A 230,686-nucleotide genomic window follows, 5' to 3' on the forward strand; every position below is an offset into this window, starting at 1 on the left:
CTCCCGAGGCACGAACAACTTGAACACCGGCGCCGCCCCACGAACGCTCAGGTTTCCGAACTCGCTCGACTGCAACACAACTCGAACGGTGTCGTTTGTTCGCTGTTCAACCTCGGCAATCGAGGCAACGGTCATGACCATGCCCGCAGGTAACCGGGATTCTCTCGCCCTGTCCACGCTCGACTAACCCAACTGTCCCAACGCGGTACCCAGGTTTCCCGGCAGCCACGTCTTTCCAAGTACACCCGCATTGTTGATCGCCTCGCCCTGCGCATCACTGAGCCATACGACGCGGGATTTCAGATTCGACTCCCAGAAAGGCGATTGTTCGAGGTTCGCGATGGAATCCCGTGGTGACGGCATCAGAAGTACCGCTTCACCGTCGACGTCACCCGCGGTCTCACCCGAATACGTCACCGGAGTTCCCGTCGATTCCACCGCGGCTTGGTCCTCCGCCGGCTTCATTCCGAAGAGGCGCAGTATGTTTCCGCCCGATCCCAACGAAATCTGCTCCTTGTAGTAGAGCCCGAATGAGTACGGCCGCCTCGCAAGTCCTGGGTTCGACGCAGCCACACCCGTAAATTCGTCGACTGCCGAGGTGATCAACTCCCCACCCTGCTCGGATTTGCCCAACGCATCCGCGACCTGCTGAACGCCGACTCTCCAATCGTTGTCTGCGTCCTGCATGTCGAATATCAAAGTGGGAGCGATCGTTCGGAGCCGCTCCAACGTGGCGGGCTCGGTGAAAACCGGCCAGGCAGGCGCGATAATGAGATCCGGTTCGACCGCAAGCATCCGCTCGAAATTCACTTGCCCTGCATAGATGTCAGCCAAGGACTCGTCGAGCGCCTCATTTCCCACGTAGTCCGCCAGATAGGGAAGCTTGTCGATGTTGGTCACGCTCGCGGCCACGGGGTGCGATCCCAGCGCCACGACGTTCTCGAACGCCGGGTTCCCCAAGGTCAGGATCCGTTCAGGTGCCGACTCGATGATCACGTCTCCGGATTCCGTGCTCACGGTCACCGGATAGCTTCCCCTCGCTGCGGGACTTCCGTCAGCGTCCGGGTTCGTGTTCGATGACGAACATCCAGCGAGCGCGAGCACTAACGCGGCCCCGGCCGCGCCGAGGAATCTTGGCCTCCACCTGTGTCTATTCATAATTGCCACAGTAGCAATAATTAATGTGGGTTGCCTTACCTTCCTATCCCGGAAGGGCATCAGTGATCCGAAATGTGAGTCCAAGAAGCGTCAGGAGTTGGAACGACCGTAGGAACGAGGCCGGAATCGATCATCTTTTCGGCACCGACAAGGAAGGCGTCGAGCGTCCAGGAAACAACAGCCGAGAGAGTCTCAGGCTTCGGATACTGCGAATCCGGGTAACGATTGCGCGCCGGTGTATGCAGTGCCGCCGACATGATCAGTGTCCGAGAGCCGAGCAAATGTGCTGTTGCACGGTCGAATTCAGGCTTCCGTAGAAGTACCTCATTCATGATTCGCTCGAACTGCTCCAGAGTGCGCTCTTCGTAAGGCCCTCGAAGCACGTAGTCCTCGAGCCCAGGCGTGGCAGTCACGAGTTCAGCGAACCGCTGACCTAACGTCCGAAGGTAGTCCTGCCAGGACTTCGAATCCGAATCCAACTGCAGACGTCCGAAAGCTCTCGCACACGCCAACGAGTACAGACGATCGGTCGAGTCGACGTGATGGCGAATCGTCGCAGCGGAAACGCCCAGGACCTGTGCGACCTCCGCCCGCGTCAGGCGGTCCAAACCCACCCGTTCCGCTGCATCGAGAATCTCTTCTGTCGACGTAATCGCAGGTCGGCCCGGGCTTCGACGGGACCGTGCAGGGGAGGTCGACATTCATCCATCGTAAGTCCGATCTGCGACCGACCTACCCCGGTACAGCCCTTGTGGCAAAGTGAAGTCATGACACGAGTGACCGAGTCCCTCAGCACGCAGTTGCCCGACACCTTCGATCACGCGCGCGCCCGCGTCGAGGACACCTTCGACGAGACTGCCGCCTACCTCGAAGAGACAGCGGCTCGTTTCAAGGAGTCCGAGGCAGCCGACAACGCTCGCCGCATCGCCGCGGTGGTCGCCACATCGGTCGCTCGCGGCGCCGGGCAGGTCGGGTTGTTCCTGGGTCGTCAGGGCAAAGTCCTCGCCAAGAAGGGCGTAGAGCGCGCAAAGGCTATCCCCACGAAGTCCGCGGAACGCACCGAGAAGCCTCGCGGCCGCAAGCGCGTCGCCGTGTTCGTCATCGCCGGTGTTGCGGTGATCGGTGGCGCGGTGTTCTTCAAGAGCCGCCGACGCGAGCATCCGCCGGTCGCTTCCGCACCCCCTCGCCTCGAGGAGAACTCGGCCGAGAAGACCGCTTAGTCGAGATACGAAAAGCCCCGGAACAGATTGTGTTCCGGGGCTTTTCGATGTTCACGTTCAGCAGTTGGACGGTGCCGGGACGTTATTGAAGCGATCGATCATGTATCCGACGGATTCCGGGGTACCCACCAGGTACGGCGTCGCGTGATTGATTGCCAGTCCCGGAATGATCGGGGGCAGTTCGTTGACGGAGAACTGCACCGTCGCGCCCTTGCCGCACCAGTCTCGCGCCAGTTGCTGTCCCTGGCCGAACGGAACGATGTCGTCGGAGCGGCCATGCTGAATGAGCACGGGCGACTCCGGCGTCAGCTTGCCGATCTTCTGCTCGTCGAGGATTGCCTGCGCCATGGGCAGACGCGCCAGAACTGCGGAGAGTGATTCACCGGAATTGGTGAAGCTCGACGACTGCTGGAAGCCGAACTGCAATCCACTTTCGGCGACGCACTGGTTCTTGGTGGCGGCCAACATCTGTCGGCCGCGATCGTTGATCTCGGCGTCGAGCAGCGGCTGAACCTCGGGGTACTGCGCAAGGATCCCGTTGAGCGCGTATCCGATCACTCCGGTGAGGAACGTGCCGTCGACCTGCTGCAGCGTCGCCGCCAGATCGGCGGGCGGTGCACCTGCGTACGTGCCCTTGAGATCAAGCTCAGGAGCATACGACGGCTTCAATTCCGTTGCGGCAGCGGCAGCTCCACCACCTTGCGAGTAACCCCACAGTCCGACGGGGCCGTCGGCGGGAATGCTCGTGTTCGGGAGTTGCTGAGCGGCTCGCACCGAGTCCAGAACGGCGTGCGCTTCGGCTTCACGGTTGACGTAGGTGTGATCGCCCGGAGTTCCGAGGCCCTCGTAATCGGTGACAACGACGGCAATGCCGTTGAGCAGCAACGTGTTCACCCAGATGGACTCGTAGCCGACCATGACGTCCGTCGGGAACTGGTACTCGATACCGGTGTTGAACAGCTTGGACGGTGCGCATTGATCGCCCTGCCCATGCGTTCCTACCGCTGCGGCAACCAGTGGACGCGCCCCCTGCCCGGTCCACGGGTTCGACGGTTCGAGATAGGTGCCCGTCACGGCAACGGGGGCGCCCTTGGCGTCCTCGCTTCGGTACATGATCTTGGTGGCGGTTGCCGGCCACGCACCGTTCGATCCGGGCACGCTCAGCAGCAGTGGTGACGGCTCACTCTTGATGAGATCTCCGTTGGCACCTGCCGGAAGCTCCGACGGCGGCGTGTAGAAATCCGCCGGGTCCGCCATTGCGGCAGGGGCCGTCACAGCACCCATGACCAGTGCCGCGACGGAAACCCCGGCCGCCCACCATGCTCTGCTCTTCACGTTTCGATCTCCCCACGCTCGCCTGCGCTGTGGCTTGGCACACAGCGAACGCAGAGTAACACATACCTCACGTAACACTTTTTCGTGAGGTTTTCGCCTTCCCAGGCTGACTTACAACCGTTTACGACTACTTCGTGGGCTCCAGATTGGAGGTCAGCAGCGAACGAAGCTTGTCGGTATCAGCCGAGGTCCACGCCTCGGGGTGCAGGATCTTGGCCCACATGTCCGCTGCATCCTCGCCGTAATTGTGACCGTGCCCGGACGGGACGTCAGCCGAGAAGACCATGTCGAGGGTTACCTGCCAGAAGGTCACGAGAGGTACCCACGTCATTCCCGGATCCACGTCGCGGCCCAGCGGTTCCTTGAGCCAATCCGGCTTGTTGAGCAGCAGGTCGAAGGACCACCACGTGATCGGGTCGCTGGCGTGCTGCCAGTACACGATGCGATCGTCGTCCCAATCCGACTTCAGCTCCAGATCCTCCGGATCACCGGCAAACCGAATGGCGCGTCCACCGTCGATCACCGGCAGAATTTCCTTCGACCCCGAGTCGCGACTGTCCGTGATTTCCTGCCATTGGGCAGTGAAGTTGGGAGTTCCGACCCACAGTGCGCCGTCGACGCGCGTCATCATGTCCTGGGCGCCGGCAAATGCTGCCTGACCACCGTAGGAGCCGAGGCTCTCACCGAAGACAACCAGTTCGGGTCGCGTCTCAACGGGCAAGTCGATCCACTTGGCGTAGACCGCGTTGAACAGCGCGCGGCCGGCGATCATCGGCGTCTCACGGTCGGCGATGAAGGCCAACGGACTCGGAAGGAACGAGTACTGCATCGACGCGATCGCCGTGTCCCCGCCCTCGACGTACTCGAACGCCGACGCGACGTCCTCGTTCACCCAACCGCGACCGGTGGTCGTGACAACTGCGAGAGTTCCGCGGTCGAATCCGCCGGTGCGCTCCAACTCGTCGACGACCCGCTGTGCGACACCGTTGATCGAGTCCGAGGATTCACGTCCGGCATACACCCGGATCGGTTGCTTCGCTTCACGTCCGGTCAATGCAGAGATCTCGGCTGCAGTGGGACCGCTACCCATGAAGGTGCGACCCTCCTGGCCGAGAGAATCCCAAGCCTCGGCGGACATCGGCGAACCGCTCCGCTCTGCAATCATGGGCTGTTCGATGCCGTCCGGTGTTTCGTGATCCGCACCGGAGAAACTCCAGTTCGCGAAGGCGATCAGCCCGTTGTACAGCGCACCGTTCACGATGAAAATGCCGAGGGCGAAGATGACGATCAAGCTGCCGACCTTCGCCGCCTCTAGGGGAACGAACCGTAGTGCGACGGCGGTGAGCTTGTTGGTGGTGAACCGAAGACCACGGCCTGCCTCGAGCAGGATGAACCAGATTCCGAGCGAAATCATCAGCACCAGAAGATAATTCGCTTGATTGGTGCGTGGAGCTTCCACGAGATCGCGAACGATCTGCTGCCACCACGAACCGAGGACCAAGAACGTCGGCACCAGAATGACGGCCGCGACCAACAGGATTCGCCAGCCGATCTTCTTGGTGCGATCCGACCACTGCGGTTCGACGCCGCACTTGCGGATCATCCAGGCAACCGTCACGCCGACGCCGTATCCCATGGCGAGCGAGATGCCCGTCGCAACGCCCTGCAGGTACCACGCGCGCGGCAACAGGGACGGACTCATCGACCAGGTGAAGAAGACCAGAGCAAAGGCAAGCCCGACCGGGTGCAGCGTCTTGCAATAGAGGCGCAGCCGTTCCCACACACGTTTCATGCCGGAATCGTATGCGCCCCGTGCCCGAATCAGGTCACGAGGCGCACACGCGTCCAGTCTGTTTACGGGGCGAAGCGCAAAATCGCGGCAACTGCGCCGCCGCCCGGAATGTCCTCCGCGCGAACAGCGAGCACCCGCGCACCCGTCAGGAGCGCACGACGAGCGATCTCGTCGACGACCCCGTAGGTGCTTCCGTTGGTCGACTCACCGGTCGTGAGAGCGCCCGTCTGGGGATCGAGACTTCCGGGTACGACGGAATCGATGTCGACGAAAACGGTGTCGACCTGTCCGTACGTCGCGGCTGTTGCCACGTCGGCGACGTCCGTCTGAGTGCGTCCCTGTTCCGTGCGCACATTGAAGGTGTCCCGCACCGCCGCCAGCTGCTCGGCATGGAAGTCGTCGAGCGCCGGACGCGAACCGTCCGCCACTTCCTGCGTCGACAAGGCTTCGGGGTTTCCCTCGACGGTTTTGTCGACCAGGTGGCGGTACGAATTCACGGAGCGATACACCGACGCGATGGGTTCCGCAGCGGCCAGAATCAAGGGGACGTCACGGCCGGCGAGCACACCGCGGACCTCGTGATCGACTGCACGGGCGTACTGATTGACGCGCAGCTTTCGGCTGTCCGAACCCGAGAGCCGACCCGCCTCGGTGCGACTGTTGATCGACGACTTGCCCGCGTGATCCGCAGCGTTCTTCGGCATTCCCTGAACACGAACCTCGTCGGCCGGTTGATCGGCGGCGATCTCGATCAGTCGCACCGAACCCTCTGCCAGAGCGAGAACAAACGCCGTCTGGGGGAACGTCACCGAACGGAGCAGCGGCTTGAGATGAAACCGATCGCTGACCGTTTCGAGCGCCTGCAGACGGTTGGGGAGGCGGAAGGTCACCAGACGCTCCGGCGTCGCGTACGTGACCAATGAGCGCGACTGGAAGCGCCAGAAATCGTCGTCGTCGTCGAGCTCTGCGTATTCGGCCTCGAACTGCTTGCGCTCGGCCGGATCCTCCACCGATGCGAGTGCCGAGCGGACCTGGTCCTTGAAGGCGATGCGCGCTTTGTCATGATCCTGCGGCGCATCTTCAGTCGGAGTCACGATGGTGATGCAGGTGGGCCCTTCCACCTCCGCGAGTGCGGCAATTTCACCGTGGCTGGGAATGTCGTTGTGAAGCACTACGAACCTCCTGAAATTGGGTTCTCCTCACGCTACGCCCGGCTGGTTATGACCACTAGACTTTCCGGAGAATTCGGGACGAACGGTCCATAGTGGGCGCGGTTCTGGCCACCCTACTCCGAGCGAACGGCATGTTCATCGCCTTCAGTGCGCCGAAAGTACCGTTCGCTCAAGAAGGGGAGGCCACGAGTCGGGCACCGGCTGGTCGGACATCGGCATACAAAAACACCCTCCCGGATCCCGGGAGGGTGTTTTCTTACTGTGGAGCCTAGGAGATTCGAACTCCTGACATCTGCCTTGCAAAGGCAGCGCTCTACCAACTGAGCTAAGGCCCCGTTCGGTTTTCTGACCGGAGTCAGAGTACCTAGGTTCTATCCTGTTTCCAAATCGTGCCAAACCTTGTCTCCGCGCTGACTTTTGATCAGCTTGGTGACCCCGAGAGCTACCAGAATTCCGGCCCCGACAAGCAGGAAAACCTTCATTCCAGCAACCCTTCTTCGGCACATGGGAGTGGGCCTAGGAGGACTTGAACCTCCGACCTCTTCATTATCAGTAAAGCGCTCTAACCACCTGAGCTATAGGCCCCTGAACCGATTCCAAAGATTACCCCACCGGGCCGCTGACACCAAAACGGGCCCGGCGGAGCAATGTTTTCGCAGGTCAGTCGCGGTCGGCGAGAGTTACCTCTACGCCGCCAACCAGGTCGCTGCAGAGGTTGTAGATGAACGATCCGATCGTGACGAGTGCCGTGAAAAGCACCATGTTCGCGATACCGATCAGCGCGGCGTAGCCGAACACCTGGCCGGCCGTCACCAGACCGTCGGAGCCGCCGTCGGCAACGATGTCGGTGAACGCGTTGTTCAGGCGATCCCAGACGCCCATGCCGTCGAGAACCACGTAGAGCAGTCCGACGGCCACCATCCACACGAAGAACAGCGACACCGAGATCACGGATGTGATCTTGAGCGTGGACCACGGGTCGATACGACGGATCTGGACCGTTGCGCGCAGTGGCGCACCGTCCACGACCGAGGCCGATACGGCGTGAGTTTTCTCACCCTTCACCGCAGCAGGCAACGGATGCTTGGCCTCGGAGAGGTCAGGCATGTCCTTCGGTAGATCCTTGCGATCGATGTGCCGAGTCGGCCCGTCGATCGCGGCGGCTTTTGCTTTCGGATTAGCGACGGTGGGATTGGCGACTGTGGCGTTTGCAGCCTTGGCTGCTGCCGCGCCGGCGACGCCACCGGTAGCTGCGGCAGCCGCCGTTCCCGTCACGACGGGACGTGCCGACGGGTTGCCGGCAGGACGACCCGTCTGTGCACCGGCAGCGGGACGACCCGATTGCGGCTGTCCCTTCGGCGCACCACCCTGCGCGGGGTTTTTGGCCGGACCACCCTGCACCGGACCACCCTGCGCAGGGCCTGCCGCTGCAGGACGCTGCGGACCCGCAGGCGGCTTACCCCCGGCAGGAGCTGCCGGTCGACCCGCAGGAGCACCAGCGCCGGCTGGGCGCGTGATGTTGGTCTGCGGCTGACTTTGCGGAGCCTGATTCTGCGGTGGCTGAGCCTTCGACGCCGGGGCCTTGGACGCCGGGTTCTGAGCTGGCTGCCCCTGCGGCTGACCCGACGGCTGGGGTCCGCGTTGCCACGGCGGCGCCTGGCTGCCACGAGCCTGATTGGCAACCGGTTGCGGCGGAGCCTGACCGTCACCCTTTGCCGGAGTTACCGGCGCAGCCGGAGCCACAGAAGGAGCGGAAGGAGCTTGACCCTTGGCCGCACCCGCGGCGTCGGAAGCCCCACCCGCCGGCTTCTGAGCCGACGGGCCGCGAGGCGGCTCCGGTGCCTTGGGCGCCGGAGCTGCCTCGGAAGCTTTGGGTCCGCCGTCCGCTGGAGCTGCAGGTTTCGAGGTCTGCGGCCCCGCCGGAGCAGTTGCCTGCTCCGGCTTCGGTGGCGTCGAACCTGAAGTGCTTTCGCTCTTCTGGTCACTGCCCGGCTGGTTGGGAGTGCTCACTAGGACTCCTTAGCTCCATCGGCATTGTCTGCGTTGTCGGTGGTCTCTGCAGCGAGCTCTTCGGGCTCGTCGGCGTTGCGCGCAATCGCGAGCAGTGTGTCGCCTTCGCCGAGGTTCATCAGACGCACGCCCTTGGTCTGGCGTCCCGCCTTACGAACCTGCTTGGCAGCCGTCCTGATGACGCCGCCGCCCGAGGTGATCGCGTACAGCTCGTCGTCGTCGTCGACGATGAGCGCACCGACCAGAGTGCCACGTTTCTTGTCGTACTGAATCGTGAGCACGCCCTTGCCGCCGCGACCCTGCACCGGGTAGTCCTCCATGCCGGTTCGCTTGGAGTAACCGCCCGACGTGGCGACCAGGAGGAATGTTCCTTCACGAACGACGTTGAGCGAGAGCAGCTCGTCGTCACCGTTGAAACGCATGCCCTGGACACCGGAAGTGGCGCGGCCCATCGGACGCAGTGCCTCATCGGTGGCCGAGAAGCGGATCGACTGGCCCTGTGCCGAGACGAGAAGCAGGTCGTCTTCGGCGGAGCAGAGGACAGCGCCGACCAGTTCGTCTTCACCGCGCAGGTTGATGGCGACGATGCCGCCGCTGCGGTTGGAGTCGAAGTCGGTGAGCTTGGACTTCTTGACCAGACCGTTGCGAGTGGCGAGCACCAGGTAGGGCGCGTCTTCGTAGGTCTTGATCTGGATGACGGACTGGATGCGCTCGTCCGGCTGGAATGCCAGCAGGTTGGCAACGTGCTGACCGCGAGCTGTACGGCTCGCCTCGGGCAACTCGTAAGCCTTCGCGCGGTAGACGCGGCCCTTCGTGGTGAAGAACAGCAGCCAGTCGTGCGTCGACGTGACGAAGAAGTGCGAGACGATGTCGTCCTGCTTGAGGCCGGCACCCTGAACACCCTTGCCGCCGCGCTTCTGCGAGCGGTACAGGTCGGTCTTGGTGCGCTTGGCGTAACCGGTCTCGGTGATCGTGACGACGACGTCTTCGCGGGCGATCAGATCCTCGTCGTTGACGTCTCCGTCGGCGGCGATGATGCGGGTACGACGGTCGTCGCCGTACTTGTCGACGATTTCCTTGAGCTCGTCACGAACGATCGCGCGCTGACGCTCCGGGCGAGCCAGAATGTCTTCGAGGTCCGCGATTTCGAGTTCGATCTCGGCCAACTCGTCGACGATCTTCTGACGCTCGAGGGCGGCCAGACGACGCAGCTGCATGCCGAGGATGGCGTCGGCCTGGATCTCGTCGACGTCGAGGAGTTCCATCAATCCGGCGCGAGCGATGTCGACGGTCTGCGACGCACGGATCAAGGCGATGACCTCGTCCAGAGCGTCGAGGGCCTTGACCAGACCGCGCAGGATGTGGGCGCGCTCCTGTGCCTTGCGAAGCAGGTACCTGGTACGACGAACGATGACCTCGAGCTGATGCGCCGTGTACAGACGGATCATCTGGTCGAGGCGCAGCGTGCGCGGCACTCCGTCGACGATGGAGAGCATGTTGCAGCCGAAGCTGGTCTGCAGCTGGGTGTGCTTGTAAAGGTTGTTCAGCACGACCTTGGCAACGGCGTCACGCTTGACGGTGACGACGATGCGCATGCCGACGCGGTCCGAGGACTCGTCGTGGATGTCGGAGATGCCACCGATCTTGGCGTCACGAACCTGCTCCGCGATGGAGGTGATCAGGTTGTCCGGGTTGACCTGGTAGGGCAGCTCGGTGATGACGATTGTGGTGCGGCCCTTGGCATCTTCTTCGATCTCGACGACGCCGCGCATACGAACGGAGCCACGGCCGGTGGTGTAGGCGTCCTGGATGCCCTGTCCACCGACGATGAGCCCGTGCGTGGGGAAGTCGGGTCCCTTGATGCGCTCCATGACGGCCGCGAGGGTGGCTTCCTCGTCCGCTTCGAAGTTGTCGAGCGCCCAGTAGATGGCCTCGGCAACTTCACGCAGGTTGTGCGGCGGAATGTTGGTGGCCATACCGACGGCGATGCCGTTGGAACCGTTGATCAGCAGGTTCGGGATACGGCTGGGCAGAACCGTCGGTTCCTGCGTCTTGCCGTCGTAGTTCGGGGTGAAATCGACTGTCTCGTGGTCGATTTCGCGCAGCATTTCCATCGCGAGCGGCGTGAGCCTGCACTCGGTGTAACGCATGGCGGCTGCGCCGTCGTTGCCGCGGGAGCCGAAGTTTCCCTGACCGTCGACTAGCGGGTAACGCAGCGACCACGGCTGGGCCATACGAACCAACGTGTCGTAGATCGAGGAGTCGCCGTGGGGGTGGTAGTTACCCATGGTCTCGGCGACCGGTCGGGCAGACTTCACGTATCCGCGGTCGGGGCGATATCCGTTGTCGTACATCGCGTAGAGCACGCGGCGGTGCACCGGCTTGAGTCCGTCGCGGACATCCGGCAGAGCGCGACCGACGATGACGCTCATGGCGTAGTCGATGTAGCTGTTCTGCATTTCCTGCTGGATGTCGACCGGTTCGATCCGGTCGTGTTGCGGACCGTCCGGTGGCAACGTGGTGTCGGTCATGAGCTCACTTTCTTAAAAGAGGGGGCAAGCCCCTGTGCGCGGAAAAGGAGTCCGGGGACTCCTCAACCGCTCACAGGGCCGCAGGCCTACACGTCGAGGAAACGAACGTCCCGGGCATTGCGGGTGATGAAGCTGCGTCGTGCTTCGACGTCTTCGCCCATCAGCACGCTGAACAGCTCGTCGGCAGCAGCCGCGTCGTCGAGCGTGACGAGACGCAGAACGCGCACCGTCGGGTCCATCGTGGTTTCCCACAGCTCCTTGGCGTTCATCTCGCCGAGGCCTTTGTAGCGCTGGATGCCGTCGTCCTTGTTGATCTTCTTGCCGGACTCGAGGCCGGCCTTGACCATCGCGTCGCGCTCGCGGTCGGAGTACGCGAATTCCGGCTGCGCACCCTTCTGCCACTTGAGCTTGTACAGCGGCGGCTGCGCGAGGTAGACCTTGCCGTGCTCGACGAGCGGCCGCATGAAGCGGAACAGCAGCGTGAGCAGCAGCGTTGCGATGTGCTGACCGTCGACGTCGGCGTCGGCCATGAGCACGATCTTGTGATAGCGCAGCTTGGCGATGTCGAACTCGTCGTGGATGCCCGTGCCGAACGCGGTGATGATCGACTGGACTTCGGTGTTCTTGAGGACGCGATCGATACGCGCCTTCTCGACGTTGATGATCTTTCCGCGCAGCGGGAGTATCGCCTGGTACATCGAGTCTCGGCCGGACTTGGCCGAGCCGCCTGCGGAGTCGCCCTCCACGATGTAGATCTCGGACTTCTCCGGATCGTTGGAGCGGCAATCGGCGAGCTTGCCTGGCAGGCCACCGAGGTCGGTCGCGCTCTTACGACGGACCAGCTCACGCGCCTTACGCGCGGCGACGCGGGCCTGCGCCGACGAAACAGCCTTGTTCACAATGGTTTTCGCGTCGGCGGGGTTCGCCTCGAACCAGTGCGCGAGGTGCTCGTTGCACGCTTTCTGCACGAAGGACTTGACCTCGGTATTGCCGAGCTTGGTCTTGGTCTGACCCTCGAACTGGGGTTCACCGACCTTCACCGAGATGATGGCCGCAAGTCCTTCACGGATGTCGTCACCGGTGAGCTTGGGATCTTTGTCCTTGAGCAGCTTCTTTTCGAGCGCGTACTTGTTGACCGTTGCGGTCAGTGCGGCGCGGAAGCCCTCTTCGTGGGTACCACCCTCGTGGGTGTTGATCGTGTTGGCGAAGGTGTGCACGGACTCCGAGTAGCCGGAGTTCCACTGCATTGCGACCTCGAGCTCGTGGCCGGTGCCCTTGGCGGTGAATCCGACGACCGAGTTGTGGATCGGGGTCTTGCTCTTGTTGATGTGCCGGACGTAGTCCTCGAGTCCACCGGGGTAGTGGTAGATACGGGTCTTGGACTTACGCGGCGCTGCCTGAGCAGCTTCTTCGGCTTCTTCGGCAGCAGACTTGGGAGCCTCGGCCACCTCGGCGGCTTCGTCGTCGATGACCTCGGCGCGCTCGTCGGTCAGCGTGATGGTCAGGCCCTTGTTGAGGAAGGCCATTTCCTGCAGACGACGCGCAACGGTCTCGAAGTTGTAGCGAGTGGTCTCGAAGATCTCGGGATCGGCCCAGAAACTGACGGTGGTGCCGGTTTCCTTCGTCGGGTCGCCCTGTACGAGCTCTCCCGGCTTGGAATCGGTGTACGTCTGCTGCCACCGGTAGCCGTCGACCTTGATGTCGACGTCGAGCCGGGTGGAGAGCGCGTTGACCACCGAGATACCGACGCCGTGCAGACCACCGGAGACGGCGTAGGAGTCGGAGTCGAACTTGCCGCCGGCGTGCAGCTGGGTCAGCACGACCTCGACGGTGGGGACTCCGGAGGCGTGCATGCCGACCGGGATGCCACGGCCGTCGTCGATGACGCGGATTCCGCCGTCTTCGAGGAGGGTGACCTCGACCTTGGTGGCGTGTCCGGCCATCGCCTCGTCGACCGAGTTGTCGACGACCTCCCAAATGAGGTGGTGCAGGCCGCGTTCACCGGTGGAACCGATGTACATGCCTGGACGCTTACGTACCGCCTCGAGTCCTTCGAGGACGGTGATGGACGACGCGTTGTAGTCCTTGCTGGAAGTGCTTGTATCTGACTTCTGGGCAGCCACGGGTGGGTAGCTCTCCTTCTCCGTCAATACTCGAGCGCAGCCGTCAGCAAGCCCTTGCGGGTGTCGTCGGAGCGGGTTCGAGAATGTTGCCGCTAGTTACCGTTGACCATCTTACTGGTAAGCACCGACTAGAAGCGGCCAATGACACCCCTGGCTGCGCCGCAGACGAATTTTTACGATCCCCGGAAGGTGAAACGCTAGGAACTTTGCTTCTCCGAGCGACGCTCTCTCAGGCTCGCGATAAATGCCCGCGCATGTTCGGCAACCTCGCCCGGATGTGAAAACGGTGACCAGTGTCCCGCGGCAATTTCACGTCGCTGCAGGTCGGAGACCCATTTTTCGGTGTCTTCGTATCCCACCGGACGAACGGCTTTGTCGTACTTGTTCAGAATGAGCTGAACAGGCACGTCCGTGTACCGATCCCGCGGCTTGCCGAGAGACGGCCGGATGTTCGCGCGATAAAGCTTGAGTCCGTTCACCATGTCGTCGGCAATGGTGGGCGCGGTGTTGACCACACGGGGGTCCAGACCGTCGAAGAAGCCCAGAAACGCCGGCCAGTGCTTGGAGAACCACAGACGCAACGGAAGGGTGCACAGCCCGGGAATCTGGAACAGAACGGTGTAGGCCGACGCAATTCCCTGCGCCGCCGGGCCGAGGAAACGACGCTTGGACGCGCTCGCCCGGATCCACTTACCGAGATGATCGAGATTGGGGCCCGAGATGGACGAGAACGACGCGATCTTCTCTTCGGCACCCGGCTCGCAGACCGCTTCCCACGTTTCGACGGATCCCCAGTCGTGCGCGAGGACGTGCACCGGCTTGCCCGGGCTGACCGCGTCGATGACGGCAAAAAGATCGCCGGCCAGTGCGCTCAGTTGGTAGTCCTGCACCCTCGAGGGGATTGTGCTCTCACCGGCCCCGCGGCTGTCGTAGCTGACGACGCGGAAGTCGTCTGCCAGCAAAGGCACGATGCGGTTCCACAATTCATGGGTGTCGGGCCAACCATGCACCAGGACGATGGTCTCGCCGTCTGCCTTGCCCTGCTCGAACACGGCCAGGCTGACGGAACCGTTGGTCACGCGACGCGCGGTCACGGCATGGACAGGAGAGTGCTTCGACATTGTCGAACCCTTCGGAGTCGGGAAATATCTAGAGATCGAGAACGAGACGTCCACCGTCGGAACGGGATACGCAGATGAGCATCTCCGTTTCCTGTTCGGTGTCGGTCAGACGCCTTTCGCGGTGATCGGGTTTACCCGCGAGTACCTTCACACGACAGGTTCCGCAGAAACCCTGCTGACACGAGTACCCGACACCGGGCAATGTCTTCTTGATGACGTCGAGCGCGGACTCGTCGGCGGGCACGGTGAGTACCTGACCCGAATTGACAAGCTGCACTTCGAATTCCTTGCCGTCGATCACCGGCGGAGCCCCGAACCGCTCGAAATGCAAAGCGGTGGAGGGTGTATCGCGGAAACCGCGGCGGACGGCATCGAGCATCGGCGTCGGGCCACAGCAGTACACGGCGCCGCCGACCGGCGCTCGTCCGAGAAGGTCTGTGGTGGTGGGCAATCCGAACTCGTCGTCCGGGCGCACGAAGACACGCTCGGGATCCCAGGTTGCGATCTCGTCGAGGAACGGCATGGATTCACGGGAGCGGCCCGAGTACACGAAGTACCAGTCCATCCCCAATTCTCTTGCCGCACGGACCATTGCGATGATCGGCGTGATACCGATGCCGCCGGCGACGAACAACGCGCTGCCTTCTCCGACAAACGGGAAGCCGTTGCGTGGTCCGCGTACCGTGACGTGCTCACCGGGCTGGAGAGCGTGCATCTCGATGGAACCGCCACCGCCGTCGGGGATCCGGCGCACCGCGACGCTGTATCCCGTGCGATCGGCCGGGTCGCCGCACAGCGAATACTGACGCCGCAGACCCGAAGGTAGATGGAAGTCCAGGTGCGAACCCGGATGCCACGGCGGAATCGGTGAGCCGTCCGCGGATTCGAAGCGCAGGCGAACGACGTTCTCGTCGGTTGCCACCACCTCACGTGTGCTGACCACCATGTTCATGGCCGTGTCGGGGTTGTGGCCCGCGATCTCGGGGTTGTAGTCGTAGGCCGTCAACACGCGAAGGTACTTGTCCGCCAACAACTCCGTGATGCGCATGGCGCGGTCGGGACGGTTCTTCCCGGACAGATCGGGTGGAGCCGGAAAACGCGGCAACCCGTCGTGACCGGAGATGACGTCCTTGACCCTCGAGAGTGAAATCACCGTGCGGCCGCCTGGGCTGCGGGTGACGACGCGAGGTATTGCACCGCCTGGGCGGTCGAGCCCTCGTTACTGGGGTGATAGGACTTGCTGAAGTAGGTCGACATCCGCTTGACCAGCTCGAACGACGTGGGAACTGTGCCGCGCTTACCGGCCGCGATGAAATCGGACAGGTGGGGGCGTCGACGGCTGGGAGCCTGAGCGGCAAGCTCGGGATCGTTGCGCATCAAGAACCGGGTACCGCGAATCCACAGCCACACGATTGCGGGCGTGACGAGGATCTGGGTACGGATCCGGCGGGTCTCACGCTTGTCGAAGTAGCGCATCACGTCGTACGCGACGGCTCGGTGTTCGACTTCTTCGGCGCCGTGCCAGCGAAGGAGATCAAGCATGGTCGGGTGCATGCCGGCTTTGTCCAGCCCCTTGGCGTTGAGCACCCAGTCGCCGAGGAAAGCAGTGATGTGTTCGATGGCCGCGATGATCGCCAAGCGCTCCACCAGGTGATTCTCGGCGCGCAGACCCGTCATCGGGCGCGGTCCGAGCAGTTTCGAGAATGCCCACTCCATCTGCTGGGTGTACGGCGTCGGATCGAGGCCGTTTTCCTTGAGATGGACGAGGACACCCGAGTGCGCGTTGGAGTGCATCGCCTCTTGGCCGATGAATCCGACGACGTCCTCACGGAGTTTCTCGTCCTCGATCAGAGGAAGAGCTTCCTTGAAGGTCTCGACAAACCATTCCTCACCGGCGGGGAGGAGAAGGTGAAGCACGTTGAGAACGTGTGTGCTGAACGGATCGCCCGGAATCCAGTGCATGGGCAGATCGGACCAGTCGAACTCGACATTGCGAGCCTGCAACAGGATGTGATCCGGCTCGGCGAACGACGAAGCGGGTGTCGATATCTTCTGCGACATCTAGCTACTCCTTCATGCCTGCCGATCGGTGGGGAACGACAGCCTTGTGACACAGTTCACTCACTAGCGAGTTTTAACTGTAACACGAAGTAATAGGTAGAACCAGGGCCTGGTTGAGTTTTCCTCAGCCGTACGTATCGCGAGGTCCGCGGCCTTTCACATGCCTTTCTCCCTTGCGCCAGCTAGGCGCACTCGGACCGGTGATCCGCAGTGTCTTCACGACGCCGTCACCGACGGCAGCAGCGATCTTGGCCAGAATCTGGGACTGCATCATGCGCAACTGGGTAGCCCACGCCGTCGACTCGGCGGAGATGCTGAGAACACCTTCTTTCAGAGAAATCGGCTCGGCGTGCGCGGAGATGTCTTCTCCGACGACCTGCGGCCACCGACCGAGGACCGTGCCCTCGGACACCTTGGGGGACCACCCACGCGATTTGGAGATAGCGCTGGTGAGAGCACCGAACGGCTGAGGGTCCCGCGCATCCGGGCCGGGGCCGGACCAACCGCTGCGTCGACGCGGTCGGCCACTTCCGTATTTGGGCGACGATCGCCCCTGCCCGACGGCCTTGCCGTTGGCCTTTGCCGTCGCGCGTGCCTCCTCGAGGGCACGGCGCGCCAGATCGATCCCTTTGAGCTCGGGCTCCGGAGCCGCGCTGCTGTCTTCAGTCATCGAACTCGACCTCCTGATCTGTCGAGCCTACGGGCACTATCCGGGATATCCGACCGTCTCCGGTATCGGAGGCTTCGACGCCGAACTTGGCCGCCTCGAGTTCGTCCGGTACGTCCTCGGGAACGGCGGCCGTGATCAGCACCTGTTCGGCGGTGGCTGCAACGGTGGCGAGCGCACGACGCCGACGACGGTCCAATTCCGCGAAGACATCGTCGAGCATCAGGACCGGGTCGCTGCCGTCGGCGCGCAACAGGGCAAAACCTGCCAGCCGCAGCGAAAGCGCGAAAGACCACGATTCACCATGGCTTGCAAAGCCTTTCGCCGGGCTGTCACCGAGAATCAGCTCCAGATCGTCCCGATGCGGACCGACCAGACACACTCCGCGATCGATTTCCTTCGACCTCATCTGCGCCAACTCAAGGTGGAATCTCTCCTCGAGGTACGCAACGTCGTCGATACCGGAAATCCTTGCAGGATCGGTGAATTCGGGATCCAACGAGGACCCCAGACTGCTCTTGTATCGAATCGACGCCGGCCGGGATTCGGGTGCGATGGAACGATACGACTCCGCCAGATGCGGCGCCAGATCATGGACCAACTCGAGGCGCCCGGCCAACAATTGTGCGCCGTGAGCGGCCAGATGCCCGTCCCACACCTCGAGGGTGGAGAGGACGTTGTCGGACTCACCACCACGAGAACCGCGACGCAAAGCCGCACCAGCAGTTTTGAGTAGGGCTGAGCGCTGACGCAGCACTTTGTCGTAATCCGCACGGACAGCAGCCATTCGGGGAATCCGCGACGTCAACAACTCGTCGAGATAGCGTCGACGATCACCAGGATCACCACGTACCAACGACAGATCTTCCGGCGCGAACATCACCGACTGCAAAATCCCCAGCACTTCGCGTGGGCGTCGCGTCGGAGACTGATTTATCCTGGCGCGGTTGGACTTTCCCTCGATCAGTTCGACGTCGATGGTCAGTTCGCGCCCGTTGTTGACCACCGTTGCACCGGCAAAAGCACTGGTCGAACCGCTGCGGATCATCGGTGCATCCGTGGACACTCGATGAGACGACAGCGTCGACAGATACCCGAGTGACTCGAGGACGTTCGTCTTACCGTGCCCGTTGGAACCGAGGAACACGGTTGTTCCCGGCGTGAGGTCAAGCGTCAGCGAATCCCAGGATCGGAAGTCACGCAGCGAAAATCTACGAACGAACACTTAGCTTCCAGAAGCCGAATTCTTGGGCGAGGCGCTCTTGACGGCGTGACCACCGAACTGATTGCGCAAGGCCGACACCGCCTTCATGGCCGGTGAATCATCCTGTCGTGAAGCAAATCTCGCGAACAGAGCAGCGGAGATGACGGGAGCGGGGACAGCGTGCTTGATGGCTTCCTCTACCGTCCAGCGGCCCTCACCGGAATCCTCGGTATAGCCCGTGATCTGCGCAAGCTCCGGATCCTCCTCGAGGGCGTCGACAAGCAGATCGAGCAACCACGAACGTACGACGGTTCCCTTCGACCAAGCTCGGAGAACACCGGGAACGTCCGCGATCAGGCTTTCCGCCTCGAGGAGCTCGTACCCCTCGGCATACGCCTGCATCAGGCCGTATTCGATGCCGTTGTGCACCATCTTCGCGTAATGACCAGCACCGACGGGGCCGGCGTGGACAAAGCCGTCTGCAGCGTCGCCGTCGGGGCGCAGAGCGTCGAAGATCGGCATTGCCTTCGCCACGTCGGTCTCGGATCCGCCCACCATCAGGCCGTAGCCGTTCTCACGGCCCCAGATGCCACCGGAGACACCGCAGTCGAGGAAACCGATCCCACGGGCACCCAACAACTCGGCATGGACAGCGTCGTCGGTGAAGCGAGAGTTTCCACCGTCGATGACCAGATCGCCGCCCTCGAGGGCATCCGCCAGTTCGGCAATGGTGCTCTGGGTGATGTCACCGGCCGGAACCATCACCCAGACGACTCTAGGTCCCTCGAGGGAAGCAGCGAGTTCGGCAAGAGACTCGACGTCGGTGACTTCCGGTCGAGGGTCGTATCCGATCACCTCGAGGCCATGCGCGCGCAAGCGCTCACGCATGTTGAAGCCCATCTTGCCGAGACCTACGAGTCCGATCTTCATACTGTTCTCCCTGGTCAGGCGCGAACTGAAGTGCGGGGTTCCACTCAGCCCGGAAGGCGAACCGGCATCAGCAGGTACGTGTACTCGCTCGAGGGCGCAGCGAAGTTACCGGACTCGTCTGCCGTGGGCTCTTCCTCGGCCGCGGGGCGAAGAACAGCCGGACGGCTGGGAGTGGTGAAGCCGAACAGAACGTTTTCGCTGTGAAGCGAATTCAACCCGTCGATCAGGTAACCGGGGTTGAACGCAATGGTGAGTGCTTCGCCCTGGAACGACGCGTTGAGCGTCTCTTCCGCGCGGCCGGCGTCGTCGCCACCCGCAGAGAGGAGCAGGCCGTCAGCGGAGAACTGCATGCGAACCTGTGCGCCACGCTCGGCGACGAGTGCTACACGCTTGATGGCTTCGATGAGAGGCGTGACCTCGACCGTTGCCATCGCGGTGTGCTGAGCGGGCAGCAACTGACGGAACTTCGGGAACTCGGCGTCGAGGAGGCGCGTCGTGGTGCGGCGTCCGTCGTTGACGATGCCGAGGAGTCCGTCGTTTCCGATGGTCGTACCGGAACCGAGAGCCAACTCGACCGGCGAATTTGCATTGCCGGCAAGCGTTTTCGCGGACTCGGACAGAGTCTTGGCCGGGATGAGAACAGCAGCCTGGACGTCGGGATTGGCCGGAGTCCACTCGAGTTCACGCACGGCGAGACGGAAGCGGTCGGTAGCGGCGAGGACGATCGAATTCTGTTCGATCTCGACACGGATACCCGTGAGCATCGGAAGGGTGTCGTCCTTGCCGGCTGCAACGGCTACCTGGCTGATGGCTTCGGAGAACAGGTCGACGGGAATGGACCCGGACTGCTGCGGAAGCGTCGGAAGCTGGGGGTAGTCCTCGACCGGCATCGTAGGCAGGGAGAACTTGGCGCTTCCGCAGGAGATGAGCACGCGAGTGCCCTCGAGGGTCACATCGACCGGCTTGTTGGGAAGCGACTTGGTGATATCTGCGAGGAGGCGACCGGAGACGAGTGCCTGACCTGCAGTTGTGACATCTGCCGAGACGCGGACCTGCGCGGATACCTCGTAGTCGAACCCGGAAACGGTGAGGCCGGCTTCGGTTGCGTCGAGAAGAACTCCGCCGAGAACCGGCACGGGCGGCCTCGAGGGCAGGCTACGAGCAACCCACGCTACTGAATCAGCGAACTCTTCCCGGGAAACGCGAAACTTCAGGCTTCCAAGCTCCATCGCCGGGTTATTCCTCTCGGTAGGCATGTTCGTCTGCTGCGGATCTGCATCAGCTCACTTGAAGTCTGACACAGACCAAGCGATGCCCACCGTATGCCCTCGAGGGCGCAAGTGGAAAGCCGAAGCCGCGGCGAGCGCAGCCTGAGGCGAGGTTCTCAACAGGAGTTGTCCCCAGAACTATTTTCAAAGAGCTTTTCCTAGGAAATTCTCAGTAGTAGTAATAAGTCCTGTGCAATCTGTGGAGCAACAGTTGTCGACGCTGGTAGGTCCCCTCGAGGGCCTGTGCACTTCTCGAGGACAGACTCGAGGACCAATCGACCCCCTCTGTGCACTCTCTGAAAGTTTTCGGATTCCTCCTCGAGAACTCCACAGACTTTCGGAGTTATCAACACACTTATCCACAGATGTGAATACTTTTCACAAGAAACGAAGAGTTTGTTCTCATCGGCGTGTCTGACTCCGGCGTGTCGTCCCTCGAGGTGGACAACCGCCCTCGAGGGGACCGCACGTGGAACCCTTCGAATACACCGATGCCGCTCGAGGGAACCTCTGCCTCGAGCGGCATCGATCGAAATAAGTGCAGGTCAACGCTTGGAGCGCTGCTTGATCCTTGCGGTCAACTCCTGAACCTGGTCGTACACCTTGCGGCGTTCCGTCATTTCCTTACGGATCTTCTTGTCGGCGTACATGACCGTCGTGTGGTCACGGCCGAACGTCTGACCGATCTTCGGCAAGGACAAATCAGTGAGCTCACGGCACAAATACATCGAGATCTGGCGGGCCTGAGCGAGTGGCCGGGCCTTACCCGGCCCACACAGGTCGTCGATCGACATGTTGAAGTATTCGGCCGTCACCGCCATGATCGTCGCCGCGTTGATCTCGAGGCTCGACGAATCGGGCATCAGATCGCGCAGGACCACCTCGGCCAACGTCAGATCCAACGGCTGGCGGTTGAGCGAGGCAAAAGCGGTGACGCGGATCAACGCGCCCTCGAGTTCACGAATGTTGCGCTCGATACGGCTGGCGATCAACTCGAGGACGTCGTGCGGGACCTCGAGGCGATCCATCCTCGCCTTCTTGCTCAGAATCGCGATACGCGTCTCGAGCTCAGGCGGCTGAACGTCGGTGATCAGGCCCCATTCGAAGCGCGTCCGCAGACGCTCCTCGAGGGTTGCCAACTGTTTGGGCGGACGGTCCGAGGAAACGACGATCTGCTTGTTCGCGTTGTGCAAGGTGTTGAAGGTATGGAAGAACTCCTCCTGAATACCTTCCTTGCCTTCGATGAACTGGATGTCGTCGACCAGCAGGACATCCGTTTCCCGGTAGCGACGCTTGAACGCGACCTTGCGGTCGTCACGAAGACTGTTGATGAAGTCGTTGGTGAATTCTTCGGTCGAGACGTACTTGACCCGCATGCCGGGGAACAGTCGCTGTGCGTAGTGGCCGGCGGCGTGAAGAAGGTGCGTCTTGCCCAGGCCCGAAGCTCCCCAGATGAACAAGGGGTTGTAGGCACGCGCCGGCGCCTCCGCGATCGCGACGGCAGCGGCATGAGCGAATCGGTTGGACGATCCGATCACAAAAGTGTCGAAGGTGTACTTCGCGTTGAGGCTGTTGGCGCCGGACCCCGAAGCAGAAGGAGTAGCGGGCGGCTTCGTGAAGTACGACGGCCACGATTCGTGAACGCTCGCGAGTGCTTCGCGGTCGTCGTCGACTTCTTCGGTCTCGGCAGTCTCGGAGTCCGAAGGTTCGCCGTCGCCTTCGGTGAATCTGCGCCGACGGTATGCGCCCGATGAGTTGACCGACTCGAACTGACGGCTGCCCGTGCGCTCCTCGACCGGTTCGGCGGGTGCGTCGGCATCGTCTTCGAGTGCGATGCGGACACCGAGTCCCTCGACCTGGCCGCCGAGGTGGCGTCCGAGTGCCTGCAGGATCGGCTCGCGTAGATCGCGCTCGATCGTCTCTTGAGCAAATGGCGATGGAACCGAGAGGAGTGCAAAACCCTGAGCAAGTGTGAGAGGCCTCACCAGACGGACAAATGCCTTCTGCTTGCTGCTCAAAGCCGGAAGATTACTTCCGGGGTCATCACTCGTGAGTTCTGCAACCACGTCGACCCAGACCCGTGCGAGCGCGTTGGGATCGTCGTTCACGTGGTTCCTTCCCGTGTTTCGCCGACAGTGGGTGTGCTGCAGCTGCCGAGCGTATGGCTGCGGCGTCGAATGATTCGGTGGATTACCACCCGGGGTGAGAACCCCGTAACAGGCTACGAATATGCCACCTGGGCTGTGTTTCCACACAATTATCCACAGATGTGGACAAACCTGCACTGAGTCGGTTTTTTCGTCAACCAAATTCGTCAAAGTGATCGAGAAATTGATCTACCTGCAACTTTGTCGGAACTCGAGGCGTTCGCCACTTGGTGTCGGGGATGCGTCAACACTCACAGCCCTGTGGATGAATGTGGAAACTCGGGATTCGGGGTCGCGTCCGGCGCTCGTGCCCGTATGTGCTGATGAGGCCTTGTCGAGAGCATGCGCCGGTGGAACTGTCCGGGTTGCCTTCGGGTCACCTGCAGTCCGTAGCGGAACTGTTGCCAAGGTCACACTTGCCGCCTCGCTCGAGGTCACGGCCGTATGCACACTGTGAATGGAATCTGCGGAATGATGTAAGTATCGGCGTGTCGCCGTGGTTGCCGCGGGAGGGCTCCGAATCGGGCTGGTTTGACCTTGGCAACGGTGGTAAGTAACCTCGAACGGTCACCCGCTGGTGGTGATCGCTTCGTGCTGGCTACATATGTCAGGTCGGATCGGTCTTCCAAGCCACAACGAGTGAAGTTGATTGTTCTGTACCTGTTGGATCCAAAGGCGCCGTAAGGCGTCGATCACTGAATGACGCCGGGAGGCGTCAATGAACTTCGAGGAGTGTTGACCGTGGCCAAGGGCAAGCGGACGTTCCAGCCGAATAATCGCCGCCGCGCGCGTGTTCACGGCTTCCGTCTTCGTATGCGTACCCGTGCGGGTCGTGCAATCGTTTCGGCGCGTCGCCGTAAGGGCCGCGATTCCCTCACCGCCTGATCTGATTTCGAGTTCAGGAGCTCGGGGTGTTGCCTGAGCCGTCTCGGTTGCGTCGCCACGCGGATTTCTCCGTGGCGGTGCGACGCGGGCGTCGTATGGGAAGACGCGACCTTGTCGTGCACGCGTTCGATCGCGAGCAAGTAGAGGCGCTGGTAGTAACAAATCACGGTCCCCGTTTCGGGCTGATCGTGAGCAAGGCTGTCGGGCCGGCGGTGATTCGACATCGAGTCGCACGCCGGCTTCGTCATATCTGTGCAGATTTCGTCGGGCAGGTTTCGCCGGAGACGGACGTGGTTATCCGCGCACTTCCGGGTGCAGCTACCGCCAGTTCAGCCGAACTGGCCAAGCAGTTGCGCGGGGGCCTGACCAAAATGAACCTATTGGTGTCGGTAAGTGAAGAGCCATGAGTACTCCTCTCTCTGAGCAGATCGAGACTCCCAGAGCCTCCCGTGTCATCACGGTGTTGAAGGCTGTGCGTCGCGCTCCCGCCACTGTTCTCATCTTCTGTATCGAGTTGTACCGGACGTATGTGTCGCCCTTGAGGATGCCGACCTGCCGGTTCACCCCCACCTGCAGTGAATACGCAGTCGAAGCGCTGCGCACTCACGGGGCGATCAAAGGCCTTTTCTTGACTGTGGTGCGGTTGGCGAAGTGTGCCCCCTGGCATTCTGGAGGGTGGGACCCTGTCCCTGCCCGTCGTGACCGTGATGCGGGTAGCCGCCATAGCTGTCCGGAAGCACGCGCAGCGTGTCACAGTCCGACGGACGAACAGAGGAGTACTTAGAGCCGTGCTCAATTTCATCTACTATCCGGTATCCGCGATTCTGTGGGTCTGGCACAAGGTCTTCGGGTTCATTCTCGGCCCGGACAACGGAATAGCCTGGGCGCTTTCCGTGGTGTTCCTGGTGTTCACCTTGCGTGCGGTTCTGTACAAGCCGTTCGTGAAGCAGGTCCGCACGACGCGTCAGATGCAGGAACTGCAGCCACAGATCAAGGCATTGCAGAAGAAGTATTCGGGCGACCGTCAGCGCCAGGCCGTCGAGATGCAGAAGCTCCAGAAGGAGCACGGATTCAACCCGATCATGGGCTGTCTCCCGGTCTTGGCTCAGGCTCCGGTGTTCATCGGTCTGTTCCACGTCCTGCGCTCGTTCAACCGCACCGGCACCGGCATGGGCCAGCTGGGCATGAGCGCCGAGGACAACCTCAACACCCCGAACTACGTCTTCTCGGCCACTGACGTCCAGTCGTTCCTGGATGCTCGTCTGTTCGGCGCGCCCATCTCGGCCGCGATCACGACGCCGGTTGCGCAGCTTCAGGCCTACGTCACCGAGAACGTTCCCGAGCTTCCGTCACGGCTGAACATCATCCTCGTGGCCGCTCCGCTGATGATCATCGCCAGCATCGCGACGCACTTCAACTCACGCGCTTCTGTTGCCCGTCAGAGCGAAGCAGCTGCCGCGAACCCGCAGTCCGCGATCATGAACAAGCTCGCCCTGTACGTCTTCCCGCTCGGTGTTCTGGTCGGTGGACCGTTCCTTCCGATCGCGATCCTCCTGTACTGGGTGTCGAACAACATCTGGACCTACGGTCAGCAGCACCTCGTCTTCCGCAAGATCGACGCGGAAGAAGAAGCCAAGAAGCAGGAAGCGATCACTCGCCGCAACGACAATGCGCCCAAGCCCGGTGCCCGTCCCGATCCCAGCAAGAAGAAGGGATCTCCGGCTGCGCTGAAGACCGCGGATTCAGCCGACGACGACGGTGACGCCCCGGAAGTTTCGCTCAAGAAGCCACAGCCGAAGCCCTCGGGTTCCAGTGGTGGTTCCACGTCGAAACCGAAACAGAACCGGCCACAGAGCAACCGCGGCAACTCCCCCAAGCGCAATAAACGGCGCTGATCCAGGAAAGAGAACGACCAATGTCCAGTGAAGCTGACATCGTTGTGGATGGAGAGAACGCAGACGTGAGCACCGAGACCACTGCGCCGGTTACCGATGTGGATGTAGACATCGACGATTCCGATGACGACCTGATCGAAGAGGGCGAGATCGCCGGCGACTACCTCGAGCAGTTGCTCGACGTTCTCGATTTCGACGGAGACATCGACCTTGACGTCGAGGGCGATCGGGCGATCGTCAGCATCGACGGCGGCGACGACCTGACCAAGCTTGTGGGACGTAAGGGTGAGGTTCTGGATGCTCTCCAAGAGCTGACTCGTCTGGCTGTTCAACAGTCGACCGGCGAGCGCAGCCGCTTGATGCTCGACATCGCCGGATGGCGGGCGGGCCGCCGCGAGGCACTCAGTGCTCTCGGTGCGGAAGCTGCACAGCGTGTTCTCGAGACCGGCGAACGCGAAGAGCTTGCTCCGATGACGCCGTTCGAACGCAAGATCGTGCACGACGCCGTCGCCAAGGTCGCCGGTGTTTCCAGCGAGAGCGAAGGCGCTGAGCCGTCTCGCCGAGTAGTTGTCCTCAAGGACTGACACTCCCCCCTTGATCGAATGCGGGCCCCGGATTTTCCGGGGCCCGCTTTTGTGTCCGAGAGTGTTTCACGTGAAACCGAATCCGGCGGCACGGTGAAGGTCAGGTGCCTATCGTTGTCGACACGGCCTATCTCTATTTCGGAACCTGTCGTCAATGAAGCGTCGTGAAGGGAAGCAATCTTGCTGATACGACCCGCGACACGGGCCGAGCTGGAAGAGCCCGTGGGGTTCGCGATGAACGATCCGGTCGAGTTCGTCGACACTGACTCGCTCCGGGAAGAGGTGGCGGCCGGACGGCTTCGTCCGGAATGGAGTTGGTTCGCCGTTGACGGCTCCAGGATCGTCGCGCGTGCCCTGTGGTGGGGGCGTGAGGACAGTGAGCGTCCGCTCGCCCTTGATTTCCTGCACGTGCTGGCTGACGTGCCGGATCGTGCTGCGCTTGCCGCCGAACTCATGTCGCGGGCGCACACCGAGTTCCATGCGAAACCTGAGTATGTGCTGGTCGTGCCGACCGCCGGGCAGGACGCGAATTCCGCCGTCGCAGACGCCGTGTCCTGGCGTCGTGAGGCGGCCCAGGCGGCCGGACTGACCGAGATCATCGAGCGGCTGCGTTTCGAGTGGACGCCTGCGGCCGGTGTGCCCGCCCCCTCCGAGCGTCTGACTTTCCGTCCCGCCACCGATGAGGAGTTCCTCGCGGTGTTCCAGCGGGTCGCTGTCGGCAGCCTGGACGTCGCCACGCAACGAGGCATCGCGGCTACGGACATCGTCAGCCAGGCCCGGGACGATCTCGAGTTCTACCGGTCGTGCCCCGGCGAACGATCGTGGTGGCGGCTGGCGGAGACCATGGACGGGACGCTGGTCGGCTTCGCGATCCCGTCCGCGACGCCCTACCACCGCAACGTCGGATACCTCGGAGTAGTGCCCGAGCTACGCGGGTGCCGCTACGTGGACGACATCCTCTGCGAGATCACCCGCTTTCACGCAGCCGATGGCGCCAATCGCATCACCGCGACCACGGACGTACCCAACACACCCATGGCCGCGGCGTTCAAGCGGGCGAACTACCAAGTGACCGAGGTCAGGATGGTGTTCGAGGCCCCGGCGGGCTGATCCGGGCCTCAACCGGAGGTTCGCTGCCGTCGTGCCGGCGCGGGCCTTTCTGTCCAGCTTGTCCGACGGTGTACGGGGTGACGCGGAGACCGCCGTGTACCAGGGGGTAAAGGTGGCCAGGTTCCAACTCGGCCCACATATCCTGCTGCAACGGTGTCGTACGAAAATAGAGGTCTCCAGATCCGGTCACCCGGTCGAGGAAGTGCCACCATCGGTTGCGCGCGCACGGCCGACTTGGCGCATTCGGCGGTACGCTCGGTCACTTGCATCGTCACCACAGCCACGGGGAAGTCGGAACAGAGGAGGTCGGCAGCGACCGAAACTTCGATCCCGAACGTCTCTCACAGGCGGGCGGCGATTCTTGAGAGCCGTCATGCTCAGCTTCATGATTGCCTTCTTGGCTGTCGGCGGGGCACTGTGCATGTTCGGATATTCGATCGACAACATGCCGTACTACATGTGAGCCCCTCCCCTCCCCCAGCGGAAATAGTCGGCCCTTCGTTTCACGTGAAACCGGATCGATGGTTGTTGCCCCGAGCCCTCGATCTCCATCCCAGATTGGTATTGGATGTCTACTGGATGGCGATCACGACCCAATGGCTTCTGGTGTGCCATCGTCAGCGCGAACCCCAACCTGACGGATGCGGCCGTGAACCAACTTCAGCCCGTCACCGTTTGCTTGCTCGATCATCGCGATCTGTGGGGCTTCGGCGCCTAGATCGGATCGTCTTCGGATATTTCGAATGTCGCGAACGGTTCGTCGTGCGCCGGAGTCGACGAACCGTTCCGGAGATGCCAACTGGCGGATCTCGTGCTCGAGTCCCACCCAGTGTCGAGCCGGCATGGAACGACGGTGCAGTTCGATGAAGAAATTTATGTGGTGCGGATTGCTCAATGCATCTGCGACGGAGTCGAGGGCGAGCCCAATGCTGCGGAGTGCGTTCACCATCAGTCCACAGGAGAGGGTGAACTCTCCGATGCGCATCCTGTGGAGCGAAGCTTCTTGGATTGATTCGCGGTTTGTGATGCCAAGCCTCCGGCGTCCCGCAACAGGTGTGTCAAGCCGACGGATGTATGGCTCGCAACAACCGGCGATGAGATACCGAAGCTGTCCGAGATCTGGAATCGAAGTCTGTTTTCCGAGTCGACCTACAGAGAGGATCTGACTGACCGAGTCCGTTCTGCAGTCCGACGTCGGCGATCTTTTGCAACGACTTTTTTATCGAAAATTGGTCTTTTTGGGTCAGAATTCCATCCATGTAACTACCCACGGCAGTTTCGTCACTGTGATGATACTAAGAATTGCGCTCCTATCTGCATTCGATCGCCCGGGTATGTTTCACGTGAAACGCGTCGGAATTGGAAGACTTATCAGCGCGATGTTTCACGTGGAACGTGAACCCCTCCCCTCCCCCGCTTGAATTTTGGGCCGAATACTTCCCAAAGAATGAACGAGTCGGCAGACTCACAGCGAGTCGGTGTGCAGAAGCGAACACATGTCGGCTCCAGGGCGGATAATGATTTCGGTCTTGATTGTTGATTTCGCGGTTTACGCGGGAGGATGTTTCACGTGGAACAGAATGGTGCGGCGTCGGTTGACTGGGACGAACAAGAGACTGCGCACGCAGTGTTCGGTGACAGATATGAGATCGCGGAACGGTATTACCAATCCCTGGCGACGGATGGTGTCGAGCGCGGGCTGATTGGTCCCCGTGAAGTCCCTCGACTGTGGGAGCGTCACCTTCTCAATTGTGCCGTCATCGGTGAGTTGATTGCCGAAGGCGAGTCGGTTGTGGACGTTGGAAGCGGCGCCGGCCTACCCGGTATCCCTCTCGCAATCGCCCGCCCGGACTTGAAGGTGACTCTGGTCGAACCGTTGCTTCGACGCTCGGTGTACCTCGCGGAGTTCATCGAGTCCAACGGATTGGACGTATTGGTTGTCCGAGGGAGAGCCGAAGAATCGGGTGTTGTGAAGGAAGCGGGCGGTGCGGACGTGGTCACTTCGCGAGCCGTGGCACCTCTCGAGAAGCTCGCACGTTGGTCCCTCCCCCTCATTCACGAGCACGGCCGGATGTTGGCACTCAAGGGTTCGAGTGCCGCCGAGGAGATCGAGCGAGACCGCACGGCGCTCACCAAGTTGGGCGCAGGTAAGTTGGAAATACTCGAATGTGGAGCCAAGATTCTCCGCACCCCCACTGTTGTGGTGAAGGCCGAACGTCTCCCGAAGCGCCGCCAGCGTTGATGATTTACACGCATGCAATCGAGAGCAATGTACAGATGATGAGAGCACCTAGTGATCGATTCCCAATCGAAGGAGCAGTCAATGTCGGGTCGATCTGAATCCGCCGTTTCACGTGAAACACCGAAGCAGCACACGAGTGCGGGTGCGGATCAGATCGTCAACGACGACGACAATTTCACCGCCCCCTACGCGGCGATCTCCTCGGAGGAGACCCCCATCGGGGCGGCCGCGCATCGAGCGAGCCAAGTGCTTCATCCCCATTCGGTGACGCTGCCGAAGCCGGCGTTCCGCCGCGTGATCACCATCGCGAACCAGAAGGGTGGCGTCGGCAAGACGACGACCACGGTGAACCTTGCGTCGGCGCTCGCTCTTCAAGGGCTCACTGTCCTTGTGGTCGATTTGGACCCTCAGGGCAACGCCAGCACCGCTCTGGGCGTCGTCCATACCTCGGGCACCCCGTCGAGCTACGAGCTGCTCATAGGCGAAGTGAAGGCCCCGGAGGCGATCCAGACCAGCCCGCACAGTGAGCGCCTTCTCTGCATCCCGGCAACGATCGATCTGGCGGGCGCCGAGATCGAATTGGTCTCCATGGTTGCCCGCGAGAATCGACTCAAAGGCGCGCTCAACGACAAGGTGCTCGCAGAGCTTGACGTTGACTTCGTCCTCATCGACTGCCCGCCCTCGCTGGGACTGCTGACCGTCAACGCGATGGTCGCTGCCAAGGAAGTTCTGATCCCGATCCAGTGCGAGTACTACGCCCTCGAGGGGGTCGGTCAGTTGCTCCGCAACATCGAACTCGTCCAGGCTCATCTCAACCCGGATCTGCATGTCTCCACCGTCCTTCTGACGATGTACGACGGGCGCACCAAGCTGGCCGACCAGGTCGCCGAAGAAGTACGCAAGCACTTCGGTGAGGCCGTTCTGCGCGCTGTGATTCCGCGCAGCGTGAAGGTGTCCGAGGCTCCCGGATACGGGATGACAGTTCTCGACTACGACCCGGGTTCACGTGGCGCCATGAGTTACCTCGACGCCGGCCGTGAACTTGCCGCCCGCTCTGCCACCACGACGACCCAGGAGCAGTGAGATGAGTCAAGCACGCAAAGGTGGATTGGGCCGCGGCTTGGCTGCTCTCATCCCCACTGGGCCAGCCACGGCGCCGGGTCTGGGATCGGCTGCAGCGGACGTCGTAATCGGCGTCGACAAGCGCAACCCCTCCCCTCCCCCACCGACCAAGGCGGCCCCGAAAACGCCGAAAGCCACCAAGGCGTCGGCTGCGAAGGCTCCGGTGGAAGCTGAGCCGGAGACCGAACTCGAGCCGACCGGCGCGGTCTATCTCGAGATCGAACCGAGCCTGATCGAGACGAACCCGAAGCAGCCTCGCAGCGTTTTCGACGAGGAAGCACTCGCGGAGTTGGTTCACTCGATCCGCGAGTTCGGCTTGATGCAGCCGATCGTGGTCCGTCGTCACGGTGACAAGTACCAACTTGTCATGGGTGAGCGTCGCTGGCGCGCGAGCCAGGAAGCCGGGCTGGAGAAGATTCCGGCGATCATTCGTGAAACAGATGACGACTCGATGCTGCGCGACGCGCTCCTCGAGAACATCCATCGAGTGCAGTTGAACCCCCTCGAGGAGGCAGCGGCGTATCAGCAGCTGCTCGAGGAGTTCGAAGTCACCCACGAAGAATTGGCCAATCGGATCGGACGTTCGCGTCCCGTCGTGACCAACATGATTCGTCTGCTGAAGCTGCCGGTGGCGGTTCAGCGTCGCGTTGCGGCCGGTGTACTTTCGGCCGGCCATGCTCGCGCACTGCTGTCCCTCGAGGCGGGTGCCGACGCTCAGGAGGTCATGGCGGCGCGCATCGTCGCGGAAGGAATGTCTGTTCGCGCGACGGAGGAAGCAGTCACTCTGGCCAACCGGGCGGATAATGAGATCGCTCCCCCACAGAAGCGCAAGCCCATCGTGATGCCGGGCCTGCAGGATGTGGCCGAGCGGTTGTCGGACTCGTTCGACACTCGGGTGACTGTCAGTCTGGGCAAGCGGAAGGGAAAGATTGTGGTCGAATTCGGCTCGGTCGACGACCTACAACGCATCGTCGGAATGATGGAAGCACAGAAATCCAAGTAGAGAACTCGGATGCCCGTTTGGTGACGTAATCATGATGACCGGGCACACCACCTATTTTCGTCACTGTGACAAATCTAGGTGGTCCGAGCTTCTCGAAATCTTGAACCGGGACGAAAGATGTTGAACAGCAATATATTAGGGCGATCAACTCTCGTGCCACTGCCGACTTGTCGTAGCTGGCCTATCCTGGAGAAGAGAAAAGCAGCGGGCGAGCATCAAAACCGCTTCGGGGACCTACGGAGAGTGAGTTAGTCAGTGTCGACTCACGTCATCACCTCTCTCACACTCGACAGCCTCGATCAGCTTTCCGCCCATGCGCGCCGATGCGTGTTCTGGGAGATGGACCCGGGCGCGCTTCATGACGCCCGAGGATTCTGTGATCAGGAATTCGAGAAGGAAGCCTGGCTGTCGATGGTCATGCTCGAGTGGGGTTCGTGCGGACAGGTCGCCGTCCGCGACGGAAAGCCGATCGGCAGTGCGTTGTACGCCCCTCCCCGCATGATCCCGCGCGCGCAACTGTTTCCCACCAGCCCGGTCAGCTCGGACGCAGTGCTTCTCACAAGCCTTCGCCTCGAGCCCTCGGGCATAGAGGAAGAACTAGGGCCGAGCCTGCTGGCCGCTGTCGTGACAGATCTGGTCCGACGAGGAGTTCGTGCGCTCGAGGCATTCGGTATCCGTAGCGGCGACTTGGGGCCAGCTTCCGACGTGGCCAGTGCAACGGCAGCTCTGGAATGTTCACCCGCAGAATGCATGATCAGTGCCGAGTTCCTCGAGGACTACGGTTTCGAGGTCGTGGCACCGCACCATCGTTATCCGCGCCTTCGTCTCGAACTCAATCGAGATCACGAATGGAAAGTCGACGTCGAAGAAGCCCTCGACCGTCTACTGAAGGCCGCAGCTCTCGAAATGGTGGAGATCAGCGAACTCGCCAGAGTGTGAGCAGGTGCCGACCGCAGGACCTACGAAATGCGGTCGGCTACCGAAAGTTCTTCTGCGAGAAGCTCGGCGAAGGTGAAGGTGCCGGTCGGCTGATCGTCTTGACCCAGTAGGTACAGCCGCTTGACCGAGATCAAGATGGCTTCGGCGATGGTGTCACGCATCCGCGGATTCGTCAGTACCGCAACGTCGGACGCGTTGGACAGGTAGCCGAGATCGATCTGTACCGTCGGCATGTTGGTCAGGCGCAACAACTCCCACGTTCGACCGTGAGTTCTGCAGTCCCGCAACGGAGTTCGCGCAACGATCTCGCGCTGAACGAAACCGGTCAACACCTGCCCGATCATCGAGACCGAACCGTGCGAATTTCCGAAGTGGAAGCTCGCGACGCCGTTCGCCGACGGGCTCGAGTTGCTGTCGCAGCGCAGGGAGATCATCAGATCGGCGTCGAATGCGTTGGACGTCAGCGCGCGCTCGGCCTCGCTCGGATCGGCGTTGTGCGGGCGGGAGAGGAAGGTTTCCATCCCGGTTGCTGCCATCCGCCCCTCGAGGCGCATAGCCAGATCCCACAGGATGTCGGCTTCGGAGATGCCGTTGACGATGGTGCCGGTGGACGGACCACCGAGGCCTGGATCGATGACGATGCGCTTGCCGCCCAGCTGTGGGCCCTTGCGCCTCACCAGCTCCTCTTCGCTGATCGCGTGCGGCGATCCGCCGGTGACGCGAGTTCCCAGCAGTTCCAGCGAACGCAGTGTCTGCGGTCCGCAGATACCGTCGGCGGCGATCCCGATTTCGCGCTGGAAAGACGAGAGAGATTCGTGGGTCTGCGGGCCGAAGAAACCGTCGACCCGACCTGCGTAGAAGCCGAGGTCCTGCAGTTTGGCCTGCAGAGCTGCGACGTCGTCGCCGTACAGCGGCGCAGAAAGCTGGTAAATCAACGTACGGGCGCCCAGGCGGTACGAGGCCTCGCGAAGTGACCGATAGGTGGCCGGGCCCACGATGCCGTCGACAAGGAGCCCACGCTGCTGCTGGAAGGCGCGAACGGCGCTGTCGAGTTGATGATCGAAGATGGCGTCGGGTGCAACCCAGTGGGCACCGTCGGCGCTTTCACGTCGAATACCGGAAGTTCCGTGATGGAGGTATCCCAGCTTCGTCAATGTGCCCCGAATCTCGGCGACGGCCGGGCCGTGATCGCCGTGTCGGAGTCTGTGCATGCGTGAAAGCCTCTCGGATCGGTTAACGAATTCGATCGATGTGCCTGGTCGTAGACCCGATCAGGCACATCGATCGATTATCTCAGAAATTCTGTGGATTGCGAGAATCCACGATGCTCATCCAGCCGTCAGAGAACGTCTGCGAGGTCCTTGAGCAGTGCGGCCTTGCCCTTGGCGCCGACGATCGTCTTGATCGGCTTGCCGTCCTTGAACAGGATCATCGTCGGGATCGACATGACCTGGAAATCGCGGGCGGCCGCCGGGTTGGCGTCGATGTCGAGCTTTGCGACGGTCAGCTTCTCGCTGTTCTCACCGGCGATCTCCTCGAGTACCGGGGCGACCATCTTGCACGGGCCGCACCAGGTTGCCCAGAAATCGACCAGAACGGGCTTGTCGCTGCCCAGGACGTCCTGCTTGAAGGAATCGTCGGTGATGGTGACGGTATTCGACACTGTTACTCCTCGAGGGTTGGGTTCGACAGCTTGATGAATCAGGGAGCGCCGACGACGTCGACCGTGTGGCCGGCTGCGTCGAGCGTGTTGGCGGTGATGTCGCCGCGGTCGGCCAGCCAGCGTTCGGCGTCGATTGCTGCGGAGCATCCGGTGCCGGCAGCGGTGATCGCCTGGCGGTACGTGTGATCGACCAGGTCACCGGCAGCGAAGACGCCGTCGACGGAGGTCGCGGTGGAACCGGGAGCGACGCGCACGTATCCGGCGTCGTCGAGATCGACCTGGCCCTTGACGAGCTCACTGCGCGGGTCATGGCCGATGGCGACGAACATGCCGGTGATCTCGAGTGTGGAGGTCTCACCCGTGACGGTGTCACGAACGACGAGCCCGGTGACGCTGTTCTCACCGAGCACCTCGACGGGCTCCGCGTTGGTCAGGAAGCGGATCTTCTCGTTGGCCTTGGCGCGCTCGAGCATGATCCGTGAGGCGCGGAATTCCTCGCGGCGGTGCACCAGGGTGACCGAGCGAGCGAAGCGGGTCAGGAATGTTGCCTCTTCCATCGCGGAGTCGCCGCCGCCGACCACGACGATGTCCTGGTCACGGAAGAAGAAGCCGTCGCAGGTGGCGCAGGCGCTGACGCCGCGGCCGAGGAGGCGTTCTTCACCGGGAATACCGAGGTAACGGGCTGCCGCACCCATGGCGAGGATGATCGCGTGCGCGGCATACGTTTCGCCGTTCGCGACGACCGTCTTGATCGGGCCGCTGAGATCGATCTCTTCGACGTCCTCGGTGCGGATGTCGGTATCGAAGCGAAGTGCCTGCTCACGCATCTGTTCCATCAGGTCGGGGCCCATGATTCCTTCGCGGAATCCGGGGAAGTTCTCGACCTCGGTGGTGGTCATGAGGGCGCCACCGAACTGGGTTCCCTCGAACAGCAGGGGCTGGAGCTCAGCGCGCGCGGTGTAGACACCAGCGGTGTATCCGGCCGGTCCGGAACCGACAATGATGACGTCATGGACCGCGGGCGTGTTTTCCAGCTGGGTGGTCATGCGAGCCTTCCAATAGTGAGTGCAGACCCTCCGCTTCTTGGAGAGCCGTACCGATCAACACCAGGATAAGGGGTGTTGTTCCCGCACTCCGCTGGAAAGTGGCTCACAGCCGGCGGCTCACAGCGCGGGACTCACTGGGCGGGGCGCGGTGCCTCCCGAACCACCAGCGCGTCCCGAACCACACAGCGCGTGCCGGTGTAGATGGTGGGCATGCACTTGTTGCAGTGGATACACAACCCCTCGTCGACGCTCTCGGCTCGGAATTTGTTGACCAGTTGTGGGTCCCTGAGGAGCGCACGCGCCATGGCGACGAATTCGAATCCTTCATCCAGTGCGTGCTCGATGGTGTCGACGCGGTTGATGCCGCCGAGCAGGATCAGTGGCATCCTCAGCGCCTGTCGGAACTGACGGGCGAAGGGCAGGAAGAAGCCCTCCTCGAACGGGTACGTCGGAAAGAGTTTGGGACCGTAGAACTTCAGCCCGTACCCGACGAGTTTGGGTTGGGAGGCGACAAACTCAGCCAGTGGGACCTCGCCACGGAAGAAGTACATTCCGTTGAGAAGTGAACTGCCACCGGTCAATTGCATCGCGTCGAGGTGGCCGTCGGCTTCGAGGATCTGGGCGATCGGCAGGCTCTGGTCGAGCCACAGACCTTTCGGCACCCCATCGGACATGTTGAATTTCGCGGTGACCGCCACGCTGGATCCAGCGGCCCGTCGCACCGCTTCGACGACTCGACGCGGATACTCGGCGCGCTTGGCGACGCTGCCACCGTATCGATCGTGGCGCTTGTTCAGATTGGGGCTCATGAACGAACTGAGGAGGTAGTTGTGGCCGAGATGGACCTCGATGGCGTCGAATCCTGCGTCCACGGCGACGCGAGCGGTCCGTTCGAAGTCGGAGACGACACCGTCGAGTTCGGCGAGTGTCGCGCCCTTGACGAGGCCCATCGCGGGCGGACTCAGCCGGGTCGACGGCGCCAGAGTCTTCGTCTTGTTGGAGAGCGTGTTGGCGACCAGTCCCGCGTGGCCGATCTGCGCCGCAGCAAGTGCGCCTTCGGCGTGGACGGCGTCGGTCAGTCTGCGTAGTCCCGGCAGCGCGCGCTCGTCCATGACAAGGGTGTCGCGGTGGACTCGTCCACCTGGTGAGACGGCGCAATAGGCGACAGTGGTCATCGCGGCCCCGCCGCGGGCCACCTCGGCGTGGAAGTTGATCAGATCGTCCGAGACCGCTCCCCGGGGCATGACGCCCTCGAACGTTGCAGCTTTGACGATGCGGTTGCGCAAGGTCAGAGGGCCGAGACGTGCGGGTTCGAATATCGACGGTGTGGGCGCTGTGGTCATTTTCAACTTCCTGCGGCGGCCTGATCTTTACGATGCCAGTGGACTCGTAACTACGACGATATAGCGCCTACTGCCAATCTGTCCGACAATTCGACACGATGAATGCCACAGGATCAGGTCGCCCACGAGACCCACGCATCGACGACACAGTCCTCGAGGTCACCCGAGCGATGCTCCTCGAGGTCGGTTGGGATCAACTCAGTCTCCGGGCGATCGCGGCACGGGCAGGGGTCAGCCGAGCCTCGATGTCGCGGCGATGGCCGTCGAAGGCACATCTTGTTCTCGGGTCGATCCTGGGGGCGACACCGGACCTGACACCGTTCGAGGGCACCGATCGCGACGGCTGGATCCGTTGGGTGGTGGAGGGAAGTGTTCAGCTCTTCTCCCGTCCCGAGGTTCGCGCCGCGTCGCCAGGATTGCTGGCGGCCCTGCGCGACCACGACGACCTGCGCAACGAATTGTGGCGCGGGTTCAGTGGACCGAGTACGCAACTGTTCCTTCAGAACGCCGAAGATCCTGAATCGGCACTGCTCGATGCCAAGGCCGTGCTGGTATTGGCGGCCGGGGCAGCGATGTTTTCGAGTCTGATAGCGGTCGAGGACGATACAGATGCGCTACGCGAAAGAATCCTCGAGCTCTTACTCCCGGCGGCATCGCCGCGCTGACCGTCGACGTCAGCCGATGTTCTTGACCGACAACGTATTCGGATTCCCGTCGCTGCAGTTGATGCCAACAGTCAGTGCAGTGATCTGACGCGGCTGCGATCCCGTGAAGAGTAGGACTATCGCCGGCGCCCCGTCGATGCGAATCTCGCCGGAACCGAGCAAAGGCCGGCCCTCATCGATGCCGTTGGCGCGTAGGCATCCGGCAAGTTTGGATGGATCATCCAGTGGTCCAAGGTTTTTGGATCCGACGAGTGAGAGCAGAGACGCCGAATCCGGATCGTCGACAGCAGGCGTCGCCGGTGTGCTCGGTTGAGCGACAACACTTTCGGCAGGTTCGGAATCTCGGATTCCGATAACAACGATCACGAAGGCCGCCAACACGGCTGCTGCGGCACCGAGAACCCACGCTTGTGGGCGCCGCCGGAACGGCACGACAGATGCCTCAGCTGGCGGCTCCAGCTGTTCTGACTGTAGATCCAGTGCCGAATTGATTCGCTCGGCAAGCGAATTCGGAATCCGTTCGTGAGAGGCCTCGCGCGAGTTCAGTGTCGCGAGTGATGCCGTGACGCCGTCAAGGGCGGTGACAAATGCATGGGCGTCAGGATCTGCGTGTACCACCGGCCACAGAGCCGCACTGGTTTCGGAATCGAGAACCCCGGCGTGAAGATCTGCGAGTAGGTCTTCCGAAAACGGAGGCGACGGAACGCGAACAGACGGATCTGTCATGAACCCTCCCTCGGCAGTCGGTGCGGACCCTTACAAGATAGGACGCGGCCGGTTCACGAATGGTTCCCGCCTTCGCGAAAGTCCTCCAACTGGGCGGCGAGACGCTTGCGCGCGCGGGCGCAGCGACTCTTCACGGTCCCTACGGGCACTCCCAACCTCTCGGCGGCCTCGGCTACCGGATACCCCTCGACATCGACGGCGACGACGGCAGCACGCTGCTCAGGCGGCAGCGATGCCAGTGCCTGTTCGACGGTCAGGCTCATGTCCACTGTCGCCGCATAGTCGCGGTGATCGCGGGGTTCCTCCGCGTTCTCCGAAGACAGAGAGAACGCCGCCCGTGATTTGTTGCGTCGGATCCGGTCGAGGCAGGCATTGACCACGATGGTGTGGAGCCAACTACGCACCGCCGCGTCGCCGCGGAACTTCGCGGCCTTGCGGTGCGCGGACAGCAGACCCTCCTGGAGAGCGTCTGCCGCATCCTCGTCCGAGTAGCTCGTTCGCCGGGCAACGTGCCACAGATGATCCTGATGCCGGAGCAGTAGTTCACGGAACGCGTGTCGATCGCCCGCGACATGAGCGGTCAACAATTCGAAATCCGTCGCCTCGAGATTCTTGTTCTCGAGACTTCTGGATTCGAAATTTCCGGCTCCGCCCCCGGTGCCCCCCCGATAACTGTGCACGGGCGGATATTAGCCCAGTCGGTAGGTTTCAGAAGGGCCAAGGGCGATCACTTTGCAGCAGTGAAAGCAATCTCCGAGATGGATGTCTGGTTTTGTCCGGATTCGGTGCTGAGCTGCGTAATCCAAACCAGGACATACTGACCCGAGCCGTCCGAAGTGACTGGAATGTCGGTCACACCGTTCTTCAGGACACCCGATCCGATTTCCTTGGTCTGATCCAGTGAAGTATTCGCAGAAGGGGCAGAACGGATTTCAACGACGGTTCCCGGCGAATCAGACGTGATCGCAACGTTCTTCAGGTTGGCGGCATCGGCAAGACTCACCATCAGGCCGACACCGTTCTTCAGTGACGGGAACGGCTGGAAGTACGAGTCCGACGACCACGCAGTGGCCGGGTTGCCGTCGATGGCGTTCTTGGCCGTTGCCGGTTGATCCGGCGTGCCCTGGGGTGAGAACACCGTTACGGCCGAGGCAGCTACCGGCACGGTTGCCGCCGCCGGTGCGGGCGCGGGTGAATTGTTCTCGGGCGCAGTGGCTTCGGTGGTCAATCCGAAACTCTGCTCGCTGAGAGGGGTGTCGTTACTACCACCCGAGAGGAAGCTCGCTACCCACACCACAAGGAGAATCAGGACGATCACGGTGAAGACGCCGAGTGCCGTCAGTGCCGCGAGCATCCGCGTCGACTTCTTCTTCTCGGCCTCGATGGCTTCGGGGTCGTTCAGTGCATGACCGGACGCTCCCTGTTCGCGGTGGCCGAGACGAAGTGCCGGAATCATTTCCGTCTTGTCGTTCACGACGGATGCCTGATCGAGGATGTGCTGCACGGTGGCAGCAGTGCGGATTCCACTCTCCGACTGCAACGCTCGAACCGCAACGGCCGAGATGTCGAACGGAACCTCCGGACGGACGACCCGAGGCTCGACGATGTTCCCGTCGGCGCCGCGGCCGGCGGGAAGCAAACCACCGACGGGACCGGCGGACGGTTCGGCCAGCGGCCAGCGAGCCGTGATGAGCGAGTACAGCATGGCGCCGAGGCCGCGGACGTCGCTGGTGGAATCGGCGTCGGCAAGCGTCGCCGGGAACGCCAGTACGGCGTCACCGTTGATGCTGATGCGAACGCGGTCCGGGTGATCGATGGACAGCGCACCGCCGGTGCGGTGAGCAGCTTCGGCAGCCGCCGCCAGGGCACGGATGGCGCGGGCTGCACCGATCGGTGACGGCGTCGTCTCGGCCATCTCACGCAGCGAACGGCCGGGAGTCCATTCGGCGACGACGATGCCGCCCGAGCTTCCGCGGACGACGTCGAGGACGCGAGCCAGACCGGGCGAGTTGATTCGTCCCAGGCGCAGAGTGCGTGAGAGAACTGCCTGCGGTCCGGACTGGCTGTCGTCGTCACCGCGCTGATCGGCGTCGACGAACGTCAGGGCTACTTCACGGTCGAGCTTGACGTCGAGAGCTTCCCAGAACTGCAGTCCGCGGGTTCCGCCGTGCGGCGCGAGCAGACGGTAGCGTCCGCCGGCGACAGAGGCGCCGGGGATGAGCTTCGGTCCACGTGGCATCGGTCGCTGGGCCGGTCGTGATGCGGATCCGGCGGAAGGTGTGCGAGGTGCAGCGGGCGGTGGTGTCTGAGCGGCAGCCGTCTTCTGAGATTCGGGTGCCTTCTTGTCCGGAGCAGGCGTCTTCGGCGCGGGTGTCTTCGAGACAGGTGCTGAAGGTGTCTTCGACACGGGCGCCGAAGGTGTCTTGGACACACTGACCGGAGGTACCGGCGGAGCGGCCTTCTGCACCGGCGGCTGCGGCTTCTGACCCTGCGGGCTTTGGCCCTGCTGCGGTCGCTGTGCGGGCTGCTGTGGCATCTGACCCTGCTGTGGCTTCTGACCCTGCTGTGGCTTCTGACCCTGCTGTGGCTTCTGACCCTGCTGTGGCTTCTGACCCTGCTGTGGCTTCTGGCCGGCAGATGCGGAGGAACTCGTGGATGCAGGTGTGCCCGACGATGCCGTTGACTTCTGTTCGGACGCTTTCACGGCAGAAGTCCCGGCACTCTTGTTGCCGGAAACGTTGTCGTCGCTCACCCTCGCTCCTTCTCCATCGATAGCCCGTCCCCGAATACGCGCGGGTTGCGATCCTGTACGCCCATGACCAGGGTACGGGAGCGCACCCGGTCGTTCTTGCTCGTTTGATTCCGTTCTGATTGCAGGAATCAGCTCGGTGACGTCGTCGTCGGTGTTGTTACGTGTGTCCGGTTCGGCGCGACCTGTCAGTGAACGAATCTTGCGGGAGACCGCAACCGTTACCGACAGGACTTCCGGAACCTTCTTGAAGTAGAGAATCGTGAAGGTGATCGCGAGCATCAGGATGCCGCCGACGGCGACGCGAACCATCGAGCCGGGTCCGCCGAAACGCTCGGTGAGTTGATCGAATCCGAGGACGCGGTCGACCGCGAGCATGGTCAGCGAACCGGCCAGCGAGGCGAGTACGACGGACCAGACTGTCTTGCCCACGTTGGCCATCTGCAGGTTTCCGAGGCTGCGGTGCAGGAGGTACCCGCCGATGACGGCGCCGGTGATGTAGCCGAGACCGTTGGCCGCACCGAGCAGGATCACGACCTGATCGCTGTTGGATGCGAAGACCGGAGCGAGCGCCGAGAAAGCGATTTTCACTGCAGTGATGCCGAGAACGATCCACGTCGGCGTCCAGGCTTGTTCGCGGGCGTAGAACACACGAAGTTGGATCAGGACCAGCGCGTACGGAATCAACGTGAATGCCGACCAGCTCACGGCGGTGCCGAGTCGTTCGGCCTGTTCGGGTCCGAAGCGGCCGTAACCGTAGAGCGCTTCACCGACCTGCGGACCCATGAAGGTCAGGAACATGATGATCGGAACCAGCGTGATCATGGTCAGACGCGTTGCGACCGACAGATCGTCCACGACGGCCGGGGTGTCGTCGGCAGCAGCGTTGCGGCTCAGGCGCGGCATGATCGCCGTCAGAACCGTCACTCCGAGCACGCCGTACGGGAGCTGCAGGAGCAACCAGGCCTGGCTGTAGATGGCAGGGCCGGCTTCGTCGGCGTGGGAGGAGATCTTGGTCGCGAAGATCATGCCCATCTGGCTGATCAGGACGTACAAGACGATGGCGACGGCCATGCCGCCGAACTGGCGCAGGCGGTCGTCGAGACCCCACAGCGGCTTGAGCGAGATCTTCTCGCGGCGAAGCGCGGGGATCAGGCTGGCTGCCTGCACGATGACGCCGATGGTGATTCCGATACCGAGGGTGAGCAGCTTTGCATCGCCCATCGAGACCGGATCAAGCGAGATCTCGCCCGGAGTCAGGCGGTAGATCACGAGCACCACGAGGACGACGACGTTGTTGAGTACGGGAGCCCAGGCTCCGGGCTTGAAGATCTGCCTGGTGTTCAGAAACGCTGTGAACAGTGCCGACAGCCCGTAGAACAGGATCGCCGGCAGAAGTAGATACGACAGCGCCGTGGTCAGGTCGGTGCTGACCTTGCCGTCTTCGGACAGGAAGACGTATTTGGTGAGTACGGGTGCTGCCAGGGTCGCGAGCAGCGCGGCCATGCCGAGTAGAACGAGCGACGCCGTGAAGAGGCGTCGGACAAACGCTTCGCCGTGATCGGCGTCCTCCCGCTCGGCGCGAACCAGCACGGGGACGACGATGGCGGTCAGCACGGCGCCCAGAACCAGTTCCGCGATCATGTTCGGAATCTGGCTGGCGACGGTGAACGAGCTGGCGATGGCGGGGCCGAGGACCATCAGGATCATCAACTGCTTGGCGAATCCCGTGATGCGGCTCGTCAGCGTCGCGATCGCGATGGAACCCGTTGCCGCGAGGAGTCGAGAGTTCGTCTCCTTGCGTTCCCCGACCTGGACATGGGCGTCGGTGTCGAACTCGTCCGACGTGGTCGTCTGCCGGTCGGCGAATTCCATCTCGGCTTCGCGGTACCGGGGGTAGTCGCGGATCACCGGGATGGTCATGGTGGGTGCGTCGTCGAAACGTGCGTCCGGGTTGACCGGCTGGATCGGGTAACCGCGCTCCCACGGTGGCATCCGAGGATGCGAGCGGGTCGTGGCACTCTTGCGGGTGATCGCCGAGCGGCGACCCTCCTCGGGTGGATTCCCGGTCATGAGCGTTCGTACCCTTCATCTGCTGGGTCCGGCTGACCCTTGAATCGATGCCACAGCCGTCGCCCTGCCAGGAACAGCAGCAACCCTCCCGCTGTCGCCGTCACGGCGGCCAGGGGACGACCGTACGCATTCGACCGTACGGTCACGCTGGTCGGCGTACCCAATTGGCGGCCATCTGTCGTGGTCAGCGAGAAGTTGACTTCCAGCTTGCGAGAATCGTTCATTTCCGCGGGCACAGTCAACTGTCGGCTACCTCGCGGCGGAAGCTGTTTGGGACCGATGTCACTGATCTGCATCTCGGGTGGGGCTTCCACACGCAGGTCGACGTTGATGGCGATGGGCAGCTCGTTGCGCGCCACCAGCAGGAGCGGACTCTGCCCCGACGCAAGGGTGTAGACGCCGCCCGGCGACACCACACTGACGGCCCGGTACATCCCGTCGACGGCTTCGGTGACGTTGTCGGCGCGGATGGTCGCAGCGCGCTCCGCCCGATTGACTGAAGCGGAGTCGACGTTGCGGCGATCGGCCAAGGTCATCGAACGGAGTAGATCTTCGCGGAGCGGCGCCGTGAATCCCCGGGGGGTGAGCGAAGCCGCCGGATCGTCCACGAGCGAAGCTTCGAGCCCGTCGATACGCGGAAGTTGGGTGGTTGCGGTCTCGACGACGGACGTTTGCGGACCGTCCTGGGTAGCCCGGTCCGGGTAGTCGAGAGTGGCGGCGTCCGTCGCGCCCGGTTGCCTGCCGAGCAGTGCCGGCAGGGCCTGAGGTGAGGCGAGCCCGGACCGGATGAGGGTCGCGAGCATCGAGAGCACCGCCGTGGCGTCGTTGCTGTCGGCGGTCCACAGTTGCGGCGGCGCGAAGATCTGATTGCGCGGCAGCGACGTCGGCGTCAGCGCGGCCCAGGCCATCGCCCCCAGCGCGTCCTGACGCCGGGCGCTGCGCGATTCGATGTCGATGGTCGGCGCGGTGTCGTCGGGGATGTACGACGGGACCTGCGGCTCCGAGCCGGTGGCGGCCAGCGCTGCTGCCGCCGAGGTGTCGAAGGCAAGCGCGTCGAGTGAGCCGGTTATCCGCGACGACAGCTGCGGAGCTGCCGAGTCGACGGAAGTGTCAGCCACCATCGCTGTGGTGGGATTCACGCTCAGCACCTCTGCGGTGGCCGAGTCGAGGACACCCGAATCCGGCCAGACGAAATCTCGCAGTGAGGTCACGCCGAGGATGTTGTCGACGATGTCCGCCGGGCGTGTGAGCGCGGTAGCCGTCAACTCCGGATTGGCCACCGAGGTGACCGCGGCGAGATCGGCCTGGGCGAACGGAACCGCCGTCGTGCACATCGAGGACGCGAGCGTCTTCACCCGGCCGAGCCACTGGTTGGCGGCGTCGCTGCCGCGGCCTTCGTGCGACGGCCCGGTGGGGTCGGACGAGTTGTCGGCCACGAGGTATCCGCGGGTCATGTTCTCGACGGTGATCAGAAGGTCGGGGTCGATTGCCAGGCAGAGCGCATCCGTGACGCGGCGATCGGTATCGCTCTCGGGCTTGGTGGCGTTCTCCACCGCATCGACCAACGCGTCCAGACGGCCGCCGTCGGAAAGTTCGGTGGCAAGTTCGTCGTCGATCAGGCGTACGGGCTCGTTGACCGCGCCGGGGATTCCGCCGACGAGTCGTGGCGCGTCGGCCAGCGGCCACATGAGCGTGACGCCGATCGGGGCGGACGTGTCGGGGGGAACGACGGCCGTCGCCGACGAACTAGGTGTTCCGGATGTGGCGTTCGATTCGGCTGCGGCCGGCACACCGAGGACGGGGAGCAGGAAGCGTGCGTCGTCGAGTCGGGCGGCACCGCCGTACTCCGGGGTGCCGTTCACGTTGACGAGCATCGGGTAGACGCCCGGTTCGGTGATGTCGAGAGACAACCCGGTAGTGCTCCGCAACGGCAAGGTGAGCGTGAACTGCTTGGACTGGCCGGTGTCGAGGGTGGTGGCAACGGTGTCGAATTCGCCGACCGTGTCGAAAACGGCCTGGTCGAAGTCGAGTGCTGCGCGCACGTCCGAACTGGAGTCGATCGCGGGAGCGCGTTGCAGCCTCACTCCGACGTCCTCGACGGGACGGTCACCGACGTTCTTCACCGTCCCCTTGACCACGACGTTGCGGTCGCTGGTGGTCGTCACCGTGGTCGGTGCGGTGGAGTCGATGGTCAGCTGCAGAAATTTGGCATCGTTGGTGTTTCGCGCCGGGGCGCGCTCACTGGGCTGGCTGGACGGCGCTGCCCATGCGACGGCCGTCGTTGCAGGCCCGAAACCGACAGCGGCCATCACCAGAGCGGCCACACCGGCCCGCCGCAGTGCCATTCTCATCCGGCGTCCGGTTCCTTCGGGCGCTGTTCTTGCCGTATTTCCGTTCGCGGCATCTCGGCGATCATCTGGGACGCGAGTTCTGCGAGTTTGCGCTCGTCGGCGTATGCGAGGCGCGAGTGCAATTCCGTCAGCGGCACCCAAGCGACTTCGGTGACCTCGATGTCCTCGTCGGAGAGTTCACCGCCGAGAAAGCGGAGGAGATAGTGGTGCACGGTCTTGTGGACGCGTCGACCTTCGGTCACGAACCAGTAGTCGATGCTGCCCAGCGGTGCCAGGACGGTTCCCTGGATACCGGTTTCTTCTTCGACCTCACGCATCGCGGTCTGCTCAGCGGTCTCACCTTGTTCGATATGGCCCTTCGGTAGCGACCAGAGCAGGCGTCCGCGGCGGTCGGTTCGGCCGATCAGTGCAGCGCAGAGGCGTTCCGGGGGTCCTCCCCAGCCGTCGACGACCAAGCCGCCCGCAGAAGTTTCACGGACGGTTCGCATCAAAGGTTTATCGGGGTTGCCGACGGCAGGTCGACGCCGCGGGTTGCGGCGACTCCTGTTTGTTCGTTCGGCACCAGACACCTCATCGATACTAGTTGGCGTTGCAGCGTTGCCCGGTAACCCGCGCAAAGCGGTCTATCGCGTTCGTATGCGCGTTCTGCTATTTGCGCACCTTAAGTAAGCTCCTTTCACGTGACTGTCCCTACCTCCGACGCTGATCGCCGCCTACGACTGCTTGCCGACGCCACTGCAACGCTCGGCACGTTGTCCGACGTGTTGAACCCGCTCGGTGAGCGTTTTGCTGCGGCCGGTCACGAGCTGTTCCTGGTGGGTGGCAGTGTTCGCGACGCGATCCTCGGCCGCTTCAGTGGCGATCTGGACTTCACGACGGACGCCAGGCCGGAGAAGGTTCAGGCTCTGCTCAAGGGCTGGGTGGACAAGCAGTGGGACACGGGCATCGAGTTCGGGACCATCAGCGCCATCAAGCACGGCCAGGAGATCGAGATCACGACCTTCCGGGCCGACGCTTACGATCGCGTCTCTCGTAATCCGATAGTCGAGTACGGCACGACGTTGGCCGACGATCTGGTGCGCCGCGATTTCACCGTCAACGCGATGGCGATGAAGATCGGCGCGGACGGTTCCTACACGTTTGTCGATCCGCTGAACGGCATGGACGCGCTGTTGGCCGGAGAGCTCGATACGCCGTCGGCGCCGGAAAACTCGTTCAACGACGATCCGCTGCGGATGCTGCGTGCTGCCCGGTTCGTCTCGCAGCTTGGTTTCACGTTGAACAATCGTGTTTTCGAGGCCATCAAGGAGATGGCGTCGCAGATCGAGCGAATCACCGCCGAGCGTGTGCAGGTGGAGCTGAACAAACTGATGCTGGGCATGTACCCGGTGGACGGCATCAACATGATGGTCGACTCCGGACTGGCTGCATACGTGCTGCCCGAGGTTCCGCAGATGAAGCTCGAGATCGACGAGCATCACCAGCACAAGGACGTCTACCAGCACTCCCTCACGGTGCTCCAGCAGGCGATCGATCTCGAAGAAGGCGATCCGGACCTTGTATTGCGTTGGGCAGCACTGCTTCACGACATCGGAAAGCCGGATACCAAGCGTAACGAGCCTGGCGGTGGGGTCAGCTTCCACCACCACGAGGTGGTCGGCGCCAAGCTGGTGCGCAAGCGCATGCGGGCACTGAAGTTCTCGAAGCAGATGGTCGACGACGTCTCACAGCTCGTGTTCCTGCACTTGCGTTTTCACGGCTACGGCAAGGGACAGTGGACCGACTCGGCGGTGCGGCGGTACGTCACCGACGCGGGCGAGCTGCTCCCCCGCTTGCACAAGCTCGTGCGGGCCGACTGCACAACACGCAACAAGCGTCGCGCCGCGCAGCTGCAGGCCACGTACGACGACATCGAAGAGCGGATCGCGCGCATCGCCGAGCAGGAAGACCTTGCTCGGGTGCGTCCGGACCTCGACGGCAACGCCATCATGGAACTGCTCAACATCCCGGCCGGCCCGCAGGTGGGCAAGGCATGGACGTTCCTCAAGGAATTACGTCTGGATCGCGGCCCGCTCGAGCGTGACGAGGCCGAGGCCGAACTGCTGAAGTGGTGGGCTACCCAGCAGGGCTAGTTTCTCGTTTCTTGCGGTTGATCAGCACCGCTGACAATCCGGCGGCATAGACACCCGCACCGGCAACGGCCAGGCCGACGCTCTTGCCGTCGGGTGCGATCACCGTCGACGCTGCCGCGATCGCACCGATGAACGCGACGTTGAACACGGTGTCCTGCAGGGCGAATACCTGACCACGACGGTCGTCGTCGATGTCGATCTGCATGGCCGCGTCGCCGCTGAGTTTCACGGACTGGCCGGCGATGCCGAGCAGGAAAGCGGCGATCAGCAGCGCCCCCTGAGTCAGCGTGGTCACGAAGACGAGCTGGACGAGAACCGCGCACACCAGGGCGTAGGTGATCGTCCGTGAGCGACCGATCCGCGGGATGAGGAACGGTGTGATCAATGCCGCGATCAGCATTCCGATTGCCGTGGCGCCGACGGCGACACCGAATCCGGCCATCCCTCCGGGTAATTGGGAGCCGTTCGAGGTGTCGCGTAGGACCAGCACCATGATGAGGGTGTTGATGCCGAAGCAGATGCGGTGCGCTCCGATTCCGATCATCGCCGTGGTGACGCCGGGCGCCTCCCAGACAGCGGTTGCCCCGGTGCGCAGTCCGGCCGTCACCGAACGGACGGCACTGGCGCGGACCACTTCGTCGGCGACCGGACCAAGTGAGCGGGCCGTGAACCTGGCCGCGGCGAGGGCCGCGATCACCGATCCCAGTGCTGCGATGGCCACGGCGGCGCCTGACGCTCGATCCCCCGCGCCGATCATGCCGATGATCGCCACCGCTGCCGAAGCACCAAGAGCGGCTACCACCGAACCAGCCGTTGTGAGAACGGAATTGGTTGCCACCAGCCACGATTGTCGGACGACCTTCGGCAGGGCTGCGGATACGCCTGCCCCGACGAAGCGACTGACTCCGATTGCAGCAAGCGCACAGGTCAACAACAGAGTGTCACCGCCGCCGGCGACCAGCAGCACCGCAGTGGTCAGGATGAAGAGCCCGCGGAGCACGCTCGCCCACAGGAGCACCAGGCGGCGGTCCCAACGATCCAGCAGAGCGCCGGCAAAGGGGCCGATCACCGAATAAGGAAGGAGCAGTACGGCAAAGCCGGCCGCTATCGCCACCGGATCGGTTTCGCGTTCCGGGTTGAAGAGGATTGCGCCGCCGAGCGCGGCCTGGAACATTCCGTCGCCGAACTGGCTGGAAAAGCGGACGAGCGCCAGCCTTCCGAGGCCGGGTGATTCACGCAGGGTGTGCAGTACGCGCTGCCAGGCCTCGCGGCGGTTCGAGGCTCGGTTCATAAGCGGAAACTGTAGTGGGTGGGTCAGGCGCCGATCTTGACGGTGGCCCGCTCGAGGATCGGCGCGACGTCGACGCCCCTCGGCAGCGTTCCGAACACACTCCCCCAGCTGTTTCCGAGCCGACTCGCGCAGAACGCGTCGGCCACCGCGGGGTGCCCGTAGCGGAGCAACAGCGAGGCCTGCAGAGCGAGCGCCATGTCGCCGACGATCTTTCGTGCCCGGTATTCGATGTCGTCGAAATCGCCGAAAGCCGCCTGGAGATCCCGCACGGCCTGATCGAAGTGGCCGTCCACTCCACTGGCTCGTTTCAGCTCGTCGAAGAACACCTGCAGTGTTTCGGGTTGCTTGGCCATCGCCCGCAGTGTGTCGAGCGCCGCGACGTTGCCGGAACCCTCCCACACCGAAAGCAGCGGAGCCTCGCGATAGAGGCGCGGCATCCGGGATTCCTCCACGTATCCGTTTCCGCCCAGACACTCGAGTGCCTCGGCAGCGTGGATCGGTCCGCGCTTGCAGACGAAGTACTTACTCACGGCCAACGAAATGCGTCGTAGTGCGCTGGCGTGGGCATCGCCTGCGGTTGCGCGGTCGGTCAGAGCGGCCAGCCACATCGCGACGGTGGTCGACGCTTCCGATTCCACCGCCAGATCTGCCAGAACGTTTCGCATCAAGGGTTGGTCGATCAGGTTGGCGCCGAAAGCACTTCGATGCGTCGCGTGGTGAACTGCCTGCATGGTGCCGACGCGCATGCCGGTGGCCGTGCCGATCGTGCAGTCCAACCGGGTCATGTTGACCATCTCGATGATGGTGCGCACGCCCCGGCCTTCCTCGCCGACCATCCATGCGAGAGCGTCGAGGTACTCGACCTCACTGCTCGCGTTGGAATGATTGCCCAACTTGTCCTTCAGACGCTGCAGGCACATGTTGTTGAGCGAGCCGTCCGGCAGGACCCGAGGCAGGAAGAAGCACGACAGACCACCCGGTGCCTGGGCGAGGACGAGGAACACGTCCGACATCGGCGCGGAGGTGAACCACTTGTGGCCCGTCAAGAGGTAGCTGCCGTCGGATTGTGGCACAGCCCTTGTGGTTCCGGCACGAACATCCGAACCGCCCTGCTTTTCCGTCATCGACATACCGGCGATCAATCCGGGTTTGGTGAGGGGAGCTTTCAGCGCCGGCTCGTAGTGCCGCGTGGTCAGGAGGGGTTCGTACTGCGCGGCCAGATCCGCGTTGTGCCGCAGCGCGGGGATCACGGCGTACGTCATGGAGATGGGACAGCCGTGGCCGGCATCGGTTTGACCCCACACGGCCATCTTCGCGGCGCGGACGAGGTGTGCGTGTGGATTCGGGTCAACCCACGGAGCGCCGTGCAGTCCCAATTCCACTGCGGTGCTCATGAGTTGGTGATAGGCGGGGTCGTAGCGGACCTCGTCGATACGGTTGCCGTAGCGGTCGTGGGTTCTCAGGACAGGTGGGTGCTCCTCGGCCAGATCGCCCCACTCCTGGGCCTGAGCACTGCCGGCGCGGATCCCGACGCGATGAACCTCTTCGAGTGCATCCGATGCGCCTTCACGGTGGAGTGCCTCGAGGATCGGCGCGTATTCGGCTGCGTCGTAATCGATCAGGGGCGGAACCTGATTGGTGACTTCATGCGTGGGTGTCATCGAAGCTCCCTAACGATCGAAGGGTGAAGGCGAGAATGGCGTCGATCGCAGCGGGATCGGTGGTGCCTCCGCGCAGTGGAAGGATCAGGGCCTCGCCGATTGCCCCGACGATGCACGCTGCCGTCAGAGTGGCGTCCTGTGGCGGTATCTCACCGGATTCGACTGCTGAGCGAATTGCGGTGGCCAGGCAATCGCGGAACGATTCGCGAAACATCAACCGCTGTTCGTCGACGAGAGGATCTACCGATTCCACCAGCAGTGCATAGGCGAGAACCGGTGCGCGCATGGCACGTTCGGCGAAGGTCCGAACCGACGCTGATACAGCGGAGCGGTGGTTGCCTTCCAGATGTCGGGCGCTGTCTCCGGCGTCCCGAGCTGCGGATACCTCACGGCTGCAGACTGATTGGAACACTTCGGCGAACAATTCGCCCTTGCCGTCGAAATGTCGATACAGCGTCCCGGTGCCGACGCCGGCGTTCTTGGCCACCGCGGCGATGGAACATCCCGCATAGCCGTGGGTTGCCACTGCCGTCGTGGCGGCCTCGAGCAGCCGGGCGCGTTGTGCGTCCAATCTTTCCTGTACTGCCGGAGTGCGGCGATAGGCCATGTGAAGAAGTGAACACCCGTTCCGTTCTTGCGTCAAGAGCCCCCACCTGCAGGTTCAGGCAGCAGCGGTGCGAGCCTGTTCCTCGCGCCACCACGCGACGGTCGCTTCGGCGGCCTGATCGAGCGGCGTCGGCGAGAGTCCGAGCAGCACTTCGCTGGCACTCGAGTCCATGACGAACGGCTTGGTGAACTGGTAGTTCATCTCCGCGAGTTCGCGGCTGTCGGTGTTGATCTTGCCGACGGCGTCGAGCACCCAGGCAGGCAGGACACCCACCTTGGCGGGGGACGCCCCGGCGGCGCGGGCGAAGGCCTCGGCGATCTTGCGTTGCGTGAGCGCGGGGCCGGTGGGCGCGTGGAGGACGGAGTTCCAAAGCTCTGGGTTGTGGGCTGCGGCGATCATCGCTGCTGCGAGATCGGGGATGTAGGTGAAGGAGTGCGGCTGATCTGCGGAACCGATGACACGAATCTTCTTACCTGCCATGACTTTCGGAACCATGCGCTCGCCGGCGTGGGCAGTGCGGACGCGGGGACCGAAGAAGTCCGAGGCCACGACGCTGACGGTGGGTGTTGCAGAGGCCTCGCGAGCACGCAGCAGCGCGGTGCGCACTCCGCGCTTGCCACCGGTGGCGTTGCGTGGATCGGATTCGGTCATCAGGGTGTCGGAGTTGTAGGCGTAGAGGCTTTCGGGGAAGACCACGACGGCACCGATGGATGCGGCCGCGTCGAGCACAACCTTCTCGGCCGCCGGGAGTTCCCGCTCCCAATCGGCTGCGTTGTAAGCAGCGTGGATGCAGTGGTAGATGGCCGTGGCGCCCTCGCTGACCGAGCGCAGGGCCTCGGAATCCGAGACGTCGACGCGTCGGCGGTCGATCAGCGGGTGCTCGGGCCCGCTGCCGGACCTGGTCAGGAGCCGGACGTTGATTCCCTGCTCGGCGAGCTGTAGTGCGACGGCGGATCCGACGGGTCCTGCTCCGGTGACGATTTCGAGGTTCGACATGGTGTGCTCCTTCTTGTTTCGAGTGAACTGAGAGCACTGCTCTCGTTTTCAAGAATGCACCTGCACCCGAGCGCTGTCAAGAGCAGTGCTCTCTTTTGTTGATGCTGCTCTCGGGAATGGGGCAAGATGGACTCATGGTTGGAACTCCCCGTGAGCGGGCGCGCGAACAGACGCTGCAGGACATCACCCGTATCGGACGCGAGCATCTTGCTGCCGTCGGCGCTGCCGCTTTGTCTCTGCGGGCCGTCGCGCGTGACCTGGGAGTCGTGTCCTCAGCGGTATACCGCTATGTCGCCAGTCGGGACGAACTGCTGACCTTGCTGGTGGTCGACGGGTACACGGAACTGGGCGCGGAAGTGGACGCCGCCGTGAATGCCGTTGCAGCAGAGGATTTTCGCGGACAGTTCATTGCTCTCGGGCGCGCCGTTCGCAGCTGGGCGATCCGGGAGCCGGCCCGCTACGGTCTGTTGTTCGGCAGCCCCGTCCCCGGCTACGACGCTCCGGGCGAGCAGACCACCGGCCCCGGCACCCTCGTCGTGACCCGGCTGATCGGGATCATCGACGCCGCCCATCGCGCGGGTTCACTGACGGTGCGAGAGGGTCCGGGCCTGAGTGACACGTTGGCAGCGGACCTCGAGGGAGTGCGGATTGAACTGGGTACCGACCTGCCGCCGGATGCCGCGGTGCGCGCAACTCTCGTCTGGGTATCGCTGTTCGGTTCGGTGAACTTCGAGGTGTTCGGGCAGTACGGAAGCGATACGTTCACCGACGCGAGCGAGATTTTCGAGCGGCATTTGGCACTACTTGCCGATGTGGCGGGTCTGACCTGAACACGCTTGTGTCTCGTTCCTCCGCACGCAGTTGTCGGTGAGATGATGTCCTTGTGGCGCACGCAGAAGAACCCGAGGATCGAATGGCCTGGATAGAACCGGAGGTTCGTCCGGGCAGTTTGTTGGTGTCGTCGACCGATCTCACGGAACCCGCATTTCGCCGCACCGTCATCTACATGATCGAGCACAACGACGCCGGGAGCCTGGGCGTCGTCGTCAATCGGCCGAGTGAGACGGCCGTGCAGAACGTGTTGCCGCAGTGGTCACCGCTGACCGCGCATCCTTCGGCCCTGTACATCGGTGGACCAGTCAAGCGTGACTCGGCGCTTTGCCTGGGCATCGCTCGCAACGGTGCGCGGATCGACGGCGTCGCCGGCCTGCGGCGGGTGGACGGCAAGGTAGTCATGGTGGATCTGGACTCGGACCCGGAGGTCATTGCTCCTTTGGTCGAAGGGATCCGCATTTTTGCCGGGTACTCGGGTTGGACTCTGGGCCAGCTGGATTCGGAGCTCGAGCGTGAAGACTGGATGGTGATCAGCTCGCTGCCGTCGGATGTGCTGACGCCGCCCCGAGTCGATGTCTGGGCACGGGTGCTACGACGCCAGCCGCTACCCGTGGCGATGCTGGCCAGCCACCCCATCGAGGTGGAACGAAACTGACTTGTCGGAGGTCGATGATATTCCTGTGTCATCGTTTTCGAGAGAGGTGGCAGTAATGCTCGCTGAGCGTCAGATCCAGTGCGCGGATTGTGTTTCGGATGTCGATCACTGCCACGATTCTTTGCTGCGGCATGCCGACGGATCACTCGAATGCACCGGCGCGAACTGCCTCGACTTGGCATCGGTCCGCCATGCGCTGTCCATCGATTGTGCTGAACTGCAGGGCGGTTGCGGCTGCGTCGACGCGACCCGAGGCGAGTTGCTCGCTAGCTGACGCTGACCGGATCCCGATTCGCGAAGCGTTGCGCCATCGCAGCACAGACGATCAGTTGGATCTGATGGAAGATCATCAGCGGCAACACGATCAGGCCGACGGGCTGGCCCGCGAACAGTACAGCCGCCATCGGTAGGCCCGTTGCCAAGGACTTCTTCGACCCGCAGAAGATGATGACGATCTGATCGGGAAGATCGAACCCGAGCTTGCGCCCCGCGAGAGTGGTCACGCCGAGAACCAGCGCGAGAATCAGGCAGCACACGATTGTGAGGATCACGATCTGCCAGATCGTGATGGTGCTCCAGATCCCCTCTTTCATGCTTTCGCTGAAGGCGGCGAAGACAACGAGGAGGATCGATCCGCGATCGACGTACTTGGTGGGTTCGGCGTACTTCTGCAGCCATCCGATCACCAGCGGGCGGATCAGCTGACCGACGATGAACGGGATCAGCAACTGCACGACGATGTCGAGGATCGACGAGAAGTCGACCGTCGCCTGGCCGGTGGTGTTCATCAGCAGAACCACCAGCAGCGGTGTGACGAAGACGCCGATCAGGTTGGAGAACGACGCACTGACGATCGCGCCCGCGACGTTCCCCTTGGCGATCGAGGTGAACGCGATCGAAGACTGAACCGTCGACGGAACCAGGCACATGTAGAGGATGCCGGTGTAGAGCTCGTCGCTGATCAGCGTCGGTGACAGGAATCGCAGTGCTAGGCCGATCAGTGGGAACAGCACGAACGTCGCGGCGAGGACGACGGTGTGCAGTCGCCAGTGCTTGACGCCCTTCCAGGCTTCCTGCGGCGAGAGCCGTGCGCCGTAGAGCAGGAACAAGAAGCCGATGGCGATCTTGGTGGCCCAGTTCAGAATGCTCTCCGCGGTACCCGATACCGGGAACACACTTCCGAGCACGCCGGCGATGATGATGCCGAGGATGAACCCGTCGATGTAGAACCTACTGAGAAACTTCACCTGGCTAAGGATAACGGCGAGCTTCAGCGGGCTCTCGAGCCCCACGAAGGTTGAAGCCCATCACCGCCAGGCACAGCAGCGTCCCGATGATCGACAGCTCGATGATGGCCGTCTGCATTCCCTGGAGGGTGATGGCGATACCCGCGATGATCGACGGGATCGCCAGTCCCGCGTAGCTGACGGTGAAGAACGCGGCCAGAACTCCGCCGTGGCTCTCGCGGGCGTGGGTCCGGGCGGCGGCGTTGACGCGCTTCATGCCGCCGGCAAACGCCAGACCGTGCCCGGCGCCGACCACGACGGTGATGGCGCCCAGCAGTGCCAGGCTCGGGACGAGGTCGACCACGAGGAGGCCGATCATTCCCAGAGCGAGGATTCCCAGACCGACGGTGACGGACGTGCGCGGGTCCATGCGGCTTCCGCCGAGTTGCGCGACCACCGAGCAGATCATCACCAGTGCAGCTGCCCCGCCGCCGAGCAGAAGGTTGTCGATGTTCAGCAGGCTGGTCATCCACGACGGGACCACCGACTGGAAGAGCCCGACCGCGCCCCACGACAGCGCGACGGCGAGCGAGCTGAGCCAGAAAGTCTCGCGAATAGTGGCGGGAACATGTGGCATTTGGAAGAACCGCTTCGGGCGTGTGACGTCCCCGATCCGCGGAAGTAGCAGCAACACGATCAGTGCCGGGATGAACGCGACGAGGAAGATCAGATACGGCAACCGCAGCGGTTGTGGAAGGTACTGGGCGATTGCACCGGACACGAGTGGTCCGAGCGCACCGCCCAACGCGCCCGTCACCGTCGATACGAGCGCTGCTCGTCGGTGATCGAACTTCGGTTCCTGCTCCACCAATGCGGCGCTGCCCGCCGCACTGGCCGCGCCCACCGCGATTCCCTGGGCAATCCGGCCGACGAACAACCACACCGTCGCGTCGGCAAATGCCAGAACGAGCGTGCCGACGACGCTCAGAGCGAGTGCAGTAAGGAGCACGGTGCGTCGGCCGAGGGCGTCGGACAGCGGTCCGAAGAACAGCAATGCCGGAACGAGGCCGGCGACGTAGACGCCGTAGATCAGCGTCTGGATGGTGGGCGTGAATCCGAACTCGGTCCGGTACAGCCCGTAGACGGAGGTGGGCATGTTCGCGCCCAAGAGGATCACGGTGAGGACGTAGCCCACGCCGTAGAAGTGTCGATTGGTGCGGCGTGTGCGTTCTTCGGTGGCGACAGCTGTGGCGGACGTGGGAAGCCCCTCCTGAAGACAGAGTGCGAAAATACATGGGTCGTCCTACGTATCGTAGGTGAGTGGAATGATCGCCGCTAATGCTGTGAGGATGAGCTGATGACCGTTGTTCGCAAAGAGTCCGCGTACGAGCAATCCCTCGACTGGATGCGCACGCAGATCTCCGACGGCGTCTGGACAGTGGGCAATCGTGTTCCGACCGAGCCGGAGCTGATGAGTGTTCTCGGCGTCGGCCGGAACACCGTGCGCGAAGCGATCAAGACATTGACCTCGACGGGAGTTCTCGAGATCCGTCGCGGATCAGGGACCTTCGTGCGCGCTCGGACCGACATCGGCGGACTGCTCGGCAAACACGCGTCCGTCGACGAGATGAAATACGTCTTCGAAGTGCGTCGTGCGCTCGAGATGGAAGCGGTCCGGTTGGCGTGTGAGCGTCGCAGCGACGACGACGTTCGGATACTTCGTGAACTGGCCGCCAAGCGTGATGTCCCAGCGGAGAACTTCGTCGACGTCGATCTCGCGTTTCACATTGCCGTTGTCGATGCCGCCCACAATCCCGTGCTGAAAGATCTGTTTGCCGGAATCCTCGAAACAGTTCGAGCCACCTACGAGGTGACCGAAGGGGTGCATCCGCCGTCGCTGACGTCTTCGCATCATCAGGGAGTTGCCGAAGCCATCGCCGAACGCGATGTCACCAAAGCCAGGGCTGCGGCGTGTGGGTATCTCGAGAAGACTCAGGAAGCGATCGGTTCAGGCTCGGCGGTTACCGAGTCCGGGCGTCGGCCAATCGATTGAGTGACCCCGCGATGTCTTTGGCTTCGGGTGTCGTGATCGTGAGTCGGTCGCCACAAGCGAACGTGATGACCACCGCTGGTCCGGTGCGGGTGACGACGCCGTAGTTACGACGACCCTTGGTCTTGAGTCCCCAGCCGCCGAAGTCCGCGAACGGTTTGATCTCCGCGACGTCGGCTCCGACAACTTCCTCGATGCCGTAGGTCATCGCAGCCATCCCCATGTTGATCACCCGGATTTCCCGTTCGTCGACGATCACCCGGAAGCGAACCAGGCTGACGACGAGCAGTCCGAGTGCCCCGAAGATGAACAACGGCCAGAGTGACCGCATCGCCAACGCCATGATGACTCCGGGCGCCAGAGTGATCGCAGTGAGGATCACCGACCCCTTGGTGCTGAATCCGACGTCGTCGGAGATGGGGAGAGCGCAGCGGCTTCGCGGCAACCCGGCCGAGGGTTCGATCGTGGCAAGAGTGCGGACGCGGTAGTCACGCAGGAACGAGGCGCCGATCCACCCCACCACCCCGCCGATGACAAAGCCGACACCGAGAGACCACAGCGGGAGTGACGTCGTGGATGGATCGGTGACATCGAGTTGGGTGTAGAGCAAAGCGAAGTTCACTGTCGTGATGAGCCCGACCACGCTCAGCCCGACAACTAACATGAATCGGCGCATCATCAGCATCGCGGGAGCAAGAGCAGCAATCGCACTCAGGCCGCCACCGAAGAGCAGCGTCAGAAGTGTAATGGTCCAGGCGTTGGCCGACGGGGTGGAGAATCCGTCCGGCGAGGTGGTGGTCCAGTGAGTCGCGATCTGTTCCGGGAGGCGGGGCTCCCAAATTTTTGTCAGGACGAAGCCGAAGACCGCACACAACAGCGGAACGACTAGCCCGAATACGACCCCGGCCGGGTCGACCACGCGATGTTTCACGTGAATCAATGAGCCGGCTGGCAAGCATCCTTGAGCGCGCAGGCACCGCAGGAAGCGGTGCCGCAAGCGGCAGCGTTCGCCTTGGCCTCGGGGGTCTCCGCCACCGGCTCGTCGGCGGCAGGCTCGGAGTGTCCGCCGCAGTTGCAGTCGTTACCGCATCCGCTCTGCTGCGGGAGCGCGGCGGCTGCGCGGGTGCCGATGCCTCCACCGAAACCGGCAGTGAGGACGGCGACGACGACGGCGATGATCGCGACGGCAATGCCGAAGACTCCGCCGATGGTCAGTGCTGCGACTCCGCCGATGACCAACATTCCAGCGGCCGCGAGCATGGTCGGACCGGCCACCTTGTTGGCGAGGGCGAACGACTCCTCGCTCCGCAGGGAATCCTCGGTGCGGACACCGGCCCAGCGGTTGCGCGGGAGTTTGCCGATCAGTCCGGCGACAGCAACTCCACCGACGGCGACAGCGAGCACGAATAGCACCACAGCGACAACGATCACCCATACAGGATAGGCGCGAGTGGAGTTGATGGTATGCCCGGGTCGTGCAGGCTCTACCCTGGTTATCGGTATTTCCGTCAGCCAAGTAGATAGCGACCACAGTGACCGAGTCTCCGCAGTCCCCCGATTCACCAGCCGACGCAACTCCGCAGCACCGCTACACCGCGGAGCTCGCCGGCCAGATCGAGCAGCACTGGCAGGACCGCTGGAGTGAGGAAGGCACGTTCAACGCGCCCAATCCGGTCGGTCCGCTCTCCTCGCCCGACGGTGTTCCCGCCGACAAGCTCTTCGTGCAGGACATGTTCCCGTACCCCTCGGGTTCGGGCCTGCATGTCGGTCACCCGCTCGGATACATCGCTACGGACGTCTTCGCGCGCTTCCATCGCATGCAGGGCCGCAATGTCCTGCACACCCTCGGTTACGACGCCTTCGGTCTCCCGGCCGAGCAGTACGCCGTGCAGACGGGTACCCACCCACGGACCACCACCGAGTCCAACATCGCCAACATGAAGCGCCAGCTGCGACGCCTGGGTCTGGGCCACGACGAGCGTCGTAGTCTCGCGACGACGGATGTCGACTTCTACCACTGGACGCAGTGGATCTTCCTGCAGATCCATGGCGCCTGGTACGACAAGGAAGCCGGCAAGGCGCGTCGTATCTCCGAGTTGGAAGCCGAGTTCGATTCCGGTGAGCGCGCTCTGGAAGACGGACGCGAGTGGGCTTCGTTGGACGTGGCCGCGAAGGCCAAGGTTCTGGACTCGTACCGCCTTGTCTACCAGTCGGATTCGATGGTCAACTGGTGCCCCGGTTTGGGTACCGTCCTGGCCAACGAGGAAGTCACCGCCGACGGTCGTAGTGACCGCGGAAACTTCCCAGTCTTCCGTAAGCATCTCCAGCAGTGGATGATGCGCATCACCGCGTACTCCGATCGCCTGGTCGACGACCTCGAGTACTTGGATTGGCCGGACAAGGTCAAGGCCATGCAGCGCAACTGGATCGGACGCTCGTACGGTGCCGAAGTTACCTTTGCTGCAGGCGAGTACGGCGTCGATGTGTTCACTACCCGTCCGGACACGCTGTTCGGCGCCACCTACGTGACGCTGGCTCCTGAGCACGACTTGGTGGACAAGCTCGTCGCGGACGAGTGGCCCGAAGGTGTCGACGCGCGCTGGACTGGCGGTGCCACGACTCCGGCGGAAGCTGTTGCTGCATACCGTAAGTCGATTGCCGCCAAGACCGACCTGGAGCGCCAGGAAAACAAGGAGAAGACGGGCGTCTTCCTCGGTTCCTACGCCGTCAATCCGGTCAACGGACACAAGGTTCCGATCTTCATCGCCGACTACGTTCTGACGGGTTACGGCACCGGTGCGATCATGGCAGTTCCGGGACACGATCACCGTGACTGGGAGTTCGCGAACGCGTTCGGCCTGGATATTCTCGAAGTTATTGCCGGTGGCAATGTTTCGGAGGCTGCGTACTCCGGTGACGGCCCGCTGGTGAACTCCGACTACCTCGACGGGCTGGACGTTGCCGAGGCCAAGGCGACCGTCATCAGTCGCCTCGAGGAGAGCGGCCAGGGCAAGGGCACCATCCAGTACAAGCTGCGCGACTGGCTTTTCGCGCGTCAGCGTTACTGGGGCGAGCCTTTCCCGATCGTCTACGACGCGGACGGCAACGCACACGCTCTGCCGGATTCGGCTCTGCCCGTGGTGCTTCCGGAGGTCGAGGACTACGCACCCGTGTCCTTCGATCCGGACGACGCCAACTCCGAGCCCTCTCCCCCGCTGAACAAGGCGACCGACTGGGTCAACGTCGAGCTCGATCTCGGTGACGGTCTGCAGACCTACCACCGCGACACCAACGTCATGCCGCAGTGGGCAGGTAGCTCGTGGTACCAGCTGCGCTACATCGACCCCACCAACCAGGACGCCTTCTGCGACCCGCAGAACGAGGCGTACTGGACGGGCCCGCGTCCGGAACTGCACGGCCCCAACGATCCCGGTGGAGTCGACCTGTACGTCGGCGGCGTCGAGCACGCAGTGCTGCACCTGCTGTACTCGCGCTTCTGGCACAAGGTTCTGTTCGACCTGGGCTACGTGTCCTCGAGCGAGCCGTACCGCCGCCTGTACAACCAGGGCTACATCCAGGCATTCGCGTACACCGACGCCCGCGGCGTCTACGTGCCGGCAGAGGAGGTCGTCGAGCGTGACGGCAAGTTCTTCTACGAAGGCGCCGAGGTCAACCGCGAGTACGGCAAGATGGGCAAGAGCCTGAAGAATGCCGTTGCGCCGGACGAGATCTGCGCCGAGTTCGGTGCAGACACTCTGCGTGTGTACGAGATGTCGATGGGTCCGCTGGACACCTCGCGTCCGTGGGCAACCAAGGACGTCGTCGGTGCTGCGCGATTCCTGCAGCGAGTGTGGCGCGTCGTCATCGACGAGGAGACCGGCAAGCCCCGTGTCACCGACGAAGCTCCTGGTGAAGAGACGCTGCGTGCGCTCAACAAGGCGATTTCCGGTGTCATCGAGGATTACACGGCGCTGCGCGACAACACGGCCGCCGCGAAGCTGATCGAGTACAACAACCACCTCACCAAGGCGTTCCCGGGCGGTGCGCCGCGTGCTGCTGTCGAGCCGCTGGTGCTGATGCTCGCTCCCCTGGCGCCGCACCTCGCGGAAGAGCTGTGGTCGCGTCTGGGTCACACGGAATCCCTTGCGCACGGACCCTTCCCGGCAGTCGAGGAGAAGTGGCTCGTCGAGGATACCGTCGAGTACCCGATCCAGGTCAACGGCAAGGTTCGTAGCCGCATCAGCGTCCCGGCGGATGCCGATCGCAAGGCTGTCGAAGAGATTGCGCTGGCCGACGAGAAGATCGTCGCTCTGCTCGAGGGCAACGCACCCCGCAAGGTGATCGTTGTGCCGGGAAAGATGGTGAACATAGTTCTGTAGGGCCTTCGGCCCCTGTGCGCCGTTTTGGTAGTTACCGCTACCGAAACGGCGCACAGTCGTTTCTGGGGATGATTCCCGACGTTGACACCGAGGGGGGAACCTCAAAGGCGGGATCGTCAAGTACGGGGTGGTCGGTATTTCGAAGATGGGAATGGCTCCACGTTCAAGTTCGAACCGAAAATCGTTGCCGTTGCTCATAATCCAAGGCCAGGTTCGAGTTTGTGACGCCAATCAGTCGTTGTCCTGAATGTCCCGCTCCACGGAACATTTGGTAGCGCGTGTTCGATGTGAGGGCTGTGATGCACGTAACACGTTGCCGAGAGCGGTAGCTGTCGTTCCACTGCACTTCCCCGCAAGGCCCCCGTCGGCGGTATTCGACAGGGGGTCAATCGAATTTGTAGGTGTCCCGAAAGGATCTTCCAGCCATGGCGTCTCACGTCCACAGCTCCGGTTCGTCTCCTAGTGCGCCCGAACCGACATCGATACCGGAGCGTTGGACTCCGCGACTGGTGTTCTCTCTGGCGTCGATCGTTCTACTTCTCGAGATGCTCGCGGTGAGCTACATGATGATTTCCACTGCGCTGCCGGCCATCTCGACGCATTATCAGACGACGCAGGGAGCTTGGCTGCTCACGTCGTTCTTGCTGCTGGGGGCGGTCGCGTCTCCTCTGCTCGGAAAGCTCGCCGACATGTACGGCAAGCGAAAAGTCCTGCTCTTGGCGGTCGCCGGCGCAGCGGTCGGATCCTTCATTTCGGCGGTTGCGCCGAGCTATGCCGTCCTGATTCTGGGCCGGTCATTGACGGGTCTTCTCGTTCCCTGCCTCTTCCTGAGCTACTCCCTCATTCGAGATGTCTTCCCGCCGAAAACTGTTGCGCTGGCAGTCAGTATCGCGACTTCCGGTATGGGTCTGATCGCGATTCCGGCGCCGTTCGTCTCCGGTTGGTTGATCGACAACCACGGGTTCCGGAGCATCTTCTGGTTCTTTGTCGTCGGGCTGGTTCTCCTCGGCGGCATGATCTTCGCTTCGACGGCGGAATCGACTGTCCGACTTCGCTCTTCGCTGGACCTGATCGGCGCGGTACTGCTCGGATCGGGCATCGCCGGAATTCTGATCGGCGTCAGCTTCGGCCCGACCTGGGGCTGGAAGAACGGTTCGACACTGGCCTACCTGATCGGCGGCGTCGCACTGTTGGTGGCTTGGGTTGCCTCTGCCCGAGCCATCCGCGAGCCCTTGATCGACCTGCGCTACTTCGGCAAGCGTTCGGTGATGCTCACCGCCGTCGGTGCCGGTTTCTGCTACGGCGCGTCGGGAGTCTTCACGATTTTGCTGCCGATGATGGTGATGACCCCCGCAGTTCTCGGCCTGGGATACGGATTCGGCGTGACGGCAGAGGGATTCGCGATCTTCCAGGCGCCGCTTGGCGGCATGGTGGTGGTCGGTGGTTTGATCGTGGGCTTCCTCGTGGGGCGCAACATCCGGCCCCGTCTGCTGATGATCATCGGAATGATCCTCATGGCAGTCGGATTCACGTTGACGGCAACCATTCACGACAACAAGCCTCTGCTCATCATCTTTGCCGGAATCTTCGGTGTCGGTATGGGTATGGGCTACGCCTCCATCCCGAACCTGCTCATCGAGGCAGTGCCGCCGCAGTTGCAGGCAACCACGGCGAGCATGGTTGCGGTCTTCCAGAGCATCTTCCCCGCAGTGCTTCCCGTCATCGCCTTCACGGTCTTGAACTCGCACATCGCGATGGCGATGGAGGGCGCTGTCTTCTACACCGACGAGGGCATGCGTATCGCGTTCCTGATCGGTGCTGCTGCAGCAGTTCTCGGCGCGATCGCAGCCGTGTTCCTGCCGCGAAACATCGTCCAGATCGGCGCAGAAGACGGTGTGCAGCAGGAGACGTCCCTCCTCCCTGCTCACTGATCACACGATGATGTGCGGCTACTGGCCAACTTCCGTAGCCGCACATCGCCGTGGTGCACTTCGACGTCATGCAAGATGAATCTCCTGCAGCGAGATCTCACCCCGCAGCGGACGCTCTGCGACCTGTGCCAGATCAGATACGAATGTGTCCGCGATCGATCGGGTGGTGGTGAGTTGTACCGACAGAACATTGTTCGCTTGACTGCACACAGTTGCGCCGTGCCGGTACGCCACCAGCGCCACGGGATCGACGCGTTGGAAAGTCGCGGTGACGTGTAGGCCGACCTGTGGTGTCACCGGAACGAACGGGCCGTGGTCCGTCTTGATGCGAACTATCCCGATGATCTTGTTGAGACGCTTGATCAACATGGCGTCGGAGATCGTTGCCGGGCAACGGTACGCGATCGACATTCCGGTGACTCCCGGCGATGTCACGGATACCCATGTAGACAGGCTGACGACCTCGACGCCGAGCTTCCACCCCAGCGACGAAATACGTGCGAGAACCGCCGCGGTATCGTGGCATTCGACCACCATGGTGCCCACCCGACTCGTATCGGTGCCCACCCGAGCCGCTTCACCCATTTCCTCGACCTCCTCCGCCTAGAGAGGAAGTCCGGGCGCATCGACCCCGATGATTCTCGATCCCCGGAAGAAGTCGAGAAGCTCTGCGTCGCCGTGTGCGCCGATACCGCTTCCGCCCCAGAAACTCTGGGTCGAGTGGTCGTCTAGGTCCAGGAGGCTGGTGCTGTTGATCTTGTTCTCACCGCAATCGATTCGGGTCGCAAGTTCACGAGCGGCGTCGACGTCGGCGCCGAACACGTATCCGGCCAGGCCGGTATCGAGAGCGTTGGCCTCGAGCAGAGCTTCCTCGTCGGTTGATGCTCGGTGCACCGTCAGGATCGGCCCGAAGGTCTCCGATTTGGTCTGCTCCGACGAGATTCCGTGCACCACTGTCGGTGGGAAGAACCATCCGGAATCGTCAGGCACGGGGGTGCTCGAGACGGCCGTGCCGCCCACGCCACGGAGGAACTCGACGGTATCCCGCATCCGTTGGAGTTGAGGCTCGTTCGCCTGCGGACCCATCGTGGTGTTGGCGTCATCGGTTCGGCCGAGTGCGATTTCGGCCGTGCGGTCGAGTATTGCGTCGACAAGCCGGTCGTGAAGGTGCGGCGGCACGAAGACGCTTCCCGGACTCTCACACCATTGCCCGTTAAGTTTGGTGAACCCGTCGACGAGTGCGGTGGCAGTCAGATCGATGTCGGCGTCGGCGCGGATGATTACGGGGTTGTTGCTGCCGAGCTCGAGTTGAAGAGCCTTGAAATCGGTAGAAGCTGCAGTGGCGATGGAACTACCGGCCGCTCGGCCGCCGGTGAACGCCAGTGCTCGGATTCGTCGATCGGAGGCCAGTAGATGCCCGACGTCCCCGCCTCCGTGAACGAGTTGAAACAGAGCTTTCGGCGCGTCGACTTCGGCGATGGCACGTGAGATCGCCTCGGCAAGCACGTTGGGACCCGACGGTGCCCAGTTGGAGGGCTTGGCGATGACCGGAGCACCTGCGGCCAAAGCGAATGCGGTCTTCTTGGCGGTGATGAAGCTCGGTGCGTTCCACGGTGCGATCACAGCGGTCGGGCCCCACGCCAGCCGATGTAAATGTGCACCTGACGGCAACTGCTCGAACCCGGAGGAGTTCTTCAGATGCGTTGCAGCACTGCGGAACAGATCGGGAAGTCCGCCGGCGAAAAGTGTGCTGATCGAAAGCGGAAGGCCGTTGTTCTTGGAGTCCTCACGGGCGATCGCCGCAGTCCGTTCTTCGACAAGTTCAGCCGTTCTCTCGAGTAGGCGCACCCGGTCGGCGACCGGTCGACGGGTCCAGACACCCGATCGGTGAAGTTCTGTCGCGGCGGTGATCGCCCTCTCCACCTGTTCGGTGGAGGACGAGAGTTGGGCTTGCAGTTTCTCTCCGGTGTCGGGATCGGTGAGAAATTCGCCGAGTTCGATAGCCGGTGTTTCGGCGTTTCCGTCGATCGTGTTGTTCTGGGGCACGAGTGAGCATGAAGTGGTCATGACTGTCCTTCGTGGCGAAATCGTTTGTAGGTCAGATGTTGTCGAGGTAGCGTTCGCGTTCCCAGTCGGTGACCGCGGACATGAAGGAATCCCATTCGTCCTTGGCGACCGCCGCATAGTGCGATACGACGTCGGCGCCGAACGCCGCGAGTGCGAACTCACTGGCCTCGAGCGCACGCGCCGCTTCGTCCAGTGTGCCGGGCAGCGGTTGTTGCTTCACCTTCTCGAGTGTGTCTGTGTCGCTGTACCCGTCGCGTCGTACCGGTGCGCCGGGATCGAGCTTTCGTGTCAGACCGTCGTTCATCGACGCCAGAACGGCGGCGAGTGCGAGATACGGATTTGCGTCCGCCCCTGGCAGTCTCATTTCGAGACGGTTGGCGGACGGTGCACCGGTGATGAGTCGGCAGGTGGTAGTCCTGTTGTCGAAACCCCAGGTCAAGCCGTTCCCCGAGAAATCGTGGCTGGCTCTGGTGCGGCGCATCGAGTTGATGGTCGGCGTGTAGAACAGCATGAGTTCCGGGCAGTGCTCGAGAACTCCGCCGACGGCGTGCAGCAGTTCGGCGCTCGCGGTGTTTTCTGCGCTTTCGTCGTGGAATGGGAAGGTGTCGTCGCTCCGCATGGACGCGTGAATATGACACGACGAGCCCATGCCGTCGGTGCTCGGACGTGCCATGAAGGTAGCAGTGAGCCCTTCTGCCGCAGCGACGTCGTGGACGACCTGCTTGAATAGCACATGGCGGTCGGCCATCTCGAGGGCGGTTCCGTATTCGAGGTTGATCTCCCACTGGCCCAGGCCGTATTCGACCTGAGAGACCTCCACGGGAATCGCGCTCTCCTCCAACGCGGTTCGTACCTTGCGGAAGAAAGGTTCCATCGCGTTGCCGGCGGTGATGGTGTAATCCGAGGGCACCAGGGTGGTGGGTTCGAGATCCCGATAGCCGCTGCGCCGCAATGCGTCGGGGGTACCTCGGTAGAGGTGGAACTCGAGTTCCGTTGCCGCGTAGACGGTGTGGCCGTCAGCTTCGAGCTTGTCGATCTGTTTGCGCAGGATCGTGCGCGGTGCGATCGGGACCATCTCGCCGGTATGTTCGTCGACCGAGTCAGCGATGACGATGGCAGTGGACTCGAGCCACGACGCGCGTCGCAGTGTTCCCAGGTCAGGTTGCAGGCGGAAGTCATGCCAGCCGGTGTGTCCGCCGGCGTAGTCGACAACGAGTTTGTCCATGCGTTGGCTGGCATCCCAGGCATACACACAGGTGCACACATGCAGACCCTCGTCGATGTTCGCGAGGAAAATTCGCGTCGGGACTCGTTTGCCGATCAACCGTCCGTAGAGGTCGATACCGGCGATGAGGACGGTGTCGATGTCGGACTCGGCGAGCTCGGCCGTGGTGAGCCGGCCTTTCATCGGGCAAGCCATCCGCCGTCGACGGGCAGCTGGACTCCACTGATGTAGGAGGCGTCGTCGGAGAGCAGGAAGGAGACTGCAGCACCCATGTCCTCGGGGCGGCCGACGCGCGGCACCAGGAGCCTGGACTTCATGAAGTCGAGAACTTCGCCGGAGGAGACGTCGATGCCAGGCAGGAAGGCGGTGGGGACCGGCCCGGGGGCGATCGCGTTGACTCGTACGTTGTACCGCGAGAGTTCGACGGCCAGAGCCTTCGTCAGCATCTTCACTCCACCCTTCGACGCGTTGTAGTGGACCTGTGCGAAGCCCTGGGAGGACACGACCACGTCCGCTTCCACCGTCGACAAGTTCACCACAGCGCCGCTGTTGCCGTCGCGGAAGTACGGGGTGGCGATCTGCGTGACGATGAACATGCCCTTGAGATTGACGTCGAGGACGAGGTCCCACTCTTCGTCGGTGAGGTTCTCGAGAGAACTCATCGTGATCAGGCCGGCGTTGTTGACGAGGTAGTCGAAGCGTCCCCATTCGGCGACGGTGGCTTCGAAAGCGGCGCTCACGGCGGCGCGGTCGCGCACATCGGCCTCAAGGGCGAGCGCGGGTGTGCCGTACTGCGATTCGATAAGTGCGACGGTCTCCTTTGCACTTTCGATGTGAAGGTCCACGACCGCGACGCGGGCACCGTCGGAGGCGAGGCGCAGCGCGATGCCGCGGCCGATTCCGGAGCCTGCACCGGTGATCAGGGCAACCTTGTTCTCATGCGTACGTGACATTGTTGTCTTCCATTCTGTGATGATCGATCTGGTGAGAAGAATTGGTCCGACGGGAGGTTGCAGCGTCGACGAGCCACGAGAAGAGCGGGTCGATTTCGACGAAGAATTCGGGGTGCCACTGCACGCCCACCACGGGGCGATCGGCGGCCTGGATGGCTTCGGCGACGCCGTCGAGCGCGCGTCCGACGATCCGAAGCCCGCTCCCCGGGGTGTCCACGGCTTGGTGGTGAAGGCTGTTCACGTGAATGCTGTTGCCGAACAGACTGTGTGGGACGGAACCGGATTCCAGAGCGACCTGTTGCGGTCGGTACGAACGCGGATAACCGAAGAAGCTGTGTGCCTCACCGGCGTCGGTCGGAAGGTCGGCAATCAGAGTGCCCCCGCGGGCGACGTTGACGACCTGGTGTCCTCGACATACACCCAGGATCGGCAGTCCGATTTCCCAGGCTGCATCGACCAGGGCGAACTCGAATTCGTCCCGAGCGGGGTCGATCATCGAGGAGTTTGGTCCGGGGGTGCGGCCGTATCGCCTGGGGTCCACGTCGGAACCACCGCTGAGGACGAGGGCATCGAGATGCTCGACGATTCGGCGCGGATCACTGTGGATGCTCAGCAGGATCGGTTGACCACCGGCAGCGCGGATTTTCGAGGGAAAATCGGTGAAGAACATTTCCATCAACGCGTCGCCGACGACGTTGGGTAGTGACGGCCCGCCGCGGTCGACGCGGCCGGTGACTCCGATCAGGGGCATGGCGGGGAGTGCCTCCGCCGTCATCGTGAATTGGGTCATAGGAGCGAGCATAGAACCATTGAATGGCTTTTCGCTAGAGTTTGGCTTGTAAAGTTGGGGTAACGGGTTCGAAGTGCCGCGCGCTGCTGTATCTATTCAAGGACAGTTGCGAATGAGAGCGTTCGATTTCGTAGGTCAAGACGAAGCGTAAGTGTCGGTCCAGGCACCGAGTAGGGGGTACGAGACGTGCAGATCGACAAGCTGCCGGCCATCGAATTCATGGTCAGTGCACCGACGTTGGGGGAGGATATCGCTCGACGCTTGCGACTGCTCATTCACAGCGGCGCGCTCAGCCCCGGTGATCGCCTGCCATCCGAGCGTGAACTGTCTCAGCAACTCGAAGTCGGTCGAGTCAGTGTGCGAGAAGCGGTCCGAATCCTTCAGGCGATGGGATACATCGAGGTGCGGCGAGGAGCCACGGGTGGATCGTTCGTTTCGGAGTTGACCAGGCCTTATGAAGACTGGGTTGGCCAGTTGAAAGCGCGAGAAGCAGACATCGACGAGATCGTCGACCTCCGTATCGGGTTGGAAATGCGCACGGCAAGCCTCGCGGCGGTCCGGCGAACCGATCGTCATCTTCTCGAGTTGCTCGAATCCATTGAGCAATTGGGGGTTTCCGGAAGTCGGGGATCGTTCCGGGCTTGTGACGCCAGGTTCCACGGCGGTATCGCCAGAGCGGCGGGAAACAGCAGGTTGGAGGCCGCTGTGGTCGAGGCTCGCGGCGAAATGTTTGTCCCCGTCGATCATCTCGTGTTCGAAGACCAGGTCGAGGCTTCGAGGGTGGAGCACAAGGAAATCTTCGAGGCGATCAAGCGGGGCGACAGCGCTCGCGCGGCGGAGGCAATGGAACGTCACATTCTGCACGCAAAAGACGAGCTCAAACGCTTGGCGCTGCAGGAAGAAGGCTGACGGGAGCGCGACGAACGGACGGTTCGTCCCGTTTTTCGCAAGTAAAAGTTTTGTGAATTGGGTCCCGAATCGACTTCAATGGTTTTAACATCGCCCGTATGACCCATACTTCCGTCAATGCTTCACGTGATGCATCCGGCGATGACCGAACTCTTCGAGGCTCGCTGGGTACCGGCTCGATAGTCCTCATGGTCGTTGCCGCAGCTGCTCCCCTGACTGTGATCAGTGGTCTTGTGCCGCTGGGTATTTCCGGTGGCAACGGTGCGGGCTTCCCCATGACCTTCGCCGTGACAACCGGTGTACTTCTGCTCTTCGCCGTCGGGTTCACCGCGATGTCGCGTTACATCCCGGGAACCGGAGCGTTCTATCTCTACATCGGACATGGTCTCGGCCGTGGTGCCGGCGTCGGCAGTGCGATGTTGGCCCTCGTCAGTTACAGCACAGTGCAATTGGCCGTATACGGCTACCTCGGCCCGGCAATGAGTTCGTTGATCACCTCCTACGGTGGTCCGGAGGTGCCGTGGTGGATCTTCTCGCTCGCCTCGTTGGCTCTGGTAGCCGTCCTCGGATTTCGTCATATCGAATTGTCGGGCAAGGTGCTCGGCATCCTGTTGATCGCAGAGGTCGGGATCGTAGTCGTACTCGACGCTTTCATCGTCGCCGACGGTGGTCCGGAAGGCCCGTCGACAGCAATGTTCTCTCCGTCGGAAATATTCTCCGGATCCCCCGGCGTCGCATTGGTATTCGCGCTTGCCGGTTACATCGGGTTCGAGTCGACGGCGATCTTCCGTGACGAAGCGAAGGATCCCGCGCGGACTATCCCGCGAGCGACATACGCCGCCTTGATACTCATCGGCGGCTTCTACGCTCTCTCCAGTTGGGCGGTTGTGACAGCCTGGGGCGACAAGGGTGCAGTGGACATTGCGGGTACTGACCCCGACGGCATGCTGATCACCACTGCCACCGACTTTGCCGGAACGGTGACAGCACACCTGATTCAAATTCTGTTGGTGTCCAGTCTCTTTGCCGCAGTTCTGTCTCTCCACAATGTCTTGGCCAGATACATCTTCGTTCTGTCGAACACCGGCGTTCTGCCGGGCGCAGGTGGGCGGACGCACCGCGTGCATGGTTCGCCGCACATCGCGTCAGTGGTGCAATCCTGCTGTGCTCTGGTACTTCTCGGAGTTTGCATCGTCATCGGTCTGGATCCGGTGACACAGATCTTCGCGTGGTTCGCCGGCGTTGCAACGGTGGGGATCGTGGCTCTCATGTTGCTCACGTGCCTTGCGGTGCTCGTCTTCTTTCATCGTACGAAGGTCGATCAGCGATTCTGGCACACCAAACTTGCCCCGAGCTTGGGCCTTGTCGGGCTGATCGGATTCGCGATCGCCATTGCCGGAAACCTTCCGCTCCTACTGGGCGGCAACATTCTGGCCGTGGTGATGACCGGGGTGCTGGTGCTCGCGTTTGTCGGTGGATTCCTCTATGCGCGACGACGGAAGCAAGTGAGCTTCGAACTCCCGTCGTGAGAGGGCTTTCGGTGAAATGATGGGTGCACCCGCACTCGAGAAAGCAGGACTCCCATGACGTTCGCGGATCTGGACGGTGACGAACTGTGGAGTTACCTGACGGAGCGTTCAGGATTGCCCGGCCCGCGCGCGAACCTTGGGCTCATGCTCGAGTTCGCGCGCGGCGCCGATGACGACGACATCCTGCTGGCGGCGGAGTCCGAGGACGAATACATCCGCTGCTGTGGGATCGTCGGGCTCGGATTCATCCTTGTTCGTTCACGCGACAAGGCTGTTCTGAACAGTCTGACGGAGGCAACCACCTGTGCGTCGTGGCGCGCACGTGAAGCTGCCGCGATGGCCGTTCAGGCGATAGGTGACACGGATCCGCAATTATTGCGGGCGATCATCGAGCAGTGGTCGCGGTCCGCCCATCCATTGACGCTGCGCGCAGCGGCTGCGGGGATCTGCGAGCCACGGTTGCTGAAGGACAAGACCAACGCTGCGCTGGCCGTTCAGGTGTGCCGAGACGCTACCGAGTGGATCGTCTCGCAACCAGCTGATTCTCGTCGCGAGGCCGACACACGGACTCTCCGGCAGGCGCTCGGATACTGCTGGAGTGTCGCGGTTGCGGCGGATCCGGAGAATGCCCTGCCGGCATTCGTCTCCCTGGGGGCGTCGGACGACACCGATGTCGTCTGGATCGTGCGGGAGAACCGGAAGAAGGCTCGCCTGCGCAAGGTGCTCGAAAGCTGACCCGTGGAACAGAGTCGTAGGTTATCCTCAGAATTAGAACCTGTTCTAACTACGAGGGGTAGACCATGGCACCGTCCGCAGAGGTAATCCGGAAGACCGTCGACGCCTACATCGAGACCGTTGCGACGGGCACTGCTGCCCAGGTTGTGGCCCTGTACGCAGAGGGTGCAACGGTTGAAGACCCGGTTGGTACCGACGTGCGCACCACCCGCGAGTCCATTCTCGAGTTCTACTCCGTGATCGAGAACTTCGACCAGGAAGCTCACCTTCAGACCCTCCGCATCGCCGGAAACGAAGCGGCATTCCACTTCTCGCTGATCACCAAGCTCGGCGAGCAGACCCTGACCATCGCACCCATCGACGTCATGACCTTCGACGACGACGGAAAGATCCTGTCGATGCGCGCATTCTGGAACCAGGAAGACATGATCACCGCCTGACATGACGGTCAAGACGATCGACGTCGACGGATTCTGTTGGCAGATAGACGATTCCGGTTCCGGGACAGCTGTGGTCATGTGCCACGGCTTTCCCGGCCTCGGATACAGCTTTCGCCATCAGTCGGCAGCGTTGGCGGAAGCGGGTTTTCGGTCGATTGCACTCGACATGCCCGGTTACGGCGGCACTACCCGCCCCGACGCGATCGAGGACTACACCAACGACGCCGTCGCGAACCGGCTGATCGACCTACTCGACGCTCTCGGAATCGACAAAGCGGTGTTCGTCGGACACGATTTCGGCGCTCCGGTCGCGTGGACGACAGCGCTTCGTCACCCCGATCGCGTTGCGGGACTGGTCTCCTTGGCGGTTCCCTATGCGCCGGACAGATTCCCGGCCAAGCCCTCGGCCATCTACGCCGCCTTGGCGCGCAAGCACTTTCTGCACATTCACTATTTTCAGGAACCGGGTGTTGCGGAGCGCGAACTCGACGCCCGTCCACGTGAATTCCTTCAGCGGCTCTTCCACGCCTTGTCCGGGGCTTACCGGTACCTCGATGTGTGGAAGAACCCCTCCGAAGGAAACGGCTATCTCGACGTACTTCCCGAGGCGCCGGCGTTGCCGTGGTCGTGGCTCACCGAGGATGATTTGAATGTCTATGTAAAGGCCTTTACTGCAACAGGTTTCACCGGTGGCTTGAACTGGTACCGAGCGTATGACGCCAATTGGGAACGCAGCGCGGATCTGGACGGAGCGCACATCGAGGTCCCGACGCTCTTCGTTGCGGGCGCGGAAGACCCGGTCATCGCGATGAGCGGTCCCAAGGCATTGGACCGAATGAAGGACACCGTCCCCGACCTGCGGGGTGTACATCTCCTCGGCGGTGCGGGGCACTTCGTACAACAAGAACACGCTGCCGAGGTCAATGAACTTTTGATCTCTTTCCTTCGGTCGCTCTAGGCGAAATCGGGCCGAAGGTCTAGCGTTGCGCAGATGCGCACCAGGATCTTCGATCGCGGTATTCGGGTAGGTATCACCGGTGCTCTTGTTGCCGGTTCGCTTCTGGCTCTGGGCGTGTCCGGTGCCGCCGCCGCTCCGCCTTGCCCTGGATCGTCACCCGCCATACTCAGCGCCCAGATTCCGGGTGCTGCCCTCGAGGGTGTCACGGTGGACGGGCAAGGGCGCCTGTATACGACCGACCTGGTGAGTGGGCGGATCTTCCGCGTCGACGGGCCTGGTCAGGCCGCAGTTCCGATCGCGACGGTTCCCGGCGGTGCGGGCGCACTCGCGTGGAGCACGGACGGTTCACTGCTGGTGGGTACCGGAGCAAACGCCGGCGTGCTGATCGGCGATCTGACGCGTGCTGCGTCGGTCGCGCGGGTGGACGTGAACTCGGGCGCCGTGACGCCGATAGCCGGTGGTCTGAGCGCTGCAAACGGCCTTGCTGTCGCGCACGACGGGACGATCTACGCCACCAACGATTTCGGTTCGCTGATCGGAAAGGTCAGCCCGAATGGTTCCGTCGACCCGGCGTGGGCAACCTTCCCGAGTGCAAACGGCGCTGCCCTGAGCGCCGATAATCGCTGGCTCTACGTTTCGCGCACGTTCGCAAACCCGGGTGTCAGCCGCATCTCCGTGGACAATCCGGTTTATTCGGAGTCGTTGGTCGATCTCGGTGGTCTCGAAACCTTCTCTGCCCCAGATGGTTTGACCTTGGATTCGCGAGATCGCGCAATTGTTCCCACGGACATCAGTGGTGAGGTGTGGCGGATCGACGGACCTGGCCAGTACTGCTCGCTCACCAGCGGACTGCAGGCGTCGAGTGTGTTGACCTACGGGCGTGGCAATTCCGGATTCGCGGCCGGGCATCTCTACCGCGCTGGGTTCGACGGAAAGATCTTCGAGATTCCGGCCGGCTTCGACGCGGGCGCCCAGGCCGCAACCCCCTGACGCGACACCCTGACGCGACTTACCCACTACTGATGCCGGGACTGCCGGAATCGTCCATACTGGTCTGCATGGCGGAAACGAGTGAGATCGACGAGGCCGAAGTGGCCCTTCCCGCGATACCGCAGCCGTTGCTGACCCCGCTCACGGAAGCTGCGATCTTCCTGGTTTTCACCATCGACGAGGGTGGTGAGCAGGCAGTTCACGACGTTCTGGCGGATATTTCCGGGCTGCAACGCTCGATCGGATTCCGGGTTCCCGCCGGTGGCTTGGCTGCCGTCGTCGGCATCGGTTCGGATGCGTGGGACCGACTTTTCGACGGTCCACGGCCGGCGGAATTGCATCCGTTCGTCGAGTTGACCGGTGACAAACACCACGCCCCGCGCACGCCGGGCGATCTGTTGTTTCACATCCGGGCCCGTCAGATGGACCTGTGCTTCGAGTTCGCCACGGTCGTGACCAACAGGTTGGCCGGGGCCGCGTCGGTGATCGACGAGGTCCACGGGTTCAAGTATTTCGAGCAACGCGACCTCATGGGTTTTGTCGACGGTACCGAGAACCCGTCCGGGCAGGCCGCTTACGTCGCGGTCACCGTCGGTGACGAGGATCCGGATTTCGCAGGCAGCAGTTACGTCATCGTCCAGAAGTACCTCCACGACATGTCGGAGTGGAACTCCCTGCCCGTCGAGGAGCAGGAGAACGTCATCGGACGCTCCAAGCTCGAAGATCTCGAGATGGACGACGACACCAAGCCGGCCAACTCCCACACCGCACTCACCGTCATCGAAGACGAATCCGGTGAGCAGATCCAGATTCTGCGCGACAACATGCCGTTCGGCCACGTCGGCTCCGCTGAGATGGGTACCTATTTCATCGGTTACTCGGCGTCGCCGACGGTCACCGAGCAGATGCTCACCAACATGTTCATCGGGAATCCCGTCGGCAATTACGACCGCATTCTCGATTTCTCCACCGCCGTCACCGGAATCAATTTCTTCGTTCCGACGGCGGACTTTCTCGACGATCCCCCGGACTTACCGACCAGGCTCGTTCCCGAAGCGACGTTCACAGCGCCCATCTCTGACGGTTCTCTCGGAATCGGCAGCCTCAAAAGGAGTGCCCAGCAATGACAAACCTGCACCGCGACCTAGCACCCATTTCGGCAGCAGCCTGGGCCGAGATCGAAGAAGAGGCGAGCCGTACCTTCAAGCGTCACGTCGCCGGTCGTCGTGTCGTGGATGTGGAGGGACCGTCGGGTGACGATCTCGCGGCCATCCCACTCGGGCATCAGGTGCCGATCAATCCCTTGGCCGACGGCGTCATCGCACATGCTCGTCAGTCCCAGCCGATCATCGAACTGCGGGTCCCGTTCACCGTCAGCCGTCAGGCCATCGACGACGTCGAACGCGGCGCCAAGGACTCCGACTGGCAGCCCGTCAAGGACGCGGCCAAGCAGATCGCGTTCGCCGAGGACCGCGCCATCTTCGAGGGATACCCCGCAGCCAGCATCACCGGCGTGCGGGCCAGCGGTTCCAACCCGGAACTGAAGCTACCCATCGACGCCAAGGACTACCCGGAAGCCATCAGCCAGGCGATCACGTCGCTGCGCTTGGCCGGTGTCAACGGACCGTACTCACTGCTCTTGAATGCAGATGCGTTCACCGCGATCAACGAGACCTCCGATCACGGCTACCCCATCCGCGAGCACCTGCGACGCGTCCTCGACGGCGAGATCATCTGGGCCCCGGCCATCGACGGCGCTTTCCTGCTGTCGACGCGTGGCGGTGACTACGAACTGCATCTGGGCCAGGACCTGTCCATCGGCTATCTCTCGCACGATGCGAACTCCGTCGAGCTGTACTTCCAGGAATCGATGACGTTCCTCATGTACACCAGCGAAGCTGTTGTCTCACTTGCGTGAGAGCTTTCGAAACCTCTGATACCAGGGCGGGCGAGGCAGTTCGCCGATGTCCTGGAGATGGGCGACAAAGGCCTGGGCATCCGAACGCGAAGACGTCTTCGGCCGTCCGCCCGCCCACGCTGTGAACAACTGAAGATAACGATCGCCGAGGGTGTGGCGCACGACCGGAAGGTGGTGCGCCACTTCTCCTGCGCGCTTTCGGAGCAGTGCCGCCGAGACAACGGCGGCTTCGTCTTTGTCGAAGCCTTCGGGCAGTTCGCCACCCGCCACCAGTGCGCGAATCAGCGCCTCTTGACGCTCACCGAGCGTGCTCATGTGCGTGACCAGTCGGTGCCCGCGGTGATGCGATCCAGACCAGCTGCGTCGGCGATGGCATCGAGCTCGTCGAGCAATTCCAGTGCCGGCGGATAGTTTCCGTCGCGCTCGAGCATGATCGCGGGATGGTGACCGGCGGCGGTGAACTGCGCAAGGAGTTCCAGCACGGCTTCGGGCACCGGGTCGGTGTGCGTGTCGTGGTATTTTCCGTCGCTGAGACTGCCACCGGCGATGTGGCAGTAGGCGATTCGTTCGAGTGGCAGCCGGCTCAGCTCGGTCCAGGGATCACGCCCGCGATTGAGAGCGTTGGCGTAGACGTTCGCGATGTCGAGAACCAGCAGGGCTCCGGTGCGCTCGACGATCTCCGCGAGAAACTCCCCTTCGGTCAACTCGTCGTCCGGCCAGTCGAACAGGGCGGCAACGTTTTCGACGGCGAACGGCACCGGTAGACCGTCCTGAGTCCGGGTGATGTTGCGTACCAGGGCGTCGACGGCTTCGTAGGTGCGCGGAAGTGGGAGCAGGTGCCCGGCCTCGATGCCGCCTGCACGCACGAATGCGATGTGCTCGCTCGCCAAGGGAGCGCCCAGTAGCTGAGCTGCATGCGCAAGGTGATCGAGCCGTGCCTGATCTACCGCCTCGGCCCCGCCAAGGGAGAGCGAGATTCCGTGCGGAATCACCGGAACTCCCAGCGAGCCGAGGTGCGGCGGTATCTCGTTTCCGATGGATTCGGCAATGACTTCGCAGAATGCCAGGCCGTCGAGCTGCGCGATGATTCCGGAGACCTCGGGGCGCCAACCGATTCCCAGGCCGTACAGGGTCATTCGAATCACCTCCCGTGTGCAACTGCTAACGGCGACTATAGACGGATCAGGCGGGCAGCCAGTTGGGTCCCGGACCGTTGCCTTCTTCGAAGATCAGCCACGTTTTGGTCGAGAGAACCCCGTCGAGTCCCTGGAGTTCTTCGAGAACGGTGTGGCGTAGTTCCTGGTTGTCCGGGGCACGGACCAGCACCAGAACGTCGAAGTCGCCGCCGAGGAGGGAGAAGTGCTCGACAAACGGCAGGGCCTTCAAGGACGCCGCCAGACCTCGCCACGAGTGCTGCCGGATCGAGAGTGCCACGTACGCCGAGGAGCCGAGTCCGGCCTTCTCATGGGCGATCCGCGTCGTGAATCCGGTGATGATTCCGGCGTCCTCGAGCCTTTCGATGCGGACGTAGGCGTGAGCGCGGGATATGTGCGCCTTCTCGGCCAGTGCACGCATGGAGATGCGACTGTCTGCGGTCAGTTCGGCGATGATGCGGCGGTCGATCGCATCGAGAGCGTGCGGTTCGGTGGCCATCTGTCCATTCCTGGTTCGGTAGTCGAGTCGGTTGATGGACATATTGCTGCCCGAATCCTCATGATAGGCCGTTTGTCTTGAATCCTCGACGCTTGCTGCCATTACGTCGCCGAAGTGCGAATACTGATGGACACAACGTCTTCTGGAGGTAGAAGTGACACTTGTCGAACCCTTGGGGGAACTGCGGTATCAGAAGTTCCTGCCGGCCGATTCCGCGGTGCAGTACCTCGACCCTGCCGGAGAACTGACGCGCAGCGAGGCCCGCTACGCAAAACCGAGCGACGATCGCCTGATCGCGATGTATCGAAAGATGTTCCTGGGCAGGCGTTTCGACCAGCAGGCTACGGCACTGACCAAACAGGGGCGCTTGGCCGTGTATCCGTCCTCGCGAGGGCAGGAGGCATGCCAGATCGCGGCAGCGATGAGTCTGGAGCCGAGTGACTGGCTCTTCCCCACCTATCGGGATTCGATGGCGTTGGCTGCCAGGGGTGTCGATCCGGTGCAGATTCTGAGCATGCTTGCCGGCGACTGGCATTGCGGGTACGACCCGGTCGCGCTGCGCAGTGCGCCGCAGTGCACCCCGCTGGCAACGCAATTGCTGCATGCAGCGGGGGTGGCCTACGGGGAGTCTCGACGGGGCATGAACACCGTCGCGCTGGCGCTCTGCGGCGACGGGGCCACCAGTGAGGGTGATTTCCACGAAGCGCTGAACTTCGCCGCCGTCTTCAAAGCGCCGGTGATCTTTCTGGTGCAGAACAACGGATTTGCGATCAGCGTGCCGTTGTCACGTCAAAGTGCAGCACCGACGTTGGCGCATAAGGGCGTCGGCTACGGGATCGGCAGCGAGCAGGTTGACGGCAACGATCCCGTTGCGATGCTGGCCGTCATGGACGAGGCGGCACGCTTCGTCCGCAGCGGAAACGGACCGGTGATCGTCGAGGCACACACTTATCGCATCGACGCACATACCAATGCCGACGACGCCACCCGCTACCGCGACAGCGCCGAGGTGGAAGCCTGGCTCGGGCGAGATCCGTTGCCGCGTCTCGAAAAGTATCTGCGCGCACACGATCTGATCGACGACGCGTTCGTGGAATCGCTGACTGCAGAGGCAGAAACCGCGGCCGCCACACTGCGCGCCGGCATGAACGTCGACCGCCCGCACGATCCGCTCGATCTGTTCCGGTACGTCTTCGCCGAACAGACACCGCAATTGCGTGAGCAACAAGCCCAACTCGAAACCGAACTTGCTGCCGAAGCCGCTGACACAGGGGGACACTGACCATGCCCATGCTCACGATGGCTCAGGCCCTCAACACTGCGCTACGCGACTCTCTGGCTGCGGACGACATCGTTGTCGTCTTCGGTGAGGACGTCGGCACCCTGGGCGGCGTTTTCCGCGTCACCGACGGCCTCACCCGCGACTTCGGCGACGACCGATGCTTCGACACTCCCCTCGCCGAGTCCGGCATCATCGGATTCGCAATCGGCATGGCCATGGCCGGTTTTCGTCCGGTCGTGGAAATGCAGTTCGACGCGTTTGCCTATCCGGCGTTCGAGCAGATCGCCTCCCATGTGGCGAAGATCCGCAACCGCACCAAGGGCGCGCTGTCGATTCCGATAGTCATTCGTGTTCCTTTTGCCGGCGGTATCGGCGGGGTGGAGCATCACTGTGATTCCAGTGAGGGCTACTACGCGCACACACCCGGACTGAAGGTTGTAGCGCCGTCCACGGTGGAAGATGCGTACTCGCTGCTACGTTCGGCAATCGAGGACCCCGACCCCGTGATCTTCCTCGAGCCCAAGAAGCTGTACTTCGCGCGAGCAGATGTCGAACTGACCGCATGTGAGCCGATCGGTCGCGCCGTCGTCCGTCGCCCCGGTCGTGACGCGACGCTCATCGCCTACGGTCCGTCCGTGGACGTTGCACTGAGGTCCGCCGAGGCCGCTGCAGCCGAGGGCCGGGACATCGAGGTGATCGACATCCGCTCGATAGTGCCGTTCGACGACGAGACGGTCACCGCATCGGTGCGAAAGACCGGACGCTGCATCGTCATCCAGGAAGCGCAAGGTTTTGCCGGTGTGGGTGCAGAAATTGCTGCCCGCGTGCAGGAACGGTGCTTCCATCATCTCCATGCCCCGGTGCTCCGGGTCAGCGGCTTCGACATCCCCTACCCCGCTCCCAAGCTCGAGCGTCACCACCTGCCCAGCGTCGACCGGGTCCTGGACGCCGTCGACCGTCTGCAGTGGAACGACGCCCCGGACACCCGTTGGGCGGTGACGGCATGAGCAATCAGGTATTCATGCTCCCCGATCTGGGTGAAGGTCTGGCCGAGGCCGACATCGCGGAGTGGCACGTCAAGGTCGGCGACGTGGTCACCATCGATCAGATCGTCGTCGAGGTCGAGACCGCGAAAGCTGCTGTGGATGTGCCCATCCCGTTCGCCGGGACCGTGATCGAACTACACGGCAAAGACGGGGACACCCTGAAGGTGGGCACTCCGCTGATCACTGTGAGTGGTGGCGACAGTGTCGACGCGGTCGTTTCGGCCAACCACGAGCGCTACCGCGAAGAGGAACGCGCCGGTTCGGGCAACGTCCTGATCGGCTACGGCACCAGCGAGGATGCACCGAGACGCCGTCGCAGAGCGGCTCCGTCGGTACGCGTGATCTCACCAATCGTTCGTAAACTGGCCTTTGACAACGATATCGACCTGTCCTTGCTCTCCGGGTCGGGTGCCGGCGGGGTGATAACGCGTGCTGACGTCGAGGCCGGGTCGAACACCGGCCCGGAGACGGAAACGTCGCACGTGAGCGACCAACGCATCCCGATCAAGGGACTACGCAAGGTGGTGGCCGACAAGCTGTCCACCAGCCGCCGTGAGATCCCGGACGCAACAACCTGGGTTGACGTCGACGCCACGGAACTGTTGGCGGCGCGAGCCGAGATCAACAAGTCACTGCCCGATTCCGACAAGATCAGCCTGATGGCGCTCCTGGCTCGGCTGACCATCGCGGCGTTGGCGCAGTACCCCGAACTGAACTCGTCGGTCGATACTGCTCGAGGCGAGATCGTCCGACACGCCCGCACCCACCTGGGCATCGCCGCGCAGACACCGAAAGGTTTGATGGTACCGGTCATTCGTAATGCCGATTCGCTGAGCACTGCCGAACTCGCACAGGCACTTCGGGTGACCACCGACCTTGCGCGCGACGGCAAACTCGAACCCGCCCGCCTGACCGGCGGCACGTTCACGCTCAACAACTACGGGGTATTCGGGGTCGACGGATCGACTCCGATCATCAATCACCCCGAGGCGGCAATTCTGGGGATCGGACGCATCATCGACAAGCCGTGGGTCGTGAACGGCGAGTTGACCGTTCGTAAGGTCACTCAGATCTCGTTGAGCTTCGACCACCGCGTCTGTGACGGAGGCGAAGCCGGCGGATTCCTCAGGCTGTTCGGTGACTACATCGAGAACCCGATCCGCGTCCTGGGAAGGCTCTGATGACAACTGCAGAACCCCACAGCGACGTCGTGATCCTCGGTGGAGGATCGGGCGGCTATGCCTGCGCCATCCGCGCCGCTCAACTCGGATTGTCGGTCACGCTGATCGAAGCGGACAAGGTCGGCGGAACGTGTCTGCACCGCGGATGCATCCCGACCAAGGCACTGCTGCATTCCGCCGAGGTGGCCGATTCGGCACGCACCAGTGAGCAATTCGGTGTCCGGGCATCTTTTGCCGGCATCGACGTCGCGCAGGTGCACGACTACAAGAACGGGACAGTCGAGCGGCTGTACAGCGGTCTGCAAGGCTTGTTGGCGCAACACAAGATCACCATCGTCAACGGATACGGGACGTACGTCGGTGGGCGAAGCATCGACGTCGACGGAACCCGCTACACCGGAACATCACTCGTTCTGGCCACCGGCTCGTATCCGCGGGAACTCCCCGGCATCGAACTCGGCCGACGGATCGTCACCAGCGACCAGGCACTCGAACTCGACCGGGTGCCCACCAGCGCAACGGTACTCGGTGGCGGTGTCATCGGCGTCGAGTTCGCAAGCCTCTGGCGCTCGTTCGGCGCCGAAGTAACGATCGTCGAGGCACTCCCCCGACTGATCGCCGCCGAGGACCCGTGGTCGTCGAAGCAGCTCGAACGGGCCTATCGTAAACGCGGAATCGTGTGCAAGACAGGTACGAAGATGGTTTCCGCGAAAGAAGCAGCCGATTCGGTCCGCGTCGAACTGGGCGACGGAACGATATTCGACACCGACCTACTGTTGGTTGCCGTCGGCCGCGGACCTCGCACGGACGGTAACGGTTTCGAAGAACGCGGAATCAGCCTCGACAAGGGATTTGTCGTCACCGACGAACGCCTCCGTACGTCCGTGGACGGTGTGTACGCGGTCGGCGACATCGTGCCCAGTCTTGCGTTGGCGCACCGAGGCTTCCAGCAGGGAATCTTTGTGGCTGAACAGATTGCCGGCAAGGATCCGATACCGGTCGCCGAACATCTGATTCCTCGCGTGACGTACTCACATCCCGAAGTTGCATCGGTCGGGCTCGGCGAAGAGGTGGCGCGCACGCAGTACGCCGACGTCTCCACCGTCATCTACGACCTGGCAGGTAACGGCAAGAGTCAGATCCTGCGAACTACCGGCGGAATCAAAGTGATTCGAAGCGGAACGAAAGGCCCTGTTGTCGGAGTTCACCTGGTGGGAGACCGCGTCGGCGAACTGATCGGTGAGGCGCAGTTGGCCGTTGCCTGGGAAGCACTTCCCGATGAAGTGGGGCGTTTCATCCACGCGCACCCCAGTCAGAACGAAGCGTTGGGCGAGGCCATGCTCGCACTCGCGGGAACACCACTGCACGCCCACAACTGACCCGGAGACAGAAAAGGAGATTCAATGAGTATCGACGACGAACTGCGCTGGGACGGTGAACTGACCGTCACTCGCCATGATCGGGAGACCGGCACGACTTTCGTGATTCGAATCGACTCCACCCGTCTGGGACCTGCGTCGGGTGGCACGCGGGCCGCCCACTATCCCTCCATCGGTCACGCATTGGCGGACGCCGGGAAGCTGGCCGGCGCAATGACTTTGAAGATGGCGGTCTCCGATCTGCCGATGGGTGGCGGGAAGTCGGTAATAGCGCTACCTGCACCGCGCAATCAGATCGACGCCGCAACCTGGACCCGTATCCTCGACATCCACGCCGAGAACATCGACAAGCTCGAAGGAAACTACTGGACTGGTCCTGACGTCAACACCAACTCTTCCGACATGGATCAGCTCAGCCGCACCACCAAATACGTCTTCGGGCGTTCGGTCGGCAACGGTGGCGCCGGTTCCAGCGCGCACGCCACCGCTCTGGGTGTGTTCGAAGCGATGAAGGCCACGGCGCGTCGCCGAGGACTCGGAACACTTGACGGCCGAACGGTACTGGTACAGGGGCTCGGCGCCGTCGGCGGCGACGTCGTCCGTCTCGCAGCGCAGGCTGGCGCACGTCTGCTGGTTGCCGATACGGACCCGCAGCGCCTCGAGGCGGCTTCTCTCGCGGGGCACACGGTCGTTCCTGCCGGCGAGGTCCTCCGAACACCGTGTGACCTCTTTGCCCCCTGCGCGATGGGAGGCATCATCGATTTCGCTGCGGCTGCGTCGATTCCGACTCTGGCCGTGGCGGGCGCAGCAAACAACATCTTGATCGACGCCGCTGCCGGTGAGGTTCTGCGAGACCGCGGTGTTCTCTGTGCCCCTGATTTCGTCGCGAACGCAGGCGGAGCCTTTCACCTCGTGGGGCGAGAAGTCCTGGGGTGGAACGAAGACGACGTCGTTGAACGAACCCGCGGGATCGGTCGAACCTTGGACGAGGTGTACTCGTTGAGCGAGGAACGTGGCATCACTACCGAGGCTGCAGCGCTTATGCTCGCCCGGGCGCGGCTATCCCCCGCATCCACCGCCGCCGCCACATCCGCCGCCCCCGCTGCAGCTGCTGCCTCCCCCGCCTGAACCGCCACCGTCCGAACCCCCGCTACTTCCGCTGCCGTCGGCACCGATTCCGGCGGCGGAGGTCAAGGCGGGATTGATCATCAGCATCGCCGAACCGGCGAAGAGAGCAGCGGACATTCCCGCCAAACGCGGTCCGTAGGCGGAGAAGGCAGGCTTGTTGCGCGGGGACAGGTAGGCGTCTGCCGTGGTCAGTTCCGAACGTGCCGCCTTGCCAGAGGTGGTTCGATCGAAGTTGAGCCCGAGCAGCGGGATGCTGAACCCGGTGACGAGTACGGCGAGAATCAGAAACTCGACGGGCTTGTCGTTGTGCAGTCCGAAAGCAATGCGGACGATACCCACGGCCACCAGGATCTTCAGCGGAACTGTGGAGAGAAAGATTGAACGCCTGGCGCTGTCGGAGGTCAGGTATCCCCGGTCCGCCAAAGAGTTTCGTAGGCGAGCTGTTTCCACCGTCATACGCTCGGCGAGTTGGCGCCGACGATGGGGTAGAGCCTGCTGGGCCAGGCGCTGGTACACGGTGAGGGTGTACCAGTCCAGGGTCTCGTCGCCAGGGCCCAACGGGCGCAGGACAGCGCCGTCGGTGGTGATCAGGTCAGCGCTACGCAGGATTGCCAATGATGCTGCGATGGCGCGTGACTCGCCGGTGAGCATTCCGACTTCCGGAGGCGTCAGTTGCTCGGCGGAATACCCGTGCTCGGTTGAGTACCCGTGCCGGCGTGCCCGGATCATCAGACGCCACCCCAGAGTGAGAACCATGAGCGTGGCCTCTACGGCTATGTAGCCGTAGAGGAAATCCTCGCTGGGGATCCCCCAGGTGTCGGCTGCATGCGTGCTCATCCCCCACACCCCCCGCCGCCGCAACTGCTCCCACTGCCGCCACCGCCGTCCGAGCCGGATGATCCGGATGAGGAGCCACAACTGTAGTAGCTCGAACTTCCGCCACCCGGGCTGTACGCGGCGCCCGCAGCTACCGCTCCCGCCAGCGCCGGATCGATCAGAACCAGAGCGCCCGCACCGAAGAGCGCCGCCGACAGCCCGGCGAGCGAGGGACCGTAGCTCGTGTACGCGGGCCGCAGTTTCGGTGAGAGGTACGAGTTTTCGTGCTTGAGGCGTCGAAGCTCGCTGTCTCCCAAAGCTGTCCGACGACGCTTGATGCGAAGAAGTGGAATCATCAGAGCGAGAACGATGATGGTGAGGAGCAGGAACCCGACCGGCTTACCGCCGGCGATTCCGGCGACGAGACGGACTACGCCGAGAGCAATGACCGCCACGATCGGAACGGTCCGAAGGGCAGCGGTCAGACCGTCCTGCCGGCGTTGCAAATATCCCTCGTCGATCAACGTCGTACGTAGTTGTGCGAGTGCGATGTTCAGCCGTCCCATCAGACGCACCTGCCGCAGCGGGACCTTTCCGTTGCCGAGCCGCTTGTGCACCGTACGGGTGAACCAGTCGAGACGATTCTTGTCCTCCGCAGTGAGTGCCAGCTTGGTCTTGCCTTCGGTGCTGATCAGCTCGGCGCTGCGCAGAATAGCCATCGACGCCAGCACCGCTTGGTAGTCACTGGTCAAGGCACCGATCTCGGGAGGAGTGAGCGGCCGACGGACAGCGTCGACGACCACCGGTGACCGGCGCGCAGTCATTCGGCTGTACAGCGAGAGTCCGATCGCGACGGCAGCCGCCACCAGGTACCACTGAAGGAAAGTCTGGCTGGGGATCCCCCATGTATCCGTATGATCATGCATCGCACACCACCTCTCGATGAACTCCTGAGACAAGTCCAGTCTCTTTGTCCGACAACTGATGTCAGTATCGGGCCAGTGCCCGGAAAAGCGATATCCGGATGGCCATCGTCACCATTCCGTTACCGCCGAACTGGGGATTTACCGGCCGGTAGGTCGAAGCACGATCTCCGTGGGGTGTGCGTCGGACGGTGTTTGGACGGCAGTGAGTACGGCACGCGCCACAGTGGAGGCTTTCAGGAAGCGCTCAGGGTCGTACTCGTCGCCCTCACCGGCGACGATGTCGCGCTGCATGTCGGTGTCGATCCGTCCGGGGTGAATGGAGGTGACCCGAAGTGCCGGCTCTTCCAGGCGCAACGCATCTCCGAAAGCGCGCAGGGCGAACTTGCTGGCCGCATACGAGCCCCAACCGGCGTTGGCGCGCAGTCCGGCACCCGAATTGATCAGCACGACGTGACCTCCGGCCGCACGAAGCGCGGGCAGGAGAACCCGCGTGAGTTCGGCGACGGCGATGACGTTTGCCTCGAGGGTGCGTCGCCACTGATCGACCGAGGATTCCTCGATGGTTCCGATGTCGGCCACGCCGGCGTTGTGTACCAGCACGTCGAGCGTCGTGATGGACGAGGCGGCGGCGGCGACGGCGTCGTAGTCCGTGAGGTCGAGGGGTAGAGGCGTCGATCCGGGCAGTTCGGCGCAGATCGGCTCGAGGGCCTGCGCGGATCGTGCACCGAGCAGCAGGTCGTGTGTCGGCGCCAGTTCGCGTGCGATGGCAGCTCCGAGGCCGCGACTGGAACCGGTGATCAAGGCAGTAGGACGCATGGCCCGAGCCTATCGAGTGGAGATTGTTCGGCGAGACGAACTTGTGTATTTGTTTACCCACATATTAGAGTTCGACCATGACGACACGCGACGCGAAGAACTTCCGCCGCCTGGGAATTGCCGCTCTCGCCGCCCTGCTTCTGTCCAGCTGTTCTGCGGTGAGTTCTGGCTCCGACGACGACCGCCCGGTGGTGCTCACCACGTTCACCGTGCTGTCGGACATCGCCCAGAACGTTGCCGGCGATCATCTTCGCGTCGAGTCGATCACCAAGGCGGGGGCGGAAATTCACGGCTACGAGCCGACGCCCGGAGACATTCGGCGGGCGAGCGAAGCCGATCTGATCCTCGACAACGGCATGAACCTCGAGGCGTGGTTCGCGAAATTCGTCAACGGACTGGACGTGCCACACGTCGTGGTCAGCGACGGCGTCGAAGGCATTCCGATCGCCGGCGACGCGTATGCGGGCAAGCCCAATCCGCATGCATGGATGTCTCCGTTGAATACGCAGATCTACGTCGACAACATGGTGACTGCTTTCAGCGACCTCGACCCGGACAACGCCTCGGCATTTGCGGAGAACGGCGCGAAGTACAAGGCGGAACTGCAAGCAGTTCAGGACGGCCTGGTCAGTGGGCTGGCGGCATTGCCCGCAGGTCAGCGTGCACTCGTCAGTTGCGAGGGTGCGTTCTCCTATCTGGCCAGGGACGCGGGACTCAGCGAGGCGTACATCTGGCCGGTCAATGCCGAGCAGCAGGCGACGCCGCAGCAGATCATCGCCGCGATCGACTTCGTCCGAGCCAATTCCGTTCCCGCCGTCTTCTGCGAGTCGACGGTCTCGGATGCCCCCATGCAGCAGGTTGTCGGGGCGACCGGCGCGAAGTTCGGCGGAACGCTGTACGTCGATTCGCTGTCCGAAGCCGACGGTCCCGTGCCCACCTATCTGGACATGATTCGCCACGACACCGACGTCATCCTCGGCGGTCTGACCGGCGGTAAATCATGAACGAAGCCATTCGCGTCGAAAACGTCAGCGTTCACTACGGCGAGGTCCACGCACTGGACCACGTCGATCTGACATTGAATTCCGGAAGCGTCTGCGGACTGATCGGTATGAACGGATCGGGAAAGTCGACTCTGTTCAAAGTGATCATGGGGATGATCAAGCCGGACAACGGTTCTGTCAGAATCGTCGGTCTCGGCGCAGCCACTGCGCGCAAGAGCGGCCGCGTCGGATACGTGCCGCAGAGTGAAGACGTCGACTGGACCTTCCCGATCAGTGTCCGTGACGTCGTGATGATGGGCAGGTACGGCCACCTCGGGTTCTTGCGACGTCCGCGGCGTGCAGATCGCGAGGCGGTGGCAGAGGCCCTCGAGCGGGTGGAACTCACCGAATTTGCGGATCGTCAGATCGGTCAGCTCTCGGGTGGTCAGAAGAAGCGCGCGTTCGTCGCACGCGGCATCGCGCAGGACGCGTCGATACTGTTGCTGGACGAGCCGTTTGCGGGCGTCGACAAGCGTTCCGAGGCAACGATTTCTACGCTGCTACGAGAGTTGGCTTCCGACGGCCGGTCGATCTTGGTCTCGACCCACGATCTCCACGCTGTGCCGAAACTCTGCGACGAGGCGGTACTGCTCATGCGCAAGGTCCTGGTGCATTCCGACCCGGACACCGTGCTGCAACCGGAAAACCTCGCCCTGGCTTTCGGTCTCGACGTGATGGACAGGACCTGATCGATGAACCTCGTAGAACTGCTACTTGATCCTCTCCAGTACGGATTCATGGTGCGAGCGTTGGCCGTTGCGGTTGTGGCAGCGGTTGTCTGCGCGGTGCTCAGTTGTTGGTTGGTGCTCATCGGGTGGTCGTTGATGGGCGACGCCGTCTCGCACGCCGTGCTGCCGGGTGTTGTCCTCGCTTACGTCGTCGGCGCTCCATTTGCGATCGGGGCCTTGATCTTCGGGTTGATCGCCGTAGCCCTGATCGGACTGATCCGTAACACCAGCCGCGTCAAGGAAGACGCCGCGATCGGTATCGTCTTCACGACTCTCTTTGCGTTCGGTTTGGTTCTCATCTCGGTGACCCCCAGCCAGACCGATCTCAACCACATCATTTTCGGCAACCTGCTGGGGGTGAGCTCGTCTGATCTTCTGCAGGTCGCGATACTCGGCGCGTTGGCGTTGAGCATTCTGTTGATCAAGCGTCGTGATCTGGCGTTGTTCGCCTTCGACCCGATCCATGCGAACGCGATAGGTCTTTCGCCCAAGCGCCTGGGTGCGCTGCTACTCGGCGTCCTCGCACTCACGTCTGTTGTGGCGTTGCAAGCCGTCGGCGTCGTGCTGGTGGTGGCGATGCTGATCATCCCCGGCGCGACGGCCTACCTCCTCACCGACAAGTTTTCACGGATGCTGGTGATAGCTCCCGTCGTTTCCGCAGTCTGCGCGATTACCGGTATCTACGTCAGCTACTACCTCGACACGGCTTCCGGTGGCATGGTCGTCATGACGCAGGGCATCGTGTTCGCTCTGGTGTACCTGTTCAGCCCGTCGCAAGGGGTGATCGCGAAATGGACTTCGCAGCGGCGTAGGACCCGAGCGGAGTACAGCGCCGCGGCGTACGAGCCTTCCTGATCGTTCGTCCAGTTAACAATCCGCTACCAAATCGGGTAGGTTCGTACGGGCATTCGTCACCACGAACATTCCGGCCGCAACGATGCCGGCTGCAAGACGATCGGTGGTGACGCCTTGAACACCGATGGGTTCTTCGATGACGCAGTTCCGAGCGCGACGCACGTGGCTGGTTCTCGGCGTCGTTGTCGCGGTCATCGCTCTCGCCGGATCCGGGCTGCTCAGCCCACGAACTTCGGTTCTGGTGGACGATATCGCCCAGCTCTTCGGCGGAGCCACCGCAACTGCGGTCTGTTGGTGGACATCGCGGCGCTATCACGGCGTCGAGCGTCGTTGGCGAACTCTGATGGCTCTGGGTATGGCCGGCTGGACTCTCGGGATGTTCTTCTGGGCGTTCTACCGCTCGGTTCTCCACGTTCCACTTCCGTCGCCGTCGATCGCGGATATCGGTTTCTTCATGTTCCCGGTGTTCGCCGTGCCGGCGCTTCTGTCGTTGGTGCGTCAGTCGCCCCGGCGTGAGGCGATCGGTCCGATCCATCTCTGGCTCGTGCTGACGCTCGACGGTCTTGTCGTTGTCGGTGGATTGTTCATCCTCACGTGGACGACGGCCCTGGGCGCCGTCGTTCATACCGGTCCGACGGGATCTCTCGGGTTTCTTGTCGCGGTGATGTATCCGATCACCGACTTCGTTCTGATCGCCATGGTCTTGCTGATGGTCATCGGACCGAAGGCCGTTGCCGAGATCCGCGAACCGCTGACGTTCCTCGGGTGCGGGTTGGTGATGCTCTCCCTTTCGGACAGTCTTTTCGCGTACTTGGTGGCGATCGGCGCCGAGAGTATGCCGACCATCGCCGATGCCGGGTTCATCGCGGGGCCGCCGTTGATCGCCTTGGCGGCGCTGACGAAGCGAACCGAGCCTCGGAACCGCAACGCGCCGCAGCAGTGGCGAAGCGATCGGACTCAGTTGCTGCTGCCGTATCTGTTGATCGCGGTGATCGCGACGATCGTGACTGTTCAGGCGCTGATCGTCGGCAACCTCGATGCCGTGGTCGTGATACTCGGCGTCGGCGTGTTGGTTCTCGCGCTGGTGCGCCAAATACTCACGCTCCTCGAGAACGACGCGCTCCTTCAACAGATCTCCGCTGCCCAGGACGAGCTGAGGTACCGAGCACATCACGACCCACTCACCGAGCTTGCAAACCGGGCCGCGTTCGACGAACACTTTGCGAGCGCCATCGACGACTATCGCCAGACGAACTCCGATTGGGTGCTGATGCTTGTCGATCTGGACGACTTCAAACAGATCAACGATCGATACGGGCACCCGGCCGGCGACCGGTTACTGGTTGCTCTCACAGCACGTCTGCGCGAAGCGGTTCCCGAGGGTGCGTTTGTCGCCCGATTCGGTGGCGACGAGTTCACAGTGCTCCTGCAGGGCACGATCGACGACGCCGTCGTCGTGGCTCGCCGGATCGTCGACGCGCTCAGGTCCGATCAGACTGCAGACACATCGGTGTCGGTGGGTGCGAGCGTTGGTGTCGCGCATTTCGAGTCCGCGCAGTTCGAGTTTGGGGACGAACCGCTCAGCGCGCACACTCTTCTTCGCCAGGCCGATGCGGCGATGTACGAGGCGAAGAGAAGTGGGAAGGGCGCGGTCGTTGTCTACGGCGACCGTCGCAAATGGTCATCGCCGTAGTAGTGCAAAAATCGTTGCCGGTGAACCCGATCCGGCCTTGTTGATCGCACCACCGACAAGGATGCTAGCCCCGGTGGTTGGCAGGGCGGCAAGATTGTTCAAGTTCTCCAGGCTGATTCGATGCTTGTCGTACAGGATTGTCGAGACGGGGTAGGTTTCGTCGTTTCCGAGGTCGGGACCGAACGTGTCGGTTCCCAATGCTCCGCGGGTGCCCAAACGGCCGGTGTCTATCAGCCACCGCGCCGCGTCCACCGAGAAGCCGGGCTGGTGGGTGACGCCCTCGGCATCGGAGTTGGCATATTCTTCGCTACCCCAGCGCGATTCCCACCCGGTCCAGAGAACTACGGCCGCTCCATCGGGGATCTTGCCGTTGCGCGTTTCCCATTCCTGCAGGTCCGCGACCGTGAGCGCATAGTCCGAATCGGCGGCAGCCTTGTCCCGGATGTCGATCTTCACTGCGGGGAGGAAGAGGTCCGCCGGATCGAGTTGGTCGGCTGTGAGGCCGCCTTCCTGGAAGTGTGCGGGTGCGCCCCAATGCGTGCCCGTGTGCTCACCTTCCTTGACGTACTGGAGGTAGTAGCCGTCGTCTGCGATGGTGGCCGCTGTGTCGAGAGTGAACTCGGGGTCGCCTGGAAAAACCGGCGTCGTCGCCGGGTCGTTCACGTGTGAGAGCGAAACAACCGACAACTGTTCGTTCAACGGGCTTGTTGCGTCTTGACTGCTTCCGGAACTGCTACCCATGTCGATCACCTGAGGTCCCGCTACCAGCGCCAGACCTGTGGCTGCGCGCTGAAGTAACTGCCGTCGTTTCATCGATCCCCCACCAATTTGTCCGAATTGAGAGTGTTGCAATCACTTTCGCTCCTTGAACACTAGGACAGAACCTTAGGCTGCTGCGGACCACGACGACCACTCCACATCGCGGACAGCTATGACCTGTCCGTGCGGTCGGTGATCTACGTACTGCGGATACTTTGCGGCCAAAGCATCGATCGCGCTCTCGGACTCCTTGGTGCCGGGGTCGAGAACCTCCGCATGTCCGTCGACGCGGACCCACCAGAGCGCGGACCAGTCGTCGTCGTAATGATCGACCAGCAGGCTTGCGCGCCCCGTCTCGGTGATGTTCCGGAGCCTGCGAAGAGCGGTCGTGGTTTTCGGTTTGTGGTCGACACAGGAATAGACGGTGCCGCCGACCAAGACGAATACCAGCGGCACGACGTGCGGAACGCCGGCCGCATCTGCCGTTGCCAGGTGAGCCACCCGCGCGGCTTCAAATCGTGCTCTCGGGTCGTCCATATTCACAGCGTAAGGGGATCAAGGGTTGCCGCGAGCCGCTGCTGACGGAACAGTGGTCTCATGGAACCGGATGAAGCGCTTCGGGAGATCGCCTACTGGCTCGAACGATCACGCGCTGAAACGCACCGCGTCAAGGCCTATCGCCGAGCTGCGGAGGTCTTTTCAGGATTGTCCGACGAGCAGAAGGAGTCTCGCCGGAAAGCCGACAGTTGGAAGGCCCTCACCGGCATCGGGCCGAAGACTGCGACGATTATCGCTCAGTCGTACGACGGCATCCCCGAGTATCTCGAGGAACTGCGGGGGCAGGCTGAGCCCATCGGCGACAGCCCATTGCGACAAGCCCTCCGCGGCGACCTCCACACCCACTCCGACTGGTCCGATGGTGGAAGCCCCATCGAAGAGATGATGCGACGCGCAGCGGCACTCGGCCATGACTACTGCGCCCTCACCGACCATTCGCCTCGCCTCACAGTTGCCAACGGGTTGTCCGCGGAGCGCCTACGGTCTCAACTCGACGTGATAGCCGGGTTGAATGCCGAACTGGCTCCCTTCCGCATCCTCACGGGAATCGAGGTGGACATCCTCGAGGACGGTTCACTCGACCAGGATCCCGATCTGCTCGACGAACTCGACATCGTGGTGGCGAGCGTCCACTCCAAGCTGCGGTCCGAACGTGAGGCGATGACCCGCAGAATGCTTGCTGCAGTGCGAAACCCGCGTGTCGATATTCTCGGACACTGCACCGGGCGTCTTGTCGAGGGTGCTCGCGGAACCCGGCCCGAGTCGCAGTTCGACGCAGAGAAAGTGTTCGAGGCCTGCCGAGAATCAGGGACCGCCGTCGAGATCAACTCCCGACCGGAGCGTCGTGACCCGCCTTCGCGTTTGATCGAGTTGGCCCGCGATCTCGATTGTCTTTTCTCCATCGACACTGACGCCCATGCCCCCGGTCAGCTGGCTTGGCAGGGCTACGGCTGTGACCGGGCCGAAAAGTGCGGTGTCGAAGCCGATCGGGTGATCAATACCTGGACCGCCGAAGATCTTTTGGAGTGGGCAGGCAATTGACGGTCTCGGCACGCGCGCTGCTGTCGGTGCCGTTGGTGGCGTCGCTTTGCCTGGTCACCGCTTGTTCGGCTCCGTTCTGGCGAGATTCGGTGTACTTCACACCTCCTGAGGCTCGGGTGTTCGAGACTGCCGACTGTCTCGGAATTGAAGTCGCATGGGGCCTGTTCGGTGTCGATCTGTATTCGCGTCCGAAACACGAAACAGGGTATCTTCCATCTGATTTCGATCCAGTGGCAGTATTTCGTTGCGAAGTCGGCGAAGATGCCTCCGGAGCGCTAACCGTCGACATGGTTCGACTCGAAGGTGACGTAGCCGCCGTCAAGGATGCATATCGTGTCGACTCCAAACGCTTTCCCGACAATGTCGTTGCGAGTTGTGTCACAAGCGAACTGGTTCCCGTCAAACTGTGGATGGTCAACAGCGCCGGACAAGTGATGTTTCCGGCCTGGCCGTCGAGTCCGTGCGGCTTTCAAGTCGGGCCTCTCGATTCGCTTCGATCTCTGCATGAAGTCGAACGTGTCCGAACTTCGTTGAGTCTTTCTCCGACGATGGCGAATTGCGATCGCTCGTCTGCCGTTCAATTCGACCGGACAGATGCCAGAGAAGTTGACAAGGCGCGCGAGCAGTTCGAGAGAGGCGAAGGCTATGACCCGCTAGACAATGAGCTGGCTACGCCTGTCGCTGATGCTGCAGGACTATCCGTGTGCCGGCATGAATCTCAGACAGACGTGGACGTTATTCGCCTGTCCGAAGCGGAGAGTCGAGACGTGGTTGCCGCCATAGCCGATGCTCCTATAGCTCCGCCTTGTGATCAGATCGCGACAGCGACAGCATCATCAACCCTCCTACGGGTTGACGGTTCGGGTGGTACTCCTGTGAGCGTGGAGTTGGATGGATGTCGCCGCGCCGCCCTTTCCGGCTATCGAAGCACGCCGGAATGGGTCACCGAGGCGTTTGCTCGGTGACCTCCGGGTTCAGAGTCGTGTGGTGGAGCGGAGGGGTTTCCGGTCGGGGTCGATGCCCGGTGGTGGGATGAACCAGGGCAGGTGATCGGTGCCCATTCGGATTTCCCATTTGCCGGTGAATCCGGGTTTTCGGTGCATCAGGGTGTGGTGGGTTCGGCAGAGCAGGACCAGGTTGTCCATGACGGTTGGTCCTCCTTTGGCCCAGTGTTTGATGTGGTGGGCGTCGGTCCAGGCGGGGACGCAGTCGCAGCCGGGGAAGGCGCACCCTTTGTCGCGGGCGATCAGGGCGGTGCGTTGTGCTGCGGTGACAAGCCTTTTGAGTGGGGTGACATCGAGTGGGGCACCGTTTCCGTCGAGGAGGACGCTGGACAGCATGCAGTCACAGGCGATCATGCGGGTGCGGCCGACGCTCAGTGGTCCCATCCAGGGCATGTGGCCGACATCGAGATCTTGTTTGTCGAGATCGTGAAAGTCGAGATCGAGCATGCCGGGATCGTCGTCCTCGGACGGGACAGGTGTTGAGCCATCACCCGTTGTGGCGCATTCACGGTGGTAGGCCAGGTCTTTGGCGTTGATGTGCACGTTCAGGTGTGGGCGTTGGCCGCCGTCGATGCCGGTGGCAGCGTTGTCGAGGTAGCGTCGGATGAGTTCTGCCATGGCGTCTGCGTTGCGTGTGGCGGCGGGTCGTTTGTCGGGTGTGCCGTCTTCGGCGGGGGTGGGCATGGAGAGGTTGGAGAGGGCGGAGAGAAGCATTTCGCCGGTCACTCCGTCGAAATCGCCTCGGACGGCGACTCTTCCGTTGAGGGTGGGGGAGATGCGCAGTTCGTTGCGGTCGGTGTCTTCGCTTGGTGGTGGGTCGTCGGATTCGAACATGTGCTCGAGGACGCTGATGGCGTAGCGCAGTTTGACGGTGGTTGCTTCGGTTCCCGATGCTGCGGCGAGGAGTGTGTCACGGCAGTACGGTAGTGCGGCGTCGGGCATTGCCTTGGGTGGGGATTCGCAGAACGCCACGATCAGTGCTGCGTGCTCGAAAGTGAGGTCACCGGCATCGAATTGGTCTTCGATCTCGGGAAACGACCGTAGCGCTTTGCCCAGGGCTGCGATTCTTCTGCCGGTGGAGATCTGCAGCATGGTGTGGTTCGCGAGCCATTGTCCGGTGCCGCGGTAGCAGAGTACTTGTTCGTCCGGGTTCAACGTCAGGGTGTCGACAGCGGCGACTCGAATGGCTTCCAGGCGAAGGATTTCCGCTGACGCGGTGATGGCGATCTCGCGGACGTCGCTGGGGTGAAGCCGCCACAATCGTCCGCGCACACCCACGGCGGAGTTGTTGACCACGTCGGTGACAGCATCTTCGGTGATGTTGATCGTCATGAGAACCCCCCCGTTCCACCTCCCATCATACTCGAACATACTTTCGAGTCAAGGGCTTTTTCGAGAAGGTGAGGTGGGCCCGGCCGTCGTGATTCTGTTGTTCGAGAGCAGATTCCGTCGCTAGAGCATCAGCGCCGGATCTGTAGTCAGTTCGATGTTCAGCCACGGTTCGTAGGGGAGATCGGCGAGGCTGGTGGCGAACGAGCGTCGTACTGCGTCTTCACCGTCGATGTCCCAGCTGTGTGGCGCGACCATGAACGTCGCTTCGACATACAGCTTGCGACCCACCTTGCTCATGGTGAGAGTCGGTTCGTCCAAACCGAATTCGTCGCGGACGACGGCGATGGCATCGTGCACGCGGGCCTGAACGTTTTCGCCGGGAGCACCTTCGAGGAGTTCGATCAGTGCGGTTCGCAGAAGTGCGTACGGTTGCGGGACCAGCATCGCGCAGCCGAGGAGGACCAAGACGGAGTCGACATATCGGTCGGCGTCGGAGAAATCGGTGCGGCCCAGGATCATTGCGACGACAGCACCGACTGCGACCAGCGCGCTGAAGGCAGCCGACGCTCCCCATTGCCTGGCTTCGGCGACGAGCAGATCAGATGTGCGGTCGACTTGTCCGACGTAGCGCCAGATGATGATCGACACCACTGCGCTGACAGCGCCGTATGCCACCAGAGACCCCGCGGTGACGTCGGCTCCGCCCGCGAGGATGACACGAACTGCCTCGACTGCGGCGTAGGCGAGCGTCGCCAGTAGTGCCATGCCCTGGACAGCGATGACGACCGGGATCAATGCCTCCTTTCCGAACGGGAAGCGTGCGGTGGGGCCCGAGTCGGCTATCCGCGAGACCCGCAGTGAGATCGCCGTCAACACCATTCCGATGAGGGCGTACACACCGTCGAGCAGGATCACCTGGGACTGCGAGATCCAGCCCCAGAATGCGGCGAGCACAGCCAACGCCGTTGCGACCACGAGCGAGTACCGCAGGGCCTTGCGTTCGCGGGTAGCGCTGTCTTCCTTGGTGCCCATGAATTCCAAACCGCCTGTCCGTTTCGATATTCCTCCACGTAGGAATACCAGCAACGACGCGCAGGCACGGGATCAGTGGACCAATTGCGCTGCCAGATCGAGAAAGTCCTCGGCGTTGATGTCGAACTCGTCGGAGAAGGACACATCGGGATTGCCCCTGGCTCCGAATTCGAGTGGTCGAGCTATGAAGGCTGTGCGGAATCCGAGAGCTTTGGCCGCCCGGATGTCATATTTGTGACTGGCAACCATCATGATCTCGGCCGGGTCGTACCCGAGATATCGAGCAGCCAGGTGGTAGATCTTCGGATCTGGTTTGAAGACGCCGGCCATTTCGGCAGTGAAGACGGCATGCCATGGCAGATTTCCGTGCCGGGAGATGCTGACTGCGGCATTCACGTCGGCGTTGGACAAGGCAGCGATTGTGTACTGCTGGCGCAGGGTTGTCAGGCCGGCGACAGTGTCGGGCCACGGGTCCAGGAATTTCCAGGCGGTGGTGAGTTCTTCCTGTTCGGCATCGGAAAGTTCGATGCTCTCGCGGGCCAACAGCTTGCGCAGAGCCTCGCGGTACACCGAATGTACTGTCACCCATTCGCCTGTGGAGTCGTCGGCCTCGGAGGTGTTCGCGAAGTACTCAGCGCGCCAGAGATTGACGAATCTTGGCCAGTCCACGTCGGCGTCGGTGATTCGACGGGCCTCTCGGCACAGTGTGCTGTGAAAATCGGTCGCTGTGCCCTGGACGTCGAACAGCAGTGCTTTGATCTTCTCGCGCACTAGGCCTCCACTCCGAGATCACCTGACGGACTTCCTTCATTATTGCGGCTGCGGCGCCGGATTCGTGCTCGGTGAGCGCAAAGGCTCGACGCGTCGCAAAATAGACATCTATGGCAGACCGCGGATTTACCCCGACTCAGCTCGCCGCCCGAGCTGCCTACTTGCTGCGCGGAAACGACCTGGGCACGATGACCAGCGCTGCCCCGAAGCTGTATCCCCACATGTGGAGCTGGGACGCCGCGTTCGTGGCGGTAGGTCTGGCGCCGCTCAGCGTCGAACGGGCGGTAGTAGAGCTCGATACCTTGCTCTCGGCTCAGTGGAAGAACGGAATGATTCCGCACATCGTGTTCGCGAACGGTGTCGACGGCTACTTCCCCGGCCCGACGCGGTGGGATGTCAATGCGTTGGCAGCGCATGCTCCTTTGGGTACCGCTACATCGGGAATCACCCAACCCCCCGTTCACGCGATCGCGGTGCAGCGGATTCTCGATCATTCGCGTCGGCACGGACGTACGACGCGTGCGGTCGCGGAAGAGTTCCTCGACCGGCGCTGGAGCGATCTGGTTCGGTGGCACCGGTGGTTGGCGGAGGCCCGCGATCTCGACGGCAACGGCCGTATCGCGCTCTATCACGGGTGGGAATCTGGGATGGACAACTCTCCGCGGTGGGATCTGGCGTACGCGAATGTTGTTGCGGGACAAGTTCCTGCGTATCAGCGTGCTGATCTCGCTGTGGTGACGGACCTGTCTCAGCGGCCCACGGATAACGAATACGACCGCTACCTTTGGCTTCTCGAAGAGATGAAGGCCGTGCGGTACGAGGATTCTCAACTCGCCACTGCCATGAGTTTTGCCGTCGAGGACGTGTTTGTCAGTGCGGTTTTCTCGATGGCATGCGACGTCTTGGCAACTATCGGTGAGGAGCATTCGCGGCCGAACTCCGACGTCCGTGATCTGCGCGGTTGGGCAGATCGATTCCGGCAGGGCGTGATTGCCACCACCGATGAACGATCAGGTGCAGCAAAGGATTTCGATCTTCGCGCCGGGCGATGGGTTCATACCGAGACCATCGCGATGTTTGCGCCGTTGCTGTGCGGCGGCCTGAGCCGCGATGCCGAGCGCGCTCTGTTGCGCACTTTCGAGGGGCCCAAATTCTGTGGTCACCCGGACATGCGGTTTGCTGTCCCACCGTCGACGTCTCCGGTTTCCGGCGATTTCCGCCCGCGGGAGTATTGGCGTGGCCCGGTGTGGCCGGTGATCACGTGGTTGTTCTCGTGGGCGTTCGCGCGTCGGGGGTGGGCCGAGAGATCGCACGTGTTGCGTTCGGAGGGTTTGCGGCAGGCCAGCGATGGCAGTTTTGCCGAATACTACGAGCCTTTCACCGGTGAGCCGCTGGGCAGTATGCAACAGTCGTGGACCGCTGCGGCTGTTCTCGATTGGCTCGGTTGAGTGAACATTCCTTGAATTCGGGGACAAAACGGACTAGTCGACCTTAGTCTCGGGAAATGGTCGAGCGACGGATCGTCAGGACACTGGGCAAGCTCACCCCGATCGCGATGGCAGCTGCCATCGCGATCACGGCACCTGGCCTCGCCGCTGCCGACGCTCCCCGTGGCCCGGACGTCTCTTCGTGGCAACACGTGGACGGAACCGGAATCGACTGGTTCCAGGTCAAGGCGTCAGGGCACGAGTTCGCGATGGTCAAGGCCACCGAGTCGCTCAACTACGTCAATCCGTACTTCATCCAGGATTGCCTGGTCATGCGTGCTGCCGGCGTCTCGCGCGGGGCCTACCACTACGCAGACGTTCGCCAGTCCCCCGAAGCCCAGGCCGCCTTCTATTCGGCGATCGTCCTGGGTATCAACGGACCTGGTGACCTCCCGCCCGTTCTGGATCTCGAGGACGCGAAGGGACTGCCCGCCGGGCAGGTCATCGACTGGACTCATCGCTACTTGAATACAGTCCAGACACTCACCGGGCGGCAGCCCATCATTTACACGTATCCCAACTTCTGGCGTACTCAGATGGCCAACACCACCGAGTTCAACCACTACCCGCTGTGGATCGCCGATTACAACGGGCAGAACGCACCGGGGCCGCTACCCGGCGGTTGGTCCAACTGGACTTTCTGGCAGTACACCAGCACCGGACGCATCCCCGGAATCACCGGAAACACAGATATCAACGTCTACAGCGGAGCCCAGGGCGATTTCGATCGCTACGCCAACAGTGTGGGGTTCGGCAGCAGCTAGGTTGCGGCGGGGCCTTTGGCTCCGTGGTGCCCGGTTCGGGCCCTTTCGCCCTCGATGCATTTGCCTCGAGGCACGCGGAAGGGCCCTTTTTGGCACTCTTGTGACGCTTGGCTGGTTAGTCCGGTTGTTGCTCGTCAGTTACGAGAATTCTGCCGGGCGGTAGCCACGGTCGCTGAACTTTCGACTAGCTGAGCAGGATCAGAAAATAGCTATGGCAGAAAATGAGCAGAACTGCTCTGCCTGAAAAGCTACAAAACGGACTTGAAGTTGGGTTTGAATCGAAGGCGGCCGCCCGGTTTCGGGCGAAGTTGGTGCCTCGCAATCCAATTATCGGAGCCTCGGGATGCTTCGTTACCGGCAGCCGTCGCTGAGTGTGGTCTGGATCAATTCGATCAATTTCGACGTGCTCGCACGGGTGATCGGACTCCATTCAGGACGGGGTTTCCGACCGTCGTTCGAGGGTCTGTGGCGCATCCAACAGGCCTTATCCATATTGGGCATTTGTCCAGATTCCGTACCTTCCTTGAGGTTGGTCGTCACCCGATCTGGTCAGCGGAAACGTTGAATGTCATCGCGTTCGCCGCGGTGCCGCACTCCGAGGGCTGAATTGTCCGCTCGGACAACACTGCTCCTCGAAGCTTGTCCGATCTACGAACAAAAACGTCGATCGGTCTGCTTTGTCCGACTTTCGATGGGCAAGCTCCCGGTTATCTGTTATCTTGTTTCTGATAACTGGAAGGTTGCTCTCGATTTGCGCGGATTTCGAGGGCCAAGGTCCTGTTCAGGACGGCTCTTCCAACACGCAGGTGTTTCCGAAGAGGAGCTCGAATGACAGGACCGGCAACAGCGTCCGGTGTGAGGTCGATCAGCCGAAAACAGGCGCATCGACCCGAACCAACCGATCAACCGGGAGTTCGCGCCAGCGCTCTCGCATCTCCGTCCATCGAACATCGATCAGGCACATCCTGGGGAGTAAGAAATGCCTAACGACATACCGCCGACAAGGTCGGCCATATTCACCGCAGGGCTCCCGCCCTGGGTGCGAGCGTGGACGGTGGTATGGACTGCCATCGCGATGATTCTCGGTATCTCCGGCGCGACGGCAGTGGTTGCGTCAGCGCAGCCGGCCGCGACGCTCGGCGGCCCCGTTCAGGCTCAGGCGCCGGCTCGCGCCGCTGTTCTTCCGGATGAACAGCCCGCAAAAGGCTGCGCATTCAGCGCCCCCGGCACCGGTCCGTTCTCGCAGAACATCTGCTGGATCGATATGTCGACGCTCGATGCGGCAACGGCTGCTTCTGCGGCAGGGCAGTCGATGGAAATCCAGCTCACCGACGGTTACAAGATCAACTTCAAGGCCTTCCTCACCGACTCGGTAGCGGGAAAGACACACCAGGGGATCGAAACCAGGGAACTTCCCACCCTGCACTACGCAGCTCTTGGCTCGTCTGCGTACACGGGTGTGCCGTCGACGATCAAGCCTGCGATCTATCAGAAGTCCGCTGACAATGGTCAATCCGGCGGAACGGTGTCGCTGAAGAACATCGTGATGACCGGGCCGAACGGCCCGATTTACAACTACGGCCTCGTCGCTGCTGACGCCGAGTCGACTGACGCCAACACGTCGACCGACAAAGAGTTCCTGACCTTCAATTCTGACAAGCCTCTCCGCCAGATCGCACGCACGGTTGGTGCGGATGCGCCCGGCTACCCCGGAATTCGGGCTTGTGACGGTGGGCTGACGGCTATGCCCGCCACCACCGTCCGATGCGATTCGTGGAACCTGGTCAACAACAAGGAGTATTCGCCAGGCACTTTGGTTGTGGCATCGACCGCTCCGACCAACTTCGCGGCGACGTTCGGAAATACTGTTCTGGACACCTCTCGTCAGGGTCTGGCGTTCGGTGTTTTGCTGTCGAAGGTCAAGATCGACAAGGACCTCACGCGCGTCACCCCCGGTGACGATTTCACTATCGGCATGAGCACCGGACACCACGCTGATGCAGGCGCCGCTGCAGCAACCGAGATCAAGAGCACCACGACCGGTGCGACTGATACGACGGCATCGACTGGCTGGCGGACGCTCCTCGCAGATACCACGCCCACCCCTGTCACGTTCTGGGAGAAGCCAACTACCTCGGCGACCAAGACCGCGAACTATGCGACATCGTGGGATTGCCAGGTAAACGGCGTGACCCAGGCCCTCAGGGTCGGTGACGTTGCGCAGGCCGCACTTACACCGGGTGACAACGTGTATTGCAAGGTCAAGAACACCCCGGTTCTCGTGAAGAAGTCGTCGTCACCACCTACCGGTGAGACGGTCAATATCGGCCAATCAATCACCTACACTCTGAATTTCGAGAATCCGGGCACTGCGCCGGCAGCGATCGACTACACGGACTACCTCGCCGACGTCATTGATGACGGAACAGTTGCGGTCGGTGCTGCAACCGGCGGACTCACCGCCGCATTGAACGGCGCCGACAAGATCAAGGTCGGCGGCACCTTGCCGGCCGGCGGCAAGGGGACAGTCACCTACACCGTCACGGTCAAAGACGGTGGTAACAAAGTCCTGAACAACTACCTCGTTCCGGGGACAACAACTCCTCCCACAACATGCGATCCTGCAACCAATCTCTGCACGACGCATCCCATGCCCGGGTTCACAGTCGCGAAGACCGCTGTGCCCGCGACAGGTTCGACGGTTCAGGCCGGCGATACCATTACGTACACGGTCACCGGTGCTAACACCGGCAAGACGGCCCTGACTCCCGCGACGATCAAAGACGATCTGAGTGCGGTTCTCAACAATGCTGCCATCGTTCCGGGCTCGCTGAAGGCGACCGTCGACGGTGCTGCTGTCGCTGCTCCGACCCTGTCGGGCAGCATTTTGTCGTGGTCCGCCAATCTCCAGGCTGGTAAGTCTGTTGTTCTGACCTACCAGGTGAAGGTCAATGCCGGCGTTGCCGCGGGCACGGTTCTGAACAACAAGGTCACCGGTACTGCGAAGCCACCCACCGGTCCGGACATCACTCCTCCTACGGTGGAGACGAATCACTCGGTTCCCGGCTTCAAACTGGAGAAGACTGCTGATCCGATCTCCGGTTCGACGGTTCAGGCCGGCGAGTCGATCAAGTACACCGTCACCGGCACCAACACCGGCAAGACGAAGCTTGATCCGGTACAGATCAATGACGATCTGGGTGCGGTCCTCAATAATGCTGCTGTCGTTCCGGGTTCGCTGAAGGCGACCATTGACGGAGCTTCCGTGGCTGTTCCGACTTTGTCGGGTACGACGCTCTCGTGGACTGGCGTTCTCGAAGCCGGCAAGTCGGTTGTCCTGACCTACGAGGTGAAGGTCAACGACGGTGTCGCTGCGGGTACGGTCTTGAACAACAAGGTCACGGGTACTGCGAAGCCGCCGACCGGTCCGGATATCACTCCTCCTCCGGTGGAGACGAATCACTCGGTTCCCGGTTTCACTGTCGCGAAGACTGCGGATCCGGCATCGGGTACCGGCGTCAATGCTGGTCAGACGATCACGTATACGGTGACAGGTACGAACACCGGTAAGACGACGCTCAATCCTGTTGTGTTGACTGATGATTTATCGAAGGTTCTCGACAACGCGACGTTGGTGGACGGTTCGCTGAAGGCGACTGTTGACGGTGTCGACGGTGCTGCTCCGACCCTGTCGGGCACCACGCTCACCTGGACCGGTGCATTGGAAGCCGGTAAGTCGGTTGTCCTGACCTACCAGGTGAAGATCAATGCCGGTGTTGCCGGTGGCACGTTGATCAACAACAAGGTCTCCGGTACTGCGAAGCCGCCGACGGGTCCGGAGATCACTCCTCCGCCGGTGACGACGGAGCATCCGGTTCTGTCTCCGAAGATTGCTGTGGTGAAGTCTTCTGATCCGGTGTCGGGTTCGAATGTTGTTGCCGGTCAGGACATCAAGTACACGCTTTCGTTCTCGAACACCGGTAACGGTGCGGGTGAGGTGGCGTACTTCGATGATTTGCGTCAGGTTGTGGACAAGGGTGCATTGAGTGGTTTGGCTGCTGATGCTCCGTTGGTTGCGACGATGGTCGGCAGTGATGGTTTCTCGGTGACGGGGACCTTGGCGGCCGGCGAGAGCAAGACGGTGACGTATTCGGTGAAGGTCAATGCCGATGTGGTCGGTGGGGTGTTCGTGAACAACTTCGTTGTTCCGGGTACGACTCCGCCGGTTGATCCTCCGGAGGTGTGTGATCCGGCGACGCAGCTGTGCACGACGCATCCGGTGGTGTCTCCGAAGATTGCTGTGGTGAAGTCTTCTGATCCGGTGTCGGGTTCGAATGTTGTTGCCGGTCAGGACATCAAGTACACGCTTTCGTTCTCGAACACCGGTAACGGTGCGGGTGAGGTGGCGTACTTCGATGATTTGCGTCAGGTTGTGGACAAGGGTGCATTGAGTGGTTTGGCTGCTGATGCTCCGTTGGTTGCGACGATGGTCGGCAGTGATGGTTTCTCGGTGACGGGAACCTTGGCGGCCGGCGAGAGCAAGACGGTGACGTATTCGGTGAAGGTCAATGCCGATGTGGTCGGTGGGGTGTTCGTGAACAACTTCGTTGTTCCGGGGACGACTCCGCCGGTTGATCCTCCGGAGGTGTGTGATCCGGTGACGCAGCTGTGCACGACGCATCCGGTGGTCTCTCCGAAGATTGCTGTGGTGAAGTCTTCTGATCCGGTGTCGGGTTCGAATGTTGTTGCCGGTCAGGACATCAAGTACACGCTTTCGTTCTCGAACACCGGTAACGGTGCGGGTGAGGTGGCGTACTTCGATGATTTGCGTCAGGTTGTGGACAAGGGTGCATTGAGTGGTTTGGCTGCTGATGCTCCGTTGGTTGCGACGATGGTCGGCGGTGATGGTTTCTCGGTGACGGGAACCTTGGCGGCCGGCGAGAGCAAGTCGGTGACGTATTCGGTGAAGGTCAATGCCGATGTGGTCGGTGGGGTGTTCGTGAACAACTTCGTTGTTCCGGGGACGACTCCGCCGGTTGATCCTCCGGAGGTGTGTGATCCGGCGACGCAGCTGTGCACGACGCATCCGGTGAAGGTTCCGGGGTTCACGGTTGCGAAGGCTGCGGATCCGGTGTCGGGTACCAATGTTGCTGCTGGTCAGCCGATCACGTACACCGTGACCGGTTCCAACACGGGTAACACGACCCTTGATCCGGTGGTGTTGACCGATGATCTGTCGAAGGTTCTCGACAACGCGACGTTGGTGGACGGTTCGCTCAAGGCGGCTGTCGACGGTGTCGACGGTGCTGCTCCGACCCTGTCGGGTACGACGCTCTCGTGGACCGGCGTTCTCGAGGCCGGTAAGTCGGTTGTTCTGACCTATCAGGTGAAGGTCAACGACGGTGTCGCTGCGGGTACGGTCTTGAACAACAAGGTCACGGGTACTGCGAAGCCGCCGACCGGTCCGGAGATCACTCCTCCGCCGGTGACGACCGAGCATCCGGTGAAGGTTCCGGGGTTCACTGTCGCGAAGGCTGCGGATCCGGTGTCGGGTACCAATGTTGCTGCTGGTCAGACGATCACGTACACCGTGACCGGTTCCAACACGGGTAACACGACCCTTGATCCGGTGGTGTTGACCGATGATCTGTCGAAGGTTCTCGACAACGCGACGTTGGTGGACGGTTCGCTCAAGGCGGCTGTCGACGGTGTCGACGGTGCTGCTCCGACCCTGTCGGGGACGACGCTCTCGTGGACCGGCGTGCTCGAGGCCGGTAAGTCGGTTGTTCTGACCTACCAGGTGAAGGTCAATGCCGGTGTTGCCGGTGGCACGTTGATCAACAACAAGGTCTCCGGTACTGCGAAGCCGCCGACGGGTCCGGAGATCACTCCTCCGCCGGTGACGACGGAGCATCCGGTTCTGTCTCCGAAGATTGCTGTGGTGAAGTCTTCTGATCCGGTGTCGGGTTCGAATGTTGTTGCCGGTCAGGACATCAAGTACACGCTTTCGTTCTCGAACACCGGTAACGGTGCGGGTGAGGTCGCGCACTTCGATGATCTGCGTGGTCTGCTCGATGATGCTGATCTGGTTGCGGGCAGCTTGAGTGCTGATGCTCCGTTGACTGCTGCGATGGTCGGCACGGATGGTTTCTCGGTGACGGGATCCCTTGCGGCCGGTGAGAGCAAGACGGTGACGTACACCGTCACGGTCAAGGCTGATGCCGATCGCGTTGCGGCGAATGCCGACAACACGGTGCTCAACTTCGTTGTTCCGGGGACGACTCCGCCGGTTGATCCTCCGGAGGTGTGTGATCCGGCGACGCAGCTGTGCACGACGCATCCGGTGAAGGTTCCGGGGTTCACGGTCGCGAAGGCTGCGGATCCGGTGTCGGGTACCAATGTTGCTTCTGGTCAGACGATCACGTATACGGTGACCGGTTCCAACACGGGTAACACGACTCTTGATCCGGTGGTGTTGACCGATGATCTGTCGAAGGTTCTCGACAACGCGACGTTGGTGGACGGTTCGCTCAAGGCGACTGTCGACGGTGTCGACGGTGCTGCTCCGACCCTGTCGGGTACGACGCTCTCGTGGACCGGCGTTCTCGAGGCCGGTAAGTCGGTTGTTCTGACCTACCAGGTGAAGATCAACGATGGTGTTGCCGGCGGGGTTCTGATCAACAACAAGGTCACCGGTACTGCGAAGCCGCCGACGGGTCCGGAGATCACTCCTCCGCCGGTGACGACCGAGCATCCGGTGGATGGCACACCCGCGATCGAGGTACTGAAGTCCTCTGTTCCGTCCACCACGAACCGTGTGGTTGGCGGCCAGGAGATCACGTACACGCTCACGTTCAAGAATGTGGGCACCGCGGATGGTGAGGTCAGCTTCTACGACGATCTCACCGACGTTCTCGACGATGCAGTAATGACGAAGGATCCGGCTACCACTTCCACGCTGGTTGTTTCGGGTGTCGTCGACAACGTCTTCACGGTCACCGGAAAGCTGGCCAAGGGCGAGACCGCGACAGTGACGTACACCGTCAAGGTCAATCCTGAGATCGGAACGTTGTCAGGTCCCGGATTCACTCCGGGTGTCCTGAACAACTACCTGGTGGTTGGTGGCGAGAACCCGCCAGTGGACTGTGTCCCGGGCGACGCTCTCTGCACCGAACACCCGATAGACCCGCCGGAGACCACCACTACGGTGCCGCCGACGACCACCACGACGCCGCCGGTCACGACGGAGCCCTGTGTTCCTCCGACGACGACCACGCGGATGGTTCCGACGACAACGGTTGCGACGACGACGGCTAGCGCGATCACTGCCGGTGACGCTGATGTGACCGGTACGGAGGAATCCACCACCGCGGAGGAGACCACCACAGAGGAGACCACGACAGAAGAAGTTGTCGCGGAAGAGATTGTGGATCCGTGTGGCGTGACGACAACGACGCCGCCGACGACAACGCCGCCGGTCACGACAGTTCCGCCGACCACGACGGTTCCGAACACGACGGTGCCGGTTACACCGACGATCATCATTCCCCCGATCGTCGTTGTGCCTCCGATCGTCGTACCGCCGACGGTTCCGGGTCAGCCGGTTCCGAGCACGGTTCCGGGACAGCCGAAGCCGCCGACAGCAAACCCGGGTCAGCCGGGTCAGCCGAAGCCGTCTGCTCCTCAGGGCGGGACGATCAACTCGGGTGGTGGCGCTGGTGAGAGTGGCGTGAACACCGGGTTGCTCGCAGCAGGTGGATTGGTTCTGCTGCTGGCGCTGGGAACGGGTGTTGTTCTCCTGACGCGTAAGCGTCGCGAGGACGGTGACAACTGATTCTCTTGAGAATCTGAGGTAAACGACGTGGGGCAGATCGCAGAGTATGCGATCTGCCCCACGTCGTTTTCATGTGTGTTACGAGCCGAGCCGAGATCCGTCCTTCTTCCAGGCTGCAACTACCGACGGGCGAGGCTGGGCGGAACCACCGTCGGGCCAATGGGATGCGGGGCTTTCGATGCTGGCGTCGTCGGTCTCGCCGGGGTGCTGGACGCAGACGATGACGCGCTTCTCGTCCACGATGGGGCCGCAGGTTTCGGCGCCGACGGGAACGGTGAGGAACTGCTTTGTCTCACCGCGGTTTTCGCCTTCGAGGACAACGCTGAACAGCCCGTCGTTGGACTTGAGTGCGTTGCCGTCGGTGGAGATCCACAGATTGCCGTGCGGGTCGAAGGCAAGGTTGTCCGGGCATGAGATGGGGCTGACCTTGCTCTTGTCGAACCCGCCGAAGTAAGTATCGGCTGTGGCCGGATCTCCGCAGACGAGAAGAAGATTCCAGCCGAAGGTGGTGCCGGCGTGGTCGTCGGTGATTTCGAGGACCTGGCCGTTCTTGTTGTTGTTCCTCGGGTTCGCCTCGTCGGCCGCGGCGCCACCGTCGACTCCGCGCTTGGTGTTGTTGGTCAGTGCGACGTAAACCTTGCCGCTCTTCGGGTTTGCCTCGAAGTCCTCGGGGCGATCCATCTTCGTTGCCCCGACCTTGTCACCGGCCTGGCGGGTGAAGACGGCGACCTCTTCGGCGCTCATGCCGTCGACCAGCGATTCGCCCTTGCCGTCTTCGCCGGTGCGCAGGATGGCTACCCACTCGCCGGTTCCGTCGAACTTGCCGTCCGACGGAAGCTTGCCGCTGCCGTCGATCTCGCCGGCGGAGTTTCCGCTGAGCTTTGCGACGTACAGTGTTCCGGCGTCGAGCAGAGTCATGTTGTGGCGCATGGCTGCCTGACTCTTGCCGTCCTGCATCTTTCGGCTGGAGACGAACTTGTACATGTAGTCGAAGCGCTCGTCGTCGCCGCTGTAGGCGACGACGGTGCCGTCCGACGTGATGTAAATGGTGGCGGCTTCGTGCTTGAAACGTCCGAGCGCTGTGTGCTTGATCGGAGTCGACGACGGATCCCAGGGATCGATCTCGACGACGTATCCGAATCGGTTGACCTCGTTGGGTTCTGCGACCAGATCGAACCGCTTGTCGAAGCGTTCCCACTTGCGCTCGGAAGCGGCACCGGCAAGACCGTAGCGCTTCAGCCGTGCTGCCACCGTGGGATCGGTGACACCCTCGGCGTTCGCGAAGTACTGGTTGAAGTTCTCTTCGCCGGAAAGCACTGTGCCCCAGGGGGTGACGCCGCCGGCGCAATTGTTGAGGGTGCCGAGCACTTTGGTTCCCGTGGGATCGGCACTCGTCTTGAGGAAGTCGCTACCTGCAGCGGGGCCGGTCACGACAAATTCCGTGGTTCCGGTGATGCGGCGGTTGTTCGATCCGATCTCCGGTACCAGCTTGCCGTTGTCGGATTCGCCCTTGACCTGCACGACCGACAGTCCGTGGCTGGCGAGGCCGATCTTGAACTGCTCCTCGGTCGGGTTCTCCGCATCGTAGCCGCGGAACATCGCCGGCTCGGTGGAGTATTCGTGATTGACCACGAGTAGGTAGGTGTTGGGCTGCCCGTCGACCGGGAGCAATCCGGCGAAGTCGTTGTTGAATCCGAACTGCAGTTCCTGCGCTGCCGCAGTCTGCTTGTCGAAGTCGAAAGCCGGGGCGCCGGCGAGAACGGAGTCACCCCAGCGAATCACGACGGCTTGATCGTATCCGTCAGGGACGGTGACCTTGTCTTCCTTGTTGGGCGCGACGGCGCCGAAGTTCGTCCCCGCTGGTGTTGATCCGCTGCTGCTGCCGCTCGTCGATCCGGTTCCCGGTTCGGCACTTGCGGATTCGTCCGAACACGCGACGAGGGCGCTGCCCGCTCCCACCGCGAGGACTGCCATGCCGCTGCCCCGGAGCAAGCCGCGACGACTCAGCGCTGTGCGTGCGATGTCGCGGAAGTACTCGCCGCCCGAGGTGTTGGGGACCTCGTGAGAGCACGCGTTTCCGCACTTGTACTGGCAGGTGATCGACGCGCGCGCAGACACGCCGTCGTGTTTGACGAACAAGGCCAAAGGCTTGATAGCCACCGTGAACTCCCGAGATTCGATGTACGGACTTCGGGAACCGTAGAAGCTCTAAGCAAGGGTAAAGGAACGTAAAAATGAACGGCAAAACAACGAGGTGACCCTTACCCGCGGTTTACGACGCGTCCCCGCGGGGACGTCGCATGACATTTGTCATCGCTGATCCGTGGACGGTGTCACCGCAGGTGATGACGCAGTGCACTGTTTTCGGCTCTGACTTCCCGCGAAGCTTGGATGCATGAGAGAACCACATGAGGGAAGCCTCCTGACGGACCTGATGGACATCGGACCCGCACCCACGATGGGCCGCGAACTTGTTGTGATCGTCGTGAATATCGCGATCATCGGAGTGCTGTTCGCGATCATCGGCTCCAATCCCGTGTTCTGGATTCTTGTTGCCGCTCTCGCTGTCTATGCGGGTATTCGATTCGCGATCGGACTGCGCGGCTGGAACCGAGCGGAGGCGCAGCGATGAAGGGCGATCCCGTGATCGACGTAGTCGGAATGTCGCGGCGTTACGGCTCCGGTAAGGAGGCGTTCGATGCTGTTCGCAATCTGGATCTGAGTGTTCAGGAAGGCGAGCTGTTCGGCCTCCTCGGGACCAATGGTGCCGGCAAGACGTCCACTCTCGAAGTGATTCAGGGTCTTTCACGAGCCAGTGCCGGAACGGTGCGCGTTCTGGGCATGGATCCGGTGCGCAACCGCAAGCAGATTCGCCCGTCGCTTGGCATCATGCTCCAGAAGGGTGGCTTGCCCCAAGACCTGACTGCTCGTGAGAGTTTGGCGATGTGGGCCGGAACCTGCTCGAATCCGCTGCCCGTGGACGAGGTGTTCGAGCGCGTGGACATGCGTGACCGTGGTGATACCCGCGTGAAGTTCCTCTCGGGAGGTGAGGCGCGGCGACTGGATCTGGCGTGCGCGATCATCGGCCGGCCACTCGTCCTGTTTCTCGACGAGCCGACTACTGGTTTGGATCCCGAAAGTCGACGTAACACTTGGCAATTGATCGCTGACTTGAAAGCGTCGGGCGTCACCATCATGTTGACGACGCATTACCTGGACGAAGCCGAGTCCCTGTGCGACCAGTTGGCGATCATGCACCGAGGATCGGTGGTGCGCAGCGGAACCGTGGCGGACGTCGTCGCGGATCATCCTGCCCAGATCAAACTGCACCGTCCCGGTCTTCCGCTCCCGGCCCTGGCCGGCGCCGAGGTACGCGTCGAAAACGATCTGGTGGTGATCACCACTCGCACAGTGCAGGAGACGCTGACGGAACTGCTGCTGTGGGCACAGCACAACAACATCCTGCTGACCGGCCTGGATGCCCGCGCGGCATCCCTGGAGACCGTATTCCTCTCCATTGCAGACCAATTCGATCATCACGCAACTCTCGAAGGAGCGTCGGCATGAACCGCATAGCAACCCTGTCTCGTTCGGAGTTCACGCTCCTGGGACGAAATCGACTGTTGCTCTTCAACGCAATCGTCCTCCCGTTGATCTTTCCCGTGGGGATGCTGTACCTGTCGCGCGATGGCGGGTTGTCCGACAAGTCGGTGTCGGCAGGCCTCGAGGTGTTTGCACTCTTCCTGCTCGTGTTCGTGGTCTTCTACAACCTCCTGTCGGTGTACGCGACGCGTCGTGACGAGTTGGTTCTCAAGCGACTACGGACAGGGGAATGCAGCGACGCCGAGATCCTCGCGGGCCCGGCAGTGCCGTCGTGGGTTCTCACCGGCCTGTTGACGGTGGTGATCGGAATCGCCGTGATGGTTCTGGGCGGTAGTGCTCCGGTCAATCCGGTCCTGGTGCTGGTCGCAGTGATCGGCGGCGCCGCGCTCTTCACGGCGCTGGCGTTGATCACTTCGGCTGTAACGCGAAATGCAGAGGCGGCGCAGATCACCTGCATGCCGATTCTGATTCTGGCGACGGCAGGTATGTCTTCGATCAGGAATGTCGTGCCGGACAACGTTGCTCGCATTCTCGATTTCACTCCGCTGGCCGCGGTAGTCGACCTTCTCAATCTCGGATGGCTGGGGCGGACCACTGGCGAACTGGCTGATCTGGGCGATGCGCCCGGTGCGGCAGCGGGATTTGTCGACACCTTCGGTTCGGCTGCGCAACCGCTGTTGGTCATGCTGGCGTGGATCGTCGGTTCGGTTCTGATCGCGAACGTCCACTTCCGCTGGGAACCGCGTTCGTAGAACTCTGAGAAGGTAGTGGGCATGATCGCGCAGAACTTCGGACGCTGGAATCCGAGACGGACGTGGCGAACCGCGTCGAACGTCGACAAGGTTCGCCTCTACACGCGGCAATCGTTCATCATGGTCGCAGTGGTTTTCGGTGGCTTCGGTGCGGTCACCGAGGTCGTTGCGGATCGGTACCTGTCGGGTGTCTTCCTCGGAATCAGTGCCGTTGCGTGCGTCATCGCCGTGTCTCGGATGCCTGATCTGGGCGGAGTCGTGGCCAAGCCCGTCCAGATTCCTCTTGCCGTGATGACGTTGTCGGCGTTCTGCTCGGCGGGAATTGCCTTGGGAAGCAATGGCGAGAACGGCCCGTACTTCTGGCTGGCGGCAATCCTTGTCGTGCCCCTTGCGGGGTTGACGTCGTTGCGCTGGCTGATCGTGGGCTCGGTGGCCGCCGGGGTTGTACTGGGACTGCTTGCGGGTCCGGAAAGCGGCGTGTCCGTCGGAATCGTCGCCGCCTTCATGGGGCTGACCGTCTACATGTCGGTGTGGCTGCTGCGGATGGTCACCGAATTGGACGAGGCACGCGGAGCCGCTGCCGCTCTGTCCGTCGCCGAGGAACGGTTGCGATTTTCACGCGACCTCCATGACGTCGTCGGGCGGGCACTGTCTGCAATTGCGGTGAAAAGTGAACTTGCAGCTACTCTTTCACGACGTGGCGACGATCGTGCCGCCGCGCAGATGGACGAAGTACGCGAACTTGCGCAAGATTCACTCGACGAAGCGCGCGAGTTGGTTCGGGGATACCGGTCCATCGCCTTGGCGTCCGAGCTGGCCGGTGCGCAGTCTCTGCTCGAGGCCGCCGGAATCTCCACCGCGATACGTGGATCGGCAGATCAGCTGCCGGTGGAACTGGCCGAAGCTGCCGCCTGGGTCGTCCGCGAAGGAGTGACCAACATTCTCCGGCACTCGAGTGCCGAGAATTGCAGCATCGAGGTGTTCGCGGACGGCGTCGTGATCGCCAACGACGGCGCACGGATCGCAGAGCCGAACAACGGAACCGGCCTGAACGGATTGCGCGAGCGCGTCGGCGCCGTCGGAGGAATTGTCGAAACCGTGCAGGACGAAGATCGCTTCACCCTCACCGCCCACTTTCCGTCCCGAACGAAGGAGTCTCGGTGACCGAGCCGATCAAGGTACTGCTGGCCGACGACGAGAACCTGATCCGCTCGGCTCTGGCCATGATGTTGTCGCTCGAGGACGACATCGTTGTCGTCGCGGAAGCCGAATCCGGCGAGGATGCCGTGGTCGCTGCTGCAAAACATCAACCTGACGTAGCCGTGCTCGACCTTCAAATGGCAGGTATCGACGGCATCGAGACGGCGCAACAGATTGCGCAGACGGTCTCGGGGTGCGTCTCGATCATCGTGACGAGCCACGGGCGTCCCGGGTATCTGAAGAAGGCACTGTCAGCAGGCGTCCGAGGATTTCTGCCGAAGACGACGCCTGCGGCGACGCTCGCCGAGGTGGTCCGCAGCGTCCACGCGGGCGGGCGGTACGTCGATCCGTCGTTGGCTGCCGAGGCAATCGGCGCCGGCGACTCACCGCTTACTCCGCGCGAAGCGGACGTACTCGAGTACGCGGCCGACGGAGCATCCATCGAGCAGATCGCTTCCCGGGCACACCTGTCTGCGGGTACCACCCGAAACTATCTGTCGTCAGCTGTCACCAAACTCGGTGCAGCCAATCGGCACGAAGCCGCAGTGATCGCCCGCCGGCAGGGGTGGATTTAGGGCCTTCGGCCCTGTGCGCCTTTCTGGTTGCGGGCACTACCAAAAAGGCGCACAGGGCCGAAGGCCCCGCAATGTCGAGAATCCCCGACTTGCTTCGTCCCTGTAGTGAAGTGCGACCAGAATGGGTGGCACCGACACAGAGGAGATTCACGATGGCCAAGTACTTGCTGCTCAAGCACTACCGCGGCGCTCCGGCTGCAGTCAACGACGTGCCGATGGACCAGTGGACGCCGGACGAGATCACTGCCCACGTGAAGTACATGCAGGACTTCGCGGATCGGCTCGAGAAGGCGGGCGAGTTCGTCGACGGTCAGGCTCTCGCTCCTGAGGGCACCTTTGTCCGATACGACGGTGAGGGTCGCCCCCCGGTCACCGACGGTCCGTTCGCGGAAACCAAGGACCTCATTGCCGGCTGGATGGTGATCGACGTCGACAACTACGACCGTGCCGTCCAATTGGCCGGCGAGCTCTCGGCCGCGCCCGGCGCAGGCGGGAAGCCGATTCACGAATGGCTCGAACTGCGCCCGTTCCTGACCGAGCCGCCGACCATCACGGACTGAAACCTGTCATGGACGACGCCCTGCTTCGGAGTCTGACTCCGAGCGTGCTCGGCATCCTCGTCCGCCGCGGAGCAGATTTCGCGTCGGCCGAGGACGCCGTGCAGGACGCTCTGCTCGAGGCGGTCAGGGTCTGGCCGGACAACCCGCCGCGGGACCCGAAGGGCTGGCTGGTCACGGTGGCCTGGCGGCGGTTCCTCGACGGGATCCGGTCGGATGCGGCTCGCCGCAGGCGGGAGCTTCGGGCTGACGAGCAGCCAGGCGAGCAGCCAGGCGAGCGGCCGGTCAGCGGGTCGGTGCCGGGCGTGGACGACACACTCCAGCTCTACTTTTTGTGCGCGCACCCGTCGTTGACGCCGTCGTCCGCCGTCGCACTCACGCTGCGCGCTGTCGGCGGGCTGACCACCCGCCAGATTGCGCAGGCCTACCTGGTGCCCGAGGCGACTATGGCTCAGCGCATCAGCCGAGCCAAGCGCACGGTCTCCGGCGTCCGGTTCGAGCAACCCGGCGATGTCGCCACCGTCCTGCGTGTCCTTTATCTGGTCTTCAACGAGGGGTACTCCGGCGACGTCGACCTGGCTGCCGAGGCCATCCGGCTCACCCGGCAGTTGGCGGCCGCGATCGATCACCCCGAAGTCGCAGGGTTGCTCGCACTGATGCTGCTCCATCACGCTCGTCGAGCCGCGCGAACTGCCGCGGACGGCAGTCTGGTTCCGCTAGCCGAGCAGGATCGCAGCCGGTGGGACACCGATTCGATTGCCGAAGGAGTCGCAATCCTCCAGTCAGCTCTCGCCCGCGACCGGCTCGGTGAGTTCCAGGCCCAGGCCGCCATTGCTGCACTCCATGCCGACGCTCTCACAGCAGACGAGACCGACTGGGTGCAGATCGTGGAGTGGTACGACGAACTCGCAGCCTTGACCGACAGCCCGATCGTCCGGCTCAACCGAGCGGTGGCCGTCGGCGAGGCAGACGGACCACGCGCCGGATTGGCAGCTCTTGCAGCGCTGGGCGATTCACTTCCACGCCATGCCGCAGTCGAGGCCTATCTGCGTGAACGCGACGGAGACCTGGAGTCGGCGGCGAGGTTGTATGCCGATGCAGCGCACAAGGCATCCAACCTCGCCGAACGCGACCATCTGATGCTTCAGGCGTCCAGGATCAACGCCCGTCGATCTCCTGCAAGCGCCCCTGAGTCAGAGAACCTGTGAGAGGAACGCTTGCAGTCGATCTGTTTCGGGATCGTCGAAAAGCTGTTCCGGAGTACCGGTTTCGACAACGGCACCGCGATCCATGAACAGCACCTTGTCGGAAACGGAACGCGCGAAACCCATTTCGTGCGTCACGACGACCATGGTCATGCCGGACTTCGCGAGATCGGCCATCAATGCCAGAACACCCTTGACCAGTTCGGGGTCGAGAGCTGACGTCGCCTCGTCGAAGAACATGACCTCGGGCTTCATCGCCAGGGCGCGGGCAATGGCGACGCGCTGCTGCTGACCGCCGGAAAGGTTGCCGGGCCGCGAGTCGGCCTTCTCCCTGAGCCCCACCAGATCCAGCTGCTCGAGCGCGAGCGCCCGAGCTTGCTCCTTCGACAAACCCTTGAGCTTGTTCGGCCCGAGTGCGATGTTCTCGGCGACGGTCTTGTGTGGGAACAGGTTGAAGTGCTGGAACACCATGCCGATCCGCTGGCGTAGCTCGTCGGGGTTGTCCTTCAGGACGGACTTCCCGTCGAGCAGCACGTCACCCTGCTCGGGCTCGTGCAGACGGTTCAGCACGCGCAGGAGCGTCGACTTGCCCGAACCGGAGGGCCCGATGACGGTGACGGTGTTTCCGGCGTCGACGTGCAGGTTGACGCCGCGAAGCACCTTGTTGGTGCCGAAGGACAGATGCAGGTCCTTGCCGGTGAGCGATACGGACTTCAGTTCAGAGCTGGTGGTCATGTCCTCAGCCCCTTTCCACGACGATGGCCTGCTCGAGCGGATCCAACGTGCCTGAAGTGTCGGCGCGTCCGGTCCGGAGTCGGTTGTCGATGTAGTTGACGAGGTGCGTCAGCGGGATGGTCAGAGCAAGGTAGAACAAGCCTGCCGCAACGAGCGGGGACAGGCTGCCGGTCTGGGCGTTGAGATCGCGTCCGACGGCAAAGAGCTCCCGCTGGGTGACGAGCAGACCGAGGAAGTAGATCAGCGACGAGTCCTTGATCAGCGAGATGAACTGGTTCATCAACGCCGGCAGAACGCGTCGTACTCCCTGCGGGATGACGACCAGCGACATGGACTTTCGGTAGCTGAAGCCGAGGGCACGGGAGGCTTCGAGCTGCCCGGACTCGACGCTCTGGATTCCGGATCTGAAGATCTCACCGATGTATGCCGACGCGAGCAGTGACAGCGCCGCGACACCGAGCCAGTACGGATTGCTACCGGTGATTCCCTTGACGATCGGTCCGACGCCGAGCCCGATGATCAAGATGATGACGACTGCGGGCAGGCCACGGAAGATATCGGTGTAGACGCGGGCCGGCCAGCGCAGCCAACGGGTGCGCGAGATACCGGCGACAGCGAGCAGCATGCCGAGGATCGTGCCGATGATGCCGGACGCGAGCGCAAGGATCAGGGTGTTGGGAAGACCGGTCTTGAGGAGATCGGGGAATGCCTTCTTGTACAGATCCCAGTCGAAGAACGTGTCCTTGAGCTGTTCGAGCGTCGACTTCGGTTGGTACGACGCGGTATCGCCACCGTCGCCGTTTGCTGCGTTTTCCGCGGCAATGGCTGCGAAGTCGGGCAGTTCCGGAGTGGCCGCGGCCTTGGATCCGGGCTTCCAGCCTTCAGGGAGTTGGCGCGGTACCCAGTCGGCGTACAGCTGAGACCAGGTTCCGTCGTCGATGACTGCGTCGAGGCCGGAGTTGAGGGCGTCGATCAGCGGCTGGTTTTCCTTGTTCACCGCCCAGCCGACGAAGTTGTTGACCGAGAAGGTGTTCTGGATGATCGAGGTCGGATCACCGGGAGCGATTGCACCTTCGGCCTGCTGAGACGGAGCTACCCAGGCGTCGATCTGTCCGGACTTGAGGTTCGCGTACGCCGTGGCGTAGTCGGGAAACTTCACGGGATCGAGCTTGAGCGTGTTCACGACGTAGTCGTCCTGCACGGTTCCCTGTACGACGCCGATGCGCTTTGATGCGTCCAGGTCCCCGAAGCCGGTGATCGGGCTGCCGTTAGGCACGACGAGGGAGAAGTATCCGAAGTCGTAACCGTTGGTGAAGCCGACGGTGTTGCGACGGTCGTCCGTGGTGGTGATGGACGACGAGCCGACGTCGAAGCGTCGACCGGCAACCTGGGCGAGAAGCCCGGCGAACTCGGTGCCGACGAACTCGACCTTCAGGCCCAGCTTGTCCGCGACGGCCTTCAGCAGCTCGTTGTCGTATCCGGTGTACTGATTCTCGGAGTTGACGCAGATGCTCGGGGGCGCGTCACCGAGCGTGCCGACCGTGATGACCCCGGGTTTGATCAGATTCAGCTTCGAGGTGTCGATCTGATCGACCGGGGTGACGGTGGCCGTGGTGTAGCGGTCTTCGGCGCCCGCACCCGCTGCCGCGTCCAGATTGGTGGGCGCCGCGGTTGCAGCTCCCACTCCTGGAGGTGCACACAGGTCTGTGGGGGCTGCCGACGAATCCGAGCCACTCGAGCACGATGACAGAGTCAGCGCCAGGAGGGCAGTGAGGAGCAGTGCCACCACCAGGCGGATCTTCGCTGCGACGGAAGAAAACATGCGTGCAGCGTAAACCTAAGGGTAGCCATTTCTCCGTGTAGAACTGTTGACAGTTTTCGGACAAGGGGCCGTTGCGCTGCGGGCATGCCTTCAAATCAGCGTGATTTTAAGTATCGCCAGGTCGGGGAATCTCGTGCCGTAGAGATCAATATCAAACGGTCTGGTCGGTATAGCCGACGCCCAGGGGGTCGCTCCAGGTGGTCCACACGTCTGGCCCGAGTTCGATCTCGGCTGTGGTGAGTAGACACGCGTCGAGTTCTCGGTGCAGTCGAGACGGGTCGATGGCTTGGCCGATGAAGACGAGTTCTTGTCGGCAGTCTCCGACGGGTTCTTCCCACTTGTCGAGGATTCCGTCACGACGGTAATCGTCGGCCGGCCACTCGTCACGGGGTAGAAACTTCCACCAACGGCCGACGTATCCGTGGCGAATGAGATGACCGGCCTGAGAAATACTCCCGATCTCGGTGAACCGGCCGGCATTCCAGTAGTAGCCCTTGGCCCGAAGTAACTTTCCGTTGGTCCACTCGCTGCTGAGGAAATCATGCAGCCGTTGGGGGTGGAAGGGTGCGCGCTCGCGGTACACCACCGAACTGATTCCGTACTCTTCGGTTTCGGGGATGTGTTCACCTTGGAGTTCTTGTAACCATCCGGGGGCCTGTGCAGCCTTTTCGAGTGAGAACAAACCGGTGTCGAGAATCGTGTCGAGTGGGATGCGACCGAGCGTCATCGGAACTATCGCAGCGGATGCGTTCAAAGAGCGCAGGACTGCGGTCAATTCGACCAGGTGCTGGTGCGAGACGAGATCTGCCTTGCTCACCAGGATGACGTCGGCAAATTCGATCTGATCGACAAGCAGATCCGCGATGTCTCGTTCGTCTTCCGGGGCATCGGCTTCGACGCGGCCCCCAGCTGTGTAGTCGCGCAGAAAACTGTGGCCGTCGACGACGGTGACCATGGTGTCGAGTCGGGCGACGTCGGCGAGGGCGTGGCCGTCGGTATCGATGAATGTGAACGTCTCTGCGACGGGCAGCGGTTCGGAGATGCCCGAAGATTCGATGAGTAGGTAGTCGAATCGGCCATCGGCGGCTAAGGCACTGATCTCGGAGAGAAGATCCTCTCGCAGGGTGCAGCAGATGCAGCCGTTGGTCATCTCGACCAGTTTCTCTTCGGAGCGACTGAGCGAGACCTCACGCTCGACTTCTGCACTGTCGATGTTGATTTCGCTCATGTCGTTGACGATCACCGCGACCCGCCGACCCTCTCGATTTCGCAGGATCTCGTTGAGTAGTGTCGTCTTCCCGGCGCCCAGGAAACCTGACAGCACCGTGACCGGAAGTCGTGTGTCGACCATGATTTCCAGTGTCCTTCCGAATGAGAGAATTGCTGTGATCAGGCGGCGGTCACGCGAAACGCTGTGCTCGCGTGACCGCCGCCCGGAATGTTGGACGATCAGGCCGCAGGCTCGAGGTAACCCTCGAAAAGGTCGACTACGACGCTGCCGCCGTCGGTGTCGCTACCGAACAATTCCTCGGCGGCGAACTTCACGTGGTACGTCGGTTCTTCGCCGGCGTCGTTGCGCCCGTGGCCGATTGCGTCGGGAAACGGCCACTTCTCGGTAGTCCGATGAGAGATGGTTCCCACTCGTCCGCGGCAGTACGCAGGCATTCGAATATGCCCCGGAACGTACTCGTCGCGCACGCGTACTCGCTGACCGATTTCGAAGGTGGTCGTCTCGACGGGTGCCGGACGCCCTTCGGATTCGCTGGGCCGCGACAGTGGGAACGGTCCCCCTGCAAGGCTTTCGAGTTCTTCCTGCGTCAGGATTCCCTTTTCGACCATCAGTGTCGCGACGCCGATGACGTACCTCTCGTAGTACGGGGTCATCATGTAGTGGCGTGGTTCCATCCGCTCGACGACGTATCGAACTTCGTCGACGCTGAATGCCCCGAGTTCGGCGACACCGGCGAACATCAGGCTGTACGGCAGGTGTTCCCACTCGGCGTGGAAGGTGGGGCCGATGTCGGCGTTGACGGTATGCGGGACTTTGCCGAAGCCTTGAACTCCGGCAAGATCGTGTACTCCATCCATGGTGTGCTTCTTTCTTGTCGGGGTGATCAGACGGTGGGGACCTGCGGGACTGCGACGCCGATCAGGCAGTCCTTGGTGACGATTTCCTGCAGTTGTTCCTGGCTCCAGCCTTCGGTGCCTGCGGGACGTTGCGGGAGAACCATGTAGCGAGTTTCGGCGGTGGTGTCGTAGACGCGGATCTCGACGTCCGACGCGATCTCGGTTCCCATCTCGGAGAGAACCTTCCGTGGCTCACGCACCACTCGCGCACGGTATTCGAAACTCTTGTACCAGGTAGGGGGCAGGCCGAGAATGGGCCACGCGGTGCAAGAACACAGCGAGCACACGATCACGTTCTTGAGGGTTGGGGTGTCTTCGACTGCCACGATGTATTCGCCCTGGGGGCCCAGATATCCGTACTGGGCAACCGCGGCGGTACCGTCGGTGAGAAGCAGTTGCCGGAAATCGGGGTCGGTCCACGCCCGCGCGACCAATTCCGCTCCGCGCCTTGGACTGAAGTCCTCCTCGAAGGTCTTCTTCCATCCCTCGACGTAACCGTCGGGTACCAATCCCTTACCGTCGAGTGCGCGGAACAGGGCCCACGCGCGATCGGAGACCGGCGCCTGGGCCGGTGCGGCGTTCTCCGTTGTGTGGTCGATCGTTACTGACATCTGGTTCACCTTTTCTATGCGGGCTGATCATGTGTGAATCGGTGGAATTTGTTGTGCAAGTGCGGATACAGAACTAGGTGAGGCTGAGTTGTGGTGCAGAGTCGGAGATGTGGTCGGCAGGCGTCGGAAACGCGCCGCGAAGCTTTTCGAATGCGCGCCCGACCCGGAGGACCGTCGCATCGTCGAAGGTCTTGCCGGTGATCATCATTCCGACCGGAAGCCCGTTCACCAGGCCGGCGGGAACGGACAGGGACGGGTGTCCGGTCACGTCGAATGGTGCTGTGTTGGCGATCATCCCGAGAGCCTTCGTGATGAAGGTTGCACGATCCACGTCGTTCGCCGGTAGTTCGGATGCGACGTAGGGCAGTGTGGGCATCACCAGGACGTCGAATTGTCTCAAGGCAGTGTCGTAGGCGGCGCGGGCGAGCGGTACGAGGTTCCGGGCTTTGCCGTAGCTCGCGCCGCCGAGGGTGGTGATGCCGTGGTGGCCGGTCAGAGCCACCAGTTTGACGGTTTCGGACAGAGCGTCGGCGTGCTGAAGGCGTCGAGAAGCAAAGTGTGCCATCAGTTCCGGATCGTACAAACCTTCGGCGTTCATGCCGTATCCGTTGCCGTCCAACATCTGGTAGGCACCACCGTCCGTGGCGATCACGTTCCAGATGTGGAAAGCATGTAGGTGCCACGGGATGTTTACTTCCTCTACCGTGCAACCGATTTCGGCCAGACTGTGTGCTGCTGCGCGGACTGCGTCGTCGACCTCGGGCTGTGAGACCGCGTGCCCGAAACCTTCTCGAACGATCCCGATTCGCAGACCATCCACATCGGAGTCGAGGGTGGACAGATAGTCACCTGCTTCGACGCTGTCGGCTTGGCGTGGGTCGTTACCGTCGCGACCGGCGATGACCGAGAGCATCAGTGCGGCATCGTGGACCGTGCGTGTGATCGGGCCGAGATGGTCGATTGTTCGCTCGATGGGAAATGCACCGGTATACGGGACGAGCCCGAACGTCGGCTTGTGTCCGACGACGCCGCAGAATGCCGCCGGGATCCGGATCGATCCGCCCTGATCCCCGCCGATGGCAAAATCGACGTCACCGTTTGCGACGAGAGCCGCACTGCCACCGGATGATCCACCTGCTTCACGCTGTGGGTCCCATGGATTGCGGACCGGTCCGCTTGCCGGTGTGAAGCTCGAACCGGAGAAACACAGGTCCTCACACACAGCTTTGCCCGCGACGGTTGCACCGGCCGCCAGTAGTCGAGTGACCACAGTCGCGTCGCGAGACGGAGTGAACCCCTCTACTGTCCGAGACCCGTTCATCATCGGAACTCCGGCCACGGTCACGTTGTCCTTGATCGCCACGCGTCGGCCGGTCAGGACGCCGTCCGACGTCGGCGGGATGCTTGTGGTCACATACCAAGCGCTCAAAGGATTTTCGCTCGCTGTTGGCACCGTGTGCTCACGTGACGTGGTCGGCGGGGTTGCCTCGTCGGCGTACAACTGGTCGACGAGGTCGTAGGAGCCCAGTGCTCCGTCGATCAGTGCCGGCCACTCGAGCCGGGCTGATTGGTCGAGAGTGATGCCGTAATGCTTTGCGGCGGTGTCTATTGCATTGTCGTCAGGTCGGATTGTCGCCATGAGAAGTGTGCTCCTGATGTGATCGGCTTCACTTGTCTTTCAGACTAGGGCCGGATCCATAATTGCGTCAATAGGTATCGACATATTGACTCGTTAAGTTCGGGTTACGCGTGCTCAGAGAGAGCGGGGGTACAGGCGCCCACGGCGTGATTCAGCGAGCAGAATCGGTCGATGCAGTGGAACGCCGTTGTTCGTAGAGCTTTTCGATGTCGTGACAAGCTGCCGAAGTACTGTTTCCGGATCGCCTGCCGACGTTCGTTCGACTGCGCGTGCGTAAGCGACGATCGCTTCGTATGTTGTCTCCGACAGGGAACTGAGCGGAGGCAGGAGTTCGTTCGAGCTCGCGCTGTATCGCTTTTCGAGGTCGTGATCGCAGGCTGCGGATTGAAAGTAGCCGAATGCCGCCCAGACTCCGTCGGCATCGGAATTGCCGATGAGCTGCTGAGTGGCCTCGTCGAGGACCAATGCAAACGTCCGCGTGGTGGCCCGCAGTCCGTGCTGGGCGCATTGTCGTTCGAAGAAGACCTCGTCATGGCCCACCAGGGTGGAAAGAATCAGTTCGGCCCCGGAGTCGGCTATCGACTCGATGATGCGTGAGAAGTCGGTTGTCCCCAACGGTACGTAGACTTCGCCGGCCACCGAACCTGTGGATTCGGCGATCACACGCCGGGCCGCCCAATGCGCTCCGAACGACCACGAATACTGCTGGCCGACCAGGAACCAAGTGCGAGAACCGGTCTCGGACATCATTGCGGGTATACCTGCTCGCGTCTGGTCGAGTGGTCGCTCACCCAATCGAAGGACTCCCGGACGCGATCGACCTCCCTCGTTGAGAACTGTGTGCACTAACAGCACACCGGTGTTCTGCAATGCAGATGCAGCGGCATTGAAGGTCGACGATGTCACGCACGCGAAAACGGCGCGACATCCGCTTTTCACCAATCGCAGTGCGGTCGCCGCTCCGGCCGCCGAGTCGGAAGCGTCATCGCCGATCACCAAGTCGACGAGAACGCCGCCGATGCCGCCGTCGGCATTGATTTCTTCCACGGCCAGGGCTGCGAGTGTTTCTGTCGCCTGGGCGAATACAGCTGCCGGGCCGGATTTGCTGACCAGCAGCCCGATCCGATGTCGGTCGGAACGCGGAGGTTCGGGTGGAGCGAATCCGCGCTTGTTGGCAAGCCAGGAAATGCCGTCCTGATCGAGGCTGGACTCGAGAACGATCCGGGTCCCGGCGCCGTCGGGAAAGAACCGGATCGTCAGGCGGCCGCGCCACGGTTGGTGGTGCACGATCACGACCGATCGGCCCCGCTTCACGCCGGCGACGTATCCCAACAGCGTGATCGGCATTCCGACTGGATCTGCGCGTGCGCCGTCGCCGACGGGAAGGGAGATGGCGGCAGCGGCCCCGACCGTCAGTTGCTCACATTCGAGTTCGAGCAGTTGCCCCGTTTCGAGGCGCTCGAAGGCTGACCCTGGTGGGTCGGTCGTCACGATCTGTGCCGTTACGGAGAGACCTGGCACGTTCTACTTCCTGCCTGAAATAGGTGCTGGGGCTCAACAAGGCCTCACGCTCGGCGACGCACCGATGCGACGTCTGAATCCTCAGTCGCAGTGGCCGGCAACTCGGAGGCGTTCGAACCTGCTTCCAGCGCTCGCCCGAGGACGTCGCGCAGGAACTGGAGTGCATCGTTGGCGGGCCCCGATGGATCTATCGAGAACAGGCGATGACGTCCTTGACGCCGTTCGACGATCACGCCGGACAACCGCAGCGCCTTGAGATGTGTGGATACCGTGGTGCGACCGACCGTCGAAATTTGATCGCTGATGAAGCCCGCGTTGCACTCGCCGTGGGTAGCCAGCGTGTCGAGAATCTGTCGACGCACTTGGTCGGCCAGCACAGCAAACGCCAACTCTTCGTTTCGTTGAGTAGTCACTGTCTGCTGTCCGCGCTTCCTCGATGGTCTCTACTGAGATATGTCGACACCCGTCAACATATCTCGAGTTGCCTCCGAGGGAAAGAATGTGGCCGAAGATTGCCGGCGACTTCGGTCAGTGCTCGGCGGTGATCACCGCGTCGCGCAGCATTCCGGTCCCGGGATGGCAATTGATGTACTCGTAGAGCTGATCGGCGGCATCGAATACCGAGACCTCATGGTAGAGACGCAATTTCGACAGGCCCTCGGCCACCCGGAAGAACGTCGTGAAGATCCGTAGATGGGTCGGGTGGGATTCCGACCACCGTTCGAGTTGGTCGAGGGAGGCCCAGTGGCCGATGTTGTAGCTCAAGTCGAGGAAGTTTCCGTCGATGTCGATATTGCGTACGAATCGGTTGCTGTAGCACCCGACGGCCGGGCCGTTGTCGCGGAGGAAGTCCATGCCCGATTGAAGAGTGGGCAGGATTTCGTCCAGGTAGAGGCTGCGCTCGTCTGCTTCCGCGTCGGCCCAGTCCTGCCCGGACCTGATCAGTGCGATGTTGTCGTGTCCCCGCACTACTACGCGTCCACCTACGGCGGGGTCACCGGCGACGACCCGTAGTTCGCCCGAGGCCTGCATCCAGTCGGTTTGGGAGATCGGAAACCGCTCGCGCATCGAACCCCAGTAGCCGTGCTCGTTGATTTCGCCGCTGACACCGTCCATGACAGCTCCCACTCCGGGGAGGTCGTCTTGGAACGCGTAGAGCGTTTCGAATTGTTCGGCTCTCGGTGCCACGATCTCGCGGAAGAACCCCAATCCGTCCGACAGGCGGTCTTCGGACTCCCACCAGGAGGATACTGGAGGTGATGCGCTCCAACGATGTTGGGAAGAAACATCTTTCCAGTAACCGACCACGATCAGGTTCTCGTAGCCCTGGTTGTCGATGTGATGGGTGAGATCGTGGTGTGCCGGTCCGTCCGGCAAGTCGAAGCCGGCGACGATATCCCGCATCGCCCGCAGTGCTGCCGGGCGCTGATCCTCGCCGCGGAACTGCACGCCGAGATAGCCCATCACGACCTGGTGCAATGTGTCGTCTGCGCGCCCGACCCACATGGGAAACGGTGGCGTATAGGTATCCGGGACCCGCCTGGTCAGAGTGCGCGGGCATTGAAGGTGTTCGCCGATTGCAGATTCCATGAGTGCTCCCTGTGATGTAGGTGGTCGAATCGGGTGCCTGGCACTTGGCAACGCCGTGCCGAAAATCTACGCCCGCTCAGCCGAGCAAACTTGGCCGTCAGCGCCCGATGCTTGGCCTACCGTGCCAAGAATTGTGGATACGCTTCGGCGACAGAAAATTTTGAACACCATGTTCAATGGGTAAGTGTCCGAAGATGTTACAGATCAGCGGGTAGTACTTGTGGGGGCCGCTGCTTGCGACCGGTACCGCCGCGGGCTGATCCCGAATTCCGCCTTGAAGGCTCGACTGAAGGCGGCCAGGTCGGTGAATCCCCAGCGGTGAGAAATCTGGGTCAGCGACCGCTCTACTCCGTGTCGTTGCACGATCTCACGACGGCAACCGTCGAGTCGACGGCTGCGAATCGACCGTGACACCGTCGTGCCGTGTTCGGCGAAGGCTCGGTGCAACTGCCGAATGGAGACTTTGACCGATCCCGCGATGTCCACCGGAGACAGGGCCGGGTCTGCGATGCGGGCGTCTATGACCGACAGGGCGGATTCGTAGAGGCTGGTTCGCCGCGAGGTGATCGGTCGCGCAGTTGTGTGAAGAACGGACTTGACCAGGTTGCCGATCTCGTTGACGACTTCCTCTTCGTCTCCGCTTGCGTCGGACGTCATGCGGACGGAGGCAAGATCGTGAAGAAAGCGACCGAGCAGGCCACTCAGGCCCGCGTGTCCGTCGAAGGCGATGGCGGTCAGGCTCGTGACCTCCGCGTCGCTGAGCGACAGGTACGACCGTGGCCAGGTGAACACCTCGAGTCCCCAGATGCCGTCGTGTGCGTGTCCCTCGATCTGCCAATCGAAGGGGCGCGTGGTGTCGTACAGGACGTAGTCGCCACGTCGCAGGACGCATTCGCGGTCGTCTTGGCGCACTACCGCGCTACCGCGGCGGATCATCCCGATCTGCAGATAGTCCGCGCCGTCGCTTTTGATGAGGCTGTTGCTACGGACTATTCGTTGTTCCATCGATTGAACTGCGGATACCCGAACGTGTGCGAGTTGGGCCGAGTGGACGGCCCCGCTGAATCGATCGCCGTCTCCGATATCGGATACGTCGAGCGCGACAAAATGCTCGCGCAACAAATCTGCCCAGTCGCCCGTGAGAGTCGTGCGTGTGGGCAGGGAGAAGCCGGATCGCGCGAGCATTGCAGGGCGCCTCCTCGCAGAAAAGCCGAAGTTCTCGGGTGCTCGATGTTCAGAGAGTAATCCCGCACATCAGACATGTCGATAGAAGTCGACATGTCATCGCGTCGGGAAGAAATTGTTTGCCATACAAACAACGCCGAGTTATTGTTTGTCGTACAAACAAGTAGGAGTTCGTGATGGCCACCGAGGCAGTTCCCGCAGCGCGCGCGACGCGTGAGTCGGGCAAGCAGACGCGCATGGCGCTGTTCAACGCCGCAACCGAGCTGTTCCTCGAGCACGGCGACAGCGTCTCCATCGCGCAGATCTGCACGGCCGCCGGCGCCCATCCCAACCAGGTGACCTACTACTACGGCTCAAAAGAGAAGCTCTTCGTCGAGGTGGCGTGCGCGGCCGTTCTGCGCGCAGGCAAGCGTGCCGAGGTCGATGCCGCCGACGCCGACACCGTGGGCGACTACACCAAGAAGCTGGTCGGATCACTCCTCGGCTCGGGCGCTCCCAGTGTCGAACTGTTCGTGGAAGCGATGATGATGACGGGTCGTCGTGGTGAACTCCGCGACCTGATCTCCGAGACGCTTCGCACTCTGCATTCCTCGGGCGAAACCGCCCTCCTCCGTACCTTGATCCGCACCGGCTGGCAGCTGCGCGCGGGCATCGACGTCGAGTCCAAGGCCTTCTGGTCTGCGATCTTCGGCCTCGTCATTCAGAAGACTGCCACCGGCGAGAGCTTCGGCTACTCCCTCGAGGAGGCGGTTGCCGTCATCTTCGCCACCCTCCAGATACCCGACGCCGTACTCAACAGCTCGATGGATTGAACTCTCTTCGAGCGTGATTCTCCGACAAGGACTTCGATGAATATCGTTCGCGTATTCGACAGTAACGTCACCAAGACCCCGGACAAACCCTTCCTGATATTCGACGGTCACGATCACACGTACTCCCAGGTTCAGGACGGAAGTCGACGCGCCGCAGGCTATTTGCAGTCGCTGGGCGTGCAGCCGGGCGACCGCGTCGCGCTGATGTGTTACAACACTCCGGGATTCGTGTACGCGATGCTCGGTGCCTGGCGCTTGGGCGCCGTCGTGGTCCCCATCAACCACAAGATGCAGACTCCGGAAGTTGCCTACGTGCTGGGACACGCGAAGGTGTCGGTGTGCGTCTTCGACGGTGAGTTGGCGCCGGTTGTCGGTCGACTGGAGACAACGGCCAAGCTGATCAGCACGGACTCTGTCGCAGACGGTTTCGACTTCTTCGACGACGCCATCACCCGCCAGGACGGCGTTGACGGTATCGACATCGACGAGAACGATCCGGCCGAAATCCTCTACACCTCGGGGACTACCGGCTCGCCCAAGGGCTGCGTCCACAGCCACCGCAACGTCGTCGGTGTTGCCGTCACCGCGGCCCTCGCCGTGTCGACGACTCGGGACGAGCGACTGCTCATGGCCGTCCCGATCTGGCACGCTTCCCCGCTCAACAACTGGTTCATGTCCACGCTCTACATGGGCGGAACCGTCGTGCTGCTGCGCGAGTACCATCCCGTCAAATTTCTGGAAACAGTTCAGGAACAACGCATTACCCTCTGCTTCGGCCCGCCGGTCATCTACACCACCGCACTCAACCTCGTGCCGAACTTTGCCGACTACAACCTCGGAAGCGTTCGTGCGTGGTTGTACGGCGGGGGACCGATCGGCGCGGATGTCGCTCGGCGACTGGTGGAGTCGTACGGCACCACCGAATTCCGGCAGGTCTACGGCATGACCGAGACCGGGCCAGTGGGCACCGTGCTGTACCCCGAAGAGCAGTTGAGCAAGGCGGGCTCGATCGGCCGCGTCGCGCTGGCCGGCGTCGACCTGCGCCTGGTTGCCGATGACGGCACCGACGCGGAGCCCGATCAGATCGGTGAGATCTGGCTGCGCGCCGACACCGTCATGCAGGGGTACCTCGACGACCCCGCTGCCACGAAGGCTGCTTTTGCCGACGGCGGTTGGTATCGCACCGGCGATCTGGCGCGCAAGGATGCGGACGGTTACCTCTTCATCGTCGACCGCGCGAAGGACATGATCATCACGGGCGGCGAGAACGTCTACTCCAAGGAGGTCGAGGACGTGATCTCCGGCCACCCGGACGTCGTCGACGTCGCCGTTGTCGGAAAACCCAACGAAGAATGGGGCGAGACCGTCGTCGCGCACGTCGTCTGGCGTGAACCGGATGTCACCAGCGCCGACGACATCAAGGACTACCTCTCGGACAAGTTGGCGCGCTACAAGATTCCGCGTGAAGTGGTGTTCGCGACGATTCTTCCGCGTACACCGACCGGCAAGATCCAGAAGCACCTCATCCGCGCAGCGAGCTGAAAGGCCTGTCATGACTGATATTTCCGAGAAGACCGTCACCCACCCGGCTCCGCATCGCACCCATGCAGTGCTCAACCAGTCGGTACCGCGCACGGACGTCAACGAGTTCCTGCTCGATACGGTCCTGGCCGAAGGCGTCGCGCGTCACGACGCCGATTGGGCGACCAGTGAACTCACCGATATCGGTGAACTGGTCGGCAGTGCCGGGTTCCAGCACGACGCCGAGCTGGCCAACACGGTGATCCCCGAATTGAAGACCTTCGATCGCTGGGGAAACCGCATCGACGAGGTCGAATACCATCCGTCGTATCACCGGATCATCTCTGCCGCCGTTGCGCACGGTGCTCACACCTCTGCCTGGGCTGACCCGAAGCCGGGTGCCAACGTGGCTCGGGCCGCGGCATTCATGCTCTTCTCCCAGGTCGAACCGGGCCACGCGTGCCCGATCTCCATGACGCACGCTGTGATCCCCTCGCTCGAGCTGCAACCCGATGTAGCCGCCATCTGGACCCCGCGTGCCCTTTCTCGGAGTTACACCCCCGAGTTGGATGCTCCCGGAAAGGCATCCGCGATCTTCGGAATGTCGATGACGGAAAAGCAGGGTGGCTCCGACGTGCGAGCCAACACGACCATCGCCAAGCCGGCCGGACGTGGCGGCCCGGGTGCGGACTACCTCCTCACCGGACACAAGTGGTTCTGCTCCGCGCCGATGTCCGACGCCTTCCTGGTTCTCGCTCAGGCCGAAGGTGCTGCCGGCGAGGGACTTTCCTGCTTCCTTCTCCCCCGCATCCTGCCCGACGGCACACGCAACGTCTTCCGCATCCAGCGTCTGAAGAACAAGCTGGGCAACAAGTCCAACGCGTCGTCCGAGATCGAGCTCGACGGCACCGTCGGCACCATGATCGGCGAACCGGGACGTGGCGTGCGGACCATCATCGAAATGGTGTCCCAGACGCGACTCGACTGCATCCTCGGCAGCACGGCAGGTATGCGTCAGTCGGTCGCCGAAGCGGTGTGGCACGCACGGCACCGCAGCGCTTTCGGTGCCGTCCTGGCAGATCAGCCGGCGATGACCTCGGTGCTTGCCGATCTGGCTCTCGAATCCGAAGCCGCGACCATCACCGCACTGCGATTGGCCCGTGCGCAGGACGAGGACGCGAATGAGCAGGAAAAGGCGTTCCGCCGACTCGCGACGGCTGTTGCGAAGTACTGGATCTGCAAGCGCGGCCCGCACCACTCCTACGAAGCCCTCGAGTGCCTGGGCGGCAACGGTTACACCGAGGACTTCCCGCTTGCCCGTCGCTACCGTGAGCAGCCCGTCATGGCCGTGTGGGAGGGGTCGGGCAACGTCATCGCGCTCGACGTCCTGCGCGCGATGACCCGTGAACCCGACTCCGTTGCCGCCTTCGACCACGAGATCAACCTCGCCCGCGGCAACAACCCGGTCCTCGATCAGCACCTCGATCGGGTACGACGCCAACTCGGTGAGCTCGCCACGATGGCACCTGCCGACGCTCAACTCCGCGCTCGGACCGTCGTCGAGGCTATGGCGTTGGCACTGCAGGCTTCGCTCATGGTGCGCCACTCCCCGGCCGCCTCGTCCGATGCGTTCATTGCCGCTCGCCTCGGCGCCGACCGTGGTCACGAGTACGGAACTCTGCCTGTGGGAACAGATTTCGCCGGAGTTCTCGCGAGAGCCTAAGGCTGCTCCCTCAGTACCCTGGTGACGGTGTGTACTGCCGGCGTCGGATTGTTGGGTCGCCATGCCATCGCGATTTTCAGCGTGGGCGTGGCCCCGGCGATCGGCAGGTACACGACCCCGTCCATGGACAGATGCGCCGTCGACTCCACGACGACGGCAATCCCGACCCCCGCTCCGACCATGGCCAACAGGCTGTACGGATCGGGGGCTTCGTGCGCGACGGTGGGCGTGAAACCTGCTGTGGCGCACACGGACAACGTCGCATCGCGCACCACCGAGCCGTGCTCGGCGGGATACATCACGAATCGCTCGGTTGCCAGGTCTTCCGGTGACACCGAGTCATGCGCACCGAGGTGATGCCTGGCAGGAACCGCGACCATCAAGGTTTCCTCCCGCACAGTGTGAGTCTCGAATCCGCGCGGAATGGGCAGGCCGACTATGCCCATGTCCAGTGCTCCGCGTCGGAGAGCGTCGAGCACCTCACCCGAGTACATCTGCGGCCGTAGTTCCAGTTCGATTCCCGGATGGGAGTCGGCCAAGGACCGTGTGAGGGCCGACAGGACGGTGTAGCCGCCTGTTCCGCCGAAACCCACTGTGACACGGCCCGTCTCGCCAGTCGACGCGGCCGATGCGATTTCTCGTACCACGGCGATCTGCGCTTCGATGATCCGTGCGGGCGTGACCAAGGCTTCGCCGGCGGCGGTCAGTTGCACTGATCTGGTGGTCCGGACGAACAGGTCGGTGCCCAGTTCACGCTCGAGCGCCCGAATGGTCTGGCTGAGCGGGGACTGCCCGATGTGGAGTCGCTCGGCGGCCCGGCCGAAATGAAGTTCGTCGGAGACTGCGAGAAACGCGCGCAGTTGACGCAGTTCCACGTCGCTCCTCCCGGGTTTCATTATGTGGGTCTCCCACATAAATAAGTCGAACTAAGTCTTGGACTCTACATGGATTTCGGACGATAGTGATTCACGCCTCACATTGCATCCCTTGGTGATGCCCGACGCGAGAATCAGGGAGAACCGTGGATCAACACCCAGGTCAAGACACCAATCCGCCTGAATACAACACCAAACAGGCACGCAAGGCCGGAATCACGGCGTTTGTCGGAACGACCATCGAATGGTTCGACTTCTACATCTACGGAACCGCATCCGCCTTGGTGCTCGGCCCGCTGTTCTTCCCGGATGCGTCGCCGGCGGTGGGGACACTCGCAGCCTTCGCGACTTTTGCCGTGGGATTCGTGGCTCGTCCGGTCGGCGGAGTGGTGTTCGGTCATTTCGGAGACAAGTTCGGTCGCAAGAACGCCGTGATCATCACCCTCGCGCTCATGGGGTTGGGAACTGTCGGTGTCGGCCTCCTCCCTACGTACTCCCAGATCGGGATCTGGGCGCCGATACTGCTTGTGGCACTGCGTGTTCTCCAGGGCATCGCCATGGGCGGCGAATGGGGTGGCGCCGTATTGATCGCCACCGAGTTCGCTCCCCCGAAGAAGAAGGTGCTCTACGGCGCGTTTGCGCAGCAGGGTTCACCGGTCGGCAACCTGCTCGCGACGCTGGCCTTCCTCGGCCTGACGTTGATGTCGGATTCCGTGTTCGAGTCGTGGGGTTGGCGTCTGCCGTTCCTCGGATCCGCAGCTTTGGTGATCGTCGCTCTCTACATCCGGTTGCACATCTCCGAGACACCCGAGATGAAGAAGGCTGTTGCAGCACAGGAGCGTACACGGATGCCGCTGGTCGAAGTGTTGCGGTCGCATCCCGTCGAACTTGCCCTCGGCGTCGGCGCTGTGGTTGCCGGTGTTGCCATCACGTACGTCAAGACAACCTTTGCGCTCTCCTGGGCGACAACGGATCTCGGCTTCGAGCGTAGTGACTTCCTCCTCGTGATCACCGTGGCACTGGTAGCCCAGGCGCTCGTACAGCCTTTCGGCGCTGTGCTGGCCACGCGGATCGATCCGTCGAAAGCGGTCCGTTGGATGCTGCTTCCGGAGATCGTGCTCCTACCACTGATGTTCGTGCTGGTTCAGACGGGCTCCGTGCCCTTGGCGATTCTGGGTATGGTCCTCGCGACGGCGCCTCACGCAATGTATTACGCCGCGTTGGCCGGCATCCTGGCGCAGGTTTTCCCCACCAATGTTCGGTATACCGGCATCTCTCTGTCGTACCAATTGTCGACCGCCATTTTTGCCGGAACGGCCCCGATGGTCAGCCAGTATCTGCTGACGCGAACCAACTCGATCTGGCCGGTCGTAGCTCTAGGGCTCGTGTATGTCGTTCTCTCCCTTGTCTGTATGACTGCATTGTTGCGCAGGAGTGCGCTGCACGGGCAAGGGCTGGAGTCGACGAGCTCCTCGAACATGACCGATGCTTCCACCCTGAAAGGCGTTGACCACTGATGAACTTTGCACACACCGACCCCGCTCTGACAGCGGTAGTGGACAGATGGACCGCCGGGGCGGACCGAGAGACGTTGAACGGATTGCTCGACCGACTGGGCCGAGATGCCGCCGGCCGTTTGTCCGAGCTTGCCGACATCGCAGACAAGAACCCGCCGGTGCTGCAGCAATTCGACAAGGCCGGTGACCGCGTCGACCGGATTTCCTATCACCCGGCCTACCTGGAACTGTGCCGGGCGGCGTACAACGAGTACGGCCTGTCCGCCATGTCGCACCGAAAAGGGTTGCACGGGTGGGACTCCGTGCATCCGCCACTCGCGAAGTACCTCGCGTCGTACATCTTCGTGCAGGCAGAGTTCGGGCTGGCCTGCCCGGTGTCGATGACAGATGCTGCTGCGCGGACCCTGCGTATGTTCGGTGATCCGGCCGTGTTCTCGCCCTGGATCGACGCGTTGACGTCGACGGACCCCGAGCAGGCGAAGACGGGTGCGATGTTCATGACCGAGATTCAGGCAGGCACCGACATCGCCTGCACCGAAACACGCGCCGAGCGCGACGGTGACGGATGGGTTCTGACGGGCAAGAAGTGGTTCGCCTCCAACCCGGATGCCGATGTGATCATCACCCTCGCAAGATTCCCGGGCGGACAGGATGGTTCGACGCGTGGAGTCGGAATGTTCATGGTGCCCAAGACCTTGGGATCCGGCGAGCGCAACAACCTCACGATCGATCGTCTCAAGGACAAGCTGGGTACGCGTTCAATGCCGAGCGGCGAGGTGACGCTGAACCGCGCGCACGCACTCCAGGTCGGTGAACTCGATCGAGGGTTCCGCCAGATGGCGGAGATGGTCAACACGTCTCGCCTCTCCAATGCGATGCGTTCGAGCGCTCTCATGCGCCGAGCAGTCCGTGAAGCCGTCGAACATTCGAAGAGCCGAGTCGTGTTCGGTAAGAGGCTCTTCGACCAGCCGCTGATGCGGGCGACACTTCTTCCCCTTGCACTCGATGCCGAGGCTTCGCTGGCCCTGGTCGCGTACAGCGCACAGTGTCTTCAGGCAGCAGACGGCGGCGACGAACAGGCGCGCGCACTGATCAGAGTACTGACACCGATCGCCAAACACTTTGTCTGCAAACGCGCGCGGGTGGTCACCGGCGAGGCCATGGAGGTGCGCGGAGGAAACGGCTACATCGAGGAATGGGCCAACGCGCGACTCGTCCGGGACGCTCACCTCGGATCGATCTGGGAGGGCTCGAGCAATGTCATTGCGCTGGACGTACTTCGGTGCCTACGCAAGTTCAACTCGCACCGCACGGTCGCGGGAGCGATGACCGACATCCTGTCCACCGTCGGACCGGATTGCGAAGCCGGGTCCGGAGTTCTGTTGCGGCGCTGGGAGGAACTGGTCGATGAAGGAGATCGTCTGATCTCCGGATCTGACGATGCCGCGCAGGCTGCGAGTGCAAGGTACTCCGACGAGTTGGCTCGTACCGTCATGGCGACCCTGCTCTTCGACCTTGCGGATCACGGCATCCGAGAAGGTCGCGGGCACCGGTCACTGCTGGTGGCGAATTCCTACCTGGCCGGTCTTGTGGGGAAGGTGCCGTCGGCTGCACTCGGCAATCTCGACGTGATCACCGACGGCGGTGACGTCGAGCTGGATGATGCACGTGACGTCGTAGCCGAGTTCCTCTCCGTAGCAGGAGTTCAGCGGTGAATTCTCCAACAGGCCCCACACCCCTCGCCGGCGTCCGTGTTCTGGATCTGTCGAAGATCCTTGCCGGGCCGTACGCAACCATGTCGCTTGCCGATCTCGGTGCCGACGTCACCAAGATCGAACACCCTGAAGGCGGCGACCCCACGCGTTCGTGGGGGCCTCCCTTCGTCGGGGTAGATGCCGCCTACTACCTCGCGATCAACCGCGGCAAGAAGTCGGTCACGATCGACCTCAAGTCCACCGAAGGACAGGAGATCATCCACCGCATGCTCGAAGAGACCGATGTGGTCGTGGAGAACTTCAAGCCGGGCAGCGGATTACAGAAGATCTTCGACCACCAGGCACTGTCCGAGCGATATCCGCATCTGATCACCCTGCACATCTCTGCCTTCGGTGAGGAAGGACCGCTGCGCGACGAACCGGGGTACGACATGATCGCGCAGGCCGCGGGTGGGCTCATGTCGCTCACCGGTGAACCGGGTGGTGCTCCGATGAAATCCGGGTTTGCGTTGGGAGACTTGGGCGCAGCGCTTTTCGGACTGGTCGGTGTCCTGGCTGCATTGGTCGAGCGAGGCCGGACCGGACGCGGACAGTACGTGACCACGTCGCTGTACGAGTGCCAACTCGCGATGCACGTGAACTGGGCGACCAGTTACTTCGCCACCGGTGAGCGCCCGACTGCGTTGGGCTCCGCTCATCCGAATCTTGCTCCGTATCAAGCATTTCCTACCAGCGACGGGTACTTCGTCATCGCTGTCGGCAACGACGCGATGTGGGCGTCGCTGTGCGAGGCCATCGGAAGGAGTGAACTGGTCACCGATCCGCGTTTTGCCCACAACCGCGACAGGGTGGAGAACCGCGAGAGTCTGGAACGAGAACTTACCAGCGCCTTCACATCGGAAACCGTCGAACACTGGTGCGCTCTTCTCGCCCAACGCGCCGTACCGGTCTCACCGATCCGGCATCTCGACGAGATCTACTCCGATCCCCACACCGCCGCGCTCGGAATGGTCGGTACCGTCGACCATCCGACGCTCGGACCGTTGAAGCAAGTGGCCTTCCCGGTCAACTTCTCCGGCCAGAGGCCACGCCTGACGTCGGCGCCGCCCGTTCTCGGCGCCGACAACGACGCAGTCCTTGGTACCGCTCAGGCCAGCCCGCTCAACGCAGGCGGCGTGTTGTCGTCGCGCCAACCGATGGCCTCGGCAAGCGTCGTGAGGTCGTAGTCCGGTCCGCTGACGCCGACGGTGAAGAGCGAGACACCGTCGGCGACCAGGTCGGCTGCATTTTCGAGCCCAGGCCACGGAACCGAGTGCTCTACTTCCAGCGGGTTCCGGCCCACGTCGGCGCAGTGGTCGGAGAGGATGTCTGACTTGCGCAGGTGTGTCTCACGGTCGCCGAAGCTGTGCCAGACGTCGGCGTACTCGGCGACCAGGCGCAGGGTCTTCTTCTCGCCGCCACCGCCGATGAGGACCGGGATGTTGCGCGTCGGCGGCGGGTTGCCCTTCGCCAGGCGGCCCGTGATGCGGGGGAGGTATTCGCCCAGCAGTTTCAGCCGTGAACCGGGAGTGCCGAAGTCGTATCCGAACTGGTCGTAGTCCTTCTCGAACCAGCCGGCACCGATGCCGAGGATCAGGCGTCCGCCGCTGATGTGGTCGACGGTTCGCGCCATGTCGGCCAGCAGATCCGGATTGCGGTAGCCACCACCGGTGACCAGGGCGCCGATCTCGACGCGTTCGGTCTGCTCGGCCCAGGCGCCGAGCATGGTCCAGCACTCGAAGTGTGCGCCGTCGGGATCGCCGGTCAACGGGTAGAAGTGGTCCCAGTTGAAGACGATGTCCACCCCGGCGTCCTCGGACCGCAAGACGGCGTCGCGTATCAACCCGTAATCGGGTGCGTGCTGGGGTTGGAGTTGAACACCGATGCGTACCGGACGAGTCATGCCACGCTCCTGACGAGAGGAATGGTTGTCTTCTCCCATCATGGCCGGGTGTGCGCGGTACCGCTACCGCCGCCGTCGGTGACGGGTTTGCCCGATCTTGTGCCCACCCCTTTTCGAGCGAACGGTACTTTCGGCGCCTTAGATCGACTGAACGTGCCGTTCGCTCAGAAAGGGGGCAGTCAAAGGGGGGCAGGCAACAGGGGGCGGGTAAAAACAGGGGTGGTCTGCCCACAGCAGACAGGCGGGGCCGCGGCACTGCCGCGCCGGTAGGAATGGATTCATGACTACTGAAGCTCCCACCGATACCGGCTACCGTGACCTGTTGACAGACAGGCTCTTCCGACAGCGAACCATTCTGCTCACCGGCGAGGTCAACGACGCCATGGCCGAACGTGTGTGTTCGGAACTGGTGCTCCTCGCCACCACCGACCCCAAGCGCGACGTCGTGCTCTACATCAATTCACCTGGCGGATCGGTGTTTGCCGGCCTGGCCATCTACGACACGATGAAGCTCATCCCCAATGACGTCGTGACGGTCGCGATGGGCTTCGCGGCCAGCATGGGCCAGGTGCTCCTCTGCTCCGGCACCCACGGCAAGCGAATCAGCCTGGCGCACAGCCGCATCATGATGCACCAACCTTCGGCGGGTATCGGTGGCACTGCGGTGGACATTGCGATCCAGGCCGAGAGCCTCGAGCTGATGAAGCGTCAATCGCAGGAAATCCTCGCCGCCGAAACGGGCCGGACCGTCGAAGAGATCGAGACCGACAGCGATCGGGATCGCTGGTTCACCGCCGAGCAGGCGCGCGAGTACGGAATCGTCGACCGCGTCGTGACGTCCTTCGCCGAGATAGCACCGCAAGCCACCTTCCCCAAGATCGGATTGTGACGTCATGTCCCAGTACACGATTCCCAGTGTCATCGAGCGAACACCAACGGGTGAGCGATCTTTCGACATCTTCAGCAGGCTGCTCAACGAGCGCATCGTCTTTCTCGGCACAGAGATCGACGACGGCGTCGCCAACGTCGTGATGGCTCAGATGCTGCATCTGCAAGCCGACAACCCGGATCGCGAAATCGGTTTGTACATCAACTCTCCCGGCGGTTCCACCACGGCGATGCTCGCGATCTACGACACCATGCAGTTCTTGAAACCGACGATTTCCACGTACTGCATGGGTCAAGCGGCTTCGGCTGCTGCAGTGCTTCTGGCTGCCGGCACTCCGGGCCATCGGCATGTTCTCGCCCATTCCCGGGTGCTGCTGCACCAACCGTCGACGCAAGGTAGCGGCACCATCTCGGACCTCGCGCTTCAAGCAGCCGAGATCCTGCGAATCCGGGAGCAGACCGAGGCGATTCTGAGTAAGCACACCGGTCAGAGCGTCGAGCGATTGCGTAAGGACACCGATCGCGACAGGATCTTCACTGCCGACGACGCTATCTCCTACGGACTGGCCGACACGCTCATCGAAGGGAACTGACTAGGCCGCCATCAGGACGGGACCCGAGATCGGTGCGGGAGAGTGCCCGAAGGTGAGGGAGTTGAGCGCAACGATCCGGTTGCCCGCTCGGAACAGTAGATGCTCGAGCGGCATCCCGAGCGCTTCGCAGATTGCGCGCAGAATTTCCGACGACGGTTCCTTCTTGCCCCGTTCGATCTCGGAGAGGTATTGCTTCGACATCCCGACCTTTGCGGCTACGTCGTCGAGAGTTCGGTCCTGATCGCGTCGAACCTCCCGCAGCACTCGTCCGTAGGCTTCACGAATCAGTGGGGGTTTGCGCACGGCAACAGCCGGATCGGGGAGTTCCGACTCACCCTTGACCAGGACCAGTCTGCGCGGCGCATCCATAGGCCGAGTATTCCAGCCGACCGGTACGGACACCACCGGGTTCGCCGAGGGCTGACATCTAGTCCGTTCGAACGCCACCGGCAAGGAACATCGCTCGAAGAACGAAGGCCGCCTCGGGCCCGATGATCTCGCCGACAAGGCTCGTGTAGCGGTCGACGAACTCGGGCCCGTGGGAAGCCTCGTCGGAGGCGGGGTCGCCGAGGTGGTGCGCAAGTTCGTGCAAGACAACGAATTCGCGTAGCGCCCACCGGCCGTCACGGTCGTCCGGGACGGCGATGACGTCGTTCGAGTAGTGAGCGGCGGCATTGCCGCCGCGGGACCGTACGGACACCGGAATGGTTGCGCGAGTCCAGGTCTCCCGTACCCAATTCAGCCCGAGTAGCTGATCGCAGTACGCCTGGACCGACTCCACGGAACCGAATTTGCGCTCGACCGGCAAGGTGATGGTGGAACCCATGACCTCGACGCTCCGAAGTCCACGCTGGTCGGCGCGATCGAACATGTTGCGCACCAACGTCTCTGCCTCGTAGACGGCGCTCCGCTGCGTATCCCTCACGAGTCCAGCTGCCCGCGCACCCCGCCGATCTCCGGAAGGTTCCCTAGACGTGCGGAGCGCGCAGCCCGATCACCCGCTCGTCGAGCATGCGAGGAATGCCCGGCGCTTGCGCGGCCGCCGCCCCGCCACGTCCCACGCGCTTTGGAGTTGGACGAGTAGTAGTCCTTCAGCTCGATTTCCTTGTTACGCAGCACGAGTGCGGTTTCGGAAGACGACGTGGCAGATTCTGCGATCGCGGTCTTCTCCGTCTCCTGCTTCGTCTCGGCCAACCGAGAGCCGATGCGGGACGCGTACGCCATCTGGAAGTTCAGGCGTGCCGTCACTCCGGCCACCGGCTTGCGGACCTGCGTGCTGACGCGTCGTCGTCCACGAGTTTCGACGACGGTCCGCACGGACGTTTCGCCGCGGTACGCCCCGGAACGCACGTAGGCATCGGAGTCGCGCACCATCTGGAAGAGCAGGCTCGAATACAGGGCCTCGCACACGTCGATGTCGCCGGCGAAGCCGTAGGCGTAGATGACGGCCGACGTCTGCGCGATGTCGCATTGCACGTCGTTGGCAGCGGCGATGGCGATGAACAACTGGGCGTACGTTCGCAGTCCGCGCTTGCCCGGTTCGCCGATGGTGATCAGCCGTTGAGTGGGCGTCGCACGCTTTTCCGAAGACGCGGTGTGCGCACGCGCGACCGCCAGGTCGATCGCGGAACTGGTGGCCAACCGCTGAGCGGCAGCCATGAAGGCTTCACCTTCGTGTGGATTGTCGGTGGACTCCGCTTGGCGAAGCAGCGCACCGATGCGGGTCAGCATCTTCTCCGAACTCACCGTGAAAGACTACGCTCGCGCGCCGACACGGACGTTTATGCTGCTAGCGCACACGCTCACCCTCGACTTGGATCGTCCGGCACGTTCCTGCCGGTAGAAGGGATCAACCCCGTCATGGCTTCAGTGACTTTCGAGAGCACCACCTGCCTGTTCCCCGGATCGAACACTCCGGCAGTGGACAAGCTCGACCTCGAGATCGAGGACGGCGAGTTCCTCGTCCTCGTCGGACCCTCCGGCTGCGGAAAGTCGACCACCCTGCGCATGCTCGCCGGGCTCGAAGACGTCCACAGTGGACGCATCCTCATCGGCGACCGCGACGTCACCGGTCAGGAGCCGAAAGAGCGCGACATCGCGATGGTCTTCCAGAACTACGCGCTGTACCCGCACATGTCGGTGGCCGAGAACATGGGTTTTGCGCTCAAGCTCGCCGGAACCAACAAGACGGAGATCCGCGCCCGCGTCGAAGAGGTCGCGAAGATGCTCGATCTCGAGCCGTACCTCGATCGCAAGCCCAAGGCGCTGTCCGGTGGCCAGCGTCAGCGAGTGGCGATGGGCCGCGCCATCGTTCGCCAGCCGCAGGTCTTCCTGATGGACGAGCCGCTCTCGAACCTCGACGCAAAACTCCGTGTGCAGACACGTACGCAGATCGCTCAGCTGCAACGACGCCTCGCGACGACGATGGTTTACGTGACCCACGACCAGGTCGAGGCCATGACGATGGGTGACCGCGTCGCCGTCCTCGAAAAGGGAATCCTGCAGCAGTGCGCCTCGCCGCGCGAGCTGTACAACAAGCCGAAGAACGTTTTCGTCGCCGGCTTCATGGGTTCACCCGCGATGAACCTCTTCACCCTCCCCGTCGTCGACGGCGGCGTCGCATTCGGTGACGGGATCGTTCCGGTTCCGCGCGAGACGATGAACGGCGTCGTCGAAACCGAGGTTGTTCTGGGTATTCGCCCCGAGCACCTCGAGATCGCAGCCGAAGGCCTGCCGATGGAGGTCGACGTCGTCGAGGAACTGGGCTCGGACGCCTACGTCTACGGCCGGACCACGATCGGCGGACGGTTGCAGCAGATCGTCTCGCGTGGTGACTGGCGCAATCCGCCGCAGAAGGGCGAGCGCGTCAACCTGCGCGTCGACCCCGAGAAGGTGCACATTTTTGCCACCACCGACGGGCGTCGCCTGGGTTAGGTGGACCTGTCAAACGACACATGACCGATTCAGGTTCGGCGTAATACCCACAAGTAGGGGTGTCTCGTGCCACAGTAGGGGCCGATGCCGGGAGTCGGCACTCATGGCGCATGCCGTGAGCAGGCTCTCGGTGACCGTCTATTTGTCATACACATACGGGGAGCGAATCCATGGTTCTGAACTCGAAGGCGATGCGCCGCGCTGCAATTGCAGCCACGGCAGCGTCCATGCTGGTACTGGCAGGCTGTTCGTCCGATTCGGACAAGGACAGCGGAACCAGCACCACGGCCGCATCCGGGGGATCGTCCTCGAGCGAAGGCCGCGGACCCATCACGATCGTCGAGGGGCAGGATGCCCTGAACGAGGCGCTCGAAAACATCATCTCCGACTGGAATGCCGAGCATCCGGACGAGAAGGTCACGCTCAAGCCGCTGGCGAAGGAAGCCAACGCGCAGGTCGACGACATCACCCAGCGCATGCAGGCCAAGAGCGACGAGTACGACCTCATCGGCGTCGACGTCGTCAACACCGCCCAGTTCGCCGCAAACGGTTGGCTGCTGCCGCTCGAGGGTGACCTCGCGATCGACGAGTCCGGCCTCCTGCCGTCGACCGTCGCTTCGGGCACCTACAACGGCAAGCTCTACGCAGCGCCGAAGAACACCAACGCAGCGTTCCTGTACTACCGCAAGGACCTCGTCGAGAAGGCCCCCACCACGTGGGCCGAGCTCAAGGAAAACTGCCCGAAGGCTGTCGAAGCCGGCATCTCCTGCTACATCGGTCAGTTCAAGAACTACGAGGGCCTGACGGTCAACACCACCGAGATCACCAACGCCTTCGACGGCCCGTGGGTCGGCCCGGACGGACTCACCCCGGCCATCGACGACAAGACGAAGGCAGGCGTTCAGTCGATCGTCGACAACTTCGCCGACAACACGATCCCGCAGGAAGCGCTGACCTACTCCGAGGGCGAGTCGCAGACCGCGTTCGGCGACGGCAAGGCACTCTTCATGCGTACGTGGTCCGGCTTCTCGGTCGACGGTGAGAAGACCTCGGTTGCCGGCAAGTACGGCTACACCGTTCTTCCGGGTGTCGACGGACCGGGCGCTTCGACCGTCGGCGGCTACAACGTCGGCATCAGCGCGTACTCGGACGCACCCGCCACGGCTCGTGACTTCCTCGAGTTCATGCAGACCAAGAAGTCGCAGACGTACTTCACCGAGGTCGGCGGCGCACCCGTCCTCTCGGCTGTCTACGACGATCCGGCAGTGCTCGCTCAGTTCCCGTACTTCGCGACCCTGAAGGAAGCACTCGCCACCGCTCAGCCGCGCCCCGTCACGCCGTACTACACGCAGGTGTCGAAGTCGATCTCCGACAACACCTACGCTGCTATTCGCGGCGAGAAGACCGTCGAGCAGGCTTTGGCGGACACCAAGGCCGGCATCGAAACCGCCGGTAACTGATCTACCAGGAGCAATAAGCAATGGCAGAACCGCAGGATCCTTCCGCGGCTGTGCCTACCAACCCCACGGTCGGGGCCGGTTCAACCGGTCCCGACCGTTCGGGCGTTGGTGGGAGACACCGTGCACCGGAACCGCTAGAAGAGCCGTCGGCATCCGAGGCAGCAGGGACATCCCTGACCAAGGTTCTGCCTGACCTTGCAGCTACTCCACCCCCGCCGACCTCGCCCCCGCCTGCGTCGGCGGACAAGCCGAAGAAGCGTCGACGAGTTCCGGTGTGGGCGTTCGTCGCACCGTCGCTGATCGTTCTCGCCGTCATCATTCTGTATCCGCTCGGACGAGCGATCTGGATGTCGATGCACAGCGACGGCAAGAAGCTCGATCCCGAGACCGGCATGTTCGTCACCGGTCAGTTCACGTGGTTCGACAACTACAAGAACTGGATCACCCAGTCCTGCAACACCGCCAACGGCTCGATTCCCTGCCCGCCCGGCACACTCGGATCGCAGTTCTGGCAGTCGATCGGAAATACGTTCGGCTTCACCGTCGTCACCGTCCTGCTCGAGACGGTGATCGGTCTGTCGATGGCGTTGATCATGGCCAAGACGTTCCGCGGACGCGGTTTGCTCCGCGCTTCCGTGCTGATTCCCTGGGCCATCCCCACCGCCGTCACCGCGAAGCTCTGGTTCTTCATCTTCGCCAACGACGGCATTGCCAACAAGATCCTCGGCACCAACATCCTGTGGACGGCGGACCCCTGGCCGGCGCGATTCGCGATCGTCGTCGCCGACGTCTGGAAGACCGCGCCGTTCATGGCGTTGCTGATCCTTGCGGGTCTTCAGATGATTCCCGCCGACGTCTACGAGGCCGCCAAGGTCGACGGTGCGACGGCGTGGCAGCGGTTCCGCATGATCACGCTTCCGCTGGTCAAGCCCGCACTCATGGTGGCGGTGCTCTTCCGCACGATGGACGCTCTGCGGATGTACGACCTGCCCGCGATCATGATGGGATCCAACCCGGCCACCTCGACCATCTCGGTTCTGGTGGTCGATCAGATGCGCGTCGGCGCCAATTCGGCGTCGGCACTGTCCACCATCACGTTCCTCATCATCTTCGCTGTGGCCTTCATCCTGGTCCGATTCCTCGGAGCCAATGCGGTCAGCACGCAGGAAAAGCAGCGGAAGGGGGAGCCGGTATGAACAAGGCACTACGCGGCAAGATCGGCACCTACATCGGCGTCGTACTGATCATCGTGTGGGGACTCGCTCCCTGCTACTGGATGATCGTGACGGCGCTGCGCGACCCGGCGGACACGTTCTCGACGTCGCTGTGGCCCACCAATCTCACGCTGTCCAACTTCACCGCGGCGCTCGATCCCGACGCCAAGGTGAACTTCACCCGTGCACTGATGAACAGCCTCATCATCGCGGGCGCGACCACGCTGATCGCCTTGGTCATCGGTGTGTTCACGGCGTACGCGCTCTCGCGTTTCGATTTCCGTGGCAAATACTTCGTCACCGGAATCATCCTCGGCGCGTCCATGTTTCCGGTTGTCGCCCTCGTGACTCCGTTGTTCCAGTTGTTCACCGACATCGGCTGGATCGGCAGCTACAAAGCGCTGATCATCCCGAACATCTCGTTCGTGCTGCCGCTGACGGTCTACACGCTGACGTCGTTCTTCTCCGAGCTTCCGTGGGAGCTCGAGGAGGCGGCGCGTATTGACGGCGCCACCCGTGGCCAGGCCTTCCGTCTGATCATGCTTCCGCTCGCCGCGCCGGCACTGTTCACCACCGCGATCCTCGCCTTCATCGCAACGGTCAACGAGTACCTGCTCTCGCTCCAACTCTCGAGTGACAAGACCGCACCCGTCACCGTGGCGATGGCCAAGTTCTCCGGAACGGACCCATTCGTCACGCCGTACACCTCGATCATGGCCGGCGGAACCCTCGTGATGGTCCCGCTGGTCATCATGGTTCTCATCTTCCAGCGACGCATCATCGCCGGTCTGACCGCAGGCGGCGTCAAGTCGTGATGCGGGCTTCGGGCGCACGGTTTCGATGAGGCGGGCTTCGCGCGCCCAGCGCATGGAGCTGATTGCCGGCTTCATCTCGGTCTTCGCCCTCATGGCGTTGATCGGCGCTGTGGTCGCGATCGTCAAGGGCGACCCCGGCGTGATGCCGTCTTTGGTGCTGCTCGGTTGCGTCGTCGCTCTCGGGCTCGCGTTCCGCGGATATCGGAACGCGGTCCGAGCAGAACGTCGCGAGTAGCCAGCCCGGTAGGGTGACATTTCGGTATCGCAGTTGCCGGGAGTTATCTGATCGAGATATCACCCTGGTGGAATGGTGCCGGTAAGTCCGGATCCACGACCGGGAGTGTTGAGTGAGTCCATCGAACAGATCGAGTGCGACGGGTGGCGATCAGTCGTCGGCTCGATCGGGCAAGTCGGCTAATTCGCCCCGGTCGAACAAGTCGGCCAAGCCCGCGAAAAAGCAGCGCTCGAAGTGGCGGTTCGTCCGGCGGACCATCTACGTGCTCGTGCTCCTGATGGTCATCGTGCCCGCGTCGGTTTTTGCTGTCGCGTACAGCCGGACCGACGTCCCGCGCCCCTCTGACATGCAGACCAATCAGGTGTCCACCATCTACATGGCCGACGGCACGACCGTGCTCGGCAAGGTAGTGCCGGCGGAGGGAAACCGCACCGAGGTCGCGTTGTCGGCCATCCCGATTCACGTCCGCGATTCGGTGCTCTCGGCGGAGGATCGTAACTTCTACACCAACCCCGGATTCTCGATCTCCGGATTTGCTCGCGCTGCCCGCGACAACGTGATGGGCAAGGAAAGCGCCGGCGGTGGTTCGACGATCACTCAGCAATACGTGAAGAACGTCTTGGTCGGTGACAAGCGCAGTATCGACAGGAAGCTGCGTGAGCTCGTCATCTCCGCCAAGATGGCGCGCGAATGGTCCAAGGACGACATTCTTGCCGCGTATCTCAACACCATCTACTTCGGTCGCGGTGCGTACGGCATCGCCGCCGCGTCGAACGCGTACTTCGACAAGCCGGTCAGTGAGCTGAGTGTCGAGGAAGGCGCAGTTCTCGCGTCCGTCATCCAGAGCCCGTCGTTCCTGGACCCCGAGACCAATCTGTCCGCGCTGCAAGCGCGCTGGGACTACGTTCTCAACGGCATGGTGGAACTGGGCAGCCTGACCAAGACGGATCGCGACGCGATGCAGTTCCCGGTCGTCGCCCCCGCCAATCGGCCGACCGATCTGAACCAGGCGCCAGGACCCGAAGGCCACATCAAGACCCAGGTACTCAAGGAACTGGCCGAGGCCGGTATCAGCGATCAGACGCTGAACACCGCTGGTCTGCAGATCACGACGACCATCGACCCGGTTGCGCAGGAAGCTGCGCTGAACGCCGTCAGGCGGAATCTCGAGGGCGAGCCGGAAGACCTGCGGACCGCAGTAGTGTCCATCGACCCCAAGACCGGTGGCGTCGACGCCTATTACGGCGGTGACGACGGAGCCGGCTTCGACTACGCCCAGGCGCCGCTGCAGACCGGTTCCGCGTTCAAGGTCTTCGGTCTGGTCGCAGCATTGATGGAAGACATTCCGCTGTCCGCACGGTTCGACAGTTCACCGCTCACGATCAACGGCGTGACCATCGGAAACGTCGGCGGCGAATCCTGTGGTCGATGCACCATCGCCGAGGCACTCAAGCGTTCGCTGAACACCAGCTTCTACCGGTTGATGCTCTCGATGGAGAACGGTCCCCAGAAGATCGCCGACGCCGCCCACCTGGCCGGCATCCCCGAGCACATTCCCGGACTCGACTACCCGACGCTCACACAGGAGGGTGGTTCGCCGGAGAACGGAATCGTGCTCGGCCAGTATCAGTCTCGCGTTATCGACATGGCGTCCGCTTACGCGACGCTCGCCAATTCCGGTGTGTACCAGCAGCCGCACTTCATCCAGAAGGTCGTGACGGCCGAAGGTGAAGTCCTGCTCGATCGCCCGGTTTCTCCCGGTGAGCGTCGTCTCGATGCTGCCGTTGCCGACAACGTCACGCAGGCGATGCTGCCGATCGCGTCGTACTCGAACGGTCACGCGCTTGCCGGTGGACGCCCGTCTGCAGCCAAGACCGGTACCGCGCAGTTGGGTGACACGGGCCAGAACAAGGATGCGTGGATGGTCGGTTACACGCCGTCGCTGTCCACCGCGGTGTGGATCGGAACTTCCGACGCTCAGGCCATCACCAACTCCTACGGTGGTTTGATCTACGGCTCCGGAGTGCCTGCGGACATCTGGAAGAGCACGATGGACGGCGCGCTGAAGGGATCCGACTGGGAGAGCTTTCCGTGGCCGGACCCCATCGGCGGGCAGGCCGGCGTTCCCGCGAACTCCGGCGTGACCTCGGGGGACGGGACGGGCACGCCCACGACGGGCGCGGTCGCTCCCCCGGCGCCCATCGAGGTGCCCGGCCTACCGCCGATCGAAGTACCGCCGCTCCCCCAGTTGCCGCGTCAGATCGAGATCCTGCCGGGCATCGTCATCCCACTACCGGGCTGACAAGCAGCGCCCGATTTCCGGTTCTCAGGCCTGATCGTCGAAGAGACCGAGTTGGGTGGGCGCTGCATCCTTGGCGGGCAGTACGACGACGCGCAGTCCGCGCCTGAGGTTGCGGATCGCGTGCGTCCACGCGCGCTTCTCGCCCGCACACAGGTCGGTGTCGTCGTCCTTGCGGCGGATGGACTCGGTCAACGCCTCGTGCCAGGCAGTCTCCTGCTCCTGGCTGATCCGCAGGTAGTCGAGAATGGTGTCGCGGTCGTGTTCACAGATCACGGCAACCTCTTCGGCGCTGAGCTCGCCCGTTCCGTCTGCGTCGAGTTCGAGGAGCGCCATGAGAGCCGGCGGAAATTCGTGGCACTCGTGTGACTCGTATTCGGCACCGGGATCTTCGTGCTCGGAGGCCATGCCGTCGTTGAAGGCGGTGTCTCCGGTTGCGCGGATGGGTTGCCCGCCCAGTTCTTCGGCGAGTTCGTCGGATGCTTCGGCCAGTTCGGCGAACGAGCGCAGAGCCCGCAGCAGGTGCTCGGCGACGAAGGGTGCGCCGTCCACGCGGACCACGCCCAGCACACTCTGCTCGACGAGAATGAGCTTGATGGTCGGCCATTGCCGATTGAGCTGAGCAAGAATTACAGCAGCGTTCTCGAGGTTCTCCATCGAATGCACGACCCGCGAGAACACCTCTACGTACTCGTCGTCCTCGAGGACACGAACATAGGTGACCTGCTCACCGCGGACCAGCGGGATGTCGCCGTCGTCGTCACGCTTGGGCGGATGACCGAGAAGGCGCTCGACGGCCCCGTCGACCAGGATCCGCAGCATGTCGCCCGAACCCGAGGGAGCGTGAGACGGCGTCGTGGCGAACGCCGGCGTCGACTCGCGCCCACTGGTGCTGGCACGCAGGAACGACGGGTGCGCAATGCTCCACATTTCACGGAAGACGCGCAACACCTTTGTCACCAGTTCCTCGGGACGAGTGCGGTCGACGTCGATGTAGAAGGACATGGACCCATTGCCCTCGGGTTCGTGCTCGCACAGATCGGGAGCGTTGAACCCCATGTCGAGCAGCGCTGAATGGTCTTCCGGTTCGAGCATCCGCAGTGGATGCAGAAACCTGTTGGAAGGAACTTCACAGCGCACGGAGGTCTGGTTCCATGCGAAGAACTGGATGCACGCGGGTGCGTCGGCCAGTTCGTCCATGCTGTCGTAATGCGACTCCACCACGAGGGTGTCGTCGTCCTCCATCACGGAGATGTAGCGAGCGAGATGAGTCTCGAAAGTAGTCCAGGCACTCAGGATTTCCAGATCGAAAGTATTGTCCGACATCGTCGCTCCTCTGGTCCGGGGGCGCATGGGGCCCTACCGACGACTCGCCGAAACCCCTGCTTTTCAAACCCCGCCTACGACGTTAGTCGTGGGGTCCGACAGTGACAGTGTTCGTAGGATCCGAGTGACCGTGTTTCAGTCAGGGGATTATCTTCCGAGCTTGCAGATTGGCGAAGATGTCGAGGAACATCGCTTCGGTGTCGACGTGGCGGTGAAATCCGAACCGCCGAGCTTTCGATCCGTCAGCGAAAAAGTCGTAGTCCCATCCGAATACGAAGTCACCGAACCCCCAGGACGAGACATCGGAATACGGGGTCCGAGCAAGTTGGTGTTCCTCGACGAGTTCATCCCACACCGACTCCTTGTCCGCCATTGCGACATCGAGGGACATCGGGAGCGGAGGTGCGACGTCCATGTCGAAGAAGGCTGCGATCTTCGGCCACATCTCCTGCCAGCGGAACAGGTCGCCGTTGTTGATGTTGAACGCCTGATTTGCGCACTCGGGGTTGGTCGCGGCCCAGACCGTCGCTTCGGCCAGGAGTCCGGCGTCGGTCATCTCGATCAAGCTGGTGTACGCGCCGGGCTTGCCGGGGAATCGGAGTGGGACACCCAGTTTCTTCGAGATGGTCGCGTAGACGGCGATGACCATCGCGAGGTTCATCGGGTTACCCAGTGCGAATCCGGAGACGACCGAGGGTCTGATCGCCGACCATGTCCACGACTTGCCGAGCTGCCTGCGTTCGAGGAACTGCTGTTGGTCGACGTTGAACTCGGGTGGCATGTGCGGTGGATCGCTCTCGCGGGCCGGAGTTTTGAACGGTCCGAGGTGTGCCCCGTAAACCTTGTAGCCCTGCATCAGGCTGACGTGCTCGAGTCCGCCCGCAACGGGCTCGATGGCGTCGAGAGTGTTGACCAGCATCGCCAAGTTGGGCGGAACCAGCTCGGCCCATGTCGGGCGGTCTTGATAGGCGGCGTAGAAGACGTGAGTGACGTCGCCCAGTCCGCTCAGTGCTGCTGCAGTCCGGTAAGGATCGAGCAGGTCGACTGCGATGTGTTCGACCCGGTCGGTGTCCGTACCGCCTCGCCGCGAGAGTCCGATGATCTTCCATTCTCCGGTCGACTCGAGGTGATCGATCAAGTTCCCACCGATCACGCCTCGGGCTCCGATCACGAGTGCCACTTTGTCGTGCTGCACCATTTCAGCCTCCCATTGGTATATCGCGATGTTGCGATATAGGGAGTGAACCACACATATCGGCATTTCGCGATCTAGCGGTATGCTCACGAACATGGAAGACGCAACAACCGAGTGGGAAACGGCGTTCAAGGCGCTGGCCAACCCGATGCGTGTGCAAATCCTGCAGTGGTTGAAAGACCCCGGGAGCTTTCCCCCTCAGCTCGAGCCTGCTGAGGAGGTCGGAGTGTGCCTCAAGCACATACAAGCGAGGGCGAAGGTGTCGCAATCGACGGCGTCTCAGTACATGGCCGCACTCCAGGCCGCGGATCTGGTGACCACCACACGAATCGGTCAGTGGCGGCATTACAAACGAAACGAGCAACAGATCGAGAAGCTTGCTGCATTCATCAGGCAGGGTTTGTAGGTACCAGCACCTGACCGATCCCTCCGGGGCCGCCAACGTTGTGGCAAAACCTCACATCGCCGGCGCCGTCGGTATGTGCATTGTGGTCGTTTCTCGGGTTGCTCGTTGTCCTTAGGCTCGGCAGAGGGTACTGGCAAGGAGAGGCGTGCGATGAGTCGTGAGAGCTGGGTGGGCCGTAATGCCCGATCCATCGCCGAGGCCGTGCGGTCGGGTCAGGCGTCGGCGCGGACCGTCGTCGAAGACCACCTTGCACGGGTCGACGAATGCAATGACGAACTCAACGCACTGGTCACCGTGTGCGCCGAGGAGGCTCGCACGGCCGCGGATGCCCTGGACGAACGACGCCTTCTCGGTGAGACACTCGGCCCCCTTGCCGGGGTTCCGTTCACGGTCAAGGACCTGATCGCCACTGCCGGCGTGCGCACCACTGCCGGTTCTCGCACTCTGGCGGACAACATCCCGACCGCCGACGCCCCGGCCGTCGCGGCATTCAAGGCTGCCGGTGCAATTCTGATCGGCAAGACCAACACCCCGGAATTCGGCGCGTGCGGCCTGACTCGAAACGAACTGTTCGGAACCACGGCCAGTCCGGTGCGACCGGACGGCGTCGTCCGGTCCCCCGGCGGATCGAGTGGCGGCGAGTCCGCGTCGGTTGCTGCCGGAATGAGCGTGCTCGGACTCGGTACGGATTTTGGTGGCTCGGTGCGTTGGCCCGCCCACTGCACCGGCCTCACTTCGGTTCGCCCGACGCTCGGCCGTATCGACCCTGAAGGGCAATACCCCGGCGTGCTTTCGGATGGACGGGTACTCGCCAATCCTGCGACGATGCACGGCACGATCCAGACCATCGGCCCACTGGCCCGCAACCTCGGTGATGCGGCGCTTGCGTTGCGCGTCCTGTCGATGCCGCATTTCTCGTGGAGCGAGCCTGATTCGGTCGACGTCGACGACCTCGACATCCGCTGGGCCACCGGCGAGGGAACGATTCCCGTCGACGAAGAAATCCGGTCAGCGGTTCGGACGGTGGCGATCAGCCTGGACGCGAGCGAGTACGACGGTCTGGCTCTGCCGCGGGCCAACGCGCTTTTCGGCGCGTTGCGATCGGTCGAGACCCACGCGGACATCCACTCTCTCGCCGCAGGTTCAGCGCACTCTTTCGACGCGGACATCACCGCCATGCTTGCGGCAGGCCGTGATCGCAGTTCCGCCGAGGTGGAAGCGCTGTGGGCGGATCGTGCGATGTTGATCGCCGACTTCCTCGACGAGATGGGCGACGTCCTGATTCTGCCGGTTGCGTCGGTGCTCGCTCCGCCGCTCGGTGTGGAGAGCTTCGAGGTGGGCGGTCGCAAACTCACGTGGATGGACGCGCTCGCGAGTTGCCGGGCGATCAGTGTGCTCGGCCTTCCGTCGGTCGTGGTTCCGGTAGGACTCTCCCGCAACGGTTTACCGGTCGGAGTGCAAGTGGTGGCCCGGCCGTTCCACGAGCATATTGCGCTGTCCGTGGCGGCGCGAATCACGTCGAATGCGCAAGCTCTAGTCTGACTTCCATCTTTCGGTTTCGGCTGCGAAACGTGTTGCGTACGAGTCGGCAAGGTCGTGAAGAGTGGTGACGCAATCGCCGTAGTACGTCGGTGCATGCATGGTCGCCAGAATCCGCGGCTCGAGGTCGGCCAGGGCACGGATCGTGGGTTCGAGATCCGGGGTGAGGCAGGTGGCGTGGCCCAAGTCCTCGGCTTCCAAAGCGGGACCGACGATTTCGTGCTCGGTGGTCGCGGGGTGGTGCCCGAACGCGGTGAAGAGATCTCCGCAGAACAGCGTCGACGTTGTCTCCTCGAACATCAGACCCGCGTCCCAACCGTGTGGGACGTGTGGGGTGTCGATGTGCCGGACTCGGCGGCTGCCGGTTTCGAGTACGTCGCCGTCCTGCAAGGGAAGTGGCGCCCGATCGGCCAGATCGTTGACCTGGACGAAGCACCCCATCGCACCGTGTGCAACTTGCGCTTCGGGGGCCGCCGCAAGCCAGGAGTTCATGGACCCGCATTCGTCGGCCTCGACGTGACCGAACGTGATCCATTTCAGACGGTCGATGTCGATCAGCGTGGAGAGTGCGTCGGAAGCCGAGGTGAACAACGCTCGCTGCCCGGTGTGGAAGAGCAAGGGTTCCTCGCCGTCGACGAGAAACTGGTTCATCGTGAGGTTCGCTTCGTCCACGAAGGTCGACAGTCGGTAGATGTCCGGCGCGATTTCGGTGATCGTGGTGGTCATCGCTGTGCTCCGATCAGGGCTGTTGTACACGTCAATCTGTCTTCTTCAGCCTTCTCGCCGCCCCGCGCCTGCACAAGGCTCTGGAATAGTGGAGGACGTGTTCGTACTACTGCTGACAGGCCCGCCGGGCGCGGGGAAGAGTTCCGTGCTGACCGCGCTTCACGATCGACTCGGCGAGGCCGGGGTGAGCAACGCGATGATCGAGGTGGACGAACTCGAGCGGTGCTATCCGCCGCTGGGGGCCGAACGGGCAATCTCACACGTCGGGATGCTGTCCGCGTCGTACCGGGAAGCGGGGTACGGACTCCTGTTTCTCACGGCGACCGTCGAAGACGACGACTACGGGCGCGCCCTGCTGGCCGCGACCGGCGCCGAGGGGCACCTGCTGGCGCGCCTCGAGGCCGATCCGGATACGTTGCGTACCAGAATCATCGAACGTGAACCGGCCGGCTGGGCCGGGTTGGACGAGTTGGTGGAGGCGTCACAACTGCTGGCCGGTTCGATGCCGACGCTCAGTGGAGTCGACGTGGTTCTGAGCACCGAAGGCCGCGATTCCGAAAGTGTTGCCGACGATCTGGAAGCGGCTCTGCGAGAACACAGTCCGTCGCTTCTAGCCGTCGGTGTTCAGAGCGGTGACCACTGAAGCGAACATCGTCGACTTGATTGCCCCCAGTGTGCCCGCATTCTTCGGGCCGATCGGTGCAACCATTTCGATGGCCTTGGCGGTCAAAGCGTCGACGGATGCGGTGAAGTCCACCAAACCGGCTGCGAATGCGTCACTTCCGCCGTATCGCCGCCCCGTGGTCATGGCGACGATTGCCGACGCCGGGCTGAGTTTGGCCTGGATGAGAGCTGCCATTCCTTCGGTGAAGGGGATGTTGATGTCCACCTCCGGGAAGCAGTAGTAGCCGCGATCATCGCGCATGACGCGGTAATCGTGCGCGATGCCGAGCATTGCGCCCGCTCCGAAGGCGTGGCCGTTGATCGCCGCGACGGTGGGCATCGGGAACGTCAGCATCCGAGCGAACAGCGACTGCACCTGCTGCACATACCACTTCGCCTTGTCGCCGTTCGCGCCCAGCCAGTCGAGGTCGAGTCCGTTGGAGTAGAACTTGCCCGTCGCCGTGGTGACCAGGGCATGTGCGCTTTCGCTCAAAGCCTGGTCGAGTAGCTTGTCGACGGAATCGAGCCACTCCGGCGAGAATCGATTCTCGTCCTCGCCGAGATCGAGAACGGCGATCTTGTCTTCGAAGCGCAGAGTTGCGGTCATGATTGGCCTTTCCTGTTGCGTGGCTTGGGCAGTGGTGGGTCGAGATGCAGAACCGCTCGAACGGCGGCATCCAACCGCGCGCGTGCTGCGGCGTCGGGGACTCGCCAACCGTCGGCGCGTTTGGCGGGATGAATGAGTAATCCGGTAGGCAGGCCGACAACACAGGCCTCGATTGCCTCGACGGCTCTGCCGTCCTTGCGGCCCCAGAGCGCGGTCGACAACCGGATGAACAACTCGACCAGAGACCGGTCGAGTTGTGTGAGTTGCTCGGCGATGTCGGCAGGGACGTCGGTGCCGAGCAGTTCGTCGCGCTGGATCGTCAACAGCAGCAACGCGGATTGTGGGTAGTCGAGCGCGAAGACGGCCGGAACTTCGGCGGCTGCGACGACGGCGGAAACCGCCGAAGTCGGCGACGGGTCCGCGAGAGCGTCGTCCACTCTCGATTGTTGAAGCGCGAGAAATCGTCGCGCAGCACGCAGCCACGCGCTACCGACCAGTCCACTGCGAGAGCCGAATGCGTGATAGATCGCCCCGTTGGATACACCGGTGGCGTCGGAGACTGCCCGGACCGTGACAGCGCTCGGCCCGGCAGTGGCGGCAAGTTTTTCGGCAGCGTCGAGCAGGGTGTCGAGGTCGTGGACGCGTGGCCGAGGCATGAACGCACAGTAACAGAGCGTCTGCTCTGTTACTAGGCTGCGGTCAGATCACCGAATTTGCGCGAAGATCCTCGATCTCCTCCGGGCGCAGGCCGAAGTCGGTGAGTACGTCGTCGGCGTCACCGCCGAGAGTCATGGGTGGCGCATTCCTGACGGGAAGGGTCTTGCCGTCCACCCAGAACGGTCCGCGGACAACGGGAATCGACGATCCGTCGGCGCTCTGGGTCTGCTCGACCATCTGCAATGCCTCGACTTGCGGGTCGGAGAACACCTGATCGATCGAATGGATGGGGCCGCAGGGGATTCCGGCACCGCGGATCTCGGAGATCCATTGCGCTGCGCCCTTCGTGGTCAGTAGGTCCTCGAGTTCTTTGGTCAGTTGGTCTCGGTGCGCCAAACGTTCTTTACCCGTGGCATATTCGGTACGGAAGGCGAGCTCGGGGTCACCGAGTACCGAGCACAGTGCGATCCAGTGCTTGTCCGAGCCGGTGGCAATGTTGATCGGGAAGTCGGCAGTGTCGAAAGCGCCGTACGGCGTGATCGTCGGGTGCGTATTGCCGTTCGGCGTCGAAACCCGCCCGGTGCTCAGGTAGTCCTGCGCCTGGAAGGTCATGATCGAGATCGCGGATTCCAGCAACGAGGTCTGCACGCGGTGCCCACGACCGTCGCGACCGCGAGAGGCAAGCGCCGCCGTGATGCCCAGCGCTGCGTAGATGCCCGAGACCGTGTCGATGATGGGGATACCGACCCGCATCGGGGTCTGTTCCCCGGCACCGGTGACCGACATCAGCCCGGACATACCCTGGGCCACCTGATCGAGTCCGGGCGCGAACTGGTCCGGGCCCACCGGGCCGAAACCACTGATGCTCATCACGACGAGCCTTGGATTCTCCTGCTCGAGCGAGTCGGGATCGAGCCCCATGTCGGCCAGTACTCCCGGACGGAAGTTCTCGACCAGCACATCTGCGTCGAGGGCCAGGCTGCGAAGCAGTTTCCGCCCGCGGTCACTGCGCATGTCGATGGCGATCGACCGTTTGCCGCGGTTCACGGAAGCGAAGTAGAGGCTTCGATCGCCGTCGAACGGCGGCCACTGACGTGAACTGTCGCCGGAGCCACGGGTTTCGACCTTGACCACGTCGGCGCCGAAGTCCGAGAGCAGCGACGTGCACAGAGGGCCCGCGAGAGCGCGGGTGAGGTCGAGAACTTTGATACCGCTGAGCAATTGGTCCATGGGGGAAACCTCGGTTCTGTGGTGTGCAACGTCGCCCACTCGATCCGTCGCACCATCTGCGTGAATTGCCGCTGCAGTGATCGTCGGAGAGGGGAAGAATGAAGGTCAGGCCTGCTTTCGGCTGGGCTCGGTGACAACACTGGTCGAGAGCGCAAGGTGATGCGACGGCGACATTGCACAACTGCAGGGCCCGGATTTAGGCGCATTGTGTGACAGGCAGGATTGCGGTGGGCCGATACCGTGAACTCTCTACGGACGGCGATGCAAGCGGGAGGCGAGGCGATGCGCGACATTTCCACTCAGCTGGCGCAGTGGCACGCCCGCGGCGAGGATTTTGCACTGGCGACGGTTGTCCGTACCTGGCGATCCTCACCGCGCATGCCCGGTGCTTCGATGGCCGTCTCACGCTCCGGCGAGGTGGTCGGCAGCGTCTCGGGCGGGTGCATCGAGAGTGCACTGTACGAGATCGCCCAGGAGGTTCTCGCCGACGGCACCAGCCGCATCGAGGTCTTCAGCGTCTCCGACGACGACGCCATCGGAGTAGGTCTGACCTGCGGCGGAACCATCGAAGTGTTCGTCCAGGCCGTCGGAGCCGATTTCGCCGAGTTCGGTCAGGTCTGTGAACGAATCGAGGCCGATACGCCCGTCGTCGTGGTCACCGAAGTGCGTCCGGGAGCGCCGGCGCGGCATCTCGTCGTCGAGCACGGCCGACGCAGCGGGGATCTGGATGCCACGGAGGACGAGGTCTCCATCCTGTTGCGCACGATGGACACCGGTGAGTCCGTCGCTTTTGTCGCGCCGGCGGGAACCCTCATCGATTCGCAGCACGACTTGCTGGTCGAGATCTTCGCGCCACTACCGAGGATGTACGTGTTCGGGGCCATCGACTTCGCGGCATCGATGTGTACGTTGGGCGCCTTTGCGGGTTACCGAGTGACCGTCGTGGACGCACGGCCGGTCTTCGCGACACGGGCGCGTTTCCCCGACGCCCACGATCTGGTCGTCATGTGGCCACACAAGTTCCTCGAAACCGCACCGATCGACAACAAAACCGTCCTGGCCGTGCTCACGCACGACGAGAAGTTCGACATCCCCCTGCTCGAGATCGCGCTGCGTTCGCCGGCTGCGTACGTCGGCGCGATGGGAAGTCGTGCGACGCATGAGCGTCGGGTGGCGCTGTTGAAGGAGCGAGGCGTCACCGACGTCGAGTTGGGGCGTCTGCACTCACCGATCGGGTTGGATCTCGGCGCGAGGACACCTGAGGAGACTGCAGTGTCGATCCTCGCCGAGATGACCAAGACCCTGCGCAATGCCTCCGGTTTGGAACTGCGGGATCTGCAGGGGCCGATCCACCCGCCACCTCAGGAGAATCCGACCGCCCTGCATCGAACGGCCTGAGTCGACTGCGCTGAATTCGGACATCTTGTGTTCGGTGGGGATAGGATCGTTTCTTTCGTGAACCATCTTCCGTGATCCGAATGAAATCGAGGTGCCTGCCAAGTGGCAAACCCGGCCGTACCGGCATCCGAGGTGAATGCTGTTCTCTCCGAACTTCTTCGAACCCAGCTCCTTCCTGGTGTTCGAAAGGTCGCCGGCGGCTGCGAAGACCCGACGGTAGCCCGGGTGGGATTCATGGCGGTTCCGGACATCGGACCGTGGCTGCGGCACGGACAGTTGCTGATCACCACGCCGGAAACCCTCGCCAGGGTCACCGAAACCTTCAAAGCATTTGTCGGACGGTTGTCGACGCGAGGTGTTGCGGCACTTGCCGTCCAATTCGGCGCAGACGGGGACACTCTCGCGCCGGAGCTGGTCGACGCGGCCGAAAGCGCCGGCTTCCCGCTCCTGGTTTTTCACGGTGCGTGTGATCACCCTGCGGCGAGAGACCGTGAGCAGACGGAGTCGGCCCAGATCGACGCCATGTTCGGGGCCGAGCGCTTGCGACGGCTGCTGGTCGACGTCGTGATGGGCGGCGGCGGCCTCCCGCAATTGACCGAAGTCATCGCTCGGGAGATGAAGGGCGCTGCCCTGATCACCACCTCGGACGGACGCGAGATCTGCCGCGCCGGGGACGCCGCGGAGCGCAAGCATCTGTCTGCCTGTCCCGCCGTCGATTCCACCGGTCGTCTGCGGACCGACACCGTCGAGGGCGGATTGGGTCTGCACGAGTTCGACGGTCAATTCATCGCGGTGTCCGCGATTTCCGCCAATCACATCGACCACGGGCGTCTCGCGTTGTTCACCGGTGAGCGCGTGATGACGAGTTACGACCAGTACCTGGTCGAGCGGGCCGCGTCGGTGTGTGCGTTGGTCATCACCCGCGAACAAGCCGTGGCGTCGGTGGAGGAACGCCATCGCGCCAACTTCGTTCACGACCTGCTCCTCGGCCGGGCCGGGGACCACGATCACGTTGTCTCCCATGCCAAGACATTCGGTTGGGACTTCGACCGCCCGCTGGTGATCGTCTCGATCGAGCCGGACCCGATCGACGAACCGGCCTCTGCGGCGCCCGCTCGGCTGCCCGTCGTCGATCGCCAGGCGATGGCGTTCTCCGGGGCGATCGCCCACCGTGATCCCGGTGCGGCGGTGACCGCGCTGACGGGCGAGACGGTGATCGTGATGGGCGTCGGCACCGACACGATGGCATTGGTGCGGGACCTCGTCACGGTCGTTCGCGGTGAAGGTGGCGGCGGGAGAAGGCCGTTCAGTGTCGGGGTGTCCCGGCCGACAGCGGCGATCGACGCCGTTCCGGCGCTCTACAGTCAGGCGCGCACCGCACTGACCGTCGGACGCCGGATCTCCGGTCCGTGGACGGTGACTCAGTTCGACGATCTGGGCGTGTACAGACTGCTCAGTCTGGTCGAGGACGAAAACGAGCTGGAGACGTTCGCGCGGGAGACACTGCGGGAACTGACGGAGGAAACTGCCGAAGCGCAGGACATGCGCAAGACATTGGAAGTCTTGCTCGCGACCAACATCAACATCGCCGAGACAGCGCGCAAGCTCCACTTCCATTACAACACACTGCGTTACAGGGTCGTTAAGCTGGAGAAAATGCTGGGACCCTTCACGGCGCAACCCGAACTCCGGCTGGATCTGTCTCTAGCACTGAAGATAACCGCGATGCGCGGCATCAATCACTAATATTGCCAATCCGGGTCCGTGGGTTCTGGCAGATTGTCATCACGTCGATACCCCCGCGCTGTAATAGCGTTTCACTCCAGTCACGGTGTTTTGTGAGCTGGAGCACACTCAGCGTTCGGACACCTTCCTCTGCACGAAAGGTCCCATCATGCCGATTTGGACGTTGCACGGAGATGGAAAGAACATCAGACCGGGTGAAGTGGTCGCTCCCGGCGAGCGGCTCAGCTGGGGAAGAACCATCGGGCTGGGCAGCCAGCACGTGGTGTCGATGTTCGGCGCGACGTTCGTCTTCCCGATCATCATGGGGCTCAATCCTCAACTTGCCGTGATGATGTCGGGCTTTTGTACGCTCTTCTTCCTGCTGGTGGTCAAGGGACGCATTCCCAGCTACCTCGGTACGTCGGCGGCCTTTGTCGGTGGTATCGCCGCCATTCGTGCCCAAGGCGGAACATCCGCAGAGGTGACCGGCGCGATCCTGGTGTCCGGACTGGTCCTGGCGGCCATCGGTATCGCGATCCACTTCCTCGGTGGCCGGGTCGTATTCAAGGTTCTTCCCCCGGTGGTGACCGGCGCGGTGGTGATGTTGATCGGATTCAACCTGGCACCCGTCGTCGCGGGGCTGTACTGGCCACAGGACCAGTGGGTGGCTCTGATCGTCATGGTGGCCCTGATCGTCATGAGTATCGCGCTACGAGGCTTCATGGCGCGCATCGCCATCTTCCTGGCGCTGATCTTCGGCTACGTCCTCTCCTGGATCCTCGACCGGGTCTCGGGGACGATCACCTCCTACGACGCAGGCACCGGTCAGATCACCGAGCACTTCCGCGTCAACTGGGATTCGGTGCAGTCGGCGTCGTGGTTCGGCCTTCCCCCGTTCTCGGACGAGGCCAACGGAATCGTCGGCATCCACGCTCCGTCGTTCAGCCTCACGTTCATCATCCTGGTCCTTCCGGGTGTCATCGCGTTGATCGCGGAGAACGCGGGCCACGTCAAGGCCGTGGCCGAGATGACCGGGGACGACCTCGACCCGTACATGGGACGTGCGCTCGCCGGTGACGGTTTCGCCACCGCTATCGCCAGCAGCGTCGGCGGTTCGCCCACCACTACGTACGCCGAGAACATCGGTGTCATGGCAGCGACCCGTGTGTACTCCACCGCCGCCTACGCGGTTGCCGGCATCGTCGCCATGATGCTCGGCTTCTCCCCCAAGTTCGGTGCCGTCATCTCGGCGACGCCCGGCGGTGTTCTCGGCGGAATCACCGTGGTGCTCTACGGCATGATCGGCCTTCTCGGCGCCAAGATATGGAAGGAGAACGGCGTCGACTTCGGCAATCCGCTCAACCTCATGCCGATCGCGGCCGGCCTCATCATCGGTATCGGCGATACGGCCCTGAAGTTCAGTGACACGTTCTCGCTCAGCGGCATCGCGCTCGGCACCATCGTCGTGATCGGGATGTACCACCTGTGCCAGTTCATCGGTTCGAAGAACCCGGAACTGAATGCGAAGAATCCGGAACCGAACAAGCCGGATTCGAAGACTCCCGGCGGCGAGCGGGAGGAACCCGCCAAGCAACTCACGTGACGCTTGGCTGAGTGTGCTCGATCGACGAAGGCCGGACATCCTCCGCGGAGGATGTCCGGCCTTTCCGGTGTTCTGGGTACTGATCGATCAGACGGAGGTACTGGCTTCGACCAGGCCGATACGGTCGATGCGTTCGGTGCGGGTGTTGAGCCGTTCAGTCGCATCGGTAGCACTGAGCACGCTCAGCTCGTAGTGCAGTACCGCTCCGACTCGAGTGCAGAAGGCGGCGGATTCGTCCGCGGCATCGGGAAATTCGGGGATGACCCGATCGACGATGCCGCCCGCGAGCAGATCGAAGGACCTGATCCCTTGACTGGCTGCCATGTCCGGCGCGTGCGTGACGTCGTGGAACATGATCGCGCTCGCACCTTCGGGAGGTAAGGGCGAGAGCCAACCGTGGCGGGCCGCCAGCACTCGATCGGCCGGAATCAGTGCCAGGGCGCCGCCGCCCGTGCCCTGCCCGAGCAGGAGGGAAATGGTGGGGACCTCGAGTGAAATCATGTCGGCTATACACCGAGCGATCTCGCCCGCCAGTCCGCCTTCTTCGGCCTCCTTCGACAGTGCCGCGCCCGCTGTGTCGATGATCGTCACCAGCGGCAGGTCGAGTTCTGCGGCCAACCGCATACCTCGCCGAGCCTCCCGCAGAGCGCCGGGGCCGAGTGGGGAGTGAGCAGTCTGTCCGCGCCGGTCCTGTCCGAGAAGGACGCAGGGCATGTCGCCGAAGCGAACGAGCGCGAGCATGATGCCGGGATCGTTCTCGCCTTGGCCGGTTCCGTTGAGCGGGAGCATGTCCGAGGCGGAATTGAGCAACACTTCCCGTATCCCCGGTCGGTCTTCGCGTCGGGATGCGACGACGGATTCCCACGCCGACGTATCGGGTGGGCAATCGTACGAGCACGGGTCACTGGGCAATAAGTACCCACGATGCGCCCCGGTGATGATGCGCAATGCGCGTTCGACGATTTCGGCGAGCTGGTCTGGCGGCCTCACTGCATCGATGAGTCCGTGCTCGTGAAGGTTCTCCGCTGTCTGGACACCGGCGGGGAAAGGTGAGTTGTACAAGGCCTCGAACACTCGAGGGCCGAGGAATCCGACGAGGGCCCCCGGTTCCGCGATCGTCACGTGACCGAGTGATCCCCAGGACGCGAATACGCCTCCGGTGGTGGGGTTTCGGAGATAGACGATGTAGGGCAGGTGCGCTTCTTTGTGCTTGATGAGCGCCGCGGTGATCTTGACCATCTGCAAAAACGCCGTCGTCCCCTCCTGCATACGCGTTCCCCCGGACGTGGGAAGCGCAAGAAGGGGCAGCTGCTCTTGCGTGGCTCGACGGATGGCGACGACGAGGCGTTCTCCCGCCGCCACGCCGATCGAACCACCGAGAAAACCGAACTCGCAGACGATGATTGCCACACGGCGGCCTCGGACGGAGGCGCTTCCGGTCAGGACGGACTCGTCGAGCCCGGTCTTCTCCTGGGCCCGCAGAAGTGCTTCGGCGTAGTCGGAGTCGGTCGCGACGGGAATCGGAGGGGTATCCCACGATTCCCAGGTGCCGGCATCGATCACCAGGTCGAGCAAGTCGCGAGCCGTCAGGCGGTTCATCGGGTGAATCCTTGTAGCCACGACATGATTTCGTCAGTGTCTTCACCGAGAACCGGAGGTGCAGTGTGGCGGGTCTCCGTCACCTCGGTTCCGTCCGGATCGAAAAATCGTAGCGGTGGACCGGGCAGTGTGATGTTTCCGAGCGTGCTGTGGTCGACGTCGACGAGCAATCCCTGTGATCGGGTCTGCTCCCATTCGTACACTTCGGAGATCGTCCGAACCCGTCCTGCCGGTACTCCGATGCGGTCGAGTTCGGTCAGAAGCTCGTCACGCGAGTACGGCTTGAAGGTACGTTCGATCAATTCGACGACCTGGAAATGATTTTCGACGCGTTCGGCGTTTGTTGCCATACCCGGGGCGTCAGGGTCGAGGTCGAATCCTTCGCAGAATCTTCTCCACAGGCTTTCGCTGCCGACCGAGATCTGCACTGCGCCATCGCCGGTACGAAAGAGTCCGTACGGTGCGATGGAGGGATGGTGGTTGCCCTGCGCTGTGCCTACCTCGCCGGCGACGGTCCACTTCGTTCCTTGAAACGCGTGAACACCGACCACGCTGGCCAAGAGCGACGTTCGGACAACGCGGCCTTTCCCCGTCTGTTCGCGTTCCTTCAAAGCCGCGACGACACCGAACGCCCCGTACATTCCGGCGAGAAGATCGGCGATCGGAACTCCGACTCGTTGAACGTCGTCCGGACTCGAGCCGGTCAGCGACATGAGTCCGGCTTCCCCCTGGGCGATCTGGTCGTAGCCGGCGCGACCGCCTTCCGGGCCGTCGTGGCCGAAACCGCTGATGGACAGAACGATCAGTCGAGGATTGAGTTCGGCCAGCCGCTCGGTCGAGAATCCGAGTCGATCGAGAACTCCGGTGCGGAAGTTCTCCATGAGAACATCGGCGCGGCAGACGAGATCTTCGAGGGTCGCGCGCCCACTGTCGGATTTCAGATCGAGCGTGATCGACTTCTTGTTCCGGTTCGTGGACAGAAAATACGTCGATTCCCGTTGCGTGTTCGGTGGTTCCAACGTGGGCTCCACAAAAGGCGGCCCCCACCCACGGGTGTCGTCGCCGCCGTGAGGTGATTCGACCTTGATCACGTCGGCACCCAGATCGCCGAGCATCATTGCCGCGTGAGGACCCGCGAGTGCGCGCGTGAGGTCGACGACTATCACGTCGTGTAACGGACCACTACGAGCACTTGTGTTGTGAGGCTTCGAAGTCGAGTTCATGTCGCACCGCCGTGTTCTGGTGTAATTGGCTGAGCCAGTTGGTGGTTGAGGCCTCCGTAGTTCGGTCGACTCCGGTCCGCTGGACCGAGAAACCGGCCAGGGCCACTGAAGGAGGTATGTGCGGCCCGTCTTTCGAACCGTAAGCGGGCACCGGTGAACGGCACATGGGTAACCTTGCCGACGACGGGTGTCAGTGGTGGGTAAGAAGTGACGAACGCTCACCGGGCGGCGCGATTGCGGTTGCATCGAACCGTTATCGGGACGTTCTGTCAGCTCATATCGTGCGAAGTCATGACATTTCGTGCATCTTCATGACCTGCAGGGCGAGTGAGACGTTCAATCGAAGGACGGGGTCGTCGGTGAACGATCCGACGACGCTCTCCAGCTTTCCGATTCTGTAACGCAAAGTGTTGTAGTGCATGTGCAGCGCCCGGGAGGCCTCGGCGACATTACAATTGCAGTCGAGCAGGGTCTGGAGTGTCAGACGCAGGTCAGCGGCTTCGGCGTTGTCCGCCGACAAGGACTTCAGAACGTCATCGGTGAACGAACGCAGTTCGCTCTTGTCCGTCTGGAGCGAGAGGAGTCGGTGTACACCGAGTTCGTCGAAGTGTGCGATCTGCCCCGGCCCGTTGATACGTCGGCCGACGACCACGGCTGTACAGGCTTGGTCGTAGGCCGCGGGTAGATCGGCCAGGGAGTAGATCACCCGGCTCACTCCCGTGCTGAAGGATCGGCGGCCGCTGGTGCGATCGCCGGCAACCTTGCGCACCAACCCTTCGATGTCCCGAACCGCACGGTCGGTGCTGGTCGGGAAAAGCGTGACCACCTCGTGTCGAAACCCGACGGACGGCGCCGTCCGCTCGTGTGTTCGTACCACTTGTTGCCAGCCGTCGCTGAGTCGATCTTGGTCCGTGCGAGTGGAATTCGCGTGCTGGGATTCCGGGTGATCGACGTCGAGTTCTGCAACCACAACGGCAAGTGGACGAGTGACATCCCACCCCAACTGGGTGAAGTGCGCGCTCACTTCCGCAGGCGAGCCGGCTTCGCCTATCAGTGCGTCGCGGAGGAAGTCGCCGCGGAACTTGGATTCCACTGCCGCAACTGCCAGCTGTTTGGTGACGGCCAGCGCGGCAACGGTGGCCGCTCGCTCCAGCGCTTGAACGACAACTGCGCCGAGTTCGTGGGTGCCGGCGTACGCCACCATCCGGCCGTGGTCGGTGCCGCCGGCCACCACTCGGGTGAGCGCCAACTGGCCGGGAAATCCCTTGGGCGCGTTCTGTAAACCGACGGCGACCCGCTCGGTCAGGAACCGACCGGTGCTTTCGAACAACGGAAGCGCATTCAGCGCGGCTGAATCCCCGGCCTCGGTCAATACCCTTCCGTCCGGCGAGCAGATCAGAACGCTGACGTCGAAAAGCGCGGCGAATTCTGCGGCAATCTGAGGTAGATCGCCACCTTCCAAGACGATCGACGTCAACGAGCGGTGAAGTCGATCGGCAATGTCGAGTGCCGCGGACTGCTTCGCCACCAACTTGGTGAAGACCTCCGAGATCACCTCGTCGAATCCCGCGGTGACGGGAAGAACCAACAGCGGAAGCCCTCGCTGCTCTGCCATGTGCAGCATCGCCTCGGGCAGCTCGTCGAGATAACGGCCCGTTTTCACGGCAAGTGCCGCGACTCCTCGACGTGCAAGACCGTCGACGAGGTCACTGAGATCTGTGTCGTCGAGAAGCTCGCCGGTTCGCCCGTAGCGCAGCGGGAACCCGGTTGTCACCAACAACTCGTTCGGCTTCACCCAAGCGAGGATGTCCGGTACTTCCATCACGTTCACCGATTGAACGAGGTGGCGTAAGCCCCCGTGCCCGGCAAGGACTTCGGCTCCACGCAGACTGGGCAGCTCGAGGACATCCCGAACTGTGAGTCTGTAGTCGCCACCTTCTGGCAAATGTTGAAGCTCTTCGCTCGAATATTTGGCAGATCTATCCATGTCGCGAGACTACGCTCGATCACGCGACGAACATTGTCAACAGTTGACGAAAATAGCCTCTCGAAATGAGCGGTTCTCCGTATGTCTGCCAACTACCGCGGCCCGAATTGGCGATCGCCCGCGTCTCCGAGTCCAGGTATCAGGAAAGCATTTTCGTTCAGGCCGTCGTCGATGCTCGCTGTGAGGAGCCGGACCGGATGTCCGGAGTTCTTCAGTGCTTCGATCCCCTCCGGAGCCACGACGACACATATTGCAGTCACATCGGTGGCTCCGCGTGCAATGAGCAGATCGATTGTGCGGACGATGGATCCACCGGTCGCCAACATCGGATCGAGGACGTAGACGGGGGTGCTCGACAGATCAGCTGGCAGGGACTCGAGATACGGAACCGGCTGGTGTGTCTTCTCGTCTCGTGCCATTCCCACGAAACCGACGCCTGCCTGCGGAATAAGGGCACTCGCCTGTTCGACCATGCCGAGGCCCGCTCGCAAGACCGGGACCAGGAGCGGTGGATTCGCCAGCCGCACCCCCAGCGTCGGAGCAACTGGCGTCTCGATGTCGAACTGTTCCAGTTCTGCGCCGCGCATGGCCTCGTAGACCAACATATGGGTCAGTCTGCGCAAGGCGGACCGGAACGTTGCGTTGTCGCTGCGAGCGTCGCGCATGGTCGTGAGCAGCGATGCCGCCAGCGGATGGTCGACAACAGTGGTGTCCATGGTCGAATCGTAAGTGAGAACCAATGGGGCGGCGCGCAACCGGTGATTCGGAGTCGAAATAACCAATCGCGGTTTTCGTTTGGGCAAGTATTGACGATGCCGATGGGTTCGAGTCGTCATAGCGTGGTCGACACGGCAGTTCCGAACCGCTCGGCTGGACTGGGCGCCCGGAGCTGTCAAGGCCCAATTTTGCCTCCACGATTCCCTATACAAGGAGATGCCAATGCCCGAAGCAATCGAGGTCCGTAAGGTTCCGCTACACAGCGTCTCCGACGCCAGTGAGCTCGCCAAGCTGATCGACGACGGTGTCCTCGAGGCCGACCGCGTCATTGCAGTCATCGGCAAAACCGAGGGTAACGGCGGCGTCAACGACTACACGCGCATCATCGCGGACCGAGCGTTCCGAGAGGTTCTCTCCGCCAAGGGTAATCGCAGCCCCGAAGAAGTGGCGGAGGTGCCGATCGTCTGGTCCGGCGGCACGGACGGCGTGATCAGCCCGCACGCGACGATCTTCGCGACCGTACCGGCAGACAAGGTCACCAAGACCGAAGAGCCGCGACTGACCGTGGGTGTCGCCATGAGTGAGCAACTGCTGCCCGAGGACATCGGCCGTACGGCCATGATCACCAAAGTTGCTGCGGCAGTGAAAGACGCGATGGCCAATGCCGGCATCACCGATCCCGCCGACGTGCACTACGTACAGACCAAGACTCCGTTGCTGACAATTCACACCATCCGTGACGCCAAGAGCCGCGGCAAGACTGTGTGGACCGAACAGACTCATGAGTCGATGGACCTGTCCAACGGCGGAACGGCTCTGGGGATCGCGGTTGCGCTCGGCGAAATCGACATGCCGACCGACGAGGATGTCATGCACAGCCGCGAACTCTTCTCCTCTGTCGCATCCTGCTCGTCCGGCGTCGAGTTGGACCGCGCGCAGATCGTCGTCGTCGGTAACGCACGTGGCGTCGGCGGACGCTACCGGATCGGCCACAGCGTGATGAAGGATCCGCTCGACCAGGACGGCATCTGGGCGGCGATCCGTGACGCCGGACTCGAACTTCCGGAGCGGCCGCACTCGAGCGACCTGGACGGTCAACTCGTCAACGTGTTCTTGAAGTGCGAGGCCAGTCAGGACGGAACGGTCCGTGGCCGTCGTAATGCGATGCTCGATGACTCCGACGTGCACTGGCACCGCCAGATCAAGTCGTGTGTCGGCGGAGTCACGGCAGCTGTCACCGGCGATCCGGCAGTGTTCGTCTCGGTATCGGCAGCGCACCAGGGTCCCGAGGGCGGCGGCCCAGTCGCTGCCATCGTCGATCTCGGTCAGTAGTAGGCAAGAACCTCGCTGGAAACCTCGACAGTCGCGCCGCCACCGGCAATTCGTCCCCGAATCAGTTGCCGGTGTCGGCGAGTCCGCCGCGGCGTACCCCACTTCACTGCTTGAAAGGATTCACGATGGTTCATGCTGCTGACCCTGTCGACGAGAGCGTTTCCGGTGCGCCCGAGAATCGCGAACTCGTCATGGCCGATGCGGTCACGCTCAGTGGTCTGATACGCAGGCGTGAAGTGTCGTGTGTCGAGGTGATGGACAGCTTCCTCGATCAGATCGAATTACATAACCCGGCGGTGAACGCGATCGTCGCATTGCGGGATCGGGAAGCGTTGACGGCGGAGGCGCGCGAGCGTGATTCGCAGTTGGCGAGTGGGGAGTATCTCGGTTGGATGCACGGGTTTCCGCATGCGGTGAAGGATCTTTCGGCAGCCAAGGGTCTGCCGTTCACGTCCGGGTCGCCGATGTTCGCGGACCGAATCGCCGAAGATGACGAACTGTTCGTCAAGCGGATCAGGTCTGCCGGTGCCATTGTGATCGGCAAGACGAACACACCGGAGTTCGGGCTCGGATCCCAGACGTACAACCCGGTGTGGGGTACGACGGTGTCGCCGTACGACAATTCGCGCACTGCCGGCGGTAGCAGCGGTGGCGCCGCAGCGTCGTTGGCGCTCCGCATGTTGCCGGTGGCTGATGGAAGCGATTACATGGGTTCGCTCCGAAACCCGTCGGCATTCAACAACGTTGTTGGGTTTCGACCATCCTGGGGTCGGATACCGGAGACGGGATTCATCGCTCAGGGCGCCGTTGTGGGCCCGATGGGCCGAACCGTCACCGACGTGGCTCACCTGCTTTCCACGATGGCGGGGCCGGATGCTTATGCACCGTTGGGGATTCGTGAGGATCCCGCGGTATTCACCGAAAGCCTCGCACGTGATCTGAAGGGCTCTCGGATCGCATGGGTCGGTGACTGGAACGGTTACCTGGCAACCGAACCTGGAGTTCTCGAGTTGTGCGAATCCTCGTTCGAGGTCTTCGAACAGTTGGGGTGCCGCGTCGAGGCGGCGCTTCCCGACTTCAAACCCGAGGACATCTGGCAACTGTTCTTGCGGTGGCGTTGGTGGGCACAGCTCGGCTTGATCGATCAGTACAACGATCCGAGCTTGCGCGAGTTGATGAAGCCCGAACTGTTGTGGGAACTCGAGCACGCGGTCACACTGTCGGCTCTCGACGTGACCAAGGCCGCGGAGGCCCGCAACGGCTGGCTGTCGGCCATTACCAAGATGTTCGAAACCTACGACTACATTCTTGCGCCCAGTGCCCAGGTGTTTCCTTTCGACAAGAACACTCACTGGCCCGAGACCGTCGACGGCCGATCGATGGACACGTATCACCGGTGGATGGAGACGGTTGTTCCCTGGACGATGGCCGGGGTTCCGGTTGCGGGGATGCCGGTCGGCTTCGACGATCGTTCGCTTCCCATGGGTATCCAGATCATCGGTCGGCACGGAGCCGACTTGGACGTACTCCAACTCGCCTACGCATTCGAGCAGGCAACCCAGTGGGTCGAGCGGGTTCTTCCGCCCGCACTCCGCGTGAACTGACCGATCTATTTCGAACGTATCCAGTTGGGAGAGAAAGACGATGGCTTCGGCATTGTGGCACGGGTTCGCGGACATGGGCGCTGTGGAGAAGAACGGCGCGTTTGTCGTCTCACGCGGTGAGGGCGCGTACATCTGGGACCGCGAGGGCACTCGGTATCTGGATGCGACGGCGGGCCTGTGGTTCACCAATGTCGGGCACGGGCGCACCGAGATTGCGGACGCGGTAGCGGCTCAGTTGTCGAAGATCGCTCATTTCTCGAATTTCGGTGATTTTGTTCCCGAGACCACGCAGGTGTTGGCGGAGCGGTTGGCGACGATCGCGCCGGTTGCCGGGAGCAAGATCTTCTTCACCTCGGGTGGTTCGGATTCGGTGGACACTGCGGCGAAGCTCGCTCGCCGGTACTGGCACGAGGTGGGGCAGCCGGAGAAGGCGATCATCGTCGGTCGTCAGAAGGCGTATCACGGAATGCATGTTGCCGGAACGGCTCTCGCTGGTATTCCGGTGAACCGTGAGGGGTACGGCGAGCTGATGGCGGATGCGGCGACGGTCGGCTGGGATGATGCGAAGAGTCTGCTCGAGTTGATCGAGAGGGTCGGTGCGAACAAGATCGCTGCGTTCTTCGCGGAGCCGATCATCGGTGCGGGTGGGGTGTATCTGCCGCCGGAGGGGTATCTGGCGGAGGTGCGTGACATCTGCCGTGAGCACGACATTCTGTTTGTCGTCGACGACGTCGTGACCGGTTTCGGCCGGATCGGTGGTGAGTGGTTCGCGTCTACTCGTTTCGATTTGCAGCCGGACATGATGACCACGGCAAAGGGTTTGACGTCGGGTTACGTTCCGATGGGTGCGGTGTTCATCGCGCCGCGGGTGGCGGAGCCGTTCTATGCGGGTTCGTGGTGGCGTCATGGTTACACGTACGGCGGGCATGCCGGTGCTGCTGCGGCGGCGATGGCGAACCTGGACATTCTCGAGCGTGAGAATCTGCTCGCGGAGTCGAAGCGTTTGGAGGCGTCGTTGCATACGCATCTGCAGCCGTTGGCGGAGCATCCGCGGGTGGCGGAGGTTCGTAGTGGGCTCGGTGCGGTTGCTGCGGTGCAGTTGGCTGATCCGGCGGAGGCGTTGCCGTTCGTGAAGACGCTTCGTGAGCATGGTATTTCGGGTCGCGCGGCGGGTCAGGGTGCGATGCAGATTTCGCCGACGTTTGTCATGACCGATGATCAGGTCGCGGAGATGGCAGCAGGGATCCTCGCAGCCCTCGGCTAGGACTGTCGTTTTCCGTTGACAGACATCGTGTTACGGAATCATTAAGCCGAAGAAAATGTTTGGGCCCTTCGTGGCGTGGTCCTCATTTCGGTCGAAACTGCCTCCAACACTGACGATGACCCCTGCCCGCATCATCTGCCACCATTGTTGCCAATCTCGGTGAGTGGGTTCTGGCAGATTGTCATCACGTCCGAATCTCGGTCCTGCATTAGCGTTTCACTCCAGACACGGTGTTTGTGGGCTGGGGCACAAAGCATTTCGAACACCTTCCTCCTTTGCGAAAGGTCTCGTCATGCCGATCTGGACGTTGCACGGAGACGGAAAGAACATCGGAGCCGGTGAAGTGGTCGCTCCCGGCGAGCGACTCAGTTGGGCGAGAACCATCGGGTTGGGCGGCCAGCATGTCGTGTCGATGTTCGGCGCGACGTTCGTCTTCCCGATCATCATGGGCCTCAATCCTCAACTTGCCGTGATGATGTCAGGCTTTTGTACGCTCTTCTTCCTGCTGGTGGTCAAGGGGCACGTCCCCAGCTACCTCGGAACATCCGCAGCTTTTGTCGGTGGCGTTGCCGCCATTCGTGCCCAAGGTGGAACGACGGCCGAAGTGACCGGTGCGATTCTGGTGTCGGGGTTGGTTCTGGGATTCGTCGGCATCGCCATCCACTTTCTCGGCGGTGGCGTCATCAGTAAAGCGCTACCGCCGGTGGTCACCGGCGCTGTGGTGATGTTGATCGGCTTCAACCTGGCGCCCGTTGTCGCGGGGTTGTACTGGCCGCAGGATCAGTGGGTGGCACTGATCGTGATGGTTGCACTGATCGTGATGAGCGTTGCGCTACGCGGCTTCCTGGGACGTATCGCCATTCTCGTCGCGCTGGTTTTCGGCTACATCTTCTCGTGGGTCCTCGACCGGCTCTCCGGTCCGATCACGTCCGCCAGTGGTAGCGGCGCACCCACCGAGCACTTTCGTGTCAACTGGGATTCGGTGCACTCGGCGTCCTGGTGCGGGTTGCCGCCGTTCTCGGACGAAGCCAACGGGATCGTCGGTATTCATGCTCCCTCGTTCAGCCTCACGTTCATCGTTCTGGTGCTTCCCGGTGTCATCGCACTGGTCGCGGAAAACGCCGGACACGTCAAGGCGGTCGCCGAGATCACGGGCGACGATCTCGACCCGTACATCGGACGCGCCATTGCCGGTGACGGTTTTGCCACCGCCATCGCCAGCGCAGTAGGCGGCTCCCCTACGACGACTCATGCCGAGAACATCGGTGTCATGGCTGCCACGCGGGTGTACTCGACCGCCGCGTACGTGATTGCGGGTTTCATCGCGATCCTGCTCGGCTTCTCGCCCAAGTTCGGAGCAGTCATGGCGGCGACGCCCGGCGGCGTCCTGGGCGGAATTCTTGTGGTTCTGTTCGGCATGATCGGTCTGCTCGGCGCCAAGATCTGGAAAGAGAACGGCGTCGACTTCGGGAACCCGCTGAATCTGATGCCGATTGCCGCCGGTCTGATCATCGGTATCGGCGACACGGCGCTGAAGTTCAGTGACACGTTCTCGCTCGGAGGTATCGCGCTCGGCACCATCGTCGTGATCGTGATGTACCACCTCTGCCGGCTCGTGGGGTCCTGGAACCCTGAACTGAACAGGCCGAAGTCCGGGAGGCGGCCGGGCGCAACGCCGGGGGCGAATGCGTCAGATGACGAACTTGAAGAGCCCGTGGCGCAGCTCACGTGATGCCAAGTTGAATGTATGCCAGGTATGACCCGTGACCGTTGTCACATCTGCACAAAACGTGAAGTGACTCATAGAGGCAGGATTGAGTAATGAAACCGTCGCCGCTGACTTATCACCGACCGTCCTCGGTCGAGGACGCGTGCCGAATCCTCTCCGAGGTCTCTCACGAGGGGAAGGTGCTCGCCGGTGGGCAATCGCTTGTGCCGCTGCTGTCCATGCGCCTCGCCGCGCCCGCCCACATCGTCGACATCGGATCGATCCCGAACCTCGCTTCGGTGACCTCGTCCGAAGACGAAGGAGTGCGGTTCCAGGCCCTGGCCACGCACTCGGTGCTGGCGGCCGACGAAGGTGCTCGTCGAGTCCAGCCTCTGCTGAACCGTGCTCTGCAGTTGGTAGCGCACCCCACGATCCGTAACCGCGGGACGAGCGTCGGCTCCATCGTCCATGCCGATCCGTCGGCGGAGATGCCGGCAGTCCTGACGCTGCTCGGGGGCAGCGTGACCGTCCAGTCGGTGCGTGGCACCCGCGAGATCGCGTCGACGGATCTCTTCGCCGGCCCTCTCGAGTCGAGCCTGGAATCAGACGAGATCGCGGTGTCGGTGTCGGTGCCCGCCGCCGAACCCGGCGTGGGAACCGCCATCGACGAGATCGCGCGCCGTCACGGTGACTACGCACTGGTCGGTGTCGTCGCACGGATTCGCGTGGTCGACGGTCTGGTGGCCGAAGCGCACATGACGTACGTGTCCGCCGGAGAGCTGGGGCAGGTCGTGGACTACACGAACGTGCTGGCGGGGGCGTCCGCGACGGATCAGCGAGACCCGCGTTGGCGCACCCTCGGGGAATGCGCCCGCGCGCAGATAGATACCGAGGCAGACATTCACGGGACGGCGGCGTACCGCTCGCAGTTGGTGTCCGCGCTCACGGCGCGGGTCGGCTTCGCGGCGGCAACGGATGCTCTCAGTGAGAACGCAGTACTGGCAGGAAAGTGGTGACAATGTCCAAAAACGATCGCTCCATCGAGGATCAACTTGCCGAGCTGGCAGCAGATACCGGTGAGCACCATGTAGCTGTCACGTTCACGCTCAACGAGGTGACGAACACCGTCGTTCTTCCCTCCCGCACTCTGGCTTCGGATGCCATTCGTCACCACCTCCGTAAGACGGGCACGCACGTGGGTTGTGAACACGGCGTGTGTGGTGCGTGCACCGTGCTGCTCGACGGAAAGCCTGTTCGATCCTGTCTCGTCCTCGCGGCCAGCCTCGAAGGTCGATCGATCACCACCGTCGAAGGCCTCGTCGAGCCGGACGGCACTTTGCATCCGGTTCAGCAGGCGTTCAAGGATTGTCACGGTCTGCAGTGCGGATTCTGCACTCCGGGATTCGTGACGACCATCGCGGCATTTCTCGAGGAGAACCCCAACCCCACGCGGGAGGAAGCTACCGACGCGATAGCGGGAAACCTCTGCCGTTGTACGGGGTACCAGAACATCAGGGCGTCGGTTTTGCGCGCAGCCGAGATCAAGCGTGAACGGGCCGGGCAGTTCCCGCTCGGAATCGACGACGCGTCCACTCGGGAGGCGTTGGATCGCAAGGTGCGGGGAACAACGAATCCCGTCGGAGGACGGGCGGGTAAGGCATGAGTACTCCGGTCAAACCAGCAAAGCGCAACGGGGCGAAGCACCCCGCTTCCGATCATTCGACGGCCGATCATTCGGTTGCCGACGACGGCAAGTTCTTCGGTAAACCGATTCCGCGCGAGGAAGATACGCGTCTGCTCAGCGGTCAGGGGCGATACCTCGACGATCTGGGCCACAACGCGCTGATCGCGGCATTCGTCAGGTCGCCGCACGCCCATGCGCGAATCATCGACATCGACATCGATCAGGCGCTGGAAGTGCCTGGCGTACATGCCATCTACACCTACGAAGATCTCCTCGCGGACACGCCGGAAATGGCGGAGAACCTGCCACTGCTCATTCCTCATCCGGGAATCATCGCTCCGCGCAACGGGTATCCCCTCGCGAAGGACGAGGTGAAGCATGTCGGAGAAGCCATCGCCATGGTGGTCGCCGACAACCGGTACATCGCCGAGGACGCTTGCGCGAAGATCGACGTCACCTACGAGGCGCTGAAGCCTGTAGTGGGGATCGACGTCGCTCGCACCGCCGCCAACGCCGTCCACGCCGACGTTCCGGACAACGTCGCCGCTCACCTGCAGCACGGGTTCGGAGATCTGGATGCCGAACTGGCCGCCGCGCCGCACCGACTGACGCTGGATCTCGAAATCGAGCGTTCGGCTTCCATGCCGATGGAGGGCAAGGGCGTCTACGCACGTTGGGACGGTGACGAGAACACCCTCACGTTCTGGACCTCCACCCAGACGTCCACGTCCGCCCGCGCCGCAATCGCCGCGCGATTGGGGATGGCGCTGAACAAGGTTCACTGCATCGCTCCTGACGTCGGCGGCGGATTCGGCGTCAAGATCGTTCACCCGTGGCCCGAAGAAGTCATGATCACGTGGGCCGCTCGACGCCTCGGCCAGGCCGGTATCTCCTGCGAGGTGAAGTGGGTCGAGGATCGCCGTGAGCACTTCATCTCGAGCGCACACGAGCGCGGGCAGATCCAGAAGGTCGACATCGGATTCGACGACGAGGGTCGTCTGTTGGCGTTCGACTTCACGTTCTGGCACGACAACGGTGCCTACCTGCCGTACGGGATCATCGTCATGATCAACACCGCGACGCAGGTTCTCGGGCCGTACAAGCCGAAGTCGTTCCGGGTCAACGCCTATTCGCTGTACACCAACACCGTGATCGTGACCCCGTACCGCGGCGCCGGACGTCCGCAGGCCGTGTTCGCGATGGAGCGATCCATGGACGCCATCGCCAAGTACCTGAAAAAGGACAAGATCGCGGTGCGGGAGGCGAACTTCATTCGCCCCGAGGACATGCCGTACGACTTCGGCCTGATGTTCCAGGACGGACGCCCGTTGATCTACGACACGGGCGACTACCAGGCGGGCATCGACAAGCTCAAGAAGCTCATCGACTGGGACGGATTTCCCGAGTACCAGAGGAAGGCTCGTGCCGAAGGTCGGTCGGTCGGCATCGGTATCGGCGCGTACGTCGAGGGAACCGGACCCGGACCCTACGAGGGTGCACACGTCGTCGTCGAGACGTCCGGAAAGGTCAAGGCCGCAACAGGCTTGACGACGCAAGGCCAAGGCCACCAGACCGCGTTCGCCCAGATCGTCGCGGACGATCTCGGAGTCAAGGTCTCCGACGTCGAGATCGTCACGGGTGACACCCGCCGGTTCGGTTATGCCGTCGGCACTTTCGCCTCGCGTGGGGCGGTCATGTCGGGTTCGGCCTTCCATGTCGCGGCGCAGATGGTCGCGGAGAAGGCGAAGAAGATCGCCTCCGGAATCTTGGATCTGCCGGAAACCGAACTGGAACTCCGGGAAGGGCACGTGTGCAAGATCGGCACCGAAGCCGGAGTGGAGGGTACGTCCGTACCGCTGAGTGTTGTTGCCGTGCTGTCGAACCCGCTACGATATGCGTTCGACCGTGAGTCGAAGCTGGCCACCGGTTTCGCCAAGACCGACACGGACATGTCGAAGCCGCCGATTCCCGAGGGTGAGCAGCCCGGTCTGGAAGCAACCGGCTACTACTCGCCGCCCAGTTCCACCTTCGCTTCGGGAGTGCACGCGGCGATCGTCGAAACCGATCCCGTGACAGCCGAGATCACGGTCCGTCGTTACGTTGTCATCCACGACTGCGGAAACGTGATCAACCCCCGCATCGTCGAAGGTCAGGTCATGGGCGCCGTCGCGCAAGGTATCGGCGGCGCACTCTACGAGCGGATCGTCTACGACGAGCACGGGCAGATGCTCAACGCGTCGTACATGGACTTCTTGATGCCGTTCGTCACCGAGATGCCGGATTCGCTCGAGATGGATCACACCGTCACGCCGTCGGGACTCAACCCACTCGGAATGAAGGGTGCCGGTGAGGCCGGTGTGATCCCCACCAGCGCCGTCATCGCGGCTGCCATCGAGGACGCCGAAGGAATCTCGATCACGTCCATGCCCATTTCACCGTCCGAACTGTTCGAACTTCGACTCGCACACGCGGGTTCGTCATCAGAGGAGAATGCATGAGAATCGCCGGCACCGCGCAGCTGACGGCACCTCGCGAAGAGGTCTACGACAAGCTCCAGGACGGTCGTGTACTGGCCGCGACCATTCCCGGTGTGCAGTCGCTCGAGCAGCTCACGGACAATCACTACAAGCTCTCCATCATGGCGGGGGTCGCGTCGATCAAGGGCGTCTACGACGGCGAGGTTGTTCTGTCGCAACAGAATCGGCCAAATTCGTTTGTCATGACGGCTTCGGGGGCGGGTGCTCCCGGCACGGTGAAGGCGGACGTCACGGTCACCTTGACGGAGAACGAGGGTGGCACGCTGCTTTCGTATGACGCCGACGCCGTGGTCGGCGGGATGGTCGGCGGCGTCGGGCAGCGCATGATCACCGGTGTAGCCAAGAAGATGGCCGGGGTGTTCTTCAAGAGCATCGACGGCGTCATTGCCAACGGCATCCCCGAGAAGGTCACTGCCGCCGTGGCGGCGGCGGTACCGGCAGTGGCGGTCGAAGGCGCGCCGGTAGTTTCCGGAGCTGTCGCGGCACCGGCGGTTCTCCCGGCCGCTGCACCGACAGCGGGCGGCACAGATGCTCGCACGGTGATGGTCAGCGCCGTCGTCGGCGCAGCCATTGCTTTGTCAGGTGTTGCTATAGGCGGATTCCTGGCGCGTTCTGGTTGTCGCGAGTAGTTCACTCAGGTGTCAACAGCTGATTTGCGATGAGGGAAACGCCCCGAACCGACCAGGTTCGGGGCGTTTTTCACGTCCGCGTAACCCACGGGGGCGCCGGCGAAGATCCGCTCGTGATCGTGCGCCGAACCTTGGTCCCCCGATTCGGCGAATTGTGACAAAGAATCCGCTCTTCCGAACCTGTGGAATAGCTCTACACGTCAGGTACGAGCCACTTACCGGCTAGGCCGCAACCGTCGATCGGTACCAGACGAGACGAGCCAAAGATCTCAGGAGGAAGCGTGGAACCCAGGAAGATTCGGGTCGGTATCGATACCGGCGGAACGTTCACCGACATCGTGGCAGTGGACGACGAAACCGGCGCCATCGTCACCACCAAGACCCCGTCCACCCCGGCGGACCCCGCCGAGGGCTTTCTCGCCGGTATCGAGAAGGTACTCGCCAAGCTCGGTGAGAGTGGCGACTCCATCGGTGCGGTCAGCCACGGCACGACCGTAGCGACGAACAAGCTGCTCGAAGGCAAGGTCGAGAACCTCGGCTTCATCACCACTGAGGGCTACGAGCACGTTCTCGAGATCGCTCGTCAGTCGGTGCCGGACGGTTACGGCAACTCGTACTTCTGGGTCAAGCCCGAACGCATCGTCCCCGCCGATCGTGTACGCACCGTCGGTGGACGCCTTTCCTTCGACGGCAGCGAGATTCGTCCGCTCGACGAAGAGAGTGTCCGCAGCGCAGCGCAGTTCTTCAAGGACCGCGGGATCCGGACCATCGGCGTCTGCCTCATGCACTCGTACGCCGATCCGACGCACGAGGAGCGCGTACGCGACATCCTCTTCGAAGTTTTCCCCGATGCGACGGTGAGCATCTCGAGCCAGGTGCTGCGTGAGTACCGCGAATACGAGCGGTCCATCACCACACTCGTGGACGCCGCGGTCAAGCCGAACATCCGCAACTACGTGAACAACATCGCGAATCGTCTGCGTGAGTTCTCGACCACCGACGGTGAACCCCGCGACATCCCGTTCTACGTCATGAAGTCCAACGGCGGTGTCCTGTCGGCCAAAGAGGTTGTTCACCAGCCTATTACGACAGTCCTGTCGGGACCGGCCGCCGGAGCCCTCGGTGCTGCGCTGATCGCCGACGCCGCCGGCGTCGAGCAGGTGTTGACCTGTGACGGCGGCGGAACGTCGACGGATGTCACCGTCGTGGTTCGCGGCGAGCCCGCGCTGACCACCGAAGGGCGAGTGGGCAACTACCCATCGAAGATCCCGATGATCGACGTCGTGACCGTCGGCGCCGGTGGTGGGTCGATCGCGTGGATGACGCCGGAACACACCCTCCGAGTCGGCCCTCAGTCGGCCGGCGCCGATCCCGGACCGTTGTGCTACGGCAAGGGCGGCAGCGAACCGACCATCACCGACGCGCACGTCCTGCTCGGTCGCATCCCACCCCACCTGCTCGGTGGCGAGATTCCTCTCGACACGGAATTGGCACGCAAGGGCCTCGAAGAGCTTGCAACACAGCTCAGTCTGGGCTTCGAGGAGTGCGCGGTCGGCGTCCTCGAGGTCTCGGCGTGGAACCAGGCCAACGCCCTGCGTCAGATCACCGTCAAGCGTGGCCTCGACGTTCGCGACTTCACCCTCGTGACGTTCGGCGGCTCCGGCTCGCTGCTCGCCTGCCGTCTCGTCGACATCCTGGGTCTGAAAGACGTTCTCGTCCCGCTCAATCCGGGTAACGTCTCCGCGTTCGGTCTGCTGACGGTCGATGTCCGCAACGACTACGTCCAGACGCATGTCAGTCGTCACGACCGGTTGAAGGCTGAAGACCTGCAGAGCCAGTTCGACGCGCTGGCCGGCGAAGCCGAGATTGCGCTTGCCGAAGAGGGTTTCGACGAGACGCAGCGCAAGTACTCTCGTACTGCGGATCTGCGCTACCTCGGTCAGGCATTCGAGGTGCGCGTCCCGGTGGCGGAAGGTACCGTCACGGCGCAGATCATGGACGACGCGGCCGAGGCGTTCCACCAGGCGCACCGCGAACTGTACGGCTACGACTTCCGGGGAGACCCGTCGCAGCACGTGGAATGGGTCAACCTGCGCGTGAGCGGCATCGGCCCGATCAAGCGTCCGACGCTCAAGGAGATCCCCGCCGGCGCCGGCGCCGACACCGCCCGAACCGGTTCGCGGCAATCGTATTTCGACAGCTGGGTCGAAACTGCTACCTACGATCGCACACTGCTCGGTGCGGGTGACGTCATCGAAGGACCGGCCGTGATCGAGGAGTTCAGCTCGACTGTCCCGATCCATCCCGGATTCTCGGCACGTATCGACACCTTCGGGAACATTCGTATCTCGAAGTCTTCCGACTCGAACGGAGTGAAGTGATGACCGCCATTCTCGATGCTGCTGCTGCCACCGCGGCCAAGCCGTACCGACTCACCGCTACCGACGGCGCGTCACCTGACCCGATTCTGGTCGAGATCGTCGCCGGTTACCTCGCCAGCGTGGAAATGGAAGTCGAGACCTCCATTTCGCGCACCTCGCGTTCGCCGATGATCCGTGACGCTCACGACTTCCGCGCGGGTATTCACGACCGGAACCTCCGCAAGCTCACGGGCCGTTCGTATTCCGCACTGGTTCATCCGATCGCCCGGGACTTCCCGCTCGAGACGATGAAGCCGGGAGACGTGTACTTCCACAACGACGTCTACCTGTCCGAAGGTGGCATCGGCCATCTCCCCGACCTCTGCGTCACGGTGCCTGTCTTCGCCCGCGTCACTCCCGATGCCGAGCCGAAGGTTGTTGCGTTCGTTCAGGCATTCGGTCACCACGACGACATCGGCGGTTGCTGCCCCGGCTCCATGCCGTCCGGCGCCACCACGGTGTACGAAGAGGGACTGATGGTTCCGCCGATCAAACTGTGGGACCAGGGAGTTCCCAACGAGGCGGCACTGCGCATCATGACGCGTAACTCCCGTATGCCGGATGCGTTGGCAGCTGACCTCGACGCCGAGTGCTCGGCGTGCCTGATGGGTGCGCGTCGACTCACCGAATTGTTCGAGCGCTACGGCGTCGACACCGTCGAGTCGTGCTTCGACGCGATGATGGACGCGACCACCGAGACGTACCGTCGCGAGATCCTCAGCAAGATCCCGGTCGGTGAGTACACGTGGGAGGACTACGCCGAGCACGACGGCGTCGACGAACCGATGCTCCACATCCAGCGGATCACGCTCACGAAGACGCGGCCGGAGGACGAGGGCGGCGAGCGACTCATCCTGGACTTCAACGGAACCGGACCGCAGGCAAAGGGTCCGATCAACCACTGCGGTGACTACGCGGACGGAAACTTCCTCATCAAGTGGTTGGCCCCGATTCTGCGTAACCTCGCGGACACCCCGGAGCGCATGGCCGAACTGGATGTCAACGAGGGCGTCGTACCGCTGATCGAGATGAAGTTCCCCGAGAAGGGAACACTGATCACCCCGATCTTCCCCGCTCCCACCAACGCGCGCACGTTTGTCATCCTCCGTCTGCTCGGAGTGCTGGCCGGCGTCGTGGCCAAGGCTGTGGACGGCAACATGCCCGCCGATCAGGAGACCATCAGGTACACCGGTGTTTACGGTGAGGACTTCGAGGGTCACTCGTACCTCATGCGTGAGGTGCTCGGCGGAGGTTCCGGCGGACGCTACTACGCCGACGGCGAGGACACGATTCACGTCGTTCCCGATTCACGGAACCTGCCGACCGAATTCACCGAGAGCCGTTTCCCCTTCATCGTCGAAAAGCTCGGTCTGGCCATGGATTCGGGTGGAGCCGGACGCTACCGCGGCGGTCTGGGATACGAGAAGCACATCCGCATGCTCAAGGATGCTCACTTCATGTCCATCGCGGACCGTTCGATTCTCGCCTGCTGGGGAGTCAAGGGTGGCAAGGCCGGTCGGCCGTTCTCCGTCGTCCTGGATCCGGGTGGACCGAACGAGCGTGAGTTCGACGCGCTGACCGATGCCGAGCCGATCAAGGCCGGTGAGGTCGTACGGATTCGCACCACCGGTGGTGGTGGTTGGGGAGATCCCCTGGAGCGCCCGACCGAAGAGGTCTTGCGAGACATTCAGTGGCGCAAGGTTTCCGTCGAGGGCGCACGCGACGACTACGGCGTTGTCGTGATCGAGGGTGACGAGCCGTCCGTCGACGAGGCTGCTACCACGGAGTTGCGGGATCAGTTGCGCTCGGAACGCGGTGAGAACGAGCCCTTCTTCGATCGGGGTCCGGGCTACGCGCAGCTTTCGGGTGGCGCCACCTCAGCGGTCTACGACTACGTCTAGGACGGAAAACTCTCATGGAGAACGGAATTGCTCGCGGCGCCGACATCGCGGTGATCGGCGCCGCGGGTAAGACCGGTGAGGCCGTCGTCGCAGCACTGCCGCCGAGCGTGACAGTTCGGCGACTGGTGCGAAAGGCGCGTGTCGACGGGGACTTCGAGGTAGAACTGGAAACCGGAAGCGGACTGCGCAAGGCGCTCGCCGGGTGCCGAGGCGTGTACTTCATTGCCCCGAACGTCCATCCCGACGAGCCCGCACTGCTTCGCAATGCGCTGACGGCAGCGGCATCGGCGGGAGTGGAGCACTTTGTCTATCACTCCGTCGCGTGGCCGTTCAGCCCGTCCATGCCGCATCACCTGGACAAAGCCAGGTGTGAGGACGAACTGCATCGTTCACCCTTGAAATGGACTGTGCTGCAACCGTGTGCGTACGCGCAGAATTTCGAGGCGGTACTCACGGGCCGATCTGACACCATCGTCCTGCCGTACAGTGCGGAAACGAAGTTCTCGTTCGTGAGTCTGGCGGACGTGGCGGCTGTTGCCGCGGTCGTACTGAGCGAGGGCTCGGGTGAACATCACGGAGCGACGTACGAGGTGGGCGGCCCGCAAGCTCTGAGCGTCGTGGAGGTGGCACAGATGGTGGAAAAGCAGACGTCACGGACCGTCGCGATAGATCAGATCAGCGTGGATCAATGGCGCGAACAGATCGGCAGCAGCCTTGACGTCAACGCCAGCTCGCGTCTGGCGGCGATGTTCGAGTTCTACAACCACCACGATTTTCTTGCCGGCAGCGCGGCCGTCGAACTGCTTCTGGGTCGCCGACCGATGGCCGTCGAGAGCCTGATTCGCTGAATCCGGCTACGAAATGCCTCCTGCCGCCCAGACCACCAGTGGGGGCAGGGCGGCCAGGATCAGGCAGACCGTTCCGTTGAGCCACTTGTGCTCCACCGTGACGGCGGCGAACTCGCGCAGAATGGCGCTCGGCAGGTAGTACCGGGCGGTGTGGGAACCGATGACTTCCGCATCCAGATCGAGGCTTCGGGCAAACGTCGCAGTTCGGAGGATGTGGAAGTTGCTGGTGACCAGCACCATTCGAGGCTTCGTGGTGTTGGCACGGAGAAGGTCCCTGGTGTACTCGAGGTTCTCGAGCGTGGTGGTCGAGCGGTCCTCGAGAATCACGCTCTCGCGCGGTATCCCGTGATCGACGAGGTAGACGCACATTGCGTCCGCCTCGCTGACCACCTCGTCCGAACCCTTCCCGCCGCTCACGACCAACAGTGGTGAACGTCCTTCGCGGACCTCGGCGCGAAAGACGTCGGCCGCCTTGTCCAGACGGCTGGCAAGCAGGGGCGTCACGTCGGCGCCCGAAAGCCCGGCGCCGTGAACCACTATCGCGTCCATCCCGGGCTGGTACTTCTGGCGTCCGTAGACGTAGGAGTAGAGCAGAAAGCTCGTGAACAGAAACCCCAGGTACGACGCGACCAGGCTGAACGAACCGAGAACGACTGCGAGCCAATATCTCTGCGTCAGCAGCGCTGATGCGAGCAACACGTAGGGAACGAGCAGGCCGAGTCCGGCGACGAGTGAGAGCAGATTCGCGACGCTGAATCCCTCGCGCCGCAGCATCGTGATTCCGTTGACGATCAGGAATCCTGCAAGCAGGAGCACCAGCAACGGCGAGAGCAGAGCGATCGTCGCGATGACGAACGACGGGACCTCGGTGCCTGGCGCACCCGACTGCAACATCCACAGACCGGTGAAGATCAGTCCGAGAAGTAGATAGACGCCGTTGCTCAGCCTCCGTCGATCCTGCCTGAACCGGTAGCCGCAGAATCCGAGCAGCGCGAGGCCGATGAGGAGAAGGATCACGGAGCCAGCCTAGGCGAGGCGCTTACGACACGGGCGCCACCACCTTCGACTGCTGGATCGCGGACAGGACCCTGGTACGGCACTCGATGAACAGTGGGTCTGCCTTGGTGGTCAGTTGATCTCGAGCTCCGGTCAACGGGACGTCGACGATGTCCTGCATCAATGCCGGAGTTCCGCCGAGGACGACCACTCGATCGGACAGGTACACCGATTCGTCGACGTCGTGGGTGACGAGGAGGACGGTGATGCCAAGATCACGCTGAAGCGTCAGCAGCAGGTCTTCGAGTTCCGCGCGGGTCTGCGCATCGACCGACGCGAAGGGTTCGTCCATGAGGAGTACCTGCGGCCGATAGGCGAGAGCGCGAGCTATCGCCACTCTCTGCTGCATTCCGCCGGACAACTGCCAGGGGTAGGAACGCGCAGCACCGCCTAGACCGACAACGGCAAGTGCATCGCTAACCCTCTCGTTCTGAACCTTCCGCGCCAGACCGTTGCCCCGTAGCGGCAGGCGAACGTTCTCGCCCACTCGAAGCCACGGCATCAGTGTGCGTCCGTAGTCCTGTGACACGAGAGCCAGCGTGGCCGGCGGTGCATCGATCGCGATCCCGGCGATGCGGACCTCACCGGTGGTCGGCTTCTGCAGACCGGCGATGCAACGAATCAGCGTGCTCTTGCCGATGCCGGAATGGCCGACGATGCAGACGATTTCTCCGGGTGCAACGGACAGATCGATGCCGCGGAGCACTTCGCGGCCGGTGGGACCGCCGTAGGTCACCCCGAGGCCGCTCAGTTCGACTGCGGGTATCGATGCCGCAGATTCTGTGGATGACATCAGTTTCCTTTCACTGCGAGAGCGTCGTGGGTCCGCGGCTGCCATCTGAGCAACCATCGTTCGATCACGCCGTATCCGAGGTTGAGCACGTATCCGATGATTCCCAGCAGGAGAATTCCGGACCACATGTCGGCGATCGCGAAGGTCTGTTGCGCGACGATCACGAAGTGACCGATTCCTGCAGTGGAGACGTACATTTCGCTTCCGACCATGATGACGACACCGATCGCGAGACTGGTGCGGATACCGACTGTTATCTGCGGCATCGCTCCGGGGAGGAGTACCTGCGTCACCAGGAGGGGTGTACGGATCCGGTAGCTGCGCGCCACCAATCGGATACTCGGGTCGATGGAGCGAATGCCGTCGAGGGTGTTGAGGAGTATCGGCCAGACCGCGCCGAAGGCGATGGCGGCAACGTTACCCGTCGAACCGGTTCCGAAAACGATGAAAAGAGCGGGTAATACGGCCAGCGCCGGAATAGCGCGGAAGAACTGGAGAAACGGATCGGCAATGTCGGCAGCCAGCGGGAACAGTGCCAGCAGGAGACCGGCGCCGACGCCGACCACCAGTGCCACGGCGAGACCGAAGGCAAGGTTGGTCAAGCTCGGTACGACATCGTGGGCGAATCCCGGACCGAACCAGTTGTCCACAAACGCTTTCCAGATACGCGACAGCGGCGGGAAGTAAGGCGACTTGCTCGACTCCGAACCGAAGTACCATACGACGACGATCAAGATCGGCAGCCACAACTCCCACGCGAGGAGTCGAAGTCCTGACATCATCTTCACGTCGTCATCCTCCTCGGGATGTAATGCCAGGCAAGTAAACGATTCTCGATCGCCATCACGGCGAAGGCGAGCAGCATTCCGAGTAGTCCGGCGACGATGATCAGTGCGAACATTCGATCGGGGACGGATTGGCTCAGCAGGATCTCCTTACCGAGTCCCGGCACGCCGGCGATCAATTCTGCACCGATGGTCAGCAGCAAGCTCAGTGTTGCCGAGATGCGAATCCCGGTGAAGATGTAGGGCATCGACGCCGGTGCGACGACGAGAGCGAGCCTGCGCCACAGTGGAAGTCGGAAGGATCGTGCGGTGGCCAGCAGTTCCGGGTCGACGTTGCGCACACCGTGAATCGTCTGGAGCAGAATCGGCCACACACTTACTGCCACGATCAGTGCCACCGCCATCCGTTGCGTCGGGCCCATGATCAGCAGAAAGAGCGGAATGATTGCGAGCGGCGGAACGGTTCGGCAGAAGTCGATGACGAAGCGGGAGGAGACCGTCAGGAACGGGTGCGCGGCGAGCAGCAGCCCTGCCGGGATTCCGATCACCAGGCACAGCGCCAATCCGATCGCCGTGGTGGTCACCGTTTGTCCCAGTGATGTCCACAACGAGGACGTGCCGAGTTCGTTCACAAAGGCCACTGCCACGTCGCTGAACTTCGGAATACCTTTGACGTCCTCGTCGCCGAGCATTCCGAAGATCTGCCAGACGGCTGCCAACGCGAAGAGCGTCAGCAGCCGACCGAGCAGAACCTGCCTGCGGCGAGTCTGCAGGGTTGTCAAGGCGGACAACTCAGTTGGCCGGGGTCAGCAGGGATTCGGCCTCGACCGAATCCGTCAGTACCCCGTACTTGACCAGCAGTTCGATCTCCGTGCCGAGAGCACCCGGTTCCACTACTGCGACGAACTGAGGATTCTTGCTGTTGGCCAGCATTTCGAGCGGAATCTTGGCTTGCGTCGAGAGTGCAGCCTTGACCGCGCCCGGATTCTGATTGGCGTAGTCAACTGATTTGGCAAGCGCGGTACGGAATTTCGCGAGTGAGTCAGGGTTCGCATTGACAAACGATTCCGAAGCGACCAGCGAGGTCCCTGGCACACCGGGTGCGGCCAAGGGGAAGGGGTGGCCGAGGGTCTTCAGCCCCGAGTCGGTTGCTTTACTCAGGAACGGATCGATGAGGAATGCCGCGTCGGCCCCGCCGGTGGAAACCAGGTCGCCGAGGTTGGGCATGGGCGCCTGAATGAACGAGACCTTGTTCGCTGCTCCGCCGGATTTCTCCACCGCGGCAGAGATGACTGCTTCGCTGACGGACTTCAAACCGCTGATCGCGACGGTCTTGCCTTCGAGGTCACGGAAGCCGCTGATGGAACTGTCCTTGGCGACCACGAGACCGGACTGGTCGACGCTGTCATTTGCGGCAAAATTCGTGAGCCCGCCGACAATGGTGACGGGCATGTTCTGGCTCCGTGCTTGAATTGCGGCAGCGGCAGTCGTGGCTGCCATATCTGCATTTCCGCTGAGCAGCAACGGAATTTGAGCCGAGGAACTAGCGCCGCCCTCCACGAGTTGGATGTCGAGTCCCTCATCGGTGAAGTACCCCTGCTCCATGCCGAGCCAAATCGGTGCGAAGTCCGCGATCGGCTGAGGTGCGATTCGAATCGTGGTGGTCTGGGTGCCCCCGTCGTCGGAGGCCGTGGCGTCGCTCGAACAGCCTGTCAGTGCCAATGCCGCGGTCGCGACCGCGGCTAGGGCAACAACTCTGAACCGTGGTGCCGACCGAAGGGTAAGTCCAACCGTCATGTCCGAAAACCTCTCGCTGGGAAAGATATGACTTCCTTGCCGGTAATCCGGTGGGAAGGTGAAGACGCTCAAAGAATTCCGTATGCCGGAACGATTGTTGTGACTATAGTAATTTCCTAGGCGAATGCCAAGGGTTTTCCAAGAACACGAGATTTCGGATCGCCGGGTACATCCACGGCACCGGGAGGGGATCGGATGACGAAGGGTTCTGCGTCCGCCGTCGACAAAGCGCTGGATCTACTCGAGGCCATCGCGCGCTCGACCACGCCGATGAAGCTCAGCGAACTGGCAGAAGAAGTCGGGATGCTCCGCCCGACTGCGCACCGAGTGCTCGGAGAACTCGCGAACCGTGGTTGGGTCTTCCGCTACGACGGTCGCTATCTCCCCGGCCCGGCTGCACTGCAGGTTTCCCACGAAGCGGCAGCGCATTCGTTGGCGGCCTTGTGCGATCCGACCATGCGGGTGCTGTCCGAGAGCACGGACATGATGGTGAATCTGCAGGTTCTCGAGAGCGGCGGGACGCGGATCATCGCGGCGCTGCGTCCCGAGCGACTCAAGATGATCACTCGGATGCTCGGGGATCTGCTTCCGCCGCACCGGTTCGCGGGTCCGCTCGCGTTGGTGGCGGCACTCGAGGACAACACCCGGGCGCCCTACCTGGCGATGGTGGAGAAGAGTGGCTATCCACTGGAAGGACCCACCGGCTTTCTCGCCGACATCGCCGAGACGCAGAAAACCGGATTCGCCGTTGTCCACAAACGATCTCAGGACATCATCGGTTCGGTCTCGCGTGCAGTGTCTTCCCGCAAGGGGGCTCCGCTCTGTGCGTTGACGGTGATCGGTTTCGATACCGACTTCGATGCGAAAACGACGCGAATGGTCGAAGAACACCTGCTGCGGGCCACCGATGAAGTGCAGCAACTCCTCACTGACCACACTTCGGGCAAGCGCCCGTCCGACACAGGAGAATAAGGATGATTTCACGGACCGAGGGCTTCATCACCGTCGCAGACGGCGAACGGGTCTGGTACGAGACTGCCGGCGAGGGCCCGGATCTGATTCTCACGCACGGTCTCGGCGGAAATGCGGCCGTCTGGTACCAGCAGGTGCCCTACTTCGCTCAGCACTATCGGGTGATCAGCTGGGATCAGCGAGGATTCGGCCGCTCTACCAACGAGAACGGCAACCACGGCCCGGTAGCGGCAGTCTCTGATCTGATCGAAATCATGGACCTGTTGGCGGTTGATCGAGCGCACGTGGTCGGCCAGTCGATGGGCGGTTGGGCCGCATTGGGGACCGCGATCGCTGTTCCGGACCGGGTGGAGTCGGTAGTCCTGGCCTGCACGACCGGCGGCATTCCCGTCGGATTCGGTCCGGACAGCGCACCTCCCCTCACCGCAGCACCCGTCACCGCGCGGCCCCTGGGGGAGCATCCCGCTGTGGGCGGACGGTTGCCGAGCTTGGACATGGCGAGGGCATACCTGTACCAAGCGCTCGGCACCTTCGGTCATCGCCCACCTGACACCGAGTTCTTCCGAATTCTCAAGGCCCACAACTACTCGCCGAGCGATCTTGCCGCGGTGACGGCGCCGGTTCTGCTGATCGCGGGTGAGCTGGACGATTTGATGACACCCGAGCGGATTCGCAGCGCCGCCGAGTTCCTGCCCCACGCCGAAGTGGTCGAACTTGCCGACCGCGGCCACTCCCCCTATTTCGAGGACCCACACGCGTGGAACGAGTTGGTGGCGCACTTCCTGGCCGATGTTCGTGCGCGCCCAGTGCGCTGAAACGCCAACTCGTCACGCATATTCCAACTCCGAGGAGATCTAATGGATTCATCTCAGACCGTCGAGTTCATCCCACCCGCTTTCGATACGCCGTTCTCCACCGGAGTGCGCGTCGGAGACGTTCTGTATCTGTCGGGTCAGATCGGCATGCTCCCGGACGGGACTTTGGCCGACGGCTTCGAAGCGCAGGCTCGTCAGACCATGGAGAACATCGTGGCTTCGCTGATCGCTTACGGTTCCGGCGTCGAAGCAATCTTCAAATGCACTGTCATGCTCGACGACATGTCTCGTTGGCAGGAGTTCAACAAGGTCTACCTCGAGTACTTCCCGGCGTCGAGACTGCCGGCCCGCAGTGCGTTCGGAACAGACGGACTGGCACTGGGTGCGCACATGGAGGTCGAATGCATGGCCTACACCCCGCGGTTCTGACTGCTCGCGGGCACTAGCCGTCCCAATCCACACGTTCAGCCAGGCGCAGCAATGTGCGTCGGCGTGTAGTGCTGGTTTCGCCGATGTGCGCGATCCGGCCGTAGATGTGGGCGCGGAAGTTCTCCACGCCATCCCGATTCTGTTCCTGCGCAGAAGTACTGGCGGCATTGTGCAGCAGGGCGCGCAAGCGATCGTAGTCGTCGCGCGGATACGAGGGTTGGTCGTTGATCACCAGCCCGGTGAGGTGTTGGCGTCGATGAGGGCGCATCACCTTGGTCTTTCGTGGATGGATGGCAAACCCTTCGTCTCTGGCGATCTGCTCGACCGTCCAGAGGAGGGTGCCGACGTCGGCTACTTCGATTCCGGAGAACGCGAGGTCGTCGGCGTATCGGGTGTAGGTGAGCCAGTTCGCTTGTGCGAGTCCACTCAAGCGGATGTCGAGTTTGCGTGCGACGAGATTCGCCAGTGCAGGAGAAGTGGGTGCGCCTTGCGGAAGATGCGCGGTGCGTAGCTGTGATGCCTGTGCATACGGTAGGCCGCGCAGGGTATCGGCAGGTGTTGCAACAGTGCACAATCCGGTGAGAACGCCTGCCACTGCGGGTGGATAGCCGAGGGCGGCGAAGACGGCATGAACGCGGCTGCCGCTGATCGAAGGGAAGAACTGCGCGAGGTCCGCGCCGATCACGATTTCCGACTGTGCGTGCGGCGCTGCAAAAGTCAGAGGGCTTCGACCACGGACAAATCCGTGTGCCGCGTCGTGCGGGGGCACCAGGTCTAGGATGCGGCGCAGGATCTTCCACTGAATTTCGCGCAATCGGGGTTTCGGTACCTCGAGGAGGCGAGCGCCGGCCTTCTTGCTGATCTGCATCGGCCGGTAGTGGCGTAGCGGTCGGGGTTTCGTGCGGAGCCATTCCCCTCGGTCGGCGAACCACTCGAGTTCGGAGATCGTCAGATCCAGTGAACGAGCCAGGTCCACACTGGTGTTGTAGCGGGGAACGTCGAACCGCCACACCGAGGTTTCATTGGTGTCCAGTGAGAGAGGAACAGGCCGCAGGCGAGGTAGTTCGCGAAGCAATCGATACAGAGTCTGCGGTTCGAACGGTGGAGCGGGCATGAGGTCGAGAACGCGCACGGCCAGGAGGGTCGGGGAAACGCCGAAGACGGTTCCGAATGCCTCCTCGAGGCCGCTGAGGGTCCACGGAGCGTCAGCGGCCGCAACGGCCAGACGACGCGCCAACTCGGGATCGAGCTCGAAGTCACGCATGATTCGACTCCGGGATGCGACGGGGCGGGGTGACCAAATCCTTTGTCCGGTGCGGCGGCAAGCACGCGGAGCGTGCCGAACGCCGGTGGACGCAGTATCCAATTCTTCTGGCCGACCCAGGGGTTACCCCTGAGACTGGTCGCGTGGACCAACTCTCACCCACGCGCCGCCGCATCCCTTCACAATGGCAGACCGTTCGGTATCTGTCACGTGTGAAGCGGATCTGTCAGGAGTGGGTCCTCAGATCGACGAACGATCCGAACCGACGAACTCGCTGATCCACGGCACGACTGCTTCGCGGACGGTGACCGCCTTCGGTAGTAGTCCGTTGCTCAGCAGGAGATCGCCCGCGCGCTGCTGTTCGTCCAGGAACTCGTCGGTGACAGGGTTGACACCGAAAGGACGTCCGCGCAGTGCAGCTTCCCAGGCATCGAGGCTCGCGGACCCGCCACGCTTCTCGACGTCGTCGACGAAGACCTGGGCGGCTTCGCGGGGGTTGGCTTCGATCCAGGCGTCGGATTCCTGCAGGGCCTCGATGATCGCCTGGAGGGCCTCCGGGTTGGTATCCGCGAAATCGCGCCGGGTGAACCACAGTGAGGGGTGGCTGAAGAGTCCGTCGGTGGCGATCAGCGTTCGCAGTTCGTGGTTCGCTTCGATGTCCGTCAGCCCCGGGTACGCGCCAACCCAGGCATCGATGGTGCCGTCGACGAGGTCCGCTCCACCACCGCGTACGTCGGTGTCGACGGGGACGATGTCGGACCAGGTCAGCCCCGCCTGATCCAAGGCGAACAACAAAAGTGTGGTCTGCCACGATCCGTGCGCGATGCCGACGCGCTTGCCACGCAGGTCCTCAACCGTGTTGATCTCGGACTCCGCCTTGACTACCAGGCGCCCGTTCTCCACACGTGGGCCGGAGATTCCGATGTAGACGAGATCGCGGCCCTGAGCCAATCCGGTGACGGGCGGCGTGAATCCGGTTCCGATCACGTCGTATCCGCCCTCCTCGAACAGCCAGTCCGAGTGCAGGGTCGGCAAGGCGTTTTCCGGGTTCACTGCAGGCTTGGCGGGAAGCTCACGCAGGTCCACCCACTCGACATCGGGGAGACGGCGTTCGAGGATTCCGGTGTGGCGCAGTACGAACAGCGAATTGTTGTGTGGGAAGTATCCGACGCGAACGGTCATGAGATCTACGGTTTCCTGTTCTGAATCAGTGATGGGGGTGGCTAGATGAGGCCGCGTCGACGCGCCTCGTCGGCGAGTCCGCTACGGCCCCACTGCACGGCGAGGTTGGACGGATCGAATTCGACCGAACCGCCGAGGGATTCGGCGATCGCCTGGAACTGTGCGCCCTCCTCGAGGAGGACGACGAACTTCGCGAGGTCGAGCAACCCGCTGCGGCCGATGACGTTGACCCCGCCGTTGGCTTCGAAGATCGCCACCAGATCGGGATCGTGTTCGAGACGCTCGAGAATGAAATCGCCTGCAGAACGGGACCGATCGATGTGCGGCGGAATCTCTCGGGAGAGCGTCAGCCTCTGCGAAGCCGCATAGCGGATGGGTAGCGTCCGATGTGTCTGTGCCCAACCGCCGAGCCACGGTGTGTGGATGTGGACAGCGCTGGTGATTTCCGGATGCTGACGGAAGACCGATGCGTAGCCGGTGACAAATCCGGCCGATCCGTTGCCGGACAGCACCTCTCCATCGAAGGTGGCGACAACCGGTGACACCGACGGATCGTTCGCCCACGGTCCCGGATCGTTCAGGGCGACCGCGATTTCGGTGCCGGGTACTCGTTCGACGAAGTTGACGGTCCCTTTGGCTGCAACGGTTCCGGTCTTGCGGAAGACGTCGAATGCTTTGTCTGCTGCTTTGCGAGCTTCTTCGACGAATGCTGCGGTATCGGTGTCGAGTCGAGTTTCGGTGGTGGTCATCGAGTCTCCAGTCCAGAAGGTGTGATCGGGGTGCGCTGCAGGAGGGGAAGAACCTCTTCGCCGACGCGGTATGCCTCTTCGAGATGCGGGTTACCGGCGAGGATGAAGGCGTCGACGCCCAGTTCGCGCAGCTCGTCGAGTCTTTCGGCGACCTGCTCGTAACTGCCGACCAGTCCGAACGCCGGTCCGCCGCGGATGAGGCTGAAGCCGCACCACACGTTGGGTTGCACTTCCAGATCTCGGTAGCCGGTGATGTGTTCGGGTACCCAGCCTTTGATGCGGGCGGCGCCCACCGAGTCACCCTGGGCTGCACGGTCGGCGGCCCCCTTGTCGACGAAGGCCCAGCCTTTCTCGATCTCGGCCCACGCGGCTTCTTCGGTGTGCCGGGCTACGACGTCGATGCGTACGGCGAATTTCGGCGTGCGTCCCAGTTTGGCCGAGTTCTCCCGCACGCCGTCGATCTTGGCTCTCAGATCGGCGTACGGTTCCAGCCAGGAAAGGTAGTAATCGGAGTGCAGTCCGGCGGCGGCGACGGCTGCGGCCGAAGATCCGGAGAAGTACACCTCGGGAAACGGTTGGCCGGCAAGCCCGGGTGGCAGTGCAGCGCCGTGGGTTTGGAAGAAGCGACCGTCGAAGTCGAAAGGTTCACCGTCCCACACACCTTTGAGGACATCGAGGAACTCGGACGTCCTGGTGTAGCGATCGTCGTGGTCGACTTTGTCGCCCCACCACAGCTGAGGCGCTCCGCCTCCACCACTGATGATGTTGTAAACCAGACGTCCGCCGGTTGCTCGCTGCAGACTGGCCGACATCCGCGCTGCCTGGACCGGGTGAAGGAACCCCGGTTGGAACGCAACCATGAAACGGTAGGTGGTGGTCTCGGCGGCCAACGCTGCTGCGGTCGCCCACGGATCCTCGGTCATCGGGAAGGACGGCAGAAGTCCACCGAGGAACCCTGCGGACTCGGAAGCCTTTGCCACCGCGGCCATGTGGTCGATGTAGCTGTATCCGTCCAATTCGCCGCCGCGGATCGCGGGAGCAATGTTGCCCGGCCCGTATCCACCGGCATCGCCGCGGTTGTAGCGACGCGGAGTACGCAGCGACGCGTGGTCGCCTTCCATCCCGATCCGCCAATAGAAATCGATGCTCATGCGGTGGCCTTCTCTTCTGTGGTGGCCTTCTCTTCCTTGCGAATCCGACCCTCGGGATCGACCAGGTGCAGGAGATGCTCGCCCGCCCGGTGCAGCTCTTCGATGTGTGGCCGACCGGACAAGACGAAACCGTCCACACCGATATCGCGATACGACGACAATCGCTGCGCCACCTCCTCGTAGCTTCCGACGAGGCCGATACTGTGCTCGTAGCCGATGCGGTCGAATCCGGACCACAGGATGCCGCCCCGATCGATCTCGAGTGCAGCGGAATCGGCTTCTCTCAGTTGCCGTTCGACGCGAGCCCAGGCTTCGTCCGCTGTTTCCCTCGCGATGATCGGGATGCGCAGGACCTTCTCGACGGTCCTGCCGAGTTCGGATGCTCGGTCGTCGAGGGTGGTGATCCGTGTCGACAACTCGCCGCCGGCAAGGGTGAACTGATGGACATCGGCATGGTGGGCCGAGAGTTCCAGAGCTTCCGGTGAGTCCCCGGTCAGATGCACTCGGGGAAAGCGGAGTCCCGACAAGATGCCTCGGAATCCGCCGCCGAGTACGTCGTAGTACTCGCCGTCGAAGTCGTAACCCGTGCCGCCGAATCCGCCAGGGAGAATCTGCTCCTCGTTCCATACGCCACGGGCGACGGTCAGGAACTCCGCGGCGCGCGCGTAGCGGTCGGCTCCTCGAACCACGTCGCCGCGAGCAGCGGCGTCTTCGGGGTCCGTCTCTACCTTCACTCGCCATTCGAGACGACCTGCTGACAGGCGCTGAAGTGTCGCCGACATTTTGGCGGCGTAGACGGGGGTGCCGAAAGTGGGGTGAAACTCCACGACCACTCGCGAATGACGCGTCTGACGTAGGGCGGCGGCAGCAACGATCCAGGATTCTTCGCCATTCGGATCGTACGGTGCGACAACGCCGTCGACGCCCGACAGTTCGGCGGCGAGAACGATCTGTGCCAATTCGTCGAAGGGCCCGAAGTTTCCGGGACGAACATCGGTCGCGACGGTAGTCGGTCGCTGCGGCCCGAAGCCGCCGCGACTGTTCAGTGCGGCCACCGCCCGGCGTCCGTCACCGCGAGACGGTAGCTCCCAGTAGACGTCCGTCATTCTGCTGTGCCCTTCTGCGCAACGAGGTTGCGTGCCTGTTCCAGTGGTTCGTGCGCCACCCAGGACTGCAGGTCGAAGTCGGCGGCAAGGAAGCCGTGCGCATACAGGAATTGTTTCTGCACGCCGAGCAGGTCCACACGCTCGTCAGACAGGCTCAAATGCAGTCCGGTGTGGAAGTTCTCGCCGTACGCTGCCACCACACCTTCGGGCCCCGACTGTGTTTCGGTCTGCAGAACGGCTCGGACCTCGTCGATGTTGGCTGCGGCCCAGTCCGCCGCTCTCAGGCTCTCGGCGAGGAAACCCACGACGATGTCCGGGCGTTGTTCGAGTAGGTCGGCATGAACTGTGATCGGTCGTGGGGTGCCGTTGTTGACGCGATCACGTAGCGATGCAGTGGAATCGAGATCGACGGCAACGGCGAGGCCATGTTCGCGGGCAACTTCCTGGGCGCGGGCACCCTTGACGTAGATGGCGTCGACGTCGCCGCGTAGCAGGGATTCGACGCCCCACGTCGTGTTGCGGGTGGACGAGGCGGTGCGGACCTCGGGGGCTGCCGTCGTCGCAACCTCGACGAGAGTGACGTCGGCAAAACTCAACTCGCCGAGTCGAAGTGCGGAGGCGAAGCCGTGCAGGGCCATGGCACGGGGGAAGCTCCTGGCCTGATCTGCCGCCCAGGCCGGGATGCCGATCCGAGCGCCTGCCAGAAGACCGGCTTCTCGGATGTCGGAGTCTCCGCGCACCAGGATTGCCTGGGCCTCGTCGATCCAGGTGAGCCCGATGAGCCTCGTCGGAGAACCACTGGCACGCGCAGCCAGTGCGGGGACGTTGCCGCCTTCGCGAATGAGTCCGGAGAGGTGGTGATCGAAATGGCGCACTGCCAATTCCGGTCCGGCATCTTGCAGTACGCCGAAACGCACTCCGGATTCGTTTGCCGTCCGGTCGAGCCAACCGAGACTGTTGGCGAGGCCGCTGGCGGTGGGAACGGGGCAGCGGGTGTACCAGAGTGTGTCGATTGCGGAATCAGCGATCAATGTCATGACTGTCCTGTCCGTCGGGGAAGGTGCGACCGACGCCGAGTTCCTTCAGGAAACTCGCTCGGTAGCGCAGAGATTCGGGATCGTTCCGATCGCGGGGGCGTGGCAGGTCGATGTCGACATCCACGGCAAACCCGCCCTTGTCGAGGATGAGCACACGGTCGGCAAGTCGTACGGCTTCGTCGACGTCGTGCGTGACGAGCAGTACTGCCGGACGGTGGCGGGCGACCAGATCGCCTACCAAGTCTTGCATTTGGAGCCTGGTCAAAGCGTCGAGGGCTGCGAACGGTTCGTCGAGCAGTAATAGTTCAGGTTCGCGAACCAGAGCACGAGCCAATGCGACGCGTTGGGCCTCGCCGCCGGAGAGGGTGGCCGGCCAGGCGCGGTGCTTGTCCGCGAGGTTGACCTCGGCGAGTGCGTTGCGTGCATTGTCGGTGACCTGACGTGACCGTTTCTGTCCGACTGTGACATTGGCCAGAACTCGCTTCGACGGGATCAATCGCGGTTCCTGGTAGACAACCGTGCGGTCACGCGGAACCAGCACCTCTCCGCTGTCCGGTGCTTCCAAACCGGAGAGCACTCGCAACAGGGTCGTCTTGCCGGTACCGCTGGGGCCGAGGAGAACGACGAACTCGCCGCGCGTGATCTCGAGGTCGATACCGCCCAGAACAGTCTTGTCACCGAACGACTTACGCACTCCGGTGAGCGAGACCGCTACCGGTGATCCGGCACGTCGCTCGGCCGCAGTGGTGCCGGTCCGCTCACGGGCTGCCAACGGCGGCAGAGGTGCTTCGGTGGATGGCAGCGAGCCGATGGTTGTATTCGTCATCGCGCCACCGACAATCTCCGCCACGGCATGGAGTACCGCTCGATCAGTCTGACGATTGCGTCGAAGATGAGTCCCAGTGCCGCGTACATGACGATGCACAGAACCATGTAGTCGGTGCGGTTGTATTCCTGCGCCAGGGTGACCAGATATCCGATGCCCTCACGTGTGCCGACCTGCTCGGCGGCGATCAATCCGGTGATGCTGAGCGACAGGCAGATTCGAAGCCCCATCAGAACACCGGGGAGGGCGGTCGGAAGAATCGCTCCGAACACCAGTCGCCAACCCGTCAAGCCGAAACCTTGTGCCGCTTCCACCATCTTGCGATCGACTCCGCGCACTCCCAGGTAGGTGTACGCGTACATGGGGGCGACGGTCGCGACGGCGATCAGGACTACCTTGAAGGTTTCGTCGATACCGAACCAGGCGATGAACAACGGAACGAGCGCGAGGAACGGAACCGCGCGGTTGATCTGCATGGTCGAGTCGATCAGTTCTTCGCCGAGCGAGGAGAGACCGGACAGAACCCCGAGCACCAATCCGACGATCACACCGACCGAAACACCGAGTGCGGCACGTTGAAGCGACGCGAGACCGAAGTCGACCAACTGACCCGACTGGTACAGCTCGGCGAATGCCGTCCACACCGCCGGAGGTCCGGCCAGGATCTCTTCGCGGATCAGTCCGGTAGCGGATCCGATCCACCATCCGGCAACCAGCAGCGCGGGTACGAGGAAGCGGAGTGGGATCGAGACCCACTTGGGCCTGCTGCGATTGCGGCGGTAGCGGGGCGTTTCGAGTTGCGGATGCTCCACTGACGGCGACGCAGTTCGTGCGGGCCGGGTCAGCGTCACCATCGGGTCACTTCCCCTCAGTGGTGGGTGCTGCCGCTGCCGAACCTGCCACAGCACCCTGGAGGTCGAAGATCACGTCACTGCCTTTGATCGGCTGCTGGATCACCTTGTTGTCGGCGAACAACGTGGAGATCGATTCGAGGTCGGTAGCGTCGGCTGCAGTCGGGTAGCGGAAGTTGGTGATCTGGCCGCCCAGGGTGATCGCGTCGTCGAGTCGCTGTCCGGAGAGTGCGCGCGGACCGGTCTGTTCGAAGACGTTCTCGAATGCTGCCGGGTCGGCCTGCTGCTTCGCGGTGAGTTCCTGGGTGACCTCGAGGAACTTCTGGACCACTTCGGGATGCTCTTCGAGTACAACGGTGCGGCCGGCAATGATGGTGCTGTCCACGGAGTCGATGCTCGCCTCGGTTGCGATCTCGACCGCGCCCTTGGCCTTGGCCTCCTGATACGGAATCAGGAACGATGCCCAGGCGTCGACCTGCCCGGTGGAGAACGCCGACGCCGCGTCAGCCTGTTGCAGCGGAACACGTTCGACGGAATCGATCGGCACTCCGGCCTGTGTCAGAGCCTTGAGCGTGATGTACTCGCCCTTGCCTGCAGGGTTGACGGCAATGCGCTTGCCGGCCAGATCTGTGACGGTCTTGATGCCGGACTCCGGAGTGGCGATGATGCCGGCCTGGTCCTTGTTGTACGGGTCGGACGTGGCGAAGATGCGGACACCCACGTCCTTGGACAGTGCGCCGACGACGGGACTGTATGCGCCGGTTTGGATGTCGAGTTCACCGCTGTTGAAGAGTTTGAGGTTGGAGCTGAATCCCGGTGTGGTCTTGACCCATTCGATCTTTGCGCCCAGCGGTGCCAGAGCCTCGTCGTAGGTTCCGTCACGCTTGCCGACGGCGATGGCACCGGAGTTTCCGGGATCGAAGACCTTGAGCGTGAAGTCTGCGCTGGAATTGCCTGCGGCGCTGTCGGAATCGGAAGACCCACACGCCACCGCCAACCCGGCCAGCGGGATCATGGCGAGCGCAGCGGCAGCTCGTGGCAGTCGGCGGAAGCGGGACATGTTGTGGCTCCTTCAGGCGTTGAATCGTCAGAACTGACGACGATGACGCTATTGGGTGCCTGTCCGTTTTACCCCCGTTTGTTTTCTGGAGATTGGAAATCTTGACAACATCGGAAGTCTGTTCATCTGGGCTTTTGCAGGTCCACGTTCGGTTCCTTTCCATCTGATGGAAAGGATGGCCGGACTGCTGGGTCCGTGTTAGCGTCCGATTCTCAGGTCGATCAGGCCACGGCGAAAGGATCGTTCGTGACGGACGCACGCGGCGCGGGAGTTCAGACGGTAACCCGTGCCCTGACCATGCTCACATGTTTTCGCAGTGGCGAAGAACTGGGAGTCTCGGAAGTTGCGCGGCGACAAGAGCTTGCGGTCAGCACCACGCATCGATTGCTGCAGTCGCTCGTCGACGCGGGATTTCTCGAGAAGGACGACGCAACCAGTCGGTATCGCATCGGCGCGGCGCTGGCGGCTTACGGACAGGTCTCCTACCGGCAGCATCGGATCTATCTGTCCGAGCCCTATTTGGAGCAATTGGCCGCGACGACAGGAGCATCCGCCTCCCTGGCAGTGCGAAGCGGAAGTGAGGTGGTGTTGCTCGGATTCAGTCGGTGGCGCGAGGCCGACGGGCACGTGCTGCAGGGTGTCCGCCTTCCCTTGCATGCGAGCGCACTGGGGAAAGCCTTTCTGGCTTGGTCCGATGTCGACGATTCCGAGCTGGCTGCGCTGCCACGTGAAGCGACCACTCAGCGTGCGATCACCGATGTCGCCGGTATCCGCCGGGAACTGGAACTGACTCGTGAGCGAGGATACGGATTCAACGACGAGGAGTTGACCCCGGATTTCCGAACAATCGGAATTCCGATCATCGATGGATCCGGCACTGTGCGTTACGCTCTCGGGCTTCGTGGTCCGGTCGAGCTGATGATCGACGAACGGATTCCGTTTCTCGCCGACCTTGCCAAGGTGACTGCACGACAGATCGGTGAGGTCCTTCTCTGAATTGATGTGAAAGCGCTTGTGGCAGATCCGGCCGAACGTGATTACCGTTGAAGTCGAGGGCGCGATCGCACAATGGCTACGCGACGTGACCGCGTCCTCGCGAGCGTGGAGACGAGTGATGACGACGATCGGTGTCGTTGCCCTGTTGCTGGGCGTCCTGTTGATCGTGGTCGAGGCGCATGCCCCAACCGCGGGGGTGCTCGGTGCGCTTGGAGCACTCATGATCGGTGCCGGCGTGTGGATGCTCTTCACGTCCGACGGTATCGGGCAATTGATCGCGATCCCGGTGACGGCGGGGGTCGCGGTAGTCGGCCTGGGCGTGGTGGCGGTAGCGAGTCGAAAAGCGCTTACCGCGCGCCGCGCTCCCGTGCGTACGGGGACGGAATCTCTTGTCGGCTCGGACGCGACCGTTCGCAGTTGGACCGGTGTGCAGGGTCAGGTCGAGCTCGACGGCGGATTATGGCGTGCTCGAATGGAATTCGGGTACGACGATTCTGTGCCCGCCGTGGGCGAATCCGTCGTCGTAGAGCAGGTTCGAGGCCTGACTCTGAAAGTGCGCCGTCGTGAACCGTGGGAGCTGCCGCTATGACCACCGTGCTTGTCGTGTTGTCCGTGTTTGTCGTGCTGATTGCAGTCCTTGTGGGCATGTCGGTGAGAGTTCTGCGCGAGTACGAGCGCGCGGTGGTGTTCCGCCTCGGTCGACTGATCACCTTGAAGGGTCCTGGTCTGGTGATTCTGGTGCCGGCGATCGATCGCATGGAGCGGGTCAGTCTGCGAACCGTCACGCTGAAGATACCGGTCCAAGAAGTGATCACTCGCGACAACGTCCCCGTGAAGGTCACCGCCGTCACGTACTTTCGGGTCGTCGACGCTGACCGTTCGATAGTCGAGGTCGAGGATTTTCTGGCCGCCACCTCACAGATCGCCCAGACCACACTGCGCTCCATTCTCGGTAAAGCTGAGTTGGACTCGCTGCTCTCCGAACGTGAACGGCTCAACGAGGACTTGCAGAAGGTAATCGATCAGCAGACCGAGCCGTGGGGAGTCAAGGTCACGACCGTCGAGATCAAGGACGTCGAGATTCCGGCCAACATGCAGCGCGCCATCGCCAGGCAAGCAGAGGCCGAACGAGAGCGGCGAGCCAAGATCATCAACGCCGACGCCGAGTTTCAGGCTTCGGCCAAGCTCGCCGAGGCGGCCGAGGTGATCAGCCGCAATCCGACCACCCTGCAGTTGCGTTATCTGCAGACACTTCACGAGATCGGTAGCGAGAACAACTCCACCGTTGTCTTCCCCTTGCCGCTGGATCTTGTCCGGCCCTTTATCGGTGGCGGAGTTGCGGCGACTCCCGCGACCCAAGAACCTGCCCGTTTCGCCTGGAATGCGAAAGTTGTTGATTAGCATCTAGTTTCGGTTATCCGCCCTTGTATTCGAAACTATGTTCGATTAGACTTTCGGCATGGACAGTCGGGATGCATGGCAACTGGATAGCGAGGACCTCAAGAGTGAGGTCCTGGATCTGGTGCGCGCCCGGCACGAATTGCAGTCGCGGATGGTGTTGCTGATCGTGGAGATGTTTTCCCGGGAGGTTCTCGGTGGGAAGGGTTTTCGGGCGATCGCGCAGTGGTTGCACGGGTCGACGAATCTGGAGATCGGTGAGTGCAGCCTGCTCGTCGGCTTGGCGCGGTTGTTGATGCTCGAACCTGTTGTCGCGGATGCATTCCATCGCGGCGATGTGGATGCGTTGAAAGCCCGTCAGGTGGCGTCGTTTTGTCAGCATCCGCCCAAGAACATGACCCTGGCGGATGTGGACAAGGCCCGCGGGATCTTGCTTGGCCTGGCGTCGAAGAACATCGCGGATTGTGATGCGGTGCGGGCGGCGATCCGGCGGATCGAGAAGCAGTACGGCAAGCGCGAGGACGGCGTTCCGGTTGGTGAGGATTCGGAGCGTAACGAGTTCTACGCGTCGAAAGGTTTGTACGGGCGCGTGTCGGTGAAGGGTGACCTAGATGCTGTGAACGGGGCGCGTCTGATCACGTTGTTGTCGAGTCTGTCGGCGCCGACGCCGGAGAAGGACGGTGTCAAGGACACCCGTACGCCGGCGCTGCGGCGGGCGGACGGGTTCTGCGAGTTGTTGCGGCGGTACGAGCGGGCGGGGTTGGGTCCGATCGAGGGCGGGGTGAAACCGCACATCACGGTGACCGCGTCGGCAAAAGATATGACGGACCTTAAAGTTCTGAAAGACCTCCTGCCGTCCACTGAGGAGTTGGGGTTCGCGTGGGCGGATTGGGTGGGCCCGATCAGTATCGATACTGCGCGGATGCTGGCGTGCGACTGCACCGTCACCCGGATCCTCCTGGATGAGAGTGGTGTTCCGCTCGACTGCGGCAAAGAAGCAAGGACCGCGACGGTACCCCAGCGGCGGGCGTTGGCGGTTCGTGATGGTGGGTGTGCGTTTCCGGGGTGCGGGACACCGTCGGGGTGGTGCGATGCTCACCATATTGTTCACTGGAATGATGGTGGCCCAACAGATCTCGACAATCTGATTCTGTTGTGCGGTCATCATCACCGGACGCTGCATCACACGGAGTGGCGGGTGGAGATCGGTCCGGATCGGAAATCGGTGTTCTATCCGCCGATGTCGATGGATCCGTATCAACAGCCGATCGGCGGGAACAGCCCACCCACAGCAGCCTGAACGGGCGCAACTGAATACGTACACACCGGGGCATAGCCATGCCCCGGTGTGTACGGCGTGTGCGGTCAGAGCATCGTCGAGATATGGTCCGGCAGCGCGACACCGGAGTCGAGATCCTCGGACGGGATCGGTTCACCGAAGTGCGTAGCTGCGGGAACTACTCCAGCCCAAACGGTTTCGATACCGATGTCGGCGGCATCGTCACCGGGGCCGCCGGTGCGAGCCTTGACGGAAGCCTCGTACAACGGCAGCGCAAGAACGATGGTTGCCGCCATTTCCTTGCGCGTGTGATCCCGCAAGTGTTGGGAACGTCCGGGAACCACCTGGTCGACGATCAGATTCAAAGCCTTCACGCGTTCGTCGCCGTCGGTCACGACTCGAGGTGATCCGATGATGACGCCGCTGCGGTAGTTCATCGAGTGGTGGAAGCCCGACCGAGCCAACACGAGCCCGTCGAGGATCGTGATGGTGATGCAGATTTCGCTGTCGGGAGCCAAGCTCCGTGAAGCGACTGAACCGTGAACATAAATAGATCCGCCGCGGTCGGGGCCGTCGAGGTCGAACCCGTAGGCGGTGGGAAACACCATGGGAACTCCGCCGACGGTCACACCCATGTGGCACAGCTTCGCGGACTGCAAGACGTCGACGAGTGCCGCGCGTTCTGCGACGCCGTGGTGGCGGGCGCGCTTGTGCGTCGTACGTGTCGTCGGGGACAGCGGAATAGGTGCAGTGGGGGCAGGAGCAGGGGCAGCAAAGACAACGGAATCTGTCATGCAGACAATGCTGGTGGCAAAGTGGCTTCAAGTCATGGTCCAATCAGTGGAGACTTCGATAGGCCACTTCGATTTGCCACTTCCGGGAGGGTTCTGAATGTTTCTGCCTTCGGCGGTAGCCGTCGTCCTCGACCGGACAGATCGGCGGGCGCTCCCGGTCCAGATTGCCGACCACCTCAGAGCTGATATCCGCAGTGGTAAGGCGGCAGTGGGTCTGAGGTTACCCAGTTCCCGGAAGCTGGCGGCGGAGCTCGAGGTGGCGCGGGGCGTCGTGGAACGGGCGTATGAGCAGTTGATCGCCGAGGGTTGGCTTGTCGCTGTGCACGGCTCAGGCACCTTCGTTGCCGAGGCGCCCTCCCCCATGGTCACTCCCACGACTACACCGAAGAAGGCCGCCGACAAGATGTCACCCAGGGTGCAGCTCCGGCCGGGCGTGCCGTGGACGCCACCGCGTGCATCGGCAGCGTGGCGGCGGGCGTGGCGTGACGTCGGGTCCAAACCGCCACCTTTCGAGGATCCCGATCCTGCGGGTGACTACGAATTGCGTTCGGCACTATCGGAATTACTGGCAAGAGCCCGCGGAATGTCGGTTGAACCCGAGAGAATCCTGATCACCTCAGGTGCCACGCATGGTCTCGGCCTCGCCCTGTCGGCTCTGCGTACCCGTGGTGCTGTTCTGGCGATGGAAGATCCCGGATACCGGTATGCGTCCTCGGCCGCTACAGCCTGTGGATGGTCGCTGCTCGACGTGCCCGTCGACGCTCATGGTCTCTGTGTCGACCAACTCGAAACTGCGTCGGAGAGCGTCCGTGGCGTGTATGTGACACCGTCCCATCAGTATCCGACGGGTGGGCTGCTTCCGGTAGGTCGGCGCAACCAGTTGATCGAGTTCGCCCGCGTCCGCGACGTCGTCCTGTTCGAGGACGACTACGACTCCGAATTCCGTTACGACGTAGCGCCTTTGCCTGCGCTTGCCCAGTTGGCTCCTGATCGGGTGGTGTATCTCGGAACAGTTGCCAAGACGCTCGGCGCCGGAATTCGATTGGGCTGGTTGGTGGCTCCCCTCGACCTGGTCGACCGCATAGCAGTACACCGCAAGCGAATCGGCGACTTCCCGTCGGTTCCGCTGCAGCAAGCACTCCTGTCCCTGCTCCGTGACGGCGAATGGGATCGAGCGGTGCGTACCGCCCGGCGCAGATACCGGGAGCGTGATCGGGCGGTCGAGGAAGCGCTGTCATCGTTCGGTGAACTGCGGGGTCTCGGCGCCGGCATGCACACGACGCTCATGCTCGACGCGGATCTGGCAGCGACCGTCGCTCGCGAGGCGCTCCTGCACGGCGTCGAAGTGCCCACCCTGGTCGAGTCCACCCGAACGCACGGAGACCCCGGCGGATTGGTCATCGGCTACGGGCGAGTGGAATCCGCGGACCTCGAATATGCGCTCGAGGTGATAGCCGAGTGCCTCGCACGTCACAGCGCGTGAAGTCTCGTTGATCGGGAGTGCGGCAACGGATGGGCGTGGTCCAGTTCTAGCGTCTGCTCGTGACGATCCGAAGCCAGACCTTTCCGCACCTGCTCGCACCAGGCACCATCGGCCCGATGACCGTGCCCAATCGCGTGGTTCTCCCTGCGATGGACATGAACCTGTGTGAAGACGGGGAAATCGAAAAGGGCGACATCGACCACTTCGTGGCGCGTGCAGCTGGTGGAACGGGTCTGATCATCACCGGTTGCTGCGCTGTTGCGTATCCGCTGGGCTGCACCAGCCGCAAGGAACCGGGGCTTTCGGAAGACCGGTTCATCCCCGGTCTCAAGGCGTTGGCCGACGCAGTCCACGACGCAGGCAGCAAGCTCTGTGTGCAGATGACACACCACGGCAAGGTGGCGCGCATCGATACCCTCGACGGCCGACCGCAGTTGGTCCCGTCCACGCCGAAGCCGCCGGGTGACATGAGCGCGATGGCCGATTGCACGCCAGAAGAACTGGGCAAGATGGCTGCCATCAACGAGGGCAAGAGGGCTACGTACCACGAGGCAACCAAGGAAGATCTTGATTGGCTGGTTCGCATGTTCGCCGAGGCTGCCGGACGGGTGAAGGCGGCGGGCGGCGACGCCGTCGAGATTCACTGTGCCCACAACTACGTCCTCGGAGCGTTCCTGAGTCGGTACACGAATCAGCGCGGCGACGAGTACGGAGGTTCCATGGAGAACCGTGCTCGCCTCGCTTGTGAGGTCATTCGGGCGGTCAAGGAGGAGGTCGGTGGTGCGCTTGCCGTCATCGTGCGTCTGGCCGGTCAAGAGTACGGCGAAACCGACGGGCTGACGGTCGACGAGGCTGCTGCGGCCGCGAAGATGCTCGAAGAGGCCGGAGCTGACGCCATTCATGTCACCGGTACCGCGCTGAATGCTTTTGCCAACTTCACCGACGGACCACTGCCCGACAAGGTCGGCTACTACACCGACAATGCAACGCGAATCAAGCAGGCGATATCGATCCCCGTGATCACCGTCGGACGTATGCTCCCCGAGGTCGGCGAGAAGATGATCGCGGAAGGTCGCACGGACTTCGCCGCAATGGGCCGTCAGCTCCTGGCCGATCCACAGCTGGTGAACAAACTCAAAGACGGTGTACCCGAGCGGGTTCGGCCTTGCATCAATTGCTACGTCTGCGTGCAGGAGAACTTCTGGGACGAGACCCCGCTGTGCGCGGTGAACCCTGCCCTGGGCAACGAAGCGCTGCTCCCCTTCGTTCGGACCAGCACTCCGAAACACGTTGTTGTGGTCGGAGCGGGCCCCGGTGGTCTCGAAACGGCTCGCGTGGCCGCTGAACGTGGGCACCGAGTCACGGTGTTGGACAAATCCGATCGCCTCGGCGGCACCCTGTGGTTCTCGAGCCTCACTACCCCGGACAACGGGCGTCTGCTCAGCTGGTTGAAAGTGGAAATCGAGCGTCTCGGTGTCGATGTTCGACTGAAGACCGAAGCCTCGGTTGCTTCGATCCGGGCACTGAACCCCGACGCCGTAGTCGTGGCCACCGGTGCGGTTCGTGAGCGGCCTAGCGTTCCGGGCGGTGATCTCCCGCACGTGCACACCGGTGATTCGTTGCGCGCGTTGATGACCGGAGCGGGAGACGTCTCACAGGTACCGCCGTTCCTGCGGACGATGGCCAAGTTGGGCAAGCTGTCCGGTATCACCAAGAGCCCCGCGGCGATCCGAGCTGTGACCCGCAAGTTCCTGCCCATGGGTAAGGACGTTGTCGTGATCGGTGGTTCGCTTGTCGGACTCGAGCTTGCGGAGTTCCTGGCCGAGCGAGGTCGCACTGTGACGCTGATCGAAGAAGGCCAGCAGTTGGGCATTCCGATGGCGATGCCGCGCCGCTGGACGGCGGTGCGCCACGCCAAGCATGTCGGTGTGAACATTCACCGCAATTCAACGGTGCAGCGCATCACCAAGGAGCACGTCGAATTCCGTTCCGGTGACAAGACACTGACCGCTCCGGCCGACATGGTTGTCGTCGCCTCGGGAGTGTCGGCGCAGGCGCCACTGGCCGATTCTCTGATCGGCGTCGTCTCCGACGTGCACGTGGTCGGTGACGCGGTGAACGTCGACTACATCGAGGGCGCGATGCACACGGCGTGGAAAGTCGCGATGGATCTGTAGTTCAGCGTCAGGTAGCGCTTTGTGCCGCAACGATGTCCGGCCACCAGCGGGCCGCGACATCGGGGTGCGCACGTAGTCGACTCTTGAGGGCATTCGCCCCGTAGGAATCGTGGATCGGGTTGTTCGCGTCCACGGTGACACCGGTGGCGCGCGCCGCCAGCTCGGGCGGTAGGTCGAACTCCGGGATCTGCGCTGCGTAGTTCGGGTTGAAGAAGAACGGCACCGAGATACGTTCACCGTCGCCCTCGGGTGAAACTACCCGGTGCACAGTCGCTTTCAAGTAGCCGCCGGTAGCGACCTCGAGCAGTTCGCCGATGTTGACCACCAGCGCCCCGTCGATCGGCGGCGCGTCGATCCAGTCGCCGTCGTGCTCGACCTGCAGACCGCCTTTGCCCGGTTCGACATAGAGCAGAGTCAGCACACCCGCGTCCTTGTGTCCGCCGACGCCCTGGGAGCCGGCACCTTTCGGGCGGCCCGGGTATCGCACCACCTTGATGAGGATCGACGGATCGTGAGCGAACGCGTCGTCGAAGATGTTCGCATCCTGACCCAGGGCTACCGCCCATTCGCGTAAGAGGCTCAATGCGATCGAGGTGAGCGTGTCGTTCCACTCGGTGATGACGTCGCGAAGTTCGGGAAGGGCGTCGGGCCACTGGTTGGGGCCCTGCAGGATCTCCCAGGCCGGTGAGGTGTCGGTGCGCTCGGCCGCGGGCTGTTCGGCCCCGATGTCGATCTGCTCGCGCCAGTCCTGCTTGCCTTCGGTCAGTTCGCCGCCGAGCCGGGTGTACCCACGGAAGTGCGGGCTGCGGACGTTCTCGATCGCGAGCTTCTCGGCAGTGGGAAGCGCGAAGAACTCGCGGGCGACGGCGAGGAGGCGGCGCTGCAGTTCGTCGGGAATTCCGTGGCCGACCAGGTAGAAGAATCCGACCTCGTGGGTGGCCTCGCGGAGCTGAGTGCGGAACTGCTCGGCGGTGTCGGGGTTCTGCGCAAGCGACAGATCGAGCACTGGCAGCGACGTAATCGACATGGGGTCCTCGATCCGTGTGATGGTTCTGATGTCCATCATTCCACGCTGAGCGGCACCCGGACCCGCACGGCAATTCGGCAGCCGCGGGCGTGATTACCCGCGCGGATGCGGAAACACCCTGCGGATAACAGAATCGGGGCCTTGCGCCGTTGGCGCAAGACCCCGAATCAGTGTGAGTCGAATTAAGCTTCGTCTGCGCCGATGATGAACGCTTCGAGCTCGATGCGAGCCTTGTCGTCGGCCATCTGGACCGGCGGGGACTTCATCAGGTAAGCGGAAGCCGGGTAAACCGGTCCACCGATGCCGCGGTCCTTGGCGATCTTGGCTGCGCGGACGGCGTCGATGATGATGCCGGCAGAGTTGGGCGAATCCCAGACCTCGAGCTTGTACTCCAGGTTCAGGGGAGCGTCACCGAAGGCGCGGCCTTCGAGACGGACGTATGCCCACTTGCGGTCGTCGAGCCACTCCACGTAGTCCGAGGGACCGATGTGGACGTTGCGGTCGTGAACCTTGCCGGCAAGTGCGCCGGTCAGGTTGGACGTCACGGCCTGGGTCTTGGAAACCTTCTTGGACTCCAGGCGATCACGCTCGAGCATGTTCTTGAAGTCCATGTTTCCACCGACGTTGAGCTGGTAGGTGCGATCCAGCACGACGCCGCGGTCTTCGAACAGCTTCGCCATCACGCGGTGTGTGATGGTGGCGCCGACCTGGCTCTTGATGTCGTCGCCGACGATCGGGACGCCGGCGACCTTGAACTTGGCAGCCCACTCCGGGTCGGAAGCGATGAAGACGGGCAGAGCGTTGACGAATGCCACGCCTGCGTCGATCGCGCACTGTGCGTAGAACTTGTCAGCGTCGTCGGAACCGACGGGCAGGTAGGAGACGAGGACGTCGACCTGAGCGTCCTTGAGTGCCTTGACGACGTCGACGGGCTCGGCGTCGGACAGCTCGATGGTCTCGGCGTAGTACTTGCCGATGCCGTCGAGGGTCGGGCCACGCTGAACGGGAACGTCCAGGGGCGGGACGTCGGCGATCTTGATGGTGTTGTTCTCGCTCGCGAGGATCGCCTCGGAGAGGTCGAAGCCGACCTTCTTGGCGTCGACGTCGAACGCAGCGACGAACTGCACGTCGCGGACGTGGTACTTACCGAACTTGACGTGCATGAGGCCGGGGACCGTCTGGGTCTCGTCGGCATCCTTGTAGTAGTGGACGCCCTGAACCAGGGACGAGGCGCAGTTACCCACGCCCACAATGGCTACGCGCACCGCGGTGCTGTTCTCACCCATGGTCGGGTTCTCCTTCTTTCCGGGATGTTCCTGTTGTCGATTGCTCGGCTGCGATCAATTCGTTGAGCCAACGCACTTCGCGTTCACTCGATTCGAGTCCGAGCTGATGGAGCTGACGGGTATAGCGGTCCAGCGATCCGCTGGCCCGACCGACGGCCTCGCGGAGCCCCTCACGGCGCTCCTCGACCTGACGTCGCCTGCCTTCGAGGATCCGCATCCGCGCTTCTGCGGGGGTGCGGCTGAAGAAGGCGAGGTGAACGCCGAAACCGTCGTCGGTGTAGTTCTGCGGCCCGGTGTCGGCGACCAGTTCGGTGAACCGTTGCCGACCTTCCGGAGTGAGCTGGTAGACGCGACGCGCCCGACGCTTGAGCGTGCCGGTGGCAGTGTCGACGTCTTCCGAGATCAATCCGTCGGCTTGCATGCGCCGCAGTGCCGGGTACAGCGATCCGTACGAGAACGCGCGGAATGCGCCGAGCAGACCAGTGAGCCGCTTACGCAGCTCGTATCCGTGCATCGGTGACTCGAGGAGCAGCCCGAGGATTGCGAGTTCGAGCAACTGACAAACCTCCCGAGTCGTTGAACCTAACCGCTTGATGCGATAACCAACTATATCGCGCCGATATATAAAACCACACTGCGGCCCGATACGTGTACCAAGGTGTCACGCGTAGATCAGGGGGTGAACGGGTAGATCGACATGATCTCGCCATCGAGGCCGGCGGTCAGGTGACCGCTTTCGTCGAGGTCGTTGCCGACGTGAATTTCGATGGTCGGCACGGTTTCGGAGCTCTCGATCATGAGGTACTGCGTGGTCGGATTCTGCACGGAGGTGGTGGTTCCGGCGCCGTCGAGCAGGGCGATCACGATGCGAGGATCGAGCTGTCTGACGTCGATCTGTGTCACGTCGGGTTCGCGTGATCCTCCTGAAGTCGTGTCCTCGAGGTCGCCTCGGTAGTAGCTGTCCAGGCTCTTGCGCGGCGCGGCAGGATCGGCGCGCGTTACGCGTGCATAAGTGGGATAGATGGTCATCTCGTCGACCAGTCCGCTGCCGTACTCCGTTTCGATGGCATGGAACATCGCCCCCAGGCCGTCGACGGTGTGTAACTGTGGCTCGGGGCTCGAGAAGATCGTGACGTCGGACGCGGCGTATTTGATTCCGAAACCGACAGCCGAGACCAGTGACAGAGCGATGATCACAAGGGCGATCAAACGCGTGTCGAGCGAAGGTTCTGTCCGGAGAACAGGCAGAGACGCCTCGGTCTGCAGATCGGACGTCAAATCTTCGAGATCGCCGAGAGTGACTGCAACCGCGGCGAGTTCGGTCAATTCGTCGTGCTCGGTCGCCGTGAGTTGCCCGTCGGCGAAGGCGGAGTCCAGCACTGCGCATGTAGCCTCGCGATCTGCATTGCGAGCGCGGGTGGTCCTGGTCAGATCGTTCGGCATGTCCGGGGCCTATCGAGGAGTGAAGGGAGACAAGCGGATCGGGCGGCCATCCGGGGTCAAATCCATTGAGCCGCTCGCGCCGAGTTCGTTGCTGGCGTAGATGGAAATGCGTGGCTCCTGGCCCGACGAACTCATGCTGATATGTGTGATCTCGGCGTCGGGGACGTTGAGATTTGCGGACGCTCCTGCCAGATATCCGGCGAGTTTGTCGATGTCGACGGCAGCGAGGTCGAAGGTGACGGTGCTGGCCGCTCGAGTCGACGTGCTGTCGCGTGGTGTGAAACCGCCTCGAAAGTCGATGTCCTCCTCCACATTCGGCGAGATAGCGGCTGCGCGACTGACGCTTGCATGGCCGTCGTAGAAGCTCGCAGAATCGATCACCGTCGTGCCGTACTTGTTGTTGTACCGGGTGATGAACTCCCGTATTCCGCTTGCGGTGACCGTGTTCAGCGTCGAACTCACGATGGGCGCAAGTGGTTCGGCCCCCTGGGCTGCCGCCGGTGGAGACGGTGGGGGTGAATCGTCGGCGGACAAGGTGAGAAACCCGATCAGGGTTGCGAATGCAACCGATGCGGCCGCGAGGTACCAGATCTTGTCGATACGACGAACTTTGGCGACGGCGTTGCGCAGCGTTGCTTTCTGCAGATCGCGGACCAGCAGATCGAGCTGGCCGAGGGTGGTCGCGGTCATGGCCGCAGCCGTTCGGTTCGCGTGCTCGTCGACCGTGATCTGTCCGTCGGACAGAGCCGTATCGAGAACGGCGCAGGTATCGGAACGGTCGACGTCGCGCGCACGGGTGCGCGTAGAGGTAGTAGTCGGGGACCCACTCACCGGCTCACCCTAGCTCCCGTACGGGTAGGAACGAGAGATCTCGCCCCACGGCGTGACCTCGATGCGTCCTTGGTGGCCGAGTCCGTTCTCTGCATAGATCGCGATCTCCGGGACGCCGTAGTTCGCGTCCACGATCAAGTGGGTGATCGCGGCGTCCGAAACATTGACATAGTCGCCGATGTTCACCATGTACGGCGCGAGCTTGTCGATCTGGATGGAACCGAGGTCGAAGGTCGGCTGGCCCGTTCGCCGCGGAATGGACGTCACTTCCCTCTCGAAGCCGTCGCGAAAACTGATGGACTCGGTGAGAGCGGGAGCATCGGGGACCGCCCGGCTCACTGAGGAGTAGTCGCCGTGGAAGCTGGCGTCGTCTACGAACATGTCACCGAACTCTTCTCGATACCTCTCGATGAATGCGCCGATTCCTTCCGGCGTCAACGTGTCGATGTGTGCGATCAGGATCGGTTCGACGGTCGGCTCCGGCACCGGGGTGGTGGTCGGCAACGGCGGAGCGAGGGAAGTAGTGCTGGCATAACTGGCTGTGATGTCTTCCGAGGGCGTCAACGGTGACCGACTCCACGCCACTGCTGCGATCGCGCCGACGACGATCAGAGCAGCAGCACCGACGAACACGGCCTTTCGTGCCGTCGACGTCCGAGGCACCGTTTTGGTCTCGATCTTCGGCACCTGCAGATCGTTGACCAGGCGTGCGAGTGCGAGCAGGGTCTTCGCGGACTTCGCCTTCTCGGTCCGGTCGAAGTAGTCCTCCGCGCTCAACTGCCCTTCGGCGTACGCGGCGTCCAACACATTGCACGTTTCGACGCGATCAAGATCACGAGCGCGCGTCATCGGAGAACGAGAAGACTTCACAGGAAGTGATCGTAATGGCTGGTCGCCATGCCCCCAGCCCCCGAAATGTGTTCATCGTGACCCTCCCGAACCGTCCGTCGCGGCACGGACGCACGTACGCTGGTCAGGTGCGGATACAGCGGCAAGTTGTGGACTACGCGCTCGCGCGTCGGTCTGTGCTGGCCGAAGTGTCTGCGGGTCGGACCGACGTCAAGCAGGTGTGTGACGCCGATCCGTACCTACTCAGAGCCGCGAAGTTCCACGGCCGGGGCAGCGACGTCGTCTGCCCCATTTGCCGCAAGGAACAGTTGACGCTCGTGTCCTGGGTGTTCGGCGACAAGCTCGGTCAGGTTTCGGGATCGGCCCGAACCTCGGACGAGCTCGCTCGGCTTGCGGAAACAGCAGAGGAGTTCACGGTGCACGTTGTAGAGGTGTGCCGTACCTGCAGTTGGAACCACTTGGTGCAGTCCTATGTGCTCGGCGCAGTACCTGCGCCGCCGCGACCGCGGCGAGCACGCCCACCAAGCCGGCGCACCGCCAGCGAGTAACGCCACACCCGAAGAAGGGCCCGATCGAAGTCTGCACGTGATCGGTCCGTGACCACTGGAGATTTGATTCGTGAGTTCCCCCAGCAACAACAACCCGGGCGGCAACAACCCGGGTGGCCGTCCCGTCGGTCCCAACCGTCCCGCCGGACCTCCTCAGGGTCGTCCGCCGCAGGGACGTCCCATGGGCCCACCACCGCAGGGACGCCCTCCGATGGGTCCGCCCCCTCAGGGTCGTCCGCCGCAAGGTCGTCCGATGGGACCCCCGCCCCAGGGTCGTCCGCCGCAAGCCCGACCTTCGGGCCCGCCTCCTCAGGGCCGCCCCGCCGGTCCCCCTCCTCAGGGTCGTCCGCCGCAAGGCCGACCTGCCGGCCCGCCGCCTCGAGATCGCGCCGTAGGCGCTCAAGGAGATCGCGCCTCCGGCACTCAGGCGAACGAACCGACCCAGCGCGTCGCGGCAGCAGCAGCGACCACCCGTAGCAACGCGGGCACCCGCCCGCCGGTCGGACCTCCGCCGACGAAGCCGCCGACAGGTGGCTCCGGTGGCGGTGGCAACGACGGACAACCCCCGAAGGGAAGAAAGAGCACCGTGAAGAAGAAGTCCAAGTGGCGCACAGTTCGCCGCTCGGCCTACGTCTTGGTGGCGCTCGGTCTTGTTCTGCCCGTCCTTGCCTTCATGGCCGCGTACATCGTGCAGGACGTCCCCAAGCCCGGTGACCAAAAGACCAATCAGGTGGCGACGGTCTTTGCCGCCGACGGAAGCACCGTGATCGCTACCGTCGTCCCGCCGGACGAAGGTAACCGCGTCGAGGTCTCGCTCGATCAGGTGCCGATGCACGTTCGTAACGCCGTTCTGGCCGCAGAGGACCGCGATTTCTACTCGAACCCGGGCTTCTCGATCTCCGGTTTCGCGCGCGCAGCCCGTGACAACGTCCTCGGTCGCGACAGTGCCGGTGGTGGATCGACCATCACTCAGCAGTACGTGAAGACCGCGCTCGTCGGCTCGGAGCGTTCGCTGACGCGAAAGATGAAGGAACTCGTTCTCTCCTCGAAGATGGCCAACGAGTGGTCCAAGGACGACATTCTTGCCGCATACCTGAACACCATCTACTTCGGTCGTGGTGCGTACGGTATCGAAGCCGCGTCCAAGGCTTACTTCGGTAAGCCCGTCGACCAGCTGTCCATCGAAGAAGGCGCCGTCCTGGCGTCGTCGATCCAGCTTCCGTCGCTCCTCGATCCCGAGACCAACCCGACAGGCGCGAAGTCCCGCTGGGATTACGTGCTCGACGGCATGGTGTCTGCAGGCACGCTGGATCAGGCCGCGCGCACGCCGATGCAGTACCCCGCATACATCCCGCTCGCCCAGGTCGACAACAGCAGCCAGGGCTCGACCGGCCCCGAGGGCCTGATCAAGCGTCAGGTGCTCAAGGAGATCGGCGACGCTGGAATCAGCGAGCAGTTGCTCAACACCGAGGGCTTGCAGATCACCACGACCATCGACCCGCAGGCTCAGGCCGCAGCGGTCGAGGCAGCCCGTTCCAATATGGAGGGCGAGCCGGAGAACCTGCGTACCGCAGTTGTCTCGGTCGATCCGAAGACCGGAGCCGTCAAGGCGTACTACGGCGGTGAGGACGGCGCGGGATACGACTTCGCGAATGCCGGACTTCAGACCGGTTCCTCGTTCAAGGTGTTCGGCCTCGCAGCCGCCCTGGATCAGGGAATCCCGCTCTCGCAGATGTACGACAGCTCACCGCTGACCGTCAACGGCATCTCCATCGGCAACGTCGAAGGTGAAAGCTGCGGCACCTGCACCATCGCAGAGGCGCTCAAGCGTTCGCTGAACACCAGCTTCTACCGTCAGATGCTCAGCCTCGACGGCAACGGCCCGCAGGAAATCGCGGACATCGCTCACAAGGCAGGCATCCCGAAGGACATCCCGGGTGTCGGCCCGTCGCTCACCGAGGCCGACGGTTCCGGCCCCAACAACGGCATCGTGCTCGGCCAGTACCAGGCCCGCGTGCTCGACATGGCGTCGTCGTACGCGACACTCGCCGCGTCCGGTACGTATCACGCACCGCACTTCGTGCAGAAGGTCGTCGCGGCCGACGGCACCGTGCTGCTGGACCGCGGCGCGCCCGCCGGTGAAGACCGCATCGACGCTGCCGTGGCGGACAACGTGACGGCTGCGATGCAGCCGATCGCGGCGTACTCGCGCGGTCACAACCTGGCCGGCGGACGTCTGTCGGCGTCGAAGACAGGTACCGCGCAGCTCGGTGACACCGGAGCCAACAAGGACGCGTGGATGGTCGGCTACACGCCGTCGCTTTCGACCGCGGTCTGGGTCGGAACTCCCGACGGTGAAGCGATCACCAATTCCGGTGGCGCGATGATCTACGGCTCAGGTCTGCCTTCGGACATCTGGAAGGACACGATGGACGGCGCCCTCGAGGGCACCGACAACGAGAAGTTCCCGACGCCGGGCAAGATCAACGGTCAAGCCGGTGGTGTTCCGGAGTACACGGCTCCCGCACCGCCCAAGACGTCGGCGCCGCCGACCACCGCACCGACGACGACGGAAACCACTCCGCCGCCCGTGGTGACAACGACGCAGGTCGAGGTTCTGCCGGGCATCACGATCCCGATTCCGGGCATCTCCCGGCCGACGACAACCACGCCACAGGTACCAGGGGCAGGCGAGACCACCGAGGAAGAACCGGCAGGTGTGAGCCCCGGCCAGTAGTTGGAGGGTGGTCGGTTCGAAAGACGGTAACCTCGCGGAGTGGCCGCGAATGCTGATGATGCCGAACCGACCTCCCCCGCTCCGCTGGCCGAAGATCTTCGTTCGGCGGATTGGCGGGACGTTCCCAGTCGCAACGACGCGATGGTGTCTGCGCTGTCGGGAACCGTCGGCGGTCCGGTAGGTCGTCACGCACTGATCGGGCGCACTCGCTTCTTCACACCGATGCGAGTGATCCTTCTGCTCGCCGTGGTGTTCTTGGCTTTCGGCTGGTTCGCCAAGGCGGGCTGTATTCAGCAGGCGCCGGTCGGCGAGAGCGGGCAGGTCGGCCTCGACTGGAGTGGCAGCCGTCAGTACGTGGCGATGTGTTACTCCGATACCGTTCCGCTGTACGGAGCCGAGCGCCTCGATCAGGGAGCATTCCCGTACAAGACGTCGTGGGAAGAAGTACGCGGCGACGGTTCGATCCAGATGCGGTACATGGAGTATCCGGTCATCTCGGGGCTCTACCAGTACGGCGCAATGAAAGTCGCGAAGGCGTGGGATTCGATCACCTGGCTGCCGGGCGCGATTCAGGTGGCGCTCTATTTCAACGTCGTGGCGTTCGGGTTGGCGTTGGCGTGGCTGGTCACCGTGTGGGCGAGCACCCTGCTGGCCGGACGACGAGTGTGGGACGGCGCTCTCATCGCGTGTTCCCCGTTGGTGATCGTGCACGTGTTCACGAACTTCGATCCTCTGGCGACGGCGTTCGCGGCGGGTGGGTTGTTGGCATGGGCACGTAAGCGGCCCGTGCTCGCGGGAATCCTGCTCGGCCTGGGCGGCGCTGCGAAGCTCTACCCGCTGCTCCTACTGGGACCGCTCTTGGTCCTGTGTCTGCGCGCGGGCAAGACGAGGGACTGGCTGGTGACCGCTCTCAGCGCGGTCGCGGCATGGCTTGCGGTGAACCTGCCCATTGCCGCGCTGTACCCCCATGGTTGGTACGAGTTCTTCCGGCTCAACTCCGAACGCGGGGCCGATCCGGATTCGCTCTACAACGTGATCGCGTCGTTCACGTCGTGGAAGGGCCTCGACGGTCCTCTCGCACAGGGTGAGTCACCGTCGAATCTCAACGCCGTCTCTCTGCTTTTGTTCGTGGCCGTCTGCATCGGTGTCGGATACGTCGCCCTGACGGCGCAGCGTCGTCCGCGAGTTGCGCAGCTGTGCTTCCTGTTGGTGGCGGGCTTCCTGCTCACCAACAAGGTGTGGAGCCCGCAGTATTCTCTGTGGCTGGTGCCGCTGGCCGTGTTGGCCTTGCCGCACCGCAGACTCCTGCTCGCGTGGATGACCATCGACGCCCTGGTCTGGGTTCCACGAATGATGTATTACCTCGGGGTGTCCAACAAGGGGCTGCCCGAGCAGTGGTTCACCGGAACGGTCGTGATCCGGGACATCGCGGTACTCGTTCTGTGCGCGCTGGTGCTCCGGCAGATCTACCGGCCGTCGGAGGATCTCGTGCGGTACGGGTTCATCGACGATCCGGCGGGCGGTGTTCTCGATCAAGCACCGGACAAACAACCTGCCTGGCTACCCGGTTGGTTGAAGCCGTCCAAGGCGAAGGAACCGGAAACCGTCGCGGTCTGAGGTCACCACTCGTCGAGGGTGGTGTACCCGTCCTGGACCGCGCGGGCGAACAACGCTGCCTTCGTGGGAGCCGGCCGCCCGACGTCGCTGTACTTCGTGCGGATCCGAGTGATGTGTGTGTTGACGGTGCAGACGCGTAGGCCGAGTGTCTCGGCGACCTCGGACTTGGAATCCGAACGTAGCCAGGCAAGAAGTACTTCGATCTCGCGGACGCTCAGCTTCGGCTTGTGCTTGCCGTGCTTGGGGTTGCCGACTCGGGACACGTTTGCCTCGATCTTCGGAGAAATGCCGATTGAAGACATGCGAGTAGCGCCTTTCGACGGAGGGGATGGGCGTCGACTGCCGTATTTGCAGAAGGGCTGCTGGCTCAGGGTGCGACCGAGACGAGTATTTCGATCGAGGTGTCTCAGTGGAACGGGTGCAACTCTCTCGATACAGAGTCCATACAACGGACAAATCCCCTACCTGCTCCGATAGAGTGCGTCGCTATGAACTCGAAGGCGGAAGCCGGTACGCACAATCAGGTCGATCCCGCCCGGATCGAGTCGCGTGGGCAGTTTGCTGAGATCTGTGGGACGTGTCGAACGCAGCGTCGCTCCGGGTGGCCGCGACGGTGGGTGGATTCGAAAGCTACGCATTAGCAGTGTCTTTCAGCGCCGACGGAACGCTGTTGGCCGCTGGAAGTGCGGATCACGGTGTCGCCGTGTGGGACGTACGCACACCGTCGGCACCCGAGGAACTCGCTCGTCTCGTCGGCCCCGAGGGCGCAATCTATTCGATCTCGTTCAACCGCGCCGGTGATCGGCTCGCTGCCGGTGTCGGCGACGGAACCGTCTGGCTCTGGGATATCGAGACGCCCTCGCGGTCAACACGATTTGCGACGCTGTCCGCCTACCCGGGTCGCGTCAACGACGCTCAGTTCGCCGGCGAGAGTGACATGATCGCGGGTAGCGGGTCGGACAAGACCGTTCGCTTGTGGGGAATCGACCCCGACGGCGTCGTTGATCGATTGTGCCGCACCGCAGGATCTCCCATCACGGAAGCCGAATGGGAGCGGTACCTGCCCGGTGTTCCCTACCAGGATCCGTGTGCCGGCTGACGTGGGTCAGTTCATCCAGAACTCGAGCGCCGGTTCCCGACCCAGCTCGCCTCCGCTGCCGGTGATCACCAGTCCGGCGGAGGTGAGCTTGTACGTCACGTCCTTGTTGGTGACGGTGAATCCGTTGCCGGTGGGCGTCGGATCGTCGAGTTCGATGGTGGCGCCGTCGCTCAGCCGTTGACCCTTGTAGTAGTAACGCCCGACTCCGGTTTCGCAGATGACGATTCGTGATCCGGTCGTGACGGCGATGGCGACGGCGGGATTGGTGGAGTTGCAACTGGGGCCGCCGGAGATGAAGCCCTGACGGTTGGTGCCCGAGACGGTCGGCGCTGGTCCGATCGAGGTTGTGACGCGTGGGGGCGTCGTCGTTTTCGGCGCTGTGGTGGGTGCACTCGGCGCCCGAGTCGTGGTCGTGGAGTACGAGTACGGCGTCGTATAGGTGAGACTCCGCGAACTCGCTTCATTGGCGGCGTTGCCGAAAGCGGCGGCGAGCAGCCCGAAGAACGCGATCCACACGATCACGGCCAGGATGCCGAGTGCGGTGAAGATGTAGCCGATGATCAGTCCGGCAAGGGCGAGTCCGTCGCCTTCTTCGCCGGTCCGTTTGATCTGGCCGCGAGCGATGTGCCCGAAGACGATCCCCAACGGCGCGATGAGGAACGCGAAGACGAGGGCGAGTACCGCGAGTGTGTTCGTCGGCCGCCTGCCGTACGGATCGGGCTGCCCGTACGGAGCCGGTTGCCAATTCTGATTGCCCTGGTACCCGTACCCACCCTGATCGCTCATGAGGTGAATCTTGGCATGGACTTCGTCGAAGAGTGCAGGTGATGGCTAGTTTCGGGTACGTGTCTCGAGCTGAGGTGCGATGGTCGGCCAATCGTCGTCGGTCATCGCGAACAGCGCTGTTGTACGCCAACTGCCGTCGACACGGCGTCGGTGCTTGCGCAGCAGGCCCTCGAACTGAGCGCCGAGCTTTGCGATCGCGGCCCTGGACTGTTCGTTGAACTCGTCCGTGTGCCACTCGACGCGTACGGCTTCGAGCTGGTCGAAGGCGTAACGAAGCAGGAGCAGCTTCGATTCGGGATTGATCCCGGTTCCCTGAACCGATCGCGACAACCACGTGTATCCGATTGCAAGACTGCGGTTTACCGGGTCGATCTGGTACATGGACGTGGTGCCGACCACGGCGTTCGTCGCGATGTTCACCTGCGCAAAGGCGATCCGATTAGGGTCGTCGGTTGCTGCAGCGATGTACTTCTGTGCCTGTTCCCGATCGGTGATGGGCGATGCGGTCCAACGAAAGATCGCCGGGTCGTCGGCAGCAGCGAGCAGAGCGTCGGTGTGCGCGACGCCCAGGGGTTCGAGTCGGACACGATCACCGGTCAGCGTCGGTGATTCGAACCATGATGCAGTCATCAGGCGTGCTCCCGTGAGTGAGTCGGAAGGTTGTTGTCGGAGTTGGCAATCTGATCGGTCCCACCGGCAAGCGGATACCGCAACGGGACTCGCAGGAACAGGAAGAAGAACACGGCGAGCAGGATGACGTGGCCCCACACGCTCGCCTGGACGACGGCCTCGTACTTGCTCGGATCGAGATTCATGTCCAGTTGGTAGAAGTACCGGAAGATGCCGATACCCAACGCTGCGTCGGCGATCAGATAGGCGACGATCCAGAACCACCGGATCTTGAACAGTACGAGGAAAGGCAGGATCCACAGTGTGTACTGCGGTGAATTGACCTTGTGCAGCAACACGAATCCGCACAGCATCGCGGCACTGACCGCAATCCACGGAAAGTAGCCGTCGCGGACGTAGCGGCGCCAACCCAGATACATCGCGAGCGCGAACGACAACAGGATCATCACCGGAGACAGGATGCTCACCAGTGCGTCGTAGTCGGCGTTGAGCTCGCGAACTCCGAAACCGTAGAACGGGCGCAAACCCCAGAACCACACCGAGTTGGTGGTGATGTCCGCGCTTCGCTTCTCCTGGAAGCTGAACGACGCGCGCCAGCCTTCGTAGGAAATGAGGGCGAACGGCAGGTTGACGAGGACGACGGTGACGATCGCCGCGCCCGCCGTCATCAGCGCCCCACGAACGTCGTAGCGCTTGCCTTCGGTGCCGCGTAGAAGCACGTAGGCCATGAGCGGTAGCACGAACATTCCCGGGTACAGCTTCAAACAGAAACCGATCGCCAGGATGACGGCCGCCAGAACCGCGCGAGTTCGCAGCGGGATCCGCTCGAACGTCATCAGGAAGATCGCGCCGACGCTGGTGGCCACCACCGGGAGCTCCCAGTTGTGGAATGCGTACAGAACCAGGGGCGGAGTCGCCGACCACACGAGCGCGTACGCGCCGCTCATCTTGCCGAGCATCCACGCCGTGAGCAGTCCGAAAGGAGCCAGGATCAGGGCCGAGTGCAGAAGGAAATCGGTGTCGGTATGTGAGCCGATACCGCCCAGCCACATCAGAATTCCGCTGAGCACCGGGTATTCGACGGTTCCGCCGGTCAGGAATCCTTCGGGCGTTATCCCTCCGGTGACGAAGGGGAACAGATGCTGATCGATACCTCGTCCGAGCCAGAGCAACTGAATGTCGGAGTAGCAGACGTCGATGTTCTTGTTGACGTCGAAGTTCAGGCTTCGACCGTCGGGCGCGAACGGTGCACCGCCGCATCTGGCCTTGTTGAAATAGCCCAGCGCCATCGTCAGCCCGCACAATCCGACGACCAACGCCAGGATCGACGCCGGGGTCTTGCGGTCTGTTCGCATGATTCTCACCCTAGGGGGCGCAGTGGCTCGCGGGGTGATGCGTCTGCGCCACGCGTCGCGCATCGACCTGGCGGTCTTCCCGGAGGGCCGGGACGATTTCCCTGGTCAAGGCCCCTCGTGTAACCTACGAGGGTTGCTGACGCAACGACCCTCCTGCCACGGATAGTCCGTGGCCGTTTTCACTTAGTCCACAGGAGGTGATGAGGTCTTATGCGTCATTACGAATTGATGGTCATCCTTGACCCCAGCCTGGACGAGCGCACTGTCGCTCCTTCACTGGATACGTTCCTCAATGTTGTGCGCCAGCACGGCGGCACGATCGACAAGGTCGATGTCTGGGGTAAGCGTCGTCTCGCCTACGAGATCCTGAAGCATGCTGAAGGTATCTACGCGGTGATCGACATCAACGCCACTCCCGCCACCGTCGCTGAGCTCGATCGTCAGCTCGGTCTGAACGAGTCGGTTCTGCGCACGAAGGTTCTGCGCCACAACAAGTAATTACTGTCGGTAGCGAGCTCTACTCTCGCGCCCAACGGTCTTACATCAATGCAGGAGGAACCACATGGCTGGCGACACCATCATCACCGTCATCGGAAACCTGACGGCTGATCCTGAACTTCGTTTCACCCCGGCGGGTGCCGCGGTTGCAAACTTCACGGTTGCTTCCACGCCCCGCACCTTCGACCGTAATTCCAATGAATGGAAAGACGGCGATGCGCTGTTCATGCGTTGCAACATCTGGCGCGAAGCAGCCGAGAACGTCGCGGAGAGCTTGACCCGTGGTTCACGAGTAATCGTGAGCGGCCGGCTCAAGCAGCGTTCGTACGAAACTCGCGAGGGCGAAAAGCGAACTGTCGTCGAGCTCGAAGTCGATGAAATCGGTCCTTCACTGAAGTACGCCACGGCAAAGGTCAACAAGGCCAACCGTGGTGGCGGCGGTGGAGGCGGCAACTTCGGCGGTTCCTCCGGCGGATCGGGTGGCGGACGTCCGAGCGCTGCGCCTTCGGGTGGAGACGATCCTTGGGGCAGTGCGCCTCAGGCTTCGGGCTCCTTCGGTGGTGCGGGCAGCGACGAACCGCCCTTCTGATCCGTACCTGATCAGGAACATCCAGAAAAGAGCAAAGACATGCCGAAGCCGCCCTTGCGCGACAAGGTTATGAAGAAGAAGGTCTGCACCTTCTGCAAAGAGAAGAACACGCAGATCAACTACAAGGACACGACGTTGCTTCGTAAGTACGTCAGCGATCGCGGAAAGATCCGTGCTCGCCGTGTCACCGGCAATTGCGTCCAGCACCAGCGCGACGTTGCCATTGCCGTCAAGAACTCACGTGAGGTAGCACTGCTGCCTTACGCCACCGTGGCTCGCTAAGGAAAGGGAGGAAAGAACATGAAGCTCATCCTCACCGCTGACGTGGACAACCTCGGTGCGCCTGGCGACACCGTGGAGGTCAAGGACGGCTACGGCCGTAACTACCTGCTCCCCCGCGGACTGGCAATCGTCGCCACCCGTGGCGCCGAGAAGCAGGTCGAGGGCATCCGTCGTGCACAGGAAGCGCGCGCTGTGCGCGGCCTGGATCACGCCAAGGAGCTCAAGGCAGCTATCGAGGGCCTCGAGTCCGTAACGCTGACGGTCAAGACCGCCGGTGGCTCGGGCAAGCTCTTCGGTTCGGTTACCGTCGCTGACGTCGCTGCTGCGATCAAGGCTGCCGGTGGACCGGTTGTCGACAAGCGCTCCATCGTGTTGCCGAAGGCTCACATCAAGAACACGGGCAAGCACGCCGTGGTCGTGAACCTGCACCCCGATGTGGTTGCCAAGTTCAACCTGAACGTCGTCGGCGCATAGTCGACTGTTCGTCTCGCCGGGCCCCGCACACTTCGGTGTGCGGGGCCCGACGTTTTGTTTCGGGGTGCGGTGTGCCGCCTGACAGCGTCCCGAATCGGACCTGGGGATAACTCTCACACTGTGATGTTCGACTTGGTGATCAGTGACGAATCGGGCGAGGCAACACGCCCGACACGCCGACGCGCCGACTGTGGAAAAACTATTTTCATCAACAGGCCTGTGAAATTGTGGATAGCCATCTACCTGCTCTTTTGTGGTTGCTAAGCAAAGTAGTCCCCAAATGCTCCACAGGCGGTGCACACCGTGGGGCGGGAGTTTCCACAAAGCATCCACAGGTTTATCCACAGTCCGGTTTGTATGCGGACCTACTAGTCCCTAACGTCATCTCGGCGTCTATCTACAGCCCGGCCGAATGCGGCTAGGGGATGTCGGTGGGGGCAGGTACAAATGATGAGGGCGCTGCGGTTTCTGGCAGTGTCGTCGAGTGTTTTACGGGAAGGTCTCGCTTGTGGCTGTTGTAGATGATCGAGGACCTTCCGACTTCTCGGGGCCGGACTACCCGGGCCCTCCCGAGGCCGAGCCCGACCAGGAGTTCGGACGCCAGCCACCTCAGGACATGACTGCCGAGCAGTCGGTGCTCGGCGGCATGCTGCTGAGCAAGGACGCCATCGCTGACGTCCTCGAGGTACTGCGTCCGGGTGACTTCTACCGGCCCGCCCACCAGTCCGTCTACGACGTGATCCTGGACCTCTACAGCCGTGGCGAGCCCGCCGACCCGGTGACGGTCTCCGCCGAGCTCGACCGTCGAGGTGAGCTCCGCCGTATCGGCGGTGCTGCCTATCTGGTGACGCTGACCCAGACAGTGCCCACAGCGGCCAACGCCGCCTTCTATGCCGAGATCGTGGCCGAGAAGTCCGTGCTGCGTCGTCTCGTCGACGCCGGTACTCGCATCGTCCAGTACGGCTACGCCGGCACCGAGGGCCAGGACGTGGCCGAGGTTGTCGACCGCGCGCAGGCCGAGATCTTCGAGGTCACCGAGCGTCGAACCACCGAGGACTTCGTACCCCTCACCGAACTCCTCCAGCCCACGATGGACGAGATCGACTCCATCGCCAGCCGCGGCGGAATTTCCCTCGGTGTGCCCACCGGATTCAAGGATCTCGACGAGATCACCAACGGCCTTCACGCTGGTCAGATGATTATCGTCGCGGCCCGTCCTGGTGTGGGCAAGGCGCTTGCCCTCGATACTCCCCTCGCGACCCCCAGTGGCTGGACCACGATGGGTGACGTTGCTGTCGGCGATCTGTTGATCGACAACCACGGCAAGCCGACGCGGGTTGTTGCCGCTACCGACGTGATGGTTGACCGTCCTTGCTACGAGGTCGAGTTTTCCGATGGAACAGTGTTGGTGGCCGACGAGCAGCATCAGTGGTTGACGGAGACGCGTGCTTCGCGCCGTTCAGCGCAGAACGCCAAGACAGGTTACAACCGCTATAAGAATCAAAAGACATTCGCCGAGGTCCGAACCACGGCGGAGATCGCATCGACGGTGCGATGCGCAACGGCGGATGGCCGCGTTAATCACTCTGTCGTGAATGCCAAGCCGCTCGACCTACCAACGCAGGATCTCCTTGTCCCGCCCTACACACTTGGCGCTTGGCTGGGTGACGGTTCTACCGCTTGCGCACAATTCACAACTGCTGATCCCGAGATCATCATGTTGATCGAGGCCGAAGGCCTGGTTGCAGTTCCGTCCAAGTCGGCGCATTTGCGCTACAGCCTTAAACTAGCTCCGGAAGATCCCGTCGCTCCGCGCGATTGCGTTGTGTGCGGCAAGAGTTTCGTGCCGTTCACCAGTCAGGTGCGCACGTGCGGCCAATCATGTGGCGGTAAAGCCCGCTTCTTGTCGGATCCCGTTCCCGCGCCGACCTGTTCACACTGTGGCGGGCCTTCTATCGGGCTGCGACTTTGCCAGAAGTGCCGCAACGAGTACGGCACGGTACAAGGACGCCTACGTACGGTCGGTGTTCTGGGCAACAAGCACATCCCTGTCCAGTATCTCCGTGGGTCTGAGGCGCAGCGTCGTGCGGTTCTTGCGGGGCTTCTCGACACTGATGGAACTGTGACTGCCGGTGGCTCCGTTCAGTTTTCGGTAACCAACGAGCGCCTCGTCCGCGATGCCCAGGAATTAGTGGTCAGTCTTGGCTATCGCTGCCAAATGAGCACAAAGCGAGTCAACGGTCGCACCGAGGCTTCGTCGACTGCATTCACCTTGACCTTCTCGACTGATGACGAAGTGTTCGGTCTTACGCGGAAAGCGATGCTGCACAAGGAGCGTCGAGCGAGTAAAAGCACTGCGCGCAGCGGATCGCGCTACATTGTCGATGTTCGACCAATTGCGAGTGTTCCGGTTCGCTGCGTCGAGGTCGACAACGCCGACCACATGTACCTGGCCGGTCATTCGATGGTCCCGACGCACAATTCCACGCTCGGAATGGATTTTTTGCGTTCCTGCTCCATCACGCACGGCATGGCCAGCGTCATGTTCTCGTTGGAAATGAGCAAAACCGAGATCGTCATGCGTCTGCTGTCCGCAGAGGCAAAGATCAAGCTCGGTGACATGCGTTCCGGCAAGATGACCGACGACGACTGGACCAAGCTCGCGCGTCGAATGAGTGAGATCAGTGAGGCCCCGCTCTTCATCGACGACTCCCCCAACCTCACGATGATGGAGATTCGCGCAAAAGCGCGGCGGCTCAAGCAGAAACATGACATTCGCCTGATCGTGATCGACTACCTCCAGCTGATGAGCTCGGGTAAAAAGGTCGAGTCCCGTCAGCAGGAAGTCTCCGAATTCTCCCGTAGCCTAAAGCTTTTGGCGAAGGAGCTCGAAGTTCCGGTTGTCGCGATCTGTCAGCTCAACCGTGGTCCCGAGCAGCGAACCGACAAGCGTCCCCAGGTCGCCGACCTTCGTGAGTCCGGTTCACTCGAGCAGGACGCCGACATGGTGATTCTGCTGTACCGCCCCGACGCGACCGAGCGAGACGATCCCCGTGGCGGTGAAGCCGACCTGATTCTGGGTAAGCACCGTAACGGCCCGACCGCGACAATCACTGTGGCGCACCAGCTTCACCTGTCCAAGTTTGTGGACATGGCCCGGGGATAGTGGCTGCCGCCATCGCCTGAAGGTGGGACGGATTTCAGATCTTGTGAGATCCTGCTACAAGCACCAATTCGATTCCACTAGTGCAAAATTCGGTTTTTCTACAGGTGGGGTAGTGCTGCAGTGAGGAAGACGGCGCCGAAGGCGATTCCGGCGATGCCGGTGAGGATCCCGACCACGCCGGCGGTGTTGTCGCCCAGATCGCGTCCGGGGGTGTCGGGTCGGCGCGCTGCCAGGGCGGTTCCGATGGCGGCGGCACCGAGGAGGATGCCGAGGCCGAACATCCAGAACGTCAGTATCGAGAGTGCACCGAGCATCAACGCCATGTCGCTGTATTCATCGCTGGTGATAGGACGGTGGTGATCCCACCAATCGGGTGGAGTGTGCGCGCGGGATTCGGTGTTGTCGGTGTTGTCGGATTGCTCGTGCGGGGGGATAGTGGATGCAGTCATGGCAGCTAAAGGGTTCTCGCGCTGATTCTTTCGTGTGGTGGATGTACCGGTGTGCGCCACGGGTGTGCAGTGGGAGATCGAAACGATGGTGGGTGAGGCCCGAGAACCCATCGCGTGTCCTCGGGAGTCACCCCACCATCAAGCGGTGTTCGGGCCAGGCGGATCAGGCTTCGATCTGCACCTGTGTTGTCGATCCGGCGTTATCGGTTCGGGAGGGTGGTCCGGAGGAGACCTCGATCCTCCGCGGTTTCGCCTTCTCTGCGATCGGCAACGTCACCGTCAACACGCCGTTGTCGTACGAGGCCTCGATCTGTTCGGCGTCGATGTCGTCGCTGATGGACAGCTGCCGTTTGTATGTTCCAGCGAAACGCTCACTCGCCAGCCAGCTCACACCCTCTTCGGAGATGTCGGTGCGGTGCGCGGTCAACGTCAGGGTCGAGCCGTCGATGCGGACGTCCACTGATCCTGGGTCGACGCCGGGAAGATCGGCGTGCAGGACGTACAGGTCCTCGACCTTGTAGAGGTCCATCGGCATGAACCGTGGACTGCGTCCGTTGCCGGTTCCCGCGGCGAGTACGGACTTGGTGATCGCGTCGATGTCGGTGAAAGGATCGAAACGAAGCACAGCAACACACCTCCCATGTCGTGAAAAGAAAGGTCACCGCCACTGTGGCGGTTGACCGAACTTACTGTGCGAGAACATGATAACCACACGAATTAGCACTCTGCAACCGAGAGTGCCAGAAGCTTTGGGGAAGTGTTCCGGTCCCTGAAGATCGCTGCTTTGCCTGGTCCCGACAAAAGCGGTGGCCGCCTTCGGCCTCGATTCGAAGCGGGCGGCGTGGTACGGCACTTCGTCAGTAGCGGCGTTGCGGCAACGGATCCGCCGGAGCCCCGACTCTGCGTGTGCGAGTCGGGGCGTATGACCGACGTCGGCATTGAGCACACAACACCGATGACCCACTATCCGTGCGAAGTCGACGTTCATGTCGTCCGCACATCTTCAACCATAAACAGTGCGATCGGTATAAATCATGTTCAGTCGCCTTCGATGCCAAGAAGTGACATGGCCGTTTGCATGGCAAGGTGAACATCTTGGTCGTCACGCTAGCGGCGCAGTAGCCGCGGTGCCTGGAAAGGTGGCCCGTGCCTGGTATTTGGTTTGCAGACGTCTGTTCCGAATGCTTTTGCAAAATAGGTCTTTTCCCGATGTTTCCGGGTGGATCGGGCATCGAACATCGCGGGTGCTCGTTCGTCGGAGTCGCTGCGAACGATGTCGGTGTTCGTGCACACACCGAACCGGCTGTAAGGGAGAACACTTCGGCTACCGTCAAAGCTTGCTCATCACAATGGAACTGGGACTTTCGACCCTGTCGTCTACAAGCAGTGCGCAATAACCTTCGTCGGGTCGGGGGCACCCGTTCCGTTCGAGGGGGCAAACAATCGGGCGGGTGTTCGTCAAGGCAAGGCCATATCACCCTCACTGGTCTCCTTGCCGGGCCTTGAGCTGTGCGCGCCCAGAAGTGCTCAGGGCCCGCCCGATGCGGGGATCGAGAAAGTGAAGACGAAAGGTTCTCAGATGAGCCGAAGGAGCGATCGGCGATCGACAAGTTCTGCTCGCCGCCTGGTCACGCGGACTACCGGTGTCAGAGGTTCGGCGTGTAAGCCGAACTCGCTCACGGCAGAAGATCTGAGGGCTGTAATCGAGTCCCTCACTGGAGTTCTCGCTGCTCGAGAATCGAGCGCGGAAACCGCACCTCTCGCCGGAAATCCTCCGTCGTCGACGCCAACTGACAGGCAGTTCTGAATCGCACCGGTATTTTCGCAGCCGGACAGCATATTCGAACTCGGACGCGCTGTCAGCCGGGACGGGTGGTAATCACAGAAGTAGGTGGAAGATGTCGAAGGCGACTGTCCATTGGGCTGTGCCGGGGTTCTTGCGGTCCGGTTCGACCGTGGCGAAAGTTTGCGCCAGCGCTACGCTCAACCCTCCTGCGATCAGCGGCAGTCGTTGCTCTGTCTCCTCTGAGAGGGCCACGTCCAAGGGCGGGCGGGCCGTGAGCTGATCGAGCAGCGGTTGAAGTTCGATCTCCTCGTCGAGTTTTTCGAACCGGTGGATGCTCTCCTGTAATCCCTTGGTGATCGGCAGGTCCCACGGTTCGATCACGTCGCGCAAGTTTGCTTTCGCGGAGGCTTTCCCGATCAGGATCACGTCGTAGATCTTGTCGTCGATGAAATCGGTATAGCGCTTGAGATCGTTCCGGTCGACCTGCAGTCCGGCCGCTGCCCTGAAGAACCGCTGGAATTTCACGGTGCCCATTACTGGCATGTCGTCAGCTCCTTTCGAAGTATTCATGGATTTGGCGTACGGCCATCGCTCCTTCACCGACGGCGGATGCGACTCGTTTCACCGAACCGCGGCGGATGTCGCCCGCCGCGAACAGGCCGGGCAGGCTGGTTTCGAGCGTCCTGGACAGGCCGCCGTTGATTGGCAGGCTGCCGTCCGCTCGTGCGTGGATCGCGTCCACACCGGTGAGGACGAAGCCGTGGTCGTCGAGTGCGATCGCGTCGGCAAGCCACCCTGTGTGCGGTACTGCCCCGATGAAGACGAACAGGGCGCGCACCCGAATCGTGTCCTGGTCGCCGGTGCGATTGTCCTCGACTGCAATTGCTTCGAGGTATTTCTCGCCGTGGACCGCACGAATCTCGGTGTGCCGGTGCACGGTGACCCGCGGATGGTGTTCGATCTGGTCGACCAGGTATCGGGACATGCTCTTCCCGAGGTCATCGCCGCGGATGAGCAGGTGCACCTGTGAGACGTGCTCGGCGAGGAAGACGGCGGCCTGGCCGGCGGAGTTGCCGCCACCGACGATGGCTATCGGGTCGGTGCCGCATATCCGTGCTTCCTGATGCGTTGCGGCGTAGTACACGCTTGTTCCTTCCAGCGCCTCGATCCCCTGAACGGCCAACTTGCGGTACCGCGCCCCGGCGGCGAGCACAACGGCCCGGGCGTGCACCGACCCGCCGTCCGCCAGTCGGAGCACGTGGTTCCCGGCCTCGGATCCCAAACCGGTCACTTCTGCCGACACCAGGATTCGGGCGCCGAACTTCCCGGCCTGGAGCACGGCTCGCTCGGCCAATTCGGAGCCGGAGACCCCGGCGGGGAATCCCAGATAATTCTCGATCCGGGATGAGGTACTGGCTTGGCCGCCCGCAGCGATCCGCTCCAACGTCACCGTGTTCAACCCGTCCGAGGCGCCGTACACCGATGCGGCCAGGCCGGCCGGTCCGGCACCCACGACGACGAGGTTGTAGACGTCCTTGGCTGCGTCCGCGACGGGTGCCGGGACAGGAAGCCCGACGACGCGTGCGAGTTCCGCATTCGTCGGATTGCGCAGCACCTTCTCGCCGTGCCAGATCACGACGGGTGTGTCCTCGGGTGCGACGTTCAGGCTGCGTAGCAGCTGCTCCACTCGTTCGTCCTGTTCCAAGTCGAACCACTTGTGGGGCAGACGGTTTCGCATCGCGAACTCACGAAGTCGCAACGTATCCGGGGAGAAGCAGGAGCCGATGATCCGGAATCCGGAGCCGAGCCCGATCAGCAAGTGCCGACGCACAAGGTAGGCGCGCAGGATCAAATCGCTGAGCACGGGATCGTGGGCAATCAGCTCGCGTACCTGCTCGGCCGGGACGACGAGTATCTCGCCGTCCTCGATCGCTTCGGCGGTGAAGAACGCCACCTGACCTTCCAGGAGTCCGAGCTCGCCCAGGAAACGCCCAGGACCGTGCACGCGCAGTATCCGGCGCTCGCCGTCCGCGTCGCCTTCGTCGACGACTGCGATCTTTCCGGAAAGGACGACGACGAAATCGTTGTCAGGCGCGCCTTCTCGGATCAGCACCTCGCCGGCGTGAACCGGTCGACGCGAGCCACCGACCTCGAGCTTCGCGACCTGGTCGTCCGTCAGCCGCGGGAAGGCGCCCTCCTCGTCCGGGGTCTCGTCGTCGACCGGCGGGCTGTACCCGATGGGTGAGGCGCCCTCAGACGAAGTTCTGGTCGACATAACACCACCGCCAATCCTCGCCGGGCTCCATCGACTGGACGATCGGATGCCCGATGGCGTGAGCGTGAGCACTCGCGTGCCTGCCCGGCGAAGAGTCGCAGCAACCGACGTGTCCGCACGTCAGGCACAGCCTCAGATGCACCCACGGGGTGCCGAGGCGAAGACATTCCTCGCAGCCCTGCGGGGTACGGGGCACCACGGCCCGGATCGCGGTTACATGTGGGTCCGCATGGACAGGACTCATGACTTCGCCTCCTCGCCGGCATTTTCCGAGAGCGCCTGATCGAGCCACGTGCGCAGCTGGGGGACCGGAGCTGCGCCCGACTGGCGAGCGAGAACCTCACCCCGGTCCATCACCAGCAGAGTCGGCACGGCGCGGACGGTGAATCGTTCAGCCGTCCGGGGTGCAGCATCGACGTCGACCTTGACCAGCTTGATCTGGCCGGCGTGTTCTCTGGCGAGCTGCTCGAGCGCGGGGCTGACCATGCGACACGGGCCGCACCACGTCGCCCACAGATCCACGAGCACAGGCACCGAGGATTTTTCGACGATCTCCGCGAAGTCACCGTCTCCCGCCGCGGCGATCCAGGGCAGCGGCTCGTGGCAGTTGCCGCAGCGAGGTTTTCCTTCCCCTGCTGCCGGGATGTTGTTGGTCTTGCCGCAGTTCGGGCACTTCACCTTTTCGGATCCCATGACCAGTTACCTCTTCTCAGGCCGCCGCGAAGGCGGGTTCGGCATACGCGACGGCAAGCTCGCCGCCGTCCACCGTGACGCTGATGGTGCCGTCCGGTTTGATCTCGCCGCGCAACAGTGCACGGCCGATCTTGGTTTCGACCTCGTGTGCGATGTATCGGCGCAGCGGCCGCGCACCGTAGACAGGGTCGAACCCGTGTTCGGCGATCAGTCGGCGTGCCTCCGGCGTAATTTCCAGGTGTATCTGTCTCTCCGACAACCTGTTTCGAAGGTCGGTGAGTTGCAGTTCCACTATGTACTCGATCTGGGGCAGGGTGAGTGGGGAGAACAGCACGATGTCGTCGACCCGGTTGAGGAATTCGGGGCGGAAATGCCCGCGCAGTTCTGCCATCACCCGTTCCCTGGCGTCCGGCTTGATTTCGCCGTCGGCTGTGACCCCGTCGAGGAGATGCTGGGATCCGATGTTGGAGGTCATGATGATCACCGTGTTCCGGAAATCGACCTGCCTCCCTTGAGAATCGGTGATCCGGCCGTCGTCGAGCACCTGCAGCAGGGTATTGAAGACGTCGGCGTGGGCCTTCTCGATCTCGTCGAAGAGCACCACGGAGTACGGCTTACGCCGCACCGCCTCGGTGAGCTGGCCACCTTCGTCGTACCCGACGTATCCGGGAGGTGCACCGATGAGCCGACTCACCGTGTGCCGTTCCTGGTACTCGCTCATATCGAGGCGCACCATGTTGTCTTCACTGTCGAATAGGGCGCTGGCCAATGTCTTTGCAAGCTCGGTCTTTCCGACGCCCGTCGGGCCCAGGAAAATGAACGAACCGATCGGTCGACGAGGATCACGGATACCGGACCTCGCCCGGATCACAGCGTCCGCGACCAGTTGCACCGCCTCGTCCTGACCGACGACCCGCTCGTGCAGGATCTCGTCGAGCTTCAACAACTTCTCCCGCTCACCTTCTTGCAGCCGGGCGACCGGGATACCCGTCCATGCGGCCACGATCTCTGCGATCTCGTCTTCGGTGACCACTTCACGCAGCAACGGATTTCGGCCTTGTCTGGTGGCCAGTTGCTCCTCCGCCGCCTCGAGCCGGCGTTCGAGCTCGGTGATCTCGCCGTATCGCAACTCGGCTGCCCGATTGAGGTCGTAGTTGCGTTCGGCGGCCTCGGCCTCGACGCGCAACCGTTCCAAATCTCCTCGCAGTTCTTGCACCCGCCGGATCGCCTGCCGCTCCGCCTCCCATTGAGCGTGCCGGGCGTCTGCCTCGGCCCGCAGGTCGGCCAGCTCCTTGCGCAATTCTTCGAGGCGCGCTTTGCTGGCCGCGTCCGTTTCCTTGGACAGTGCGGCCTCTTCGATCTCCAGACGGGTCACCTTCCGGGTGAGCTCGTCGAGTTCGGCAGGCATCGAATCGATTTCGGTGCGGAGCCGAGCGCATGCCTCGTCTACGAGATCGATCGCCTTGTCCGGAAGGAAGCGGTCGGTGATGTACCGGTGCGAGAGGGTCACGGCGGCCACCAATGCACCGTCTTG

Annotated in this window: 206 protein-coding genes and 2 tRNA genes (2 of these 208 running past the window's edge); 96 read left to right on the forward strand and 112 right to left on the reverse strand. The window is 62.6% G+C overall.

All coding sequences use genetic code 11. From position 1 onward, the window contains the following. From G4D79_RS05150 to G4D79_RS05160, 3 genes are all read right to left on the reverse strand, one after another. Positions 1-135, reverse strand: the 5' portion of a protein-coding gene (locus tag G4D79_RS05150; RefSeq protein ID WP_214514223.1) for a siderophore-interacting protein. 642 nt of this gene lie to the left of the window's left edge; the window shows 135 of its 777 coding nt (coding positions 1-135); the start codon lies at positions 133-135; its stop codon lies beyond the left edge, outside the window. A 48-nt stretch (positions 136-183) separates the two neighbouring features. Further along, the gene (locus G4D79_RS05155) at positions 184-1,023 is read right to left on the reverse strand and encodes an ABC transporter substrate-binding protein (protein ID WP_180279547.1); all 840 of its coding nucleotides are present in this window, start codon (positions 1,021-1,023) and stop codon (positions 184-186) included. Between the two features lie 194 nt (positions 1,024-1,217). Then, entirely contained in the window at positions 1,218-1,859 is a 642-nt protein-coding gene (locus G4D79_RS05160) for a TetR/AcrR family transcriptional regulator (protein WP_143542655.1), read from the reverse strand. Between the two features lie 66 nt (positions 1,860-1,925). Between G4D79_RS05160 and G4D79_RS05165 the strand changes: the two genes are divergently transcribed. Beyond that, positions 1,926-2,378: a hypothetical protein gene (locus tag G4D79_RS05165; protein ID WP_235867727.1), complete on the forward strand. Its 453-nt coding sequence runs from the start codon at positions 1,926-1,928 to the stop codon at positions 2,376-2,378. A 57-nt stretch (positions 2,379-2,435) separates the two neighbouring features. Here G4D79_RS05165 and G4D79_RS05170 read toward each other — a convergent pair whose 3' ends face one another. From G4D79_RS05170 to dnaA, 16 genes are all read right to left on the reverse strand, one after another. Further along, positions 2,436-3,713, reverse strand: coding sequence for a lipase family protein (locus tag G4D79_RS05170; RefSeq protein WP_099696887.1), 1,278 nt, complete (start codon positions 3,711-3,713; stop codon positions 2,436-2,438). Between the two features lie 127 nt (positions 3,714-3,840). Further along, positions 3,841-5,505 carry an alpha/beta-hydrolase family protein gene (locus tag G4D79_RS05175; protein ID WP_099696888.1) on the reverse strand — a complete coding sequence of 555 codons (1,665 nt, stop codon included), beginning with the start codon at positions 5,503-5,505 and terminating at the stop codon, positions 3,841-3,843. Between the two features lie 62 nt (positions 5,506-5,567). Further along, complete coding sequence (locus G4D79_RS05180; protein WP_099696889.1) at positions 5,568-6,677, reverse strand: hypothetical protein; 1,110 nt, start codon at positions 6,675-6,677, stop codon at positions 5,568-5,570. Positions 6,678-6,939: 262 nt separating this feature from the next. Continuing rightward, positions 6,940-7,012 (reverse strand) — tRNA-Ala (locus G4D79_RS05185). 176 nt (positions 7,013-7,188) lie between these two features. Then, a tRNA-Ile gene (locus G4D79_RS05190) sits at positions 7,189-7,262 on the reverse strand. A gap of 75 nt (positions 7,263-7,337) precedes the next feature. Continuing rightward, a complete protein-coding gene (locus G4D79_RS05195; protein ID WP_099696890.1) occupies positions 7,338-8,687 on the reverse strand; it encodes a DUF3566 domain-containing protein in 1,350 nt (449 codons plus the stop codon). Beyond that, a complete protein-coding gene (gene gyrA / locus G4D79_RS05200; RefSeq protein WP_047272672.1) occupies positions 8,687-11,218 on the reverse strand; it encodes a DNA gyrase subunit A in 2,532 nt (843 codons plus the stop codon). Before gyrA ends, G4D79_RS05195 begins: the two co-directional genes overlap by 1 nt. Before the next feature lie 86 nt (positions 11,219-11,304). Next, complete coding sequence (gene gyrB, locus G4D79_RS05205) at positions 11,305-13,341, reverse strand: DNA topoisomerase (ATP-hydrolyzing) subunit B (RefSeq protein ID WP_003942515.1); 2,037 nt, start codon at positions 13,339-13,341, stop codon at positions 11,305-11,307. A gap of 197 nt (positions 13,342-13,538) precedes the next feature. Then, positions 13,539-14,462, reverse strand: a complete 924-nt coding sequence (locus G4D79_RS05210; RefSeq protein WP_007729179.1) for an alpha/beta fold hydrolase — start codon at positions 14,460-14,462, stop codon at positions 13,539-13,541. A gap of 28 nt (positions 14,463-14,490) precedes the next feature. Then, entirely contained in the window at positions 14,491-15,612 is a 1,122-nt protein-coding gene (locus tag G4D79_RS05215) for a PDR/VanB family oxidoreductase (RefSeq protein ID WP_039973074.1), read from the reverse strand. Then, positions 15,612-16,523, reverse strand: a complete 912-nt coding sequence (locus G4D79_RS05220) for a metal-dependent hydrolase (protein WP_007729174.1) — start codon at positions 16,521-16,523, stop codon at positions 15,612-15,614. The genes G4D79_RS05215 and G4D79_RS05220 overlap by 1 nt, the downstream gene beginning before the upstream one ends. 124 nt (positions 16,524-16,647) lie before the next feature. Beyond that, positions 16,648-17,193, reverse strand: a complete 546-nt coding sequence (locus tag G4D79_RS05225; protein WP_003942471.1) for a DUF721 family protein — start codon at positions 17,191-17,193, stop codon at positions 16,648-16,650. Beyond that, the gene (gene recF, locus G4D79_RS05230) at positions 17,186-18,415 is read right to left on the reverse strand and encodes a DNA replication/repair protein RecF (RefSeq protein WP_058036936.1); all 1,230 of its coding nucleotides are present in this window, start codon (positions 18,413-18,415) and stop codon (positions 17,186-17,188) included. Before recF ends, G4D79_RS05225 begins: the two co-directional genes overlap by 8 nt. Further along, positions 18,416-19,324, reverse strand: a complete 909-nt coding sequence (gene gnd, locus G4D79_RS05235) for a phosphogluconate dehydrogenase (NAD(+)-dependent, decarboxylating) (RefSeq protein WP_042453377.1) — start codon at positions 19,322-19,324, stop codon at positions 18,416-18,418. A 44-nt stretch (positions 19,325-19,368) separates the two neighbouring features. Next, positions 19,369-20,553 carry a DNA polymerase III subunit beta gene (gene dnaN / locus G4D79_RS05240; RefSeq protein ID WP_007729165.1) on the reverse strand — a complete coding sequence of 395 codons (1,185 nt, stop codon included), beginning with the start codon at positions 20,551-20,553 and terminating at the stop codon, positions 19,369-19,371. A 584-nt stretch (positions 20,554-21,137) separates the two neighbouring features. Then, complete coding sequence (gene dnaA / locus G4D79_RS05245) at positions 21,138-22,700, reverse strand: chromosomal replication initiator protein DnaA (protein ID WP_003942491.1); 1,563 nt, start codon at positions 22,698-22,700, stop codon at positions 21,138-21,140. Between the two features lie 780 nt (positions 22,701-23,480). Here dnaA and rpmH point away from each other — a divergent pair. The 6 genes from rpmH to G4D79_RS05275 all read left to right on the forward strand — a co-directional run bounded on the left by rpmH (position 23,481) and on the right by G4D79_RS05275 (position 27,213). Beyond that, positions 23,481-23,624, forward strand: a complete 144-nt coding sequence (rpmH, locus tag G4D79_RS05250; protein WP_003942540.1) for a 50S ribosomal protein L34 — start codon at positions 23,481-23,483, stop codon at positions 23,622-23,624. Between the two features lie 26 nt (positions 23,625-23,650). After that, positions 23,651-24,031 carry a ribonuclease P protein component gene (gene rnpA, locus G4D79_RS05255; protein WP_019746209.1) on the forward strand — a complete coding sequence of 127 codons (381 nt, stop codon included), beginning with the start codon at positions 23,651-23,653 and terminating at the stop codon, positions 24,029-24,031. Then, positions 24,028-24,408: a membrane protein insertion efficiency factor YidD gene (gene yidD, locus G4D79_RS05260; RefSeq protein ID WP_007729147.1), complete on the forward strand. Its 381-nt coding sequence runs from the start codon at positions 24,028-24,030 to the stop codon at positions 24,406-24,408. Before rnpA ends, yidD begins: the two co-directional genes overlap by 4 nt. Positions 24,409-24,412: 4 nt before the next feature. Next, positions 24,413-25,519, forward strand: a complete 1,107-nt coding sequence (yidC, locus tag G4D79_RS05265; RefSeq protein ID WP_003942570.1) for a membrane protein insertase YidC — start codon at positions 24,413-24,415, stop codon at positions 25,517-25,519. A 20-nt stretch (positions 25,520-25,539) separates the two neighbouring features. Then, positions 25,540-26,103 carry a protein jag gene (locus G4D79_RS05270; protein ID WP_003942504.1) on the forward strand — a complete coding sequence of 188 codons (564 nt, stop codon included), beginning with the start codon at positions 25,540-25,542 and terminating at the stop codon, positions 26,101-26,103. Between the two features lie 180 nt (positions 26,104-26,283). Next, positions 26,284-27,213 carry a GNAT family N-acetyltransferase gene (locus G4D79_RS05275; protein ID WP_198531528.1) on the forward strand — a complete coding sequence of 310 codons (930 nt, stop codon included), beginning with the start codon at positions 26,284-26,286 and terminating at the stop codon, positions 27,211-27,213. Positions 27,214-27,799: 586 nt separating this feature from the next. On the opposite strand, the gene G4D79_RS05280 is transcribed toward G4D79_RS05275, so the two are convergent. Then, on the reverse strand, positions 27,800-28,162 hold the full coding sequence (locus G4D79_RS05280) for a hypothetical protein (RefSeq protein WP_141695784.1): 363 nt from the start codon (positions 28,160-28,162) through the stop codon (positions 27,800-27,802). Between the two features lie 612 nt (positions 28,163-28,774). Between G4D79_RS05280 and rsmG the strand changes: the two genes are divergently transcribed. The 4 genes from rsmG to G4D79_RS05300 all read left to right on the forward strand — a co-directional run bounded on the left by rsmG (position 28,775) and on the right by G4D79_RS05300 (position 32,519). Further along, the gene (rsmG, locus tag G4D79_RS05285; protein WP_180279548.1) at positions 28,775-29,455 is read left to right on the forward strand and encodes a 16S rRNA (guanine(527)-N(7))-methyltransferase RsmG; all 681 of its coding nucleotides are present in this window, start codon (positions 28,775-28,777) and stop codon (positions 29,453-29,455) included. Positions 29,456-29,536: 81 nt separating this feature from the next. After that, a complete protein-coding gene (locus G4D79_RS05290) occupies positions 29,537-30,538 on the forward strand; it encodes a ParA family protein (protein WP_003942510.1) in 1,002 nt (333 codons plus the stop codon). A gap of 1 nt (position 30,539) precedes the next feature. Then, a complete protein-coding gene (locus tag G4D79_RS05295) occupies positions 30,540-31,580 on the forward strand; it encodes a ParB/RepB/Spo0J family partition protein (protein ID WP_054188731.1) in 1,041 nt (346 codons plus the stop codon). A 255-nt stretch (positions 31,581-31,835) separates the two neighbouring features. Next, on the forward strand, positions 31,836-32,519 hold the full coding sequence (locus tag G4D79_RS05300) for a hypothetical protein (protein ID WP_099696891.1): 684 nt from the start codon (positions 31,836-31,838) through the stop codon (positions 32,517-32,519). Between the two features lie 20 nt (positions 32,520-32,539). On the opposite strand, the gene G4D79_RS05305 is transcribed toward G4D79_RS05300, so the two are convergent. The 4 genes from G4D79_RS05305 to nox form a co-directional block, all read right to left on the reverse strand. Then, complete coding sequence (locus G4D79_RS05305; RefSeq protein WP_003942558.1) at positions 32,540-33,730, reverse strand: N-acetylmuramoyl-L-alanine amidase; 1,191 nt, start codon at positions 33,728-33,730, stop codon at positions 32,540-32,542. A gap of 128 nt (positions 33,731-33,858) precedes the next feature. Beyond that, positions 33,859-34,182 (reverse strand): thioredoxin, encoded by a 324-nt coding sequence (trxA, locus tag G4D79_RS05310; protein WP_003942530.1) that lies wholly within the window; start codon positions 34,180-34,182, stop codon positions 33,859-33,861. Between the two features lie 38 nt (positions 34,183-34,220). Then, entirely contained in the window at positions 34,221-35,228 is a 1,008-nt protein-coding gene (gene trxB, locus G4D79_RS05315) for a thioredoxin-disulfide reductase (protein ID WP_003942521.1), read from the reverse strand. Between the two features lie 131 nt (positions 35,229-35,359). Then, on the reverse strand, positions 35,360-36,571 hold the full coding sequence (gene nox, locus G4D79_RS05320; RefSeq protein WP_064075696.1) for a 4,4'-dithiodibutanoate disulfide reductase: 1,212 nt from the start codon (positions 36,569-36,571) through the stop codon (positions 35,360-35,362). Between the two features lie 98 nt (positions 36,572-36,669). Between nox and G4D79_RS05325 the strand changes: the two genes are divergently transcribed. Beyond that, entirely contained in the window at positions 36,670-37,236 is a 567-nt protein-coding gene (locus G4D79_RS05325; protein WP_054781440.1) for a helix-turn-helix domain-containing protein, read from the forward strand. A gap of 9 nt (positions 37,237-37,245) precedes the next feature. Here the strand turns inward: G4D79_RS05325 and G4D79_RS05330 are convergent, their stop codons facing one another. The 5 genes from G4D79_RS05330 to G4D79_RS05350 are packed head-to-tail and all read right to left on the reverse strand — an operon-like array spanning position 37,246 to position 45,704. Continuing rightward, a complete protein-coding gene (locus G4D79_RS05330) occupies positions 37,246-37,962 on the reverse strand; it encodes a hypothetical protein (RefSeq protein ID WP_075835075.1) in 717 nt (238 codons plus the stop codon). Between the two features lie 53 nt (positions 37,963-38,015). Beyond that, positions 38,016-38,642, reverse strand: a complete 627-nt coding sequence (gene sigM / locus G4D79_RS05335) for an RNA polymerase sigma factor SigM (protein WP_075835073.1) — start codon at positions 38,640-38,642, stop codon at positions 38,016-38,018. A 47-nt stretch (positions 38,643-38,689) separates the two neighbouring features. Further along, on the reverse strand, positions 38,690-42,784 hold the full coding sequence (locus G4D79_RS05340) for a murein biosynthesis integral membrane protein MurJ (protein ID WP_214514224.1): 4,095 nt from the start codon (positions 42,782-42,784) through the stop codon (positions 38,690-38,692). Beyond that, on the reverse strand, positions 42,781-45,135 hold the full coding sequence (locus tag G4D79_RS05345) for a DUF6049 family protein (protein ID WP_099696893.1): 2,355 nt from the start codon (positions 45,133-45,135) through the stop codon (positions 42,781-42,783). Before G4D79_RS05345 ends, G4D79_RS05340 begins: the two co-directional genes overlap by 4 nt. Further along, on the reverse strand, positions 45,132-45,704 hold the full coding sequence (locus G4D79_RS05350) for an NUDIX hydrolase (protein ID WP_030537486.1): 573 nt from the start codon (positions 45,702-45,704) through the stop codon (positions 45,132-45,134). Before G4D79_RS05350 ends, G4D79_RS05345 begins: the two co-directional genes overlap by 4 nt. A 111-nt stretch (positions 45,705-45,815) precedes the next feature. On the opposite strand from G4D79_RS05350, the gene G4D79_RS05355 reads away from it, so the two are divergent. After that, entirely contained in the window at positions 45,816-47,267 is a 1,452-nt protein-coding gene (locus tag G4D79_RS05355) for a CCA tRNA nucleotidyltransferase (RefSeq protein WP_003942535.1), read from the forward strand. Here the strand turns inward: G4D79_RS05355 and G4D79_RS05360 are convergent. From G4D79_RS05360 to G4D79_RS05375, 4 genes are read right to left on the reverse strand one after another with little or no spacing between them, the layout of a single operon-like run. After that, entirely contained in the window at positions 47,251-48,558 is a 1,308-nt protein-coding gene (locus G4D79_RS05360; RefSeq protein WP_047272660.1) for an MFS transporter, read from the reverse strand. The two genes, G4D79_RS05355 and G4D79_RS05360, sit on opposite strands and share 17 nt — an antisense overlap. 23 nt (positions 48,559-48,581) lie before the next feature. Next, positions 48,582-50,219 (reverse strand): acyl-CoA dehydrogenase family protein, encoded by a 1,638-nt coding sequence (locus G4D79_RS05365; protein WP_064442889.1) that lies wholly within the window; start codon positions 50,217-50,219, stop codon positions 48,582-48,584. Next, positions 50,203-50,826, reverse strand: a complete 624-nt coding sequence (locus tag G4D79_RS05370) for a TetR/AcrR family transcriptional regulator (RefSeq protein ID WP_099696894.1) — start codon at positions 50,824-50,826, stop codon at positions 50,203-50,205. The genes G4D79_RS05365 and G4D79_RS05370 overlap by 17 nt, the downstream gene beginning before the upstream one ends. Positions 50,827-50,880: 54 nt before the next feature. Next, complete coding sequence (locus tag G4D79_RS05375; protein WP_099696895.1) at positions 50,881-51,822, reverse strand: NAD-dependent epimerase/dehydratase family protein; 942 nt, start codon at positions 51,820-51,822, stop codon at positions 50,881-50,883. A 134-nt stretch (positions 51,823-51,956) separates the two neighbouring features. On the opposite strand from G4D79_RS05375, the gene G4D79_RS05380 reads away from it, so the two are divergent. Genes G4D79_RS05380 through G4D79_RS05390 form a run of 3 tightly spaced genes read left to right on the forward strand, consistent with a single transcriptional unit; the run spans position 51,957 to position 53,585 of the window. Further along, positions 51,957-52,652: a TetR/AcrR family transcriptional regulator gene (locus G4D79_RS05380; RefSeq protein WP_039973071.1), complete on the forward strand. Its 696-nt coding sequence runs from the start codon at positions 51,957-51,959 to the stop codon at positions 52,650-52,652. 53 nt (positions 52,653-52,705) lie between these two features. Beyond that, positions 52,706-53,311 carry a YqgE/AlgH family protein gene (locus tag G4D79_RS05385; RefSeq protein ID WP_003942572.1) on the forward strand — a complete coding sequence of 202 codons (606 nt, stop codon included), beginning with the start codon at positions 52,706-52,708 and terminating at the stop codon, positions 53,309-53,311. A gap of 55 nt (positions 53,312-53,366) precedes the next feature. Then, positions 53,367-53,585 (forward strand): hypothetical protein, encoded by a 219-nt coding sequence (locus G4D79_RS05390; RefSeq protein ID WP_007729106.1) that lies wholly within the window; start codon positions 53,367-53,369, stop codon positions 53,583-53,585. Here G4D79_RS05390 and G4D79_RS05395 read toward each other — a convergent pair. Together G4D79_RS05395 and G4D79_RS05400 are read right to left on the reverse strand one after the other, a co-directional pair. Next, entirely contained in the window at positions 53,578-54,558 is a 981-nt protein-coding gene (locus G4D79_RS05395; RefSeq protein WP_003942582.1) for a bile acid:sodium symporter family protein, read from the reverse strand. The two genes, G4D79_RS05390 and G4D79_RS05395, sit on opposite strands and share 8 nt — an antisense overlap. A 4-nt stretch (positions 54,559-54,562) precedes the next feature. Further along, on the reverse strand, positions 54,563-55,732 hold the full coding sequence (locus tag G4D79_RS05400; protein WP_064442886.1) for an MFS transporter: 1,170 nt from the start codon (positions 55,730-55,732) through the stop codon (positions 54,563-54,565). Between the two features lie 162 nt (positions 55,733-55,894). On the opposite strand from G4D79_RS05400, the gene G4D79_RS05405 reads away from it, so the two are divergent. Further along, a complete protein-coding gene (locus tag G4D79_RS05405) occupies positions 55,895-56,590 on the forward strand; it encodes a FadR/GntR family transcriptional regulator (RefSeq protein ID WP_030537479.1) in 696 nt (231 codons plus the stop codon). Here G4D79_RS05405 and G4D79_RS05410 read toward each other — a convergent pair. Beyond that, positions 56,559-57,518 (reverse strand): DUF1648 domain-containing protein, encoded by a 960-nt coding sequence (locus G4D79_RS05410; protein ID WP_235867728.1) that lies wholly within the window; start codon positions 57,516-57,518, stop codon positions 56,559-56,561. The genes G4D79_RS05405 and G4D79_RS05410 overlap by 32 nt on opposite strands. 5 nt (positions 57,519-57,523) lie before the next feature. Continuing rightward, entirely contained in the window at positions 57,524-58,018 is a 495-nt protein-coding gene (locus G4D79_RS05415) for an SdpI family protein (protein ID WP_003942484.1), read from the reverse strand. Positions 58,019-58,119: 101 nt separating this feature from the next. Here G4D79_RS05415 and leuS point away from each other — a divergent pair, with 101 nt between their 5' ends. Continuing rightward, positions 58,120-60,966, forward strand: coding sequence for a leucine--tRNA ligase (leuS, locus tag G4D79_RS05420; RefSeq protein WP_021332602.1), 2,847 nt, complete (start codon positions 58,120-58,122; stop codon positions 60,964-60,966). A 425-nt stretch (positions 60,967-61,391) separates the two neighbouring features. Then, positions 61,392-62,897: an MFS transporter gene (locus tag G4D79_RS05425; protein WP_042451764.1), complete on the forward strand. Its 1,506-nt coding sequence runs from the start codon at positions 61,392-61,394 to the stop codon at positions 62,895-62,897. Positions 62,898-62,963: 66 nt separating this feature from the next. On the opposite strand, the gene G4D79_RS05430 is transcribed toward G4D79_RS05425, so the two are convergent. From G4D79_RS05430 to G4D79_RS05450, 5 genes are read right to left on the reverse strand one after another with little or no spacing between them, the layout of a single operon-like run. After that, positions 62,964-63,482 carry a hypothetical protein gene (locus tag G4D79_RS05430; protein ID WP_007729094.1) on the reverse strand — a complete coding sequence of 173 codons (519 nt, stop codon included), beginning with the start codon at positions 63,480-63,482 and terminating at the stop codon, positions 62,964-62,966. 18 nt (positions 63,483-63,500) lie between these two features. Then, the gene (locus G4D79_RS05435; protein WP_164490606.1) at positions 63,501-64,964 is read right to left on the reverse strand and encodes an aldehyde dehydrogenase; all 1,464 of its coding nucleotides are present in this window, start codon (positions 64,962-64,964) and stop codon (positions 63,501-63,503) included. A gap of 31 nt (positions 64,965-64,995) precedes the next feature. Further along, positions 64,996-66,372: a glutamine synthetase family protein gene (locus G4D79_RS05440; RefSeq protein ID WP_099696898.1), complete on the reverse strand. Its 1,377-nt coding sequence runs from the start codon at positions 66,370-66,372 to the stop codon at positions 64,996-64,998. Next, positions 66,369-67,142 carry an SDR family NAD(P)-dependent oxidoreductase gene (locus G4D79_RS05445; protein ID WP_021332597.1) on the reverse strand — a complete coding sequence of 258 codons (774 nt, stop codon included), beginning with the start codon at positions 67,140-67,142 and terminating at the stop codon, positions 66,369-66,371. Before G4D79_RS05445 ends, G4D79_RS05440 begins: the two co-directional genes overlap by 4 nt. After that, positions 67,126-67,932, reverse strand: coding sequence for a gamma-glutamyl-gamma-aminobutyrate hydrolase family protein (locus G4D79_RS05450; protein WP_230691795.1), 807 nt, complete (start codon positions 67,930-67,932; stop codon positions 67,126-67,128). The genes G4D79_RS05445 and G4D79_RS05450 overlap by 17 nt, the downstream gene beginning before the upstream one ends. 186 nt (positions 67,933-68,118) lie before the next feature. On the opposite strand from G4D79_RS05450, the gene G4D79_RS05455 reads away from it, so the two are divergent. The 8 genes from G4D79_RS05455 to G4D79_RS05490 all read left to right on the forward strand — a co-directional run bounded on the left by G4D79_RS05455 (position 68,119) and on the right by G4D79_RS05490 (position 75,411). After that, entirely contained in the window at positions 68,119-68,841 is a 723-nt protein-coding gene (locus G4D79_RS05455) for a FadR/GntR family transcriptional regulator (protein WP_021332595.1), read from the forward strand. A 98-nt stretch (positions 68,842-68,939) separates the two neighbouring features. Continuing rightward, positions 68,940-70,370 (forward strand): APC family permease, encoded by a 1,431-nt coding sequence (locus G4D79_RS05460; RefSeq protein WP_047272651.1) that lies wholly within the window; start codon positions 68,940-68,942, stop codon positions 70,368-70,370. Positions 70,371-70,424: 54 nt separating this feature from the next. Continuing rightward, the gene (locus G4D79_RS05465) at positions 70,425-71,105 is read left to right on the forward strand and encodes a hypothetical protein (protein ID WP_047272650.1); all 681 of its coding nucleotides are present in this window, start codon (positions 70,425-70,427) and stop codon (positions 71,103-71,105) included. 65 nt (positions 71,106-71,170) lie between these two features. After that, positions 71,171-71,545: a nuclear transport factor 2 family protein gene (locus tag G4D79_RS05470; RefSeq protein ID WP_003942502.1), complete on the forward strand. Its 375-nt coding sequence runs from the start codon at positions 71,171-71,173 to the stop codon at positions 71,543-71,545. A 1-nt stretch (position 71,546) separates the two neighbouring features. Further along, positions 71,547-72,503, forward strand: a complete 957-nt coding sequence (locus tag G4D79_RS05475; protein ID WP_099696899.1) for an alpha/beta fold hydrolase — start codon at positions 71,547-71,549, stop codon at positions 72,501-72,503. A gap of 33 nt (positions 72,504-72,536) precedes the next feature. Further along, complete coding sequence (locus tag G4D79_RS05480; protein WP_099696900.1) at positions 72,537-73,493, forward strand: SMP-30/gluconolactonase/LRE family protein; 957 nt, start codon at positions 72,537-72,539, stop codon at positions 73,491-73,493. Positions 73,494-73,561: 68 nt separating this feature from the next. Then, positions 73,562-74,620: a Dyp-type peroxidase gene (locus G4D79_RS05485; protein ID WP_042447536.1), complete on the forward strand. Its 1,059-nt coding sequence runs from the start codon at positions 73,562-73,564 to the stop codon at positions 74,618-74,620. Further along, positions 74,617-75,411: a family 1 encapsulin nanocompartment shell protein gene (locus G4D79_RS05490; protein ID WP_003942478.1), complete on the forward strand. Its 795-nt coding sequence runs from the start codon at positions 74,617-74,619 to the stop codon at positions 75,409-75,411. Before G4D79_RS05485 ends, G4D79_RS05490 begins: the two co-directional genes overlap by 4 nt. On the opposite strand, the gene G4D79_RS05495 is transcribed toward G4D79_RS05490, so the two are convergent. Genes G4D79_RS05495 through G4D79_RS05505 form a run of 3 tightly spaced genes read right to left on the reverse strand, consistent with a single transcriptional unit; the run spans position 75,400 to position 77,064 of the window. Beyond that, positions 75,400-75,726 carry a hypothetical protein gene (locus tag G4D79_RS05495; RefSeq protein ID WP_030537467.1) on the reverse strand — a complete coding sequence of 109 codons (327 nt, stop codon included), beginning with the start codon at positions 75,724-75,726 and terminating at the stop codon, positions 75,400-75,402. The two genes, G4D79_RS05490 and G4D79_RS05495, sit on opposite strands and share 12 nt — an antisense overlap. Further along, positions 75,723-76,547: a DUF692 domain-containing protein gene (locus tag G4D79_RS05500; RefSeq protein ID WP_064688074.1), complete on the reverse strand. Its 825-nt coding sequence runs from the start codon at positions 76,545-76,547 to the stop codon at positions 75,723-75,725. Before G4D79_RS05500 ends, G4D79_RS05495 begins: the two co-directional genes overlap by 4 nt. A 46-nt stretch (positions 76,548-76,593) precedes the next feature. Next, entirely contained in the window at positions 76,594-77,064 is a 471-nt protein-coding gene (locus G4D79_RS05505) for an Lrp/AsnC family transcriptional regulator (RefSeq protein WP_037130242.1), read from the reverse strand. A gap of 154 nt (positions 77,065-77,218) precedes the next feature. Between G4D79_RS05505 and pdhA the strand changes: the two genes are divergently transcribed. Genes pdhA through G4D79_RS05530 form a run of 5 tightly spaced genes read left to right on the forward strand, consistent with a single transcriptional unit; the run spans position 77,219 to position 83,080 of the window. After that, entirely contained in the window at positions 77,219-78,346 is a 1,128-nt protein-coding gene (gene pdhA, locus G4D79_RS05510) for a pyruvate dehydrogenase (acetyl-transferring) E1 component subunit alpha (RefSeq protein ID WP_064688075.1), read from the forward strand. 2 nt (positions 78,347-78,348) lie between these two features. Beyond that, positions 78,349-79,353, forward strand: a complete 1,005-nt coding sequence (locus G4D79_RS05515; RefSeq protein ID WP_099696901.1) for an alpha-ketoacid dehydrogenase subunit beta — start codon at positions 78,349-78,351, stop codon at positions 79,351-79,353. After that, positions 79,350-80,573 carry a dihydrolipoamide acetyltransferase family protein gene (locus tag G4D79_RS05520; RefSeq protein ID WP_099696902.1) on the forward strand — a complete coding sequence of 408 codons (1,224 nt, stop codon included), beginning with the start codon at positions 79,350-79,352 and terminating at the stop codon, positions 80,571-80,573. Before G4D79_RS05515 ends, G4D79_RS05520 begins: the two co-directional genes overlap by 4 nt. Beyond that, the gene (gene lpdA, locus G4D79_RS05525; RefSeq protein ID WP_099696903.1) at positions 80,573-81,952 is read left to right on the forward strand and encodes a dihydrolipoyl dehydrogenase; all 1,380 of its coding nucleotides are present in this window, start codon (positions 80,573-80,575) and stop codon (positions 81,950-81,952) included. The genes G4D79_RS05520 and lpdA overlap by 1 nt, the downstream gene beginning before the upstream one ends. Before the next feature lie 24 nt (positions 81,953-81,976). Further along, positions 81,977-83,080, forward strand: a complete 1,104-nt coding sequence (locus tag G4D79_RS05530; protein WP_099696904.1) for a Glu/Leu/Phe/Val dehydrogenase family protein — start codon at positions 81,977-81,979, stop codon at positions 83,078-83,080. Here the strand turns inward: G4D79_RS05530 and G4D79_RS05535 are convergent. The 3 genes from G4D79_RS05535 to G4D79_RS05545 form a co-directional block, all read right to left on the reverse strand. Beyond that, positions 83,012-83,917, reverse strand: a complete 906-nt coding sequence (locus G4D79_RS05535; RefSeq protein ID WP_099696905.1) for a TIGR04222 domain-containing membrane protein — start codon at positions 83,915-83,917, stop codon at positions 83,012-83,014. The two genes, G4D79_RS05530 and G4D79_RS05535, sit on opposite strands and share 69 nt — an antisense overlap. Next, positions 83,914-84,822 (reverse strand): TIGR04222 domain-containing membrane protein, encoded by a 909-nt coding sequence (locus G4D79_RS05540; protein ID WP_099696906.1) that lies wholly within the window; start codon positions 84,820-84,822, stop codon positions 83,914-83,916. The genes G4D79_RS05535 and G4D79_RS05540 overlap by 4 nt, the downstream gene beginning before the upstream one ends. A 138-nt stretch (positions 84,823-84,960) precedes the next feature. Next, complete coding sequence (locus tag G4D79_RS05545; RefSeq protein WP_003942455.1) at positions 84,961-85,638, reverse strand: SDR family oxidoreductase; 678 nt, start codon at positions 85,636-85,638, stop codon at positions 84,961-84,963. A 77-nt stretch (positions 85,639-85,715) separates the two neighbouring features. Between G4D79_RS05545 and G4D79_RS05550 the strand changes: the two genes are divergently transcribed. From G4D79_RS05550 to G4D79_RS05565, 4 genes are all read left to right on the forward strand, one after another. After that, positions 85,716-86,642, forward strand: a complete 927-nt coding sequence (locus tag G4D79_RS05550; RefSeq protein ID WP_047272640.1) for a metal ABC transporter substrate-binding protein — start codon at positions 85,716-85,718, stop codon at positions 86,640-86,642. Further along, entirely contained in the window at positions 86,639-87,370 is a 732-nt protein-coding gene (locus tag G4D79_RS05555; RefSeq protein WP_099696907.1) for a metal ABC transporter ATP-binding protein, read from the forward strand. The genes G4D79_RS05550 and G4D79_RS05555 overlap by 4 nt, the downstream gene beginning before the upstream one ends. Positions 87,371-87,373: 3 nt before the next feature. Beyond that, positions 87,374-88,264 carry a metal ABC transporter permease gene (locus G4D79_RS05560; protein WP_099696908.1) on the forward strand — a complete coding sequence of 297 codons (891 nt, stop codon included), beginning with the start codon at positions 87,374-87,376 and terminating at the stop codon, positions 88,262-88,264. 136 nt (positions 88,265-88,400) lie between these two features. Then, positions 88,401-89,957 (forward strand): GGDEF domain-containing protein, encoded by a 1,557-nt coding sequence (locus tag G4D79_RS05565; RefSeq protein WP_099696909.1) that lies wholly within the window; start codon positions 88,401-88,403, stop codon positions 89,955-89,957. Here the strand turns inward: G4D79_RS05565 and G4D79_RS05570 are convergent. Both G4D79_RS05570 and G4D79_RS05575 read right to left on the reverse strand, forming a co-directional pair. Next, positions 89,946-90,698, reverse strand: a complete 753-nt coding sequence (locus G4D79_RS05570) for a cyclase family protein (RefSeq protein WP_007729041.1) — start codon at positions 90,696-90,698, stop codon at positions 89,946-89,948. The two genes, G4D79_RS05565 and G4D79_RS05570, sit on opposite strands and share 12 nt — an antisense overlap. Before the next feature lie 144 nt (positions 90,699-90,842). After that, positions 90,843-91,253 carry a TIGR03668 family PPOX class F420-dependent oxidoreductase gene (locus G4D79_RS05575; RefSeq protein ID WP_250887504.1) on the reverse strand — a complete coding sequence of 137 codons (411 nt, stop codon included), beginning with the start codon at positions 91,251-91,253 and terminating at the stop codon, positions 90,843-90,845. 60 nt (positions 91,254-91,313) lie between these two features. Between G4D79_RS05575 and G4D79_RS05580 the strand changes: the two genes are divergently transcribed. Further along, positions 91,314-92,315, forward strand: a complete 1,002-nt coding sequence (locus tag G4D79_RS05580) for a PHP domain-containing protein (RefSeq protein ID WP_003942580.1) — start codon at positions 91,314-91,316, stop codon at positions 92,313-92,315. 974 nt (positions 92,316-93,289) lie between these two features. On the opposite strand, the gene G4D79_RS05585 is transcribed toward G4D79_RS05580, so the two are convergent. The 3 genes from G4D79_RS05585 to G4D79_RS05595 form a co-directional block, all read right to left on the reverse strand. Then, entirely contained in the window at positions 93,290-94,651 is a 1,362-nt protein-coding gene (locus G4D79_RS05585) for an HNH endonuclease signature motif containing protein (protein WP_099696912.1), read from the reverse strand. 120 nt (positions 94,652-94,771) lie between these two features. Next, a complete protein-coding gene (locus tag G4D79_RS05590) occupies positions 94,772-95,683 on the reverse strand; it encodes a cation efflux family transporter (RefSeq protein ID WP_007735270.1) in 912 nt (303 codons plus the stop codon). Between the two features lie 72 nt (positions 95,684-95,755). Continuing rightward, a complete protein-coding gene (locus tag G4D79_RS05595; RefSeq protein ID WP_007735269.1) occupies positions 95,756-96,454 on the reverse strand; it encodes a haloacid dehalogenase type II in 699 nt (232 codons plus the stop codon). 110 nt (positions 96,455-96,564) lie between these two features. Between G4D79_RS05595 and G4D79_RS05600 the strand changes: the two genes are divergently transcribed. From G4D79_RS05600 to G4D79_RS05610, 3 genes are all read left to right on the forward strand, one after another. Continuing rightward, entirely contained in the window at positions 96,565-97,902 is a 1,338-nt protein-coding gene (locus tag G4D79_RS05600) for an amylo-alpha-1,6-glucosidase (protein ID WP_099696913.1), read from the forward strand. A 107-nt stretch (positions 97,903-98,009) separates the two neighbouring features. Beyond that, positions 98,010-98,705 (forward strand): glycoside hydrolase family 25 protein, encoded by a 696-nt coding sequence (locus G4D79_RS05605; protein ID WP_371714689.1) that lies wholly within the window; start codon positions 98,010-98,012, stop codon positions 98,703-98,705. A gap of 979 nt (positions 98,706-99,684) precedes the next feature. Beyond that, positions 99,685-106,539 carry an isopeptide-forming domain-containing fimbrial protein gene (locus G4D79_RS05610; protein ID WP_214514225.1) on the forward strand — a complete coding sequence of 2,285 codons (6,855 nt, stop codon included), beginning with the start codon at positions 99,685-99,687 and terminating at the stop codon, positions 106,537-106,539. A 78-nt stretch (positions 106,540-106,617) separates the two neighbouring features. On the opposite strand, the gene G4D79_RS05615 is transcribed toward G4D79_RS05610, so the two are convergent. Beyond that, positions 106,618-108,699, reverse strand: a complete 2,082-nt coding sequence (locus G4D79_RS05615; RefSeq protein WP_099696914.1) for a PhoX family phosphatase — start codon at positions 108,697-108,699, stop codon at positions 106,618-106,620. A 235-nt stretch (positions 108,700-108,934) separates the two neighbouring features. On the opposite strand from G4D79_RS05615, the gene G4D79_RS05620 reads away from it, so the two are divergent. The 7 genes from G4D79_RS05620 (at position 108,935) to G4D79_RS05650 (ending at position 114,434) form a co-directional block, all read left to right on the forward strand. Continuing rightward, on the forward strand, positions 108,935-109,171 hold the full coding sequence (locus G4D79_RS05620) for a hypothetical protein (RefSeq protein WP_234552183.1): 237 nt from the start codon (positions 108,935-108,937) through the stop codon (positions 109,169-109,171). Next, a complete protein-coding gene (locus G4D79_RS05625; RefSeq protein WP_099696915.1) occupies positions 109,168-110,106 on the forward strand; it encodes an ABC transporter ATP-binding protein in 939 nt (312 codons plus the stop codon). Before G4D79_RS05620 ends, G4D79_RS05625 begins: the two co-directional genes overlap by 4 nt. Beyond that, positions 110,103-110,894, forward strand: a complete 792-nt coding sequence (locus G4D79_RS05630; RefSeq protein ID WP_003946064.1) for an ABC transporter permease — start codon at positions 110,103-110,105, stop codon at positions 110,892-110,894. The genes G4D79_RS05625 and G4D79_RS05630 overlap by 4 nt, the downstream gene beginning before the upstream one ends. 21 nt (positions 110,895-110,915) lie before the next feature. Beyond that, a complete protein-coding gene (locus G4D79_RS05635; protein WP_054782137.1) occupies positions 110,916-112,058 on the forward strand; it encodes a sensor histidine kinase in 1,143 nt (380 codons plus the stop codon). Further along, the gene (locus tag G4D79_RS05640; protein ID WP_003946002.1) at positions 112,055-112,669 is read left to right on the forward strand and encodes a response regulator transcription factor; all 615 of its coding nucleotides are present in this window, start codon (positions 112,055-112,057) and stop codon (positions 112,667-112,669) included. Before G4D79_RS05635 ends, G4D79_RS05640 begins: the two co-directional genes overlap by 4 nt. Positions 112,670-112,821: 152 nt before the next feature. Continuing rightward, on the forward strand, positions 112,822-113,229 hold the full coding sequence (locus G4D79_RS05645) for a YciI family protein (protein ID WP_003945999.1): 408 nt from the start codon (positions 112,822-112,824) through the stop codon (positions 113,227-113,229). Between the two features lie 8 nt (positions 113,230-113,237). After that, on the forward strand, positions 113,238-114,434 hold the full coding sequence (locus tag G4D79_RS05650; protein ID WP_099696916.1) for an RNA polymerase sigma factor: 1,197 nt from the start codon (positions 113,238-113,240) through the stop codon (positions 114,432-114,434). Here the strand turns inward: G4D79_RS05650 and G4D79_RS05655 are convergent. From G4D79_RS05655 to G4D79_RS05700, 10 genes are all read right to left on the reverse strand, one after another. Next, positions 114,420-115,166, reverse strand: a complete 747-nt coding sequence (locus G4D79_RS05655) for an amino acid ABC transporter ATP-binding protein (RefSeq protein ID WP_003946070.1) — start codon at positions 115,164-115,166, stop codon at positions 114,420-114,422. The genes G4D79_RS05650 and G4D79_RS05655 overlap by 15 nt on opposite strands. Before the next feature lie 4 nt (positions 115,167-115,170). Next, positions 115,171-116,988 (reverse strand): ABC transporter substrate-binding protein/permease, encoded by a 1,818-nt coding sequence (locus G4D79_RS05660; RefSeq protein WP_003946057.1) that lies wholly within the window; start codon positions 116,986-116,988, stop codon positions 115,171-115,173. A 151-nt stretch (positions 116,989-117,139) separates the two neighbouring features. Further along, the gene (zigA, locus tag G4D79_RS05665) at positions 117,140-118,339 is read right to left on the reverse strand and encodes a zinc metallochaperone GTPase ZigA (RefSeq protein WP_099696917.1); all 1,200 of its coding nucleotides are present in this window, start codon (positions 118,337-118,339) and stop codon (positions 117,140-117,142) included. A gap of 98 nt (positions 118,340-118,437) precedes the next feature. Then, complete coding sequence (gene nthB, locus G4D79_RS05670) at positions 118,438-119,076, reverse strand: nitrile hydratase subunit beta (protein ID WP_007735254.1); 639 nt, start codon at positions 119,074-119,076, stop codon at positions 118,438-118,440. Between the two features lie 26 nt (positions 119,077-119,102). After that, complete coding sequence (gene nthA, locus G4D79_RS05675) at positions 119,103-119,726, reverse strand: nitrile hydratase subunit alpha (RefSeq protein ID WP_003946052.1); 624 nt, start codon at positions 119,724-119,726, stop codon at positions 119,103-119,105. 73 nt (positions 119,727-119,799) lie between these two features. Then, positions 119,800-121,365 (reverse strand): amidase, encoded by a 1,566-nt coding sequence (locus tag G4D79_RS05680; RefSeq protein ID WP_099696918.1) that lies wholly within the window; start codon positions 121,363-121,365, stop codon positions 119,800-119,802. A gap of 114 nt (positions 121,366-121,479) precedes the next feature. After that, the gene (locus G4D79_RS05685) at positions 121,480-122,886 is read right to left on the reverse strand and encodes a substrate-binding protein (protein ID WP_099696919.1); all 1,407 of its coding nucleotides are present in this window, start codon (positions 122,884-122,886) and stop codon (positions 121,480-121,482) included. Positions 122,887-122,930: 44 nt separating this feature from the next. Continuing rightward, positions 122,931-123,299 carry a helix-turn-helix transcriptional regulator gene (locus tag G4D79_RS05690; protein WP_007735244.1) on the reverse strand — a complete coding sequence of 123 codons (369 nt, stop codon included), beginning with the start codon at positions 123,297-123,299 and terminating at the stop codon, positions 122,931-122,933. 115 nt (positions 123,300-123,414) lie between these two features. After that, positions 123,415-124,476: a phenylacetaldoxime dehydratase family protein gene (locus tag G4D79_RS05695; RefSeq protein ID WP_064075482.1), complete on the reverse strand. Its 1,062-nt coding sequence runs from the start codon at positions 124,474-124,476 to the stop codon at positions 123,415-123,417. Positions 124,477-124,680: 204 nt separating this feature from the next. Beyond that, entirely contained in the window at positions 124,681-125,661 is a 981-nt protein-coding gene (locus G4D79_RS05700; RefSeq protein ID WP_047270147.1) for a helix-turn-helix domain-containing protein, read from the reverse strand. A gap of 176 nt (positions 125,662-125,837) precedes the next feature. Between G4D79_RS05700 and G4D79_RS05705 the strand changes: the two genes are divergently transcribed. The 3 genes from G4D79_RS05705 to G4D79_RS05715 are packed head-to-tail and all read left to right on the forward strand — an operon-like array spanning position 125,838 to position 129,717. Continuing rightward, on the forward strand, positions 125,838-126,473 hold the full coding sequence (locus G4D79_RS05705) for a TetR/AcrR family transcriptional regulator C-terminal domain-containing protein (protein WP_054828109.1): 636 nt from the start codon (positions 125,838-125,840) through the stop codon (positions 126,471-126,473). Positions 126,474-126,509: 36 nt separating this feature from the next. Then, positions 126,510-128,015 carry a class I adenylate-forming enzyme family protein gene (locus G4D79_RS05710; protein WP_099696920.1) on the forward strand — a complete coding sequence of 502 codons (1,506 nt, stop codon included), beginning with the start codon at positions 126,510-126,512 and terminating at the stop codon, positions 128,013-128,015. A 10-nt stretch (positions 128,016-128,025) separates the two neighbouring features. After that, complete coding sequence (locus tag G4D79_RS05715) at positions 128,026-129,717, forward strand: acyl-CoA dehydrogenase family protein (RefSeq protein WP_050655941.1); 1,692 nt, start codon at positions 128,026-128,028, stop codon at positions 129,715-129,717. On the opposite strand, the gene G4D79_RS05720 is transcribed toward G4D79_RS05715, so the two are convergent. Next, the gene (locus tag G4D79_RS05720) at positions 129,714-130,592 is read right to left on the reverse strand and encodes a LysR family transcriptional regulator (RefSeq protein ID WP_099696950.1); all 879 of its coding nucleotides are present in this window, start codon (positions 130,590-130,592) and stop codon (positions 129,714-129,716) included. The genes G4D79_RS05715 and G4D79_RS05720 overlap by 4 nt on opposite strands. A gap of 146 nt (positions 130,593-130,738) precedes the next feature. Here G4D79_RS05720 and G4D79_RS05725 point away from each other — a divergent pair, with 146 nt between their 5' ends. The 3 genes from G4D79_RS05725 to G4D79_RS05735 are packed head-to-tail and all read left to right on the forward strand — an operon-like array spanning position 130,739 to position 135,050. Then, the gene (locus G4D79_RS05725) at positions 130,739-132,109 is read left to right on the forward strand and encodes an MFS transporter (RefSeq protein ID WP_064075479.1); all 1,371 of its coding nucleotides are present in this window, start codon (positions 130,739-130,741) and stop codon (positions 132,107-132,109) included. After that, positions 132,109-133,824 carry an acyl-CoA dehydrogenase family protein gene (locus G4D79_RS05730; RefSeq protein WP_099696921.1) on the forward strand — a complete coding sequence of 572 codons (1,716 nt, stop codon included), beginning with the start codon at positions 132,109-132,111 and terminating at the stop codon, positions 133,822-133,824. Before G4D79_RS05725 ends, G4D79_RS05730 begins: the two co-directional genes overlap by 1 nt. Next, positions 133,821-135,050 carry a CaiB/BaiF CoA-transferase family protein gene (locus tag G4D79_RS05735; RefSeq protein ID WP_099696922.1) on the forward strand — a complete coding sequence of 410 codons (1,230 nt, stop codon included), beginning with the start codon at positions 133,821-133,823 and terminating at the stop codon, positions 135,048-135,050. Before G4D79_RS05730 ends, G4D79_RS05735 begins: the two co-directional genes overlap by 4 nt. Here the strand turns inward: G4D79_RS05735 and G4D79_RS05740 are convergent. Next, positions 134,972-135,766 carry an LLM class F420-dependent oxidoreductase gene (locus tag G4D79_RS05740; protein ID WP_030537640.1) on the reverse strand — a complete coding sequence of 265 codons (795 nt, stop codon included), beginning with the start codon at positions 135,764-135,766 and terminating at the stop codon, positions 134,972-134,974. The two genes, G4D79_RS05735 and G4D79_RS05740, sit on opposite strands and share 79 nt — an antisense overlap. Before the next feature lie 280 nt (positions 135,767-136,046). Here G4D79_RS05740 and G4D79_RS05745 point away from each other — a divergent pair, with 280 nt between their 5' ends. Continuing rightward, complete coding sequence (locus tag G4D79_RS05745) at positions 136,047-136,655, forward strand: ClpP family protease (RefSeq protein WP_007735229.1); 609 nt, start codon at positions 136,047-136,049, stop codon at positions 136,653-136,655. Positions 136,656-136,659: 4 nt separating this feature from the next. After that, a complete protein-coding gene (locus G4D79_RS05750) occupies positions 136,660-137,247 on the forward strand; it encodes an ATP-dependent Clp protease proteolytic subunit (RefSeq protein ID WP_003945993.1) in 588 nt (195 codons plus the stop codon). On the opposite strand, the gene G4D79_RS05755 is transcribed toward G4D79_RS05750, so the two are convergent. From G4D79_RS05755 to G4D79_RS05765, 3 genes are read right to left on the reverse strand one after another with little or no spacing between them, the layout of a single operon-like run. Further along, positions 137,248-137,616, reverse strand: a complete 369-nt coding sequence (locus G4D79_RS05755) for a helix-turn-helix domain-containing protein (RefSeq protein WP_003946041.1) — start codon at positions 137,614-137,616, stop codon at positions 137,248-137,250. 58 nt (positions 137,617-137,674) lie between these two features. Continuing rightward, positions 137,675-138,172, reverse strand: a complete 498-nt coding sequence (locus tag G4D79_RS05760) for a TIGR04338 family metallohydrolase (RefSeq protein ID WP_099696923.1) — start codon at positions 138,170-138,172, stop codon at positions 137,675-137,677. Beyond that, a complete protein-coding gene (locus tag G4D79_RS05765; protein ID WP_065351655.1) occupies positions 138,169-138,993 on the reverse strand; it encodes a DUF2786 domain-containing protein in 825 nt (274 codons plus the stop codon). The genes G4D79_RS05760 and G4D79_RS05765 overlap by 4 nt, the downstream gene beginning before the upstream one ends. Positions 138,994-139,107: 114 nt before the next feature. Between G4D79_RS05765 and G4D79_RS05770 the strand changes: the two genes are divergently transcribed. From G4D79_RS05770 to G4D79_RS05795, 6 genes are all read left to right on the forward strand, one after another. Then, complete coding sequence (locus G4D79_RS05770) at positions 139,108-140,181, forward strand: ABC transporter ATP-binding protein (RefSeq protein WP_003946073.1); 1,074 nt, start codon at positions 139,108-139,110, stop codon at positions 140,179-140,181. Between the two features lie 170 nt (positions 140,182-140,351). Beyond that, positions 140,352-141,641: an ABC transporter substrate-binding protein gene (locus tag G4D79_RS05775; RefSeq protein WP_007735225.1), complete on the forward strand. Its 1,290-nt coding sequence runs from the start codon at positions 140,352-140,354 to the stop codon at positions 141,639-141,641. A gap of 20 nt (positions 141,642-141,661) precedes the next feature. Next, on the forward strand, positions 141,662-142,837 hold the full coding sequence (locus G4D79_RS05780) for a carbohydrate ABC transporter permease (protein WP_007735224.1): 1,176 nt from the start codon (positions 141,662-141,664) through the stop codon (positions 142,835-142,837). Beyond that, the gene (locus G4D79_RS05785) at positions 142,834-143,670 is read left to right on the forward strand and encodes a carbohydrate ABC transporter permease (protein WP_003946046.1); all 837 of its coding nucleotides are present in this window, start codon (positions 142,834-142,836) and stop codon (positions 143,668-143,670) included. Before G4D79_RS05780 ends, G4D79_RS05785 begins: the two co-directional genes overlap by 4 nt. Positions 143,671-143,695: 25 nt before the next feature. After that, entirely contained in the window at positions 143,696-143,905 is a 210-nt protein-coding gene (locus G4D79_RS05790; protein ID WP_019746112.1) for a hypothetical protein, read from the forward strand. A 112-nt stretch (positions 143,906-144,017) separates the two neighbouring features. Beyond that, entirely contained in the window at positions 144,018-146,207 is a 2,190-nt protein-coding gene (locus G4D79_RS05795; protein WP_099696924.1) for a transglycosylase domain-containing protein, read from the forward strand. 24 nt (positions 146,208-146,231) lie between these two features. Here the strand turns inward: G4D79_RS05795 and G4D79_RS05800 are convergent, their stop codons facing one another. Further along, a complete protein-coding gene (locus tag G4D79_RS05800) occupies positions 146,232-147,530 on the reverse strand; it encodes a hypothetical protein (protein WP_099696951.1) in 1,299 nt (432 codons plus the stop codon). A 139-nt stretch (positions 147,531-147,669) separates the two neighbouring features. After that, entirely contained in the window at positions 147,670-148,728 is a 1,059-nt protein-coding gene (locus G4D79_RS05805; RefSeq protein WP_099696925.1) for an SDR family oxidoreductase, read from the reverse strand. A 91-nt stretch (positions 148,729-148,819) separates the two neighbouring features. On the opposite strand from G4D79_RS05805, the gene G4D79_RS05810 reads away from it, so the two are divergent. Further along, on the forward strand, positions 148,820-149,131 hold the full coding sequence (locus G4D79_RS05810) for a helix-turn-helix transcriptional regulator (RefSeq protein ID WP_007735219.1): 312 nt from the start codon (positions 148,820-148,822) through the stop codon (positions 149,129-149,131). Between the two features lie 150 nt (positions 149,132-149,281). Beyond that, entirely contained in the window at positions 149,282-150,673 is a 1,392-nt protein-coding gene (locus G4D79_RS05815) for an amidase (RefSeq protein WP_099696926.1), read from the forward strand. Here G4D79_RS05815 and G4D79_RS05820 read toward each other — a convergent pair. Continuing rightward, a complete protein-coding gene (locus G4D79_RS05820) occupies positions 150,665-151,396 on the reverse strand; it encodes an MBL fold metallo-hydrolase (protein ID WP_003946042.1) in 732 nt (243 codons plus the stop codon). The two genes, G4D79_RS05815 and G4D79_RS05820, sit on opposite strands and share 9 nt — an antisense overlap. A gap of 97 nt (positions 151,397-151,493) precedes the next feature. Between G4D79_RS05820 and G4D79_RS05825 the strand changes: the two genes are divergently transcribed. Next, positions 151,494-152,039 (forward strand): hypothetical protein, encoded by a 546-nt coding sequence (locus G4D79_RS05825; RefSeq protein WP_235867731.1) that lies wholly within the window; start codon positions 151,494-151,496, stop codon positions 152,037-152,039. On the opposite strand, the gene G4D79_RS05830 is transcribed toward G4D79_RS05825, so the two are convergent. From G4D79_RS05830 to G4D79_RS05840, 3 genes are read right to left on the reverse strand one after another with little or no spacing between them, the layout of a single operon-like run. Beyond that, positions 152,007-152,666: an enoyl-CoA hydratase-related protein gene (locus G4D79_RS05830; protein WP_007735215.1), complete on the reverse strand. Its 660-nt coding sequence runs from the start codon at positions 152,664-152,666 to the stop codon at positions 152,007-152,009. The genes G4D79_RS05825 and G4D79_RS05830 overlap by 33 nt on opposite strands. After that, a complete protein-coding gene (locus tag G4D79_RS05835) occupies positions 152,663-153,322 on the reverse strand; it encodes a TetR/AcrR family transcriptional regulator (protein WP_003946066.1) in 660 nt (219 codons plus the stop codon). Before G4D79_RS05835 ends, G4D79_RS05830 begins: the two co-directional genes overlap by 4 nt. A 43-nt stretch (positions 153,323-153,365) precedes the next feature. Continuing rightward, the gene (locus tag G4D79_RS05840; RefSeq protein WP_099696953.1) at positions 153,366-154,553 is read right to left on the reverse strand and encodes a CaiB/BaiF CoA-transferase family protein; all 1,188 of its coding nucleotides are present in this window, start codon (positions 154,551-154,553) and stop codon (positions 153,366-153,368) included. 282 nt (positions 154,554-154,835) lie between these two features. On the opposite strand from G4D79_RS05840, the gene G4D79_RS05845 reads away from it, so the two are divergent. From G4D79_RS05845 to G4D79_RS05855, 3 genes are all read left to right on the forward strand, one after another. Beyond that, the gene (locus G4D79_RS05845; RefSeq protein WP_099696954.1) at positions 154,836-155,951 is read left to right on the forward strand and encodes an XdhC family protein; all 1,116 of its coding nucleotides are present in this window, start codon (positions 154,836-154,838) and stop codon (positions 155,949-155,951) included. Positions 155,952-156,053: 102 nt separating this feature from the next. Further along, on the forward strand, positions 156,054-157,697 hold the full coding sequence (locus G4D79_RS05850) for a PucR family transcriptional regulator (protein WP_007735212.1): 1,644 nt from the start codon (positions 156,054-156,056) through the stop codon (positions 157,695-157,697). Positions 157,698-157,845: 148 nt separating this feature from the next. Next, on the forward strand, positions 157,846-159,279 hold the full coding sequence (locus tag G4D79_RS05855) for a uracil-xanthine permease family protein (protein ID WP_058039338.1): 1,434 nt from the start codon (positions 157,846-157,848) through the stop codon (positions 159,277-159,279). 87 nt (positions 159,280-159,366) lie between these two features. Here G4D79_RS05855 and G4D79_RS05860 read toward each other — a convergent pair whose 3' ends face one another. From G4D79_RS05860 to upp, 4 genes are all read right to left on the reverse strand, one after another. Further along, the gene (locus G4D79_RS05860; protein WP_007735211.1) at positions 159,367-160,878 is read right to left on the reverse strand and encodes a carboxyl transferase domain-containing protein; all 1,512 of its coding nucleotides are present in this window, start codon (positions 160,876-160,878) and stop codon (positions 159,367-159,369) included. Next, on the reverse strand, positions 160,875-162,101 hold the full coding sequence (locus G4D79_RS05865) for a CaiB/BaiF CoA-transferase family protein (protein ID WP_007735210.1): 1,227 nt from the start codon (positions 162,099-162,101) through the stop codon (positions 160,875-160,877). Before G4D79_RS05865 ends, G4D79_RS05860 begins: the two co-directional genes overlap by 4 nt. Positions 162,102-162,390: 289 nt before the next feature. Then, a complete protein-coding gene (locus tag G4D79_RS05870) occupies positions 162,391-164,088 on the reverse strand; it encodes a PucR family transcriptional regulator (RefSeq protein WP_003946020.1) in 1,698 nt (565 codons plus the stop codon). 92 nt (positions 164,089-164,180) lie between these two features. Next, a complete protein-coding gene (gene upp, locus G4D79_RS05875) occupies positions 164,181-164,804 on the reverse strand; it encodes a uracil phosphoribosyltransferase (protein WP_007735207.1) in 624 nt (207 codons plus the stop codon). A 223-nt stretch (positions 164,805-165,027) separates the two neighbouring features. Here upp and G4D79_RS05880 point away from each other — a divergent pair, with 223 nt between their 5' ends. Continuing rightward, a complete protein-coding gene (locus G4D79_RS05880) occupies positions 165,028-166,137 on the forward strand; it encodes a ring-opening amidohydrolase (RefSeq protein ID WP_099696927.1) in 1,110 nt (369 codons plus the stop codon). Here the strand turns inward: G4D79_RS05880 and G4D79_RS05885 are convergent. Beyond that, the gene (locus G4D79_RS05885; protein ID WP_155277953.1) at positions 166,131-166,271 is read right to left on the reverse strand and encodes a hypothetical protein; all 141 of its coding nucleotides are present in this window, start codon (positions 166,269-166,271) and stop codon (positions 166,131-166,133) included. The two genes, G4D79_RS05880 and G4D79_RS05885, sit on opposite strands and share 7 nt — an antisense overlap. Here G4D79_RS05885 and G4D79_RS05890 point away from each other — a divergent pair. The 10 genes from G4D79_RS05890 (at position 166,263) to G4D79_RS05935 (ending at position 180,732) form a co-directional block, all read left to right on the forward strand. Next, positions 166,263-167,741, forward strand: coding sequence for an amidase (locus G4D79_RS05890; RefSeq protein ID WP_007735205.1), 1,479 nt, complete (start codon positions 166,263-166,265; stop codon positions 167,739-167,741). The two genes, G4D79_RS05885 and G4D79_RS05890, sit on opposite strands and share 9 nt — an antisense overlap. Before the next feature lie 40 nt (positions 167,742-167,781). After that, positions 167,782-169,005, forward strand: coding sequence for an aspartate aminotransferase family protein (locus G4D79_RS05895; RefSeq protein ID WP_214514226.1), 1,224 nt, complete (start codon positions 167,782-167,784; stop codon positions 169,003-169,005). A 292-nt stretch (positions 169,006-169,297) separates the two neighbouring features. Then, a complete protein-coding gene (locus G4D79_RS05900; protein ID WP_099696929.1) occupies positions 169,298-170,737 on the forward strand; it encodes a uracil-xanthine permease family protein in 1,440 nt (479 codons plus the stop codon). 89 nt (positions 170,738-170,826) lie between these two features. Further along, the gene (locus tag G4D79_RS05905; RefSeq protein ID WP_047271858.1) at positions 170,827-171,729 is read left to right on the forward strand and encodes a xanthine dehydrogenase family protein subunit M; all 903 of its coding nucleotides are present in this window, start codon (positions 170,827-170,829) and stop codon (positions 171,727-171,729) included. A gap of 2 nt (positions 171,730-171,731) precedes the next feature. Then, entirely contained in the window at positions 171,732-172,376 is a 645-nt protein-coding gene (locus G4D79_RS05910; protein WP_099696930.1) for a (2Fe-2S)-binding protein, read from the forward strand. Further along, complete coding sequence (cutA, locus tag G4D79_RS05915; RefSeq protein WP_064073493.1) at positions 172,373-174,895, forward strand: aerobic carbon-monoxide dehydrogenase large subunit; 2,523 nt, start codon at positions 172,373-172,375, stop codon at positions 174,893-174,895. The genes G4D79_RS05910 and cutA overlap by 4 nt, the downstream gene beginning before the upstream one ends. Further along, on the forward strand, positions 174,892-175,563 hold the full coding sequence (locus G4D79_RS05920) for a carbon monoxide dehydrogenase subunit G (protein WP_007735490.1): 672 nt from the start codon (positions 174,892-174,894) through the stop codon (positions 175,561-175,563). Before cutA ends, G4D79_RS05920 begins: the two co-directional genes overlap by 4 nt. Positions 175,564-175,844: 281 nt before the next feature. After that, positions 175,845-177,944: a hydantoinase/oxoprolinase family protein gene (locus G4D79_RS05925; protein ID WP_075834993.1), complete on the forward strand. Its 2,100-nt coding sequence runs from the start codon at positions 175,845-175,847 to the stop codon at positions 177,942-177,944. Then, on the forward strand, positions 177,944-179,884 hold the full coding sequence (locus tag G4D79_RS05930) for a hydantoinase B/oxoprolinase family protein (protein ID WP_065456446.1): 1,941 nt from the start codon (positions 177,944-177,946) through the stop codon (positions 179,882-179,884). The genes G4D79_RS05925 and G4D79_RS05930 overlap by 1 nt, the downstream gene beginning before the upstream one ends. A gap of 14 nt (positions 179,885-179,898) precedes the next feature. Next, entirely contained in the window at positions 179,899-180,732 is an 834-nt protein-coding gene (locus G4D79_RS05935; RefSeq protein ID WP_064689036.1) for an NmrA family NAD(P)-binding protein, read from the forward strand. Positions 180,733-180,738: 6 nt separating this feature from the next. Here the strand turns inward: G4D79_RS05935 and G4D79_RS05940 are convergent, their stop codons facing one another. The 5 genes from G4D79_RS05940 to G4D79_RS05960 are packed head-to-tail and all read right to left on the reverse strand — an operon-like array spanning position 180,739 to position 185,163. After that, positions 180,739-181,749 carry a YdcF family protein gene (locus G4D79_RS05940; RefSeq protein WP_064689037.1) on the reverse strand — a complete coding sequence of 337 codons (1,011 nt, stop codon included), beginning with the start codon at positions 181,747-181,749 and terminating at the stop codon, positions 180,739-180,741. A gap of 22 nt (positions 181,750-181,771) precedes the next feature. Beyond that, positions 181,772-182,581, reverse strand: coding sequence for an ABC transporter ATP-binding protein (locus tag G4D79_RS05945; protein ID WP_054187230.1), 810 nt, complete (start codon positions 182,579-182,581; stop codon positions 181,772-181,774). Beyond that, complete coding sequence (locus tag G4D79_RS05950; protein WP_218959922.1) at positions 182,581-183,363, reverse strand: ABC transporter permease; 783 nt, start codon at positions 183,361-183,363, stop codon at positions 182,581-182,583. Before G4D79_RS05950 ends, G4D79_RS05945 begins: the two co-directional genes overlap by 1 nt. Positions 183,364-183,365: 2 nt before the next feature. Beyond that, positions 183,366-184,148, reverse strand: a complete 783-nt coding sequence (locus G4D79_RS05955) for an ABC transporter permease (RefSeq protein ID WP_180279665.1) — start codon at positions 184,146-184,148, stop codon at positions 183,366-183,368. Between the two features lie 10 nt (positions 184,149-184,158). Continuing rightward, positions 184,159-185,163, reverse strand: coding sequence for an ABC transporter substrate-binding protein (locus G4D79_RS05960; RefSeq protein ID WP_099698561.1), 1,005 nt, complete (start codon positions 185,161-185,163; stop codon positions 184,159-184,161). A gap of 195 nt (positions 185,164-185,358) precedes the next feature. Here G4D79_RS05960 and G4D79_RS05965 point away from each other — a divergent pair, with 195 nt between their 5' ends. Genes G4D79_RS05965 through G4D79_RS05975 form a run of 3 tightly spaced genes read left to right on the forward strand, consistent with a single transcriptional unit; the run spans position 185,359 to position 187,379 of the window. Next, entirely contained in the window at positions 185,359-186,135 is a 777-nt protein-coding gene (locus tag G4D79_RS05965; protein WP_063315398.1) for an IclR family transcriptional regulator, read from the forward strand. 2 nt (positions 186,136-186,137) lie between these two features. Continuing rightward, positions 186,138-186,950, forward strand: a complete 813-nt coding sequence (locus G4D79_RS05970) for an alpha/beta fold hydrolase (protein WP_050656903.1) — start codon at positions 186,138-186,140, stop codon at positions 186,948-186,950. A gap of 42 nt (positions 186,951-186,992) precedes the next feature. Then, a complete protein-coding gene (locus G4D79_RS05975; protein WP_050656904.1) occupies positions 186,993-187,379 on the forward strand; it encodes a RidA family protein in 387 nt (128 codons plus the stop codon). A gap of 13 nt (positions 187,380-187,392) precedes the next feature. On the opposite strand, the gene G4D79_RS05980 is transcribed toward G4D79_RS05975, so the two are convergent. From G4D79_RS05980 to G4D79_RS06020, 9 genes are all read right to left on the reverse strand, one after another. Further along, positions 187,393-188,643 (reverse strand): reverse transcriptase family protein, encoded by a 1,251-nt coding sequence (locus G4D79_RS05980; RefSeq protein ID WP_099698560.1) that lies wholly within the window; start codon positions 188,641-188,643, stop codon positions 187,393-187,395. Positions 188,644-188,883: 240 nt separating this feature from the next. Beyond that, on the reverse strand, positions 188,884-189,825 hold the full coding sequence (locus G4D79_RS05985; RefSeq protein ID WP_099698559.1) for an ABC transporter substrate-binding protein: 942 nt from the start codon (positions 189,823-189,825) through the stop codon (positions 188,884-188,886). Positions 189,826-189,866: 41 nt separating this feature from the next. Continuing rightward, positions 189,867-190,574, reverse strand: coding sequence for a class II aldolase/adducin family protein (locus G4D79_RS05990; RefSeq protein ID WP_099698558.1), 708 nt, complete (start codon positions 190,572-190,574; stop codon positions 189,867-189,869). Continuing rightward, a complete protein-coding gene (locus G4D79_RS05995; RefSeq protein WP_003946051.1) occupies positions 190,571-191,725 on the reverse strand; it encodes an LLM class flavin-dependent oxidoreductase in 1,155 nt (384 codons plus the stop codon). The genes G4D79_RS05990 and G4D79_RS05995 overlap by 4 nt, the downstream gene beginning before the upstream one ends. Further along, entirely contained in the window at positions 191,722-192,831 is a 1,110-nt protein-coding gene (locus G4D79_RS06000) for an LLM class flavin-dependent oxidoreductase (RefSeq protein ID WP_030537944.1), read from the reverse strand. The genes G4D79_RS05995 and G4D79_RS06000 overlap by 4 nt, the downstream gene beginning before the upstream one ends. Then, complete coding sequence (locus tag G4D79_RS06005; protein WP_007735503.1) at positions 192,828-193,868, reverse strand: ABC transporter substrate-binding protein; 1,041 nt, start codon at positions 193,866-193,868, stop codon at positions 192,828-192,830. The genes G4D79_RS06000 and G4D79_RS06005 overlap by 4 nt, the downstream gene beginning before the upstream one ends. Next, entirely contained in the window at positions 193,852-194,694 is an 843-nt protein-coding gene (locus G4D79_RS06010) for an ABC transporter ATP-binding protein (RefSeq protein ID WP_007735504.1), read from the reverse strand. Before G4D79_RS06010 ends, G4D79_RS06005 begins: the two co-directional genes overlap by 17 nt. Further along, positions 194,691-195,548 carry an ABC transporter permease gene (locus G4D79_RS06015; RefSeq protein WP_003946011.1) on the reverse strand — a complete coding sequence of 286 codons (858 nt, stop codon included), beginning with the start codon at positions 195,546-195,548 and terminating at the stop codon, positions 194,691-194,693. The genes G4D79_RS06010 and G4D79_RS06015 overlap by 4 nt, the downstream gene beginning before the upstream one ends. A gap of 4 nt (positions 195,549-195,552) precedes the next feature. Continuing rightward, a complete protein-coding gene (locus G4D79_RS06020) occupies positions 195,553-196,605 on the reverse strand; it encodes an NrtA/SsuA/CpmA family ABC transporter substrate-binding protein (RefSeq protein ID WP_054187223.1) in 1,053 nt (350 codons plus the stop codon). 246 nt (positions 196,606-196,851) lie between these two features. On the opposite strand from G4D79_RS06020, the gene G4D79_RS06025 reads away from it, so the two are divergent. The 4 genes from G4D79_RS06025 (at position 196,852) to G4D79_RS06040 (ending at position 200,299) form a co-directional block, all read left to right on the forward strand. Next, positions 196,852-197,601, forward strand: coding sequence for an IclR family transcriptional regulator (locus G4D79_RS06025; RefSeq protein ID WP_030537941.1), 750 nt, complete (start codon positions 196,852-196,854; stop codon positions 197,599-197,601). A gap of 118 nt (positions 197,602-197,719) precedes the next feature. Beyond that, positions 197,720-198,190, forward strand: a complete 471-nt coding sequence (locus tag G4D79_RS06030; RefSeq protein ID WP_064689121.1) for an NfeD family protein — start codon at positions 197,720-197,722, stop codon at positions 198,188-198,190. Then, on the forward strand, positions 198,187-199,002 hold the full coding sequence (locus G4D79_RS06035) for a slipin family protein (protein WP_003946040.1): 816 nt from the start codon (positions 198,187-198,189) through the stop codon (positions 199,000-199,002). The genes G4D79_RS06030 and G4D79_RS06035 overlap by 4 nt, the downstream gene beginning before the upstream one ends. 58 nt (positions 199,003-199,060) lie before the next feature. After that, positions 199,061-200,299: an HNH endonuclease signature motif containing protein gene (locus tag G4D79_RS06040; protein WP_099698557.1), complete on the forward strand. Its 1,239-nt coding sequence runs from the start codon at positions 199,061-199,063 to the stop codon at positions 200,297-200,299. A 65-nt stretch (positions 200,300-200,364) separates the two neighbouring features. On the opposite strand, the gene G4D79_RS06045 is transcribed toward G4D79_RS06040, so the two are convergent. Beyond that, complete coding sequence (locus G4D79_RS06045) at positions 200,365-201,072, reverse strand: pyridoxamine 5'-phosphate oxidase family protein (RefSeq protein WP_099698556.1); 708 nt, start codon at positions 201,070-201,072, stop codon at positions 200,365-200,367. A gap of 97 nt (positions 201,073-201,169) precedes the next feature. On the opposite strand from G4D79_RS06045, the gene G4D79_RS06050 reads away from it, so the two are divergent. Next, positions 201,170-202,555, forward strand: coding sequence for a PLP-dependent aminotransferase family protein (locus G4D79_RS06050; protein ID WP_099698555.1), 1,386 nt, complete (start codon positions 201,170-201,172; stop codon positions 202,553-202,555). Between the two features lie 59 nt (positions 202,556-202,614). Beyond that, positions 202,615-204,732 (forward strand): FAD-dependent oxidoreductase, encoded by a 2,118-nt coding sequence (locus G4D79_RS06055; protein ID WP_099698554.1) that lies wholly within the window; start codon positions 202,615-202,617, stop codon positions 204,730-204,732. Between the two features lie 7 nt (positions 204,733-204,739). On the opposite strand, the gene G4D79_RS06060 is transcribed toward G4D79_RS06055, so the two are convergent. From G4D79_RS06060 to G4D79_RS06085, 6 genes are all read right to left on the reverse strand, one after another. Continuing rightward, positions 204,740-205,798: an isopenicillin N synthase family oxygenase gene (locus tag G4D79_RS06060; RefSeq protein ID WP_019746062.1), complete on the reverse strand. Its 1,059-nt coding sequence runs from the start codon at positions 205,796-205,798 to the stop codon at positions 204,740-204,742. 143 nt (positions 205,799-205,941) lie between these two features. Beyond that, complete coding sequence (locus G4D79_RS06065; RefSeq protein WP_099698553.1) at positions 205,942-207,045, reverse strand: inositol-3-phosphate synthase; 1,104 nt, start codon at positions 207,043-207,045, stop codon at positions 205,942-205,944. Next, positions 207,038-207,601, reverse strand: a complete 564-nt coding sequence (locus G4D79_RS06070) for a PadR family transcriptional regulator (protein WP_003946014.1) — start codon at positions 207,599-207,601, stop codon at positions 207,038-207,040. The genes G4D79_RS06065 and G4D79_RS06070 overlap by 8 nt, the downstream gene beginning before the upstream one ends. 116 nt (positions 207,602-207,717) lie before the next feature. Further along, positions 207,718-208,488, reverse strand: a complete 771-nt coding sequence (locus G4D79_RS06075) for a DUF1707 domain-containing protein (RefSeq protein ID WP_054831933.1) — start codon at positions 208,486-208,488, stop codon at positions 207,718-207,720. A 9-nt stretch (positions 208,489-208,497) separates the two neighbouring features. Further along, positions 208,498-209,319: a DUF1707 domain-containing protein gene (locus tag G4D79_RS06080; protein ID WP_099698552.1), complete on the reverse strand. Its 822-nt coding sequence runs from the start codon at positions 209,317-209,319 to the stop codon at positions 208,498-208,500. A gap of 9 nt (positions 209,320-209,328) precedes the next feature. Further along, entirely contained in the window at positions 209,329-210,168 is an 840-nt protein-coding gene (locus G4D79_RS06085; RefSeq protein WP_007735521.1) for a DUF1707 domain-containing protein, read from the reverse strand. A gap of 128 nt (positions 210,169-210,296) precedes the next feature. Between G4D79_RS06085 and G4D79_RS06090 the strand changes: the two genes are divergently transcribed. The 3 genes from G4D79_RS06090 (at position 210,297) to G4D79_RS06100 (ending at position 215,070) form a co-directional block, all read left to right on the forward strand. After that, the gene (locus tag G4D79_RS06090) at positions 210,297-210,716 is read left to right on the forward strand and encodes a DUF5318 family protein (RefSeq protein ID WP_042448217.1); all 420 of its coding nucleotides are present in this window, start codon (positions 210,297-210,299) and stop codon (positions 210,714-210,716) included. A gap of 586 nt (positions 210,717-211,302) precedes the next feature. Further along, positions 211,303-213,453, forward strand: coding sequence for a transglycosylase domain-containing protein (locus G4D79_RS06095; protein WP_064689047.1), 2,151 nt, complete (start codon positions 211,303-211,305; stop codon positions 213,451-213,453). A 39-nt stretch (positions 213,454-213,492) separates the two neighbouring features. After that, positions 213,493-215,070, forward strand: a complete 1,578-nt coding sequence (locus G4D79_RS06100; protein WP_054826678.1) for a glycosyltransferase family 87 protein — start codon at positions 213,493-213,495, stop codon at positions 215,068-215,070. Between the two features lie 2 nt (positions 215,071-215,072). Here the strand turns inward: G4D79_RS06100 and G4D79_RS06105 are convergent, their stop codons facing one another. Further along, positions 215,073-215,372: a LuxR C-terminal-related transcriptional regulator gene (locus tag G4D79_RS06105; protein ID WP_003941253.1), complete on the reverse strand. Its 300-nt coding sequence runs from the start codon at positions 215,370-215,372 to the stop codon at positions 215,073-215,075. Positions 215,373-215,647: 275 nt separating this feature from the next. Between G4D79_RS06105 and G4D79_RS06110 the strand changes: the two genes are divergently transcribed. After that, positions 215,648-216,169 (forward strand): WD40 repeat domain-containing protein, encoded by a 522-nt coding sequence (locus G4D79_RS06110; protein WP_235867957.1) that lies wholly within the window; start codon positions 215,648-215,650, stop codon positions 216,167-216,169. A gap of 6 nt (positions 216,170-216,175) precedes the next feature. On the opposite strand, the gene G4D79_RS06115 is transcribed toward G4D79_RS06110, so the two are convergent. The 3 genes from G4D79_RS06115 to G4D79_RS06125 are packed head-to-tail and all read right to left on the reverse strand — an operon-like array spanning position 216,176 to position 218,940. After that, positions 216,176-216,955: a DUF4190 domain-containing protein gene (locus G4D79_RS06115; RefSeq protein ID WP_030537127.1), complete on the reverse strand. Its 780-nt coding sequence runs from the start codon at positions 216,953-216,955 to the stop codon at positions 216,176-216,178. Between the two features lie 45 nt (positions 216,956-217,000). Further along, positions 217,001-217,585 carry a GNAT family N-acetyltransferase gene (locus G4D79_RS06120; protein WP_099698551.1) on the reverse strand — a complete coding sequence of 195 codons (585 nt, stop codon included), beginning with the start codon at positions 217,583-217,585 and terminating at the stop codon, positions 217,001-217,003. Continuing rightward, complete coding sequence (locus G4D79_RS06125; RefSeq protein WP_007735530.1) at positions 217,585-218,940, reverse strand: glycosyltransferase family 87 protein; 1,356 nt, start codon at positions 218,938-218,940, stop codon at positions 217,585-217,587. The genes G4D79_RS06120 and G4D79_RS06125 overlap by 1 nt, the downstream gene beginning before the upstream one ends. 210 nt (positions 218,941-219,150) lie before the next feature. Between G4D79_RS06125 and rpsF the strand changes: the two genes are divergently transcribed. The 5 genes from rpsF to dnaB all read left to right on the forward strand — a co-directional run bounded on the left by rpsF (position 219,151) and on the right by dnaB (position 223,949). Beyond that, a complete protein-coding gene (gene rpsF / locus G4D79_RS06130; RefSeq protein ID WP_003941237.1) occupies positions 219,151-219,438 on the forward strand; it encodes a 30S ribosomal protein S6 in 288 nt (95 codons plus the stop codon). 64 nt (positions 219,439-219,502) lie between these two features. Beyond that, positions 219,503-220,027: a single-stranded DNA-binding protein gene (locus G4D79_RS06135; protein ID WP_003941248.1), complete on the forward strand. Its 525-nt coding sequence runs from the start codon at positions 219,503-219,505 to the stop codon at positions 220,025-220,027. A gap of 39 nt (positions 220,028-220,066) precedes the next feature. After that, a complete protein-coding gene (gene rpsR / locus G4D79_RS06140; RefSeq protein ID WP_003941245.1) occupies positions 220,067-220,309 on the forward strand; it encodes a 30S ribosomal protein S18 in 243 nt (80 codons plus the stop codon). Positions 220,310-220,327: 18 nt separating this feature from the next. Then, a complete protein-coding gene (gene rplI, locus G4D79_RS06145; RefSeq protein WP_007735531.1) occupies positions 220,328-220,783 on the forward strand; it encodes a 50S ribosomal protein L9 in 456 nt (151 codons plus the stop codon). A 508-nt stretch (positions 220,784-221,291) separates the two neighbouring features. Continuing rightward, positions 221,292-223,949, forward strand: a complete 2,658-nt coding sequence (gene dnaB / locus G4D79_RS06150) for a replicative DNA helicase (RefSeq protein WP_054188361.1) — start codon at positions 221,292-221,294, stop codon at positions 223,947-223,949. Between the two features lie 98 nt (positions 223,950-224,047). On the opposite strand, the gene G4D79_RS06155 is transcribed toward dnaB, so the two are convergent. The 7 genes from G4D79_RS06155 to clpB all read right to left on the reverse strand — a co-directional run. After that, positions 224,048-224,398, reverse strand: a complete 351-nt coding sequence (locus G4D79_RS06155) for a hypothetical protein (protein WP_039973505.1) — start codon at positions 224,396-224,398, stop codon at positions 224,048-224,050. A gap of 163 nt (positions 224,399-224,561) precedes the next feature. Further along, positions 224,562-225,023 (reverse strand): Hsp20/alpha crystallin family protein, encoded by a 462-nt coding sequence (locus tag G4D79_RS06160; RefSeq protein WP_099698640.1) that lies wholly within the window; start codon positions 225,021-225,023, stop codon positions 224,562-224,564. A 1,254-nt stretch (positions 225,024-226,277) separates the two neighbouring features. Beyond that, positions 226,278-226,718, reverse strand: coding sequence for a DUF1931 family protein (locus G4D79_RS06165; protein WP_024487875.1), 441 nt, complete (start codon positions 226,716-226,718; stop codon positions 226,278-226,280). Positions 226,719-226,731: 13 nt separating this feature from the next. Further along, the gene (locus G4D79_RS06170; RefSeq protein ID WP_020971360.1) at positions 226,732-228,459 is read right to left on the reverse strand and encodes an FAD-dependent oxidoreductase; all 1,728 of its coding nucleotides are present in this window, start codon (positions 228,457-228,459) and stop codon (positions 226,732-226,734) included. Then, entirely contained in the window at positions 228,437-228,703 is a 267-nt protein-coding gene (locus G4D79_RS06175) for a UBP-type zinc finger domain-containing protein (RefSeq protein WP_007735548.1), read from the reverse strand. Before G4D79_RS06175 ends, G4D79_RS06170 begins: the two co-directional genes overlap by 23 nt. Then, the gene (trxA, locus tag G4D79_RS06180; protein ID WP_007735549.1) at positions 228,700-229,152 is read right to left on the reverse strand and encodes a thioredoxin; all 453 of its coding nucleotides are present in this window, start codon (positions 229,150-229,152) and stop codon (positions 228,700-228,702) included. The genes G4D79_RS06175 and trxA (G4D79_RS06180) overlap by 4 nt, the downstream gene beginning before the upstream one ends. A 16-nt stretch (positions 229,153-229,168) precedes the next feature. After that, positions 229,169-230,686, reverse strand: the 3' portion of a protein-coding gene (clpB, locus tag G4D79_RS06185; protein WP_054188357.1) for an ATP-dependent chaperone ClpB. It continues 1,116 nt past the right edge of the window; the window shows 1,518 of its 2,634 coding nt (coding positions 1,117-2,634); its start codon lies beyond the right edge, outside the window; the stop codon is at positions 229,169-229,171.

It is taken from the genome of Rhodococcus sp. WY5 (assembly GCF_018588185.1).
In the GTDB taxonomy this organism is placed as follows: Bacteria; Actinomycetota; Actinomycetes; order Mycobacteriales; family Mycobacteriaceae; genus Rhodococcus_F; species Rhodococcus_F qingshengii.

Bases quoted from the DNA above. Each gene is read 5' to 3' on its own strand.
- G4D79_RS05835 (WP_003946066.1), bottom strand. From the start codon at position 153,322: ATGCCTCGGCCACGCGTCCACGACCTCGACACCCTGCTCGACGCTGCC.
- G4D79_RS05975 (WP_050656904.1), top strand. From the start codon at position 186,993: ATGGATTCATCTCAGACCGTCGAGTTCATCCCACCCGCTTTCGATACG.
- G4D79_RS05645 (WP_003945999.1), top strand. From the start codon at position 112,822: ATGGCCAAGTACTTGCTGCTCAAGCACTACCGCGGCGCTCCGGCTGCA.
- G4D79_RS05290 (WP_003942510.1), top strand. From the start codon at position 29,537: ATGTCGGGTCGATCTGAATCCGCCGTTTCACGTGAAACACCGAAGCAG.
- G4D79_RS05465 (WP_047272650.1), top strand. From the start codon at position 70,425: ATGACGTTCGCGGATCTGGACGGTGACGAACTGTGGAGTTACCTGACG.
- G4D79_RS05695 (WP_064075482.1), bottom strand. From the start codon at position 124,476: ATGGAATCTGCAATCGGCGAACACCTTCAATGCCCGCGCACTCTGACC.
- G4D79_RS06065 (WP_099698553.1), bottom strand. From the start codon at position 207,045: ATGGGTGAGAACAGCACCGCGGTGCGCGTAGCCATTGTGGGCGTGGGT.
- G4D79_RS05515 (WP_099696901.1), top strand. From the start codon at position 78,349: ATGCCCATGCTCACGATGGCTCAGGCCCTCAACACTGCGCTACGCGAC.
- G4D79_RS05490 (WP_003942478.1), top strand. From the start codon at position 74,617: ATGACAAACCTGCACCGCGACCTAGCACCCATTTCGGCAGCAGCCTGG.
- G4D79_RS05950 (WP_218959922.1), bottom strand. From the start codon at position 183,363: ATGATGTCAGGACTTCGACTCCTCGCGTGGGAGTTGTGGCTGCCGATC.
- G4D79_RS05905 (WP_047271858.1), top strand. From the start codon at position 170,827: ATGAAACCGTCGCCGCTGACTTATCACCGACCGTCCTCGGTCGAGGAC.
- G4D79_RS05900 (WP_099696929.1), top strand. From the start codon at position 169,298: ATGCCGATCTGGACGTTGCACGGAGACGGAAAGAACATCGGAGCCGGT.
- G4D79_RS05175 (WP_099696888.1), bottom strand. From the start codon at position 5,505: ATGAAACGTGTGTGGGAACGGCTGCGCCTCTATTGCAAGACGCTGCAC.
- G4D79_RS05780 (WP_007735224.1), top strand. From the start codon at position 141,662: ATGGCAGAACCGCAGGATCCTTCCGCGGCTGTGCCTACCAACCCCACG.
- G4D79_RS05880 (WP_099696927.1), top strand. From the start codon at position 165,028: ATGCCCGAAGCAATCGAGGTCCGTAAGGTTCCGCTACACAGCGTCTCC.
- G4D79_RS05755 (WP_003946041.1), bottom strand. From the start codon at position 137,616: ATGGATGCGCCGCGCAGACTGGTCCTGGTCAAGGGTGAGTCGGAACTC.
- G4D79_RS05165 (WP_235867727.1), top strand. From the start codon at position 1,926: ATGACACGAGTGACCGAGTCCCTCAGCACGCAGTTGCCCGACACCTTC.
- G4D79_RS06155 (WP_039973505.1), bottom strand. From the start codon at position 224,398: ATGACTGCATCCACTATCCCCCCGCACGAGCAATCCGACAACACCGAC.
- gyrA (WP_047272672.1), bottom strand. From the start codon at position 11,218: ATGACCGACACCACGTTGCCACCGGACGGTCCGCAACACGACCGGATC.
- G4D79_RS05305 (WP_003942558.1), bottom strand. From the start codon at position 33,730: ATGCACAGACTCCGACACGGCGATCACGGCCCGGCCGTCGCCGAGATT.
- G4D79_RS05270 (WP_003942504.1), top strand. From the start codon at position 25,540: ATGTCCAGTGAAGCTGACATCGTTGTGGATGGAGAGAACGCAGACGTG.
- G4D79_RS05360 (WP_047272660.1), bottom strand. From the start codon at position 48,558: ATGAACCGAGCCTCGAACCGCCGCGAGGCCTGGCAGCGCGTACTGCAC.
- G4D79_RS05480 (WP_099696900.1), top strand. From the start codon at position 72,537: ATGCGCACCAGGATCTTCGATCGCGGTATTCGGGTAGGTATCACCGGT.
- gnd (WP_042453377.1), bottom strand. From the start codon at position 19,324: ATGAAGATCGGACTCGTAGGTCTCGGCAAGATGGGCTTCAACATGCGT.
- G4D79_RS05860 (WP_007735211.1), bottom strand. From the start codon at position 160,878: ATGAACCGCCTGACGGCTCGCGACTTGCTCGACCTGGTGATCGATGCC.
- G4D79_RS05630 (WP_003946064.1), top strand. From the start codon at position 110,103: ATGAACCGCATAGCAACCCTGTCTCGTTCGGAGTTCACGCTCCTGGGA.
- rsmG (WP_180279548.1), top strand. From the start codon at position 28,775: ATGTTTCACGTGGAACAGAATGGTGCGGCGTCGGTTGACTGGGACGAA.
- G4D79_RS05535 (WP_099696905.1), bottom strand. From the start codon at position 83,917: ATGAGCACGCATGCAGCCGACACCTGGGGGATCCCCAGCGAGGATTTC.
- G4D79_RS05220 (WP_007729174.1), bottom strand. From the start codon at position 16,523: ATGTCGCAGAAGATATCGACACCCGCTTCGTCGTTCGCCGAGCCGGAT.
- G4D79_RS05745 (WP_007735229.1), top strand. From the start codon at position 136,047: ATGACTACTGAAGCTCCCACCGATACCGGCTACCGTGACCTGTTGACA.
- G4D79_RS05960 (WP_099698561.1), bottom strand. From the start codon at position 185,163: ATGACGGTTGGACTTACCCTTCGGTCGGCACCACGGTTCAGAGTTGTT.
- G4D79_RS05845 (WP_099696954.1), top strand. From the start codon at position 154,836: ATGCGCGACATTTCCACTCAGCTGGCGCAGTGGCACGCCCGCGGCGAG.
- G4D79_RS05740 (WP_030537640.1), bottom strand. From the start codon at position 135,766: ATGACTCGTCCGGTACGCATCGGTGTTCAACTCCAACCCCAGCACGCA.
- G4D79_RS05980 (WP_099698560.1), bottom strand. From the start codon at position 188,643: ATGCGTGACTTCGAGCTCGATCCCGAGTTGGCGCGTCGTCTGGCCGTT.
- G4D79_RS06115 (WP_030537127.1), bottom strand. From the start codon at position 216,955: ATGAGCGATCAGGGTGGGTACGGGTACCAGGGCAATCAGAATTGGCAA.
- G4D79_RS05965 (WP_063315398.1), top strand. From the start codon at position 185,359: ATGACGAAGGGTTCTGCGTCCGCCGTCGACAAAGCGCTGGATCTACTC.
- G4D79_RS05790 (WP_019746112.1), top strand. From the start codon at position 143,696: ATGAGGCGGGCTTCGCGCGCCCAGCGCATGGAGCTGATTGCCGGCTTC.
- G4D79_RS05885 (WP_155277953.1), bottom strand. From the start codon at position 166,271: ATGAACCATCGTGAATCCTTTCAAGCAGTGAAGTGGGGTACGCCGCGG.
- G4D79_RS05820 (WP_003946042.1), bottom strand. From the start codon at position 151,396: ATGACCACCACGATCACCGAAATCGCGCCGGACATCTACCGACTGTCG.
- G4D79_RS05340 (WP_214514224.1), bottom strand. From the start codon at position 42,784: ATGACCGGGAATCCACCCGAGGAGGGTCGCCGCTCGGCGATCACCCGC.
- upp (WP_007735207.1), bottom strand. From the start codon at position 164,804: ATGGACACCACTGTTGTCGACCATCCGCTGGCGGCATCGCTGCTCACG.
- G4D79_RS05570 (WP_007729041.1), bottom strand. From the start codon at position 90,698: ATGGGTAGCAGTTCCGGAAGCAGTCAAGACGCAACAAGCCCGTTGAAC.
- G4D79_RS05990 (WP_099698558.1), bottom strand. From the start codon at position 190,574: ATGACCACCACCGAAACTCGACTCGACACCGATACCGCAGCATTCGTC.
- G4D79_RS05495 (WP_030537467.1), bottom strand. From the start codon at position 75,726: ATGAGCACGCTCGGTGAGCGTCAAGAGGCGCTGATTCGCGCACTGGTG.
- G4D79_RS06010 (WP_007735504.1), bottom strand. From the start codon at position 194,694: ATGACGAATACAACCATCGGCTCGCTGCCATCCACCGAAGCACCTCTG.
- G4D79_RS05280 (WP_141695784.1), bottom strand. From the start codon at position 28,162: ATGGTGAACGCACTCCGCAGCATTGGGCTCGCCCTCGACTCCGTCGCA.
- trxB (WP_003942521.1), bottom strand. From the start codon at position 35,228: ATGACCACCCAGCTGGAAAACACGCCCGCGGTCCATGACGTCATCATT.
- G4D79_RS05610 (WP_214514225.1), top strand. From the start codon at position 99,685: ATGCCTAACGACATACCGCCGACAAGGTCGGCCATATTCACCGCAGGG.
- G4D79_RS06000 (WP_030537944.1), bottom strand. From the start codon at position 192,831: ATGACGGACGTCTACTGGGAGCTACCGTCTCGCGGTGACGGACGCCGG.
- G4D79_RS05325 (WP_054781440.1), top strand. From the start codon at position 36,670: ATGAATGCCACAGGATCAGGTCGCCCACGAGACCCACGCATCGACGAC.
- G4D79_RS05550 (WP_047272640.1), top strand. From the start codon at position 85,716: ATGACGACACGCGACGCGAAGAACTTCCGCCGCCTGGGAATTGCCGCT.
- G4D79_RS05580 (WP_003942580.1), top strand. From the start codon at position 91,314: ATGGAACCGGATGAAGCGCTTCGGGAGATCGCCTACTGGCTCGAACGA.
- G4D79_RS06045 (WP_099698556.1), bottom strand. From the start codon at position 201,072: ATGACAGATTCCGTTGTCTTTGCTGCCCCTGCTCCTGCCCCCACTGCA.
- G4D79_RS05545 (WP_003942455.1), bottom strand. From the start codon at position 85,638: ATGCGTCCTACTGCCTTGATCACCGGTTCCAGTCGCGGCCTCGGAGCT.
- G4D79_RS05560 (WP_099696908.1), top strand. From the start codon at position 87,374: ATGAACCTCGTAGAACTGCTACTTGATCCTCTCCAGTACGGATTCATG.
- G4D79_RS05405 (WP_030537479.1), top strand. From the start codon at position 55,895: ATGACCGTTGTTCGCAAAGAGTCCGCGTACGAGCAATCCCTCGACTGG.
- G4D79_RS05295 (WP_054188731.1), top strand. From the start codon at position 30,540: ATGAGTCAAGCACGCAAAGGTGGATTGGGCCGCGGCTTGGCTGCTCTC.
- G4D79_RS06015 (WP_003946011.1), bottom strand. From the start codon at position 195,548: ATGGTGACGCTGACCCGGCCCGCACGAACTGCGTCGCCGTCAGTGGAG.
- G4D79_RS05375 (WP_099696895.1), bottom strand. From the start codon at position 51,822: ATGTCGAACCTCGAAATCGTCACCGGAGCAGGACCCGTCGGATCCGCC.
- G4D79_RS06105 (WP_003941253.1), bottom strand. From the start codon at position 215,372: ATGTCTTCAATCGGCATTTCTCCGAAGATCGAGGCAAACGTGTCCCGA.
- G4D79_RS05815 (WP_099696926.1), top strand. From the start codon at position 149,282: ATGAGTCGTGAGAGCTGGGTGGGCCGTAATGCCCGATCCATCGCCGAG.
- G4D79_RS05935 (WP_064689036.1), top strand. From the start codon at position 179,899: ATGGAGAACGGAATTGCTCGCGGCGCCGACATCGCGGTGATCGGCGCC.
- G4D79_RS05660 (WP_003946057.1), bottom strand. From the start codon at position 116,988: ATGTTTTCTTCCGTCGCAGCGAAGATCCGCCTGGTGGTGGCACTGCTC.
- G4D79_RS06030 (WP_064689121.1), top strand. From the start codon at position 197,720: ATGACGACGATCGGTGTCGTTGCCCTGTTGCTGGGCGTCCTGTTGATC.
- G4D79_RS05330 (WP_075835075.1), bottom strand. From the start codon at position 37,962: ATGACAGATCCGTCTGTTCGCGTTCCGTCGCCTCCGTTTTCGGAAGAC.
- G4D79_RS05705 (WP_054828109.1), top strand. From the start codon at position 125,838: ATGGCCACCGAGGCAGTTCCCGCAGCGCGCGCGACGCGTGAGTCGGGC.
- G4D79_RS05895 (WP_214514226.1), top strand. From the start codon at position 167,782: ATGGCTTCGGCATTGTGGCACGGGTTCGCGGACATGGGCGCTGTGGAG.
- G4D79_RS05380 (WP_039973071.1), top strand. From the start codon at position 51,957: ATGGTTGGAACTCCCCGTGAGCGGGCGCGCGAACAGACGCTGCAGGAC.
- G4D79_RS05620 (WP_234552183.1), top strand. From the start codon at position 108,935: ATGAGAGAACCACATGAGGGAAGCCTCCTGACGGACCTGATGGACATC.
- G4D79_RS05800 (WP_099696951.1), bottom strand. From the start codon at position 147,530: ATGTCGGACAATACTTTCGATCTGGAAATCCTGAGTGCCTGGACTACT.
- G4D79_RS05715 (WP_050655941.1), top strand. From the start codon at position 128,026: ATGACTGATATTTCCGAGAAGACCGTCACCCACCCGGCTCCGCATCGC.
- G4D79_RS05840 (WP_099696953.1), bottom strand. From the start codon at position 154,553: ATGGACCAATTGCTCAGCGGTATCAAAGTTCTCGACCTCACCCGCGCT.
- G4D79_RS05575 (WP_250887504.1), bottom strand. From the start codon at position 91,253: ATGGACGACCCGAGAGCACGATTTGAAGCCGCGCGGGTGGCTCACCTG.
- G4D79_RS05655 (WP_003946070.1), bottom strand. From the start codon at position 115,166: ATGACCACCAGCTCTGAACTGAAGTCCGTATCGCTCACCGGCAAGGAC.
- G4D79_RS05540 (WP_099696906.1), bottom strand. From the start codon at position 84,822: ATGCATGATCATACGGATACATGGGGGATCCCCAGCCAGACTTTCCTT.
- G4D79_RS05730 (WP_099696921.1), top strand. From the start codon at position 132,109: ATGAACTTTGCACACACCGACCCCGCTCTGACAGCGGTAGTGGACAGA.
- nthA (WP_003946052.1), bottom strand. From the start codon at position 119,726: ATGTCAGTAACGATCGACCACACAACGGAGAACGCCGCACCGGCCCAG.
- G4D79_RS06050 (WP_099698555.1), top strand. From the start codon at position 201,170: ATGTTTCTGCCTTCGGCGGTAGCCGTCGTCCTCGACCGGACAGATCGG.
- G4D79_RS05920 (WP_007735490.1), top strand. From the start codon at position 174,892: ATGAGAATCGCCGGCACCGCGCAGCTGACGGCACCTCGCGAAGAGGTC.
- G4D79_RS05585 (WP_099696912.1), bottom strand. From the start codon at position 94,651: ATGACGATCAACATCACCGAAGATGCTGTCACCGACGTGGTCAACAAC.
- G4D79_RS05945 (WP_054187230.1), bottom strand. From the start codon at position 182,581: ATGTCATCCACAGAATCTGCGGCATCGATACCCGCAGTCGAACTGAGC.
- G4D79_RS05855 (WP_058039338.1), top strand. From the start codon at position 157,846: ATGCCGATTTGGACGTTGCACGGAGATGGAAAGAACATCAGACCGGGT.
- G4D79_RS05805 (WP_099696925.1), bottom strand. From the start codon at position 148,728: ATGGTGCAGCACGACAAAGTGGCACTCGTGATCGGAGCCCGAGGCGTG.
- G4D79_RS05430 (WP_007729094.1), bottom strand. From the start codon at position 63,482: ATGGGTGAAGCGGCTCGGGTGGGCACCGATACGAGTCGGGTGGGCACC.
- G4D79_RS05370 (WP_099696894.1), bottom strand. From the start codon at position 50,826: ATGGCCTATCGCCGCACTCCGGCAGTACAGGAAAGATTGGACGCACAA.
- G4D79_RS05970 (WP_050656903.1), top strand. From the start codon at position 186,138: ATGATTTCACGGACCGAGGGCTTCATCACCGTCGCAGACGGCGAACGG.
- G4D79_RS05160 (WP_143542655.1), bottom strand. From the start codon at position 1,859: ATGTCGACCTCCCCTGCACGGTCCCGTCGAAGCCCGGGCCGACCTGCG.
- yidD (WP_007729147.1), top strand. From the start codon at position 24,028: ATGAGTACTCCTCTCTCTGAGCAGATCGAGACTCCCAGAGCCTCCCGT.
- G4D79_RS05460 (WP_047272651.1), top strand. From the start codon at position 68,940: ATGACCCATACTTCCGTCAATGCTTCACGTGATGCATCCGGCGATGAC.
- G4D79_RS06085 (WP_007735521.1), bottom strand. From the start codon at position 210,168: ATGACGCGCGCTCGTGATCTTGATCGCGTCGAAACGTGCAATGTGTTG.
- G4D79_RS05605 (WP_371714689.1), top strand. From the start codon at position 98,010: ATGGCAGCTGCCATCGCGATCACGGCACCTGGCCTCGCCGCTGCCGAC.
- G4D79_RS05500 (WP_064688074.1), bottom strand. From the start codon at position 76,547: ATGACCCTGTACGGCCTGGGAATCGGTTGGCGCCCCGAGGTCTCCGGA.
- G4D79_RS05910 (WP_099696930.1), top strand. From the start codon at position 171,732: ATGTCCAAAAACGATCGCTCCATCGAGGATCAACTTGCCGAGCTGGCA.
- G4D79_RS05785 (WP_003946046.1), top strand. From the start codon at position 142,834: ATGAACAAGGCACTACGCGGCAAGATCGGCACCTACATCGGCGTCGTA.
- G4D79_RS05450 (WP_230691795.1), bottom strand. From the start codon at position 67,932: ATGACCCAATTCACGATGACGGCGGAGGCACTCCCCGCCATGCCCCTG.
- G4D79_RS06060 (WP_019746062.1), bottom strand. From the start codon at position 205,798: ATGATGGACATCAGAACCATCACACGGATCGAGGACCCCATGTCGATT.
- G4D79_RS05445 (WP_021332597.1), bottom strand. From the start codon at position 67,142: ATGTCACGTACGCATGAGAACAAGGTTGCCCTGATCACCGGTGCAGGC.
- G4D79_RS05210 (WP_007729179.1), bottom strand. From the start codon at position 14,462: ATGTCGAAGCACTCTCCTGTCCATGCCGTGACCGCGCGTCGCGTGACC.
- dnaN (WP_007729165.1), bottom strand. From the start codon at position 20,553: ATGGAGCTTGGAAGCCTGAAGTTTCGCGTTTCCCGGGAAGAGTTCGCT.
- G4D79_RS05770 (WP_003946073.1), top strand. From the start codon at position 139,108: ATGGCTTCAGTGACTTTCGAGAGCACCACCTGCCTGTTCCCCGGATCG.
- G4D79_RS05440 (WP_099696898.1), bottom strand. From the start codon at position 66,372: ATGAAAGGCCGGCTCACCACGGCCGAGCTCGCCGAGTCCGACATCGAC.
- zigA (WP_099696917.1), bottom strand. From the start codon at position 118,339: ATGGTCGACACACGACTTCCGGTCACGGTGCTGTCAGGTTTCCTGGGC.
- G4D79_RS05470 (WP_003942502.1), top strand. From the start codon at position 71,171: ATGGCACCGTCCGCAGAGGTAATCCGGAAGACCGTCGACGCCTACATC.
- G4D79_RS05930 (WP_065456446.1), top strand. From the start codon at position 177,944: ATGACCGCCATTCTCGATGCTGCTGCTGCCACCGCGGCCAAGCCGTAC.
- G4D79_RS05650 (WP_099696916.1), top strand. From the start codon at position 113,238: ATGGACGACGCCCTGCTTCGGAGTCTGACTCCGAGCGTGCTCGGCATC.
- G4D79_RS06120 (WP_099698551.1), bottom strand. From the start codon at position 217,585: ATGACTGCATCATGGTTCGAATCACCGACGCTGACCGGTGATCGTGTC.
- G4D79_RS05865 (WP_007735210.1), bottom strand. From the start codon at position 162,101: ATGAACTCGACTTCGAAGCCTCACAACACAAGTGCTCGTAGTGGTCCG.
- G4D79_RS06135 (WP_003941248.1), top strand. From the start codon at position 219,503: ATGGCTGGCGACACCATCATCACCGTCATCGGAAACCTGACGGCTGAT.
- G4D79_RS06175 (WP_007735548.1), bottom strand. From the start codon at position 228,703: ATGAGTCCTGTCCATGCGGACCCACATGTAACCGCGATCCGGGCCGTG.
- G4D79_RS05750 (WP_003945993.1), top strand. From the start codon at position 136,660: ATGTCCCAGTACACGATTCCCAGTGTCATCGAGCGAACACCAACGGGT.
- G4D79_RS05530 (WP_099696904.1), top strand. From the start codon at position 81,977: ATGAGTATCGACGACGAACTGCGCTGGGACGGTGAACTGACCGTCACT.
- G4D79_RS06170 (WP_020971360.1), bottom strand. From the start codon at position 228,459: ATGTCGACCAGAACTTCGTCTGAGGGCGCCTCACCCATCGGGTACAGC.
- G4D79_RS05700 (WP_047270147.1), bottom strand. From the start codon at position 125,661: ATGCTCGCGCGATCCGGCTTCTCCCTGCCCACACGCACGACTCTCACG.
- G4D79_RS05590 (WP_007735270.1), bottom strand. From the start codon at position 95,683: ATGGGCACCAAGGAAGACAGCGCTACCCGCGAACGCAAGGCCCTGCGG.
- G4D79_RS05345 (WP_099696893.1), bottom strand. From the start codon at position 45,135: ATGAGAATGGCACTGCGGCGGGCCGGTGTGGCCGCTCTGGTGATGGCC.
- G4D79_RS05365 (WP_064442889.1), bottom strand. From the start codon at position 50,219: ATGACACCCACGCATGAAGTCACCAATCAGGTTCCGCCCCTGATCGAT.
- G4D79_RS05625 (WP_099696915.1), top strand. From the start codon at position 109,168: ATGAAGGGCGATCCCGTGATCGACGTAGTCGGAATGTCGCGGCGTTAC.
- nox (WP_064075696.1), bottom strand. From the start codon at position 36,571: ATGACCACAGCGCCCACACCGTCGATATTCGAACCCGCACGTCTCGGC.
- G4D79_RS05810 (WP_007735219.1), top strand. From the start codon at position 148,820: ATGGAAGACGCAACAACCGAGTGGGAAACGGCGTTCAAGGCGCTGGCC.
- G4D79_RS05555 (WP_099696907.1), top strand. From the start codon at position 86,639: ATGAACGAAGCCATTCGCGTCGAAAACGTCAGCGTTCACTACGGCGAG.
- G4D79_RS05890 (WP_007735205.1), top strand. From the start codon at position 166,263: ATGGTTCATGCTGCTGACCCTGTCGACGAGAGCGTTTCCGGTGCGCCC.
- rpsR (WP_003941245.1), top strand. From the start codon at position 220,067: ATGCCGAAGCCGCCCTTGCGCGACAAGGTTATGAAGAAGAAGGTCTGC.
- G4D79_RS05390 (WP_007729106.1), top strand. From the start codon at position 53,367: ATGCTCGCTGAGCGTCAGATCCAGTGCGCGGATTGTGTTTCGGATGTC.
- lpdA (WP_099696903.1), top strand. From the start codon at position 80,573: ATGACAACTGCAGAACCCCACAGCGACGTCGTGATCCTCGGTGGAGGA.
- G4D79_RS05475 (WP_099696899.1), top strand. From the start codon at position 71,547: ATGACGGTCAAGACGATCGACGTCGACGGATTCTGTTGGCAGATAGAC.
- G4D79_RS06075 (WP_054831933.1), bottom strand. From the start codon at position 208,488: ATGCCGAACGATCTGACCAGGACCACCCGCGCTCGCAATGCAGATCGC.
- G4D79_RS05600 (WP_099696913.1), top strand. From the start codon at position 96,565: ATGGCAGACCGCGGATTTACCCCGACTCAGCTCGCCGCCCGAGCTGCC.
- G4D79_RS05635 (WP_054782137.1), top strand. From the start codon at position 110,916: ATGATCGCGCAGAACTTCGGACGCTGGAATCCGAGACGGACGTGGCGA.
- trxA (WP_007735549.1), bottom strand. From the start codon at position 229,152: ATGGGATCCGAAAAGGTGAAGTGCCCGAACTGCGGCAAGACCAACAAC.
- G4D79_RS06125 (WP_007735530.1), bottom strand. From the start codon at position 218,940: ATGCGAACAGACCGCAAGACCCCGGCGTCGATCCTGGCGTTGGTCGTC.
- G4D79_RS05520 (WP_099696902.1), top strand. From the start codon at position 79,350: ATGAGCAATCAGGTATTCATGCTCCCCGATCTGGGTGAAGGTCTGGCC.
- rplI (WP_007735531.1), top strand. From the start codon at position 220,328: ATGAAGCTCATCCTCACCGCTGACGTGGACAACCTCGGTGCGCCTGGC.
- G4D79_RS05830 (WP_007735215.1), bottom strand. From the start codon at position 152,666: ATGACCGCAACTCTGCGCTTCGAAGACAAGATCGCCGTTCTCGATCTC.
- G4D79_RS05225 (WP_003942471.1), bottom strand. From the start codon at position 17,193: ATGACTGAAGACAGCAGCGCGGCTCCGGAGCCCGAGCTCAAAGGGATC.
- G4D79_RS05485 (WP_042447536.1), top strand. From the start codon at position 73,562: ATGGCGGAAACGAGTGAGATCGACGAGGCCGAAGTGGCCCTTCCCGCG.
- G4D79_RS05985 (WP_099698559.1), bottom strand. From the start codon at position 189,825: ATGACCGTTCGCGTCGGATACTTCCCACACAACAATTCGCTGTTCGTA.
- G4D79_RS06005 (WP_007735503.1), bottom strand. From the start codon at position 193,868: ATGACATTGATCGCTGATTCCGCAATCGACACACTCTGGTACACCCGC.
- G4D79_RS06165 (WP_024487875.1), bottom strand. From the start codon at position 226,718: ATGGGCACCGTGAAATTCCAGCGGTTCTTCAGGGCAGCGGCCGGACTG.
- G4D79_RS05565 (WP_099696909.1), top strand. From the start codon at position 88,401: ATGACGCAGTTCCGAGCGCGACGCACGTGGCTGGTTCTCGGCGTCGTT.
- G4D79_RS05425 (WP_042451764.1), top strand. From the start codon at position 61,392: ATGGCGTCTCACGTCCACAGCTCCGGTTCGTCTCCTAGTGCGCCCGAA.
- G4D79_RS06035 (WP_003946040.1), top strand. From the start codon at position 198,187: ATGACCACCGTGCTTGTCGTGTTGTCCGTGTTTGTCGTGCTGATTGCA.
- G4D79_RS05775 (WP_007735225.1), top strand. From the start codon at position 140,352: ATGGTTCTGAACTCGAAGGCGATGCGCCGCGCTGCAATTGCAGCCACG.
- cutA (WP_064073493.1), top strand. From the start codon at position 172,373: ATGAGTACTCCGGTCAAACCAGCAAAGCGCAACGGGGCGAAGCACCCC.
- G4D79_RS06040 (WP_099698557.1), top strand. From the start codon at position 199,061: ATGGACAGTCGGGATGCATGGCAACTGGATAGCGAGGACCTCAAGAGT.
- G4D79_RS05710 (WP_099696920.1), top strand. From the start codon at position 126,510: ATGAATATCGTTCGCGTATTCGACAGTAACGTCACCAAGACCCCGGAC.
- G4D79_RS05435 (WP_164490606.1), bottom strand. From the start codon at position 64,964: ATGACCACTTCATGCTCACTCGTGCCCCAGAACAACACGATCGACGGA.
- G4D79_RS06020 (WP_054187223.1), bottom strand. From the start codon at position 196,605: ATGTCCCGCTTCCGCCGACTGCCACGAGCTGCCGCTGCGCTCGCCATG.
- G4D79_RS05870 (WP_003946020.1), bottom strand. From the start codon at position 164,088: ATGGATAGATCTGCCAAATATTCGAGCGAAGAGCTTCAACATTTGCCA.
- G4D79_RS05505 (WP_037130242.1), bottom strand. From the start codon at position 77,064: ATGGCCACCGAACCGCACGCTCTCGATGCGATCGACCGCCGCATCATC.
- rpsF (WP_003941237.1), top strand. From the start codon at position 219,151: ATGCGTCATTACGAATTGATGGTCATCCTTGACCCCAGCCTGGACGAG.
- G4D79_RS05995 (WP_003946051.1), bottom strand. From the start codon at position 191,725: ATGAGCATCGATTTCTATTGGCGGATCGGGATGGAAGGCGACCACGCG.
- nthB (WP_007735254.1), bottom strand. From the start codon at position 119,076: ATGGATGGAGTACACGATCTTGCCGGAGTTCAAGGCTTCGGCAAAGTC.
- G4D79_RS05680 (WP_099696918.1), bottom strand. From the start codon at position 121,365: ATGGCGACAATCCGACCTGACGACAATGCAATAGACACCGCCGCAAAG.